Origin of the sequence: Streptomyces sp. NPDC051569, assembly GCF_044454085.1 — a bacterium.
Taxonomy (GTDB): domain Bacteria; phylum Actinomycetota; class Actinomycetes; order Streptomycetales; family Streptomycetaceae; genus Streptomyces.
Window position 1 is genome coordinate 1 of record NZ_JBITDJ010000012.1, and the last position, 183,910, is coordinate 183,910.

The following is a 183,910-nucleotide window of genomic DNA, read 5'->3' on the forward strand; positions in this document are numbered from 1 at the left end:
AACAAGGACCTCGACAATCCTCATTCTTGCTGGTCAGAGGCACTTTTCGCTTACCTGACCACCCATCGGACGCCCCGCTTCATGAAAGCGCGAGGCTAACGGCCCACGGGCTCCGGCCTCTCGCAGCTGCTCGCGACCGGGAGCGAGCAGCCCTCCCGTGCCGCGTCGAGCAGCGTCAGCATCACGTCCAGGACGTGGCGCGCGAGATCCGCCGAGGTACGGTGCGGACGGTCGGAGGCGATCGCGTCCGCCAGGTCCCGCAGACCGACGCCGCGCCCCGCACCGGCGTATCCGGCGGAGACCGGGAGGGTCTCCCACTCCCCGCCGGCCGGGTGCAGATCGACCGGCCCGTCGAAGCCGTTGGGGTCGGGCAGCGACAGCGAGCCCTCCGTGCCGTACACCTCGATGCGCGGCAGCCGCACGGCCTGGATGTCGAAGCTCATCACCAGTGTGGTGAGCGCCCCGCCCGCGTGTTCCAGGACGCCGGTCACATGGGTGTCCACGTCGACCGCGAACCGCTCGCCGGCCCGGGGCCCGCTGCCGATCTCCCGCTCCGCGCGCGGCCGGGAGGCGACGCCGGTGACCTTCACGACCGGCCCCAGCAGATGGACCAGCGCGGAGAGGTAGTACGGCCCCATGTCGAGCAGCGGACCGCCGCCCGGCCGGTAGTAGAACTCCGGGTCAGGGTGCCAGCGTTCGTGTCCCGCCGTGGTCATGAAGGCCGTCGCGGCGACCGGCCTGCCGATCAGCCCGTCGTCGACCGCCTTCCGGGCCGTCTGGACGGCGGTGCCGAGGACGGTGTCCGGCGCGCAGCCGATCCGGGGCCCGTCGGCGCCCGCCCCGGCCAGCATCGCGTCCGCCTCCTCACGGGTGGCGGCCAGCGGCTTCTCGCCGTAGACGTGTTTGCCCGCGGCGAGCGCGGCCCGGGCGACCTCGGCGTGGACCGCCGGGATGGTCAGATTCAGGACGGCGTCGACATCGGGGCGGGCCACCAGCTCCGCCACCGAGCCCACCGCCTCCGCCCCGGGCACCCGGGCGGCCGCCGCCCCGGCGCGGCCCGGATCGAGATCGGTGACGGCGGTGAGCGTCACGTTGTCCAGCTGCTCCATGGTGTCCAGATAGGCGCCGCTGATCTTGCCCGCGCCGACCATGCCGATCCTCAGCGGCTCGCCCACAGGAGCCCCCTCTCGGTGAGTGTCCGTACCTCGGGTACATCGAAGTCGTCCGGCTTGTGGCCGATGGCGGAGACGAAGACGCGGCCCGCGCCCCAGTTCCTGGTCCATACGGCCGGCATGGTGACCGGCCGCGACCTGTCCCCGTCCGCCTCGAACTCCGTCGCCGCCAGGACGTCGATGAGCGGGTCCGTGGCCACCCAGTACTTCTCCGTGTGGACCCGGAAGTCGGCCAGACCGGCGATCACGGGATGGTCGGCCTGTTCCTCGACCAGGGTGACCGCGTGGTCGGAGAAACCGTGCGGGTGCATCAGGAACTGTCCGCCGGTGAGCAGCTGGTAGCCGAGGTCACCGCGGAACGAGTCGACGATCCCGCCGTGCCAGCCGGCCAGACCGGTGCCGGCGCGGACGGCCGCGACGAGCCCCGCGCTCTGCTCCCGGGTGATCTCGCCCATCGTCCAGCAGTGGACCACCAGGTCGGTGCCGGCGAGCAGTTCGGCGTCGGTGTAGACGTCCAGGGTGTCGGAGACCCGGACGTCGTAGCCGTGCTCGCGCAGGAAGGGCAGGAAGAGCTCCGTGATCTTCACGGGCTCGTGTCCCTCCCAGCCGCCACGGACGACAAGAGCCCTTCGGGCATCGGATGTCACGGTCGTTGCACACTCCCATCGGTGTTGCGCAGCAGGGCCCAGCGGTCGTGCTCCAGCGGCTCGGGCACGGGGTGACGGCGGGCGGCGGCCTCGTCGAAGTCGACGCCGTGGCCGGGTGTCTCATGCGGTGCGAGGCCCCCGTCGCGGGCCGTGATCGTGCCGGGGAACACCTCGGCGACCGGGGGTTTGAAGGCCGCCGCCTCCTGGACACCGAAGGCATGACTGCTGATGTCCAGGGCGAGGGTGGCGGCCTGGGCGACGGGGCTGACGTCGGCGGGCCCGTGCGGGGCCAGCCGTACGCCGCGCAGTTCGCAGAAGGCCGCCAGCTTGCGGGCCGGGGTGAGACCGCCCAGGGTCGGGATCCGGATCCGGGCGAAATCGATGGAGGGGCCCTCCAGCAGCGGCAGGAACTGGCCCACGTCGCTGAAGAGTTCACCGACCGCGAGCGGTACGGAGGAGCCGGCCCGCAGCGCCGCGAAGTGCGCCGCGTCCTCCGGGGCGAGCAGGTCCTCCACGAAGTACAGGCCCGCGTCCTCGACCCGGCGCAGGAAGTCCCGCGCCTGGCGCGGGTCGAGCCGCTCGTGCACGTCGTGCAGCAGTTCCACGCCGTCGCCGACGCGCTCGCGTACCTCCGTGAGGACGGACGGCACGGTCCGTACGTAGGCGGCGGAGTCCCACGGCACCGCACGGCGGCGTACCGCCCCGGCGTCCACCTCGCGCGCCGCCTTCGTGCCGTACGTGTCGGACCCGGGGACCGCCACCTGGACACGGACATGCCGGTAGCCGCGCTCCACGGCGGCCAGCACCTGGTCCGCGATCTCCGTGGCGTCGGCGCCGTCGACATGGGTGTAGGCCTCGGCGCGGGTGCGGACCCGGCCGCCGAAGAGGGAGTGGAGCGGGGCGCCGAGCCGCTTGGCCTTGAGGTCCCACAGTGCGACATCGATGCCGCCGAGTGCGTTTCCGGTGATCGAACCACCGCGCCAGTAGGCGCTGTTGAGCATCAGCCGGTGGATGTCCTCGATGTCGTCGGGGTCGCGGCCGACCAGCATCGGCGCCAGGTAGTCGTCGAGTACGGAGCGCACGGCGAGGGTGCGCTGCGGATCGCTCGCACACCCCAGGCCGTACAGCCCCGGTTCGTTGGTCTCGACACGGACGATGAGATGGGGGCAGCCGTGAGGGGCTGTCAGGAACGTGCGTACGGCCGTGATGCGGATCTTGGCGCCGCGTTCCTCGACCCAGGGAGCCGGGGCGAGGACCTCGGAGCGGGCATCAGGCTGAGCCATGCGAACTCCAGCGTACAGATGGCAGAATGATGTTCTGCTACCCGAACGTAGGGAGCGGCAACCAGATTTGTCAATGACTCTACTTAATCAAGCCCGGAACGGGCTCAGTGCTGTCCGAGCCGCTTGAGGAGGGTCCGCAGCGCGTAAGCGGCCTCGGTGACCGCGCCGGCCACCTCCTCGGCACGGGCGTCGTCCATCCGGCTCTTGGGCGCCGAGCAGCTGATCGCGTCGCCGCCGCCGTGGCCGGTGCCCAGCGCGACGGCCACGCACCGGATGTCCGGCGAGTTCTCGCCGTCCTCCGCCGCCCAGCCGCGCAGCCGCGCCCGCGCCAGCTGGGCCAGCAGCTCGTCCGGGTCGGTGACGGTGTCCGGGGTGAGCCGCTCCAGCGGCCAGTTGAGCCGCATCCGCACCTCGGCCCCGTCGTACTGGGAGAGCATCGCCTTGCCCAGTGCGGTGGCGTGCGCGGGGAGCCGGCGGCCCACCGCCGAGTACATCCGCAGGGCATGCCGGGATTCGCGTTTGGCCAGGTAGACGACGTCCGTGCCATCGAGTCTGCCCAGATGGACCGACTCACCCGTCTCCTCCGCCAGGGCGTCGAGCACCGGTCCCGCGAGGCTCGCGACATCGTCGCCCTCCAGATACGCGGTCCCGGTCAGCAGGGCTTTGAGGCCGAGGCTGTAGCGGGTGCCGGACGGATCGAGATCCACCCAGCCGCGGGCCTCCATGGTCCGGAGGATCGCGTGCAGGCTGCTCTTGGGCACGGCCATCGCGCCGGCCATCTCGGCGAGCGAGAACCGGGCGCCCTCCGCGCCGAGTAGTTCGAGCACCTCAAGTACCCGAGCGGCGGACTTGACCTCTTCGGGCCTGCGCCCGCGCGCTGCTGCTGCCACCGATTCCACGGAACCTCCGCTTCCCGCACCGGAGCCCCTCGGCCAACCGGTCAGCACGAAATCTCGACGTGCGTCTTGACGCTATATCACCACGACCATAAGTTCAGTCACTCCAACGTCATTCGCTCTTCTGAACGGCCTTCTGAATAGTTGATCCTTAGGTAGGGGCCATGCGCATATCTTTCTCGCGGAATGTCCGGCGCGCGGCGGTCGCCGCGGCCACCGCGCTCTCGCTCACCACCCTCTCCGCCTGCGGCGGATCGTCCGGCTCCGGCAGCGACGCGAACTCGCTGGAGATGTGGACCTTCAAGCAGTCCCATGTCGCCGCGCTGCGCACCGCCGCGGCCGAATTCGAGAAGCGGACCGGTATCTCGGTCAAGGTCGAGGCCTACACGCCCGACGACGCCTACACCACCAAGGTGCAGAGCGCGGCGAAGACCGGCGACCTGCCGGACGTACTGGAAGTGCACTCCGACGGCGAGGACCGGGTCTTCGGCGCCGCCGGGGTCGTGTCCGATCTCAGCGGCGACTTCAAGGGCGCGTGGGCGGACCGGATCCAGGGACCCGTTCAGCAGTCCGGCCTCGTCACCGACCAGCGGTTCAAGGACTCCCGGCCCGGCACCGCCAGGGACCACGGCATCGAGAAGGGCGCCCGTTACAGCGTGCCGCTCACCGTGGGCACCTTCGGCATCGTCTACGCCAACAGGAAGACGCTGGCCGACGCGGGCATCACCGAACCCCCGGCCGACTGGGCCGGCTTCCTGGCCGCGCTGAAGGCCACCACCGCCAAGGACCCGAAGAACGGCGGCCTCGCCCTCGGCCTCAAGGTCCAGGCCACCGGCCTGACCTGGGTCCTCCAGCCTCTGGCGTTCAGCCAGCTCGGACAGGTGAAGTACGAGGCACTCTTCGGCAAGGACAAGAGCGCCGACTTCGCCTCCCCGGACGGCATCAAGGTGCTGGGCCTCTACGACCAGCTCACGCCGTACTGGATGCCGGGCTCCCAGAGCCTCACCATCGACCAGGCCGACCAGGCATTCGCGCAGGGCAAGGCCGCCTTCGACATCGGCGGCACCTTCACCCTCGCCTTCCTCCAGCAGAACGGGATGAGCCCCGACGACGTGTTCACGTTCGGGCTGCCCTCCCCGAAGGACGGCGCGGTCCCGGACCGCGCGCTCGGCCCGCTCGCACTGACCGGCCTCAGTGTCGCCGCGACGAGCAAGCAGCCGGAGAACGCCAGGAAGTGGATGGAATTCCTCTCCGAGGGGAAGATCGCCGCGCGGTTCGCCAAGGACGCCTCCGATGTGCCGGCCACCGAACTCGGCGCGGAGTCATCCGCCGTGCTCGGCCCCGCGCTCGCCGCCATGGTCGACAGTTTCAAGGGCACGCCGGAGAACACGTACGACCCGAGCCGTGGCAACGAATTCCGCGCCCCGGGCTACGAGCAGGACGACGCCGGCGAGATCCTCGCCGACCTCACCCCCCTCAAGCAGCAGTCGGTCGAGGAGACGGCCCGTCAGCTCCGTCAGCTCAACAGCTCCTACTGGGCGGCGGCGCGGCAGTGACCACGGCTCCCCGACAGGCCGCACCGGGGGCGTCCGGGGGCAGTGGCGAGAGCCGCCGTCTCCCGGCCGGGGCCCCCGGCGCGGCCGGCAAGACGCCCCGCCGGCGACCGCGTTCGTACGAGAGCATCACCGGGTACCTGTTCGTCGGCCCGGCGGTCGTCCTCTTCTGCCTGATGGGCCTGTACACCGTCGGATACGGCTTCGCGCTCTCCTTCGCCACCTGGAACGGCTTCACCCCCCGGTGGACCTGGGTCGGTCTCGACAACTACGCCGACCTGCTGTGGCGCAGCCCCGTCTACGCGCCCCGCCTGCGGCACGCCGCGCTCAACACCCTCTGGGTCATGATCGCCGCACCGGCCCTGACCGTCGCGGTCTCCTTTCCGCTGGCCGTACTCCTCAACCGGGTCAGGCGCCTACGGTCGGTGCTGCGCTCGGTGTACTTCCTGCCGTACGTGACCAGCGGCGTCGCGGTCTTCTTCGCCTGGCAGTACATCCTCCAGCCGGACGGCGCGGTCAACGCCCTGCTGGACGGCCTGGGACTCGGCTCCCTGAGCCAGCCCCAGGGCTGGCTCGGCAACCCCGCCACCGCACTGCCCACCATGATCGTGGTGACCATCTGGGGGCAGGTCCCGGTCGCGATGCTCCTCTACCTCACGGGACTGCAAGGGGTCGACCGCAGCGTGCTGGAGGCCGCGGAGCTGGACGGCGCCGGCTGGTGGCGTACCAACGCGTCGGTCGTCTGGCCGCTGGTCAGGCCCATCACCGCCGTGGTCATGCTGCTCAACCTGCGCGAATCCCTCCAGGGCTTCCAGACCTTCCTGGTGATGACGAACGGCGGCCCCGGTGACCACACCAATGTGCTGGGCCTGGAGGCGTACCGCCTCGCGTTCCTGAAGAACCTCGCGCCCACCCTCGGGCTCGCCAGCGCGCTCGGCTGGATCCTGTTCGCCGCCGCCCTGGTCCTCGCCCTGATCAATCTCCGGGCGCTGCGGAGCAAGACATGACATCGCGGAGCACCACATGACATCGATCCCGCTCGACACCCGGCGCCGGGCACAGCCCCCCGCCCGGCCCGCCGCGCCCCACGAGGCCACGGCCCGTACCCGCCGGCTCATCGCCCGTACCGTCGTCGGCGTCCTGCTCGGGCTGTACGGCCTCGTCAGCGTCTACCCGTTCCTGTGGATGGTCTCGGCCGCCTTCAAGGACCAGGCGGAAGTCGTACGCGGCGGACACCTGATCCCGCGGAACCCGACCTTCGACACCATCGTCGACACCTGGAACAAGCTGCACTTCTTCGACTTCTTCCTGAACAGCCTGCTGGTCACGCTCTACACCGTGGTGCTGACGCTGGTGATCTACGCGGCGGCCGGCTACGCCTTCGCCGTGCTGCGCTTCCCCGGCCGCGGCGTGCTCCAGAAGCTCTTCGTCTCCTTGCTCTTCGTGCCCGGCATCACGGTTATGCTGCCGATCGTGCTGCTGGAGAACACCATGGGCATCCTCGGGTCGCACTTCGGACTCGTCCTCCCCTTCGTCAACGGCGGCGCCCCGCTGTCCGTCCTGCTGATGACCGGGGCCTTCCTCGCCGTCCCGGCCGAGCTGCGCGACTCCGCGCGTGTCGACGGGGCGAGCGAGCTGCGCGTCTTCACCAGCGTCTATCTGCCCCTGGCCAGACCGGCGCTGATCACGGTGGCGCTGCTGACGGCGATCCCCACCTGGAACGAATTCCTGCTGACCCGGGTCTCGCTCAACGACCCGGACACGTACACCCTGCCGCTCGGCCTCCAGACGCTCTCCGCCGAGAACGTGCCCCACTACAACAACCTGATGGCGGGTGCGCTCATCGTGGTCATCCCGGTGATCCTCCTTTTCCTCAGCCTGCAGCGGTACTTCGTCAACGGGCTGGTCGGGGCGGTGAAGGGCTGATGCGCGTGCTCGTCACCGGCGCCGCCGGTCACATCGGACGCTTCGTCATCGACGACCTGCTGGCCCAGGGCCACCGGATCGTCGCCACCGACCTCGTCCCCGTCGACGATCCGCGCGTCGACACCGTCCACACCGGGGATCTCCAGGATCCCGACCTGGTGGCCGAAGCGATGGACGGGGCCGAGGCGGTCGTCCATCTCGGCGCCATCCCCCATCCCAACATGCCCGACGCGAGCGCCCTGTTCGCCACCAACTGCCTGACCGCGCACCGGGTGCTGGACCAGGCGGGCCGCCACGGCATCCGCCGGGTGGTCGCCGCCTCCAGCCTGTCGGCCGTCGGCCTCGCCTGGTCGCCGGTGCCGCGGTCACCGCGCTACGTGCCGCTGGACGAGGAACACCCGATCGTCGTCCAGGACCCCTACGGGCTCTCGAAGGTCGTCCTGGAGGAGGTGGCCCGCGCCACCCACCGGCGCTACGGCACCGACATCGTCTGTGTGCGCTTCCCCTTCACCGGGACCGGCGAACGGCTGGAGCGCCAGCTCGACGCGATCCGGTCCGATCCGGCCGCCCATCGGATGGACCTGTGGGGCTGGCTCGACACCCGGGACGCGGCCGAGGCCGTCCGGCGGTCTCTCGAAGCCGAACTGACGGGCTGTCATGTCGTCAATGTCGCCGCCCCCGACACCTCCTCGCCGATCCCGACGGCCGTACTGATGGAGCGCTACCACCCCGGCGTACCGGCCTTCGCCGAACTCGCCGGCCACAGCTCGCTGTTCGACACGGGCCTCTGCACCGAGCTGCTGGGGTTCGTCCCCCGGCACGGGTGGCGCGCGCCGGAGGACTCCGGGGTCTGACTCCGGGGTCTGACTCCGGGGTCTGAGAAGAGCGATCGGGGGCCGTCCGGGCCGCGAAGGACGCGCGGCACGGACGGCCCCGTGGCGGTCTCAGGGCAGCATGCCCGGGTCGATCACCGTGCCGAATTCCGACTCCGTACCGAAGCCGAGCCAGCCGACCCCGAAGCCCATCGCGGCGAAGAACAGCCCGCCGCAGGTGAAGACCACGCAGAAGGCGAGCCCCAGGGCCAGGCCGACCCCCGCTCCGACGGAGGACGTACCGGCGACCGCCGCACGCTCCGGCCGCTCCGGCAGATAACGGACCTGGACGAGGTCGCCGATGACGCGGGGGAGACCCGAGGTGTCCTCGATCCGGATGTCGCGGCCGTCCTGGGTACGGAAACCGAGGATCACATGCCGGGTGCTGGTGTCTCCCGGCTGGTCGGGCCCGATGCGGGAGGAATGCGTCACATAGGTGTCCAGGACACGTGCCTGGGCTGCCAGACCGTGTGTGAGTGCCCGCCCGCGCCACCGCATCCGGCACAGCAGGGTGATCCCGAGCCCCGCCCCCACGCACGCGAACAGCAGTCCGATGAGACCGATGAGTACGCCGAAGGCCCCGCCGATTGCTGACATCTGGTTCCCCCCGAGGTGACCGCGCTCCGTGGAGCGACTCTGTGAAGAATGATGCGCCATGACCTCATCCGGTTCCCTCCCCGGCGGACCGGCCGGAGCCCGCACCCGGGCCGGGGCGCGCCGGGGGCGGCGACGGCGGAGAAAGCGGGCGCCCGCTTTCTCCGCGCACGCCCCTGTCCCGGCCGGGAGAGCCGCGTTAGGCTGCGGGACGGCTCAGCAGCAGTGCAGATACGGAGACCGCACACCCATGGACACCGCCCCGCGCCCCGTCGGCGAACTCACCTACCGGGACGCCACGCCGGCCGACACGACAGCGCTCGTCATGCTCATAGAGTCGGCCTACCGGGGGGACAGCAGCCGTACCGGCTGGACCACGGAGGCGGACATCCTCGAAGGGCAGCGGACCGACGCCCAGGGCGTCCTGGACGTGATCGAGGCACCGGGGAGCCGGCTGCTGGTGGTGGAGCGGGAGGGCGATCTGATCGCCTGCTGTCAGATCGAGCACCGAGGTGAGGCCGCCTACTTCGGCATGTTCGCGGTGGCGCCCGGTCTGCAGGGCGAGGGCCTCGGCCGGCGGATCATCGCCGGCGCGGAGCGCATCGCCTGCGAGACCTGGGGCGTCAGCCAGATGCAGATGACGGTCATCACGGTCCGCGAGGAACTGATCGCCTGGTACGAGCGGCGGGGCTACCGCCGTACGGGAAAGCTGATCCCCTTCCCGTACGGTGACGAACGCTTCGGCATACCGCAGCGCGACGACCTCACGTTCGAACTGCTGGTCAAGCCCCTCGTCTGACCTCCGTACCGGCGCCGGCGGCCGTACCCGCCGCGTCGTGCGACCAGGCCCTGTCCGGGCGATCTCCGCCGGCCCGGAGAGATCGCCGGGACAGGACCTGAGGGGCTCAGCCGGTGAACCGGCCGGCCGCCCGCCGGATCTCGGGCAGGTCCGTGGTCGCGCCCTGGAGCCCGAAGGCACGCGCCAGCCGCAGCCGCTCCTCGGTGTTCACCAGCCAGCCGATGACCCCGAGCCCCTCCGCGTGCGCCCGCTCGACGACCTCCAGGGTCAGTCTGCGCATGCCCAGGGCCAGCGTCGCGGCCCCCACCGCACGGGCCCGGTCCACCACGTCGTCGTCCCAGCGGCTCGCGATCAGCACCGTACGGACGCCCGGCACCAGGTCGGCGATCTCCGCGACGGCCGCGTCGTGGAACGACGACACCTCGACCCGTTCGGTGAGCGAGCGCCGGCGCATCACCTCGGCCAGCGCGCGCGCCGCCGCCGCGTCCTTGATCTCGGCCTGGACCGGGGACCGTACGACGTCCAGGACCTCCTCGAAGAGCGGGATCCGCTCGCCCTCGCCCGCGTCCAGCTCCCGTAGCTCGGCGAGGGTCAGCTCGGCGATCGCGCCCGTACCGTCGGTCGTACGGTCCACGTCCGTGTCGTGCATGACGACGAGGGCGCCGTCCTTGCTCAGGTGCAGATCCAGCTCGATGGCGTCCATGCCCGCGCGCTCCGCGTGGACGAAGGACCGCAGGGTGTTCTCCGGCTCGACACCCATCACCCCCCGGTGACCGATGATGAGGAAACTCACGACTCGCTCGATTCCGTCGACCGCGGGTTCCGCGTGGCGGCCCGGTGCCGCTCCCGGCAAGCTCTGCCCCGTCGCGCCGCCCGGCACACCCGCTCGGTGTGCCGGCGCCGTGGCCCGGGGGCCGCTCCCCCCACGGGCCCGGTGCCGTGCGAAGCGACGGATGCGTGTGTCTCACCCCACAACCGCAGGAAAAATGGCGGTGACCATGGGGGGTCGACAGGATAATTTGTACCGCTTCCGGTTGTGAAGAAGAACGGTCGGCCTATACGGTGATTCGACGCCAAGTTCTACGGTGGAGGACGTGACATGACGGAAATTCTTGCGCAGGACGCCGCTGTACCCGATATAGCCGGCGCTGCCCGGGTGGTCGATCACCCAGCCTGGCCCGAACTCAAGAATGCCGTCGAGGAGATCCGCCCCTGGCAGTCCAAGGACGGCTCCATCGACTTCGACTCCGACGGCGCCCCGTCCCGCGCCGCCGTCGAGGAGGTGATCGGCCGGGTGATCACCGCGGTCGAGCGGCTCTCCCCGCTGCTCCCGCACGACGCCGGCTATCACCGGGCGCTCGTCGCCGACCTGCGCGCCTGGGCCGACAGCGCCTTCGCCGTGCCCGACTTCCTGGACTCGCTGCTCGCCTTCCAGCCCGCCGCGGACCGGGCGGACGGCCTGCAGCACCTGGCCGTCTTCCCCATGTACACCCAGAACGGCAACCCGGACCGCAACCTCGAAGCGGTCGTGCTGCGCATGGTCTGGCCCGACTGGCTGGCCGAGCTGGAGCGCACGCGCTACGACAACCCGCTCTTCTGCGGCATCACCTTCGAAGGGTTCACCCCGGGCTACGACACCAACTCCGCGGTGTTCTTCCCGGAGACCATCGCCGTACGCGAGGCCCCCGAGCGGTTCACCTGGGGCGGCATCTTCTGCGACCGGGAGGCCGCCCGGTTCCGCCGTGTCACCGAGGGGGCCGTCAGCACCCTCGGCATCGACCTTCCCGACGACATCCGCGAGATGATCGCCGACCAGGGGCGCTGCCAGGAGGCCTTCGTCCTCTGGGACATGGTCCACGACCGCACCCACAGCCACGGCGACCTGCCGTTCGACCCCTTCATGATCAAGCAGCGCCAGCCGTTCTGGATGTACGGCCTCGAAGAGCTGCGCTGCGACCTCACCGCGTTCCGTGAGGCCGTGAAGCTGGAGGCCGACGGCTTCCCGCAGGGCCGCGACGTCCAGTTCGCCGTGCTCTTCGACCGGATGTTCCGCTTCCCGGTCACCGGCGCGCGCGAGCGGAACTACGACGGCCTCGGTGGCCAGCTGCTCTTCGCCTACCTCCACCAGCACGACGTGGTGCGCTGGACCGACAACACCCTGCGCATCGACTGGGAGCGGGCCCCGCAGGTCACCAACCAGCTCTGCGCGGAGATCGAGGACCTCTACCGGGCCGGCATCGACCGCCCCAAGCTGGTCCACTGGCTCGCGGCGTACGACCTGGTCTCCACCTACCTCTCCCCGCACCCCGGCTCGCGCTGGGCCAAGGGTCCCGACGCCCTCGACCTCACACAGCCGCCCCGCAAGCTCGTCGACGACGTGCTGCCGGACGAGTTTCCGCTCAGCATGTTCTTCGAGGCGCTTGCGAAGAAGCTCAAGGACGTGGTCGCCTCGACGCGCGGGATCACGGCGTCCGACACCGAGCGAGCGGCCGCGTGAGTTCCCAGGAACGGGAGACGACGGCCATGACCGGAGACAGCGACATGAGCGGCGCGACACTGGACGGAGCCGTGATCGCGGTGGCCGGGGCGGCCGGTCCGGCCGGCCAGGCCACCGTCCTGCGGCTCGCCGCGGCCGGTGCGACGGTCGTCGCCGCCGACGCGGACACCACGCGTCTGGGCGAAGCGGTCGACGCGGCCCGGGACGCCCGCGCCGGAGCCACCGTCACCGGCGACACGGTCGACCTTCTCGACCTCGCCGCCACCCGGGCGTGGGCCGAGCGGACCGAGAAGACGTTCGGCCGGATCGACGGACTGGTCCACCTCGTCGGCGGCTGGCGCGGCAGCCCGAGCTTCGCCGAGACCGACCTGGCCGACTGGGAGGTGCTGGAGAAGCTGCTGATCCGTACGGTCCAGCACACCTCCCTCGCCTTCCACGACGGACTGCTCCGCAGCGACCGGGGCCGCTATCTGCTGATCAGCGCCGCGGGCGCGTCCAAGCCCACCGCTGGCAACGCCGCCTACGCCGCCTCCAAGGCGGCGGCCGAGGCGTGGACCCTGGCGCTCGGTGACGCCTTCCGCAAGGCGGGGGGCGAGGACGGACCGCGCGCCGCGGCTGCGATCCTGGTGGTCAAGGCACTGGTGCACGACGCGATGCGCGCCGAGCGCCCCAATGCGAAGTTCGCGGGTTTCACGGACGTCACGGATCTGGCCGAGGCCATCGCCGGACTCTGGGACCGGCCCGCACGGGAAGTGAACGGAAACCGCCTGTGGCTGACCCCCGAGACGTGAGGTCCCGTACGACGGACGCACGCCGCCACCACGACCCCGAGGTGCGCGGCTTCGCCAGCGACAACTACGCGGGCGCCCACCCCGAGATCCTCGCGGCGCTGGCCGTCGCGAACGGCGGCCACCAGGTCGCGTACGGCGGAGACGACTACACCGGTCACCTCCAGCGGATCATGCACAGCCACTTCGGTGCGGCGGCGGAGGCATTCCCGGTCTTCAACGGAACCGGTGCCAACGTCGTCGCGCTCCAGGCGCTCACCGACCGCTGGGGCGCGGTCATCTGCGCCGAGTCCGCGCACATCAACGTGGACGAGGGCGGCGCCCCCGAGCGGGTCGGCGGCCTGAAGCTGCTGACCGTACCGACACCCGACGGCAAGCTCACCCCGGAGCTGATCGATCAGCAGGCGTTCGGCTGGGAGGACGAGCACCGGGCGATGCCGCAGGTCGTGTCCATCACCCAGAACACCGAGCTGGGCACGGTCTACACCCCGGACGAGATCGGCGACATCTGCCGGCACGCCCACGACCTGGGCATGAAGGTCCATCTCGACGGCGCCCGGATAGCCAACGCCGCCGCGTCGCTGGACGTACCGATGCGCGCCTTCACCAACGCCGTCGGGGTGGACGTCCTCTCCTACGGCGGCACGAAGAACGGCATGCTCTTCGGCGAGGCCGTCGTCGTCCTCAACCCGGACGCCGTGCGTGCGATGAAGCATCTGCGCAAGCTGTCCATGCAGCTGGCGTCCAAGATGCGCTTCGTCTCCGTGCAGCTGGAGGCGCTGCTCGCGGGCGACCTGTGGCTGCGCAACGCCCGGCACAGCAACGCGATGGCCCAGCGCCTCGCCGAGGGCGTACGCACGCTGGACGGGGTGGAGATCCTCCATCCCGTCCAGGCCAACGCCGTTTTCGCGCGGCTGCCGCACCACGTGAGCGAGCGCCTGCAGAAGCGCTTCCGCTTCTACTTCTGGGACGAGAAGGCGGGCGACGTCCGCTGGATGTGCGCCTACGACACCACGGAGGACGACGTCGACGCCTTCGTGCTCGCACTCCGGGAGGAAATGGCCGCGTAGCCGCCGGCAGCGCGCCGTGAGCCGACGAAGGAGGGCCGGCCGGATCCCCGGGGATCCGGCCGGCCCTCCTTCGTCGCCCTCTTCGTCGAGCCGGCGTACGTTCCTCCGCCGGCCCGGATCGGCCGGCGAAAAGACGTTTCAGCCGATCTCCGCCGCGCGGACCTCGGCCGGGGTCGGCGCGGTCCCACCGAGGTGTGCGGGCACCCACCAGGTGTCGTCCGCGTCCCTCGGGCGGACCGGATACGCGCGCTGCGCCGCCTCCAGCAGCTCCTGCACCCGGTCCCGCAGCCGCCGGGTGATCGCACCCGCGTACTGGTCCGCGGGCGCCTCCAGCGGCTCACCGACCCGGAGCGTCACCGGGATGTGGCTGCGCTTGAAGTTGCGCGGCCGGCCCTTGGTCCAGACCCGCTGGGTGCCCCACAGCGCCATCGGGACGAGCGGAACGCCCGCCTCCTGCGCCATGCGCGCCGCACCCGACTTGAAGCTCTTGAGGGTGAACGACGGCGAGATGGTCGCCTCCGGGAAGAGCCCGATGATCTCGCCGGAGCGGAGCGATTCCAGCGCCTGCGCGTACGCCAGCTCCCCCTGCTCGCGGTCCACCGGAATGTGCTTCATGCCGCGCATGAGCGGACCGGACACCTTGTGCCGGAAGACCGACTCCTTCGCCATGAAGCGCACCAGCCGCTTCTGGGGGAGTGCCGAGAGTCCCGCGAATATGAAGTCCAGATAGCTGATGTGGTTGCTGACGAGCACGGCGCCACCAGTGCGCGGGATGTACTCGGAACCCTGAGTGTCGATCTTCAGGTCCAGCGCCTTGAACAGGGTGCGGGCGGCGCCGATGACCGGCCGATAGACGAGCTCTGCCATCTGGTTGAGGACCCTTCTGTTCCGGGGAGGTTCTCCCTGCGGAAGTTACGCAGCCGTAGGTTTTCGGCATTGGGCCGATCGTGCCCCATACGGGCCCCGGTGGCCAGTCCTGGTCTGCGCGTACGGCGAGATTCTCGTCACGTCGCGGAAACGCCGGCGCCGCGTCGGCGCACCGCGGCCGTCGCCCGCCGCAGCAACAGGTACATCTCGCACCCCAGGCAGTACCCGAAGGCCGCGTTCAGGAAGGCGGCGGCGAGGGCGCAGCCGGTGGCCGCCATGCCCAGCCACAGGGGCCCCCAGAAGTACCCCACCAGGCCGACCAGGGCGAATCCCAGCCCGACGGCCTGCGCGAAGCGCGGCGGCGCGGGAGATTCGTACTCCGCCGCGGGCCCGAGGCGCGGGCGCACGACGGTACGGAAGAGCAGACCGTACGGCGAACGCCCCACGCCCGCCGCCGCTCCGATCGCGAAACACAGCGTCTGCCAGGCGAGCAGGCCGCCGCTGCCCGTGACGAGGGCGCCGGCCAATACCACGGTGGTGACGGCCGCGCCGAAGCGCGGCCCTCTGATGTCGATGTCCATGGCGCCAGCATCTCGCGCCCGGGCCGCCGCGCGGCCACGGAATATTTTGCGGTTCTGTGAACGCTGCACCCGGCGATGACGATCACAGGACTGGTGGTGTGCGCGGCGGTGCTCGCGGCGGCGAGCCTCTTCGGAGTGCTGCACCGCCGTAGCGACGGGAGGCTCACGGTGCGGCGGGACGACGAGAGGCGGCTCGGCCCGGCCGAACTGGGCGCGGAGCTCGGGGAGCGTGCCACGCTCGTCCAGTTCTCCAGCGCGTTCTGCCAGCCCTGCCGGGCGACCCGGCGCATCCTCGCCGAGGTGGCCGGCATGGTCGACGGCGTCGCCCATGTGGAGCTGGACGCCGAGGAGCGGCTGGACCTCGTACGGGAGCTGGGCATCCTCAAGACCCCCACGGTGCTCGTGCTGGACGCCACCGGCGGCATCGTGCGCAGGGCCGCCGGGCAGCCCCGCACGGTGGATGTGATCGCCGCTCTGGGTGAGGCGGTGTGAGATATGCCCTTGACGGCGGCGGCCACGCCTCGTCACCCTGACGAGATGCCCCAGGAACTCCTTCTCCACGGGCGGGCCGATGTCGACCTGGCTCGCAATGCGAGCGCGCGCTGTCCGGCTGTCTGAGCAGCCACGGACCCGCCTCCTCTCTCCCCGCAGAAGGACAACTCGATGACGGCTACGCCCGATCTCGGCACTCCCCGACTGGCCTCTCCCGATCTGCTCCGCTCCGTCTTCCGGCGGCACGCGGCGGGGGTCGCGGTCATCACGGCCCAGGGTGAGCGCCCTGTCGGATTCACCGCCACCTCCCTCACCTCGGTGGCCGCCGAGCCCCCCATGATCTCCTTCGGCGTGGACACCGCCTCCTCCAGCTGGCCGGTCCTCTCCGAGGCGTCCCACATAGGGGCGCACATACTCGGCGATCACCAGGAAGAGCTGGCCGGCACCTTCGCGCGCAGCGGCGCCGACCGGTTCGCGCCGCCCACCGCCTGGCGGACCGGACCCGAGGGCGTGCCCGTGCTGGACGGCGTACTGGCCTGGCTGGTCTGCCGCGTCGTCGCCCGCGTCCCGGCGGCCGGCCACCGCGTGGTGATCGCCCAGGCGGTCGTCGGGGACCCCGCCGGAGCCGGCCGTCCTCTCCTCTACCACCAGGGACGCTTCAACGCGCTGCGCGACTGAGAGTTCCCTTCCCCGCATCCGTCCCGCGTTGGGCATGTCACAGTTCACAGGGCTTGCCCGGCGGGAACACTCTGGGTGTACTGGCGAGTAATATTTACTCGGGTGCGCCGGTCTCCCGACCGGAAACCGCCCGGTAAGGCGCCTATGCTGCGTGCAACAAGGCAGCCCAGAAATGACGATGCAGTAGGAGAGCCGGCGTGAGCTTGAGGATCGTTGTCTGTGTGAAGTACGTGCCCGACGCCACCGGCGACCGGCACTTCGCCGATGACCTGACCGTCGACCGGGACGACGTCGACGGACTGCTGTCGGAGCTCGACGAGTACGCGGTCGAGCAGGCGCTGCAGATCGCCGGCGAGGCGGACGACGCGGAGATCACCGTACTGACCGTCGGCCCCGAGGACGCCAGGGACGCGCTGCGCAAGGCGCTCTCCATGGGCGCCGACAAGGCCGTCCATGTCGAGGACGACGATCTGCACGGCACCGACGCCCTCGGCACGTCCCTGGTGCTCGCCAAGGCCATCGAGAAGACCGGCTACGACCTGGTCATCTGTGGCATGGCATCCACCGACGGCACCATGGGCGTGCTGCCCGCCATGCTCGCCGAGCGGCTCGGAGTCCCGCAGGTCACGCTGGTCTCCGAGGTCTCGGTCGACGGCGGTCTGGTCAAGGGCCGTCGCGACGGCGACTCCGCGAGCGAGCGGCTGGAGGCGTCCCTGCCCGCCGTCGTCTCGGTCACCGACCAGTCCGGCGAGGCCCGTTACCCCTCCTTCAAGGGCATCATGGCCGCCAAGAAGAAGCCGGTGGAGACCCTGGACCTGTCGGACCTGGAGATCGACGCCGCCGCGGTGGGTCTCGCGGGCGCCTGGACGGCGGTCGACTCCGCGACCCAGCGCCCGGCCCGTACCGCCGGCACGATCGTCAAGGACGAGGGCGAGGGCGGCAAGCAGCTCGCCGCCTACCTCGCGGAGCAGAAGTTCATCTGACCTTCGGTCACTCCCTCAACCGCCCCCAGATACTTCGCATTCGCAGGAGAGCGTTCCCATGGCTGAAGTTCTCGTCTATGTCGACCACGTGGACGGCGCCGTCCGCAAGCCCACCCTTGAGCTGCTGACCCTGGCCCGCCGCATCGGCGAGCCCGTCGCCGTCGCGCTCGGTGCGGGCGCCGAGGCCACCGCCGCCGTGCTCGCCGAGCACGGCGCGGTGAAGGTCCTCACCGCCGACGCCGCCGAGTTCGCCGACTACCTCGTCGTACCGAAGGTCGACGCGCTGCAGGCCGCCTACCAGGCGGTCTCGCCTGCCGCCGTCCTCCTCCCGTCCTCCGCCGAGGCCAAGGAGATCGCGGCCCGGCTCGCCGTCCGCATCGATTCCGGCATCATCACCGACGCCGTCGATCTGGAGGCGGGCGCCGAGGGCCCGGTCGCCACGCAGGCGGTGTTCGCCGCCGCGTACACCACCAAGTCCCGGGTCTCCAAGGGCACTCCGGTCATCACCGTGAAGCCGAACTCGGCCCCGGTGGAGGCCGCTCCGGCCGCCGGCACCGTCGAGGCGCTCGCCGTGACCTTCGGCAGCGGGTCCACCGGCACGAAGATCGTCTCCCGCACCCCGCGCGAGTCGACGGGCCGCCCGGAGCTGACCGAGGCCGCGATCGTGGTCTCCGGCGGCCGAGGAGTCAACGGCGCCGACAACTTCGCGATCATCGAGGCGCTGGCCGACTCGCTCGGCGCGGCCGTCGGTGCCTCGCGCGCGGCCGTCGACGCCGGCTGGTACCCGCACGCGAACCAGGTCGGCCAGACCGGCAAGTCGGTCTCCCCGCAGCTGTACATCGCCTCGGGCATCTCCGGCGCGATCCAGCACCGCGCCGGCATGCAGACCTCCAAGACCATCGTGGCCGTCAACAAGGACTCCGAGGCCCCGATCTTCGACCTGGTCGACTACGGCGTGGTCGGCGACCTCTTCGAGGTCGTCCCGCAGCTGACCGAAGAGGTCAAGGCCCGCAAGGGCTGATCCGCCGCTTCCGTACGGCCGGGGCCGCGTGGTGATCTCCACCGCGCGGCCCCGCGTGCGACCCGGCAGCGCCCGCGACCCGATCGCACGACCGCACATCGCACGACCGCACACCGCACACCGCGCGCGACCGCAGACCGCAGACCGCAGGGCAGGAAGGCGTCGGCATGGGGCAGCAGGAGTCAGTCACCACCAGCCTCGCGAGCGGGGTGAGTGCCGAGATCGGCCGCTCCCTCGCGGCCGTCGACGCGGAGCTCGCCCGCCGCTACCCGGGCGATCCCGGGACCCGCCAGCCCGTCCACACCGTCTACGTACCCGGCGACGTCTTCACCGCGGACACCATCCGCTCCTGGGGCGACCAGGCCCTCGCCGCCCTCGACGAACACGCCCCGGACGCCGCCTCGCTGGCCCGCGTCCTCGGCCTCTCCGACGCACTGGCCGGGCCGGTGTACGAGCGCGTGCGGGCCAAGCTGGACCGCGAGCCCGTCGAGGACCTGCGGATCGACTTCGAGGACGGCTACGGCACGCGACCGGACGCCGAGGAGGACGAGGCCGCCGCCCGCGCGGCCCGCCTGGTGCACGCCGCGTACGCCGACGGCACGGCCGCCCCGTACACGGGCATCCGGATGAAGTGCCTTGAGGCAGCCGTACGGGACCGGTCCATCCGGACCCTCGATATCTTCCTCAGCGGGCTGATGAAGGCGGGCGGCCTCCCCGACGGGCTGGTCCTGACCCTTCCCAAGGTCACCTACGCCGAGCAGGTCACCGCGATGGTCCGGCTGGCCGAGGAGTTCGAGAGGGCGCTCGGCCTGGCCCCGGGACGGATCGGCTTCGAGATCCAGATCGAGACCAGCCAGGCCGTCCTCGCCGCCGACGGCACCGCGACCGTGGCCCGGATGATCGACGCGGCCGGGGGCCGGGCCACCGGGCTGCACTACGGCACCTTCGACTACAGCGCCGGTGTCGGCGTCAGCGCCGCCCACCAGTCCAGTGACCACCCCGCCGCCGACCACGCCAAGGCCGTCATGCAGGTCGCCGCCGCCGGTACGGGGGTGCGGGTCTGCGACGGCTCGACGAACGTCCTGCCGGTCGGCCCGAGCGCCCGGGTCCACGAGGCCTGGCGGCTGCACTACCGCCTCACCCGGCGGGCGCTCGCCCGCGCCTACTACCAGGGCTGGGACATGCATCCGGCCCACCTGCCCACCCGGTACGCGGCGGTGTACGCCTTCTACCGCGAGGGCCTGGAGCCGGCCGCGGCCCGGCTGGCCGCGTACGTGGCGAAGACGGGTGGTGCCGTCGCTGACGTCATGGACGAGCCCGCCACCGCCAAGGCGCTCAGCGGCTATCTGCTGCGCGGCCTGGACTGCGGCGCGCTCGACCGCGACGAGGTCGGCCGGCTCACCGGCCTGACCCGGGCGGACCTGGAGGCCTTCGCGATCCCGCGGCGCGCGGCCCGGAGGGCGACGGCCCGGTAGGCCCGGCGCCCGGTGCCCTCCCGGGCGACGGGGCCTCGCGCTCCGCCCGGCGTCCCCGCGGGCGCGGCCCTGGGCGCGCTCCGCCCGGTCGCCCCGGCCTTCCGGCTCAGTCCGTGGGCGGCGGGATCTCGCCCGATCCCCGGGCGATCAGCCGCGTCGGCAGGATCACCCGTGACGGGGCGTCGGCCGCGCCGTCGAGCCGGTGGAAGAGCCGCTCCGCGGCCGTCCGCCCCAGCGTGGCGGCGTCCTGTGCGATGACCGTGACCCCCGGGTCCAGCAGATCGCCCAGTTCGATGTCGTCGAAGCCGACCAGGGCGACCGGACGACGGTGCGTGGCCAGGACCCGTACGACCGTCACGGTCACGCGGTTGTTGCCCGTGATGATCGCGGTGACCGGTGCGGGACCGGCGAGCATCGAGACCACTGCCTCGCGCACCCGCTCCGGCGCGGTCGTGCCGAGCGAGACCCAGTCCTCCTGGATCGTCAGCCCCGCGTCCTCCATCGCGGTGCGGTAACCGCGCAGCCGCTCGATCGCCGTATGGATCCGGGGCTGGTCGCCGATGAACCCGATCCGCCGGTGGCCGTGTGCGATCAGGTGGGCGGTGCCGGAGCGGGCGCCGCCGAAGCTGTCGGAGAGCACCGTGTCCGCGTCGATCAGGCCGGCGGGGCGGTCCACGAAGACCGTCGCCACCCCGGCCTTGATCTCCGGTTCCAGATAGCGGTGGTCGTGCCCGGCCGGGATCACGATCAGCCCGTCCACCCGGCGCGCGCAGAGCGCCAGGACCAGTTCCCGCTCCCGTTCCGGGTCCTCGGCGCTGGAGCCGTTGATGAGCAGCGCGCCGTGGGCGCGCGCGACCTCCTCCACGGCGCGGTTCAGCGGCCCGTAGAAGGGGTCGGCCAGATCCTCCAGGACCAGGCCGATGCTGGCCGTACGGCCCTTGCGCAGCACCCGTGCCGAGTCGTTGCGCCGGAAGCCCAGTACATCGATGGCTTCCCGCACCCGGCGCTCGGTGTCCGTGGTGACACCCGGCTCTCCGTTGACCACACGGGAGACCGTTTTGAGCCCCACTCCGGCGCGCGCGGCCACATCCTTCATCGTGGGCCGGTTGCCGTAACGGGGTTCGGAGCGGCGGGGAGTGTCGGGCACAGTGCGCTGTCCTGTCGTTGTCCGGTCGGGGTCCGGTTCGTGGGTTCGGTTCGCGGGTCCGGCCGGCCCGGTCGGGAGTCGGCCGGGGCTTCGGTCGTGGCCCGGGTTGCCGTCTGGCCGCCGTCGGTTTGCCATCCGACGCCGGGGCGTCGAGCATAGGCCCTGGACAACGTTGTCAGGGGAATGGAGACTGTTCATCGAAGCTATGACTCCGCTGGTTTCGTCCGCTTCGTCTCATCCCGCGCCCGCGTGGTCCGCACGCGCCCGCGCGGATGCCCCTCACCCCCCTGGAGATCCGAGCCCGATGCATACCGACCCCGTTGCCGCACTCGACGTCGGCGGCACCAAGATCGCCGGCGCGTTGGTGGACGGCAACGGCAGGATTCTCGTACGGGCCCAGCGGCCGACGCCCGCGCGGGAGGACGGCGAGACGGTGATGCGTGCCGTCGAGGAGGTCCTCGCCGAGGTGGCCGCGTCCCCCCTGTGGGGTTCGGTCACGGCGCTCGGCATCGGCAGCGCGGGGCCGGTGGACGCCTCCGCCGGTACGGTCAGCCCGGTCAACGTCCCCGGCTGGCGCGGCTTTCCGCTGGTGGAGCGGGTGCGGCGGGCCACCGGCGGGCTGCCGGTGACGCTGGTCGGTGACGGCGTGGCGATGACGGCGGCGGAGCACTGGCAGGGCGCGGCCCGCGGCTACGAGAACGCGCTGTGCATGGTGGTCTCCACCGGCGTCGGCGGAGGGCTCGTCCTGAACGGCACGCTCCACCCCGGGCCGACGGGCAACGCCGGTCACATCGGTCACATCAGCGTGGACCTGGACGGCGACCTCTGCCCGTGCGGCGCCCGCGGCTGCGTGGAGCGGATCGCCAGCGGGCCCAACATCGCGCGCCGGGCGCTGGAGGGCGGCTGGCAGCCGGGGCCGGACGGTGACGCCTCGGCGGCCGCGGTGGCCGCCGCCGCCCGCGCCGGTCATCCGGTCGCGATCGCGTCGTTCGAGCGGGCCGCCCAGGCGCTGGCCGCCGGGATCGCCGCGACGGCCACGCTCGTCGAGATCAACATCGCGGTCATCGGCGGGGGCGTGGCCAACGCGGGTGAGGTGCTCTTCGCCCCGCTGCGCCGCTCGCTCCAGGACTACGCCACGCTCTCCTTCGTCCAGCGGCTGACCATCGCCCCGGCGTTGACCGGTACGGACGCGGGCCTGGTCGGCGCCGCGGCGGCCGCGGCGCCCACCGGTCGCGGCGCCACGGCGGCGGTCAGCGGCTGAGCCCGGGGCGGTCCGGGCTGACCGACCGCCCGGGGCGGCCCGGGCTGACCGCCCCGCCGCCCGGCCCGGCGGTCAGCGTGTGGTCTGGCAGGCCGTGCGCCGGCTGCCCTGGAACTTCACGCACAGCTCCGTGTCGGTGCCGGTGTCCGTGGCCGGCCAGGTGTGGGTCAGTGCCCGGTCCGAGCGGGTGGCCGTCGCCGTGTCGACGAGCTGGCCGTTCCGGAAGAGCGACACCTCGCGGGAGCCGAGATCGGCGGGCGGGTTGGTCCAGATCCCGGTGACCGCGTTCCGGCCGCCCTGTCCGTCCAGCCGGACGCAGATCTGCGGGCCGGAGAAGTGATGGGTACAGGCGCTGCTGTCGGCCATGGCGGGCGGGGCGGTCAGCGAGACCGCGATCCCCGCGAGCGCGAGGGTCAGGGCGGACTGGCGGGCGCGCGGGCGGGGTGAGGTGGCCGGTGCGGCCGATGTTCTGGGCATTTCGGGCTCTCCGGTTCGTACGGCACTCGAACGGTGGGACGGGGCCCCACAGGCGACACCACCGCTCCCGGGCCTCCGGGCACGGCCGGACGGTGCCCGGCCCGGGGGAACCCGGAGTGCATTCGGAGCTCGGAGGGCACTCGGTGAGCCCTCGGCGAGCACGCGCGAGCACTCAGAGAGAGCCCAGGGCGGAATCCGTCGCCTGCTGCGGTACGACGACCAGGAAGAAGTCCGAGTCGAGATCCATCACGACCTCGGCGGGCGTACCTTCGTCCCGCCTGGCCCGCGCGAATTCCTCCGCGGGCCAGCTGCCACGCGGTCCTCCCGCGGGAAACTTCTCCAGCACCGTCCGGCGCATTGGGTACCCCCTTGTCACATCGAGTTCCAACGATGTTCCTCAGGGATCTGTTACGGCCCGACATGGACATCGGTTCGTAGAGTAGGCCGATTACCGGCCACGGCGGCTTCGAACGGGACACAGCTCGGACACATCCGGGTGTCCGAGCTGTGTCCGGGCCCTCTGATCCCGCCGGAGTTTTCGTGGCAGGGTGTTCCGGGCAGTCCTCTGGGGGCTACGGAAGAGGGGGAACCGTGATCGTCTGGGTCAACGGTGCGTTCGGAGCGGGCAAAACCAGTACCGCGCGCGAACTGGTCGACCTGATCCCGAACAGCACTGTGTACGATCCCGAGCTGGTCGCCGGGGAACTGGCGCGGCTGCTGCCGCAGAAACGGCTCACCGAGGTGAGCGACTACCAGGACCTGCCGATCTGGCGGCGGCTGGTGGTGGACACCGCGGCGGCGCTGCTCGCGGAGGTGGGCGGGACCCTGGTCGTCCCCATGACCCTGTTGCGCCAGGAGTACCGCGACGAGATCTTCGGCGGGCTCGCCTCCCGGCGCATACCCGTACGGCATGTGCTGCTGGCGGCTGACGAAACGATCCTGCGGGGGCGTATCGCGGCCCGTGAGGACATCGAGCACGATCCCGCGGCGAACGAGCACACCCGGCGGTGGTGCTACGAGCACATCGAGCCCTACCGCGCGGCACTCGGCTGGCTGAGCCGCGACGCCCATGTGATCGACACCACCGGCCTCACGGCCCGGGAGGCGGCCGTGGCCGTCGCGGCGGCGGTACTGAGCGGCGCGGCCGGCGTCTGCCAGATCGTCCAGACACCCGAGCCCACCGCCGAGACCCTCGCGGCGGGGGTGCTGCTCTTCGACGAGCGGGACCGCGTACTGCTCGTCGACCCCACGTACAAACCCGGCTGGGAGTTCCCCGGCGGCGTGGTCGAACGGGGCGAGGCGCCCGCCCGCGCCGGGATACGTGAGGTCGCCGAGGAGCTGGGCATAGCGCTCACCGAGGTGCCCCGGCTGCTGGTCATCGACTGGGAGCCGCCGCGTCCGCCCGGATACGGCGGGCTGCGGTTGCTGTTCGACGGCGGCCCGCTGTCCGGGGACGACGCCGGACGACTGCTCCTGCCGGGCCCCGAACTGCGCGCCTGGCGCTTCGTCGGCGAGAAGGAGGCGGCGGACCTGCTGCCGCCCGGCCGCTACGAGCGACTGCGCTGGGCCCTGCGCGCCCGGGAACGCGGGACGGTACTCAACCTGGAGGACGGCGTCCCGGTCGGCTGAGCGCGCCCGCTGAGCGCGCCCGCCGAGCGGTCGGCTCAGCGCCCCCGCCGAGGGGCCCGGCGGGGTGTGCGGCCGGGGGCCCCGAACCGGCCCCGTCCACGGCACAGCTCCTCACGAGGCTCATGCGGCGGACGTGCCGGGCACGCCCGCCGCACCCGGATCGGTCCACCCGATCAAGCCTGCTGGGAACGGGCGTAGTTGGCCAGGAAATGGGCCTCGGCGACGGAGAGGCGCTCCAGCTCCTGCGGCGAGACGCTCTCGTTCACCGCGTGGATCCGCGCCTCCGGCTCGCTGAGTCCGATCAGCAGCATCTCCGCCTCCGGGTACAGCGTGGCCAGCGTGTTGCAGAGCGGAATGGAGCCGCCCATGCCGGCGGTCTGCATCTCCTGGCCCGGGTACGCGATCCGCATCGCCTCGGCCATCGCCGTGTACGCCGGGCTGGAGGTGTCCGCGCGGAACGCCTGGCCCTGGCCGACCTGGTCCACCGTCACCCGCGCGCCCCACGGGGTGTGCTTCTCGATGTGCGCGGTCAGCAGCTTCGTCGCCTCGGCGGCGTCCTGGCCCGGCGGCACCCGCAGGCTGACCAGCGCCCGCGCGCCCGCCTGCACGGACGGGGTCGCGCCCACCACCGGAGGACAGTCGATGCCCAGGACGGTGACGGCGGGACGCGCCCAGATCCGGTCCGCGACCGAGCCGCCGCCGATCAGACCGACGCCGTCGAGGACCTTGGCGTCCTCGCGGAAGTCGGCCTCCTCGTAAGCGAGTCCGTCCCACTCGGCGTCCGCCGGAAGACCGTCCACCGTGGTGGAGCCGTCCTCGGCGCGCAGCGAGTCCAGGACCCTGATGAGCGCGGCGAGCGCGTCCGGCGCCGCCCCGCCGAACTGGCCCGAGTGCAGGTTGCCTTCGAGCGTGTCGACCGAGACACGCACCATGGTCATTCCGCGCAGCGTCGCCGTCACCGTCGGCAGCCCCACCCGGAAGTTGCCGCAGTCGCCGATGACGATGGTGTCGGCGGTCAGCAGCTCGGGGTGCGCCTCCGCGTACTGCTCCAGGCCGCCCGTGCCCTGCTCCTCGGACCCCTCGACGATGACCTTGACGCTCACCGGCACGCCGCCGTTGGCCTTGAGGGCGCGCAGGGCGAGCAGATGCATCACGAAGCCGCCCTTGCAGTCGGCCGCGCCGCGCCCGTACCAGCGCCCGTCCCGCTCGGTCAGCTCGAAGGGCGGTGACACCCAGGCGGCTTCGTCCAGCGGCGGCTGCACGTCGTAGTGCGCGTACAGCAGCACGGTCGGCGCCCCCTCGGGGCCGGGGAGCAGACCGTAGACGGACTGGGTGCCGTCCGGGGTGTCCAGGGCCGCGACGTCCTGGAATCCTTCGGCGCGCAGCGCGTCGGCGACCCAGGCGGCGGCGCCCTCGCACTCGCTCCGGGGGAACTGCGCCGGGTCCGCCACCGACCGGAAAGCGACCAGTTCCGTCAGCTCCGCGCGGGCGCGGGGCATCAGGGACGCTACGGTCTCGGAGATCGGATGGGCGGTCATGGGCACGCTCCTCGTGGGTGCGACGTTGTTCCGGGTGGGTGTACGTCGAAGGCACTGCCGATCCTCCCACAGCGATGTCGGGGCACCCGCGCCGTAGGATGCCGTTCGTCAGCAGGGGTCACCGGTCGGATCAGGAGCAGAAGCACATCGTGAGCAGCGAGAACGCAGACGCCGGAAGCGAGAACGACGAGCCGGTGTGGGATGTCGTCGTGGTCGGCGCAGGACCGGCGGGAGCCTCCGCGGCATACGCGGCGGCGGTCACGGGCCGTCAGGTACTGCTGCTGGAGAAAGCCGAATTGCCCCGTTACAAGACGTGTGGGGGCGGAATCATCGGGCCTTCGCGGGACGCGCTGCCCCCGGGCTTCGAGCTTCCGTTCAGGGACCGGATCCACGCGGTGACCTTCTCGCTGAACGGGAAGCTCACCCGTACCCGCCGCTCCAAGCGCATGCTCTTCGGGCTCATCAACCGCCCGGAGTTCGACGCGAGTCTGGTGGAGCACGCGCAGAAGGCCGGCGCCGTCCTGCGCACCGGGGTGACGGTCACCCGCGTCGAGCAGCACGGCGCGGCCGTGCCCGACCGCCGCACGGTCGCCGTCGTCCTCTCGGACGGTGAGACGGTGCTGGCGCGGGCCGTGGTCGGCGCCGACGGCAGTGCCAGCCGGATAGGCGCCCACGTGGGCGTCAAGATGGACCAGGTCGACCTCGGCCTGGAGGCGGAGATCCCGGTGCCGCCGACGGTCGCGGAGGACTGGGCGGGGCGGGTGCTCATCGACTGGGGCCCGCTGCCCGGGAGTTACGGCTGGGTGTTCCCCAAGGGCGACACCCTCACGGTCGGCGTGATCTCGGCGCGTGGCGAGGGTGCGGCGACCAAGCGCTATCTGGAGGACTTCATCGCCCGGCTCGGGCTCGCCGGATTCGAGCCCTCCATCTCGTCAGGCCACCTGACCCGGTGCCGCAGCGACGACTCGCCGCTGTCCCGGGGCCGGGTGCTGGTGTGCGGGGACGCGGCGGGACTGCTGGAGCCGTGGACCCGGGAGGGGATCTCCTTCGCCCTTCGCTCCGGTCGGCTCGCGGGGGAGTGGGCGATACGGATCGCCGAGGCGCACGATGCCGTGGACGCCCGCCGCCAGGCGCTGAACTACGTGTTCGCCGTCAAGGCGGGCCTCGGAGTGGAGATGAGCGTCGGGCGCCGGATGCTCGGCGTCTTCGAACGCCGTCCGGGAGTGCTGCACGCGGCGATCACGGGCCTGCGCCCGGCCTGGAACGCGTTCGCCGACATCACGCGTGGCTCGACGACGCTGGCCGGGCTCGTACGGACCCGTCCGCTGGCCCGCCGCGCGCTGGAGATGCTGGACCGGCGGCAGCCGGCCGCTGCCGCCGCCGATGCGGGAACGGGTGCCGCTGCCGTCGGTGCCGGGGCCGGTTCTGGTGGGCCGGAGGCGGGGACGGCGGAGGCCGGCGCTCCGGAGTAGCCGGTCCCGCCCACCGCCGCACGGTCCCGCCGAGCCGCCGCCCGGTCCCGCACCTCCCCGCCCGCCGCCGCACCTCCCCGCCCGGTCCCGTACGTCCCGTCCGGCGGGCGGGCGGGCGGTGGTGGGTGCGGGTCACGTTCGGGGTGTGGTCGTGATCAGGAAGACCGGGTGGTCGGGGGCCGCCGCGAGGATCTCCGCGTCGGAGGACTTCGCGGTGACCCCCTGGAAGTACTGGTTGACCTCCCAGCCCCAGCGCTCCAGATAGGCGCGCAGGATGGCGAGCTTCTCGCCGTCGGGGACCTCCGTCGCCGTGAAGGTGCGGACCTTGCTCCCGACCCGCAGATCGCCGCCGCCCGCGACCCTCATGTTCCGCACCCACTGCGAGTGGCCACGGGCGGAGACCAGGTAGCGGTTGCCGTTGTGGGCGTGCGGGTTGACGGGGATGCGCTGCATCTGGCCGCTCTTGCGGCCGCGTACGGAGAGCTCGGCGGTGCCGAGCAGGCTGATGCCGTTCCGGGCGAGTCGGCCGACCAGGCCGTTCATCCAGACGCCGAACGGGCTGGCCTTGCGGTAGTACGGCTGCGACATGGTGACTCCCGGAGAGAGCGAGCGACGGAGAGCATGTGTGAGAGCACTGCTCTCGCTTAAGAGCAGTGTGCACTGGATAGGTGATCCAAAGCAAGAGCAGTGCTCTCTACCCTGGTCAGTGCTCCGAAACGTGACACACTGCTCCCCATGACGACTATCCGGGGAGCCAGGGAACGGGCCCGCAGCGAAGTCACGGCGGCCATCAAGGACGAAGCGCGCGCACAACTCGCAGCCGAGGGCGCGGCGAAGCTCTCGCTCCGCGCCGTCGCCCGCGAGCTGGGCATGGTGTCGTCGGCGCTCTACCGGTATTTCCCCAGCCGGGACGAGCTGCTGACCGCCCTCATCATCGACGCGTACGACGCCGTCGGCGAGGCCGCCGAGCACGCGCTCGCCGCCGCCTCCCCGGCCGGGGATCACCCCGCTCGCTGGACGGCCATCTGCACGGCGGTCCGCGCCTGGGCCCTCGCCCACCCCCACGAGTACGCGCTGATCTACGGTTCCCCCGTGCCCGGCTACACGGCGCCGCAGCTGACCATCGAGCCCGCCGCCCGGGTGGGTTTCGCCCTGATCTCCGTCGCCCGCGACGCCCACCGCACGGACGGGATCGCTCTCCCGCCGCTCGCCGAGGAGCTGCGTCCGGAGGCGCAGAGGCTGGCCGCGCAACTGGCCCCCGGCCTGCCGCCGGCGGTGGCGGTGGCTCTGGTCGCGGCGTGGGCAGAGCTCTTCGGTCTCATTTCGTTCGAGGTGTTCGGCCAGTTCAACGGCGTGGTCGAGGCCCGCGGCGAACTGTTCGTCCAGGCCGCGACGCGCCTCGCCCGCGACGTCGGGCTCTTGAACGCTCCCCGGCCCTGACAGGCCGGCCTCGACACGGCGCCCGCTCGCCGGGCCGGGCGGAGGAGGCGTACCGACCGCCGCGTGCTTCGGCCTACGGTGATCGCCTAGGAGTCGGGGTCGGTACGGCCCGGTCGGCTCGGCTGACCGAACTGACCCCGGAAACGCCTGAGTACCCGGACGACACGCGCCACGAAGACGGCGCCCGCGGCCACGGCGGCGACGCGCGGGAAGGCCTCCGGCAGGTCGAAGTACCAAGCGGATCCGGCGAGTACGGCGAACACCAGCCCCGCCGCCAGCGTGCCGGTCATCAGCGCGAATCCCGTCTCGACCGTCATCGCGTCCCGCTCGGCACTGCTCCGTGTCCCCATGGCGCCAGTCTGGCAGCGGCCGGATCCCGCGACAAGCTTCGCGCTCCGGGCACCGCTCCGGGCGCGGATTCGGAAGGAGCGTTCGCAGCCGCGGCTTCGGCCGCGGCCCCGAAGCGCGGGCGCCCCGTCCGCTCAGGCTTCCCGGGGGCGGGCCGAGCGGTGCCGGTCGGGCCGGTCGCGCAGCAGCCGTACGAACGCCCCGAGGGCCGCCGCCTGGATCAGTACGGACAGCACCAGGGCCGGGTAGAGGAATCCCGCCGAGTCGGCGAGCGCCTCGCCGAACAGCCCGCCGCCGAGGACGAAGACGAAGATGGTCGGCGCGGCGAGCAGGAACAGCCACACGCCGGCGAACGAGGCGTCGTCATGTGCGACGAAGAGCGTGTCGACCGCGACGAACACGGCCACCGCGGCGACCAGACCGAGATAGACCTGCGAAGCCCGATTGCCGAAGGTGAGCCGTGCGAGGCCGGTCAGCGGTCGAGAGTTCATGGCGTCCTCCTCTGAAGTTCCGTCCTTCCAGAATGAAATGGATCGAACGGGGGTGCCTGAGTACGCCTACTCGTCTGCCCGCTGTGCCGACGCGTAACGCGCTGAGTACGCGATGACCGCGGCGGCGGACGCCAGCAGTGCCACCGTGGTCAGGGCGAGCGGCAGCGAGAACCAGTCGGCGAGGAAGCCGATGGCGGGTGGTCCCAGCAGCATCCCGCCGTACCCGAGGGTGGACGCGGCGGCGACGCCCCCGGCTCCCGCCAGCGCGCCGGCCCGGCCGATCGCCACGGGGAAGATGTTGGCGAGGCCGACACCGGCCACGGCGAAGCCCAGCAGCGCGAGCCAGGCGGTCGGCGCGAGGGCACCGAGCAGCATCCCGAGCGCGGCGGTACCACCGCCCGCCACCAGGGAACGGGTCTCGCCCAGCCGCTCCTGCAGGAAGGTCCCGGAGAGCCGGCCCACGGTCATGGCGAGGGCGAAGAGGGAGTATCCTGCCGCGGCGGTCCCGGGGGAGGCGCCGAGGTCCTGGGTGAGATGGAGTGCGCTCCAGTCGGCCATCGCCCCCTCGCCGTACGCCGTGCACAGGGCGATCGCCCCGAAGAGGAGGACCAGCCGGCGGGCACGCCGGCCGGGCCGTCCCGGTCCCGGGTTCGTCCGCTCCGGCCGTTTCGGCTCCTTCCGTTCCGGCCCCGTCCCGGGCGCGCGTGCGGGAGCGGGCGGGGGGACGCGTACGGGCGGGGGAAGCCGTAGCAGCGCGGCGCCGGTCGCGGCGGTGACCAGCAGACCGGTGCCGGACAGCAGGAGCAGGTGGACAGCGGGGGAGAGGCGACTCGCGACCAGCCCGCCGAGACCCGCCCCGATCATGCCGCCGAGGCTGAACGCCGCGTGGAAGCTGGAGATCACCGGACGCCGCAGGGCCGCGACCAGATCGACGGCCGCGCTGTTCATCGCGACATTGAGCGCGCCGTACGCGGCGCCGAAGACCATCAGCACCAGACCGAGCGTCAGGGCCGTGTGCGCGTGCGGCGGGAGCACGATCGACAGCGAGAGCAGCGTCGCGCTCACGACCGTCACCGGATGACTGCCGAAGCGGCGGCAGAGCCGGCCGGTGAACACCATCGTCACGACGGCGCCCGCCGATACGCCGAGCAGGGCCAGCCCCAGAGCGCTCGCGGAGGATCCGGTCTGCTGTTTGACGGCCGGGATGCGGACCACCCAGCCCGCGAACATGAAGCCGTCGAGAGCGAAGAACACGGTCAGTGCGATGCGGACGCGGGACAGGGAGGACGCGGCCAGGACGTCGTGTCGGTCAACCGGAGGGGCCGTCGCTATTTTGTTTAAGTTCGGCACAAAAGGGAGCTTAGGGGCCGGGCCCGTTCCGTACAACGTCCCGTACGGAAGACCCTGTCATCTTCGGATCATGGGAGACTCGCCCCCATGGACGGCAAGGTGACCACGGCCCGGACGAGGCTGGAGAGAGGGCGCGGCGCGCTCGGCCCCGCACTGGAACTGGTGCATACGGGACGCGCGCCCACCCGTGCCGTGCTCACCGCGGAACTGGGCGTCACCCGTGCCACGGCCGGCGCGGTCGCGGCGGAGCTGGAGGCCCTCGGACTGATCCGGGTCGACTCCCGGCCGGGCGCCGCGGCCGGCTCCCAGGGCCGCCCCTCGCACCGGTTGTCCGTCGAGGACTCGGGCCCGGTCGCGCTCGCCGCCCAGATCCACGCGGACGGTTTCCGTGCCGCGCTGGTCGGACTCGGCGGCCGGATCGTCGCCACCGCGCCCGCTCGCGCCACGGTTTCGGCCGACCCGGCTCAGGTGCTCGGCGAGGTCGTCGAGGCCGGGGCGGGACTGCTGCGTGACAGCGGCCTTCGCTGTGTGGGCGCCGGCCTCGCCGTGCCCTCCGCGGTCGCCGAGCCGGAGGGCACCGCCCTCAACCCGCTGCACCTCGCCTGGCCCGCCGGCGCCCCGGTCCGGGAGATCTTCGCCGAGCGGGTACGCGCGGCGGGTATCGAGGGCCCCGCTTTCACCGGGAACGACGTCAACCTCGCCGCGCTCGCCGAGCACCGGCACGGCGCGGGCCGCGGCGCCCAGCACCTGCTCTGCGTCGCCACCGGCCATCGCGGCGTGGGAGGCGCGCTCGTCCTCGACGGCCGCCTGCACAGCGGAAGTTCGGGCCTCGCCCTCGAAGTCGGCCATCTCACGGTCAACCCCGAGGGGCGGCCCTGCCACTGCGGCGGCAGGGGCTGCCTCGATGTGGAGGCGGACCCGCTCGCGTTCGTCACGAAGGCCGGCCGTGAACCGGGCCCCGAGATCTCCCTGCTCCAGCAGTCCCGCGACCTGCTCCGTACGGAGTACGCGGACCCGGCCGTACGGCGGGCCGCCGAAGAGCTCATCGACCGGCTCGGTCTCGGGCTCGCCGGACTGGTCAACATCCTCAACCCCGACCGGATCATCCTCGGCGGCCTCCACCAGGAACTGCTCGACGCCGACCCGGAACGCCTGCGCGCCGTCGTCGCCGACCGCAGCCTGTGGGGCCGCAGCGGCGGCGTGCCGATCCTGCCGTGCACGCTCGACCACAACAGCCTGGTGGGGGCGGCCGAGCTGGCCTGGCAGCCGGTGCTCGACGACCCGCTCGCCGCGCTCACCCTCTGACCGGTGACCCGGCCCGGTCCGGCGGCCGGGCATACGACGGCCGGGAGCGGGCCCGGATGAGCGAACCCGCGTGATGGAGCGGACCGGCTCGGACCGCCGACCGTCTCCGACCGGCCAAGAAGCTGAGAATCCGACCGGGTTGACCGAGGAGGACCTCGGCCGACAGGGTCCGCCCCGGTGTCCGCAGGAGGGCGTGGCGCCACGCGTCACATGGCACCATGCGTCACATGGCACCATGCCTGCCCGGTCAGCCGACCACGGTTGACCGGGTGAAGGTATGGCCTGTCTCTCCGGCCCCGGCGACGACGACGAACTCCGTTCCCCGGAAGGGGCCGTCGGTCGTCGCGCCGTACACCGGACGGGGCGGCAGGGCCAGGGCGGCCGGTGGAGCCGGGAGTGTGAACCAGATGCTCTTTCCCGTCTCGCCCCGGGGGCGTACGCCCCAGCTCTCGCTCACGGCCGCGATCAGCGCGAGTCCACGGCCGTGCGTGTCGAAGGGACGGGCGTCGGTGACCGTCGGAAGCCGTGGGTCGTGGTCACTGACCGAGACCGTGAGGCGGTCGAGCAGCAGCTCGACATCGACGGTGCACATCTTGTCCGGCTGAGCGTGCCGGTGGACGTTGGTCAACAGCTCGGTGACTCCGAGGGCCGTCTGGTCGATCAGGAGATCGAGATGCCAGTAGCGCAACTGCGCCGAGATGATTCTGCGGACCTGACCGATCCGCGACGGCAGGGCCTGGAGCTCCACCGTGCACTGCCTGCTGGGCTGGCTGATCACGGCTGCGACTCCCCGAATGAGGTCCGGAAGAAGACGAAGGAACGGATCCAGCAACTGGTCCGCTGCTGTGTCCTGCCCGGCGGGGCTGGATCGCAGCGTCACCGCCGGTTAACCCTGAGTGATATGAGATCAGAGTGAACCAGGGGACTCGACTCCGCAACTCGCGGCGCCCGGCGCGTGCGCCGTTCGTGCGCCGCTCGCACCCCGGCTCCCGCACCCCGGCTCCCGCGCTCCGCCCGGCTGCCGTGCCCGCGTCAGCTCGCGCTCCGCCGCGCCCGGCTCACCGTCTCCAGGAAGCGCCTGGCGAGCGCCGTCGCGTCGGGGCGGTGGCCGCGCTGGCCCATGGTCAGCCGGTAGCGCGTCCCGTTGACGGTGGCCACCGTGCTGCCGCGCCCCGCGAACCAGGGCTTCGCCGCCCGTACGGCCCGCAGCGGCGCGCTGTCGATGACCTTGCCGTAGCTGGTCAGCAGCGCCAGCCTGCCATCCTGGATCAGGACCTGGCCGGCCCTGGTGAGCGAGCGGGGCCACCGTTCTATCCGTACCCCGCGCGCACTGAACTCCGGCTCCGACATGTCCCCTCAGCCCCCTCCGTGCCCGTACCCCTGAAGAGCAGTCTTCCCCAGTATGCGGGCGGACACCGCAGCGCGTGGGAGCGGACGCCCAGAAGCCGTGCCTATGGAGACCCAAAGTCAACGTTTGCGCAGGTGGTGGCGGTAGCGTTGGTGGCGGGGGCGAGTGCGGACGAGCAGCGATGAGCGAGGAACGGCGCGCATGACGCAACAGCAGAGAACCGGAACGGACGAGGCGGCAGCGCGAGCGGGCGGCCAGGCCGTGGCGACCGTCGACGTGGACCGCACCGACCCCGAGTACCGTGCCTGGCTCAAGGAAGCCGTCCGCAAGGTCCAGGCGGACGCGAATCGCTCGGCGGACACCCATCTGCTGCGTTTCCCGCTCCCCGAGCAGTGGGGCATCGACCTGTATCTCAAGGACGAGTCGACCCACCCGACGGGCAGTCTCAAACACCGGCTGGCCCGTTCGCTCTTCCTCTACGGCCTGTGCAACGGCTGGATCCGCCCCGGCAAACCGGTGATCGAGGCGTCCAGCGGATCGACCGCCGTGTCGGAGGCGTACTTCGCGAAGCTGATCGGTGTGCCGTTCATCGCGGTCATGCCGCGCACCACCAGCGCCGAGAAATGCCGGCTCATCGAATTCCACGGCGGGCAGTGCCACTTCGTGGACGACTCGCGCAAGCTGTACGAGGAGTCGGCGGGGCTGGCCGCGAGGACAGGCGGCCACTACATGGACCAGTTCACCTACGCCGAGCGGGCCACCGACTGGCGGGGGAACAACAACATCGCGGAATCGATGTTCCAGCAGCTGAAGTTGGAGCGCTATCCGGAGCCCGCGTGGATCGTCGCCACGGCGGGTACGGGTGGCACCTCGGCGACCATCGCGCGCTACGTCCACTACATGCAGTTCGACACCCGGATCTGCGTCCCCGACCCGGAGAACTCCTGTTTCTTCGACGGCTGGACCCGCGACGACGCACGGGCGTGCAGCGAGCGCGGCTCACGGATCGAGGGCATCGGACGGCCCCGGATGGAACCGAGCTTCGTGCCCGGGGCGATCGACCGGATGATGAAGGTGCCCGACGCGGCGAGCATCGCCGCCGTACGGACCCTGGAACGCGTGATCGGACGCAAGGCGGGCGGCTCCACCGGCACCGGCCTGTGGAGCGCGCTGAAGATCGTGGCCGAGATGGTGGCGGAGGGCCGCACGGGCAGTGTCGTCACCCTGCTCTGCGACCCGGGTGACCGCTACCTCGACAAGTACTACGCGGACGCCTGGCTCGCCGAACAGGGCCTGGACATCACGCCGTACGAGGTCACGCTCGACCACTTCCTGGCGAACGGTGTCTGGCCCGGCTGACCGGGCTCCATGCGGGACCGGTCCTCCATGCCTGACCGGGCCCCTGCCCGACCGGAGCTCACGCTTGGCCGGAGCTCGCGCCTGACCGGGCCTCGCGCCTGACAGCACTCCGGTCGGCTCATGGCCTGCGGAGGTCCTGGCCGACCGCCTGGAGATCCCCGCCCCCGGCGAGCCGCGCCGACAGCCGTACGGCACCCTCCCTCGGCGCCCGTACCGCCAGCGTCGTCGCCGACACGTCCGCCCGGGCACCGCCGGTGACCGTGATCCGCGTGACGTCACGGCTGCCCGCCGCCAGCAGGAACCACGTCCCGGCCGGTGACTTCCAGCGGGTCCCGGCCAGGACGTGCTGGCCGAACCTGCTGCACGACGCGGTGTTCTCCGCCTCGCCCACCGGCGTCCCGGGGGCCGAGGGCGAGGCGGCCGGCTGCTGGAGCTGCACGAGGATCCTGCCGGGGCCGCGCCAGGTGTCGGCCCGCACGCAGACCCAGGTGGAGCGCCCGCCGTGCTCCGGGAGCCGCTGCTCGGCGAACGCCCAGTTGTTGACGGCCCGGACCCCGGCAGCCCGCAGCGTCCGCAGGGAACACGCGGTGCGCGCCCAGCTGCGCAGCGCGGGTCCGCCGGTCGCCTCACGCGGCTGGCGCGCGGGCGCCCCGGCGCCCGGCGGCGGGGTGTAGGTGAGGTGGACCGGTGCCAGGTCACCGAGGTCCGTGACGAGGAACGTGTGCCGTTCCACGATCTTCTCCGACGACCGCAGCTGGAGCGCCGGCCACGCCCCGCACTCCCCGCCGGGGACCGGAAGGGGGACGGGAGCGGTAACGCCGTCGTCCGAGACGGCGAGGCCCCGGGCGGGGGAATCGGGAGCCAGCAGATCCCGGGTGGCCGACTCGGCGATCCACGGGGCGAGCAGATAGCGGGCCCCGCCCGGGGCCCGGCTCACCACGACGGCGGCGGCCGTGGTCACATCGGCCTCGTCGGTGCGTGCGAGGTCCAGTACGGTCGTGCCGGTGCCGGTGCCGGTGCCGGTGCCGGTGCCGGTGGGTCGGCCCTTACCCGGCTGCGGATACGGCTGCGGCTCGGTGTAGCGGGCGATCCGCTGCCCGTCATGGAGCAGGACCACCACGGCCCCGTCGACCTCACCCGCGTACAGCAGTCGCGGGGGCGCCGTGGGCGGCGCCGTGCTGGTGCCGGGGGCGGCGGAGACGCGAACGGCGCCCTCGGGGCCGGCCCAGACGCGCAGCGCCCGCCTCAGCAGCGCGGTGTCGTGGGTACGGTCGCCCCGGGCCGGCCAGACCGAGAAGCCGATCCGGGAGGTATCGGCCCACTCGTCGGCCCGCCCGCGCTCCAGCAGCGCCGGGTCGAGGGTCCGCGCGAGCGCGGCCGCGGCGGCTCCGCCGGTGACGGAATCCGTTCCGGTGCCGGCCGCCGTGGCGGGTGGCCGGCTGGGACTGTGACCGGGGAGTGCCACCGCCAGTGCCGTTCCGGCCAGGGCGATCGCGACGGCCGCACCGGCGAGCCTGCCCCGCTGCCTTCGCCGCAGCAGATCGGTCGGCCGGGTCTGCACGGTGCAGGGGTCGAATTCGGCGGTGCCGAGCAGCGGGCCGGCCCGGCCGCCCCGGTCGGCGGCGAGCTCTCCCGCCGTACGCAGGGCGCCGGCCGGGTCGTCCACCCCGGCCTCTTCCAGCAGTCCGCGCACGGTGCCCTCCGGCAGAGCCTCCAGGACCAGGAGCGCGAGGGCGGCGCGCGCGGCCGCGGTGACGGACGACAGGGCCTGGTCCAGGGCGAGTTCCTCGGTGCCGCCGGCTCGGGGGAAGAGCCGTAGCCCGGCGACGAGGGGCAGAGCGGGCCGCAGCCGGACGGCCCGGGCGCGCCACCGGTGGGAGGGCTGCTCGAACGCGAGCGCGGCCCGCAGCACCCGCCCCCGTATCCACACGTAGGCGGACCCGGTCGCACCGCGCTGTCCCGGCGCCCGGGACGCCGCCGTATCGCCCTTACGGGGTCCCGGCAGGACGCGCTGGACGGTGGCATGAGCGGCGAGAACGCGGCGATGGCGGCCCAGCGCGGGCGGAAGCGTGAGGTAGGCGAGCCGTACCAACCGGGGATAGTGCTCGACGAGAGCGGCCTCGGCCTCGTCGATACCGGGACGCTCGCCTGCTATGGCCTGGTCGTTCGGGTGTCGGTGTGTCGGCATCGGGACGCCGCCCTTCCGCGTATGGCTGAGGTGCGCATGCGCTGACGCGCCCTGGCGAGGCGTCATTCGCCAGGTCAAACGAGCGAATCATGCGAAGGTCACATCGCGAGCTCGCTCGGTGCCGGGGGTGGACAGGCCCCGGAGTTCACGGACACGTCAGGAAAGCGGACCCGCCGGCAGCCGGGCAGGCCGCTCTCCGCTCTCCAGGTCGACACACGGACGTCCTGCTCCCGGTTCTCCGTCTCCCCACGATCTCGACCTTGCGGCGACTCTCACGCACTCCTCCGACAGCGGACCCTCCGGGACCCGCGACGCGGCTCACCGCGACTGCCCGGCGCAGCCCCGATCCCGCGCAGTGCTCCGGCCGCTCAGTTCCCCGCGCCTCCGGGCGCCCCCGCCGGGTACCGGGGAACGAACTCCCGTTCCGGCCCTGTGGATCAGACAGCGGTAGCCGGGCCGGTGGAACAGCCCTCAGGCGTGGGGCCCGCGCAGCAGCCGGTCGACGGCGCGGCCGAACGTCGCCTGTCCGGCCCGGGCGGTCAGCGGGTCGAGCAGGCGTGGCAGCCGGCCGACCCGCAGGTCCTCCTCCCAGCGCACCCGGGTGACGCCGTTCTCCTCGGTCACGTGGATCTCGGCCCAGCCCGTGACGGCGCGGCCGCGCTTCTCCAGGCGGCAGTAGCCGGACCGTCCCCGCTCCGGCGGCCGCCACAGCACGACCTCCATCGGGTCGTCGAACGCGGCGGGGCCGAGCCCGGTGCGGGCGACGAAGACCGTACCGACGCGGGTGCGCCCCGGGGTCAGGACGGAGATCGCCGTCAGCGGCACCTGGTCCGCGTGCGCGGGCCAGTCGGTGAGCCGCAGCCACGCCTCGTCGGCGGAGAGCGGCGGGGTGCGGTCGACGCGGAAGACGGTCACCCGGCGATCGTAAGCCGGGCGGTCCCGGGCGGCCCCCGGGCCGCCTCAGCCGGCCGGCGGTGCGGGCCGGTCCTCGGACTCGCCGGCCACCACCAGGCCCGGCAGGTGCTCGGCGATCTCCTCGCGGGTCCGCGCCGACAGGCCGGCGTCCGTCACCAGGGTGTCCACCTCGTCCAGCGTCGCGAAGGAACTGAGGCCGACCGTGCCCCACTTGGTGTGGTCGGCGACGACCACCACCCGGCGGGCCGACTCCACGAACCGCCGGTTGGTCTCCGCCTCCCCGAGATTCGGCGTGGACAGCCCGGCCTCCGCCGAGATGCCGTGCACGCCCAGGAAGAGCACATCGAAGTGGAGCGACCGGATCGCCTGGTCGGCGACCGGGCCGACCAGTGAGTCCGACGGGGTACGCACTCCGCCCGTCAGCACCACCATGGCCGCCCCGGGGCGCCGGCCGCCCGCACCTCCCGTCGCCCGCGCCGCGTGGAACACATCGGCGACCCGCACCGAATTGGTCACCACCGTCAGATCCGGCACGTCCACCAGATGCCGCGCCAGGGCGAACGTCGTGGTCCCGCCCGACAGGGCGATCGCGCTGCCCGGTACGGCCATGGCCGCCGCCGCCCGCGCGATGTCCTCCTTCGCCGTCAGCTCCAGCGCCGACTTCGCCTCGAACCCCGGTTCGTGCGTGCTCGCCTCGACCACCGGCACCGCACCGCCGTGCACCTTCTCGATGACACCCTGCCGCGCGAGCGCGTCCAGATCCCGGCGCACGGTCATGTCGGAGACGTTCAGCCTGCGCGTCAGTTCGTTGACCCGCGCCCCGCCGCGTCGCCGCACCTCGTCGAGGATCAGGGCCCGGCGCTGCTCCGCGAGGAGATTCTGGTTGTCGCTCACCACCGGCCGCCCTTCCGTGTCGTCGTGTGCCGCTGTATGCCGTCGTGCCGTGCCGCGTTGTGCCGTGCCGTCCGTGTACCCGTCGCCGGTCGCAGTCCGCCGGCCGTCGGGGGTGCCCCATCCTCCCACGGGGGTCCGACAGGCGGGGTGTCCCGGGGTTGACGGAGACGGCGGACGGGGAGATTCCGTAAGGGCAGCCCCCCACCGCGAGAGCGAGTCACCGAAGTGCTCCCTGACACACCGGATCCGCGAAGTGGCGGAGCCGCGCTCGAACTGCTGATCCACGGTGTCGGCGGGACCACCCCGCAGACGATGCTCGACGACGCGCGCACGGTCAGAATCACCGGCGACGAGACGGCCGCCGTGTACCGGCGTGCCGAGGACGTCGACGCCGAGCTCCATCCCGAGCGTTACCGCGACGGGCCCGTCCCCGAGGCGTACTGCTGGTCCAACCTCACCTCGGGCAACGGCTCACGCGCCCTCTGGCTGCTGCTGCTCCCCTTCATGGTGGTCAACCTCGCCCACTGGATGCGGCCGGCCACGAAGGGACTGGGCAGATCCCAGCGGTTGTACGGCGTGCTGGTGCGGCTGGTCGCGCTCACCCTCACCGTGCTGCTGACGGCCGCCGCCTGCGAGGTCGCGCTCGATCTGACGGCCTGGCAGTGCGCCGGCTCCGCACGGTGCGTGGCGGACCGGTCCTGGCTCGGTTTCCTCTCTCCGGAGCGGCACGGCTGGTGGTCCCAGCCCGGCCGCCGCCTCGCGCTCGCCTCGGTGGTGCCCACGGGGCTGGTGGGGCTGCTGTGGTACCTCTCCAACCGGACATGGAGCGCGTACGAGGCCCAGCGCCCGCCCGTCGACGACCACACCCGGGACGACCCGGCCGAACCGGGCCGCGCGGGCGGGACCCCGCCCGAGCCGGCACCCCCGGCGGCGGTCCGGAGCACGGTCCGCGCCGCCCTCGGCCGGCCCGGTTTCTGGTACGGCCGCCGCCTCGTCGCCCGCCTCCGCGCCGCCCACACCGCCGCCGGTTTCCTCACCGTCGCCGCCACGCTCACCACGGCCGCCGCCGACCACGACCGGGGCGCCCACTCCGTCATGACGCAGATCCCCGGCCTGCTGCTGCGGGCGGCGCTCACCGTCTGCGCGGCCGTCGTGCTCCGGGTGGTGTGCTCCAGGGGCCGCAGCGAACGCAAGCGTGACGGCACCCTCGACCAGGCGCTGATCACCTGGCTGCCCGCCGCCGCGCTCGCCCTGCTGGGCCTGGCCGTGGTGTTCGCCGCCTGGTCCCGCCCGGGCTGGGTCTCCACGGGCGCACTCGCCGGCGAGGTGAGTTTCCGGCTGCTCGCCCTGGCGCAGGTGACCCTCATCGTGGCGCTCACCGGCACCGCTCATCTCCTGCACCGCCGCGCCCCGCACCCGAGGACCGCGATGCGCGGCCTCGGCGGACCCGCCGTCGCGATGCTCGCCTGCGCCCTGGCCGGCGTGATGACGGGCGGCGTCGCCCAGCGGGTCGCCGACTGGCTCGACGGCGACGCCACCCCCGGCATGGGCGGCGGCGCCATCGCGGGGCCGCCGACGCTGCTGAGCTGGCAGGCCGCGGTCATCCCGGTGCTGCTCGTGCTGCTGCTGATCCCGCTCACCGTCCTCGCCGTACGGACCGTGCGCACCACCCGGGAGCTCGGTCCGGTCGTCGAGGCGGAGTACGGCGGGACCGCCGCCGACTCCGTCCGCACCCGCCAGATCGCGGGCGCCCGTGCCAGGGCCGCGCTCACCGACGCCGCTCCCCGGCTCGTCGGCATCCTCTCCGGCGCGGCCCTGCTGCTCGGCGCGGCCGCCGTCGCGGGGGCCTGGCTGAGCGGCGAGGTGCCGGGACAGGCTGCTGAAGGCACCGATTCCTTCGTCGAGTCCGTGGCCGACACCGCGCAGGCACTGGGCTCCTGGCTGATCGGTCTCGGCTTCATACTGTTCGTCACCTGGGGCCGCCGCGCCTACCGGGACGCCTCCGCCCGGCGCACCATCGGCATCCTCTGGGACGTCGGTACGTTCTGGCCGCGCGCCGCCCACCCCTTCGCGCCGCCCTGCTACGCCGAGCGCGCCGTTCCCGACCTCACCTGGCGGATCGCCACCTGGGTCCGCCGTACCGGCGGCCGGCTGGTCATCTCCGGTCACTCCCAGGGCAGCGTGCTGGCCGCGGCGGCCGTATGGCAGCTCCCGGCCGCCACCCGCCACCGGGTGGCGCTGCTGACGTACGGCTCACCGCTGGAGCGGCTGTACGGCCGCTGGTTCCCCGCCTACTTCGGTGCCGGGCCGCTGCGCGACCTGAACGGGGAAGTGCGCTGCTGGCGCAATCTGTGGCGGGCCACCGACCCGATCGGCGGCCCCGTCCGGATCCCCGCCGACGGCGACCGGCCGGAGGTCGACCGAGGGCCGCTCGGAGACCCGCTCGCCTACGGGCGTACGGCCTCGCACCCGCTGCCCGAACCGGTCCTCGGTCACTCCGGCTACCAGGCCGACCCGGCCTTCGCCGAGGAGCGCGCCGCCCTGCTCGACCGGTTGCCGCCGCCGCTGCCCCAGCAGCAGAACGGGCGGCCCCGCATCGGCCGCACCGCCGACAGCGACAGTGCCGCCGACAGCGACAGCGACAGCTCCCGGAGTCAGGGGAGTTCGGGAAGATCCTCCGGGTAGAGCAGGGTCAGGTCGTCCGTGCTGGTCTGCGACAGCTGGGCGACCCGGCCCGCGTGCCGCTCCACCATCGACTCGAACGTCTGGCGCGCGGTGCGGCCGTTGCCGAAGGCCGGCCCCTTGGGCAGGGCCGTGAAGTACTTCAGCAACGCCTCGCCCGTCCCGTCGCCCAGCCGGTACTCCTGCTCCTCGGACTGCTGCTCCACGATCCGCAGCAGCTCTTCGGGCACGTAGTCGCTGAAGGTGATGGTCCGGGAGAACCGCGAGGCCACACCGGGGTTGACGGTGAGGAAGCGCTCCATCTCGGCGGTGTACCCGGCGACGATGACGACCACCGCCTCCCGGTGGTCCTCCATCAGCTTCACCAGGGTGTCGATGGCTTCCTTGCCGAAGTCCCGGCCGGAGTCCTCGGGGGAGAGGGCGTACGCCTCGTCGATGAAGAGCACCCCGCCACGGGCCCGGTCGAACGCCTCCTGCGTGCGGATCGCGGTCGAGCCGATGTGCTCGCCGACCAGATCCACCCGGGAGACCTCGACGAGATGACCGTGCTCCAGCACGTTGAGCGAGTGCAGGATCTCCCCGTACAGCCGGGCCACCGTCGTCTTGCCGGTGCCGGGGGAGCCGGTGAAGACGAGATGGCGGCGGACCGACGCCGCCTTGAGCCCGGCCTCCTTGCGGCGGCGGCCGACCTCGATCATGTCGGTCAGTGCCCTGACCTCGCGCTTGACGCTGTCCAGCCCGACCAGGGAGTCCAGTTCCCCGAGGACGTCCTCCGCGTCGCGCGCGGGTGCGGTGGCCGGGGCGGGAGCTTTGGCCGCCGCCGGTGTCGCCGATACCGCTGACGGCTGCGGCGGGATCGCGCCCAGCACACTGTCGGTCTGTGTCGCCGTCAGCGTGGCCGGCGGCTCCGGCAGCGGCGGCATCAGGACGCCGCTCTCGTCACTGGTGCAGTCCTCGGCCGTCGGCCCGTCCTCCGCGAAGTCGTATCCGCCGCGCGCGCACCGCTCCGTACGGCAGCGCGTGAGCGTCGTACGGCAGCCGTCCATCACATGGAAACCGTAACCGCCGCTGCCCGTCACCCGGCAGTTGTGGAAGGAGCCGCGGCCCTCGGCCGAGACGTAGAAGCCGGCCTCGGCGGGCGAGGTGACCGTGCAGCGCTCGATGGTGGGATCGGCGCCCTTGGTGACGATCACGCCGGTCTGGACGGCGTCGATCGTGCAGGAGTTGAGCGTGCCGCCGCTGCCGTGGTCCCGGAACCAGGCGCCCGTGGAGGCCTCCCTGATCCGGCAGTCGTCGAGCTGCGCGGTCGCCCCGTCGCTCACCGACACAGCCGTGTTCCGCACCTGGGAGAGGTCGCTGTCGACGACATCCACACGGGAGCCCCGGTCGAGGACGAAGAGCGCGTCGGGCACGTCGTGGACCCGGCAGGAGTCGAGGACGGCGGTCGCGCCGTCGCTCACCCACACGGCCGGGTAGTCGCCCGTACTGTCGTGGATCTCGCACTGGTTGGCGTCGACGCGGGTGCCCGGGTCCCAGACGGAGAGTCCGTTGCGGCCGAAGCGGCGCACGGTCGAGCGCGTCAGTGTCAGCACCGAACGGGACCGCAGGTCGACGGCGTTCTCCGGGATGTCATGGATGTCGCAGTCGGAGAGGGTCAGCACCGCGTCGGTGTCGAGGGTGATGCCGTCGGCCGAGGTGCGGTGCACGGAGGAATCGGTGAGATGGGCCGAGGCGCGGGACGCGATCTGCACCCCCGTGCCCTTGATCTCGTACACCTCGCAGCCGATCGCCTCCAGGCCGCTGCCCTCACCGGTGACGGACAGGCCGGCGCCCGAGGCGTGGTGGACCCGGCAGCGCTCCAGGCGCGGGTGCGCGCCGCCGCGCACGGAGACACCGGACTGCCCGGCCGCGACGATCTCGCACTCCTCGAACACCCCGCCCGCTCCGTCGATGACACCGATACCGACGCCCGCGGGATTGTCCACGGTGCAGCGCCGGACGGTGGGGCGGGCCGATCCCCGCACCTCTATGCCCGCCGCGGAGCGTGTCACGATCCGCAGATCCGACAGCTCGGGGGCGCCCTCCTCGACGAGCAGTGCGGGCGCCGCCACGTCCTGCCCCTCCACATGGAGATCCTGGACCGTGGCGGAGGCGCGCACGGTCAGCGGCACACCCTCGCTGGGGGCGATACGGACCGAGCCCAGCGACCCTTCCGGGCCGCGCAGCGTGACGGCGCGCGTGACGACGAGATTCTCCCGGTAGGTACCGGGGGCGATGGTCAGTATGTCGCCTTCCCCCGCGGCCTCCAGGGCTGCGGCGAGAGAGGCGTACTCACCCGTGCGGCGCCGCCAACGCGATGTTCCGGTGTGTGTCACCTGGACCGTGCCCTGTGCCATGGCGCTGTTGTGCCCCCACCTCGTGCGTGTGCGCGTGCTGTGCCGTCCCGGGTGCCGGCCCCGGACCCCGGCCGCGCGAGCGGACCGGGCGGCACCACCGTAGCGCGCGCGGCGGCGCTGAGTTGACGTAAGAGCCGGTCTCAGCTGCCCGCACCGGTACGGCCCCAGTCGGGACCGGCCTCGGCCCAGGCCCGGTCGAGCCGTTCGTACCGCCGCTGGACGAGCCGCCGTACGGTCAGCCGCCGTACGCACTCCACGAAACCCGCGGCCAGGACGGCGGAACCGAATCCGGCCAGAACGGCGTGACCACGCGCGCCGGTGGCGTTCATCGGGCTCCGCACCTGCCGGCCCCGCTCGTCGGCCCAGAGGGCGAAGGTGTCACCCGGGCGGGGCCTGCGCAGCCGCGTGGTGGCCGCCCCGATGTGCGTACCGCCGTCCGGCGCACGCCACTTGGCGATCACCCGGCTGCTCGCGTCGTGCTCCGTGTCCGGCGCGGAGTCGTAGGACGTACGGTGCCGGTCCGCCGAGCGGCCGATCACCACGGCGGTCGTCCGATGGCGTTCCGCCTGCTGCAGACGCACCGTCCGCCGGAGTGACGCGTCGACCAGGGTCCCGCAGGTCCAGCCGGTGGCCGGCACGGCCACGGTGAGCAGCAGCAGGGCCGCCAGCGCCACCCACGCCTCCGCGCGATCGGTGGGCCGGCGCAGAGGGTTGCGCCGCCACCGCCAGAGCCCCACGACCGACCGCACAGTCCCGCGCCCCTTCCGCTCGCATCCGGTTCGAGAGTACGGCGCCGCGGGCCGCCGGGCAGGGGGAGCCGGCCGGTCGGCTCATTCGAGGACGGTCACCGGATCGCCCACCCGTACCGTGCCCGTTCCCTCCGGAACGAGGTTCTGTCCGAAGATCAGCTGACCGCCGAACCGGCGGTAGCGTCCGAGGGTGCGCAGCGGCTCCTTGCCGCGCTCCCCGGTGCGCTGGTCGGTGGTGGTGATGACACAGCGCCCGCAGGCCTTGGCGACCCGGAAGGTGACCTCGCCGACCGCGACGCGCCGCCAGTCGTCCTCCTCCCAGGGCGCCGCCCCGGCCACCACGAGATTGGGCCGGAACCGGTCCATCGGGAGGGGCCCCTCGTCCGGGTGATCCCCCTGCGCTATGAGGGAGTTGAGGGCATCGAGAGAGGCGAGTGTGGTGACGAGCAGCGGAAAGCCGTCCGCGAAGCTGACCGTTTCGCCGGGCCGTGCGTAGAAGGGGTCGATGGGACGGCGTATCGCCGGGTCGTCAAGATGGGCGAGCCGGACCTCCACCCCGAGGTATCCGCTGATCCAGTCGTGCACATCCCGTGTGCCATGACCGGCGAGCACCGACTCGATCTTGGTGCCGAAAATGTCCGCCACGACCGTCCCGCCCGTTCCCGGCACGCCACCGCTGCCGGGCACGCTCACGGTCAGCGGCTCGGTGCCGGGCGCGGACAGCCGGATCCCGCCGTCCGGCAGTGGCTCGGCGCGGGCCAGCGCGAGCCGCGGCTGCTGGCGCTGTGTGACCGCTTTCCCCGTCTCGTCGATCAGCGTCCAGCGGCGGTCGCCCTTGAGTCCCCACGGCTCCACGGCGGCGCTGTCCGGTGCGCTGCCGGCCATCGACTTGACCGGGTACACCCGCAGGGCGTGCAGAACAGCATGGACTGGCTTCGGCATGAAACCATCCTGTCAGCCGCCCCCGACCTCCCGCGCGTCAGTACCCCCGGCCCTGGTACGGCCGGTTGTACGGGTCGTCGTGCTGCGGGTACTGCGGGTACTGCGTCTGCTGCGGGGGCTGTGCGGGCGCCGGGCGGGGCGCCGCGGGGCGCATCGCCTCGTAGCCCGTGGAGGCGGGCACCGGGCGCTGCGGCTGCTGCTGCGGCCCGGCGGCCGGGTAACCGCGCGGTGGGGTCTGCTGGGGGATGTACGGCGCCGGCGCGTGCTGGAGCGGCATGGGCTGCTGCATCGGCTGCTGCTGGTAGCCGCCGTACGCGGGCGCGGGCTGGGAAGGAGCCGCCGGGAGGGCGGGCAGCGCGGAGGGCAGAGCCGGCAGGTAGCTGTTGCCCGTGTCGTAGGCGGAAGGCACTCGGATCGGAGCGATCTGAGGCGTGCCCCGCTCCGCGACCAGGGAGTCGTAGATCGGGGTGTCCGGGAACGACGGCGCGGTGTAGTAACCGCCGCCGTAGGTGGCGCGGGGGGAGGTCATGGAACATAAGTTAAGCCCACGATGTGCCGGTTGGGGAGCCCCAGTCTTGGGGTAATCCCTTTTATACTTGTTCTACCGATCTGACGTGCCAAAACATCGTTGAAGCTTCTGTTGCCGGCGGCACCTTTCCGTTGACGGGCCCCAGGCTGACGAGAGGTGGCGGACGGCCTGCGAAGAGCGACACCGGCGCGGCACCCGCCGGGGCGGAGGGCTTCGACCCCGAGCGCCTGGGTATCTCCACGACCATCAGGAGATCGTCGACGGGGCCTGTTGGCCGGCGGCGTCGCCGGCCAACGGTTTCGCGAGAAGGCCCCCCGCGTGGCCGCCTCCTCCGCCTCATCCGCCTCATCCCCAGCGCTGCCGGTGCTGCGCCCAGGGCCCCGACAGCGGACGGACGATGTACCCGCGCGAGCGGTCACTGGTCCTGACAGTCAACTACCGGACGCCACTGATATCCCGAGCCATTCGCAATGCGGCGCGGTACGGGAAGCTCGCGAAGGACGCCATATTCCACTCGGACGGGTAGCAACTACACGTTCAGCCGAGTACGGGGACCTCTCAAAAGGGCTCGAAAGGCCGTGATCGGACGGTCGGACCGGGATCTGTTTCGATTACTCCATTGCCGAATCGAGATGAACGGGCTGTGCACTACGAGGCCAATCCTGTGTACTCTGCTAATCCTTCTGGAGCGCCGACGTTGATGCGTGTAGATGGGCACATAAGTAATCAGACTGGGGACCTGTCGCGAAGGGGCCGATCTGGTCGCCGCCGACAGGGAGGGGGGAATCCATGCATGATCGCAGTTCTTTGGCCGAGAAGGTGACACGTCTGGGCTGGCTTGTCGGAGTCGTGGAGCCATGCCGTCAGGGACGGTTTAACTGGCGGCAGATCGAAAGCTCTCTGGGGTTCACGCTTCCGGAGGACTACAAGATTCTTGCGGAGCATTTCCCTCGAGGAGATTTTCAGAACTCGGTCCGCCTGGTGTGCCCGGGTGATCCCGCGATGCCCGCGACGGAATATCTTGGCCACTTCGCCTATGTGCTCGATGATATGCGAGGATTGCGGGCCGGTGGGCACGGAACTTTTCCGTATCCTATTTTCCCCGAGCCGGGCGGCGTGCTGCCTTGGGGGCGCGGTGTCGACAGCGGGTTCTTCTACTGGATCATGAAGGGGGGTGATGCGAATGAATGGTCACTGGCCTTTTCCGATGAAAGATGTGAAACCTGGCAGGAGATGCCCGGGCCGATCGTCGATTTTCTGCTCGGCCTTGTGACCGGCGACGAAAGGCGTTCGCCCTCGTTCGAGGCATTCGAAGAATTCGGGACGGTTTCCCCCGCAATGGAGGAGCATCCGCCACAGCTGTGGGAGTTGATGCGTGCGGCCGGGCCCATCGACGAGCCGGCCGAGGAGGCATTGCGCGAGGTGTGCGCGCTGTTCGGCCTTCCGCCCGGTCTGCCCACCGGGGCGATGGACTGGTGGGAAGTGGAGCGGAGGCTGGGGCGGGCCCTGCCGGCCGACTACAAGGCGTTCATCGACCTGTACGGCCCGGGTACGGTCGGTGATCTGCGGATCGCCGCTCCCGGCGGAGAAGGGCCCTTCGATCTGTTCGCGCTGCTCGACCGGGCCCGGATCCAGGTGAGCCAGCTTCCTGCGAACCCGCTGTTGCCGGTGGTCCACCCCGCGACCGGTGGTCTGCTCACCTGGGGAGAGACGGAGGGCGGGCGGATCTACGGCTGGCCGACAGCCGGGGCCGATCCGGCCACGTGGGGGACGTGTCACGTAGAGGCGCCGCCGCACATGGACATGTACACCAGCCTGCACGGCGTGTCGTTCACGGCCTTCCTGCTCGCGTACGCGACCGGTGACAGCCCGCTCCTCGCCGACGGCCCACGGACCGGCGAGGGCGCGTTCACGCCGGCAGGCTGAGGCGAGCCTGATGCCGGCAACCGCGTCGGTCCAGGGCGCGTGCGACTTTTCGGGGTGGATGACACCGCGGAATGGGGCTGAGCGGGGCCCCTGGTTGAACCCCTTCGTACCGCTCGACACCGGAAGGTCGTTCTCCCTCGCCACCCGCGTTTTCGCGTGGCGGGCGGGCCTCAACTCCTGACGGCCTCCGCGATCCGCAGGGCGGCCTGGGCGGGCGTGAGGTGCGTGGTGTCGATGACCTCGGCCTCGTCGTGCAACCACGCGCGGGCCGCCTCGGCGTAGGGCTCAAGGTAGGTGAGACGGAATGTGGAGGGGCCGAGATGAGCGTCCCCCGCGATGCGCCCGCGGAGGGTGTCCTGGTCGGCGTGGAGGACGAAGTGCCTCACCGGGATGGCATGTTGGGCGAGTCCCGAGCTGATCTCGCGCCAGTACCGCTCGACCAGGACAGTCATGGGCATCACCAGGGTGCCGCCGGTGTAGTCGAGTACGCGGCGGGCGGTCTCGACGACCAGCTGCCGCCACGGCGGCCAGTGCTGGAAGTTGTCCGTTCCCGGCAGCCCGGGCGTGATGTCCATGAGCGTCTCGCCGACCTTCTCTGCGTCGAACACCCGTGAATCCGGGAGGAGTGGCTGCACGAGTGCGCTGGTCGTCGTCTTGCCCACGCCGTGGGTGCCGTTGAGCCATACAATCATGGGCCCGACGCTAGCGCTGTGCGGGTCGCGGGAACGGGCACAGCGGAAATCTGGTACCGCTCCGGCGCTTCCCAGGGTGGTGTCGACCACCGAGAGGTGGCCCAGGCCCTGGGCGGCGATCCGCGGGAGCCGCTGCTCGGTGGCGCCCTGGTCGCGGGCCTCGAACAGGCGCTCCGCCCAGTGAGGGGACACCTGGGTGATGCGCCGGACCTGGGCGTCGTCGGTAGTGCCCGGCGCCGCGGTGAAGCCGAAGCGCGCCCGGGTGGAGACGACGATGCTGTCCGTGGGCGACGTTGAGGCAGGCGATGGCGATGCGAGACCCACGTGCCGTACTGGAAACCGAGGAAACAGAACAGTTCGGCGATCGCCAACCGCGAACGCCGGAACGACGGAGAGGAACGGGTCGTACGGCTTCGACGCCGTTGCTGAGAGGCCGGGTTCGCTGAGAGAGGCCGGGTGTGCTCAGAGAGGCCGGGACATGTACGTCGCTCCCGGGCCGTAGGTGGCCGGGAGCGTGATCTCGGAATGCCGGAGGAAGCCCTGTGCCGCCCAGAAACCGGCGGCGTCGCCCACGGCGACGAGCGACACCCTCTCGTACGCCTGCCGGCGCGCCTCGGTCATCAGATGGCCCAGCAGCCGACCACCCATCCCCAGCCGGCGGTAACCGCGTGCGACGACGAGGTCATGCAGGTGCAGGTTGGTGGAGATGAAGGACGTCGTGTCGGCGCGGGCCAGGTCCGGGAAACGGAACCGGGGGTAGGGCAGGGCGAGGGCGTAGCCGGCGATCTCCCTTCCGTCCGCGAGGACGAAGGAGGTGCTCCGGGCGAGCCGGCTCGCGAGTACCTCCGGCTCCTCCGACAGGCCGCTTCCCGCGTACGTCTCGGCCTCGAGCGCCACGATGCCGGGCCAGTCCTCCTCGGTGACGGGGCGCGGCACGACGGTCATCGGCTGCCCGCTTCGTCCAGCACCGCACCCTGCACGGCGCGGTGGGGTAGCGGAGGGAATCCGTTGAATCCGCTGGTCAGATAGCTGACCGAGTAGGCGCCGGTGGCCAGGATCCACACCGGGTCGCCGGACTTGACGGCGGCGGGCACCGGTACGGGATGCTCTGCCGCGTACGCGTCGTCACTGTCGCAGGTCGGACCGGCGATGACGGCGGGTACCGTCGGGCCGTCCGGATGCGTGGGGAAGACCAGCGGGTACTGCAACTTGTCCATCTCGTACAGCCCGTTGAATCTGCCGCAGCTGAGGTACAACCAGTGCTGGCGGTGCCCGTTGTGCTGCCGACGCTCGGTCAGGCGCACGACCCGGGCCCGGATCGCGCCGTGGTCGGCGACGAGGTGCCGGCCCGGTTCGAGAACGAAGCGAAGCGGGCGTGCGCTCGCGCGGCGGAGTTGCCGCATGCCGTCACGGATCTCCGCGACGATGCGGTCCATGCCGGGGCGGAGCGGATTCCCCTGCCGGTCGTGGTAGCCGAGGGCGGGAAGACCTCCGCCGAGATTGACGTGGTCGAGGTGGATGCCGCGCAGCCGCAGCGTGGTGATCGTCTCGGTCAGGACGGTGACGGCGGACCGCCACGCGCCCGGGTCCATCTGCTGCGATCCCACGTGCAGGGACAGCCCGCCCGGGGTGAGGCCGTACGCACGGGCCGTCTCCAGCACGGTGACCGCGTCCCGCACGCCGCACCCGTGCTTTCCGCTCAACGGCCAGAGGGCGCCCACCCCGGTGGTGACGAGCCGGCAGAACACCCGCGACCCGGGGGCGTGCGCCGCGATGGCCCGTACGTCCGGGACACTGTCGGTGGCGAAGTCGCGTACGCCCATGTGGTGGGCGGCCGCGATGTCCTGGTCCGACTTGACGGTGTTGCCGTAGTGGATCAGGTGGGCGGGCCGGCCCGTACGCAGCGCCTGTGCGATCTCGGGAGGGCTCGCGGCGTCGAATCCCGCACCACCGTGGGCCAGCACGGTCAGAACCTCGTCGACCGGGCACGCCTTCACGGCGAAGCGCACCTCCGTGCCCGGCAGTTCGCGGACCAGCCTCGCCAGGCCGTCGTCGATACCGGCGAGATCGAAGAGGATCTCGTCGTCGGTGGCTGTCGTCAGAGCGGCTCGTAGCTCAGTGCTTATCAGCATCGGCGTGGCGCCTCACCGTGGCAGCGGGGCCGGCCCCGCCGCCTTGGCCGCGGCCACCAGCGGTGCCCATGCGTCGATCAGCAGGGCGAAGTCCACCATGTCCTGTTCGGCCTCGGCCAGAAGCTGGTCGCGGCGCGCCCGGAGCTGTTCGGCGAAGACCGCGTAGCGGCCGCCCAGCGTCCGGTACGCCCGGTCGAGTTGATCGAGCCGCCGGATGTTCGGTGCCCGGTCGAGGTGGGTGCTCTCCCGGACGATGGCGGCGACGCGTTCGGAGCGGATCCGGTACCCGGGGCCGAGCAGGCGATGCCCCTCCTCCCGCATGCGCTGGTAGATCACATGGAGGTAGAGCATCGACAGGAAGAACTTCGCCAGCCGCAGATGGTAGGGATGGAACGCCGCGTCCGTTTTGCGTTCGGGCGTGTGCCGGTTGATGACGTGCCGGTTGTGCAGCACACCCGGGAGGCGGCTGTCCGGGACCAGGTGGATGAGGAAGTAGTCGCTGCCGATGGTCTCGGCCATGGGCGGCAACGGTATCTCCTCGTGTACCCGGTGGTAGCTGATGTTGCCCATGTCGACCCGCATCGGGTCGACGAGGCAGAGAACCGAGTGGTCCTGGACGAACGACTCGCCGGCGGCTCCGGTGAACGACTCCGCGACGAGCTCGCGCTTGTCCTCGTCCGAGGTGCCCTCGGCGGCCCAGAGACTGACGATGTCGTGGTAGGCCCGCGGGTTCAGCCGCTTGACCTCCTCGATGTCGACCGACATCTCGCCGATGTAGGAGGCGCCGGCGGTCACGACGGGCTTGTCCCGGTCAGTCGGATCGAGATCCACCTCGCTGACGTGCGCCGCGACCTCGTGGGCCGGCCTTCCCAGCGCGATCAGCTCGTGATGCACCGGGAACAGCGGGCCGTCGCTGTGCGTCTGGAATTCGATGTCCGAGTCGCGCCGGTGCACCGAGCCGCAGCCCAGCGCGGCCGCGATCAGGAAGGCACGATTGGTGCACGCGCCGTAGGAGACCCCCTTCGGCAGCATGAGATCCATGATCAGCTCCGGCCGCGGGTGCTCGGAGCGGGCTATCACCTCGGACAGGAAGCCGCGCTGCGTCTCCTCGTCGAGGTGCAGCACGGTGAGATCCGCCGTGGCGGGGAGTGCGTCGACGGCGGCGGCGTGCCGGCCGAAGGTGGCCGTGTCGGTGGAGTCAAGGATCAGGTACACGACCTCGACGTCGAATTGGCCGATGGCATAAGCCGCCTCCGCCGCCAGGGCGCCGATGGTGGCGACGCACTCGCGGTGGGTGGGCAGGGCCAGGCAGATCTTGCGTACGCCGGACGCGGTCATCGGTCCTCTTCCGCTCGTTGGCGTGACGGCGCCTCGCCCGGCAGCCGTACGCCTCGTTTTCCGGTTCGGGCGGTTCCGGCCCGCCGGGGTTCAGTGACCTCCGGGGCAGCGGACCGGGTTGGGCGCCTCGGCGGGCGCGTAGCCGTCACCGCCGGGGGGTGCGACATGCGGGGTGAGGACGCCGTCCGCCCGGTGCGGGCGTACGTGGTCTCCGGCCGGCCACCGACGTGTCCGCCCGCGGTTGCCCGCCGGCGCCGCTGCCTGGGCGTGCCCTTCCGGCGCCGGAACCGATGCGGTAGCCGTGGCACCGAGCAGCCCGGTGCCACGAAGGACGTTCCGGCGGGAGGCGTCACCTGGTGACAGTTCGCTGTCGGGCACCGCCGCGTCGAGGGCCTCCGGCAGGCCGGCCGCCGGCGCGTGGTGATCGGGAGGGGCACTGGGGCACCGAATGACTCCTCAGGGTGGGGTCAGGTCGCCATGCTACGGGTGCTGGATCTTCGAGAACATAGCGAACAACGCCTTATTCGTGAACGGCGTCGCACGCGAGTGCCGTGGCCTTTGCCAAGGTGTTCAACTACTCCCCAGGCCAGTTGAACAATGCCGCTCGTCGGCACCGCGCTCATGATTTCCGGTGAACCTGGGTCGACATTTACATCCGGAATGCCTTGTGCCGCAGGTAAATGTCGACCCACGGCCTTTTCAAGATCATTTGGTGCTGTGGGCGGGTGCCCGCGATGGAGAAGGCCGCGCCGCCCGTCGAGGTGTCGTACGACACCGTGGCGGGATCCGCTGGATGTGCCGGCCGCTGTCGGCGACCGGCACAAGGACGTCGCCGGTTGTATCCGGTCGCGGCGGTGCTCGCGCCGGCGGCCGGGGCGGTGGTCGCGGGGGCCGAAGGAGCGAGGAGGACGGTTGGTTGGCGCCGCCCTTCGAGCCGGACAGCCTGGTCGTCAACCCGCGCTCGCGCTCCGGTCGTCGGGGCGCCGCGGAGCCGCGCCGCCGCCGACACGCTGTTCGACGGACACGCCCGGCGCACGCTCGGAGCGCGACGCGCACGTTGTACGTTGGGAGCACCCTGACTCGCGAGGGGGCGAGCATGTCCATGCTTAAAGGAGCCAATCTTCCGGTGACGGCTCAGGCCGTCCGCGTCGAATTGGCATGGCGTTCCGGGCCGGGGGTGCCGGACGTCGACGCCTCGGCGCTCCTGCTCGTCTCCGGACGGGTGCGCTCGGACGCGGACTTCGTCTTCTACAACCAGCCGGAGCACGCCTCCGGAGCCGTACGCCACGACGGCACGAGGACCGAGACGGACGGCGTCACGGACACCCTGACCGTCGACCTCGGACGCGTCGAACCGGCCGTCGAGCGGATCATCCTGGCCGCCTCGGCCGACGGCGGCGGGTTCGGCCGGGTGCCGGGACTCCATGTGCGCGTGCTGGACGCGGCGTCGGGCGCCGAGATCGCGCGGTACGACAGCCAGGACGCGACCGCCGAGACGGCCTACGTCCTCGGCGAGCTGTACCGGCGCCAGGGAAGCTGGAAGTTCCGGGCGGTGGGCCAGGGGTACGACAGCGGGCTCGCCGGCCTGGCCACGGATTTCGGCATCTCGGTCGACGAACCGCCGCAGGGCGCGGCTCCCGCACCGGCCGCGCCCCCCACTCCGCCGCCCGCCCCCACCCCGCCACCCGCCCCCGCTCCCACGCCGGTACGGCTCAGCAAGGTCACCCTGACGAAGGACGCCCCCTCCGTCTCCCTGGCCAAGCAGGGCGGCACGTCCGGCGCGATGCGGGTGAACCTCAACTGGCAGGTCCGCAAGGAGCTGAAGGGCTGGGGCGCCAGACTGAGCCGGGCCGTCTCCTCCCCGGGCGCGCTCGATCTCGATCTGTGCGCCCTCTACGAACTCAGCGACGGCCGCAAAGGAGTGGTCCAGGCACTCGGCAATGCCTTCGGCGCCCTCAACCAGCCGCCGTACATCCTTCTCGACGGGGACGACCGCACCGGCGCCGCCTCCGCCGGCGAGAACCTCACCATCAACCTCGACCACAGGGACCGCCTGCGCCGCATCGTCATCTTTGTCACCATCTACGAAGGCGCGCGCAGTTTCGCGGATCTCGACGCGACGGTCACTCTCCAGCCGCAGCACGGCGCACCGATCGACTTCTCGCTCGGTGAATCCACGGGCCCCTCGACGGTCTGCTCACTCGCACTGATCACCAATACCGGTTCCGACCTCGTCGTTCAGCGCGAAGCGCGCTTTCTCGTACCCGAACGCGGAGTCAGTCCGCAGCGCACGATCGATCACGCCTATGGGTGGGGCATGAACTGGACGCCCGGCAGGAAGTGATCTACGCCTCCCCGGTCACGGCGCCGGATCCGGGCCGAGATCCCGGTCCGGCGCGGCCTTCGGGCGGGCGTACGTGCGGCCCTTCCAGGCCGCGCCGCGCCCCCGGTAGTGCTGGACCGCCGAGTCGACCGTCATCAGCAGATAGAGCAGCGCCGTGAACGGCAGCAGCGGCGCCAGCAGCGGCGACTGCCGGTAGTAGCGCAGCATCGGCAGATACGTCCCCGTCATGACCGCCCACGCCGCGAACCCCAGCCACCCGGCGGCCGTGTCCCCGCCGAACACCCCCGCGCACAGCGCGAGGGGCGGAGCCAGATAGATGACCACGAGCCCCACCACGGTGCCCGCGAGCACCAGCGGATTGTGCCGCAGCTGCGCGTAGGCGCTGCGCGACACCATCCGCCACAGATCGGCCAGCCGCGGATACGGCCGCACACTGTCCACCCGGTCCGCGAGACCCAGCCAGATCCTGCCCCCGGCACGCCGCACCGCGCGGGCCAGCGACACGTCGTCGATCACCGCCTGGCGGATCGACTCGGGCACCCGCGCGCGCTCGGCGGCCTCCGTACGCAGCAGTACGCAGCCCCCGGCGGCGGCGGCCGTGCGCGCGCCCGGACGGTTGATCCAGCGGAACGGATAGAGCTGGGCGAAGAAATACACGAAGGCGGGCACGACGAGCTTCTCCCACCCGCTCGCGACCCGGAGCCGGGCCATCTGCGAGACCAGGTCCAGATCGTTCGCCCGGGCCGCGGCGACCAGTCCCCGCAGGCTGTCCGGCTCGTGGGCGATGTCGGCGTCCGTCAGCAGCAGATACTCGGGGCGGCGGGCCCGGGCCAGCGCGATGCCGTGCCGCAGCGCCCACAGCTTCCCGGTCCAGCCGGGCTCCGGTTCGCCGGGCGAGGACACCGTCAGGGGCAGCCCGCCGTACCGCGCGGACAGGCTGCGGGCCAGCTCGCCCGTACCGTCCTGGCTGCCGTCGTCGACGAGGAAGATCTCCGCCTCACCGGGATAGACCTGCGCCAGCAGGGAGGGCAGGCTCTCGGGCAGCACCTCGGCCTCGTCCCGCGCGGGGACGACGAGGGCGACGGACGGCCACCGCACCGGGACACCGGGGGCCGCCCCGTACTTCTCCGGCTCGTCGGGTCTCCCGTACTCCTCGTGCGCGGGCAGACGCTGGTCCGTCCGCCAGAAGAAACCCTGCCCCAGCAACAGCCAGCCCCACGCGGCCAGCGAACCCACGGTGATCCAGGCAACGGCGCTCATTCGCCGCAGTCTGCCCCACATCAGCGGGGCCGCACGTACGGTCGACTATGGTGACCGGGTGAAGATCGCGCTCATGGACTCCGGTATCGGCCTGCTCGCGGCGGCAGCCGAGGTACGCCGGCTGAGGCCCGACGCCGATCTCGTCCTCTCCTCGGACCCGGACAGCATGCCCTGGGGCCCGCGCACTCCGCAGGACGTCACCGACCGCGCGCTCGCCGTCGCACGGGCCGCCGCCGACCACCGCCCCGACGCGCTGATCGTCGCCTGCAACACCGCGTCCGTGCACGCCCTGCCCGCGCTGCGCGCCGCGCTGGAGCCCGGACTGCCGGTCATCGGTACGGTCCCGGCGATCAAGCCCGCCGCGGCCGCCGGCGGGCCCGTGGCGATCTGGGCCACCCCGGCCACCACCGGCAGCCCCTACCAGCGCGGTCTGATCCGCGAGTTCGCGTCGGCCGCCGCGGTCACCGAGGTGCCGTGCCCCGGACTCGCGGACGCCGTGCAGCACGCCGACGAGGCCGCGATCGACCGCGCGGTGGCCGCGGCGGCCGCCCTCACCCCCCGTGACGTCCGGGCCGTCGTGCTGGGCTGCACCCACTACGAACTGGTCGCCGAACGCATCCGTACCGCCCTCATGGCCGTCGCCGCCGACCGCGCGCCCGGCCTGCCGCCGGTCGTCCTGCACGGCTCGGCCTGGGCGGTCGCTGCGCAGGCGCTGCGCCGTATCGGCGACCGTCCGGCGCCGCCCACCCCTGCCGCCCTGCCGGGCGGCGGCCGGCTCACCGTGCTGCTCAGCGGGCGCGAGTCGGCGCTGCCGACCACCGCGCTGGCCTACGCGGAGGGGCGCGAACTCGCCGCCATCACCCACGTGGGCTAGGTCCTGTCCCGCGAAGATCCGCCGGACGGGGCCTGACCGGCGACCGGATCATCCGACGAGCCTTTCCAGGGTGGCGTCCGACCGCCACGGGGATACCCGCGTGGCGGATACCGGTTAGTCTGCTGGATATGAGGGAGCACCCACGGTACGAAGGGCACGCCGCCGAGCCGCTGCCCGAGACCTGGTCGGGCAGCGCCACCAACCGCGTGCAGTGGCTGCTCGCGGCCTCGGGCCTCGCCTCCATCGCGCTCGGTGTCGAGCTGGCCACGGACTCCAGCTGGACATCCGGAACGCCCGCTCTGCTGATGTCGGTCATCGGCTGTGTGGCGGTAGGTCTGCTCATACTCTTCGGCACGCTCGCCTATGTGCGCGTGGCGGTACGGGTCGAGCCCGACTGCCTCGTCGTGCGCTGCGGCCACATGGGCCTGCCCCGCCGCCGTATCCCGCTCTCCCACGTCGTCGACGCCGACGTGGCACCCCGGGTCTGTCCACGCCAATGGGGCGGCTGGGGTTACCGCTGGCGCCCCGAGAAGGGCACGGCGGTGGTCGTGCGCCGGGGTGAGGGCGTGGTCCTCCGGCTGGGCGACGGCAGGATCTTCACTGTGACGGTGGACGACGCCGAGACAGCCGTGCGCGTGATCCGCAACCGCCTTCAGCCGCTCCCGCAGCCCGACCCGGCCGGCACCTGACCGCCGGGCGCTCCCGCAGGCGATCCCACTCGGCATCCGAATCGAACCGGCGAGCTCGAACGGGACACCTCCCTCAGGGCTTGCCACCGGCCTGCCGATCACCGGCCCCGCGGTAGCTCACCATCATCACGATGAGGCCGGTCAGCAGCAGCACGCTGCCCGTCAGCGTCCCCCACTGGCGTGTGTCGGGGTCGCTGAGCGCCAGCAGGAAGACCATCTGCCAGCACAGGGCGAAGGCAACCAACAACTGGCCCCAGCCGTAGAGGCGCGGGCGGCGCACCGGTCGCCGGTTCGCGGGGATCACCCAGCCACGGGAAACCGCCGCTACACCGGACGCGGCGATGAGCGACGCCAGCAGAACAACAGGTACGGCGATGTAGAGCTTCATACGTCCTTCCCCGCGCGTCGGACCCGCGCCGAACGCCTGCGCGATCATGACATGCTCGCGCAGGCGCGTCCACGCGCTCCCCCCGCACCCGCCGGATCGCCGGATCGCCGGACAGATTCTCACCCTGTATGATCATGGTGTCACTTCGGTTCGGCAAACGAAGTCACGCGTCTGTGGTCCAAGGAAAGACGTCCGTCTGCCGACGGGAAATGCAGGTGCAAGGCCTGCCGGGCGCTCAACACGGAATGGGGCCTTCCTCACATGAGGAAGGCCCCATTCCGCGTTGCTTTCCGCTCGGCAACGCCATGATGTGACCGCGCGCCACACGCTTGACATCACCGGCGCACCGACGAAACCCCCTGACCTGCACCGACGGCCACGTTCCTGAACTTCATTTCCCACGCTGATGTAGATCATTTCCCACCGCTACCCTGACCAGTTGCGGTGCCCCCTACGGACTGCCACAGCCCGTTGGTAGGCCTCCGGTCGATAGCTGCCATGGAGCCACAGCTCGACGAGTACGATTATCAGGACGAGGATGTCTTCATGGACAGGGAGCCCGGCTTCTACGCGCTGTGGTACCGCCCGGAGTACACCCATCTGAGCATCGAGTGGCTGGAATCCGACAAGCCCCTGCTCACGCCGCGGATGCGAACGTCCCCAGCGGCGACTCCAGCTGCGCGCCGAATCTAGCCACCTCGCTGCCCGGCACCCCCGGCGGAAGTTCGATGCGTCCGGACATGCCGAGCTCCGCGTGGTCGGTGAGCAGAACGGTCCACGGAAAGAGCGCTCCCGGAGGGCTCACCTTCAGGGACCGCGCCGTACGGCCCGGAGCCGCCAAGGCGGTCGCCGGGTCGCGGTTCCAGGCGATGACCAATGGAGCGACGGACCGCGCGTCGCGCAGGCCGAGCTCGGCCATCAACGCGGGGAAGGGCACCCTCGACATCGTGTGCGCCTCGGCGATGACCTCGCGCGCGTGGCGCAGAGCCGTGTGTGCAGCCGAGTTCTCGGCCGCACGTGACCGCAAACGTCGTCGTGCCATTGCGTCGCGCGCATTCGCGAACCTTGTCCCACACCTGCGACCCGACCGAGAGCTCCTGCAGTTGACAGGACTCCTGGGCCGGACGGGCTTCGCCTTCCCCCTTCGGTAGCCAGCCCCTGACCCGGTCTGCCGCCGCCTGCAGGGCCAGCTTGCCGTCCGCCGAGGCGAGGTAGAGCCGTTGCCGACGCGCGTAGTGGGCATGGCCGTGCTCCACCGGGCCACGGGGTGTGTTGCCGGCCAGCGCCGCTGCCAACTCCTCGAGCACGATCCGGGCGCTCCAGGCGTCGACCACGATGTGGTGCCAGACGAGCAGCAGGCGGACCGTGTGCGGTGCGGAGAGGACCACGGCGCGCACCAGCGGCCCCCGACCGAGATCGAACGCCGGACGGTGTAGCGCGGCCAGCGCCTTCTGCCACGCGTCGTCCACCGCCTCATCGGGTGCCACGGGCTGCACCGTGACGGACAGGGGTGCGCCGTCGGTCACGAACTGCATGGTGGCGTCGTCGATACGTCCGAGGAAGACGGCATGCCGGTTGAGTACGGCCGTAAGCTCGCGGGCGATCTGATCTGGGTCGACCTCGCCGGTCAACTCCACTGCCACGGCCTCGTGGAACGCGCCAGGGGACGTGCTGGTCAACTCGGCGATCCGGATCCCGGCCTGGCCCGGCGTGAGTGGCACGGCGTCAACTACTCGTCTTTCGTCGACCGGTGCGGTGATGGCGGGCAACGTGGTGATCTCGGCCGCGAGGTCGGCCAGCGTCGTCGCGGCGAGTACGTGGCCTGCGGTGACTGCCCGGCCGACGGTCGTCCGCAGTGCGGCCGACAGCTGCGCCGCTTGCAGGGAGTCGCCGCCCAGCTCAGCGAATCCGACGTCGAGCACCGAGGACGGCGTCTCCCGCAGCACGGCGCGGCAGGCTTCCTCGACGGCTTGTTCGTTCGCGTTGCGAGGCGGCCGTGCCGGCCAGCTGTGCGGCTGGGGAAGCGCCGAACGGTCGAGCTTGCCGTCGGGCGTCATCGGTATCCGTTCCAGCGCGAAGAAGCGCCGGGGAACAGCCTGCGCGGGAAGCGCCTCGGCCAGGCGACCCTTGATCTCGCTCCACAGGTCGCCGCTGGTGTCGGTGGCGGTGCCCGAGAGCACGACGAAGGCCGTCAGCATCGAGGGGCCGCCGGGGCTCGTCGGCCACGGACGCACGGCGACGTCCGCTATCTCCGGAAGCTGCCGGAGCGCCGCCTCGGTCTCCGCCGGCTCGACGCGAACGCCGTCGATCTTGAGTTGGTCGTCGATCCTGCCGCGGAAGGTCAGGGCGCCGGCGGCGTCAGCGACGACGAGGTCGCCGGTCCGGTACATGAGGCCGTCGCCGTCGGCGGCGGGCAGGAAACGCTCCGCGGTTCGCTGCGGAGCGTGGAGGTAGCCGATCGCCAGACCACGGCCCGCGACGAACAGTTCCCCGACCTGTCCCTGCTCGACCGGAACCAATTGCTCGTCGAGCACGAATCCGCGGTTGCCCTCGAAGACCGCACCGATCGGCGTCCGCTGTTGTGGATCGTCACACCGGTCGGGAACCACGTACAACGTGGCACATACGGTCGTCTCGGTCGGCCCGTATCCATTGATGACGACCATCCCGGGTATGCGGGACCGCAGTTGGACGAGCAGACCGATCGGAATCGGCTCGACACCGGACAGCAGCCGCCGGAGCGAAGGAGCCGACTCGCGACGGAGTACCCGGTCGCGCAGAACAGGAAGGAACTGAGCCGGCAGGTACGCCGAATCGATGCGCTGCTCGGCCAGGTAGTCGAGGGTGGCGTCGATGTCGCGGCGGTGCACATCCGGCACGGGGACCAGGGCCCCGCCGCTGCACAGTGCGTTCCACATCTCGTAGACGGAGACGTCGAATCCGGGCGAGGTCCACCAGCTGTGGCGTGCGCCGGGGCCGAGTGGTGACCGGCGCTGAAACGCAGCCAACAAGTTGTGCACGCCGCGCGCCGGGACTACAACGCCCTTGGGCGTACCGGTGGATCCAGATGTGTAGATGACATAGGCAGGATCGTCGGCACTCGTCGCGGGGTCGTGTCGATCGGTCAGGGCGGGACGGATCGATAGGGGGTCGGTTGCGTGCCGGATGTCATCGGCCCGCAGAACGGCTGACGGCCGGGCGTCCCGCAAGATCTGCTCACGCCGCTTCGCCGGGCCGGTCACGTCCAGCGGGAGGTACGCCGCACCGACTGCGAGCGTGGCCAGCACACTGACGACGAAACCCGGTCCGACCGGCATCTCGATCGCCACGACGTCATCGACACCGATATTCCGTGCGGACAGTCCGTCCGCAACTGCGGTGGCGGCAGAGGCCAGCTCGCGGTAATCGAGAACTGCTCCGGGCTGTCAAAAGCTTGAAGGTCGGGATGGGCTCGGGCGACTTCCAAAAAAGTTCGCCACAAGTTGCCGTCCATCGAATCAAGGCCTCCGTGCACGGCTTTTCCCCGCAGTTGAGCATGACAATGTCGTCGGCAGCCTACATGACGCCCACCCAACTGAGTTCAGCGGAAAGGAGAATGAGCGGACGAGTGAATGCGAATAGACCTGACCATGCCCCGCAACTCTGGCCCCGCGGGTGGGATGCTCCGGCGGGATAAGCACTGATGACCGAGAATCCACAGGCGCCGGCTGGAGGGAAGCGGTCAGACCCGATAACGCTGCCGTTCCGAAGTGGAGAAGGCGCCGTCCCGCTCGCATCCTGCTCATGCAGAGCATGGACAACCTCCAAGGGCCTGCCCCGTTTGCATACCGGGCAGCCAACCGAGAGGAACGCACAACTTCCAAGCAGGCAAAGCGAGTTGTCTCACGAGGCGAATCGCGATGAACCTCTTACCGTTCGGAACCAGGACCAAACCGCCCCGTCGAAACGGGTTCCGGCCTCCCAACAGCCCTATCCGCGAACGCTACAAAAACCAGCCCGCGCGGGCGGCCAACACCCCGGCCTCAAAGCGGCTGCGCGCCTCCAAGCGGGCCATCAGGATGGACACCGTGCGCCGAACCGTGCGAAGCGAGACACCCAGCTTCTTGCTGATCGCCTCGTCCGTGTGGCCGCTCGACATGAGGTACATCAACTCTCGTTCCCTGCGGGAGAGTCCGGTGCCGTCGGGACCATCCTGTTCGTACCAGGGGATCCCGGCGTCCCAGAAGCGCATGAAGAGCACGTGGAGGGCCTCCACGGCCCCTCGGCTGCGGATCTCCAGAGCCCCCTGCCGGCCGTCCTCCGGGTCGAGGGGAACGAGGGCGACCTCCCGGTCGACGATGACCATGAGCATGGGGAGGCTGGGCACGGTCCGAGTTTCACCACCCAGAGTGGACAACCAGTGGACATACTCCCGCGTGCCCGAATCGTTCCGAAAGCTGTCCTGGTACAACGTAAGCAGAGAGACACCGCGCTCCAGGGCCAATTGATCGAGGGGTTTGCTCGACTCCATCACATCCGGACGCTGGGCACCGCCGGGGAAGAAGGAAAGGCATTCCGTGTGAGCGGTCGCGGCGAGCTGTTCGAGACGGAGCCGGACCGCCTCCAAGCCGAAGAGTTGCTGAACGACCTCTGGCGCGTGCCGCTGCTTTCCGTGCCGCATGATGAGCGACGCTGCGGCCGATCGGGCTGCTTCCAGTTGCCGCTGCCTGGCAGCCAACTCCAGCTCGATCCGGTTCAGAAGGACACCGAGCCCTACTTCCGGGCTCACGGTGAGAAACTCTTCTCCGCTCTCCTCCTGACGGAGAAGGCGCAGGTCGGCCAGGTCATCGAGGATGCTCCGGATATCCTTCTCCGAAAGGGACAAATGGGCAGCGATCTGACGTACGCCCATTTCAGGCCGCTCTAGAAGCAATCGATAAACTGCCTCCATATCAGACTCTAGACCGAGCGCCTCCAGCAACAGGCTCCCCTCCCCGTGATGGCCGGCAGGATCCCCATGACTCTCACGGGATGCGAATTAAACTCTCAGAACCTGCCGGCAAGAGACCGAATGCTGAGCCGCATGTTACCATCTCGATGCGGAACCGTTTCTTCCTGGTCGGCGACCATCGCGGAGCGTCAAAGCGTCGATACAGCGACCGCCGCACGGTATTCGGCGGGAACCTCTACATCCGAGAGGCTCCACCGATCGACGGCCTCCGGCGCTTTTGAACTCCCCACGTAGGGCTGCTCGATGCCGTGCGTCAGCCCCGCGCCCATGCCCTTGAGGCAGGCCTCCTTGCGGGTCCAGCAGCGCAAGAACGCATCGTCGCGCTCCGCCGGAAGTAGAGCGGCGAGCTCAGCCCGCTCCACGGGGTGGAGCGTGGCCCATAGTTCGTCAACGGTGCCCCGTGCGGGCATCGCCTCGACGTCGACGCCAACGGGCGTGCGTGCGAAGGCATACAGGACCAAGTCCTCGCTGTGTGACAGCGAGAAGTGCAGGTCCGGCCGGTGCAGTGCCGGCCGCCCATCGGGCCGGCCACACCGCTTGCAAGGCTGCCGGACGATCGACACCTCAGCCGGGTCCTGCCGGAGGTAGGCACCGGCCAACTGGTGCAGCACCACATGGGCGACGCTGTAGCAGTGCCGGTCGGTCTCGTGCGCGAACCGCCCTCGGCGCCGGACCTCGTCCGGCGAGAGCAGGGCGACGGCAGCCGGGTCCAAGGGGTATTCGCCGGCCTGGACCAGCCAGAGCTGCGGCGGGCCGCCCACCTCCGGGAGCTCGAGTCCCCGACTCAGGGGCCCTTCTCCAACGGGTGACGGAATCACGGTCGCCGCCGCGGAACCTCACATGCCATATCCCTGTCCATCAGGCTGCCTTTGACCGGCCGGCACCGCGGCCCCGGACGTCGGCGAAGGACGTCATCAGACCGGACACGTCGTCCAGCGGCTGGCGATTGCTGCTCGTGGACGGGTCCGGCGTACCGATGTCCAGGGACCCGAGCAGCCGCTCGCCCGGCATCAGGCCGAGCAGTTCACCGGCGGTCGTACTGCGGGTCAGGGCGCCGGTCCGCCAGATGCTGCCGTAACCGCGCGCGTGCAGCAGCAGCATCAGCGAGTACGTCATGCAGGTGGCGGCAGCCATCTGCTCCCACTCCGGAATCTTGCTCTCGCGCGGCGTGAAGACAAGCGCGGCGACTAGGGGCGCCCGCCGCAGCTTGGCCCTCATCCGCTCCGCCGCCACTTCGTCGGCGCCCGCCTCCTCGGCCAGGCAGTCCCCCAGAGCGTCCCGGTCGTCGTCCCGGAGCAGCACCCAGCGCCAAGGCCGCAGCCGCCCGTGGTCGGGGGCGGTACCCGCCCCGCGCAGCAGGTAGGCGAACTCCGTCTCACCGGGTGCCGGGCTGTGCAGCGTCTGCTCGCTGCGCCGGGTCATGACTGCCGTCATCACGTCCATGGGGGATCCTTTCCTTGGTGGGTGCTAGAGACTCAGCGGCGGATTTCGAGGGTGCAGCACTTCACGCTGCCGCCGCCCTTGAGGAGTTCGGACAGGTCCATGCCGATGGTGTTGAACCCGCGGGCGCGCAGCTGCTCGGCAAGCCCGCTCGCGGCCTCCGGAAGGACGACGTTGATGCCGTCCGAGACCGCGTTCAGGCCGAAGACCGCCGCGTCCGCCGCAGACACCTCGAGGGCGTCCGGGAAGAGCGTCCGCAGCACCTGACGGCTGCTCGGGGCGAACGCCTCGGGGTGGTACATGATCTCGTCGCCGTCGAGGACGGTCAGAGCCGTGTCGAGGTGGTAGTAACGCGGGTCTACGAGTTCAAGGCTGATGACGGGGCGCCCGAAGAAGGACTGCGCCTCCTGGTGGCTGCGCTCGTCGCTGCGGAAGCCGTAGCCCGCCAGGACGAACCGGTCGGTGACGAGGAAGTCGCCCTCGCCCTCATTGACGTACTGCGGGTCGTGACGCGCGGTGAAGCCGTTGGCCCGGAACCATTCCAGGTAGGCGGCGCCTTCGGGGCGGCGCTCCTCGTTGCGGAAGCTCGCGCCCAACACGCGGCCGTCCACGACGGTGGCACCGTTGGCGGCGTACACCATGTCGGGCAGGCCGCGCACCGGCTCGATCAGATCGACGGTGTGGCCCAGTTCCACGTAGAGCTCACGCAGCCGCTCCCACTGGAGGACGGCGAGGTCGGTGTCGACCGGCTTGGCCGGGTCCATCCACGGGTTGATGGCGTACACGACCTCGAAGTGAGTCGGTCGGCACATCAGGTAGTGGCGGCGGCGCTGTACACGGGTTGGCGCGGCGGGGGCGGTCGTGTCGGAAGGCATGTGAATCCCAGGGTGTGAAGGCCACCCAGTGGTGGCGGACAACGGGTGCAGGCGTGCGCGCTGCGCTTCAGTGGGGCGGGACGGGCGTGTAGTGGACCAGCTCCACCAGGAGCTCGGCGGGTTCGGGCTGGTAGAGGAAGGTGACGCTCATGCCCGGCCGGGCGCCACGGCACGGCTCGGCATCGAGGGCGATGAGTCCGCCGCGGCGCAGCCGGTCCGTCTCGTGGGCGAGGTCGTCCACGACGAAGGCGAGGTGGTAGAGACCGGGGCCCACGCCCGCCAGCCGGCCGTCGACCGCCGAACCGGCTCTGGTGGGCGAGACCAGCTCCACGGCAGTGCCCGCCCGTTCACCGGGGAGCTGCCAGAACTCACAGGCGACACCGTAGGCATCGGCCTCTCCCTGATCCGCCAGGACCAGGCCCAGGGCGGCCAGCTGGGCGCCGGCACCGGCGGGATCAGCCGTGGCGAGCCCGACGTGATCGACGCCGAGGATCACGGTTCGACTCCTGTCGCCCGGGCGGTGGCCTCAGCCCGCATGCGCGCCGGAAACGGCGGAGAGACGGCCGGAGATCTCTTCGGCCAGCTCTCCCACGGTCTCGAACTTCATGTAGGAACGGAGGTCCAGCTGAACCCCGTAGGTCTGCTCGACCGTGGCCAGCAGACGCATGGCCGCGAGGCTGCCCCAGCTGCCGAGCCCGGCGAACCGCGAGTCCGGGGTGATGCCGTCCACAGGGTGCTGGGCGACACGTGCGACGAGGGGCCGCAGGGTACTCATCACGTCAGACATTCCATTGCCTCCTTGGTAACGAGGGTGATCCAGTCGGGGGTCAGGATGGGGAGCCGGTCGAGGGGGACCTGGTAACGGACCGTCGTGTCGGCGGCATCGGCACCGGCCGGGCCGGTGCCTTCGGGTTCGTCGGCACGGCCGAAGCCGGCGGACGGATAGAGGGCGGCCGCGGGCGCATTGCGCGCGGTCGGCCTGAAGCGGGCCTCCAGGACTCCGGCCCCGGCCTCGCGGGCCGATTCGGCGACGTATTGGAGGACGGCCTGCTCGACGCCGCGGGACAACACCCGGCAGCTGAGCACCAGGTTCCGCACGGTCCAGCGGTCCGGACCGCGGTCCAGCCAGACGCCGCCGATCACTCCCTCGGTGCCGAAGCGGTCGGTCACCTCGACCGCGAGCACGAGGTGCTCGGGCGAGTGGGCGAGCTGCCGTGTGAGAGCTTCGCCATGGGCCTGGCCGGTCATGTTGAACTGGTTGGTGCGCTGTTCGAGCTGGACGAGCCGGGGCAGGGTGAAGTCGTCCGCGGGGCCGACGGTCACGCGGATGCCGAGCGCCCGCAGATAGTCCTCCGCGGTGGCGTGAGCAGTGCCGAGCTGGTGTCGCTCGCGCCGGCCCCGGTAGAGCGTGGTGCGTTCGGCGTCGGTGGCCGTGACGCCCAGCTGCGCGAAGCGGGCGGCTTCGAGCACCTTTTCCGTGTGGCAGGCGGGATCGCCGTCCAGGTGTACGACGTGGACCTGCGGCAGCGAGCTCGCCACCATGCCGCACTCGAAGGGGCTGTCGTCGGCGAAGACGAACGCGTCGAGCCCGAGGTTCAGCTCCTTCGCGAGAGCTGCAACATGCAGGTCCTTGCGCTGCCAGTCGGCGACGACGGCGACGAAGTCGTCCGGGCGGAGCACCATGTCCGGGTGTCCGGCCAGGACCTCGTCGACCAGCGCCTTCTCGTTCTTGCTGCACACCGCCAAGAGCACCCCCTGGCGGCGCAGGGCCAGGGCCCGGCGCTGCAGGTCGGTGTAACAGTCGCCGGGGTAGAGCGTGCCCAGCTCGATCCCGGCCGGGCCGTCGTCGCCCAGGACCCCGCCCCACAGCGTGTTGTCGAGGTCGAGGACCAGGACCTTGCGGCCGAGGCCGGCTACGGCCCGGCAGAAGGCCGTGGCCTCCCGGACGTAGGCCAGCTCCACGGCGGGTGTCCACGCCTTGCGGCCGAAACGGTACTGGCGTTCGTCACGCACCGGCCCGGGGACGTCCGTGAGCAACGCCTCCAGGTCGACGGTATAGACCCCGTCGTTGGTCTCACCCGCCAAGAGGAGCGCGATGTTGGCCTCGCGCCAGATCCGGCCCAGGGCGGCCCCGCCCCGGAAGCTGATCACGCTCCGGCGGTCCGGGCGGGGCAGCGGCACGGTGTGCAGCAGTACGACGGAGCCGGTGCGGGCGGCGAAGGCCGCCGCAACCGCCGTGTGCAGGTCGACCCGGTCCCGGAGCTCTGTCTGGACGCCGTCCCAGTCGGACGGGTCCCAATCGCGCGGGAGCAGTGCCCCGGCGTCCTGGAGACAGAGCGTTACCTGGGGTTCGAAGTCCGCGAGTGCGGAACGCGGATCGGTCAGCTCGATGCCGAGCTGGTCGTACGGGCAGAAGTGGAACTCCGCGTCGATGCCGGCGGACAGCAGTGCTGCCCGCAGCAGCGGTACGACGTCGTCGGCGGTGAAGGTGGCGGCGACGGCCACCCGCAGGGTGGTGGTGCGGGCGTCCGCCGAGCGGGACAGCTGGGCCGCGGTGACGCCGTCGAGGAGGCGGCCGGCCTCGTGGAGGAGCAGGGCGTCGTCGAGGGTGTCGAGCTCCTCCGCGAGTTCCGGGTCGCCGGCCCCGGACGAGGCGCGCAGGGCGCTGATCCGTTCGAGCAGGTCGTCCCCCCGGAAGGGGGTCCCGGCGGTCCGCGAGCCGGTCATGACCCGTCGGCCGTCCACTCGGGCTGTTCCAGGATCTCGACGATGGCGCAGGCGTAGGTGAAGCCCATGCCGATTCCGCACAGCGCCACCCGGTCCCCGGGGCTGACCTGACCGGTCTCCAGGAGGTGGGTGAGTCCGGCGATCTGGTCCGCCGCTCCGATGTGCCCGACCCGGCGGCCCCACTCGTAGGTGGTCCGGTCGTCCTCGATGCCGAACGTGGCCCGGAAGTCGATGTCGTCGAGGGTCTTGCCCACGTTGGTGAGCACCCAGCGGTCGATGTCCGCGGCGGTGAGCCCGGCGTCCGCGAGGGCGACCGACACGCTCTCCTTCTGGCGCTCGGTGAGCGACTGGACGATCTTCAGCAGGAGCTCGCCGTTCTCCAGGAGGTACTCGTCCCGGCGGGCCCGGAGGTCGACGGGGCTGTCGCTCGCGTTCTCGACCTCCTCGAAGGGCTTGTTCCCGAGGTACACCGCGCCGTAGGTGCCGTCGCTGATGACGGCCGTGGACAGCAGCCTGGCCACGCCGCCCTGCCGGGAGAGCACGAGTCCGGTTCCTCCGTCACCGAAGACCACGCCCTTGTCGGAGCGGTAGCGGTCGAAGGAGGGGAGGGCGAAGATGTCGCTGGTGGTGAGCAGGGCCGCGGAGGTCTTGGACCGGACGCTCAGATAGGACGCAGCGATCTCCAGGGCGGCCAGGCCGCCGTTGGAGTACTGCTTGACCTCCACCGCGGCGGCACGGCCGCCGATGGTGCGGCCCTGGACGTAGGAGGCCGGGGCGAAGTGGTCGAGGCCCTGGTTGTTGCAGCTGGAGTGGACGACCAGATCGATGTCCTCGGCCGCCACCGTGCTGCGGCCCATGGTCAGGTCGGCGGCCTTCACCGCGAGGTCGACGGCGGGTCCGTCGTCGACCACGCTGATGGACAGATAGCCGTCGGCGACGGCCTCGGCCTCGTCGTAGCGGCCCTCGGCCACGGTGACCGAGGTCTCCTCGAGGCGCCCCAGGACAGCCCCGCAGGCGTTGAGATAAATTCCGTTCCACCGCATTGTGTGCGGTCTCCTTTCATTGGGCGGTCCCAGGGCCTCGTGGTGCTCACACGGACTTACCTGCGGACCATGCAGTACTCCTCGTGAGCCGTGGCACGGCTCAGGAGATCGGCCCGGCCGCTGCCGTCCGCGATCTGCTTCAGCAGCGTGAAGACCTCGTCGCCCGAGATGTCGGAGGCGAAGTGCTGCTTGATCAGCAGGGTCTGGATTTCCTGGTAGTTGCGCTCGTCGAGGACCTTGGCCAGGTCGAGCAGGGCCTGCCGGCTCTCCGCACCGAGCGGCGGGCGTTCGGCTATGTTGTCCGCCGGTACGTCGGGCCGGGCCTGGACCTCTGCGGCGAGGACCTGCGAGAAGTCCTCGGCCGTGAAGTCGCAGATGACGTGGACGCGGTCGCGGTCCGAGAAGGAGCCGACGGAGTGGGTCCGGGTGGCGTCGAGCAGCCACAGTTCGCCACGGCGCATCCGGAAGACGGTGTTGTCCTCGGAGGCGAAGACGTTGTCATCGGTCTGCAGCGGCAGGTGGACCCGCACCATGTCGGCCTTGAGTTCCAGGAAGTCGCGGTGCGGCACGTAGACGCTGCCGGGTGCGAGCCGCATGAAGCGCGCGTACTTGAGGAGATCGGTGCGGAAGTACCGGCCGATCAGCTCGCGGACGTACGTCAGCGCCTCGCCGTGGGGCGTGGGCCGCGCCGATCCCTCGTAGTCGCCCAGGGACGACTCGGCCAGGCTGCCGGTCTGGTTCCACAGCATGGTGCTGCGCAGCATGCCGCTGCTGACGAAGTCGGCGTACGAGTCGTTGTACGCGAAGCCCTCGGAGACGGCGAGGTCGGCGGCCAGGCGCTCCTCGTCGAGCTGGAGCGCCGCTATTCGGTGGCTCCGCACGGTCAGGCTGCCTGGGCCGCGGCGAGCAGGGAGGGCAGGCCGAGGGAGTCGGCGAACGCGTTCAGGGCGCCGGCCCAGCTGGCGGAGTACTCGGTGGTCATCTCGGCGAAGGCGCGGGCCTCGTCCTCACTGGTGACGAAGAAGGTCATGCCGGTCTCGTCGCTGCTGACCTGGGCCGCGTGCATCGTCTCGGCCTTGATGTGCGAGTCGATCCAGGCGAGGTCTTCGGTGTTCGGGAAGAGGCGCTTGCCGTCCACTTCCAGCTTGCCGTAGACGCGGCGGAAGCCGACGGCGATGTCGAGGGCGATGGTCTCGACGACACGCAGCTGCACGGCGGCGCCGAGCGGGTTGTCCGCGTAGCGCTCCATGTTCTCGATGAGGCGCACGACGCCCTCGGGGAGCTCCTCGGCAGTGGCGCGGCCGGCCTCGTCGACGTGCTCGGACAGCGGCTTGATGATGGCGTCCTCCCACCACACGTAGTGCGCTCCGGCGGGTCCCTTGGGGGAAACCGCGCTGAACACCGGTGCGAGGTTGTCCAGGTCATCGCCGATGACGCGGAACATGGTCTGGAAGGCGGCCAGGGCGTCGCTGGGCGGCGAGTGCTGGGCGTTGAGGGTGCGGGCCGCCGCGCCGAGGCCGGACAGCGTGGTGAACATGAACACCTTGGTCATCGCGCGCCACTGGTGGGCGACGGCCAGCGGACCGGTGAAATCGCCCGTCCCGAACCCCCGGGCCAAGCTGAAGAAGCGGTTCTCCGCGCGGGCGAGTCCGGCCTCGGCGATCTCCCGGTCGACGAGTTCGTCGAGCGCGCTGCGCGAGTCGGCGGTGATTGCGATATCAGTCACGGCTACTCCAGATTCCTAGATTTCGCTGAACGAAAGCATCTCGTCGACGATTTCGTGGACGGTTTCGGCGAGGTGCGCCGAGTTCTCATCGGAGATGAGGCTGAAATGGTTCCCGCGAATTTCGCGGGAGGAGAGGCCAGGGATGTGCGCCCGCCACCCGTGGTCCGCCCCGCGAAGGATCGCGGGGAATTCGATGTGAGGATCTGGATAGGGCTCGGCCGCCCGCAGCAGACACACTTCACCCGCATAGGGCTCGGGTGTGTAGCCGAGGAAGGCGGCACGGTGCCGCTCCATCAGGGCCGGGATGCGCGCCGCTTCCTCGGAGATCCCCGTCAGGTCGGCGGTCGCTTCGCCCTCGCCGCCCAGGAGGTCCATGGCCGCGAACGCCGCGCGGGCCTGCTCCGCCGCAGCCGGATCGGCCACGGCTTCCGGCGGCAGCCAGGTGTCGAGCATGGCCACCCCCACGAGGTCCACGTCGCGCGCCTGCCACTGCCGGGCCATCTCCAGGGCGACGCAGCCGCCGACGGACCAGCCCGCCAGGAAGAGGGGCCGGGTGCCCCGTACGGCATCGACGGCGGCGACGTACCGGGCGGCCATGTCCTCGATGGACTCGGCGCCCGCACCACTGCCGTCGGCGTCCGTGACGTTCGCGGCCTGGAGGCCGTACACGTCGTACTTCTCCCCCAGTTCCCGTCCGACCGCCTGGAAGGGGAGGACGGAGCCGCCGGCGCCGTGCACGAACAGCACGACGGGCCTGCCCTGGGGGTGTACGAGCGGTACGAGGACTTCGTCGGTGCGTTCCTCCGCGGCGGAGCCCAGGCGAGCGGCCAGCTCCCGGACGGAAGGGGCGGCGAACACGTCGCCGACGGTGGGCTTGACGCCCAGTTCCCGGGCACAGGCCGCGATGAGCTTGAAGACCAGGAGGGAGTGGCCGCCGAGTGAGAAGAAGCCGTCGGTGACGCTGAACCGCTCGATGCCGAGCACCTCGCCGAAGACCCCGGCGAGCCGGGTCTCCATCTCCCCTTCGGGCTCAACGAGCTCCGTCGAACCGCCGGCTGCCCGGCTGCCCAGGTGTTCGAGCAGCGCCTTCTCGTCGATCTTGCCGTTGACGTTGTACGGCACCTGGTCGACGGTGACGACGGCCGCGGGCACCATGTGCGTCGGCAGCTGGTTCCGGGCGTGCCGCTCCAGCTCCCGCGGGTCGGGCTCGCTGCCCGGCTCGGGCACGACGAAGGCCGCGATGCGGCCGTCGAAGCCACTGGGGGCCAGGACCACGCAGGCCCGTACGTCCGGGTGCTCGCAGAGGACCGACTCGATCTCGGACAGCTCGATGCGCAGGCCCCTGACCTTCACCTGCCGGTCGATGCGGCCCAGGTGCTCGATCACCCCGTCCTCCCGGTACCGGCACAGGTCGCCGGTGCGGTACATCCGCTCGCCGACCGGGCCGAAGGGGTCCGGGAGGAAACGCTCGGCGGTCATGCCCGGCCGGTTGTGATAGCCGTGGGCGAGGCCGGTCTCGCCGCCGATGTACATCTCGCCGGGCACGCCGATCGGAAGTACTTCGAGGTCGGGGCCCAGGATGTGGATCCGGAAGTTATCGCAGGGCCGCCCGAGCGGGAGGACCGGGACACCGGGCTCGCGGGGGATGACTCCCTCGACCACCGTGCCGGCCTCGGTGGGGCCGCAGCAGTTGACGAGCTCGGCGTCGAAGTGGGCGTGGAAGGCGTCGCGCAGCGGGGGCTTGACCTCCTCGCCGCCGATGATGACCCGGCGCAGGGAGCCGCAGCTGCCGGAGGGGGCGGCGGCCAGGAACACCTCCATCATCGTCGGGACGAAGAACAGGGTGGTGACCTGGTACTGCTCGGTCAGCCCGTGCAGGTACTCGGGTTCGCGGTGGCCGCCGGGTCGGGCGACGACGAGGCGCGAGCCGTAGTAGAGCGGCCAGTACAGCTCCCAGGTGGAGACGTCGAAGCCGTAGGAGGTCTTGAGGATGTTCGCGTCGCCGGGCCCGAAGGGGTAGCGGCCCTGCAGCCAGAAGATGTTGGCGAGGGCACCGTCCACCGGGTAGGCGACGGCCTTCGGCCGACCGGTCGAGCCGGAGGTGTAGAGCAGGAAGGCGAGGGCGTTCGGCGGGGTGGAGATCGGGAGGTTGCCGGTGGGGCACCGCTCCCAGGGCCGCTCTTCGCCTGTGACGCGCAGCACGGTCCACGGCCCCCCGGGAAGCTGCCCCGCGCCCCGGTCGTCGGCGAGCACCAGCTGGGGTTCGGTGTCGGCGAGCATGAACTCCATGCGGCCGTCGGGGAGGTCCGGGTCCATCGGTACGTAGGCGGCGCCGGCCTTGGCGACCGCGTACAGCGCGATCACCATGGCGAAGCTGCGGTCCATGCAGACGGCGACCTTGTCGCCGGGCCGTACGCCCTGGGCGCGCAGGTGGTGGGCGAGCTGGTTCGCCCGCTCGTTCATCTCCGCGTAGGTGAGCTCGCCCTCCTCGCCGACGAGGGCGACGGAGTCGGGGGTGCGCAGCACCTGCTCCTCGAAGGGCTCGGCCAGCGTCCGGTACCGGATGTCGGGCTTCCGGTACGTGTTGAGGCCGTGCAGGATGTGGCTGCGGCCCGCCTCGGAGAGCAGCTCGACCTCGGTGACGGGCGTCGCCGGGCTGGTGATCAGCGTGTCCACGAGCGCCACGTAGAGCTGCGCGAAGCGGTCCACCGTCGAGCGGTTGAACAGGTCCGAGGAGTACTCCATCACGGCGCGCAGGTGCTCGCCCGCGTCGACGACGGAGACCGTCAGGTCGGTGCGCGCGGACTTGGTGTCGAGTTCGACGAGCGAGCCGCCCTCTCCCTCGCTGACGACGCCGATGCCGGACACGAAGCCGAAGATGGTCTGGAACACGGGGTTGACGCCCGGCGTCCGGGCCACACCCAGTTCGGCGACGATGCGCTCGAAGGGCACCATCTGGTGGTCCTGCGACTCCAGCACGGTCTGCTGGGTCTGCTGGATCAGCGTGCGGAAGTCCGGTGCGGCCGACAGGTCCCCACGCAGCGCGACCGGCTTGACGAAGCAGCCCACGATCTTCTCGGCGGTCTCGTCGTCCCGGCCCGCGAGGGGCGAGCCCACCACGATGTCGGTCTGTCCGGAGAGCCTGGAGAGGAACGTCTGGTAGGCGGCGAGCAGCACGACGAAGGTCGAGGTCCGCTGGTCGGCGGCGAACCGGCGCACCCGGTCGGCGAGCTCGGACTCGATGCGGAAGCCGGCCATCTCGCCGCTGCGCGTCTCGTTGGCGGGCCGGGGCCGGTCCTTGGGCAGGTCGAGGACGGGGAGCTCGCCGCCGAGCCGGCCCTTCCAGTACGTCAGCTCCCGCTCCACGCGGGTCTCGTCCAGGGTCCGCGCGTGGGCGGCGGCGTAGTCCAGGTAGCCCACCCCGTGGGCGGGCGGCAGCTCGGCCCCGGCCAGCAGGCGGCTCAGCTCGTCCGTGACCTGGCTGACCGACCAGTGGTCGATGATCACGTGATGGAAGCCCAGGGCCAGTACGGCCGGCCCGTCGGGAAGCAGCAGGGCGATCACGCGGAAGAGCGGTGCCTCATCGGTGGGGAGCGGAATCGACGCCGTCTTCTCGACGATGGCGGCGGTCCGGGCCTCCGCGGCCTCCTGGCCGAGGGCGCGCAGATCGTGCCACTCGACCGGCGGCTCCACTGAGCCGCAGTCCTCCTGCACCGGCTCGCCGTCGACCTCCAGGATGCGCACGCGCAGGGCGTCGTGGCGCTGGGTCAGCGTGCGGACGGCGGAGGTCAGCAGCTCCCGGTCCGGGGCCTCGGCGAGGGTGACCACGTCGAAGAGGTTGTATTCCGCACTCTCCGGAAATCGCCTCGTGAAATACCAGATACGAGCCTGTGCAGGAAGCAGCGGAACTTTGACACCCTGCCCAACCTTCGGAATGTCGACCGCAGGCTTTTCTGCTTTCCGATTTCTGAGCATTTCGAGAAGCTGCGATTGTCCGGCACTGAGCTGACTCACCTGTCCACACCCCACACAGGAACGGAATACTTCTTGAAGACAAGAAATAAACTAACCGATCCTCCATGGAATTCGACTGGCCAGGCTCCTCAGTCGAACAGCAGGGCGGTGATGCGGTGTCAGTGCCGTTTCACGGGAACGTCGTCCGGCCGGAAGCGCAGCCGCGGCCCCTCACCGGCCCAGTTACCGGCGCCGAGGCGGCGCAGGCTCGCCAGCAGGTCGAGGGTGAGCCAGCGGCTCAGCTCCGGATGCACGGGGTGCTCCCACAGCCCGGCCGGGCCGCGCAGCCCGTCCAGGAACCCCACCAGGTCCGCCACCCGGATGTCCCGGGCGGAGACGCCCGTCCGCGACGTCAGGTCCAGGACGAAGGCCAGGTCGAAGCGGGAGTGCAGGGAGATGAAGCCCGCCGCGCGTTCCCGGCCGTGCAACCGGGCGATCTCGGTTCCCAGCGCCCATTCGTCCCGGGTTTCGCGCCGCAGCAGCAGGTCTGCGGCCCGCCGCGCCGGTTCGGAGCGTGCGCGCTGCGGATGCAGCACCAGAGCGGCCAGGGCGGCCTCCGTGTTGGCCCGGCAGCCGGGTGAGCCGGGCAGCTTGCGGTAGCCGGGGACGCTGCCGGGCTGACCGGCGACCAGGCCCGTCGGCCACGAGCCGTCCTCGACGCGCTGGGCGATCAGCCAGTCGTAGGCCCGCTCGGCACGTGGATCCGTCGCCGCGCCCACGGACCCCACGGCTCTCAGCGGCAGGGCGGCCTGGAGCGGGATCATCGTGTAGCGGTCATCGGTGCGGAATTCCGTCAGGGGGAAGGAGCCGTCGTCCCGCTGGTGGGCGAAGACCCGTTCGACCAGCTCGGCCACCCGCGGGTGGCTGTGGTCGAAGCCCATGGCGCCGAGCCGGCACAGCAGTTGGCCGAGCTCCTGGAGCCCTTCGGGTTCGGACCCCAGGAGCGCGAGCGCCTGCGCGTCCTCGGTGCGTCGGGGCAGCAGATCGGCGAGTTCGGGGTCGTCGTCCGGTACGTCGAGCAACTCGGCCAGGACGCGGCACCGCAGTGCCGGCGAACTGTCGGACAGCAGCAGCCAGGCGGATTCGGTCATGACAGCACCTCACGCAGGTACGGGGCGGTGGCGGTATCCCCGGCGGCCAGGTCCTCCGGGGTGCCCTCGGCGACGATCCGGCCGCCGGCGGGTCCGCCGCCGGGCCCCAGTTCGATCAGCCAGTCGCAGCAGGCGAGCAGGCGCGGGTCGTGGTCGACGACGAGGACTCCGTGGCCCTTGGCCACCAGCCCGTCGAGTGCCTGGACCAGGCGCTCGACGTCCGCGTCGTGGAGCCCGGTGGTGGGCTCGTCGAGGATGTGCAGGGCCGGGCGGCCGTTCGCCCCGGTGATCTCGCGTACGAGCTTGAGCCGCTGGCGCTCTCCGCCGGAGAGCGCGCCGGGCCCCTGTCCGAGGGTCAGATACCCGAGGCCGAGCTCCACGGCGCCGCGAAGCGGCGAGGCGACCGCTTCGAGGTCCTCCCACAGGGCGAGGACCTCGTCGATGCTCATTCGTTCCAGGCCGGGCAGGCTGTGGCCGCGCACGGCGAGCTCCCGCGCCTCGGCCCGGTAGCCGGTGGCGTCGCAGGCCTCGCAGGGCCGCTGGGTGGTGGGCATGAAGCCCATGTCCTCGGCGACCGTTCCCTTCCCCTTGCAGCCGTCGCACCGCGGCTGGAGGTCGGCCGGTACGAGGCCCAGTTCCCGGGCCGGGGCGGAGTCCGCGTACGCCTCCCGGAGCGGCCCGAGCACTTTCAGGTACGCACCGGGCGAGGTGATGCCTACGCTGCTCTGGTCGCTGTGCTTGACCTGCTTCGGGGCGCCCTCGATGCGTTCGTGGTTGCCGGGGGCGACGGGCGTGGCGGCGGCCGAGGTGGTGAGCTTCTTCGGGGCGAGGGCGCGCGCCAGGATGTCGATGGCCAAGGTCGACTTTCCGGAGCCGGACACCCCGCAGAAACCGGCGAGCACGCCGAGCGGGATCCGCACGTCCTGACCGTCGAGGTTGTTCTCGGTCGGCTTGCGGACGGTCATCCAGCCGATGGGCGCGGCACGCGGACCGGCGGCCCGGGCGGGCAGCGGGCGTTCGAGGAGGGCGCGGGCCCGGGGGTTCGCACGCACCTCGTCGGCGCTGCCGGTCCCGACGACCGTACCGCCGTGCCGGCCGGCCCCGGGACCCATCACGATCCGGTGGTCGGCCCGGGCGACCAGGCGCATGTCGTGGTCGACGAGGATCACGGTGTTGCCGTGGTCGCGGAGCTCTTCGAGCACCGTGCCGAGCACGTCGACCTCGCTCGGGTGCAGTCCGCGCGACGGTTCGTCGAGGAGGACGGTCATCCCGGTGAGCTCGGCGCCGAGCAGGGCGGTGAGCCGGACCCGCTGGAGCTCGCCGGCCGACAGCGTGTTGGCCATCCGGTCCAGGTGCAGATGGCCGATGCCCACCTGGCCCAGGAAGCCGAGGCGGCGCAGGGCGACGGCGTGCGACCGGACCGCCCAGCCAGGTGCCCCGTCCGGGAGCCCGAGCCCGGCGAGCACTTCCCGCACGGTGTCGACCGGCTCGCGGTGCAGGTCGTACCGGTTCATTCCGGCGACCCGCTGGTCGAGGAACTCCGGCCGCAGGCGTCCTCCGGCACACGAGGAGCACGGCACGCGCTCGGTGTAGAGACCGCCGACGTCCCAGCCGTCCATGATGCGGAAGACACCACGCCAGACGACCGTCGCGGAGGGGGTGACCCGGGCCTCGGGCGACAGGGTGACCTCCTCCTCACCGAAGAGGAAGGCCTCCTGGCCCGCCCGGCTCATCTCCTGCCAGGGGGTGCGCTCGGGGTCGAAGCCGTAGCGCTCTCCGAGGGCGAGCAGCATCCAGTAGCCACCGTTGGCGGGCTTCGACAGATACGAGCGCGGGTAGAAGCCCGGCGAGTACATCGCGCCGTCGCACAGCGGCCGTTCGGGCCGGTGGATCAGTCGTTCCACCAGCGGAACGGCCACGGTGCCCATGCCGTGGCAGCGCAGGCAGGCCGCCTCGTACCGCAGCGGTGAGAAGTCCCCGGGCTCGGCCGGCGGGCCGGAGCGTCCGCACCCACCGCAGATCCAGGGGCTGCCCGGCCGGTGGCCCGAACGCCGTTGCTCGGAGCCGCAGTCGGTGCAGCGGCGTGCTCCGGCATAGGCGAGGAGGACGCCGAGGTGCGGGCTGAGTTCGGTGCTGGAACCGACGGTGCTGCGCAGGCCGGGGGCCCGCCCGTCCGCTCCGACGACGAGCGTGGGGCCGAGTCCGGTGAGGGAGGCGGCCCCGGACTCGGGCCCCTCGCGCACCGACTGGCGTTCGTAGAGGGACAGCGATTCGAGCAGCCGCCGGGTGGCTTCCGCTTCCAGAACGTCGCGGACGAGTGAGGACTTGCCGGAGCCGGAGACACCGACGACCGCGGTCATGGCGCCCTTGGGGATGTCCACCGACACGTCGCGGAGGTTGTTCGCCGTCGCTCCGCGGATCTCCACGCAGGTGCGTACGGGGCGCGGTGCGCGGGCCGCCGCGGATGGCCGCACCGGGTCGGCGGGGCGCGGCTCGGGCGGTCCGGCGTGCAGCAGCCGTCCACCGTCGGGGCCGCTGCCGGGGCCGATGCGTACGGTCCAGTCGGCCATGGCCGCGATGTCCTGGTTGTGTTCGACCACGACGACCGTGCAGCCGCGTTCGGTGAGGCGGCGCAGCAGGGCGGCGAGCCGGGGCACATCGGCCGGGTGCAGGCCGGTGGTGGGTTCGTCGAGGTAGACCAGCTGGGCCGGCTTGGTGGCGGCGATCTGCTTGGCGAGCTTGACGCGCTGCGCCTCGCCGCCGGACAGGGTGGGCGAGGGCTGGCCGAGCCGGAGGTAGCCGAGGCCCACGTCGAGCAGTGCCTGGATGATCCTGCGGGCGCGGGCATCGTGCTGGAAGAGCGGCAGGGCCTCGCGGATGCTGAGGTCGTGGATCTCGTCGACGGAGTAGCTGTTCCCGTCCGGGAGTTCGGCGCGTACGGCGAGGGCCTCGGCGCTGAACCGGCGCCCCTCGCACACCTCGCAGGGCACCCACTCCGAGGGCAGGAAGCGCAGTTTCACCTCGACGGATCCCATGCCCGCGCACGCGGCGCAGGCTCCCTCGGAACGGTTGAAGGAGAAGGTGCCGGCGGGCATCCCCGTCGCGGCGGCGAGGACCGCCCGGACGCGGTCCGCGAGGCCGGTGTACGTGGCGGGGTTGGAGCGGGGGTTGACCCCGATGGGCGACTGGTCGACGCTCAGCGGGGCGACGGGTTCGCCTTCGAGAGCGGTACAGCCGCGGGCTTCGCCGGCCTCCAGGGAAGCTACGAGGACGTCGCGGACCAGCGTGCTCTTTCCGGCCCCCGAGGGTCCGGTCACCACGGTGAGCGCCCCGAGGGGGAAGGCGCAGTCGAAGCCGGTGAGGTTGTGGTGGTCGGCGTTCCTGACCGTGAGCCACCGGTCGCCGCTCCCGGCGGGCGCCTTCGACCGCTCGGGTTCCGCCAGCCGTTCACGGCCGGAGAACCAGCGGCCGGACGGCGTATCGGCGTCCCAGAGCTCGCCGGGGGTGCCCTGGAAGACCACTCGCCCGCCGCCCGAACCGGCCGCGGGGCCGATCTCCACGACCCGGTCGGAGCCCGCCACCGCGGTCCGGTCGTGCTCCACGAGCACCACCGGGCCGGCCAGCTTCCCGAGCTCCTCCAGAAGCCGCCGGACCTGGGCCGCGCCAAGACCGATGGTGGGCTCGTCGAGGATGTGCAGCAAGTCCTCGACATCGTTGGCGAGGAGGACGGCGATGCGCAGGCGTTGCGCCTCGCCGCGGGAGAGGGTCGGCGAGGAGCGGTCGAGCGTGAGATAGCCGAGGCCCAGGGACGCGAGGGCGTCGAGCCTGCGCAGGACGTTGCGCAGGGCGGTGCCCGCCCGCGGGGGCAGGTCGGCGGCGGCCAGCACGTCCCGGGCCCGGTCCACGTCGAGCCGGAGCAGCGCGGGGAGGGTCAGGCCGGCCAGCTCGTACGCGGCGGTGTCCGGGCCGTCGGCGCGGAAGTCCTGTGGCCTCACCGACGGCAGCGCCGCGCCGCAGGACGTGCACAGCCGGGCCCGCGACAGCACCCGTGAGCCCGACTGCGTACGGAACTCGACCTGGACGCAGCCGAGCGCGGCGACCTCGTCGAGCAGCCGGCGGGCCGCCTTCACGTCCTCGCCCGGACCGAGGGAACCGATCCGGACCACGACCGTGTGCGGGGCGGCGGGGTCCAGCGGAGTACCGGACCAGGGCCGGCCGTCCACCATCACGCCTTGCGGACCGAAGCGGTCCCGGAGCTCGGCCAGCAGGCGACCGTGGGTACCGAGGGCCCCGCGCACGAGCGGGGCGAGCACCTCGACGGTGCCGGACGCGGCGGCCGTCCGCAGCAGGGACAGCTGTTCCTCGGACGGCACCGACTCCGTCACCTCCGCGCAGCGCGGGCAGCGCAGCACGGCGAACCGGGCGAAGAGCACCCGCAGGAAGGGGTGCGCTCCGGCGGCGGTGGCGACGGTGGAGCGGGGGTTGCGGTTGAGTACGTTCTGCCCGACGGAGACGGCGGGCCGCAGCCCGTGGACCGCCCGGACCCGGGCCGCCCTCGCGGTGGTCGAGGCGCCGGCGAGAGTGGCCAGGAACCGGTGCTTGGCCTCCCGTTGCAGCGTGTCGAAGACCAGCGAGGACTTGCCGGAGCCGGACGCCCCCACAACTGCGGTGATGCCTTCGGACAGGGTCACGTCGATGTCCCGGAGGTTGTTCTCCGTCGCGCCCTCGATCCTGATCCCGGTCCCCTGCGCGTTCAAGACGAAGCCCTCCCGGCCATCCCTGTCCCCCACTCTTCCCCGCCCGCCCCTCTTCGGTCCGCCGCCGTGCTGTCTCAGAGCCCGCCGAGGAGCCTAGCCGCCTCTTCGTCGGTCAGCCCGGCGACGAGTTCGGTCAGGGCCTTCTCGACCCCTGCGGCCACACCCTCGATCGTCGGCGTGGCGAAGAACTCACGCACGGCGACCTGCACGCCGAAGGTCGAGTTGACACGGTTGAGCAGCTGCAGCGACTTCAGCGAGTTGCCGCCGACGGAGAAGAAGCTGTCGGTGCGGCCGATCTTCTCGACGCCGAGCACCTCCTGCCACAGGACGGCGACCTGCTCCTCCAGGGAGTTCTGCGGCGCGTCGTCACTGACCCGGGCCTGCAGGTCTTCGAGGGTCGGCGCCGGCAGCCGGAGCCGGTCGAGCTTCCCCGACGGGGTGTGCGGCAGTTCGTCGAGCGGGATGTAGACCGCGGGAAGCATGAAGCCGGGCAGCTTCGCCTCGGCGTGGGCGGCCAGCGACTCGACGTCCCACGCGTCGCCGACGACGTACGCGGCGAGCTGGTTGTCCCCTTCCTCGCCCTTGAAGACGGTGACGGCGCACTCGCGGACCGCGGGATGGCCGGCGAGGACCGCCTCGACCTCCCCGGTCTCGACCCGGCAGCCGCGGATCTTGACCTGGTCGTCGACCCGCCCGAGGTAGTGGATCTGCCCGTCGCCGTCGACGGTGACGAGGTCGCCCGTGCGGTAGAGCCGCTCGCCCGCGTCCACCGGATAGGGGTGCGGGACGAAGCGCTCGGCCGTGAGTCCGGGGCGACCGAGGTAGCCGCGGGCGAGGCCCCCGGTGCCGGACACGCACAGCTCGCCGGGGACGCCGTGCGGCACGGGGCGCAGGGCCTCGTCGAGGACGAAGAGGCGGTAGATGCCGATCTGGCGGCCGATGGGCAGGCCGCCCTGGCCGTCGTACGAGCGTCCCTCCCAGCCGGCCACCTCGGAGGTCTCGGTCTGGCCGTACAGGTTGTGGAGCTCTGCGCCGAACCGCTCGGAGAACTGTTCGAGCAGCCGCGTGCCGGCGGCCTCGCCGGACAGCTGCACCCAGCGCAGGTCGGGGCAGTCCACCTCGGGGGCGAGGTTGAGGTAGGCCTTGAGCATCGAGGGAACGAAGTGCGCGAACACGGTCCGCTCGGTGGAGAGCAGCCGGCTGAGGTGCACCACGTCGGACTCGGCGCCCGGGTCGGCCATCAGGACGGTCGCACCCGCGCTCAGCGGGCCGAAGATCTCCCAGATCGCCACGTCGAAGATGAGCGGGGTCTTGTGGATGACCCGGTCGCCCGGCTGGAGACCGTAGCGCCGTCCGAGCCACTCCAGGCGGCCGGCCGCGCAGAGGTGGTCGATGACGGTGCCCTTCGGGGTACCGGTCGAACCCGAGGTGTAGTAGACGTAGGCCGCTTGGTTCGGCGTGACGGCCGTCTGCGGCGCGTTCGGTGCCGAGCCCTCGGCGGGGACCGGGATCAGCGGGACGCCGAGGTCATCGAGGCGGTCCGTACGGGACTGCTGGACGACCACGGCGGCCACCCGCGCGTCACCGGTGATCACGGCCACCCGCTCGGCCGGCAGCGAGGGCTCCAGCGGAACGAACGCCGCCCCCCGCTTGAGTACGGCGAGCAGCGCGACGACCAGGTCCGCGGAGCGCTCGACGCAGACGGCGACGAGGCTTTCGGCGCCGATGCCGGCCTCGGCCAGCGTGTGGGCGAGCAGGTTGGCCCGGCCGTCGAGCTCGGCGTAGGTCGTCGCACGGCCCCCCGCCTCCACGGCCACGGCGCCGGGGTGGCGGCGGGCCGTCTCCTCGAAGGTCTCGTGGAGGGTGCGCAGATCGGGGTAGCGCTCGAACTCCGCGTTGGCGGCCGCGGCGAGCTCCGCCTGCCGCTGCTCCGGCAGCAGGGCCAGTTCGTCGACCCTGGCCTCCGGACGCTCCACGGCGTCGTCCAGCAGCGTCACGAAGCGGGCGGTCCACTCCTCGGCGGTGCAGCCGGAGGGGAGCTCACCGCAGATCAGGTGGCCGGTGATCTCGGGGGACACCGTCTCGACGACGCAGTGGACACGGGCGTCCGTACCTGCGGGGGCGGCCGGCACGGGTCCGGCCTCCCCGTCGGTGTACCGGAAGACGAACCGCTCGACGGCCCCGTCGGAGGCGTCGTCGTCGGCCGGCTCGGCCACGGGCCCTTCGGTGAGGCCCTTGTCGGCGGTGCGGAGCAGCTCCGCGAAGGTCTGGTCCCCGCCGACGGTCAGCGGGACGATCCGCTCGTCGCCGGGCGACAGGAGGATCTCGGCGTGCTCGCGGCGGGCGTGCCGGAACCGCACGGCCAGCAGGGCCGCGAGCAGGACGGCGGGTTCGCCCACGCCGTAGCGGCGGGCCGTCTCCGACACCTGCTCCCCGAGTTCGGTGCGGAGCCGGAACGGCACCGCGTCGAGGTCGCCGCCGGGTATCACGACCGAAGTCCCTTCAATGGACACTGAGTTCCCCTTTCGTGACGAGTGAGTCACTGTGTGATCCCGTTTATGCGGGCGATGGTCTGGGCGAGTTCGCCCAGGTTCTCGGCCGTGAAGATGTCGAGCAGCCCGATCTCCACGCCCAGGCGCTGCCTGATGCGGACGCTCATCTGGGTGACGAGGAGGGAGTGGCCACCGAGTGCGAAGAAGTTGTCGGTGAGCCCCACCCGGTCGCGCGAGAGGACGTCGGCCCAGATCTCCGCCAGCTCCTTCTGGAGCGGGGTGACCGGGGGTACGTGATCGCTGCCCGGGCCGCCGTCCTCCTCGGGCTCCGGCAGGGCGGAGCGGTCCACCTTGCCGTTGACGTTGAGCGGGAGCGCGTCGAGCACGACGAACGCGCTGGGGACCATGTAGGAGGGCAGCCTGCCCTCCAGGTGTTCCCGCAGTGCGACGGCGGACACGGTCCCGGGGCACACGACGTGGGCGACGAGCCACTTGTCGCCGGAGGCCAGGGTCCGGACGCCGGCCACGGCCAGCTCCACGTCGGGGTGGTCGGTCAGATGCGCCTCGATCTCGCCGAGCTCGATGCGGTGGCCGCGCACCTTCACCTGATCGTCGGCGCGGCCGAGACACAGCAGCTCGCCGTCGGGGGTCCAGCGGACCAGGTCGCCCGTGCGGTACATGCGGGTGCCCGGCGCGCCGAACGGGTCGGGCACGAAACGGTCGGCGGTGAGGCCGGGACGCTGCAGATAGCCGTGGGCCAGGCCCTCGCCCGCGAGGTACAGCTCGCCCACCACGCCCACCGGTACCGGCTGGTGCGCCGCGTCCAGGACGTAGGTCCGGGTGTTGCGCAGCGGGCGACCGATCGGCGGGGCCCCCTCGACGCCTTCCCGGGTGAACCACGCGGTGGCGTAGACGGTGGACTCGGTGGGTCCGTAGACGTTGCCGACCAGGTCGGCGCCGATGGCGCCGGAGATCTCGTTCGCGGCCTTCATGGACAGCGGCTCGCCGGCCATGACCAGCGTGCCGGCCCGGGCGTGCAGACCTCCGGTGCCGTGGATCTGGGCCAGCGCCGAGGGCACACCGCTGAGCAGGGAGCCGGTGTACGGGCGACCCGCGGGCGGGTCGGCGAGGCTGAGGAGCGAGGGCACGATCTCGACCGAGCCGCCGTTCAGCAGCGGGCCGAACATCTCGAAGACGGAGACGTCGAAGTTGAGCGAGGTCGCGGCGAGCAGCCGGGACAGCTGCTCCGGGGCGAAGGTCTCGCCCGCCCAGGCCGCCAGGTTGGCGACGCTGCGGTGTGCGACGACGACGCCCTTGGGCCGTCCCGTGGAGCCCGAGGTGTAGATGACGTACGCGGGGTGGCCCTGGTCCAGCGGGGCCGTGCGGTCCGAGTCGCTCATGTCGTGCTCCGGCCGCGCCGCGACGGCGGCGAGCGTATCGGGGGCGTCCAGGATCACCGGGGTGGGTCCGCCGTCGGGGATCCGGTCCGTGACCTGCGCCGAGGTCAGGACCATGGCCGGCTTGGCATCGTCCAGCATCAGGGCGATCCGGTCGGCCGGGTAGCCGGGGTCGATCGGCAGGTAGGCGGCGCCCGACTTCAGTACGGCGAGGACGGCGACCAGGACCCGCTCGGTGCGCGGCAGGGCGATGGCGACGAGGTCGCCGGGGCCGGTGCCGAGCGCCACCAGGTGGCGGGCCAGCCGGTTGGCGGCCGCGTTCAGCTCGCCGTAGGCCAGGGTCGTGTCCGCGAAGTGGACGGCGGGGGCCGCCGGTTCGAGTGCGGCACGCTCCTGGAACAGCTCGGGCAGCGTTGCCCCGGGGATCGCCGCGGCGGTGTCGTTCCAGTCCTCCAGGACCATCCGGCGCTCGGTGTCGCCGAGCATGGGCAGGGCTTCGAGTGCCGTGTCCGGCGCTTCGGCGATGCTCTCCAGCAGCCGTACGTAGTAGGCGGCGAACCGCTCGACGGTGGCACGGTCGAAGAGGGCAGTGGAGAACTCCATGTCACCCAGCAGCCGCCCGTCCTCGGACTCCCGCAGGTACAGGGTCAGGTCGAACTTGGCCGCCCAGGTCCCCGGCGAGCTGGTGGAGGGGGAGATGTGCAGGCCGGCACCGGTGTCGGCGGTCTCCTGCGGTGCCGCCGCGTAGTAGCTGAAGGCCACCTGGAAGACCGGGTGCCGGGAAATGTCCCGCTCGGGCCGGATCTCGTCCACGAGCAGTTCGAAGGGCAGTTCGCGGTGGGTGTCGCCGAGCAGTACGGACTCGCGGATCCCGTTCAGGTGGTCGCCGAAGGTCTGGCCCGTGGTGACGCGGGAACGGACGGGAATCGTGTTCACGAAGAGTCCGATCAGGGACTCGGTCTCCACGGTCGGCCGGCTGCCCGAGAAGTATCCGACGCACACGTCGTCCTGGCCGCTCAGCCGGTGCATCAGGGCGCTGTACGCGGCCATGCTGGTCATGAACAGGGTGGACCGCTTGCGGCCGGACAGTGCGCGCAGCTTCGTGGTGAGTTCGGTGCCCACGGCGAACCCGACGGAGTCGCCCGCGAAGTCGGGCACGGCGGGACGGGGACGGTCCGTCGGCAGCTCGATGCTGTGCGGGGTGCCGGCCAGGTACTGCTTCCAGTAGAAGAGGTGGTCGCGCAGGGAGGAGCCCTGGAGCTTGCGGCGCTGCCAGAGCGCGTAGTCCGCGTACTGCAGCTCCGGCTCGGGCAGCGGCGACGGTTCGCCGCGCAGGAACGCCTCGTACAGGGCGCCGAGTTCCTGGATCAGGACCGCCACGGAGTAGCCGTCGATGACTACGTGGTGCGCCGTGATGACGAGCGTGTGCGCCTCCGGCGCCGTGCGGACGGCCACGGCCCGCACGACGGGGCCCGAAAGGATGTCGAAGGCGAACTTGCCCTCGCGCAGCAGCACCGCCCGCACTTCCTCCTCGGGGACCGCCGCATCGCTCACGTCGAGGAACTCCAGCGGGAAGACGGCCTCGTCGGAGACCACCGCCGTGATGTTCTCGCCCGCCAGATCGAAGGTCGTGCGCAGCACCTCGTGCCGCCGGACGAGCTCGTCGAGTGCGGCGCCGAGGGCCTGCCGGTCGAGCGGGCCGAGCAGGGAGATCGGGATCTGGACGTTGTAGAGGCCGCTGTCGGGCTGGAGGAGCTGGAGGAAGACCATGCGCTGCTGGGCGTACGAGGCCTCGGCGGGCTGACCGGCCGGACGCGCCAGAACCATGTCGGGGACGGCGTCCGCCTCGGCGATCAGCTCGGCGAGCCTGGCCACCGTGGGCCGCTCGTAGAACTCGACCGGCGACACCTCGGCGCCGGTCCGCTGCCTGATCCGGGCCAGGACCTGCGCGACCAGCAGCGAGTGGCCGCCGAGCGCGAAGAAGTCGTCGAGGGCCCCGACCCGTTCGACGCGCAGGACCTCCTGCCAGATCGCGGCGACGACCTGCTCGCCGCCGGAGCGCGGGGCGACGTACTCGCTGCCGGAGTCGATGACGACGTCGTCCGGGGCGGGCAGGGCCTTGCGGTCGGTCTTCCCGTGCCGGTTGACGGGCAGTACGTCGAGGAACGTGTACCGGGAGGGGACGGCGTGCGAGGGCAGCCGCTCCAGCAGCCAGTCACGCAGCTCGGCCGGGCCGGGCGTCCGGCCGGGGACGGCCGGGACGACGTACGCGGTGAGCTGCTGGGCGCCCAGCACGTCGGGGTGGGAGAGCACGACGGCGTCGGCGATCTCCCCGTGCAGGCGCAGCGTCGTCTCGGTCTCGCCGAGATCCACCCGCATGCCCCGGATCTTGACCTGGTGGTCCGTCCTGCCGAGGTATTCGAGGCGGCCGCCGCGTCGGCGGCGGACCAGGTCCCCCGTGCGGTACATGCGGGCGCCGGGAGGGCCGTACGGGTCGGGCAGGAAGCGCTCGGCCGTCAGGTCGGGGCGTCGGAAGTAGCCGCGGGCGAGGCAGGCGCCGGACACGTACAGCTCGCCGGGGACGCCGTGGGGCACCAGGTTGAGCCCCTCATCGAGCACATAGGACACGGTGTTGCGCACGGACTGGCCGAGCGGGGAGGCCTCGGGCCAGCCGTCGATGCCCGGAGCCATGTCGTGCGAGGTGATGACCTGGACTTCGGTGGAGCCGTAGTGGTTGTGCAGTCGGCGGCCGTGAACGGCGGCCGTGAACGTGCGCAGGGCGTCACTGAGGACGAGGGCCTCGCCGACCTGAACGACGTGCTCGAGGGCAGGGAGCGGGCGGCCGCTCGCGAGGGCCGCACGCGCGGTCAGCTCGATGACGACGTTCGGTGCGAAGAAGTCCGTGACCCTGTTCTCGTCGAGCCAGGTCACGAAGGACTCCGGGTCGCGCCGCAGGCGCTCCGGGACGATCGCCAGCGCGGCTCCCGACAGCAGGGTGAAGAGCATCTCCTGGACGGAGACGTCGAAGCTGAGGGCGGTGAACTGGGCGGTGACCCGGCCGGGCCCGGTCGGGAGGGCGGTGAAGTGCCACTCCATCATGTTCAGCATGGCGCCGGTGGTCATGACGACGCCCTTCGGGCGCCCGGTCGAGCCCGAGGTATACATCAGGTAGGCCGGGGTGTCGGCGGTGACCGGGGCGGAGAGCTCCGCCCCGGAGGGGTTCGCCCCGCTCTCCTGCGCGCAGGCCGACAGTTCGTCGTCGATGACGAGCACCGGCAGGTCCAGGCCGGCCAGGAGCCCGGCGCCCGCGGCGTCGGTGACCACGACCGCGGGCCGCGCGTCGGTGAGGAGTGCGCGGACGCGGTCGGCGGGGAGCACGGGGTCCACCGGCAGATAGACGCCGCCGGTCTTGAGCACCGCGAGGAAGGCCGTCACCGCCAGGTCCGAGCGCGGTATGAACACCGCGCCGACCTGCTCGGGGCCGACCCCGTACCGGATCAGGGCATGGGCGAGCCGGTTGGCCCGCTCGTTCAGTTCCCCGTACGTCCGGGTCAGCTCGCCGTCCACGACCGCGGGCCGGGAGTGTGTGACGGCGGCCCGCTCCTCGAACCAGCTGGCCAGCGAACCCTCGCGCAGCCGGCCGCTGACTCCGCCGGTCACCAGCTCGGGCCGTTCGGCGGGAGCGAGCAGCGGAAGGTCGAGGATGCGCGCCTGCGGGTCGGCGGCGATGCCTTCGAGCAGGCGGACGAAGAGCCGGGACAGCTCCTCGACGGTCTCGGGGTCGAACAGCGAAGTAGCGTACTCGAAGCTGCCGAACAGGCTGTCGTCGGTCTCGGACACGAAGAGCGAGAGGTCGAACTTGGCGGTGGTGCTCGGCGGGTCGACAAAGGCGACGTCGAGGCCGTCCAGGGAGAAGGGCTGCTGCCCCTGGTACGAGAACATGACGTCGAACAGGGGCTGGCGGGCCTGGCTGCGCTCCGGCCTCAGCACCGCCACCAGGTGGTCGAAGGGCAGCTGGCGGTGGTCGTACCCGCTGATCACGGTCTCGCGCAGGCGGCCGAGGAAGCTGGTGAAGGAGGGGTTGCCGGAGAGGTCGGCACGGATCACCACGGTATTGGCGAAGTAGCCGATCATGTCGGCGGTCTCTTCGTGGGCGCGGCAGTCGACCGGCGTGCCCACGGACACGTCGTCCTGCCGGGACCAGCGGCCCATGAGGACGTGGAAGGCCGCGATCATGACCATGAACGGGGTGGCCGAGCAACGGGCGGCGACCTCGCGCAGGTCCTTGAAGAGCCCGGGTGCCAGCGTGAAGTTCACGTTGCTGCCGGCGAAGTCGCTGACCTCCCCGCGGGGACGGTCGAGGGGCATGTCCAGTCCCGCGGCAGCGCCCGCGAGCCGTTCGCGCCAGTACTCCAGCTGCCGGGAGTGCTCCTCGGCGGCCTCGGGGCCGCGCTGCCACACCGCGTAGTCGCCGAAGTGGACGGTCGGTTCGGACAGCGGGGAGGGCAGGCCGGCGCGGAACGCCTCGTACAGCGCCTTGAGCTCGTCGAGGATCCGCCCGATGGACGGACCGTCCACGACGATGTGCTGTGCGTTGACGGCGAGGAGGTGCGTGGTGTCGGAGAGCTTGAGCAGCTGCACGGCGACGAGGCGGTCCTCAGCGAGGTCGAAGTGCGTGGCCCAGTGCCGGGCGAGGTGCTCCTCGGCCCGGGACTCCCGCTCCTCGGCCGGGACCGTGCTCAGATCGACCTGGTCCAGTGCGCCCTTCTCGTGGGGGGACACGACCTGCGTGACCGTCCCGTCGGTCTCCTGGAAGCGGGTGCGGAGCACCTCGTGCCGCCGCAGGACCTCGTCGAGGGCCCGTATCAGGACGGGCACGTCCAGTCCGCCCTCGATGCGCAGCAGGGTGCCGACGTTGTAACTGGTCTGGAGGCTGAGCCGGTCGAGGAACCAGAGGCTCTCCTGCCCGTAGGAGAGCGGCAGGGCGTCCGGCCGCGGGCTGCTGAAGGGACCGGCCGGCTCGGTGGCGGCCTGCGACAGGAGGCGGATGACCTCGTCCTTGTGGACGCGCACTTCGGCGACCTGGTCGGGTGTCAGTCCCCCTGCGGGCCGGAAGCGCAAGCGTCCGTCCTGGACCCAGAGTTGTATGCCGTCTGCGGTCAGCCGGCCCAGCAGTTCTCGCGCTGCGGTCATGTTCGGCCCCATCTCCCCAATGTCTTCGGTGGTCAGTGCGGTCGGAACTCGAGCGGCAGCGACGTGAGGCCTCCGAGGATGTAGGACGCGATCCGCTGCGGCTCTCCGCTCACCTCGATCTCGGCAGGTAGCTGGGCCAGCTCCTCGAGCATGATGCGGATGGTCAGGCGCGCCAGGTTCGCGCCGATACAGAAGTGCCCGCCGCCGCCGAAGGAGACGTGGTGGTTCGACTTGCGGTCGAGCAGGAACCGTTCGGGCTGGTCGAAGACCTTCTCGTCCCGGTTGAGGGAGGGCAGCCAGACCGTGACGGCGTCGCCCTCGCGGATCTGGACACCTTCGAGCACGGTGTCGTGCTGGGCGGTACGCAGGATGTGGGTGACCGGCGCGGTCCAGCGCAGGAATTCCTCGGCGGCGGTCTTGAGCTTGAGGTCACCGGCCCGCAGGGCCTTCCACTGCTCCGGGCTCTGCAGCAGCGCGAGCATTCCGGCACCGACCGCCTGCCGGGTGGTCTCGTTGGCCGCCACGATGACGTTGTCGCAGGTGAGGATCACCTCGTCGTCGGTGATGTCGAGACCCTCGGCCTGTGCGATGGTCAGCGCCGACACCAGGTCGCGGCCGGGGTTCCGGCGCTTCTCCTCGATGATCTCGGAATAATGGCGGAGAATCTCGAAATGCGCTAGCTGCGCTTCCACGCCGTCGATATCGCTGGAATTATCGGCGGCCTCGGTGGTGACCTTCGCCAGCATTTCCACGTCATCCACGGAAATACTGAGGAGCTCCGCGGAGACGGCCAGGGGAATGCGCGCCGCAATGTCCTTGACGAAATCGCAGTGACCTGCCTCGACCACACCGTGCAGAGCGGACCTGACGACGTCCCGGGTCCGCTCCTCCATTTTCGCTATGGATCGCACGGTGAAAAGGCCCATGATCGCCTTGCGCAGCTGGTCATGGCGCGGCGGATCACTGAGCGCCATCATCTTGCCGGCGCCCGGGTAGGGGTCCTTGAAGTTGGGACGGAGGAAGATTCCCTTGGTCGAGGTGAACCGCTCCCAGTCGGTGAGCACTTCGAGCCCGGCCGCATGCGTGGTGACAGCCCAGTAACCGCCATGCTCACCATACTCGTGGAAGGAAACCGGGCTTTCCTGCCGCAGCCTCCGCCACACCTCGTACGGGTCACCCTCGGAATAGAGCAGGGGATCGGTAAGTGCGGGCATATCCTGCAGCACGGCGCCTCAAATTCCTCGTCGGTGTTCCATCTGCCTCCGGGCAAAAGAATATCCGGTGTTCGATGGAGCAATCGGTTCAGTCGAACACTGAGGCGCTCGATGAGTTCCCTGCACGTAGATTGTGCGGAACCATGGCACGGCAGGACCCCCGACGCCGTCAGTCGCCAATCCGAAAGCGAAATTGTTACCTATGGCCGCTCAACTGCTGGACCGCATACCTCAACTGCTGCGCCAGGCCACGTTCCGGAGGTTCTGGACCGCGCAGACCATCTCCTACCTCGGGGACCAGGTCTCCACGATCGCGCTGCCGCTGACGGCGGTGCTCGCTCTGAACGCCTCGGCCGCGGAGATGGGGTTCCTCGGCGCCCTGGCCTCGTTGCCGAACCTGCTCTTCGCCCTGCACGTGGGCGGCTTCGTCGACCGGCACGGAAAGCTCCGGCTCACGATGGTCCTGTGCGACCTCGGAAGGGCGGCCGTACTGGTCACCGTCCCGATCGCCTACGCCCTCGACTCGCTCACCCTCACCCACCTGTGGGTGGTGGCCTTCGCGACCGGCACGCTGGCCATGCTCTTCAACGTCTCCAGCAACAGCCTGTTCGCGGCGCTCGTGGACCGCAAGGACTACGTCCAGGGGACCTCGCTCAGCCGGGGAAGCTTCTCCTTCTCCTGGGTGGCGGGCCCCGGCATCGGCGGCATGCTGGTGCAGATCCTGTCGGCGCCGGTGGCAATCGTCGCCGACGTGCTGTCCTACCTCGGCTCGGCGTTCCTCCTGCGGTCCGTCGCGGCCGAGGAGCCGACACCGGAGAAGCACGAATCGAAGTCGCACATCAGGGACGGGCTGCGCTTCGTCTCCCGGACACCGGCCCTGCGGGCCAAGTTCCTGGGCGGCGGTCTGCTCAATCTGTTCTACACGGTCTACTTCACGCTCTTCCTGCTCTTCATCGTGCGCGAGCTCAAGATGACGCCCGGAATGATCGGTGTCGCACTCGGACTCGGCGCGGTGGGTGCGCTGCTGGGTTCCTTCGTCACCGGCTGGGTCAGCCGGCGCATCGGCATCGGACCGACCTTCCTGCTCGGCTCGGTCGCCTTCCCCGGAGCGCTCGCGCTGGTCCCGTTCGCGTCCCAGGACAAGTGGATGGCGTTCGCCCTGGTCATCGCCGCCGAGTTTCTCTCCGGGATGGGCCTGATGCTCTGTGACATCGCCGGCTCCTCGATCCAGCAGGCCCTGACGCCGGACCGCTTCCGCTCCCGGGTGCAGGGCGCGTACCTGGGCCTGATCAACGGCGTACGGACGGCCGGCGCGCTCATCGCCGGTGGCCTCGGCACGCTGATCGGCCTGCGGCCCGCACTGTGGCTGGCCGTCATCGGTGGCGTCCTGAGCTGTCTGCCGCTGCTGTTCGCCTCGCTGGCCCGGATGCGCACTCTGCCCGACCAGGCCGAATGAACCGCCGCCGACCGACCACGCCGAACGGACCAGAAGAGGGGACCCCATGTCATTTCTCGCCGACCAGCTGATCGGCGAAGCCCGGCGCCGCCAAGTGCGGCTCTGGGTGGACTCGACGGGCGGGCTCCAGTTCGCCGGGGAGGGCCCGGCGCTGGACGACCGGTTCGTCATGCTGCTCCGGACACAGGCCCGGCCCATCGCCGCCAAGATCGGCGCGGAGGCCCCGGACCGCTGGCTCCGCCCGCTCACCGGGGCCCGCGGTGACGGCGACGCGCTGCTGTACCTGATCCCCGCCGCGGGAGCCGGACCGAACGCCTACCGCTCCTGGTCGGGCGCGGCCCCCGCGGGACTGCGGATCGAGGCCGTCCTCACCCCGGGCCGCGAGGAGCGTTTCAGCGAAGCGCCCTTCACGGACGTCTCCGCACTGGCCGACCGGATCGCCGAACGGATCCTCGGGCACGCGGACCGTCCCTTCGGCGTGTTCGGACACAGCACCGGCGCTCTGGTGGCCCGCGAAGTCACCCAGCGGCTCGCCGGTTCCACCACCGCGCAGCGGGCGCTGTTCGTCGCCGGGGCACTGCCACCGCACCTCATGGGCGAGCCGGGCCCCGACCCCACCGACCAGGAGCTGCTCGAGTACATGAACCAGTGGCAGGGCACCCCGCCCGAGCTGCTTGCCGACACCGGGTTCCTCAGCACCTTCCTCCCGACCCTCCGCGCGGACCTGCGGTTGTTCCACTCCTGCCGCCGAGCGGTCTCTCAGGCCGACCGCGCGGCCGTGCCGGTCGTCGCGTTCGGCGGGCTCCAGGACGAGACGGCACCGCGCGGACTGTGCGAGGCCTGGCGGCAGTGGACAGCCGGCCGGTTCACCGTGCGCATGGTGGAGGGCGGCCACTTCTTCCCCGTCACCGCCGCCCAGGAAGTGCTCGGAGCGGTCGCCCGGGAGCTGGGCGTACCGTCTCGCTGAGCCCCTGCCCGCGAAGAGACAGCGACCACCCCATGTCATGACCGAGGGCCACGGCTGTACAGCCGTGGCCCTCGGTCATGACTGCGGGCACCTCACTCCCGGTGCCCCGCACCCGCCTCCAGGAATCCCAGCAGGTCGGCCGTCAGGGCCTCGGCGGTGTCCGCGTCGAAGATGTCGGTGGCGTACTCCAGGATCCCCTCGACACCCGCGGGTTCGCCCCCCGGTGCGAACCGCTCGACCACCTTGAAGCAGAGGTCGAACTTGGCCACGCCCAATTCCAGCGGTTCGTGACGGGCCGTGAGACCCTCCAGCCGGGGCGGCTCGGCCTCCTCCACCTGAAAGGCCAGCATCACCTGCGCCAGCGGGTGGCAGTTGAACGAGCGGGCCGGATTGACCAACTCGACGACGTGCTCGAAGGGCAGGTCCTGGTGGGCGAAGGCCCCCAGGTCCGTCTCCTTCACCCGGTCCAGGAGCGTCGTGAAGTCCGGGTTCCCCGAGGCGTCCACGCGCAGGACCAGCGTCCGGACGAAGTAGCCCACGAGGCCGTCCAGGGCCGGGGCGCCGCGGTCGGAGACCACCGCCGCCAGCACGATGTCATCCCCCGCCCCCCGCTCTGCGAGCAGCGCGCTCAGGGCAGCGTGCACCACGGTGAACGTCGTGGTGCGCCGGCTCTGCGCGAGGGCTCGGACGGCGCGGTGCAGCGCGGGGCTCACGCTGAACGGTACGGCCGCTCCGACGCCGGAGCGAACGCCGGGCCGCTCGCGGTCCAGCGGCAGCGCGATCGCGGCCGGTAGCCCGGCGAGCTTCTCCTCCCAGTAGCGGTACTGCCGGCGCAACAGCCCTGCGGGGCCGGTCTCGGCGGACGCGAAGAGCTCGCGCTGCCACTCGGCGTAGTCGGCGTACTGCACCGGCAGGGGGGCCCAGCCGGGGGCGCGTCCGGCTGTCCGGGCGTTGTACGCGTCGGCCAGGTCCCGCAGGAACGGGTCGAGCGAGACACCGTCGCAGGCGATGTGGTGCATGACGACGAGCAGGAAGTGGTCTTCGTCGCCGAGGTGGAACAGCGTGCCCCGCACCGGCAGGTCCGCGGCCAGGTCGAACGGCACCCGGGCCGCGGCGAGGACCGCGGCCTCCAGGTCCGCCGGCGCCACGGTGGACTCGTCGAGCTCCGGCACGGCGGCCGTCCCGTCGAGGACCCGCTGGCGGATCTGCCCGTCCTCCATGGCCAGTACGGTGCGCAGCACGTGGTGGCGTTCGAGGACGTCGGCCAGGGCGGTGCGCAACGCCGGCACGTCGACGTTCCCCGTCAGGCGCAGGGCGAGCGGCTCGTTGTAGCGGGGGCTCGGACCCTCCAGCTGGTCCAGGACCCACAGGCTCTGCTGGGCGAAGGAAGCGGGCGCCGGCTCTTCGCCGAGGCGCGGGGCGACCGGCGGGCGGGCGGGATCGACCCGGTTCAGCAGCGCGCCCAGTTCCTCGACCGAAGGGTTGCCGAGGACGTCACCGAGGGTCAGCTCGGCCTGGAACTCCTTGCGGACGCGGACGGTGAGTTCCGCGGCCAGCAGGGAATGGCCGCCGACGTCGTAGAAGTTGTCGTGGATGCCGATGGAGGGAAGTCCGAGCACGTCGGCGAAAATCCGCGCGAGCCTTTCCTGCTCGGCGGTGCGGGGCCGGTCCGCCTCGTCGGGTCCGGTGAACACGGGCTCGGGCAGTGCCCGCCGGTCCACCTTGCCATTGGTGTTGAGCGGGAACTCCGCAACCACGGTGAAGGACGCCGGCACCATCGCGGGGGGCAGCAGACGGCGCAGTTCGGCCCGGGTCGCGGCGCCGAGGCCCGCGGCGTCCGCTCCGGGCGCGGGAACCAGGTAGGCGTCTATGCGCCGGTTGCCAGCCTCTCCGGCGGTCACCACGGTGACGTCGCGCACGCCGGGGGCGGCGCGCAGGGCCGCCTCGATCTCTCCGAGTTCGATGCGCATGCCGCGGATCTTGATCTGGTGGTCCGTGCGGCCGAGGTACTCGATGGCACCGTCCGCCCGGCGGCGCACCAGGTCCCCGGTGCGGTACATCCGGGTGCCGGGCCGGCCGTACGGATCGGGCAGGAAGCGGTCGGCCGTCAGGCCGGGGCGGTTGGCGTAGCCCCTCGCCAGGCAGACGCCGGAGGCGTACAGCTCCCCGGCCACGCCGGGCGGGACCAGTCGCAGCGCCTCGTCCATGACGTACACCGAGGTGTTCCACACCGCCCGTCCGACGGGGACCGTCGCGGGCCACGCGGCCACGTCCGCCGGCAGGACGTACGAGGTGACGGCGTGCGTCTCGGTGGGGCCGTAGTGGTTGTGCAGCCGCCGGCCGGGCCGCAGCCGGAAGAACTCCCGTACGGCCTCGCTCAGGACGAGCGCCTCACCGGCCTGCGCGACATGGCTGAGGGCGGGCAGGCTACGGCCCTGCTCCAGCGCTGCCTGACACACCAGCTCGATGACGACGTTCGGCGCGAACAGGTCGGTGACCCCGTGCTCCTCCAGCCACGGCACGAAGTCCTGCGGACTGCGGCGCACGTCCTCGGGGACGATGGCCAGCGTCGCGCCCGACAGGAGCGTGGACAGCATCTCCTGAATGGAGATGTCGAAGCTGACCGAGGTGAACTGGACCGTCACACGGCCGGGTTCGCCGGGCAGTTCGTCGAGGTGCCAGGCCATCAGGTTCAGGACGGCGTCCTGCGTCATCAGGACGCCCTTGGGGCGGCCCGTGGATCCGGACGTGTAGAGCAGATAGGCCGGTGTCCCGCCGGTCACGGGGGAGGTCAGCTCCGCTGCGGACGGGTTCTCGGGGCCCTGCCCGGCGCAGGCGGACAGCCTCGTGTCGAGCACCAGTGGCGGGGTGTCCCCGAGGGGCAGCAACTCGGCGCAGAGCGGGTCGGTGACCGTCACGACCGGGGCGGCGTCGGCCAGCATCAGAGCCACGCGCTCGGGCGGGAGTTCCGGGTCGATCGGCAGGTAGGTGGCACCGGTCTTGAGGACGGCGAGGAACGCCGTCACCGACAGCTCCGATCGGGGCAGCACGATCGCGACCACTTGCTCGGGTCCCGCTCCTGCCGCCGTCAGCGTCCGGGCCAGCCGGTTGGCCCGCGCGTTGAGTTCCGAGTACGTCAGCCGCCGTGCACCGTCGACGACGGCGACGGCATCGGCGGACAGCGCAGCCCGCCGCTCGAACCACTCGGCGAGGGTGCCTTCGGGCGCGGCGCCCGCGAAGCCCTCGCCGATCAGGCCGGTGGCCTCTCCGGGCAGCAGGCAGTCGATGGTGTCGAGCCGGGCACCGGGCGCGCGCAGCGCGTGGGTCAGCACCCGCGCCAAGCGGTCGCACAGCTTTTGGGCGTCGTCGTGGTGGAGCATGGCGACGGGGTACGTGAGCCGTACACAGGGCCGCGCCGCATCGGCGGTCGTTTCTGCCGCGGTCCGATCGGCGGCGTTCGCGTCGGCGGCGGCCGTCGTGTGCAGGGAGAACCACAGCTCGTCCGCGCGATCCGGCGAAGGCACGGGCGGCTCGGTGTCCACGGCTGTACCGACCAGGAAGAGTGGCAGACCAGGAGTACCGCGGGCGGTGTTGACGGTGTCCGCGAGCTCCGCGAACGAGACGCCGTCCTGCTGGACGGCGGCCCGCTCGGCGGAGCGGACCGCCATCACGAGCGCATGAAGGTCGAGCTCCGCCGAGGTGGCGATCCGCAGGACCCGGACGGCTGCGGGCGTCCCCGCCACCGCCGTGCCGAGCGGCAGGTCCGCACCGGCGCGCAGCAGGGTCAGCAGCCCGGTGACGCCGGCCGTGAACACGGTGGCGACGGTGACGTCCCCACCCCCGTTCTCGACGAGGGCGGCCATGGCCCCGCCGAGACGGTGGTCAAGCGGGCATTCGACGGTAGCTGTTCCCGGTGAGCCGGTCTCGTCGGACCTGCGCAGGCCGGGTAGGTCGGTCTTCTCCGGAAGGTCGGCCAAGGCCTCGTGCCAGGGCTTGGGCTGACTGGACGGGGTCGCCATGCGGTACTTCCCTCATTCCGGGCCGCGGCACCGCGCCGCGGCCGTGGGTGGGCTGCGTGTGGGTGGTGGTGCGGTCCGGCTCGGGGGCCGGCTCAGCTGACGAGAACGGCCTTCATCACGGCCCCGGCGGCGACCTCCGCCAGTGCGCGGCCGTTGTCCTCCAGCGGGTAGCTGGTCACCAGGCTCGCCAGGTCGAACCGCTTCGTCAGGGCGGGCAGCAGCGATACGTACTGCACCAGATGGGCTCCGGTGAACGCCCAGGAGCCGACCACGTCCAACTGCCGCAGGACGATCTGGTGCGGGTTGATCGTGGTGTCACCGCTGTCGGTGTACTGACCGACGACCAGGTACGAGCCGCCTCGGCGCGCCAGCCGCAGGCCCTGGTCGATGGCGCCCGGTACGCCGGTCGCCTCGATGACCAGGTCCGCGCCGCGGCCGCCGGTCAGCTCGGTGATCTCGGCGAGGACAGCGGCCTGGTCGGCCGCCGCCACGATGTTGACGTGATGGTCGCCGATGCCCGCTTCGGCCGCGGCCCGCAGCCGCTCCTCGGGGCCGCCGACGAGGATCACCCGGGCGGCGCCGGAGAGCTGTGCGAGAGCCGCGGCGGCCAGGCCCACCGGGCCACTGCCCTGGACCACGACCGTCTCGCCGACCCGGACGGGACGGCGCTCGTACAGGGCGTGGACCATGGTCGGGCCCGCGCAGGCGAAGGACATCGCGGCCACCGGGTCGATCCCGTCCGGGACCTTCACCACGGTCGTCCCGGGCCGCAGGCAGATGTAGTCCGCCCAGGATCCCGACAGACCCGGCTCCTGGTCCGTGGGCCGGTTGACCCCGTACGTGCGACGGCGCTCGCACAGGGTGGGCTCGCGGTGGATCCGGCAGGGCACGCACGTACCGCAGGCGATCGAGGAAGCCCACATCACCGTGTCGCCGACGCTCAGCGGACTGCCGTTGACGTCCGAGGTGCTCCGCGCGCCCAGCTCGTGGACGGTGCCGAGGCCCTCGTGGCCCAGTACCAGCGGCGTCGGTACTTCCAAGTGCCCCTGCTGCAGGTGCAGGTCCGTACCGCAGACCCCGCCGTACCGGCTTGCGACGATCATGCCCTCGTCCGGGGCGGGCGGGACCGGGAACTTCTGCAGCTCCAGCGGCTGGCCGAATTCCGTGAGGACGACGGCTCGAGCGATGGCGCTCATCCCACCGCCTCCAGGGTCGGGACGATCTCCTGGGCGGTCGTCTCCAGCGCAGCGGTGTCGCGCCCCACCACGTATTCGGAACGGGGCTCGCCCAGCGGCTGCGGCACGTTGTCGACGTCGTTGTACGTGACGATCAGCAGCCGGCGGCGGAACGGGCCGATGTTGGGCGCGGAACCGTGCACGATCTCCGGGTCGAACAGGACGACTGTGCCGGCCGAACCCCTGGCGCTCGTCAGGCCGTGGCGGTTGACCAGGCCGGTCATGTCCGCCGGGGTGAGGGCGATGTCCTCCGGGTCGACGTGCTGTTCGGAGGCGGCCGGACCACCGGACGGGCCCTTCTTGACCAGGCCGTCGCGGTGCGAGCCGGGGCAGAAGACCACGGGCCCGTTGAACTCGTTGACCTCGTCGAGGAAGACACCGACGTTGACGAGCCGGGGCTCCTGCAGGTTGTCGGCCATCTGCCAGGCGGCGAAGTCCTGGTGCCAGGACCAGCCCGCGCCGGAGAAGGCCGCCTTGGCGTTGACCTTGAACTGGTAGATGTAGGCCTCGCCGTCGAGCAGCTGCCGCACCGGCCCGAGGACCCTCGGGGAACGGATCATGGCGGCGAACTCGGGCTGGCGCACATGGGAGGCGTAGACCGCCCTGACCTGGCCGCCGTCCTGCTCGACCACCCGGTGTTCGCCGGGGATGAGGGCATCCCGCTCGAAGGCGTCCTGCAGGGCCTCGGCCTCTTCGGGGCTGAACAACTGATCGAGGATCAGATACCCTTGTGTCCGGAATTGTCGTATCTGCTCTTGGCTGAGCTGCATGTGATCACTCTGCTCACGGGTAGGGGTGTCAGGACCAGATCTGGAGCGGGCCGCGCCCGGTCACGCCCATGAAGAACGAGAGGCTGACCCGGCGCCCCTCACCGCGGATCTCGTTGACCGCGTGAAGGTTGCGGGAGTCGAAGATCACCGCGTCACCGGTCCGCGGGCGGACCACCGCCACCGGTTCCCCCTCGACGACCTTCTCGTCATAGCCGTAGCCGTCGCGGAGCGACTCGTCGGCCGGCCGCCAGCGGCGCCGGTACACCCGGGTCTCACCGCCCTCCTCGGGCATGGACAGGTACCAGTTGAGGGTCAGGAAGCTGGTCGGGGTCTCGTCGAGGATGCCAGGGAACTCCCGGACGATCTCGTCGAAGTGAAGCTTCGCGCCCTGCGGGATCTCCCGGATCATCCCGGCGAACATCTCGCGGCCCTTGGACCGGGCGGGGACGACCTCGTCGCCCCAGGCCCCACTGACCCAGTCGACGGCCATGTCCATCGGGTCGGACCCGTGGTAGAGCCCGCCGCGCAGCCGTCGCGCCTCGTCCGCGGCCTGCCAGTATTCATCGGTCAGCGTGTGCGCGCCGTAGAAGTCGTACGCGGCGGGGCCGATCTTGGCGATGGGCGGGAAGATGAGGTTCTCGTCGTAGGCGCCGAACTCCCGGTGGTCCAGGCCCTCCATGATGTCGGCGCACTCCTGCTCCGAGGAGAAGCCCCGGATGCGCACCGCACCGAGCACGCCCACGGCCAGGCGCAGGATGTGGTCGCGCGTCAGCTTGTCGACCGACTCGGAGTCGAAGAGGGTGAAGATCGGCGATGCGTTGGTGCTGACGTCCTGTTGGACGAGGTCAGGCATTCTGCACCTGCATGAACGTCCGGAGGCTGAGCGGCCGCATGTCCGTCCACAGTTCCTCGATGAGGTTCAGGCACTCTTCCTTCGCAGCGGCCTCGCCGACGGACTCCCAGCCCTGCGGAAGCGCGCGGTCGGCCCGCCAGATCGAGTACTGCTCCTCGTGGTTGCGGACCACGAGGTACCGGTCCGGCGTCAGGGTCGTGTCACTCATCAATGCCTCCAATGGCTATGGGGTAGAGGGGACGGTCCGCGCCGGCGAGGGCGCGGGGGTCGTCCTCGGTGATCAGGTCGAGGCCCACCGCGTACTCGATGAAGTCCCGCTCACCGCGCTCCGTCTCACGGGCCAGGGCCACGGCGGCGTGCCTGCGGTCCGCCTCGTCCCGGTCCTGCGACAGCTTGAAGCGGCCCGCGATCTCCTCGATCTCGAACTCGAAGCCGACGACGCCGCCGATGATGCGCTCGATGCGCGGGTCCTGCGCGCGCAGCCGGTTGTTGGGCTCCGCGTGCTCCGCGATCCCGATCAGCCCGCGGACCAGCGTGTCCTTGTCCTCTATCACCCGGACCCGGCCGCGGACGTGCACGGACATGGAGTTCCAGGTGGGCAGCGGATCGCTCTCGAAGAGGTCCGGCGGCATATAGGCGTTGGGGCCGTGGAAGACGGCGAGCATGGGACGGCCGTCGATGAGACGGGCGTGCTCGTTCGCCCGGTCCAGGTGCCCGAAGAGGACGCCCTTGGCACCGCGGGACCGGTCGAGGATCAGCGGGAGGTGCGTGGCGAACGGCTCGTCGCCGGAGCGTGCCGAGATCAGGGTGGCGAACCGGAAGCGCTCCATGAGCGCGTAGAGCCTCTCCTGGTCGTGCTCCAGGTACCAGCTCGGGGGGTACACGCCGGCATGGGCGGCGGGGGCGCCGGCCGTACCGACCGCGCTGGGTGTACCGGCCGTGCCGGTCATGGCCACCGGCGGCGACCACACCGGGCAGCCGCCGATGCCGGCGGCGGACGGCACCCGGTCGGCGATGTCGTCCACGATCTCCTTGGACCGGAACGGCAGCAGGGAGAGCAGCGTGTCGCCGAGGCCGAACTGCGCCTCCCCGAAGCCCTGGAGGTAGAGCCCTGCCCGCAGTTCGGAGGTCGTACGGGCGCGGTAGCTGCGGGTGAGCGAGATGCCGGCACCGCCGTCCTCCCCGACCAGGTGGGGAAGGACGTCCGCGAAGATCTCCGGGTCGAGCGAACGGTCGTAGCCGGTCGCGAGCACCACGCCGTCGCAGCGCAGTTCCTCGTCCTGCTGCTCCCCGAGCCGTCGCGAGACGGTCGCGGCCAGCTCGTCACCGGCCTCGCCCACTGCGCCGAGCCGGGAGAAGGAGTGGATGTGGAGCCGGCTGCGGCCCTTGACCTCGTCGAGGTAGTCGGTGTTGTAGAGGCGGTCGAGCAGGTCCTCGCGGACCACGCCGTAGTTCGCGTCCCGCAGCTGGTCCGTGACGACCTTCCGCTGGTCCCCCGCCATCCGGTAGAAGGCGTCGGCCTCCCCGGAGAAGAACTGCTCGTTCACGAACGGGCTGTTGTCCGTGGGCTGGAGGGTGTAGCCGGAGACGACGAGGTGCACCTCGGCCCGGTCGTAGTGACCGAGGATGTACTCCGCGATCTCGCCCGCGCTCTGGCCGCCGCCCGCGATCACGAAGCGGTACGGCGCGTCCGGGTCCTTGAACTGCTCCGGGAAGCGGGTCAGGAACTCGCTGGAGTGGATGACGGACGGTACGTCCACGACACCGGCGGGGCGGCCGGGCCGGCCACCGCCCGCGTGCACCACGTTCCTGGCGTAGTACGTCGCGCTCAGGCCCGTGGCGACGTCCTCGGTCTCGACGCGGAAGACGGAAGGGGTGCTTCCGCCCGTCGTCACGGGGGTCACCTTCTTCACCCGCGTGCCGAAGCTGACCTGGTCGGTGAAGTCCTCGGCGACCCACTGCAGGTAGTCGTTGTACTCGATCCGGGTGGGCCGGAACTCGCTGAGGTTGACGAACCGCTCCAGGCGGCCCTTGGCCTTGGTGTACTGCAGGAACGAGTACGGGCTCGACGGGTTCCGCAGCGACACCAGGTCCTTGAGGAACGAGATCTGCATCCGCGCGCCGTCGATGAGCATGCCGGGGTGCCAGACGACGCCCTCCCGGCTCTCGACGAACAGACACGAGAGGGGCAGATTCTGCTCCCGCGCACAGACGGCGAGCGCCAGATTGGAAGGCCCCAAACCTACGCCCAGGAGATCATAGGGGTATTCCGGGGTCGTTCCCACCAGGCTCTCGACCTCATGGGCCATGCCTTTACTTCTCACAACTACTCCTCTCAGTCCGCTCGTTCGCACGGTGTGGTTCCCGATGATGCCCGCGATACTCGGCCCGCGTGATCGACTGCGCTGCACGGTCGAACACCCGGGCCCGGCGCCGGTCTCATACGCCTAGACGGCTTTTGACCTCGGCGAAATAGGGAATGTGCCGGTAATCGCGCGACTCGGCGTCGTAGTCGGTGTACTTGTTGGTGAAGTCGAGCAGCCGCTGCTTCACGATGTCCACGGAATCCGTGTGGATTCCGGATTCGATGCTCTCGATCTCCGAGAGGAACTCGCGCAGCACGTCCGGCAGCTTGGGGTCGAGCCGGATCCGTCCATTGACGAGACCGATTCCGCCATTGCCCTCGAGGTAGTTGAAGAGCAATTGGGAGGCCACCGCGTCGTAGTTCGGACGCGGGATGCCTTCGACCGCGTAACGCAGCAGCCGCTCGGCGAGAATGAACTCGTACGCGGCCTGCGCCTCATTGCGCGGCAGTTTCATGTCGTTCAGGCACACGAGCATGCCGGAGACGTCGACCCGCAGCTCCTCCAGGCCGGCCAGCGGCTTGACCTTCTTCGCCGACAGGTAGTCCGGGATCGGCATGTCGCCCTGGCGGTGGTGGTATTCGTGCAGCCGGACCCACCAGGACGAGGCCTGCTCGACCTTCTGGTCGGAAGCTCCCTGGATCAGCGGGAAACTACCCGGCTCCATCACCTCGTCGATGAGGAGGCGGGTGGTCCGGTTGTGCCGCTCCAGGAACTTGTCGATGAAGTAGAAGATGAGGTCGTCCGACTGCTGGATGCCGTCGATGTGGTTCTCCGGGAAGAGTGCCACGACGACCCGGGAGTCGAATCCCGTGGTCTTGCCCGTGATGTTCACGGGCATGGTGTTGCTCGCGTAACGCTCGGCCAGGTACGGGTCCGTCGGCAGCGTTTCGTACGTGAGACAGTCGAGGTTCAACTTCGGGAAGTACGAGGCGTTGAACAGCGAGAAGATGGTGTTGTCACGCTGGTTGTTGATGTGCGCCTTCGTCTCTTCGAGACGCTTCCCCGGCACGAATACATCGAGGTCGTCGAGAAATGCCTCGCCCGCCGGCAGGTTGCGCAGAACCCGGCTGCTGCCGAGCTTGCGGGAAAGCTCCTTGAGCTCCCTCTCGTCCGTCAGGAACTCTCGCTCGGGAAGGGTCGCCCTGATGTTCTCTATTTCGGCGAATACCTCGGTCATGTCACCCATGAATACCCTTCCGGGGCTACACCCCAGCGGCCTCCCAATCGGACCGACCGCGGGGTTGGTGGACGGCTTCCGCCGCTTGCGCGTGCGGGCGCGGGATCAGCAGGCCACGCGGTTGCGCTCTTCCAGCGCGGTGGCGAAGTCGAGCCAGGCGTAGGCGTACTCGCGGGCGAGGGCCGCCACCGGGTCGATGTTGTGGGAGGGGATCCGCTCGGCGATCTCGGGGCACTCGGCCACTCCGCGTCGGCATCCGTCGAGCCAGCGGATCAGCCGCCGGCCGATGTTGTTGTACCGCAGCGACGGATCCTTGGTCAGGGCCGCGATGATCGCGGCGGGGTCGGCCGGCGACTCCCGTTCCGGTTCGGGGTACGGTCGCGGCGGGACCGTTCGGTCCAGCTCGACGCCCGCCTCCGCCTGCACCCGGCGGCGCCGGGACACCGGTTCCTCACCCGCCAGGACACGCTTGCGTACGTCGTGCACGGTCGAAGGGGACACCCCGACCCGCTGTGCGATGTCGCGAATGGACGCGGACGGGTCGCTCATCAGCAGCTCGTACACCTTCATCCGGCTGCTGGAGCCGTCGACGGGCCGCGTGCGGCCGTCCTTGCCGACCCGCACCCCGGCCGCGCCGGACTCCGCCGTGAACTGTCCCCTGATCCGCCCAATCGTTCCTGCCGACAAGCCGGTCACGGAGGCGACCACGCGGTTCGACCAGTGGGCGTGGGACGTGACGAGGCGGGCGGCTGCGGCGGTGCGGTCGGCGTGCGAGAGCAGCAGTCCACGGCCGTGCATGGTGTTCAGCCGGACGGCGAGCACGAACGCCTCGTCCGACGCGCCCTCGAACAGCCTGGCAGTGATTTCCGTCCGGCCGCAGAGCAGGGCGGCCCGTACCCGGTGGTTGCCGTCCACGACCCGCATGGTGCGGCCGTCCACGACGATCGGGGGCAGACTGTCGCCGGCGGCGGCCAGCATGCGGCAGTGCGCCTCGTTGAGAGCTCCTCCCCGCGGGGAGTCACCGAAACGCAGCGACCGGAGCGGCAGGGAGACCGTCGGCGTGTTGTCCCCTTCCGGCTCCAGGACGTCGACGGACAGGGTTTCTGGCAGACTCAGGGAGATACTCATTTTCCCTCCGGGCGATTGCAATACGGCAACGCACACATCAGAAGACAACGCAATTCCACATCCGCTTTCAGGTGTTATCGCCGGGCGCCGTGCACAAGACAGGATTCGACGTACCAACCCGCGAATGACGGCACGGCCACCACCAGGCGCCAGCAGAGGACGAGCGCAGTCGCCGCCGCCTCGGTCCTGTCACGGGCGGTCATGAAAAGGGCTACGGACACCCCGTCGACGGCGTGGGCGACCCTGACGTGTTCGAGGCCGTCGCTCTCCTGCGCGTGCGCCCAGAACGCATCGGTCAACGAGGAGGTGTCGACGGGCATTCTCCGCAGGTCACTGCCTGCTTTGATAACGGCGACGACTGCGTACATGGGTGGTCTTCGCTCAGTGGCGAGGCCGGTCAGCCCCAGCCGAAGCCGGGCTCCGGGGAGGCCACCATGGGGCTCGGCTGGGCAACAGGAGCATCGGCGACGACGGTCTGCGAGACTACGCCGACGCGGACGGAGTCAGCGAGGGCAACCGTGCCGGGAACCGCCACAGCGGCGACAGCGACAGCGGCAGCGGCAGTGGCGATAAACGCGCGAACTATGACGGGCTGCGAATTCTTCATGAGGTTCCTTCTGGGGATCCGGCGAAAGTCGGCTATTGGGGAAGCCGGCCGCCGTGGTGTGCGTTCGTGAGAAATACTGGCCCGCACCCCGGCCTCTGTCACTACCTACCCCACTGCACGAAGCGGCCAGGCCGGATGGGGCCGCACCGTCACGGGTGGTCCGCCCGGCCGACCTTGCGCGCTGCGCGGATGGCCACACCTGGACATCCAGTTCGTGCCACGCCCGCGAAGGCCAGTTCCGGACACGGTGAAGGCCGGGCCCCATCTGCAGGCCCGGCCTCCCCGTCCACCGCTCTCCCCCGGGCCCGGCGTCTGCCGATCCCCTTCGCCGATTCCCGGCTACCGTATGCCCGTCAGCTGGGCCAGCCCTTCGGTCGCGATCCGCTCGAAGACCTCCTCCGAGGCCTCGAACATCGAGTCCGGCACCGGCGCGTGGAGCACGATCTCCGTGAAACCGAGGGCCTTGTACTGGCCCGCGAATTCCACGAACGCGTCAAGGGAATCCAGCGGGCGGTCCGGGGTGAATCCGGTGACCAGGATCCGGTCAAGGTCCGCCACGTCCCGTCCTTCCGCCGCGCACGTGTCGCCGAGCCGCGCCAACTGGTCGCGGATCGCGATCAGCGACTGCTCGGGCGTGCCGCCGTTCTGCCAGAGCCTCATGTCGCCGGTCGTCACCCACGCCTGGCCGTGACGGGCGGCTACGCGCAGCGCCTTCGGTCCCGTCGCAGCGACCGCGAAAGGGATGCGCGGGCGCTGCACGCATCCGGGGATGCCGCGCGCCTCGAAGGCGGAATAGAAGGTGCCGTCGTAGCTGACGACATCCTCCGTCAAAAGCCGGTCGAGCAGGGGAACGAACTCGGCGAAACGGTCCGCCCGTTCCTTCGGCGGCCACACTTCTTGCCCGAGCACGGTCGCGTCGAATCCTGCCGCGCCCGCACCAATGCCGAGCGTGATCCGCCCGCCGGAGATGTCGTCGAGCGAGATCAGCTCCTTGGCGAGGGTCACGGGGTGCCTAAAATTGGGCGAGGTCACCATCGTGCCGAGCCGCAGCCGCTCGGTAACGCCGGCGGCGGCGGTCAGGGTCGGTATCGCCCCGAACCAAGTACGGTCTCGCAGGCTACGCCAGGACAGGTGGTCATATGTGTACGCGGCATGGAATCCGAGTCTCTCTGCCCGTACCCACTGGTCACGGCCGCCGTCGCGCCACCGGCGAACGGAAAGGATCATGGTGCTCAGTCTCATGTGCCCGACTCTAGGCGGGCGCCGAGACCCAGCATGTCCCACCCACAAGCACAGCAGGAAGCCGCCTCTCCGACCGGTTTGTCACTCCGGTCGATAGACAAGGCTTCGACGTTCGCGGGACGCCCGGTTCGCGACGATCTGCCAGCTCGGTTGTACCCCCGGATCGGGACAGGCGCAGCTTCTAAGATCATGGATTTCTCGATGCCCCGTGATCAAGGTGGAAGACCGTTCCCACCGACCATCGTTGCTGATCCCGCCTGCCATTTGTCGCCGTACGAGGTCGGCGCGCCCGGCTCATGCTGTGCCGCTGCTCCTGGGCGCCCGTTCTCATCGAGGCTGCCTCCTTGTCGTCCGTGCCGGGCTCGGCCCGCTACCTCTTCCGCCCGTACAGCCACACGCGGGGCGCCAACACGGTCACGCATTTCCTGGCCCGCGCGAAGTTCAGCCCCGGCACCCCACCACTGGTGTTGGGACGTGCCCGCGCCACCTGGCTCGTCGATGCCATTGAGGCCCGGATGCACCTGCCGACCCTGATGGCCGCCGCCGGCCTGACCACACTGCGCTCCATCGACCGGATCCTGCCCTACGTCCGCAATCGCACCGCTGACGAAGCGGCCGCTGCTCTGCGGGAGCTGTGATGACGAGCAGCCTCCAACGCCACGCACGAATCGCCAAGCTCCGTTCTCGCCGTCACAGCGTCGGAGACGAGGAGGTACGGGCGGTCCTCGTCGATCTCGACGGCTCCGGCCTCGTCGAGGATGTAGAGGCCCTGGTCAAGAAGTGGACGGGCCGCAAGCGAAACATCAGCGTGCGTGGCCTGCTGGCCGGCATGTTCCTGGCCTCCGACCACAACCGCGGCACCGTCGTCCTGACCCACGTCGCCGACCTGCTGGCCTTCGCACTGAGCGACACCATGCGCGAGGAGCTGGGCGTCCGCCGCTACCCGGACAACGACCGCGGCTTCGAAGCCTTCTACGCCGTCGTGCGCCGCCTCTTCAAAGCCATCCTCAAAGAGGTCGACCCTTCACCGCTGCCCAAAGGCCGGCGCCTCGATCTCGACGTCGTAGCTGCGCTCCTGGCCCGGCGGCACCCGCCGTATCCGAGGCATCGCCGCTCAGACGATCCTGCTGGCCTTCCAGCTCGCACACGCCAACAAGCGGAGACTACGGAGCTGGGCCGACGCCATCGCCCTGAACGGCGACCGCCCACGCCGCCGGCCCACCCGCCGCCGGCCGACCAAACCCCTCGGGACCTGGACCCCCACCGGCTACATCCCCACAGCCTGAACGGCCCGGACAGCCAGACGTAGGGGAACAGTCACACACAGACCAAGATCGGGACCGCCGGCGGCACCACCCCGCCAGCGGTCCCATTCCCATGTCCCGGCGCTGCCCTCTGCCTCAAGACCGGCGCCGCCTGCCCAGAGCAAAGCAAGACGGCCGTCATCGTGATCACGATGACGACCGTTTCGTCGTTGCCAAGAACACCGTTTCGTCGGTGTCCCTCACCGCGGCCCGCAGCCACGCGCACCACCGCGACACAGGCCACCGCCCGTCAAGCACGCCGACGCCGACCGCGACCCCAAGCGCTTCCCGACCCGGAACCCGTCGCGAGGTCACCAGCGGAGTCGCCATCCGTCACCGCGGCGCGCTACCGGGAGGCCAGGTCCGTGGCGGGGCGCGGCGGAGGACCCGGGGCGGGGCGGGGCGTCCACGGGCCATGCGCCCGGACGCACAGCGGCCCACCGTAGACTCCGCCAGGTGAGCGCCACCATCACCCCCGTTCAGAGCCCGCCGCCCGCCCCCACCCCGGGCGGGCCGCACCCGCTGCGCCGGCTGGCCAGGCCCGGCGCAGCGGCGCTGTCCGGACTCCTGCTCTACGCGAGCTTCCCGCCCCGCACCCTCTGGTGGCTGGCCCTGCCCGGCTTCGCCCTCCTCGCCTGGAGCCTGTACGGGCGCAGGGCCCGCGCGGGTCTCGGCCTCGGCTACCTCGCCGGGCTGGGCTTTCTGCTGCCGCTCCTGGTCTGGACGGGCGCGGAGGTCGGTCCCGGGCCCTGGCTCGCCCTGGTCGCGATCGAGGCGCTCTTCATCGCCCTGACCTGCGCGGGGATCGCGGCCGTGACACGACTGCCGCTGTGGCCGGTATGGGCCGCCGCGGTCTGGATCCTCGGCGAGGCGGTCCGCGCCCGCGTGCCGTTCGGCGGTTTCCCGTGGGGCAAGATCGCCTTCGGGCAGGCGGACGGCGTCTTCCTGCCGCTCGCGGCGGTCGGCGGCACACCGGTGCTCGGCTTCGGCGTCGTCCTCTGCGGCTTCGGACTGTACGAGGCCTGGCGCCAGGCCCTCGCGTACCGGCGGACCGGCACACTGCCCCGCCGGGCCGCGGCCGCCGCGGCGCTCGCCGTCTTCCTCCCCGTCGCCGCGGCGCTCGCCGCCCTGCCCCTCGTGAGCGATGCGGCCGAGGACGGCACCGCGACCGTCGCCGCCGTCCAGGGCAACGTGCCGCAGGCGGGTCTCGAATTCAACGCCCAGCGTCGCGCGGTCCTCGACAACCACGTCCGCAGGACTCTCCAGCTGGCCGCCGATGTGAAGGCCGGGAAGGTACCCCAGCCCGACTTCGTGCTGTGGCCGGAGAACTCCTCCGACATCGACCCCTACCGCAACGGCGACGCGCGGCTCCTGATCGACGAGGCCGCCCGGGCGATCGGGGTACCGATCTCCGTGGGCGCCGTCATCACCCCCGACACGGGACCGCTGCGCAACACCCAGATCCTGTGGGACCCGAAGCGCGGCCCGACCGCCACGTACGACAAGCGCCAGATCCAGCCCTTCGGCGAGTACCTCCCGCTGCGTTCCGTGGTGAAGCTGATCAGCCCCGGGTACGCGGACATGGTGAGCCGTGACTTCGGACGCGGCACCAAGCCGGGCGTCTTCGACATGGCGGGGACCAAGGTCGGGCTCGCCACCTGCTACGAGGCGGCCTTCGACTGGGCCGTACGGGACACCGTCACGCACGGCGCCCAGCTGATCTCCGTACCCAGCAACAACGCGACCTTCGACCGCAGCGAGATGACCTACCAGCAACTGGCGATGTCGCGGGTACGCGCCGTCGAGCACAGCCGGACCGTCGTCGTCCCGGTCACCAGCGGGGTCAGCGCGATCATCATGCCGGACGGGAAGATCGTCCAGCAGACCAGGATGTTCACGCCCGACGCGCTCGTCGGCAAGGTGCCGCTGCGCTCCTCGCTGACCCCCGCCACCCGGCTCGGCACCCTCCCCGAGGGCCTGCTGGCCGCCGTCGCGGTGGCCGGACTCGGCTGGGTGACCGTCCGGTCCGTTCGCAACCGGCGGCAGGCGGCCGCCGGTTAGGACCGGCACGGCCGGTTGGGGCCGGCACCGCCGGTTAGGGTCGGCACATGGGAACCCCTGACTTCATCCGCGAGATCCGGGCCACCGCCGGACACCAGCTCCTGCTGCTGCCGGGCGTCAGCGCGATTGTCTTCGACGACGACGGACGCGTCCTGCTCGGGCGCCGTGCCGACACCGGCGGCTGGTCGGTCATCGGCGGGATCCCGGAGCCGGGTGAGCAGCCCGCGACGACCGCGGTGCGCGAGGTGTACGAGGAGACCGGAGTGCACTGTGTGGCGGAGCGGATCGTGCTCGTCCAGGCGCTGAAGCCGGTCACCTACCCGAACGGCGACCACTGCCAGTACCTGGACACCACCATCCGCTGCCGCGCGGTCGGCGGGGAGGCGCGCGTCAACGACGAGGAGTCCCTGGAGGTGGGCTGGTTCTCCCCGGACGCGCTGCCGAAGCTGGAGGAATTCGCGCTCTTCCGGATCAAGCAGGCACTCACCGACACGCCCACCTGGTTCGAACCGGCCCCTTCCCGGACCTGACCAAGCCCTGCTTGGTCCGGGAAAGGGGCCGTCCACCAGGCATGAGAGGTCAGGACCGGGTGGATATGGCCGTCAGAGGAAGCGGCGGATCGGGGTCACGGAGGCCTCTCGGACGCGCTGGACGGTGGAGCGGCGTTTCCAGCGGCCCGGTTCGATCTCCTCGCTCACGGTGAGGTCGTCCTCGAAGTGGCCGTCCAGGGTGGCGGTGAACTTCTCGTCCAGGACGGCGAGCATGACCTCTTCGTCGTGGTCGAGGGAGCGGCGGTTGAAGTTCGTCGAGCCGATCAGCGAGGCGACCTCGTCGACCGTGATGACTTTCGCGTGCATCATCGTCGGCTGGTAGTGGAAGATCCGGACCCCGCTGTCGAGCAGGTCCTCGTAATAGTTCTGGCCGGCCAGTTGGCACACCCGCTTGTCGGTGTACGGCCCCGGCAGCAGGATCTCCACCCGTACCCCGCGCCGTGCGGTCGCGCACAGCAGCTCGATGAAATACGTGTCGGGCGCGAAATAGGCGGTGGTCAGACGGACGCGGTCCTGGGCCGATTCCAGCACCACCCGTAGCAGCGTCTGCATGTCCTGCCAGCCGATACTGGCCGAGCCGCGTACCACCTGGACGATCGCGTCCCCTTGCGGGCTGTGCTCGATGAACCGGTCGCGCTCGTCGAACAGGTCCTTGTGGCACTCGGCCCAGTTCTGTGCGAAGGCGGCGGCGATACCGTCCACCGCCGGTCCGCTCACCCGCACATGGGTGTCGCGCCACTCGTTCTCGTTGCGCGCGTCGCCGCACCACTCCTCGGCGATACCCACACCCCCGGTGAAGGCCGCCTCCTCGTCGACGACGAGGACCTTCCGGTGGCATCGGTGGTTCTGTTTGAACGGCGAGAGGTAGAGCGGTCTGCGGAACCACGCCACCTCGACCCCGGCCTCCTCCATGGTCCGCAGCTGGTCCTTCTCGATCAGCCGGCTGCCGAATCCGTCCAGGAGCAGGCGTACGCGGATCCCGGCGCGGGCCCGTTCGGCCAGGGCCTGGGCGAACCGCCGGGCGATGTCGCCGCGCCAGTACACGAACGTCATCATGTCCACGGTGTGCCGCGCCGAGCGGATGCCGTCCAGCATGGCCGAGAAGATCTCGTCCCCGTTGCGCAGCGGGAGCAGGGCGTTCCCCTCGGTCGCCGCGATCCCGATGAGCCGCTCCAGGCGACGCCGTATCCGCCGTATCCGTTCCCCGCCGGTCAGGGGCCCCGGGTCCGCGGGCACCCGGAGGAGCGGGGGAGCGGCGGGGGCCTCGGCCGGACACCGGCCGCCAGGGTGCGCCGACTGTGCGCGCGTCGCCGTCGCGTCGTGCGCGGACGGCGGGGCGGGGATCGACATGGCGTCATTCCTTCGGGAGCGGCGGAGCGGGTCGCGGCGTTCGCGCGACTGGGCGGTTGCCCCCGCAACCCGCGCGTATGCACGCCGGGGAAGGCCGCGCCCGCCGTGAGCGTACGCCGCCCAGGAAAGGTCCGGGACAAACGCTTCGCCGACGGCTCAACACGTGCCACAGGTGTCCGGATGATGTGTTTGCTCCGGGTATAAGTAGAAAATTGACACCTCGTCAACGCCCGTGACGGAAGGACGTGCCCGTGCCCGCTCCCCGCTCCGCCGAAGGAACGGCGGCACAGCGTCCCGAGGCTCCCACCCTGCGGCCGTACGCCCTGCGCTGCGACCATCGCACCGCGCCCCTGGGCATCGACGAGCCCGCGCCCCTGCTCTCCTGGCGCCTGGCCTCCGACCGCCGTGGCGACGACCCCGCCGCCTACCGGGTAAGGGTCGCCGAACGCCCCGGGGACCTCGACGCGGGCGGGCAGCCCCTCTGGGACACCGGCCGGGTCGAGGACCCCGCCGCGATCGGCACCGTCTACGCCGGACCCGCGCTGACGGCCCGTACGCGCTACCACTGGCGGGTCGACATCTGGCCGGCCGGGCCGGCCGCTCCCACGGCGCCCGCCGAGGGGGCGTCAGCCACGTCCTGGTTCGAGACGGCGGTGTACGACCCCGACGCCTGGACGGCCTCGTGGATCACCCACGACCCGCGCCCGGTCGATGTCGTGGACGCGCCGACCGACGGCGAGCGTGCCCTCGACGGCCACGGGCTCGCCCCCTGCCCCCTCCTGCGCCGCGCCTTCACCACCACCCGCGCCGCCTCGCGTGCCCGCCTCCGCGTGAGCGCGCGCGGCCTGTACGAGGTACGCCTCAACGGCGTCCGGGTCGGCGACGCGGAACTCGCGCCCGGCTGGACCGACTACCGTCACCGCGTCCAGTACCAGACGTACGACGTGACGGACCTGATCCGCGACGGTGAGAACGTCCTCGCGGCGACCGTCGCCGACGGCTGGTGGAGCGGCTTCGTCGGCTTCGAGCCCCGCAGGGCCGGGGCCCACTACGGCACGGCACCCCAATTCCTGGCCGAACTCCACCTCACGCACGACGACGGCCGCACCACCACGGTCGTCACCGACGACACCTGGCGCACCCGCACCGGAACGGTCCGCCACGCCGACCTGCTCATGGGCGAATGCCACGACCTGCGGTGCGCGCGGGACGGCTGGGACCTGCCCGGCTTCGACGACTCCGACTGGTCGCCGGCCCTGGTCACGGACGCCGACCACCGTCTGCTCGTCGCGTCCGTCGACGAACCCGTACGGGCGATGGCCGAGCTGCGCCCGCGCTCCGTCACGCGCGGGCCCGACGGCGTCCGTCTCGTCGACTTCGGGCAGAACCTCGCCGGGCGGGTACGGCTCCGCGTCGACGGCCTCGCTTCCGGCGCCCGGGTGGTCGTACGGCACGGTGAGGCGCTGGACGCGTCCGGCCGTCTGTACACGGCCAATCTGCGCACCGCCGCCGCGACCGACGTGCTGATCGGTGACGGCCGCGCACACGCCGAGTTCGAGCCGCGCTTCACCTACCACGGGTTCCGGTACGCGGAGATCAGCGGACTCCCTGAGCCGGGCGACCGGGACGAGCGGGACGGGCAGCACGAGCGGGACGGGCAGCACGAGCGGGAGGTGCGCGGCGAGCTGGACATCGTCGCCGTGGCCTTGCACAGCGACACCCCATGGGCCGGTACGTTCGACTGCTCGGACCCCGCCATCCGGCGGCTCCACACGTGCGTCGCCTGGGGCCAGCGTTCCAACTTCGTCAGCGTGCCCACGGACTGCCCGCAACGCGACGAGCGGCTCGGCTGGCTCGCCGACGCACAGGTCTTCCTGCCCACGGCCGCGCTCAACGCCGATGTCGCCGCGTTCTTCACCAAATGGCTGCGCGATGTCGACGACGCCAGGACCCCTGACGGCGGTTTCACCAACGTCGCCCCGCGCCTCGCGGGGGTCGCCGACGAAGGAGCCCCCGGCTGGGGCGACGCCGGGGTGATCGTCCCCTGGCAGCTGTACCGCACCTACGACGACCCGCGCTTCCTCTCCCGCGCACTGCCCGGCATGCGCGCGTGGGTCGACCTGATCCGCCGTCACAACCCCGACCTCGTCTGGCGCCGGCGCGTGGGCCCACACTTCTCCGACTGGCTCGCCCCCGGCGCGCCGACCCCGCGCGAGGTCGTCGCCACCGCCTACTTCGCCCACAGCGCCCACCTCACCGCCCGGGCCGCCGACGTGCTGGGAGACCGGGACACCGCGCGCGCGTACGGCCGGCTCGCCGCCTCGATCCGTGCCGTGTTCGTCGAACGCTTCGTCACGACGGACCACTCCACCGGCGAACCAGCCCTGCGCGTCGAAGGCGACACCCAGACCTGCTACCTCCTCGCCCTCGCCTTCGGCCTGCTGCCACCGGACCGTACCGGCGCCGCCGCCCGCCGCCTCGCCGAACTGATCGAGAAGGCCGGACCCGCCCTGCGGACCGGCTTCCTCGGTGTCGCCCTCGCCGCGCCCGTCCTGGACGCGCACGGCCGGGCCGACCTCGCGCACGCGCTGCTGCGCCGCACCGAAGTGCCCTCGTGGCTCTTCCCGCTGAGCCACGGCGCCACCACGATCTGGGAGCGCTGGGACGGATGGACCCCCGGGGCGGGCTTCCGGGCGCCGTCGATGAACTCCTTCAACCACTACGCGCTCGGCTCGATCGGCGCCTGGCTCTACCAGGGCGTCGCCGGCCTCGACCAGCGCCCGGACTCCACCGGATACCGGCACCTGAGCGTCCGGCCCAACCCCGGCGGCCTCACGCACGCGAGCGCCCGCCACGAGTCGGTGCGTGGCACCGTCTCGGTGCGCTGGCAACGTGACGGCGGCACGCTCGGCCTGCGCGTACGGGTACCACCCGGCGCCACCGCCGAGGTGCGGGTGCCCACCACCGACCCCGGCTCGGTCCGCGAGTCGGGAGCGGTGCCGGAGGACGGCGCCCACCTCACGCTCCTCGCGACCGGACCCGACCACGCCCTCTACCGCGTCGCCTCGGGCGTCTACCGCTTCACCGCCGCGTACGCCCCGGCGGGCGGGCCCGCGCACACCGAGCCGCTGCGAGCGGCCCCGCACAGGCCCAGGCCGATGGAGCCCGCGCTGACCGGCGGCCACGGGCAGCCGTCCGGTGGCCACGAGCGGGAGGCCCGCCCATGACCGGCCTGCCGGACCTGCCCGGGCCCGCCGGGTCGCCGGGGTCGGCCGGGCCGCCGGGGCCGCTGGGGCGTGGCACGGTCGGCCGCCGGCGCTTCCTCCGTACCGGTGCCGGAGCCGCCGCCACCCTCGCGCTTCCCCCGGCCCTCACGGCCTGCTCCGCCAACTCCGGCAAGATGCGCCTCGTCGGTGTCGCCGACCAGCAGCAGCCCATCGAGGAACTCCTCGCCGTGTACCGCCGGAGCCACCCCGAAGAAGGCTTCACCACCTCCTTCGCACCCACCGACCAGGTCCAGACCGTCGTCCGCACCCAACTCGCCGGCGGCAACGCCCCCGACCTGCACGTCCTGTATCCCGGCAGCGGCAGCGCGATGTCGATGGCCGAGCTGTCCCGGGCCGGGCTCCTCACCGACCTGAGCGCGCAGGCCTGGACCCGGTCGATCCCGCGCGGCTTCGACGCCGCGTACCGCAGCGGGGGCAGGACCTACCTCTACTCCGCCGGGAGCAGCGTCATCGGCGCCGTCTACAACAGACGGGCGTTCGCCACGGCCTGCGTCCAGCCGCCGAGGACCTGGGGCGAACTCCTCGACGTCTGCGACCGGCTCAAGGCCAAGGGGATCGTGCCCATCGCCCTGGGTACGGCGACCCCCTGGGTCACCCAGCTGATCAGCTACGCCCTGGTCCCCGAGGCCGTCTACGCCAAGAACGCCCGCTTCGACGACGACATGGCCGCCGGGCGGGCGAGGTTCCGGGGCTCGGGATGGGCCGACGCCCTGGGCAAGTACCGGGAGCTGCAGCGCCGGGGCTTCTTCAACGACAACCCCAACGGGACCACCTTCGAGCAGCAGACCTCGCTGGTCACCACCGGAAAGGCGGCCATGGCCGTCCAGGTCGCCGCCGTTCTCGCCAGCTACCGCCAGGCCACCAGGACCCCCGGCGAGCTGGGGATGTTTCCCTTCCCCGCCGGTGACGACCCCGCGCGCCAGTGGATCCCGGCAGGCGTCGTGGCCGGACTCGGCGTCGCCACCCACGCCAAGCACCCGGCCAGGGCCAAGGCGTTCATCGATTTCCTCGGCCGGCAGGAGAACATCAACCGCTGGGCGTCGGCCGTCTCCGCGATCCCGTTCACCCGCGACGCGTCCACCCGGCTCGATCCCCTCCTCACCGACTTCCTGCCCATCATCGACGGCGGCCGCGCCGTTCCCTTCATGGATCAGCGCTGGCCCAACGCCGAGGTACAGCCCGCCCACTTCGCCGCCGTGCAGGACCTGCTCGCGGGCAAGACGGATGTCGACGGCGCGCTGGGACAGATGGACAAGGCTTACGGGAAGACGTCATGAACTCGCCGCCCAGCACCGGCCCGTCCGCCGGGACAGGCCCCTCCGCCGGAAGCGGGGCCGGCCCGTCCGCCGGGACCGGGACACACCCGTCCGGCACGGTCACCGCCACCCGCCGGGCCCCCCGCACCCCGCGCCGCCGCGATCCCACCGTCCCGCCGTGGTCCTTCGTCGTCCCCGCGCTCGCCGTGTACGCCGTCGTCGTCCTCTACCCGAGCGTCGCGGGAGCCGTCTACGCGTTCACCGACTGGTCCGGCATCGGCGGCTTCACCTTCGTGGGCCTCGACAACTTCCGTACGCTGCTCCACGACGACCGCGCTCTGGAATCCGTCAGCAACACCCTCCTGCTGACCGTCGCCGTGGTCGTCGTGCAGAACGCCATCGGCCTGCTGCTCGCGCTCGGCGTCCACAGCGGCATCAGGTCCAGGGCGCTGCTCCGGGTGATCTTCTTCGCCCCCGCCGTGGTCAGCCCCGTCATGGTCGCGTTCCTCTGGAAGTACGTCTACAACCCCGACCCCGCCGCCGGCCTCAACGGCATCCTCGGCGCCGTCGGCCTCGGCGCTCTGCGGCAGGACTGGCTCGGCAACCCCTCGCTCGCCCTGTGGTCCATCGCCGCCATGGTCGTATGGCAGTACGCCGGGTACTCGATGGTCGTCTTCCTCGCCGGCCTCCAGGGCGTCCCCGCCGACCTCCACGAGGCGGCCAGAATCGACGGCGCCAGTACGTGGCAGCGCTTCCGCTACGTCACCTGGCCGCTCCTGGCCCCGGCCCTGACCATCAACCTCATGCTGTCGACCATCGGCGGCCTCAAACTCTTCGACCAGGTCTACGCCGCCACCAACGGCGGACCCGGCACCTCCAGCGAGACGCTGTCGACGGTGCTGTACAAGGAGGCCTTCGTGTTCGGTGAATTCGGCTACAGCACCGCCATCGCCCTCGTCCTCGCCCTGTTCGTCGCGGCTGTCTCGCTGGTCCAGCTCCGCTCCCTGCGCGCCCGGGAGGTCACCGCGTGAGCGGCACCGGCACCACCACACGACCGGTCCTCGGGAACCCGGAGCCGAAGCGGAAGCCGGGGTCGGCACCGGGGGCCAGGGCGGGGTACGGGCGCTACGGCCTCGAACTCGTCATGATCGCCGCCGCGGTCGTCTTCCTCTTCCCGGTGTACGCCCTGGTCACCCTGGCCCTCAAGGATCCGCGCCAGATCGCCGACGCGCCCCTGGCCCTGCCCTCCCCGCCCACCGTGACCAACTTCGGCGCGGCCTGGTCCTCCGCCTCCCTCGGCCCCGCCCTGCTCAACAGCACGGTCATCACCGCCGTCAGCCTGCTGCTGCTCGTCGTCCTCGGCTCCACGGGCGCCTACTACCTCGCGCGCACCGCCCGCGGGCTCGGCTACGGGCTGTACGTCCTGTTCCTGCTGGGTGTCGTGCTGCCCTTCCAGCTCGGGATGATCCCGCTGTACAAACTGGTCGACAGCCTCGGCTGGCTCGGTACGTACCAGGGGATGGTGCTCTTCTACACGGGCATCCAGCTGCCGTTCACCGTGTTCCTCTACACCGGCTTCATCCGTGCGCTGCCCCCCGACTACGCGCAGGCGGCGCTCATCGACGGCTGCGACCACCGCCAGGCGTTCACCCGGATCGTCTTCCCGCTGCTGCGGCCGATCACCGGCACCGTGATCATCCTGAACGCGGTCTTCATCTGGAACGACTTCTTCACCCCGCTGCTGTACCTCGGCGGATCGGGGCGCGAGACCGTCCCGGTCGGGGTGTTCTCGTTCGTCGGCCAGTACGTCTCCGACTACGGTCTCGTCTTCGCCGGACTCGTCCTGGCGGCCCTGCCCGTCCTGCTGGTCTTCGTGCTCCTCCAGCGCTTTGTGATCAAGGGTTTCGCCGGTGGCCTCAAGGGCTGAGGGGAGCCGCGTGACACAGCTGCCGCCCCGTATCACGGCGATCCTGGACGTACCGCCGCGCGCGTTCTCGCCGACCGCCATCTGGTGGTGGAGCGGGGAGCGGCTCGACCGCGCGCGCCTGCGGGCCCAGCTCGACCGCTTCGCGGAAGGCGGTGTCTACAACCTGGTCCTGCTCAACCTGGCGCCGTCGGGGCCGCTGTTCGGGTCCGACGCCGACGATCCGCCGTTCCAGTCCGACGCGTGGTGGGACCTGCTCGAAGGCGTCTGCGACGACGCGCGCGCCCGCGGCGTGAGTCTCTGGTTCTACGACCAGCTCGGATTCTCCGGAGCCGATCTCCAGGCCCGCCTCGTCGACCAGCATCCCGCCTACGCCGGCCGCCGGCTCGCACGCGTCCGCGCCGTGGTCGACGGCGACGGGGGCGGGGGCGGGGGCGGGGGCGGGGACGGGGGCGGCGAGCTGCGCTGCCCCGCGCACACGGGGCCCCTCGCGGCCTGCGCGGAACCGCTCGACCAGGACGACCGGCCCTCCGGACCGGCCGTCCCGCTCACCGTGGACGACCGGTCCGACGGCCCGGTCGTCCGGGCGCCGGGCCCCGGACGGTGGCGCCTGACGCTCCATCACCAGGTGACCCACGGCTTCGACTACCTCGGTGCCGACGCCTGTACGGCCCTGCTGGACCGGGTGCACGGCGCGTTCGAGCGGCGCCTCGGCGAGCGGCTCGGGACCGTCGTCGTCGGTTCGTTCCAGGACGAACTGCCGGCCCTGCCCACCTGGTCGGCCGGGTTCGCCGACGCCTTCCTGCGGCTGCGCGGGTACGATCTCCTGCCCCGCCTCGGCGCCCTGTACGGCGACAGCCCGGACCCGGACGCCCAGCGCGTCCGGCGCGACTTCCACGTGACCCGCGCCGAACTCGCCGAAGAGGCCTTCTTCCGGCCCCTCGCCGCCTGGCACGAGCGCCACGGGCTGACCGTCGGCTGCGACCAGCAGGATCCGGCCCGCGCCGGACACCCCATCGCCGGCGTGGAGCTGTACGCCGACTACGCCCGTACGCACCGGTGGTTCTCCGCGCCCGGCTCCGACCACCACGGCGACGCCCGCATCCACTCCTCACTGGCCCATCTGTACGGCCGGCCCCGCACTTGGATCGAGGCCTTCCACTCCACCGGCTGGGGCGGCACGCTGGAGGAGACGTTCGACTGGCTCCTGCCGTGGCTGCGCGCCGGGGCGACCCTCTACAACCCGCACGCCGTCTACTACACGACCAAGGGCGGCTGGTGGGAGTGGGCCCCGCCCGGCACGGACTGGCGCCAGCCCTACTGGCGTCACCACCGGGTCTTCGCCGACGCCGTGACCCGGCTCTGCGCGGTCCTCAGCCTCGGCCGTCACCTCTGCGACACCGCGATCCTGCTGCCCACCACCACGGCGCAGGCGGGCGCGGCCCTCGACGGCGTCCGCGCCGAGGGGGCGCGCGCCCAGGCGACGTACCTCGAACTCGTCGGGGACATGTCCTGGTTCAGGACCCGGCCCGGCGTGTTCGACCGGCTCGGTCTCGACGCCGACGTGATCGACGACGCGTCCCTGGCCCGCGCCCGGGTACGTGCCGGGGAACAGGGGGGACAAGGGGAGCAGGGGACAGGAACGGGCGGCGGCACACGGCTGTGCGTGGCGGAAGAGGCGTACGCGACGGTCGTGCTGCCCGCCTGCTCGGTCCTGGAGGGGGACACCGCGAGGCGACTCGTCGCGTTCGCCTCGGCCGGCGGAAACGTGATCGCGCTCGGCGCCGTCCCCGAACTCGTCCTCGGCCCGGACGGGGACGCCCTCCTGGACGGGGTGCGCGCGTGCTTCGACGACGGCCGGGCCGTCTTCGTCCCCACGACGGATGCCCTGGCCGCGTCGCTGGGCGAGCCGGTCCCGGTCGTCCGCGCGTCGGTGCCCGCGCTGGCGCGCCGGGTGGACGACGCCACGGTGGTGTTCCTGACCGCCGCCGCGCCCCGCGCGACCCGGGCGGCCGTGGCGGCCCCCGACGAGCGCGGCGCCGCACTGGGCTGGCTCGACGCCCGCTACGACTTCGACCCCGCCGGCTACGAGCGCGTCGCGCGGGTACGCGTACGGGACGTCGACGGTCCGGCCGTGCTGCTCGACCCCTTCGGCGGTGAGCCCCGCACACTGCCGGTCAGGGCCGCCGCCGACGACGCCCGGGCCGTCGACGTCGACGTGCCCTTCGACACCGGACCCGCGGCCCTGCTGGTCTTTCCCGCGCGGACCCCGGAGGAGACGGGGAGCGGGCCGCCCCCGGTCGGGCCGCCCGGGCCCGGTCCGACCGTCGAGATCCCCGCCGACGCCGAGTGGGACGTCGCGCTGGTCCCGACCCTGGACGACACCTGGGGCGACTTCGCACGGCCCGCGACCGGCCCGCCCGCCGGACCGGCAGGACCTGCCGGGACCGAACGCCGCGCGTTCCGGCACCGGGTGGAAGGCCCGGGCGAGGACGGCGTACGCGACGGATGGGCGCTGACCCACCGCATCGGCGACCCGGCGGTGGGGACCGTCCACGCGACGTTCGGGCCGCGCGCGACCGTGCTCGGAGCCGGCGGCGCCGGTCCCGCGCCCCTCGTGTGGTCCGACAGCCGGGGCATCCACAAGGACCCCGTCCACCGCGCCGTCCTGGGGCCGAAGGGGCACGTCCCGGAGGAGTTCGTCCACCTCGGTCCGACGCCCGCCGGGACCCGCGTCCGCGTCCGCGTCGAACTCCTCCTCGGCGAAGCCTTCGACGGCCACCTCGCGGTCGGCGCCGCGGCGGCGAAGACAGCGCGCCTCGCCGGTACGCCCGTCACCCTGGAGGACGGCGGCCATCTGGCCCTGGGGCCGGTACGGGCGGACGCGGGCCGGCACCTTCTCGAACTCGACCTGACGCCCGATCAGGACGTCGACCTGCGCGCCCACGTGGCGCTCGTACGCGACCCGGACCGCTACCGTCGGCCGGAGTGGGTCCTCGCGCCCGGCCCCCGCGCGGACGGCGGACGGGCCACCGTCGGTACGACCCTGACGCTGACCGCGCTCCCCGTACGGGCGATCGTCCAGGTGGCCGCCCGGGGGACCTGCGTCCTGCGGGTCAACGGGCACGTGGTGGGCCGGCAGGGCGGATTCGACCCGTACGCCGAACACGCGGTGCCGCGCGTGCGGCGGCACGACGTCGCGGCGGCCCTGCGGGTCGGGGACAACGACCTCACCGTGGAGACGGCGGGCGGCGCCGATCCCGCCGTCCTGGTCGACGCCGTCCTCCTCGGCGGCGGCGAGACCCCCGACCGGGTGGTGACCCTGCACAGCGACGCCGGGTGGTGGGCCGAGCGGCCCGGCGGCCGGTTGCCGGTCGTGGTGCGGCGCGAGCCGGTCGGCGACCCCGCCGCCCTGTACCTGCGCCGCAGACCGCATCCGCTGCCCGGCGCCGCGTGGCTGGACCCGGACACCGACGACGGCACGGTGCTCCCGGTCACGTTCGCCGTCCCCGGAGGGCGGCCCGCGGTCGAATGGCTGTGGTGCGAACTCCCCCCGGGAGCAGACCGGTTGACGGTCGATACACACGGCCGCACGACCGTGTTCGTCGACGGCCGCGCGCGCGTCGCGACCGCCACCGGCGGGCCCCCCGGCGGCGCCCGCACGCTGACCCTCGACCTGTCCGCCGACGGCCGTCGTGGCCCGCGCACCGCCGCCCTGCGGGTCGAGACCCACCCCGGCCACCAGGGTGGCGCCGCGCTGGCCGGCCCCTTGCGCTGCTCCGTCGGCCAGGGCCGGATGCATCTCGGGGACTGGGAGACGCACGGGCTCGCCGAGTACAGCGGCGGCGTGCGCTACACCCGCGAGGTGACGCTGCCCGCCGACACCGTCGCGCGCCGGGTCTCCCTCGACCTCGGCCGGGTGCGCGGCACGGCGGAGGTGCGGGTCGGCGGTGTCCGTGCCGGTGTGCGGGTCTGCTCCCCGTACGTCTTCGATGTGACGGGACTCGTGGGGCCCGGGCCCCACACGATCGAGATCACCGTCTTCGGCACACTGGCACCCCACCTGGACGCGACGAGCCCGACGCACTTCGTCTTCCCGGGCCAGCGGGTGACGGGCCTGATGGGCCCGGTCCGCCTGCACCTGACGTAAGGCTCACCACGGCGCCGAAGCAGGACCGCACCACCCCGGCGCCATGGTCCGGCGGGCTTCCCCGGCGTGCCCCGGCTCAGCGGGTGTCGGCGGGGCCCTGCCAGCGTTCCCGGGCGCTCGCGACCCGGAACAGGTAGTCGATGTACGCCCGGTCGTAGAATTCGACACCCGCCGGATCCGGGTCCACCACCACCTCGGGCGCCGTCCACGCGGCGACGTCCACGCCGCGTCCGAAGGCAGGGCCCCGGGAGGCGATCCCGGCCAGCACGGCTCCCCGCGCGCCGGTCTCCGGTCCGCGCGCGACACGCAGGGGCCGGCCGAGCACATCGGCGAACAGGCGCAGCCACCCGAGGCTGCGCGTGCCGCCGCCGCACACGGCCAGTTCGCCTGTCAGTCCCGCGGCCTCCAGGCAGTGCCGGGCCGCGAACGCGATCGCCTCGCACATGGCACGGACGAGATCGGCGCGTGAGGCCCGCAGGTCGAGGCCGGTGAACTCCGCCCGCGCGGTGGGGTCGACGAACGGCGCGCGTTCACCCGAGGGGGAGAGGTAGGGCAGTGCGGCGACGCCCCGGGCGCCGCGCGGGGTGTCGCCCAGCAGGGCGGAGACCTGGTCGTGGGAGCTGCCGGTGATGCCGAGCACCCAGTCGAGCGCGACGGTGCCGGTCATCGCCGGCAGGGCACGCAGGTGGCGGTCGGGCCGGGCCGTGGCGAGGTGGAAGCCGACCGGTTCGTCGTCGAACGCGACCCGCTCGACGACGACCTGGCACGCCAGGGTCGTACCGACGATGAGGAGCCCGTCACCGGGCTCGGTCACCCCCGCGCCGATCGCGCACGCGGGAAGGTCGTACGGCCCCGAGGTGACGGGGGTCCCGTCGGGCAGCCCGGGGGTGCGCCCGCGTGCCTCCCCGTACGGCAGGGTCGTCGCGATCGGGGGCAGCAGCTCCGCGCGGTGCCCGAGTCCGAGGGCCGTGAGCGCGTCGGGGGAGTAGGCCCGGGTACGCGGGTCGAGGAAGGGGACGGACGCGTCGGAGAGGTCGGTACCGCGCTCGCCGGTGAGGCGCAGATGGAGCACGTCCTTGCAGCACGCGGCGGTCGTGGCAGCGTCCAGGGACGCCGGCTCGTTGCGGTCCAGCCAGGCCAGGAGGGGCCCCGGGGAACCGGGGAACAGGACGTTCCCGGTGCGCCGGTAGAGGTGATCCGCGGTGCCGTCGGCCATCCACCGGCCGACGAGGTCACCTGCCCGGCCGTCCATCCAGGACAGCGCGGGGCGTACGGGCCGTCCCCCGGTGTCGACGAGCCACAGGCCGTCGCCCTGGCCGGTGAGGGCGACCAGGGCGGGCGTACGGCCCCCGGTCACCGCCGCCAGGACGTCCGTGGCGGCGCGCACCACCTCTTCGACGTCCTGTTCCACGTGTTCACCCCGCCCGCCGAGCGAGAGCGACGTCGATTCCGCGCGCAGCGCCGTGCCGTCCTCGGCGTAGGCCACCGCCTTGGCCACCGAGGTCCCCATGTCCAGTCCGACGAACACCGTGTCTCCTCTTCTCCCGCCGTGCCTTCTGCCGCCGTGCTTTCTCCGGGCGTGCTTTCTCCGGGGGTGTTCACTCCGGGCGTCTTCTCTCCGGGCGCGCTGTTCCGGCGCGCCCTCAGACGACACGGTGGGCGAGCGCCTCGCCGCGCAGGAACCGGCCGACCTCGGCGGCCGCGACCCGCGCCGCGTTGTGCGCGACCGAGGTGTTCGCGCCCGCCAGGTGGGGGGTCATGACCAGCCGGGGAGCGGACCGGAGGCGCGATCCCGGCGGCGGAGGCTCCACGGCGAACACGTCGAGCCCGGCCGCCGCGAGCCGGCCCGACTCCAGGGCGTCGCACAGCGCGTCCTCGTCCAGCAGCGCGCCCCGCGCGCAGTTGACCACGACCGCGCCCTCGGGGAGCAGGGCCAGTTCGCGGGCGCCGAGCAGACCGCGCGTCTCGGGGGTCAGCCGCGCGTGCAGCGAGACCACGTCGGAGTGCCGGAGCAGATCGTCGAGGCCGGTCACGGGCGTGCCCACGGCGCGCAGGACGTCGGGGTCGGCGTAAGGGTCGTACACCCGGACGTGCGCGCCGAGGGCGGTGAGGGCGCGGGCCACCCGGCTGCCGACCGCCCCGCAGCCGATCAGCCCGACGGCCGCTCCGTCCAGTCCGGGACCGCAGTTCCCGTACGTGTAGAACTCGCCCGCCCAGCGGCCCGCGGTGAGCGCGGCCGACGTCTCCGGGATGCGGCGCATGGCGGCCAGCATCAGCCCGACGGTGTATTCGGCCGTGGCGGCGGCGTTGCGGCCGGGGGTGTTGCAGACCTGGACGCCGCGCTCCTTCGCCGCTTCGAGGTTGACATTGACGGGGCCGCCCCGGCCGACGACCACCAGACGCAGGCCGGGCGCGCCGTCGAGGACCTTCCGGGTCACCGGGGCCATCTGGGTCACGCACACCTCGGCCTCGCGCAGCGCGGCGGCGACGGTCCCTTCGTCACCGGACGCCTCGGTGACCTCGGAGACGGGACCGAAGGGCGTCAGCGGCCAGGGGAGGAGCAGTTCGTCGATCGTGTGGCCGGCGCCGATCTGTGCCGTCAGCTCCCGGGAGAAGAGTTCGGGGGCGACGAAGTGGTCGCCCGCGGCGAGGATGCGCATCGGCGAGGTCTCCTTGCGGTGCGTGGGGCACGTGGTGGGGAGCGCTCAGGCCGGGGCGGCCTCGCGCGGATGCCGCCCGCAGGTGGCGGAGTCCGCGTCCCCGGTCCCGTTCCGCGCATAACGGGTGACGCTGAGCCTATAACATCAATAGTGATATATCGGGCGAGCATCGTAGGAAGGCGGGGAACTGGTGACGGAGAGACGCCACCCGGACGTCTGGATGGGCATCGACCTGGGGACGCAGAGCGTGCGCGCTCTGGCCGTCACCGACGACGGGCACGTGCTCGGTCGCGGCTCCGCCCCCCTCACCGGTCGCCGCGACGGGAACCGGCACGAACAGCTTCCGGCCGACTGGTGGGAAGGCGCCCGCACCGCGATCCGCCAGACGCTCCGTCACCTCTCCGCCGCGCGGGTACGGGGGCTCGCTGTGTGCGGCACGTCCGGCACCGTCCTGCTGACCGACGCACGCGGTACGCCCCTGACGCCGGCGCTCATGTACGACGACGGCCGGGCCGGGGCCGAGGCCCGTGACGCCCAGGAAGCGGGCGCCGACGTGTGGCGCGCACTCGGACACCGCATCCAGCCGAGCTGGGCCCTCGCCAAACTGCTCTGGCTCGTCCGCGCCGACCGGGGCCCCGGCGCGCCCGGTTTCCGGGGCGCCCGCGTCTGCCATCAGCCGGACTTCGTCACCGGCCGGCTCGTCGGTGGCCCTGTCCCGACCGACTCCAGCCACGCCCTCAAGACCGGCTACGACCCGCGGGCCCGCACCTGGCCCACCGCCGTCCACGAGGAACTCGGCCTGTCCGGACTCGACTTCCCTGACGTGGTGGCCCCCGGTACCCTGCTCGGAACGGTGTGCCGCGAGGCCGCGGCCGGTACGGGCCTCGCCGAAGGCACCCCCGTCCTCGCGGGCATGACCGACGGCTGCGCCGCCCAACTCGGCTCGGGAGCCTGGGAGACCGGACAGTGGAACACCGTCCTCGGTACCACTCTCGTCCTCAAGGGCGTTACGGCGGAACCCCTCCGCGATCCGGCGGGAGTCCTCTACAGCCACCGTTCCCCTGACGGGACCTGGCTGCCCGGCGGCGCCTCCAGCGTCGGAGCCGGCGCCCTGACCCAGGCATTCCCCGGGGCGGACCTGGCACGCCTCGACCGCCTCGCCGCCGACCGGGAGCCGGCGAGCGCCGTCGCGTACCCCCTGGTCTCGCGCGGGGAGCGCTTCCCGTTCCTGGCCGCCGACGCCGAAGCCTTCCTGCTGGGCAGGCCCGTCGACGACGCCGACCACCACGCCGCGCTGCTCCAGGGCGTCGCGCTCGTGGAGCGGCTGTGTCTCGCGTACGTCGGACTCCTGGGCGCCCCGGTCGACGGGCCGGTCACCTTCACCGGCGGCGCGACCCGCAGTCCGTACTGGAACCAACTGCGCGCGGACGTAATGGGCAGGACCGCCATCATTCCCGAACACACCGACTCCGCCCTCGGTATGGCGGTGCTCGCCGCCCACGGAGTGTCGCGCGGCGCCTCGGCGACGGCGGACGATTCCGTTCCCGTACCGCTGTCCGCACTCCGCTCCATGGTGCGCGTCCGTACGATCCTGGAACCACGGCCGCGGGCCGGCCGCCGTTTCGCCGAGCCGTTCGTCACCCTGGTCGACGAACTCGAACGACGCGGCTGGCTGCCCCCGCGGACCGCCGCCTACGCACGGGAGCACGGATGACACCCGCACCACCCGGACCACTCACCTCGCCCACCTCGCCCGCACCCACGACGCTCTTCCTGGCGCGGCACGGGGAAACCGTCTGGCACGCGGAGAACCGCTACACCGGCGTCAGCGACATCGATCTGACGGAGCGAGGAAGGGAGCAGGCCGAAGGGCTCGGGGCCTGGGCCGCCGGCGCCGGCCTCGACGCGATCGTGACCTCACCGCTCTCCCGCGCCCGCCGCACCGCCGGACCCGCGATCCGCTCCACGGGCCTGGACGCCGTGAGCGAACCGGAGTTGCGGGAGATCGACTTCGGGATCGCCGAGGGCCGGACCCTGGCCGAACTCGAAACCTCTCACCCACGGGAGACCACGGCCTTCCTCCGCGACCCCGCCGCCCACCCGCTGCCGGCGGGCGAGGACCCGCCGGCAGCCGCCGCGCGAGGCGCCGACGCGCTGCTCCGCCTGGCCGCCACCCACCCGGGACGTCGCGTCCTGGTCGTCGCCCACAACACCCTGTTCCGGCTGGTGCTGTGCCGGCTGCTCGGGATCCCCGGGAGGGAGTACCGCCGGGTGTTCCCCGGACTGCGCAACTGCGCGATCACCGAGTTGCGCGTCTCGGCGGGACAGGTCGCCCTCATGTCCTTCAACGTGCCGACGGACCAAGGCGTTTCCGTCACCTAGCGCCGCGACCGGTGCCAGGTGACGCGACCGGTGTCCGGCGCCGCGACCGGCGATGTCCGCCCGGCAAGCTGCCGCCGTCGACGGGTCACTCGAACCGCGTCGTGTCGCCCGCCCCCCGGCGTACGATCTCCGGTTCACCGCCGGAGAAGTCGATGACCGTGGTCGGCACGGTGCCGCAGTCGCCCGAGTCGACCACCGCGTCCACCAGGTTGTCGAGACGTTCCTTGATCTCCCAGCCCTGTGTCATCGGCTCCTCCTCGTCGGGCAGGAGCAGGGTGCTGGAGAGCAGCGGCTCACCGAGTTCGGCGAGAAGAGCCTGCGTGACGGCGTGGTCGGGAATCCTGACACCGACCGTCTTCTTCTTCGGGTGCAGCAACTGGCGCGGCACCACCCTCGTCGCGGGCAGGATGAAGGTGTAACTGCCGGGCGTCGCCGCCTTGATCGCGCGGAACACGTCGTTGTCGACATGCACGAACTCACCCAGCTGCGCGAAGTTCTGGCACATGAGGGTGAAGTGGTGACGATCGTCGAGGTTCCGGATCGACCGGATCCGGCCGATGCCGTCACGACTGCCCAGCTGGCACCCCAACGCGTAACAGGAGTCCGTCGGGTACGCGACGAGCGCGCCGGACCTGATGCTGTCCGCCACGCTGCTGATGGTGCGCCGCTGTGGATTCTCGGGATGCACGTCGAAATACTTTGCCATCCGCCGAGTCTAGAGGCCCGTCCCGCACACGGTTGTGCGGGACGGGCCTCTCCATCCCATTTCCTGACTTTAGGGTGATTTGCGTATGATTGGACACAACAGGAAGGCTCCTCTTATGTCGAAGAAGCGCAGCCAACCCCCCAACAGTGCGGGCCCGGGACAATTCAAGGGGCGTGAGCAGCACGGATGGTCGCCGGACGTCGACGAGACCGCCCAGCAGGCCAATCCCAGCGCACACCGTTCCTTCCACCCCGATCAGTACGCCCCCGAACCGGACAAGGGACGCACCACCTCTTCCGCCGAGGACAAGAAGGAGTCGCTGGCCGGCTCCCCGGTGGAGAGCACCTCCGGACGCGGTGAGGACCGCGCCGGGAAGTCCCGCGAGGGCATGCACGACACAGGCCGCAAGGGGCGGTCGGACCGGCCCAGCGGCAGCAAGGACTCCTCCGCCTACACCGGTGTGGACCCGCAGCACCCACAGGATCCGAAGGATCCGCACTCCCGGCGCCGCGGTGCGCGCTGAATCCCTCATAGGGGCCCCTCACCGGGGCTCGCGGGGGGCTCACAGTGCCCCCTCGGCGGGGCCCTCAGCGGGTCAGGAGCGTGAGCGCCGTGCAGGTGCCGCTCGCCGCGCCGACGGCCACCACGGTCGCCGCCACGCAGCGCGTCCTGAGCTGCCGGTACCGCCGCGCGTACTCCCCGCGCAGTTCGGCGGCGCGGTCGGAGACCCGTACGAGCGTCGCCCGGGAGGCGGACATGCGGTCGGCCGCGTACACGCGCTCCACGTCCTCGCGCTGGGCGGTCGTCAGCCAGGGCAACTGCTCGGTGAAACGGACCGCCCGGGACCGGGCCTCCCCGATCTCCGCACTCCACAGCAGATAGCCCTCCAGCTGGGCGAGACCGCGAGCGCTCTCGCCCCTGCCACCGCTGTCCCTGTCGCGCTCCACGTATCCCTTCCTCACGCCTGCTTGTCCCCGGGCGCCACCGTGGTCGCGGTGGAGGGGCGGTTGTGGGCGTCCTCCAGTGCCCGGATGGCGGGGTAGTGCAGGTCGAACGCCGGGGATTCGGAGCGGATGCGCGGCATGGTGACGAAGTTGTGCCGCGGCGGCGGGCACGATGTCGCCCACTCCAGCGAACGGCCGTAGCCCCAGGGGTCGTCGACCTCGATCTTCTTGCCGTACTTGGCGGTCTTCCAGACGTTGTAGAAGAACGGCAGCATCGACAGGCCGAGGACGAACGACGAGATGGAGGACACCGTGTTCAGCGCGGTGAAACCGTCGGAGGCGAGGTAGTCCGCGTACCGCCGGGGCATGCCCTCGGCGCCCAGCCAGTGCTGCACCAGGAACGTGCCGTGGAAGCCGGCGAACAGCGTCCAGAAGGTCATCTTGCCGAGCCGCTCGTCCAGCATCTTGCCGGTGAACTTCGGCCACCAGAAGTGGAAGCCGGCGAACATCGCGAACACCACGGTGCCGAAGACGACGTAGTGGAAGTGCGCGACGACGAAGTACGAGTCGGAGACGTGGAAGTCCATCGGGGGCGAGGCCAGGATGACGCCGGTCAGACCACCGAACAGGAACGTCACCAGGAAGCCGATCGTCCAGAGCATCGGTGTCTCGAAGGACAGTGAGCCCTTCCACATGGTGCCGATCCAGTTGAAGAACTTCACCCCGGTCGGTACCGCGATCAGGAAGGTCATGAAGGAGAAGAACGGCAGCAGCACACCCCCCGTCACGAACATGTGGTGCGCCCACACCGTCACCGAGAGACCCGCGATCGCGATGGTCGCGCCGACGAGCCCGATGTAGCCGAAGATCGGCTTGCGGCTGAAGACCGGGATGATCTCGGTGACGATGCCGAAGAACGGCAGCGCGATGATGTACACCTCCGGATGGCCGAAGAACCAGAAGAGGTGCTGCCAGAGCAACGCCCCTCCGTTGGCCGCTTCGAAGACCCGCGCACCGAACTTGCGGTCCGCCTCCAGGGCGAGGAGCGCGGCGGCCAGGATCGGGAAGGCCAGCAGCACCAGTACGGCGGTCAGCAGGACGTTCCAGACGAAGATCGGCATCCGGAACATCGTCATGCCGGGCGCGCGCATGCAGATGATCGTGGTGATGAAGTTGACCGAACCGAGGATCGTGCCGAAGCCGGAGAAGGCCAGCCCCATGATCCACAGGTCGCCGCCGATCCCTGGCGAATGGACCGCGTCGGTGAGGGGCGAATACGCGAACCAGCCGAAGTCGGCCGCGCCCTGAGGTGTGAGGAAAGCGCCCATGACGATCAGGGAGCCGAAGAGGTACAGCCAGTACGCGAAGATGTTCAGTCGCGGGAACGCCACATCGGGCGCGCCGATCTGCAGCGGCATGATCCAGTTCGTGAATCCGGCGAACAGCGGTGTCGCGAACATCAGCAGCATGATCGTGCCGTGGATCGTGAACGCCTGGTTGTACTGCTCGTTCGACATGATCTGCGTGCCGGGGCGGGCCAGCTCGGCGCGCATGAAGAGCGCCATCAGACCGCCGATGATGAAAAACACGAACGAGGTAACGAGATACAGCGTGCCGATCGTCTTATGATCAGTGGTGACCAGCCACCCCACCATCACCTGGCCTGGGTGCTTGCGCCGTACCGGTACCTCGTTCTCGTAGGTGTCGTCGGCCCCGGCCGACTCTTCTGTGCCCGTCGTCGTCACTGCGGCGCTCCTCCGGTCGACGGCCGTATATGGACTCGGCAAGCAGCATGGCGCTGCTTTCTCCGGGGTGGTGAGACCTCCCCTTCCCCGGCGCGTCGCGCCCGCCCGCGCCGCGACGCGCCGGGCGGTGGACTCTCACTTACGCTGGATTGACGGGTACATCAGGTCGGCGGATACGCCGGCACGTGGGTCGCGGAGAAGCCGGGCACGGGGGTCACGGGCAGGCCGCCACCACGACCCCCGCTCCCCAGACGCCCCGGGAGGCACCTATGGCCGTACGGCATCAGCTGATCGAGAGGACCCCGGCCGCCGTGTGGGCGGTGCTGGAGGACGGCGGCCGGTACGCCGACTGGGTGGTGGGTACGTCCGACTCCCGGCCGGTCGACGAGGACTGGCCGCGGGTCGGATCGAAGATCGAGTACACGGTCCGGCTCGGGCCGTGGTCGGTCGGCGGACGCACCGTCGTCCGGCGACTGGAGCCGCCCCGGTGGCTCGAACTCGAAGTCTTCAGCGGCCCCCTCGGCACCGCCCGTATCGCCGTCGAGGTCCGCCCCTGGGGGCAGGACACGCTGGTCATCATGGATGAGCACCCGCTGCGCGGCCCGGGCGGCCTGCTGCACAACACCGCTGTCGACGCGCTGATCCAGCTACGCCACCGGACCATGCTCGGCCGGCTGGCGGCGGCCGTCGAGCAGACGGACGGGAGGAACGGGACGGACGGGAGGAACGGGAGGAACGGGAGGAACGGGACGGAAGCGATGGACACGGCAGACCCGACAGACACGGGAACGACGGAAGTGGCCCGGCCGGACGGAGCGGCCCGGCCGGCCGCGCGGCGCGGGCTCGCCCGACGCGGCAGGAGGGGATGCTGACAGACGCTCCGTCAGAGGCGTTGCCTCGCACGGTCCGTACGCCGGACAGGTGGCCGCTCAGGCCGCTCGGGCGTCACCGGCCGCCTTCCGCGGTGGCGACGGCGAGCGCCGTGCTCAGGTCGGGGTGGACGGGAAGGACGTGGCCGAGGCCGGTCACATCGATGATCCGGCGGATCAGGGGCGGCAGATTGACCAGATGCACCGCACCGCCGTCGGCGGGGTCGGCCGCCGTCACCGCGCGGTGGCCGCGTATGAGCCCGGAGATGCCGGAGGAGTCGCAGAAGCCCAGCTCCGTGCAGTCCACCAGCAGCACCGTCCGGCCCGCTGTCACGCACACGGTCACCGCCTCGTCCAGCTGCACCACGCTGTCGAGATCCAGTTCCCCGCGCAGGCGGAGCACCGCCCCCGTCGCGGCTACTGCCTCGGTCGTCACACTGAACACGGCCCGCGTTTCCTCTCCTGTCCGCCCCCGCGCATACCGCGGCGACGCCAGGTTCCTTCTGGCCGGTTGGCGGCGGTCGAAACCGGACGGCCCGGCATGATCGTTTTTTCGCACGTATAAGCGCCCACTTGGGACGTCCGCCCAGCTCTTCCGCCCGGTCACTGCTCCTCCTGGGGCTTTCCGCGCGCGGCCGAGACCTCGACGAACACGGCCCGTCCCCCGGCGGTGAGCCGCAGCACCGGAACGGCCTTGTCGCGCGGATTGCCGTTGTTCTGGAAGGAGAGGAACCCGCTGGCCCCGGCCACCTGCTGATGTCCGTTCATCTGGTGGAACATCCTGGCCACGCCGTCGCCGGTGACCTCCGCCTGCCCCCTGGCGGCCATCTGGGCCCCGATCGCCGCCGTCAGGACCGCGTCGTGGGACATGATGGCCTGCCCGTCGTCGCGCGGGTCGGTGGGGAACCACGTGTCGAGCAGACCGCCCTCGGCGAAGAACGCGGCGGACGGCGCGGAGACCGCCTCCGGGTTCGTGGTGTACATGTCGGGATGGGCGAGGCCGGTGTAGAGGACGTTGATCCGCGTACGGGCGGCGTCGGCAAGCTGCTCCGCCGTCAGGTTGGTGGTGTCGTCGCCCGCCATCACGGTGAAGCGCTGATCCTGGCACGCCCGGTTCGAGAGCGCGTCGAGAAAGTGGGTCAGATGCCTTCCCCGGCCGGCGAAGTAGATCACCTGAGGCTTCTGGTCGCACAACTGCCCTGACATGAAGTGGAGTTCGTTCAGCCAGGCGTCGTGCACCGAGGAGTCGTACGTCATGGTCTCGGCGACCAGCCGATGGTCCGCGGTGTCCGGGTACGCCTTGGTGAACGCCGAGCCCAGGGTGGCGGCGTAGAGATTGCCCCGGGCCGCGTCCTGCACGACCACCGCCGTCCGGAACTTCTTCCGCTTGAGATAGGCGGAAGCGGCGTACGCCTCGTCGATGTTGGTCGGTGCCACCCGGACGAAATCGTGTATGCCCTGGATGCTGGTGGCTGTCATGGTGGAGGCGACCATGGCGATCCCGTGATCCGACATCAGCTTGACCGCCGCCACGTTCTCGTCCGTGCTGGGACCGAGGCCGGTGACCGCGACCAGCCGGTCCTTCGTGTGCTGACGGGCGATCAGCTGGTCGACCGTGTAGCGCCAATGGACCGAATTGCTGCCGGGGTTGGCCAGCAGCAGCTTGATCTTGGGGGATGCGGAGAGGTCGCCGCGATTGTGCCGGTACTGCGCCAGATAGGCGCCCTCCAGCTCGTGCCGCACCGACTCCGGCGAGTTGCTGTCGTCGTCGGTCACCGTGAAGGAGGTCAGATAGGCGACGCTGACGTACGGCTCCTTGCCGGCGGCCTTCTCGACCCGGGCGTTCTCCTCCCTGATCTTCTTCTCGACCGCCGCGAGATGGCCGGCGAACACGTACGAACCGTCGGTGATGCCCACGCACTCGTTGTCCGCGCCCTGTTTGACGACCCCGTCCGCGCAGCGTGCCCGGGCCGTCTCCAGCCAGTTCACCCCGAGCCAGCCTCCCATCGCGAGGACGACTGCCGCGACCGTTCCGAAGACGATCCGGCGCACGATGTGCAGCGGCCACTCGATTCTCACCATCACCGGTTCAGACCTCCCCTGCCGATGTCTGCGGATGACGCCAGTTGCGGTACCGCTCGGCCTCGTTGAAGAGCGGCACGATGTCGTTCCTGCGGAGCTGGGACAGCTGGGTGAAGCCGTCGGCGATGAGGTTGCTCAGCCGCATGCCCGGGTCGGCGAGCGGATCGCTCCACACCCAGCGCGCGGTCACCAGAGCCTGGATCGCGGCCTCCGTGTCCACGGCCCGTCCGGCCTGCCGGCGGGGGCGCAGGCCGGCCAGCAGCTCCAGCGGCCCGCCGTCCGCCGGCAGCAGCCGGTTGGGGGCCGCGGTGACGGCGTCGAACTCACTGACCCACTGCGCCGCGGGCTCCACCGGGAAACGCCGTACCAACTGGTCCGCCACCTCGTCGACGCGTCCCATGGCGAGCAGGTGGTACATCTCCTGGACGGGCCGCCGCTCGGTCCGGTAGTACTCGGCGAGCAGCTCGTGCGTGATGTCCCAGTCGTCCGGGCGCCGGGCGAGTTCCCACAGCAGCAGGCGGCGCAGCCAGGGGTGAAGCGTCGGGACGAACGTGCCCGGGCCGGCCAGCAGCCAGCGCGAACGCATCTCGCCGAACAGCGAGTCCCCGTCGCTGAGCACCCGGGTGCCGACCGACAGATCGCGGGCGGCGGCGCACTCGGCGAGCAGCGCGCGTTCCAGGGGGTCGAAGCCGCGCAGCAGATGGTCCAGCGCCCCTTCGGCGAGCGTACGGGGAGCTTCACCGGTACGCAGCGGCCGGTCGGGCAGCGTACGCAGCCAGCGGTCCTGCTCGGGCCCGCTCTCGGCCGGGGCGCCCGACTGCCGCAGGACGTCGAGGACTTGCTGCACCGCGCGCGGCAGTCCGCCGGTCAGGCGGTGGACGAAGGGAGCGAGACGGGTGTACGGCGCGAGGTCCGGATGGCCGCCGAGCTGGACCTCGATCCGTATGCGCACCTCGTCGAGGTTGAGGTCGCGCAGCCGCAGCGGATACCACCAGGTGTCCTCGCTGTCCCGGGTCGGCCGGTAGGCGTTCCAGTCCGTGAGCGAGGCGTGGTCGGGGCCGCGCAGGTGCCAGGGCCAGGCGTCGCCGGTGGCCGGTCCCCAGCGGGGCAGCCAGCGGTTCGAGCTGGCGACGACGGTGAGCGGGTCGCAGCGGGTGCCCGTCACCACCGTGTCGTCATGGCGGGCGCGCACCAGCAGGTCCAGGAAACCGCGGCCGTACGGCGAATGGGAGTTGTCCAGCAGCAGCAGGTACGAGCGGGGCATGAAGGACCGGTCGGCGTTGCGGCGCAGATCCTCCAGGAACGCCGAGAACAGCACGCGGTCCAGCCGCTCCTGGTCCTGTTCGTCGCCTTCGTGCCGCCACAGGTTCAGCTCGACGAGCGCCTCCCACCGGTCGCGGTTGCGGGTCAGCGGATGCGCCCCGAACCAGTACGCGCCGCTGGTGAGCCGCCCGGTGAGGCCCCGGCCCGGCAGCCGGTTGCGGCCGCGCCGCAGCGCGTCCTGGAAGACCGCGAGCGCGACGGTCGAGGCGCCCTCGGGTACGCCGAGCGCGCCCATGCCCACCTCGAAGAAGGCGGCCAGATAGTCCCCGTGCCGGTCCTCGTTGTCCTGCTGGAACCGGTCCAGCTGCCGCTGTACGGCGCGGCGCCCGTCGGCGAGACCGCGGATCCGCAGTTCCTGGTCGGAGGCGAGCAGCCCCAGGCTCAGCAGGGGAAAGCGGGAGCGGCCGTAGCGCGGCAGTTTCCGCTCCAACTGGCGGGCCAGCAGGGCGAGTGCGTACCGGGGCGGCAGCGACTGGGTGCCACCGAAGTTGACGTACGCGAAGGGGTGCTCGGGACCGAAGCGCTCCATCAGCGAACTGTGGGCCTCGCTGGCGCCGCTGCCGCGCGGGCCGAGCAGCATGGTGAGCGGGCGGTCCGCTTCGGGCGGCTGTCTCAGACACTCGTCGACGAGCGACATGATGCCACTGCGGCCGCGCAGTCCTAATCCCGCGCCGGACTCCACCATCGATCCCCTTCCCCCGTGCTCCCGCGTGCCGCTTCCTCCGTACCTGATCCTCCGTACCGCCTCGCACCCCAATCCCGTTACGCCGGCCCGGCGTGTGACTGCCCACGGTAGGGCGCCGTACGGGCCGCGTCACCCCGATTGCGGAACGTCGGCGATCCCGGGCGGAGCGGCCGGCCGTCCGCACGGCGGGTGATGAGGCCTCCCGCGGCGGGCATACGTACCTGGCCGCGTGGCGGACGCGGAACGGGGTGCCGGGTCCGCCCGGAGCGGGCGCCGCGCGGGCCGGGCCTGTGCCGTCCGGCGCGGCGGGTCACCTCCCCGCCTCGCCGGCGACCCGGGAAGATAAGCGGACGACCCGACCGCAGGACTGATGTGGAGGAGTGGCGGATGCCGCACGAACGAGCGGGACAGCAGGCCAGGCCGGAGGATCTCACCGATGTCGCCCGGCTGGTGACCGCGTACTACGCGCTGCACCCCGACCCGGACGAGCCGGGCCAGCGTGTGGCGTTCGGGACCTCCGGGCACCGCGGGTCCTCCCTCGCCACCGCGTTCAACGAGGACCACATCACCGCGACCAGCCAGGCGATCTGCGAGTACCGGGCCCTCCAGGGGACCGACGGGCCGCTCTTCCTCGGCGTCGACACCCATGCGCTGTCCGAGCCCGCCCGGGTGAGTGCCATCGAGGTGTTCGCCGCCAACGACGTGACCGTGCTCATCGACACCGCCGACGGGTACACCCCGACCCCGGCCGTCTCGCACGCCATCCTCACCCACAACCGGGGCCGCACCTCCGCCCTCGCCGACGGTGTGGTGGTCACTCCGTCCCACAACCCGCCCGCCGACGGCGGGTTCAAGTACAACCCGCCGAACGGCGGCCCGGCCGGCTCCGAGGCGACCGGCTGGATCCAGGACCGGGCCAACGAGATCATCGCGGCCGGCCTGAAGGACGTACGGCGGCTCCCTTACGCCCGCGCGCTCGCCGCGTCCACCACCGGCCGCTACGACTTCCTCGGCGGCTATGTGTCGGACCTGCCCGCCGTGGTCGACCTGGACGCGGTGCGCGCCGCCGGTGTGCGGATCGGCGCCGACCCGCTGGGCGGCGCGTCGGTCGCGTACTGGGGCCGGATCGCCGAACAGCACCGGCTCGACCTGACCGTGGTCAACCCGCTCACCGACCCCACCTGGCGGTTCATGACGCTGGACTGGGACGGCAAGATCCGGATGGACTGCTCCTCGCCGTACGCCATGGCCTCGCTGATCGACCAGCGGGACCGGTACCAGATCGCGACCGGCAACGACGCCGACTCCGACCGGCACGGCATCGTCACCCCGGACGGCGGGCTGATGAACCCCAACCACTACCTCGCCACCGCCATCGCCTACCTGTACGCCCACCGCGAGCGGTGGCCCGCCGGAGCCGGTGTCGGCAAGACGCTGGTGTCGTCCGGGATGATCGACCGCGTCGCCGCCGACCTCGGCCGGGAACTCGTCGAGGTGCCCGTCGGCTTCAAGTGGTTCGTGGACGGACTGATCGGCGGATCGCTGGGCTTCGGCGGGGAGGAGTCCGCCGGGGCGTCCTTCCTGCGCCGCGACGGCTCGGTGTGGACCACCGACAAGGACGGCATCATCCTGGCCCTGCTCGCCTCCGAGATCCTCGCGGTCACCGGCGAGACACCCTCGCAGCGGTACGCCGCGCTCACCGCGCGGTTCGGCGAGCCCGCCTACGCACGCGTCGACGCCCCGGCCACCCGGGAGGAGAAGGCGATCCTGGCCAAGCTCTCGCCCGACCAGGTCAGCGCCGACACCCTCGCCGGGGAGCCGGTCACCGCGGTACTGACCGAGGCGCCCGGCAACGGCGCGGCCATCGGCGGCATCAAGGTGACCACCGAGAACGCCTGGTTCGCCGCCCGCCCGTCGGGCACCGAGGACGTCTACAAGATCTACGCCGAGTCCTTCCTCGGCCCCGACCACCTGGGCCAGGTCCAGGAGGAGGCCAGGTCGGTCGTCTCGGCGGCGCTGGCCGGCTGAACGCCCGCCGGCCGCGCCCGGGAAAGGCCGTATCGCTTCCCGGGCGCGGCCCGCGTGCGGCCCGCGTGCGTCCGTCGTGGGTGTGCGGGTGCTACGTGAGGCCGAAGGCCCGGATGACGGTCTGGGTGACGCCGCCGCCCCCGCGCTGCCGGGCGGTGACCCGGACGGACACGTAGCCGGACCGGGCCGGCGCGCGCAGGGCCGCCTGCCACGTGCCCTTCTTCTCCTTGAGGTCCTGCCGGTGCCAGGTGGCCCCGTCGTCGTAGGAGACCTCCAGCCCGAGCGAGGAGATCGCGTCCCTGGCGGAGGCGGCGCCGGGCACCTCGGGCGTGATGAAGAAGTCCGCCTTCCGCTTCGCCCGGCCCGCGGCGTCCAGTCCCGTCGCGTAGTCCAGCTGGACCAGCGGGACGGTTCCCACGGCGGCGGCGCCGGAGGCGAAGTCCCATGCGGTGCGGGTGGCGGTGGAGTAGGGGCTGAGCCCGGTGTCACCCGTCGTCTCGACGAGCAGCCGGTACGGCCGTGTCTCCGGTGCCAGGTCGTAGGCGTAGACGTAGCGGTTGTCGGTCCGGATCAGTTCCCTGTCGCCCTGCTGCAGCGACACCGTCTGCGACATGCCCGTGCCGTATTCGGCCGAGCCGCTGTGCGCGGCCCCGGCGTCGCCGAACCCACCGACGACGAGGGAGAGCGAGGTCTCGTCACGGACCGGGACATCGCTGCCGATCAGGCGCGGCCGGGTGACGGGCCCGAACCAGCGGTCCTTGTACACGCCGCCCGGCCGGTAGGCCGCCGGATTTGACCCCGTCCCCGTCCAGCCGGCGATACGGCCGAACTGCTGCCACGTGACGCCACCACCGGCGGAGACCCAGTCGGTGCGCGGCCCCGGGGCGACCGGCTCCGCCGACAACTCGCCGGCCGCGGCCCACAGGTAGGGCGGATAGTCCACCCGTGTCTCGGTGGCCTGCTTCCCAGGAGGCTGGGCGAAGTTGAGGTCGATCCGGGCGAGATCGCGTGGATCCGGCCTGATGGCGGGGTCCTTCGGTACTCCTCCGAGGTGGTGGTCGACCAGGTCGTACAGGTACGCCGGCGCGGGGTGCGCCTCCACCGCCAGCCGTACCGCGTTCTTGCGCGCGGCGCTGATCCTCCCGATCAGCGCCTCCCCCTCGTCCAGGGTCACCGAGGCGACCGGGATCGGTCCGGTCGTCACGGTGTCGGGGTCGCCGTACCAGTCGTTCTTCCGGCCGGTCCCGTCGTTGACCACCAGGAGCATCGCCGCGCCGGCCGCACGCGCCGCCTCCGCCTGCCCGGTGGGGGTCACGGCGCCGCCGCCGCGCACGACCACGGCCCTGCCGCGAGCCGACAGGCCCTTGTACTCGGCCCGTGAGCCTGAGCCGGCGAACACGGCGTCCAGGCGCGACGTGCCGTCCGGCAGCGGCCGGGCACCACGCTGTACGAGCGCGTCGTCGAGGCGGTGACCGTCGTAGGTGATCTCCAGCGGTGGCTGCTCGGCGCGGAGCCTGGCGGTGAAGACGAAGCTGCCTGTCGTCACCGCTTCCTTGGTGGGGAGGGCCCACAGGCTGTCGTAGCGCGTGCCGGGGAACACCGATTCCACCAGGGCCCGCCCGTCCCAGGGGGTGGGCTCCTTCGAGGTGTAGGAGCGGTAGATCTCGATCCTGCTGCTGACCAGGGTGCTGGGCCTGGGTGTCACCGCCTTCACCTGGCGTACCTGCGAGGCGTCGAGCCGCACGTCCCGGTCCGCCGTCAGGTCGACCTGGGGGGCGGTCAGCAGCGCGAGGCCGAGGGAGTGCGGCCCGTGCAGGCCTTCCACGTCCGCGTAGGTGAGGACCGTGTAGCTGCCGGGGGCCAGGCGCTGGGTGAGCGTCCCGTCCTCGGGGACCTCGACGAAGGTGGAGCCGGCGTCGGCGGCCCTGATCTCGACCTGGCCGCCCATGGGCCGGCCGGCGCGGTCCTTCAGGTGGACGGTGAGGTCGTACCGTTCGGGTTCGATGCTGACCCCCGCCGCCGTGTGCGCGACCAAGGCGCCGGTGGCGCCGCGTGCGAGGACCTGGCCCGCGTACTGGCCTGCGGCGAGCCCCTTCGGGTCCACCACCAGATCGACCCGCGCGGTTCCGCGCGCGGGCACGGTGACGTGGTCGGCGGCCGTCGTGAAGACGTGCGCGGGGGAGCTGCCCGGGTCCACGGAGAGGTCCAGCGCGACGGGGCTGTCGGTGGTGTTGGTGTAGGTGATCTGCCGCTTGAACGGTTGCGGCTCCGGCCGCGTGCGGGACCAGGGCACGAGACCCGCGTCCACCGATCCGGTCGCGACGATCCCGGCGTGGGACGCGGCGGCGACGTTCACCCGGCCCGTGCCGGCCCGGTAGGGGCTGTTGGCGGGGGTCGGCCTGCTGGTGCTCATCAAGGCGTCCTTGATCTGCTGCCCGGTCCACTCGGGGTGTTCCTGGGCCAGCAGGACGGCGGCTCCGGCGACGTGGGGCGCCGCCATGGAGGTGCCGCTCATCGTGGCGTAGTAGCCCTCGCCCGTGGAGGCGTACCGGGAGCGCGCCGCCAGCACGTCCACACCGGGGGCGGTCACGTCGGGCTTGAGGCCGTCGTCGAGCATGCGCGGGCCGGAACTGGACCGCGGGTCGAGCTCGTCGGACGCGTTCACCGCGCCGACGGTGAGCGCGGCGTCCGCGGTTCCCGGCGCGCTGACGCTGTACGGGGAGGGGCCGGAGTTGCCCGCGGCGACGACGAAGAGCGCGCCCGTCTCGGCGCTCAGCCTGTTCAGGCTCTGGCTCATCGGATCCGTCTGGTCGTGCAGGAAGCGGTTGCCCAGGCTCATGTTGATCACCTTGGCGTGCTCGGTCCGGGCCGCCCATTCCATGCCCGCGATGATCCAGGAGTCCTGCCCGGCTCCGCCGTTGTCGAGGACCTTGCCCACCAGCAGATCGGCGTCGGGGGCGACTCCCCGCTCCTTGCCGCCGGAGGCGGCGCCCGTCCCGGCGACGGTGGAGGCGGTGTGGGTGCCGTGCCCGTCCCGGTCGACGACATCCTCGTCGGGGACGAAACTACGGGACCCCACGACGCGGTCCACCAGGTCCGGATGGGCGGTGTCCGCCCCGGTGTCCAGGACGGCGACGCGGACCCCGGTGCCGGTGCTCCCCCCGGCCCAGGCCGCGGGGGCACCGATCTGTGCCGTGGTCTCGGCGAGGGCCCTCCGCGCCTTGCCGTCGAGCCACACCTTGTCGACGCCGGCGGTGAACGCGGGCGCCGGCGCGGCATCCGGCGCGGTGCCGGTCCGGGCCGCCGGCCGCCGGCTGCCCTGCTGTCCCGCGCCGGTGAGGGCCGACCAGAAGGCGGCGGCCTTCGACCGGTCGGTGCTGACCGCCGCACCGTCGACGGAAGGAAGATTCAACGTGGCCTCGGCGCCCGGCAGTTCGGCGCCCGGCAGTGCGGCGTCCGACAGCCCGGCACCCGGCCGAAAGGCGGCTGAGCCCTTCGTGCGGGTGACGATCAGCGGGAGTTCGGGGGCGTGCGCGTCGTCGTAGCCCTGGGCGATCAGCTGGGTGACGTCGAAGAGGCGCTTGTCCAGCCGATCGGCCGCGACGTAGGCCATGGCGTCGTCCGGGTACACATAGGTGTCATCGCCGTCGGCGACGACGCGCACCGAACCCGCGGCGCCCGGTGGACGCGCGACGCTCACCGAGGGGGCCACTCCGGCGGGTCCCGGAGTCACCGTCACCTTGTCGCCGGTGATCAGCGTCACCGTGGCCGGTGCGCGGTCCGCGGCGCCGGCTGCGACCGGGGGCGGGAGCGGCGGTGGGGAGGGAGGAGCACCGTGGGCCGCCGAGGGGGTCACCAGGGAAGCGACAAGGGCGGCGCCGACCGACGCCGCACCGTATCTTCGGGCAAAGAAGAGCCGCACAGTACCTCCAGAGTTGATGAGTCAGCGCATCTGATCACCTCCGACGAAGTTGTGTACAGATCTTGATTGCCGTCAACTCTGGCCCTACAGTGGCCTGTTGATCAACAGGCTGTCGGGCGGGTCGGGCGGGTCGGTCGTGGCGGGCCGAGGTCCCGGGCGCCTCGCGACGCCGGGCCGCTCGCCAGGCCGAGGCGCTCGCCAGGCCGGGTCAGGGCGGGGAGGCCGACCACCGGGAGGCCGACCGCTCCTCCGGGTGGCCCCCCGCCCTGACCGCCTCCCTCTGCGCCATGAGAGGCAGAGGCCGGGCGGAACGGCCTCTCAGCAGGTGGCCACGCCGGGCAGCCACTGATCGGCTACGTCGATGAAAATATTGGAGATGTAGCCGCCGTAGGCCGGCAGGTAGGACCAGGCGTCATTGGTGATGCCCTGGTAGGTGATCTTCTGGCCGTGCACCTGGCACTGGACGCTGACCTGTGTCGGCCCGGCCAACTTCGCGACCTGCGGCGACGCCGTGGTGGCCTGCTGCCGGATCAGGACGTCGGTGCCCCAGGTGGGGAAGGTCTTGCCGGCCGTACCGGTCCACAGATAGGTGACGGTCACCCAGCCGTTGTCGGAGAGACCGATGTTGGCGAAGGTGCCGTCGGCCAGGTCGATCCCGGCCGGGTTCGCGACGCGCCGGCCCGAGCCGTCGAGGCCGCCGTTGTAGCCGTTCTCGTACGCCGCCTGCGCTTCGGGCTTGCCCTGCGCCAGGTCCTTGAAGGACTCCCGCGTCGCGGACGGGTTCCAGTAGTCGTCGTGGATGTTCCACGGACCGACGTCCCAGACGGGAGCCGTCTCGCAGCGTGCCGGGCCGCAGACCTGGACGGAGTACGAGCCGCTGCCGTTCGGTGAGAGGCCCCGGCGGGAGGGCAGGGCGACGAAGTGGTCGTTGGCCTTGATGACGTGCCCGTTGGCGGTCGTCCCGCCGACGAGCCCCTCGCGGGTCGCGTAGACACGGGCACTGAACGCGGCGGCGGTCACGCCGGCGGTCCTGTCCGCCCGTGCCTCGGGGTCCTGGTCGGCCGTCAGCCGCAGCCCCCGCACCCGCGTCTGCCCGTCCTTGTCCTGAAGGGTGAGGCGCGCCTGCACGGTGGAGACCGTACGGGGCAGGGCCGCCGCACCCGACTCCACCTCGCGCCACTCGGTCCAGGAGCCGTCGTCGGCACGCCCCCGGATGTCGACGGTCACGCGCGCCCCGGAGGGAATCCGCGCGGAGAGTTCCGCCCGGACGCGGTTGACGGGCCGGTCGAGCTTCTCGGGCGCGAGCACCTGGGAGCCGTACGCCTCCTCGGAGCCCGTGGCGGCGGCGTGGAAGTCCTGCCGGCGGATGCTCAGCTCACCCTGCGCGAAGCGGACGTTCACGTCGTCGGCGTCGATGGGGGAGAGGTCCGCCCGCCAGGAAACCGCGTCGGATGCTACGCGCGTGGATTTTTGGGTATCAGCCGCTACCGCCGGTGAAACGACCGTTGTCGCCCCCAGGCAGGCGAGTGCCGCTACGAGTCCGGTGGTCCAGCGCTGTCTCTGCCGTCTGTCGCGCATCCGCGGTCCTTCTCGTTCCGGGCCGGCGGTGCGCCCCCGTCACGTACCCGGGGGGACCGCCGGCGCACAAGGATGTGTGGAGCGGATCGTGTCCGGGCGACGCGACCCGGCTCACCGTAGCGATCGCGGCATGTCCACGACAAGGGTGACTTCGGGATACGGTCTAGAAGACCTCGGCGAACAGGTCGAGCATGGACCGCCAGGACCGTTCGTCGGCGAGCCGGTCGTACTTCACCCCCGGGTTCCCGCTGCCGTCGGCGGTCGGGCTCGTGAAGCTGTGGACGGCCCCGCCGTACAGGTGCGTCTGCCAGTCGACACCACCGGCGCGCATCTCCTCCTCGAACGCCAGTCGTTGATCGGCCGGGATGAACGGGTCGTCCGCGCCGATGCACACCAGCACCCGGCCCGTGATCTGCGAGGCGTCCTGCGGCCGGCCGGTCTTCAGCCCGGAGTGGAAGCCGACGACTGCCTTCAGATCGGCGCCCCCGCGCGCCAGTTCCAGCGACAGCGTGCCGCCGAAGCAGTAGCCGATGGCGGCCACGCGCGTGGCGTCCGCGTACTCGCTGGCCAGCAGCGCGTCGAGGCCTGCCTGGGCGATGCCACGGGTGCGCAGCGGATTGTCGGACAACTGGCCGAGGCGGGGGCCGACCTGCTCGGACGGGAGCGGCGCCCCATCGCCGAAGTAGTCGAGGGCGAAGGCCGCGTAACCGAGCTCCGCGAGCCTGCGGGCCGTGTCCTTCGCCTGCTCACCCAGCCCGCCCGCGTCGTGGGAGACCAGGACGGCCGGGCGCTTCCCGGGGCGGCTGTCGTCGACCACGAGCCTGCCGACCAGGCGGACACCCTCGTGTGCGTACTCGATGTCGGCGCTGTGCACGGGACCTCCAGATTGCTGTCCACCGCCCGGACCGGCGGTTCGGGTGGGAGAGTAACCGACCTCACCCGGCGTCATGTGATCACGAACCGGGCGGACGGATCTGCCAAGGTTGACTCATGCCCGCCATCGAACTCAGCGAACTCATCGCCCGCGTCGACGCATTCCTCGACGGCCCCCGCCCCCTGACCATCGTCCACGCAGGTGACCCGGTGCTGCGCCATGGCGCCCTCCCGTACGAAGGGCAGCTGGGGGACGGCCGGTTGAACCGTCTGATCCGGGCGATGCGCGAGACGATGCACGCCGCCCCCGGGGTCGGCCTGGCGGCGCCGCAGATCGGGATTCCGCTGCGGCTCGCCGTCCTGGAGGATCCGGCCGAGGTGGCGGACGAGGTCAGGGAGGCACGCGAACGCGTACCGCTGCCCTTCCGGGTCCTGGTCAATCCGTCGTACGAAGCTGTGGGCACCGGGCGCGCCGCCTTCTTCGAGGGCTGCCTGAGCGTCCCGGGCTATCAGGCGGTCGTCGCGAGGCACGCGCGGGTCAGGCTGCGCGCACAGGACGAGAACGGACGGGAGATCGACGAGGAGTTCTCGGGCTGGCCCGCCCGTATCGTCCAGCACGAGACGGACCACCTCGGCGGAACGCTCTATCTCGACGTCGCCGAGACGCGCTCCCTCACCACCACGCGCGACCTGATCGAGCGCTGGGCACACCCGACCCCCGCCGAGGCGGCCCGGGAGCTCGGCTTCACACTCCCCGGAACCAGCCCCGTACCGCTCTAGAACGGGCGCGCAGGGCCTGGGCCGCGAGCGCGGCCGCCGCCGAGAGCGCGACAGCGAAACCGATCATGGTGGCGCCGATGCCGAACCGTTCGCTCAGGACGCTGAAGCCGACCGACGGCACCCCCATTCCCGCGTAACCGATGGCGAAATACCCCGCCAGTACACCGGCCCGGGAGGCGGGGTCAGCAGCCGAGGCGGCCGTGGCCACACCCGCCTTGAAGAGCAGGCCGGCCCCGGCGCCGGCGGTGGTGATCGCCGCCAGGTAGAGCCAGAGTGCCGGGTGGTGGAGGGAGAAGGCGACCAGTGTCAGACCGGCCGGGAAGAGGACCGCCCCGGCGGCCGCCGTCCGCTCCGGGGCGAAGCGCCCCAGGGCCAGTTGGGCCGTGGCGGCGCCGGCGGACATCAGGAAGCCGGCAAGTCCCACGACGAGGGGAGAAGCGACACCGAGCCCGCTGTGGAGCATGACGGCTCCGAGTGACGCCACCAGTCCGAAGAGGACGAAGGCGCAGAAGCCCAGCACCGATGCCGCCACGAACGCCGGCCGCCCGCCGGCGCGCAGAGTGAAGCGTCGCGGCCGGACCGCCGCCCGCCGCTCTCTCCCGACCGTCTCGGGGACGGTGAGGGACAGGACGAGGCAGAGCGCCATCGCCGCCGCGAAACCGCCCTGGACGACGGTCAGCGGTGCGGCGGCCCACTCGGCCGTGGCCCCGGCGACCAGCGGCCCGAGGGCCAGGCCACCAAGATTCGCGGTGGTCGCGACGATGCCGGGGAGGGCCGCTCCCGGCCGGCCGGGGTGCGCCCGGTGGTGGAGATCGTGCAGGTACGTGGTGGCGGTGGAGGCCATCAGACCTATCCCGACCCCGTTGAGGAAGCGGCCGGTCAGCAGCCCCGGCAGCGTCGGCCAGGCCAGATAGACCGACGCGGCGACGGTCGTCACGGCGAGTGCGGGAACGACGATCCGGCGCCGCCCGAGCCGGTCGGAGAGGTGTCCGAGGGTGAGGAAGCCGGCCCCGGCGCCGAGGACCAGCGCGGCGAAGGCCACGGTGACGGTCGTGGTGCCGAATCCGTTCCGTTGCGCGTAGAGCGGCCACAGGGGCGTGGGGGCGGTGCCGAAGGCCATGAGCACGGTGAAGGAGACCGCCGCGAACCAGAATCCCGTTCTGTACGACACCCCGGACCGGGGGCGCGGCCCGGAGTGGCCGGCGGACACCGCCGGACGGGCGACGGACATACGCGGGAAGGACAGGGAGGGCATGCGGTCACTCCTGGGTGAACGGGCTCTCGGGAACGGGAACGGGCGCTCGGGGAAGGGCTCCGGGAAGGGACGCTCCGGGAGGGGGACGCTCCGGGAGGGGGACGCTCCGGGAGGGGGACGCTCCGGGAGGGGGACGCTCCGGGAGGGGGACGCTCCGGAAGGGCGGACGGGTGCTCCGGACCGTTCGCCGGGCCGTTTCACCGGGTTGTTCGCCGGGTTGTTCGCCGGGCCGGTCGAGTCCACCGGGAGTCCGCCGGGAGGGCAGTCCGGAAGGGGCTATGTCCGGGTGCGCCCCTCCCGGCGTCGTGCGGTCTCTCAGGCCGCGGGCATCGCACGCCCCAGCCAGCTGAAGAGGCGCTGGTGGAAGTAGGAGAGCGCACCCATGTGGCAGTGCTCGCCGGCGCCCTCCGCCCCGGTGAACGTGATGATCTCCTTCTCGCACGTCAGAGCATCGAAGACGCGCTGCGGCTGGCCCTTGAAGAAGTAGTCCTCCTCGGCGTCGCAGACCAGGGTGGGGCATGCGATCCGGTCGGCGACGCCCTCCAGCGTGTAGGGCTTGGTCATCCGGACGTACTCGGCCGGCGAGGAGGCGCCGAACGTCCACATGCCGTTGCGAAGCGCCCAGCTCACCGAGGTGGAGGCGCCCCTGACCAGACCGGCGACGGCGTTGGCGGCCTGGTCCTGCCCGGTGAGGATCCACTCGGCCACGAACGGCGGTACGGCCTTGATGTTCGTCTCGTGGTAGTCGTACAGACCGTCGTTGAGGATCAGCGCGGACAGCCGGGGCTCGAAGGCCGCGGCGCGGGCCGCCAGGAACCCGCCCAGGCTGCAGCCGAACAGTCCCAGACGGGCGCCGTCGACCTCCTGCCGCGTGAGCGCGAAGTCGACGACCGGCGTGATCACCGCTTCCCAGTCCGGGCGGAACCGCAGACGCCGCTCGCGCAGGGCCGCCCCCTGGCCCGGGCCGTCGAAGGCCAGCACGTTGTAGCCGCGCCGCACGGCCGCCGCGGCGAGGACGAAGTAGGACTCCTCCAGCGTGGAGTCGAAGCCGCTGTTGTAGATGATCGTCGGGCGGGGGGTGCCGGAGTCGTCCACGAGGAACAGGTAGCCGGGCAGGGTGGTGCCCTCGTACGGGATGGCGACCGGGCGCACCGGCCGGTCCATCAGCTCGACGGCGCGGGCGAACGTGTCGCGCGAGAGCCGGGACAACAGCGTGACCTCGGGGTCGTTGTCGGCGTCGTCGCGGAGGTAGAAGTCGGCGGTGCGGTAGTAGTTCGAGGCCCGCAGCAGCGCGCCCCGCGCGCCGACCGGGTCGCCTGCCGCCAGCGCGTCGTCCGCGAGGCCCCGAGCCCGGTCGGCCGACGCCTTCCAGGCCCGGTGCCAGGCCGTCTCGTCCCGCTCGGGGATCGCGGCGGCGGTGACCAGGACCTCACCCAGGTCGGCTCCCTCGAAGTTGGCGAAGCCGGCCGTGCGGAGCGCCTCGTAGGAGAAGGACTCTTCGTCGAACAGGAATTTCATGGTGGGCCCTTCGAGTGAGCGGGAGTGGAGCCAGGTGCGTCGTTACATGCCTGCATCGACGTGCTCCAGTAGGCCACATCCGACGTCGTTGCGCAAATGTATCGACGTACCGATGTGCTCCGGATACGCTGTGGCCATGGCGAATGAGACGAAGCGCAAGCCGGCCGGCGCCGCCGTGCTCCGGGAGGACATGACAACGGCGATCCTGTACGCGGCCGCCGAGGAGCTGGCCGAGCGCGGATATGGACGGCTGACCCTGGACGCCGTGGCCCGACGGGCCCAGGTGAGCAGGCCGGCCCTCTACCGGCGCTGGCCGTCCAAGCACGCCCTGACGCAGGCACTCGTCGCGAGCGTCGAGGACAACACCGCCGACTACGACACCGGTTCGCTCGCCGGTGACGTCACCGCTTTCCTCTCGGCCGTCGACGCCGGGCTCCGCCATCCGCTCGCCGCGCGGATCGTCCCCGACCTGCTGGTCGAGGCACTGCGCGACACCGACCTCGGCGAGACCCTCCTCGTACTGCGCGACACCCGCCGTGCCCGCGCCAGCGGGATCATCGACCGCGCGGTCGAGCGCGGCGAACTCAGCGCAGACACGGACCGGGAGATGGCCCTGGACCTGCTCGTCGCCCCGCTGTACTGGCGCCTCGCGATGGTGCGGACCCCCACCGACCCGGACTACCTGGCCCGGCTCGCCGGCGTCATCCTGACCGCGATCTCCGCGGCCGGGCAGGGCGCCGGCTCCTCCTGACCCGCCGCACCACGCGACGGCGCCGCACGGGCCGTGGAGATCGCGGTCGGTCCCGGACGGTTACGGGATGGTCACAGCCCCGGCGCACCCCAGACGGGGAACCAACGGGCCAGGTCGGACTCGACGCGCAGATCGTCCCCGAGTACGGCTCTGACCTGCAGCTCCCGCTGGTTGTCGCGCTTCTCGGCGGCGCCGGGCAGCGGTGCGAAAGGGTAGAAGGTGCCGCGCTTGTAGAGATAGACGAGACCGAGAGGCCGCTGCTCGGCGTCCCGGAAACCGAGCAGGGAGCAGAGCAGCTGCGGACCGAAGCCGCCGTCCTGGAGCAGGGTGTTGACCGCGTGCAGGTCGTTGACCAGGGCGGCCGTGTCGTCGGCCGGCCGGCGGGCGAGCAGCCAGGTGTAGCCGTACGCGTCCTGGCTGAATTCCACCGGCGATCCCGCCCGGCCGGCGTCCGCGTCGAGCAGCTCCCGTACGTCCTCCCGGATCCGTGCGAAGCCGCCGCCCTCGACCCCCGCGAAACAGACCGAGCCGAGACCGGTGGGCACGAACCCGGCGCCCGCCTGGAGGGTGAGCGCGGCCGACGGCAGGGCGAAGAGCTGGTCGAGATCGGGGCGGACGGGTTTGCTCCGCCCGAGGATGCTGTCGAGAAGACCCACGGCACGAACTCCTCGCTGCTCGGTGCTGCTGCTCGGTCATGGTCCGCGCAGTCATGGCGCACAGTGATGGCGCTCAGTGATGGTGCTCAGTCATGGTGCTCGGTGGCGCCGCTCAGCGGTGTGCGGATCGGCGCCGGGCCCGCGCCGTACCGGTCGGTCGGAGTGCCGGTCGGTGGGTCATGGCCGGGCCAGCTCGGCGGAGATCCGGGCGAGCTGGTCCAGACGCTGCTCCAGCGTCGGGTGCGAGGAGAACAGGTGGCCCAGGCTCCCCTTCGAGGAGAACGCCGGCACGAAGTAGAAGGCGTTGTACGGCTCCGCCTTCCGCAGGTCCTCGGTCGGGATCCGTGCCATCTGACCGCTCACCTTGGTGAGGGCCGAGGCCAGTGCCGAAGGACGGCCGGTGAGCAGCGCCGCTGCCCGGTCGGCGGAGAGTTCGCGGTAGCGGGAGAGCAGGCGGGTCAGCAGGAATCCGAAGACGTACACCACCGCGCTCGCCAGCGGGACCAGCAGGATCGCCAGGCCCAGCGGTCCCGCGTTCCTGCTGCTTCTGGCGACGCCGCTCCACAGCGCGATACGGGTGATCACGCCCGCGAGCACCCCCAGGAACGAGGCGATGGTCATGACCGCGACATCGCGATGCGCCACGTGCGACATCTCGTGCGCGAGGACCCCTTCCAGCTCGGCCGGTTCCAGCCTGCGCAGCAGGCCGGTGGTCGCGCAGACCAGGGCGCTGCGTTCGCTGCGGCCGGTCGCGAAGGCGTTCGGGATGTCGCTCCTGGCGATCGCCACCCGTGGTTTGGGCATGTCGGCCAGCGCGCAGATCCGGTCGATGGCCCCGTGCAGCTCCGGCGCCTCCTCGGGAGTCACCTCCCGCGCCCCCATGCCGAATGCCGCGATCTTGTCGCTGAACCAGAACTGCGCCACGAACAGGCCGCCCGCCACGATCAGGATGATCGGCCAGGCGCCGCGCAGCAGCACCAGAAGCACACCTACGAGGACCACGTACAGCAGACCGATCAGAAACATGGTGGTCACCATGCGGGTGGTCAGTCCACGGTCCGGGGTGTAGCGGGTCCGTGTCATTTCTTCCTCCGTCGGCTGTCTACTCATGAGTTTCCTCCTTTGTCGTCAAAACGGAATAAGGCGAGATTTGGACTCCCCTATGCACCGCCGGTCCGTTGTGCCGGCCGGTCTCCGGGTAGACCAGCTACATGGCTATTGACCAGCGGGGACCGGCGCTGCCGAGGTCGCGGGGGGATCTGTCGGCGGCGGTGATCGGGTATCTGCGCGGCGAGGCGGCGCTGCCCGGCGCGGGGGCCGCGCTGCCGGACGATCCGTACGGAGACGATCTCCAGCTGGCCCTGTACGTCTGCTACGAGCTGCATTACCGCGGGTTCGCGGGCGTCGACGCCACGTACGAGTGGGACCCCGGCCTGCTGCGCGTACGGGCTCTCCTGGAGCGGCGGTTCCTCGACGCCCTGCGCGCGGACGCCACCCGTCACGACGGCCCCGGCGCGGCGCTGGCCGAGCTGCTCGTGGAGCCGGTGGACGGGACCGGCGTATCGCACTTCCTGCGGGACGACGGGCAGCTCTGGCAGGTGCGCGAGTACGCCGCCCAGCGGTCGCTCTACCACCTGAAGGAGGCCGATCCGCACGCCTGGGTGCTGCCGCGCCTGTGGGGGCGGGCCAAGGCCGGTATGGCCGCGGTGGAGTTCGACGAGTGGGGTGGCGGCCGGGCGGAGCGCGTTCACGCACGGCTGTTCGCCGACCTCATGGCCGACCTGGATCTGGACTCCACCTACGGCCGCTATCTCGACGCGGGATGCGCGGACGCCCTCGCCACGGTGAATCTCATGTCCCTGCTGGGGCTGCACCGGAGCCTGCGGGGTGCGCTGGTGGGACACTTCGCCACCGTCGAGATCACCTCCTCGCCCGGCTCCCGCCGCCTCGCGCTGGCCATGAAGCGGACCGGGGCGGGCCCGGCGGCCGAATTCTTCTACGACGAGCACGTCGAGGCCGACGCCGTACACGAGCAGGTGGTGCGCCACGAGGTCATCGGCGGCCTGCTGGCGGAGGAGCCCCACCTGGCGGCGGACGTCGCCTTCGGTGTCGACGCCACCGGTTACCTGGAGGACCGGCTGGGCGAACACCTGCTCGGGGTCTGGCGAGCGGGGGACAGCTCACTGCGCGTGGCCCTGTGAACAGCTCATGGTCACCCTCGCCGTCACCTCCCTGTCGCCTCGCTCGGAGCGAAAAGACACGATCATCCCGGTACATTCGGGTAGGTGGCCAAAGTGACGTTCATATCCCTCCCGGGTGTCTACGCACCCCAGGACGACACAGCGCTGCTGGCCGAAGTTCTGCGCGACGAGACGCTTCCGCCACGCGCGCGGGTCCTCGACGTCGGCACCGGCACCGGAGCGCTCGCCCTGGCCGCGGCACGGCTGGGCGCCGAGGTGACCGCCGTGGACATCTCCTGGCGCTCCGTCCTGACCACCCGCCTCAACGCCCGGCTCGCCCGCCTGCCGGTCCGCGTCCTGCGCGGCAATTTCCTGGCCCCCGTGGCAGGCCGGACGTACGACCTCATCCTGACCAACCCGCCCTACGTGCCCGCCCCCGGCGCCGCCCCGCCCCGGCACGCGTCCGCCCGGGCCTGGGACGCCGGACACAACGGCAGGCTCCTCCTGGACCGGGTCTGCCAGGAAGCACCGGCGCTGCTCCGCCCCGGTGGCGTGCTGCTGATCGTGCACTCCGCGCTGTGCGCGGAGGAACCCACCCTGCGGCAGTTGCGGGCGGCCGGCCTGGAGGCCGAGGTGGCCGAGCGCCGGTACGTGGCCTTCGGTCCGGTCATGCGCGCCCGGCGCCACTGGCTGCACGCCCAGGGCCTGCTGGATCCGGAGCAGGAGAAGGAAGAGCTGGTGGTCATCCGTGCCCGGCGCCTCCGGTGAGCCCCGGCGCGTCACCGTCCAGCGCGACGGCCCCACCCTCGTGGAAGGCCCGGTCACGGTCGTGCTGGAGGACGGCACGACCGTGACCTCCGACCGTTTCTGTGTCGCGCTGTGCACGTGCCGGCGCAGCCGCCGCTATCCCTGGTGCGACACCAGCCACCGGCGCCGACGGCGGACCCACGGCGACGACGGCCGGGAGTCCGGCGACGACGGCCGGGAGTCCGGCGACGACCACCGCACCCCCGGCCGCACGGGTGGCGAGGACGCGGCTACGGAGTGATCCGCAAGGCGTCGACGATGCCGACCGACGTGGAGCGGTTCACGATCTTGATCGTGTGCGAGCCCCGGGCGAGTCCGGACTTCTGCCAGACGGTCTGCTGCACCTGGCGTGCGCCGGAGGCTCTCAGATCCACGGTGGCCTGCAGGGCGTTGTCCAGATAGACATCGACCGTTCCCATGTCACCGTTGCGTTCGGAGAGGTAGTCGATCCCGGTGCCGGTGAAGGTGTACTGGGCTGTGGCTCCCACCGTGGTGCTGTGGTGCGTGTCGTCGTTGTAGTCGCCGTAGCCGCGCGCGGTCGTGCTGTACCAGTTGCTGTCGTACGTCACCGCGGAGTCGTTGACCATCGGGTTCGCCGTCCGGCCGAGGCCGAGGGTGGAATTGGTGTCCCGCAGGGACTTCGCGTCCTGGTTCGCCGAACCGGTGAGGCGGGTCGAGCCGTAGGAGGTGAGCGGCTTGGCGGTGCGTTCGACCACGTACACGGTGTTGGCGGAGGTGCTGAGCGGGAATTCGGGGTCGCTGGTGGTCAGGACGGTGGCGTTGTCGGAGACCCTGCGGACGCGGACCTGCTGCGTGCCCCACGGATTCACGATCCGGGTGCTGTTGCCGTACAGGCTCTTCAGCCCGACGTATTTGATCTCGCCCGCCTCACGCTCCGAACTGACCGTGAATCCGCCCTTGGCGAGCAGGCTGAATTTCCCGGTGAAGGTGGAATCCGTGGGGACGGCGGGGAAGACGCGGATCTTGTCGTTGTACGACTGGAGCAGCGACTCGTTCATCGCCGACAGATGTACGCCCAGGTACTCGAAGACACCGTTGGTGTTGTCCGTCATGCCGTTGGGATAGGTCTGGTACTTGCGCAGCATGGTCTTCATGCCCTGGAACGCCTGGTCCCCGAGCCCGAGCCGGGCCGCCTGAACCGCGTCGTTCGACCAGACGTTGCCGTACGGGAAGGGCCGGCTGTTCCAGGTGTTGACCGCCTTCTGCTGGTCGGGATACCCGATGCCCGTGATGTCGTAGGGCCAGATGAGTTCGGCCGCGACATTCTCGTTGTTGCGTGTCTGGGAGATCGGGGGAGTGTGCGGCAGATAGGTGTTCGCGTCCGACGGGTACGCGATCAGGTTGTCCAGAACGCGCTGCCACTGCGGACGGAGATCGGCGTCGAGCCCCAGCTGTGATCCCACCTTGATGGCGAGCGGGAACAGGTTCCGTACGGCGGCCAGATCGGTGATGGCGTTGGGCACGTCCCAGTACGTCTCGTGCGAGTTGGACGAGGCGACGTAGTACTTTCCCGTGCCGCTGTCGAGGGAGAGCTTCGCCTGGTAGAACTTGGCGATCTCACGCATGAACGGATACGCGGTGGTACGCAGGTATTCGGTGTCGTTCGTGTACGTGTACTGGAGGTACATGTTGTACGCGGCTTCCGCGCCGGTCGACCAGATGTCCTGGGTGTAGTCGCTGTTGACCGTGCCGCGCGCGTTGCCGTCCCAGCCCATCGTCTCCGGGACCCAGATGCCGTCCACGTTGTATCTCGTCCTGGTGTACGCCTTCAGGGCGTCGGAGTTCCGGCTGTACAGCCGGTTGAATCCGGCGAGCAGATCGGTGTGATTGGACGCCAGGAACGAGTTGTAGACATCCCGTTGATTCCAGTACCAGTACGCGTTGCTCCACTTCGTCGCGTCCCCGGTCGAGCGGAAGTCCCCGTTGATGAAGTGGAAGGGGTAGTTTCCGTAACCTCCGGCGGCGATCATGTACGTGCTGAGGTAGTAGACGTTCTCCATGTAGTCCGCTTCACCGGACCCGTTGGAGTACTGCACGAACGACTTCTCCCAGAACGCGTGCCACCAGCCGCGGAAGCTGTTCAGGGTGTTCGTGTATCCCGTGCTCTTGACCGAGTTCAGCGCGTTCTTCGCCTGGGTCACGGAGTTGTGGCCGGCCGCGTTGATCCGGGTGCTCGCGGTGAACCAGATCGTGTAGCTGGTGGACGGGGTGATCGTGAGGCGCACCTTGCGCCCGTCCACGACCTGCGCGGTGAACGGGGCTCCCTCCACGCTCGCCGCGAGCGTGTAGCCGAAGTTCTGCGGGTCGGCCTGGCCACGGCTGAGTCCGGCGCCGCTCGCGTCGGCGTAGGTGGACACGGTCTTCCACGTGTCGAGGTTGGGCACGTCGCCGCTGTTTCCCAGCGAGCTGACGTCCCACAGGCTCAGCTCCAGCGCGATGCTCGACACCCCGCCGCGTGTGTCGTCGACATGAATGCCCATCACCTCGGAGTTCGGCGACCCCATGACGGTGACGGTCCGGTTGTTGTCGTACGTGGTGGTGAGCGTCCCGTCGTACAGCGAGAGGCGCTGCTGGTACGTGGAGTACCCGCTGTCCATCGCCGGAGTGGTGGCCAGGTTCAGCATCCCGGCGCCGAAGGCTGTCTGCTGCGAGGTGTCGACCCCGGAGACCTGCATGGACAGGCCCTTGTCCTGCCAGGCCATGGCGCCTGTGCGGCCGTTGCCGACGGTCAGGCCGTACTTGGGATCGGTGTTCGGCCGGTTGTAGACGATGTCGTGCTTGGACAGGTACTTCGCGTAGTCGACGTCGAGCGCACCGGTCGCGGTGTTGAACGCGGCGTCGGTGGTGGACGCGGAGGCCGGAGAGCCGGCGAGGCCACTCATCAGGCTGACGACGGCAAGGACGAGGACGGCTAAGCGGGTTGGTCTCATGTGTGTCACTCCCACGGACGGCTGAGGCGGTGATCCATCGGTGATCCATGAAGCGGGCGTTGTGACATGTTCGCAACATGCAGTGAACATCGGAGGTATGGGGCCGTCAAGTCGTCGCGCTGCCGGAAGCTGCGGGGATGATGCGCTGCATTGATCGGATCTCAACGCCGAAATGTTCCCCAACTACCTTGTTTTTCAACGAAGTTGTTGTCGCATGTGCCGAAGTCACATGCCAGCAAGGCCGTTTGGTGTCTGAATGCGGTACGTCAACGACAACACAAGGTCAAATTCTTGTTACTGACCTGTCGGAACCCGACCGATCGATGTCACTCTCTGGACGGCTCACCGCGCGTAGACAGCATGTGGCATCCAGGTGCCGGTACCCGGGTGAGCCGCGTTCGACCGGCGGCCACCCCACCTCAGGCCGCCGCCCCCCACACAGGGCCGCCCGACGGCGGCCCGGCACTCTTGGAGACTGAGTGAGACTGATAGCTTCCGCCCCCCACAGGAGCTCCGTCCGTGTCGCGGCACTGATCGCCTCCGCCGCCATGGTCGTCATCGGCGTCCAGGCGGGACCGGCCGGCGCGCGGCCCGTCCCGGCCGACGCGCGCGGCGCCACCGCCGTCACCTTCACGCCCGCCCAGCGCGCCGACGCCATCCGGACCGCCCAGGCGGACACCACGAGCGAGGCCAGGGCCCTCGGACTCGGCGCACAGGAGAAGCTGGTCGTCCGGGACGTCATCAAGGACGCGAACGGCACGGTCCACACCCGCTACGAGCGGACCTACGCGGACCTGCCCGTGCTCGGCGGTGACCTGGTCGTCCACCGGGGCCCCGCCGGCAAGCGCGGTGTCACCGAAGCGACCACGGCCCGCATATCGGTGCCCACCACCGACGCCCCGGTCACCGCGGCCTCCGCCATGGCGAGCGCGCTGGGGGCCGCCTCGGCGAGGAAGACCGCCCGGACCGACACGGGCACCGCGCCCCGCAAGGTGATCTGGGCGGCCTCCGGCGCACCCGTCCTGGCCTGGGAGAGCGTCGTCAAAGGCGTCCAGGCCGACGGCACCCCGAGCGAACTCCACGTCATCGCCGACGCCGCCACCGGCAAGCAGCTGTTCTCGTACGAAGCCATCGAGACCGGCACCGGCACCGGCGACTACAACGGCACCGTCACCCTCGGCACCACGCAGAGCGGCAGCGCCTACAGCCTCACCGACGCCGGCCGCGGTGGCCACACGACATACGACCTGAACCAGGGCAGCTCGGGCACCGGCACGCTCTTCACCGACGCCGACGACGTCTGGGGAGGCGGCAGGCAGAGCGCCGCCGTCGACGCGCACTACGGCGCCGCAGAGACCTGGGACTTCTACCGGAACGTGTTCGGCCGCAACGGCATCAAGAACGACGGCGCCGCGTCCTACTCGCGTGTCCACTACGGCAACAGCTACGTCAACGCGTTCTGGGACGACAGCTGCTTCTGCATGACGTACGGCGACGGATCGGGCAACGCGAGCCCGCTCACCTCGCTCGACGTGGCCGCGCACGAGATGAGCCACGGCGTCACCTCCGCCACCGCCAACCTGACCTACAGCGGCGAGTCCGGCGGGCTCAACGAGGCGACCTCCGACATCTTCGCCACCTCCGTCGAGTTCTACTCCGACACCGCGAGCGACCCGGGCGACTACCTCATCGGCGAGAAGATCGACATCAACGGGGACGGCACACCCCTGCGCTACCAGGACGAGCCGAGCAAGGACGGCGGCTCGAAGGACTACTGGTCGTCCACCCTGGGCAACCTCGACGTCCACTACTCCTCGGGCCCCGCCAACCACTTCTTCTACCTGCTGTCCGAGGGCAGCGGCGCGAAGACCGTCAACGGCGTGGACTACGGCAGCCCCACCTACGACGGCTCCACGGTCACCGGCATCGGCCGGGACAAGGCCGAGCAGATCTGGTACAAGGCGCTCACCACGTACATGACGTCCAGCACCAACTACGCGAGGGCGCGCACCGCGACACTGAGCGCGGCCGGCGACCTGTACGGCACGACCAGCGCCGAGTACGCGGCGGTCGGCGCGGCCTGGAGCGCCATCAACGTCAACTGACCCCCGTAGCCCGGCCCCCCGTAGCCCGGTGCGACGGGGTGACGACCCCGGGGGCGTACCCGTCGCGTTCCTCCGCGCGGGCCCGCGTCCGGGCGTCCGCCGGAACGCTCCGGCCCCGCCTGCGCTCCGGCGCGGGGCGGGGCCGGAGCGATCCCCGGGTCGGCCAGGCCCAGCAGCGGCACGGCAACACGACATGCCGCTTCTGCTGATCGCGCACTGCTGATCGCAGCGGCTGACGCCGTGCGAGACCCCCGGGCGCGGTCAGCTGTCGGCCGGAGGCCGGCGCAGTACGTACAGGCCTACGCCCGCGGCGAGCACCACCACGCAGACCGTGAAGGTCAGTCCCGCCCCGCGCAGGCCCAGCCAGAGGGTCAGCGCGCCCACGCCGACGACCGGCACCGAGATGCCCGCGTACGCGGCGACGAAGAAGGCGGAGATCGTGCTCCCTCGCTGATCGGGCGGTGCCGCGGCGCTGAGGGCTGCCATGGCGGCCCGGAAACCCAGGCCCTGTCCGAGACCGCCGACGACCGCGCCCGCCACGAGCAGCGCCAGCGACTCGGCCGCCAGGGACGCGCCCACCAGGATCAGTCCCACCACCAGGATCAGGCAGCCGGCCGGTAGCGCCCGGCGTACCCCCAGCCGCGCCATCAGCGCCTGCCCGACGGTGGAACCCAGGAAGACGGAGAACACGACCGCGCCCGTCACGGCGAGATTGCGCACGTGGAGGGTCTGGGCCGCGAAGGCCGGTGCCACCGCGGTGAACAGACCCAGGAGTGCGAAGCCGGCGAACGCGGCGAGCGCCGCCGGCGCGAAAACCCCCTGGACCTCGGGCGGCACCGCCAGCCCCTGCGGCTGGAACCGGGGCCACCGCGTCCGGTTCTTGACGGTCTCCGGCAGGAACCAGGTCAGCACGGACGCCACGGCCACCAGCGCGAGATGCACGATGAACGGCAGCCGCAGCGGCCACGGCGCGTACTCGGCGAGCAGCCCGGACAGCAGTGGACCGCAGCCCAGGCCGCCCATGTTCGCGGCCGTGGCGGCGAGGCCCGCGCGTGCCTCGCGGCCACGGGGAGCCAGCTCCATCACGGTGACCGTGGCGGCGCCGCTGAACAGTCCGGCGGCGAAACCGGACAGCAGCCGGCCGACGAACAGCAGCGCCAGCCCGCCCTCGAACAGGAAGCAGAGGGCGCTGGCCGCCGACAGCCCCAGCGCAACCAGCAGGACGGGACGCCGGCCGACCTCGTCGGAGAAGTTGCCCGCCAGGAGCAGGACGGCGATCACCCCGAGGGCGTAGACGGCGAAGACGATCGTCACCATCAGTTCGGAGAAGCCGAGCTGCTGCCGGTACAGCCCGTACAGCGGCGTGGGCAGGGTCGTACCGGCCATGCCGACGGCGAACACCCCGGCGGCCACCGGATATCCGAGCCGCGGGCGTGTCGCCATGCCCTGACTCAACTGCCGTTGACGGCGCCGGCCGGCTTCTCGCGGCGTATCAGCGCCGAACCGGAGAGGACGGCGGCGACCGCCGCGCACACCACCGCGACCACCCGCGCCCAGATGAAGGAGTCGCCCAGGCTGCTCTCCAGCAGGTTCACGCCGCCGGAGCCGGACAGCGCGTGCGCGGCGACGATCCCGACGGCTGTCGCCGCGCTCGCCGCCCAGATCAGGGTCGTGTCCCGCACCGCCAGCCAGACGCCGAGTACCAGGCAGAGGGCGGTGATGGCGAGCGCCAGCACGTCCGCGGTACCGACGGACCGCAGGCCGGCGAAATCGGTCGGCAGATGGATCATGCCGCAGCCGAACAGGAGTACCGCGGCCGGCCAGCGCAGCACGGACCGCAGCGCGGGAGGGTGCGCACCGGTCAGCGGTCTCGTGACGACTGCCGCGACGCCGACGGACTTGGCGACGAAGGACCTGGCGGTAGCCGGTTCGCCGCTGACAGGTTCGGCGGCGACGGGTTCGGCGGCGACGGATGGTGCGGTGACGGGCCCGTCCATGGTGTGTTCCCGGGCGCGACCGGTGGTGGATCCCCCATCGGTCGCGGCGGCGACCGGGGAGATCGCCGGGGAGCCCGGCGCCACCACCCGCGCGGCGACAGGACGGTCGGCCCCGGTGAGCGCCCGCTCGCCGGTCTCCTCGGCGCCGAGGATGGTCACCAGTTCCGCCACGTCCTCGATCGGCCGGCCGACGGCGGCCGCGCGCAGTGTCGTGTCGGCCTCACCGACCTCGTGCGGCGGCTCACCCAGCAGGGCGACCAACCGGGTGACTTCCGCCAGCGGCCGTGAGACGGCGGCGGCCCGCAGGGCTTCGTCCCCGGGGCTGGGCACTTCTCCCGTCCGTTTCAGCAGACTCACCAGCGCGGCCACCTCCTCCAGCGGCCGGATGGTCGCGGCCGTCCAGAGCAGGGTCCGTATCGGCTCGTCGCCGGCGCCCGCGGCGGCGGTCCCCGGGCCGGCAGCCGTGGCCGGGCCGGGGCGGGCGGGGTCTTCGTCGTGGTCCTCAGCGGAGGTGCGGGGGTCAAGAGGCATGGCGCGGCTCCCTTTGCCGGACTCCACGGGTGGGCATACACCCTGGGGGTCGCTGTACGCCGCGAAGGCGCACGCTTGGTTACATCAAAGGCCCACGCGTGAACAGTGCGCCATCCGAGACCACCATCAGGGGTTCTCCGCCGGTCACCCGGACCGGGCGCCGTCACCGGACCGGGCGCCGTCAGCCGGACCCGGGCGCCGTCAGCCGGAGCGGGCGCCGTTCCCCGGGGTGAGGTCCTCGGTCAGCGTCACGGCCGGCTGCGGGACTTCGCCGAAGTCCTCGTCCGCGGAGTCGACGCGGAGCCGGTTGATGACCGCTTCCAGCTGGGCCGGCAGCGTGGGGTGACGGCCGTGGTGGCACTGGCTCAGCAGATCGTGCCTCACCGTCTCGGGCAGCAGGGCGGAGAGCGTCGGCGGTGTCTGGCCGCGGCCGGGCCTGGGCAGCCGGCGGGACTGGGTGCGCCAGTAGGCGGCGTCCTTGAACTCGGCCCGCTCCTGGTGTGCGAGGAAGAGACAGAAGGCGGCCGTCCGGTTGCCGCCGCCGGCGGCGAACTGCCACCAGAACTGCGCCGCGTCCTTGTGGCCGGTCAGATGCAGCAGGGCGGCGAAGACGACGGCGCCCTCCGGATCGATACGGTCCTGGTCGACCAGCCGCGTCAACCCGGCTGCCGCTTCCGGGGCGTTCAGGACGAGGGCGACGGCGAGGCTGAGGTCGTGGGCGGCCTGTTCGTGGGCGGACGGGTAACGGCGCGGCCCTCCGCCGCTGCCCCCGGGGCAGGCCGACCGGTCCGGCGCCCGCCGGGCGGCGACGCGGGCACGGGCGGTCTCGGTGTCGTACGGGTCGTACCTGTCGGCATCGTCGTAGGTGTGGGTGAGAACCTCCGCGTCGTTCAGCAGACCGTCGATGGAGGGGCTGGAGGGGCTGGAGGGGATGGAGGGGCTGGAGGGACTGGAGGGGCTGGGGAGGGGTTCGTCGGTGCGGCCCACGATCTACTCTTCCGTCTCGGTTGCTCGTACGCCGAGGTCTTTCGCCAGTCGGCGTCTGGCGTGGCGCGCCTGGGAATGGACGGTGGCGACATCGAGCCCCATGTAGTCGGCGACGACTTCGTCCGGGACGCCCAGGACATAGCGCAGTACGACGACGTCATACTGCCGCTCCGGCAACCTGGAGATGGCCGCGTACAGGACCAGTTCACCCTGAAGGATGGTGAATTGATCACGCGGCTCGGGTAAGAGGAGCTTGCGGGCGGCCGCTTCGAACGCCGCGGTGTCGACCAGCGCCGACCGAAGATCGTGTTCGCTCAGCCACCGGGCCACCTCTTCCTTGAGGACCGCCCAGGCGTACTGGGGCACCGATTCCTGCACCAGGACATGGGGCCAGTGGTCCAACAGGCGGGCGCAGGCGGCGTTCACCACCGATTCGGCCGGGGCCCGGCCGCCGACCTGGGTGTGCGCGTAACGCAGCCACAGGGAGTGGTGGTGCGCGTCGAAGGCGTCGAAGGTCAGTGCCAGCCGTCGCTCGGGCCGGCCGGGGTACGGCCGTAAGCCCCGCTCGTCCACACCCTGGGCGCCGTCGGTGGTACGGGTCATCAGCCGCCGCTCCCGCCGGCGGGCCGCCGCGTCACCGGAGTTGCCGCACGGAGTCGCACACCTGCCCCGTTCCCTGGACACCGCGCCACTCCCTGGCGGAGGACGTCGATGCGAGAGGTTTTCCCTCTCACCGGTCAGCCAACCGGATGAGTGGCCCTTCTGGGTAGGGCACTCCGGAAGTGTTTTCGCCGATAGTCATCATATGATTACTCAACCTTGGTGTGGGGCTGTTCCGGAACGGCGCTCCCGACTCTCTCATCAGGCCTGCCTGTCACGGGGATTGACGCGTCTCGTACGGTTGTCCGCATCTGGCGGTGGGCAGTCACCCACTGTCATCCGGTAACGAGGGCGGGGGTCGCGAGGTGGGGGACATCGGCACGGTGGACCTGGAGTTGGACCGGGCGCATTCGGCACGCATGTACGACTACTACCTGGGCGGGACGACCAACTTCCCCGCCGACCGGGAAGCGGCGGGGCGTGCCATGGCCGCTTTCCCGTCCATCCTGGCGACGGCGCGGATCAACCGCCGTTTCATGCACCGGTCCGTGCGCTTTCTCGCCCGGTCGGGGATGCGGCAGTTCCTCGACATCGGTACGGGCATACCGACCTCCCCGAATCTCCATGAGGTCGCCCAGGGCGAAGTCCCGGACGCGCACGTCGTCTACACCGACAACGACCCGATCGTCCTGACCCATGCCCGGGCCCTGCTCCACAGCGATCCGGCCGGGCGCACCGCGTACGTTCACGCCGATGTCACCTTGCCCGAGGCCCTGTTGGCCGCCGAGGAGATACGCGCGACGCTCGACTTCACCCGGCCCATCGCGCTCAGTCTCAACGCGCTGCTGCACTTCGTGACCGACGAACACGACGCGCACGAGATCGTCGAGCACCTCAAGGACGCGCTGCCCTCCGGCTCCACCCTCGCGATCGCGCATGTCACGACCGAGTTCGACCCCGAGGGCATCGCCCGCCTCACCGGCGCCTACCGCGCCGCCGGCACCCCGGGGCAGGCCCGTACGCGCGAGGAGATCGCCCGCTTCTTCACCGGCTGGGAGCTGTTCGAGCCGGGCATCACCCCCTCGCACGCGTGGCGCCCGGATCCCGGGGACCAGGGGGAGAACGTCACCGACAAGGAGGCGGCCTGCTACGTCGGCGTGGCCCGCAAACCCTGACCCGTCCGGTCGAGTCCTTCCGGGGCCCCGGTCAGGGCCCCGGAAGGACCGGGGCTTCCGCGCGTCAAGCGCCGTCAAGCGCCGTCACGCGGCGGGGCCGACCAGTTCATCCAGGACATCCTCCATGGTGACGAAGCCGATCACGGTCCCCTTGTCGCCGGTGACGGCGGCGAGATGCGTACCGGCCGCGCGCATCGCCGTCATCGTGTCGTCGAGCGGGGTGTCGATCTCGACCCGGACCATCGTGTGCAGCGTGCCGCGCGGGAAGGGCCGGGTGCGATCGGCGGCGCCGAGGGCGTCCTTGATGTGCAGGTAGCCGAGGATCGTGTCGTCCGGTCCGGTGACCGGGAGCCGGGAGAAACCGGAGAGCGCGGCGACGCGCTCCAGCTGCTGCGGGGTGGTCTCGTGACCCACGGTGACCGTACGGTTGAGTGGCACCAGCACCTCACCCACCGGGCGGGTGCCCAGCTCCAGGGCGTCGTGCAGCCGTTCGCCGTCGGCGGGGTCCAGCAGGCCCGCCTCGCTGGAGTCCTTGACCAGCCGGGCGAGTTCGTCGTCGGTGAAGACCGAGGCGACCTCGTCCTTGGGCTCGACCCCCAGCAGCCGCAGGATCGCGTTGGCGAGCGCGTTGATCCCGAAGATCACCGGACGCAGCGCCCGGGTCAGCGTGACCAGGGTGGGCGCCAGCGCCAGGGCGGTCGGCACGGGTGCGGCCAGCGCGATGTTCTTCGGCACCATCTCGCCGATCAGCATGTGCAGATACGTCGCCAGGGTCAGGGCGATGACGAACGCGATCGGGTGGATCAGCGCGTCCGGCACACCGACCGCCTCGAACGGCGGCTCCAGCAGATGCGCGATGGCCGGCTCGGCCACCGCCCCCAGCACCAGCGAGGAGATGGTGATGCCGAGCTGCGCCGTGGCCATGGCCGCCGACAGGTGCTGAAGTCCCCAGAGGGTGGACTTCGCCCGGCGGCCGCCCTTCATCGCCTGCGGCTCGATCTGACTGCGCCGCACCGAGATGAGAGCGAACTCGGCTCCGACGAAGAACGCGTTGGTGAGCAGAGTGAGCGCGCCGATGACGAGCTGTACGGCGGTCATCGGACGTCCTCCGCGAAGTGGTGGGCCCGCGCGGGCGCGGTGATCCGTACCCGGTCGGCACGGTGGTGTTCGATACGCAGGACGGCGAATTCCCAGCCGTCGACCTCCAGTCGGTCGGCCGGTACGGGCAGCCGCTCCAGCCGGGTCGCGACGAGCCCGGCGAGGGTCTCGTACGGACCCTCCGGGGCGCTGAAGCCGATCTGTTCGAGCTGGTCGAGACGGACACTGCCGTCCGCGTCCCATACGGGCCGGCCGTCCGTGGCGGGCTCACCCGGGGCCAGATCGGGGACCTCGTCCGGGTCGTGTTCGTCGCGTACCTCTCCGACGACCTCCTCGACGATGTCCTCGACGGTGGCGACCCCGGCGGTGCCGCCGTACTCGTCGATGACCACGGCCATGGTCCTCGCCTGCCGCAGACGGCGCAGCAGCCGGTCCACCGGGAGTGAGTCCGGTACCAGCAGCGGGCTGGTGGCCAGTTCGGTGACGGGGGTGTGGTCGCGCCGGGTCTCGTCCAGGGCGAGGACGTCACGGATGTGGACCGTGCCGATCACCTCGTCGAGACTGTCGCGGTAGACGGGGAAGCGGGACAGGCCGGTGGCCAGGGTCAGCCGGGCGGCGTCCGTGGCGGTGGCGTGGGCCTCCAGGGCCCGGACGTCCACGCGGGGGGTCATCACGTTCTCCGCGGTCAGCTCGGCCAGATGCAGGGTCCGTACGAACAGTTCGGCGGAGTCCGCCTCGATGGCACCTTCCCGCGCCGAGTGCCTCACCAGGGCGACCAGTTCGTCGGGGGTGCGGGCCGAGGCCAGTTCCTCGGCTGGTTCCAGGCCGAAGCGCCGTACGAGACGGTTCGCGGTGTTGTTGAGGTGGCGGATCAGCGGGGTGAAGGCGGCGGTGAAGCCGCGCTGGGGGCCCGCCACGACCTTGGCGACCGCGAGGGGGCGGGAGATGGCCCAGTTCTTCGGGACGAGCTCGCCGATGACCATCAGCACCACGGTGGACACGGCGACACCGAGCACGGTGGCGGCGGTGGGCACCGCGCCGCCGGGCAGGCCGGCGGCCCGCAGCGGGCCGTGCAGCAGCGTGGACAGGGCCGGCTCGGCGAGCATGCCGATCACCAGCGAGGTCACGGTGATGCCCAGCTGGGCGCCGGAGAGCTGGAAGGTCAGCCGCTTGGCCGCCTCCAGCGCTCCGGGGGCGCCGCGCTCACCGGCGGCGGCGGCACGTTCGAGCTCGCTCCGCTCGACGGTGGTCAGGGAGAATTCGGCCGCGACGAACACCGCACAGGCGAGGGTGAGCGCCAGGGCGAGGAGCAGCAGGAGTATGTCGGTCACCGTGCCACCTCCGCCGCGTGGTTCGGCGGGACGGGAATGGCACGGCTCGTACTGGGAGGCTCACCCATTGCGGGACCGTAGCTCCTTCTCGGATCAAGAGGATGGGGACGGGGTGGGCCCCGTGTGATCAATAGTAAAGGGATCGCAAAAGAATGCAACGTGATGGCCGGTGCCGACCATCACGTGACTCGACGAGCGCAGCCAGGAACCGCCAGGAATCGCCGGAAACCCGTCAGGGATCCGTCACGAACCGCCGGTGTCATCGGAAGCCGCCGAATTCCGTTCCCACGGTCAACGTCACGACCCCGGTCGGAGATTCCGCGTCCGGCGTCTCCTGCCGCGCCGTGACGCCGGGCAGCCGGGAGGCCAGCACCTGGGCCGGTGCCGCGAGCCCGGGAGGATGGCTGACCGTGGTCCCGGCCGCCGCCCCGGGTGCGTCGCCGATCGACGTGACGGTGAATCCCGCCGTACGCAGCGTGTCGGCGACCTGGGCGGCCCGCCCCGGGGTGCCGGTGCCGTTGAGGACCCGTACCCGCACCGTACGCGCATGGACCGGATGGCGGGCGGCGGCCTCCAGCTTCGCCTTGTCGACCTCCTTGTCCCTGGCCAGGGAGGTGAACAGGGAGGCGGCCTGCGGGTACTGCCACACGATGTTCGCCCGGTCGCCCGGCACGTCGGCCTGGCGCGCGTAGTTCGGCACGGTCAGGAACGTGAGACGGTCCCGGGGGATGTCCTTGACCTCGGAGGCGAGGCTGTACAGGGGCTTGATGCCCGCCAGCGCCTTGTCGGTCGTCAGCGAGGCGGTGGCCGAGTCGAGGAATCCGTACAGGGCCTTCGGGCTGGTCAGCTTCTGCTGGGCCCTGGCCGCCACGGCCTCCAGGAACTCCTGCTGCCGGCCGATACGTCCCAGGTCGGATCCGTCCCCGACGCTGTAGCGCGCCCGTACGTACCCCAGGGCCTTCTCGTCCTTGATCGTCTGGCAGCCGGCGTCCAGGTCGAGGTGGGCCTTGCGGTCATGGATCGGCGTCCCGGGACAGACCTCGATGCCGTCCAGCGCGTTGACCATGCCCTTGAAGCCCTGGAAGTCGACCGACATGAAGTGGTCGATGCGCAGTCCGGTGTTCTGCTCCACCGTCTTGACGGTGCAGGCGGCGGCGCCCGCGACCCCGCCGCTCGTGCCACCGATGGCGAACGCTTCATTGATCTTGAAGTGGTGCGGGTCCGACACGGTGCCGTCGCCGCGCTCGCAGGCCGGGACGCTCACCCAGGAGTCGCGGGGCAGCGAGACCACCGTGGCCCATTCCCGGCTGGCGGCCACATGGAGCACCATGAGCGTGTCGGACTGCATGGTGCTCAGGTCCCGGCCGTACGCGGCGTTGTCGCCGGACCGCGAGTCGGAGCCCACGACGAGGATGTTCCTGGAGCCGGGGCTCGCGTTGACCGGGCGTCCGACGCCGAGCTTGTCGTCGACGTCCGCCGCGTGGATATTGCCGTCGAGATCCTGGTAGACCCACGCCGCCGTCCCGGAGGCGGCGATGAGCACGGTGGCCAGCACGCCGCCGGACCACACGACTATGCGGCCCCGCCGGGTCAGCCTGATACGGCCGCGCCGCCGCCTCGTTTCCCTGTCCACGCTGATCCTCCGTGCCCCGTCCCCCGCCCCGCACACCCCTCGGCCGGGCCGGTCATCGCTCCGTGCGACCCATGGACTCTAAGGGCTGCCCCGTCGTACGCCGCCGGACAGGACGGGGCGGTCCGTAGGGCCTCTCGTCCGGATCGGACCGGACTCACGTGTTCCGGGGCGTCGGCGTCCCGGCCCCGCGACCAATTTCTACAGTGTTGTAGTTTTAAGGCGGTGCCCCGCGCGGTCGCAGGGCATCGGAGTGTCAGGTGTGCCTGGTTCTGGGACGAATGAAGGGAAGTAGCATGGGTGTGAGCCTCGCCAAGGGCGGCAACGTCTCGCTGACCAAGGAGGCTCCCGGTCTGACCGCCGTTCTGGTCGGCCTCGGCTGGGATGTGCGGACCACCACCGGAGCCGACCATGATCTGGATGCCAGCGCCCTGCTGTGCGACAGTTCCGGCAAGGTCGTCTCGGATCAGCACTTCGTCTTCTACAACAACCTCACCAGCCCGGACGGCGCCGTCGAGCACACCGGCGACAACCTCACGGGGGCGGGCGACGGCGACGACGAGACGGTCAAGGTCGACCTGGCCGCGGTGCCCGCCGACATCACCAGGATCGTCTTCCCGGTATCGATCCACGACGCCGAGTCCCGGCGGCAGAGCTTCGGTCAGGTCCGCAACGCCTACATCCGCGTGGTCAACCAGGCGGGCGGGGCCGAACTGGCACGCTACGACCTGAGTGAGGACGCCTCGACCGAGACCGCGATGGTCTTCGGAGAGCTGTACCGCAACGGTGCCGAGTGGAAGTTCCGCGCCATCGGTCAGGGGTACGCCTCCGGCCTCGCCGGTATCGCCTCCGACTACGGCGTCAACGTCTGACGTCCGCACCCGTTCCGTCGCCCGCACGCGGCACTCGCACCACCTCCAGGAGCCAACGATGACCGTCAACCTTGCCAAGGGCCAGCAGATCAGCCTGACCAAGTCCGGTGGGGGTGAACTCACCGTCATCCGGATGGGACTGGGCTGGAAGTCCGCGCCCCGCAAGGGATTCCTCGCCCGGCTGACCGCCCGCGAGATCGATCTGGACGCCTCGGCACTGCTCTTCGCCGACAAGAAGCCCGTCGACGTGGTCTTCTTCCAGCATCTGACCAGCGACGACGGCTCCGTACGGCACACCGGTGACAACCGTGTCGGCGGCGCGGGCCAGGGCGGCGACGACGAGTCGATCATCGTGGACCTCCAGCGCGTCCCCGTCCATGTGGATCAGATCGTCTTCACGGTGAACTCCTTCACCGGCCAGACCTTCGAGGAGGTCGAGAACGCGTTCTGCCGCCTTCTCGACGAGACCACGGGACAGGAACTGGCGCGCTACACGCTCACCGGCGGCGGCCGGCACACCGCCCAGATCATGGCCAAGGTGCACCGCTCCGGCAACGGCTGGGAGATGGCCGCCATCGGCAGCCCCGCCGACGGCCGGACCTTCCAGGACCTCATGCCGGCCGTCATTCCGCACCTGTGACCGTTCCGGCTTCCTGACCACCCGTACCGACCGCCGGTGGACACACCGGAACGCGCGACCAGTTCAGCAGTCAGTTCAGCAACCAGCTCAGGAGATGCACCGTGGCCCTGTGGGACCGCCTCAAGGATTCCGCTTCGTCGATGCAGACGCAGCTCAACGCCAAGAAGAACGACCTCAAGAGCGGCGCCTTCCGTGACGCGAGCATGGCCATGTGCGCGCTGGTCGCCGCGGCCGACGGCTCCATCGACGCTTCCGAGCGGCAGCGCGTCGCCTCGCTGATCATGAGCAACGAGGTGCTCCAGAACTTCCCCGCCGACGACCTGCAGGCGCGGTTCAACGACTACTGCCAGAAGCTGACGGCCGACTTCGACTTCGGCAAGGTCAGCATCCTGCAGACCATCGGCAAGGTCGCGAAGAAGCCCACCGAGGCCCGCGCCGTCATCCAGATCGGCATCGTCATCGGCGGCGCCGACGGCGACTTCGACAAGACCGAGCGCGCGGTCGTCCGCGAGGCCTGCTTCGCCGTCGGTATCACGCCGAGCGAGTTCGACCTCTGACACCTGGTGTCCCGGTCCGGGGCGTGCCGCCTTCCGCGCGGCACGCCCCGCGGTGTCCCGGCCGCACGGACCCCGCTCACCGCACCGGCAGCGTCCGCCGCCTCAGGCGCGGGATCCGAGGGTGCGGTCGAGGAAGGCGTTCATCAGCGCCGCGACGGCGGTGAGCTCGCTCTCCAGCAGGAAATGGCCGCCGTCGAGGAGATGCACCTCGGCGTCAGGAAGGTCGCGCCGGAAGGCGCGTGCGCCGTCGGGCCCGAAGATCTCGTCGCCCCGGCCCCAGACGGCGAGCAGCGGGACCCCGGTCCTGCGGAAGTACTCCTGTACCTCCGGATACTGCGCGACATTCGTCGGATACTCCCGGAAGAGCTTGAGCTGCACCTCGCTGTTGCCCGGGCGACTGACGCAGGCATGATCGTGTACCCAGGTGTCGGGGCTGACCACGCTCGGATCCGGCACCCCGTGGGTGTACTGCCGGCGGATCTTCTCCAGTGTCAGCGCTTCCCGCAGCGGAGCCGCCTTCTCCTCGGTCGGGTCGTCGGCGTACTCCCAGAGCGGATTCCAGAACGAGTCGACGAAACCCTCGGTGTAGGCGTTGCCGTTCTGCGAGACGATGGCCGTGATCCGCGACGGGTCGCGCAGCGCCAGCCGCCATCCGACGGGCGCGCCGTAGTCCTGGACGTACAGGGCGAACCGCTCGACTCCGACCGAGTGAAGGAAGTCCTCCACGACATCGGTCAGGGAGTCGAAGGTGTAGTCGAACTCGTCGACCGGCGGGGCCTCGGAGAAGCCGAATCCGATCAGATCGGGCGCGACGACGTGATAGCGGTCGGCCAGCAGCGGGATGAGGTCACGGAACATGAAGGAACTCGCCGGCGCCCCGTGGAGCAGCAGCACGGCCGGGGCCCCGATGTCCCCGGCCTCACGGTAGAAGACCGTACGGCCGCCCACACCGAGGGTGCGATGGTGTACAGCAGTCATGCCCCGACCTCCCTGTGCCGCCGAAAGTGGTCATGCCAGTCAAGCAGCACGGGGGTGGGCGCGCTCCGCCACGATCCCGGGCCGGGCTACCGGTCGCGCTACCTGTCTGCGGCCCGGCGGCCCCAGCTCGTGCCCGCCAGGACGAGTGCCGCGCCGAGCAGCCCGGCCGTGCTCAGCTGTTCGCCGCCGATCACGACGGCGGCCGCGGCCGCCCACAACGGCTCCGTACCGAGCAGCAGACTGACCCGGGAGGGTGAGGTGCGCCGTATCGCCCACATCTGCACGAAAAAGGCGATGAGCGTGCAGAAGACGGCGAGGAAGAGCAGCGCGGTCCACGCGCGGGCGTCGAAGCCGGCGGCCACGGACCAGGGCGCGGGGCCGGTGCCGGGCAGCGCGGCCAGGATCGCGAACACGGCCACCGCGCCACCGAGTTGGACGGTCGTCAGGGACAGCGAATCCGCGCTGCGTACCGCCTTGACCCGGGACATCGCCAGAACGTGGACGGTACGGCCGAGCGCGGCCAGCAGCATCAGCAGATCGCCCGCCGAGGGAGTGGTGAACCCGCCGCTCTGCGTCAGCAGCACCACCCCGGCGACGGACAGCCCGGCGGCGGCGACGAAGGCCCCGGAAGGCGCGGTCCTGGTGACCGCCGCCTCCGCGAGCGGTGTGAAGATCATGGTGAGACTGATGATGAGACCGGCGTTGGTCGCCGATGTGTGCACCACACCGTAGGTCTCCAGCAGGAAGATCCCGCTCAGGATGAGTCCGAGCAGCCCGGCGCCGCGCCATTGGGCGGCGTCCAGTGTGCGCAGCTTCCGCCGGCCGGCCACGGCCAGGAAGGGAAGGGCCACCGCGAAGCGCAGGACGAGTACGGCGATCACGGTGTGGCTGGTGACCACCGACTTGGCCGCGAGATAGCTGGAACCCCAGACCACCGCGATCAGCAGCACGGGCAGATCCGTGAGCCAGGCCCGGCGCGGCAGGAGGACGGGCGCGGGGGCGGTGAGCGACGACATGGCGGACCGGGTCTCCAGGGAGCGGGATGGCGCGGACGAGGACGGCTCGCGCGGCGAACGATCACCGTACCCGGGCGGGGGAACTCCCCGAACGGAGGACCACGCTCAGCGTGGCCGGTCAGTCCCCCGAGGCCCCGCCGTTCGTGCCTTCCGGGCCTTCCGTGTCCGCCGTGTCCTCGGCCGTGTCCGTCTCGCGCCTCTCCGGTGCCTGGGCACGGCGCTCGTGGAAGAGGCGGCCCACCAGCGCGCCGCCGTAGACCACGAAGCCGACGCCGACCAGCCAGGACTGGATGACCAGTACGGTTCCGAACGGCCCGTAGGTGACGGCGTTCGAGGCGATCAGGGGGGAGAAGACGACCCGCGAGAAGCCCCTGAGGCCGAGCAGGCCCAGGGAGGTCGCGATCGCGCCGGGGAGCAGGGCACGCCAGAGGACGCGCCCGGCGAGCAGGACGCGCTGGGACCACCAGAAGAAGAGGAACGTGCCGATCACATCGCCCGTGCCGCCGAGCGCGATCTCGAAGGCGGATTCCGAGGTGACGGGTGTATTGACGAAGACCACGAGATAGGCGACGAGTACCGCGAGCCAGAGAACGTGCCGCCAGACGGTGTGCCAGCGTGCCGTCGGCAGGTCCCAGACCCTCTCGTAACCCGTCTGCACCGCAGATCCGAACGTCAGACCGAACACGGCGAGCGCGGCGAGACCGAACGCCGTCGTCCGCTGCAACGCCTGGCCCGGTCTGCCGAACAGCCGCTGGATCTCACCCTGCGACGATGCCGACACCCCCAGGCCCTGCCCCAGCCAGCGGGCGAACCCCTGGCCGCTCGCCGGGTCGGCGGCGGCGACGAGGATCAGCAGGGGGACCAGGGTGAGGAAGCCGAGCGCCGCGAAGCTCATGGCCCGATGCATCAGTTCCATCTCGCGGCCGCGGCTGTAGACGAGCGCGCAGAACGACGCGACGATCCTGGCGTACAGCCTCCGGAACCGGTGCGCGGAATCCGACGTACCGAAACGCTTTCGGGTCATGTGTCCTCTACTACCCCGGCGGGCCCCGCGCCCCGTCCGGCGGCCCCCGGATGGGTGCCCGGCGGACGCGTTCGGGCCACGACGCCCCGCACACGGCCGAATGCGCGGCCCGGCACCGACCGGTGTGCGTGGCGACACGTGACGGCCGGGGGTTCGGCCCACTCCAACTCCTGCGCGCGGCGCCTTGAGACCGAGCGGCGGCAGCGATGGCCGCGTGCCCAGGTGGATGCCGTTGGGGCACGGCTCTCGGGCCGGCTGTCAGCCGATATCCATCGTGAAGGTCGATGTCGTGCCGTCCTCGGCGGTCGGAGTGACGTCCCCGAAGGTGATGATCGGGATCGATGTACCACCGGTGCCCCGGTAGAAACCTGTGGCCTCGGTGATCCTGAGGGCGAGGGCGAGGGCGAGGGCGAGGGCGAGGGCGAGGGCGGCGAAGGCGGCGGCCTGCTCCTCGTCGGCGTCGACCTTCGGCCGGGTGAGCGCGAGATGGCCATGCTCCTCCGCCCAGTCGCGGACGGCCCGGGCCTCTCGGCTCATGTCGGGGAGGATGCTCTCGTCGGCCCATGCCCGGAGCCAGGAAGCCGCTGAAGGGTGGTGACTGCCGACGATCTGCGCCGGCGCGGTGGCGATCTTGTCGGGGAAGGTCCACGTGATGAGTCCGGTGCGCTGGTCGAGTCCCCACCGGTCCGCCGAACCGAGTCCCCAGGACTTGTGCGCTTGTGTCAGCTGCTCGATCATGTCTTCGCCCTGCAGGACCAGGGTGCTCAGTTCCGTTCGATCGGGTTCTGCCGTCACACGGTCTGGCCCGCTGTTTCGCTTGAACGATCCCATGCGGCGCGGTCTCTCAGGGAGCTTCCGGGAGGTGCTCGTCAGCCCGGGGTTCCCGCGTCTCGGTGACACCCCCGGTCCACCGGCCCGCCAGGGGCGGTACGCAGGGTGTGTACCGCGTCCGGCTCGACGGGGGCCGGACAGCGGGCGTGGTCGTCCACGGACGGGCGGACGAGGAGAACGTCTGGCCTGGCAGCACCGATGACGCGACGGACCCGTTCGCGCCCGCCTCCGGGCTGGTGTCCATCCTGGCCGCGCGGCACAGGCTGGAAGAGGCAGGGGCGCGTTCCACGACATGCGGGCCTACCGGTCTCCATCCCCGCTCACCGCTGCGTCGCCGCGTCTGTCAACCGCGTGTGCGCCCTGCGCAGATGCGTCCGCATCCGGGCGGACGCCGTCTCCTCGTCGTTCTCGCTCAGCGCTTCCAGGATCCGCTCGTGCTCGCGGCAGGTCTCCTCCGCCCATCCCTCGCGGAACGACAGCCGGTACTGGTGCGTATGCGCGTGCAGCCGCTCCAGCGTCGACCGCAGGAACGCGTTCCCGCTCAGGCACGCGATCCGGTCGTGGAAGACGGAGTCATGGTGCAGATACAGCAGCAGTGTCGAGCGGCTGCGGAAGTCCTGGGCAGCCGTGCGCATCTCGGCCAGCTGGCCCGCGAGTTGCAGCAGATCCGCCTTGCTCGCCTGGGTCGCGGCGTGCGCGGCGGCGGTCGGTTCCAGCAGGAGACGTACCTCGAAGAGCTCTCCGAGGCTACGGCTGCTCAGCAGCGTGGCCGCCGTATAGCCGGCCAACGACCGCTTGACCACGAGCCCTTCCGCCTCCAGACGGGCGAGCGCCTCCCGGAGCGGCGTGGGCGAGATCGCCAACTCCTGCGCGAGCGTGTTGATGTTCATCTTCGAACCCGGCTCGATGTCGTGATCCACGAGCCGCTGACGAATCGTGTCGTAGGCGGTGTCCGCGAGTGCCTGCCGTCGAGGCGTGCCTGCCATCGTGCTGCTCCTGAGTCTCGGTCCAACGCCCGTCGGCGGCCTCCGGGTGACAGTCTTCCCACCGTCGCTCCCAGCCATCCCGCGATGCTAGCGCCCATGGATTGTATTTTTTCCCACCCTTCGGCAAGGCTGGGCTTCGCGGCGTCCGGAGTCGTCCTGCCGTATCAGGTCAGTGTCACCTGGAGTCGGGCCGCATTGTCAACACCCCCCATGAGCTGGGTGTTTGACGATAATGTCGCACGGTGATCGCGTCGCCCACGATCTCGATCCGGTAAAAGTCGGTACGAGTCTTGACTGTGCGGCGATGCTGGCTACTCTTCTGAAAAGTATACGAAACGAGGGTGGTGGGCAGGTCTTGAACTAAGGCCTGAGAAGCGGCAGAAGCCTCTACAGGGCTGTTCGCGCTGCCTTCCGTTCGTCCGTGCCGTGCCCCCGCAACGGGGTTTTCAGGACAAGCGATTCGCTCGACGGCACATGGCGGCCGGAGTCCGGCCGTATCGCGTGAAGCATCAAGGAGGATGACATGAAGCGCAGAACTGCCCTCATGGCGGCGGTGACCGGACTGGTGAGCGCCCTGGCGATCACGGGCTGCTCCACCAGCGGGACGGCGGGAGGTGGTGGCGGTGGCGGTCTGACGTTCATGACGTTCGAGACTCCCGCGCTCACCGCGAAGTTCTGGGACGCGTCCATCGCGGAGGCGCAGAAGGCGGTCCCGGACACCCAGATCAAGAAGATAGTCTCGCCGGACGCCGACCGGACGGCCTACGCGAAGCAGCTCCAGGCGTCGGGGCAGTTCCCGGACATCCTCTCCTCCATCAACCCGAAGGACTTCACCGCCGCCGGGCTGCTGAAGCCGTTCGACCAGACCTGGCTGGACGAGAACTTCACCCGGCCCGACGGCAACGCGATCGACGGCAAGACCTACATCCCGCCCACCAATTCCCAGATCATCCCGATGATCTTCTACAACAAGAAGATCTTCGCCGAGCGGCACCTGCGGGTCCCCACCACCTGGGACGAGTTCACCAAGGTCGTCACCACGCTCAAGGGGGCCGGCGTCACCCCTGTCGAGATGGCGGGCAGTGAGCCGTGGGCGGCGGCGATCCCGCTGTCCGGCATCATCACCGCCGATGTCCTGGGCTCGGACCCCGAGTGGATCCAGAAGCGCTACCGGGGCGAGGTCAAGTTCACCGACCCCGAGATGACCGCGGCCGTCGGCAAGTACCGCCAACTCATCGAGGCGGGAGCCTTCGACAAGGGCGCCCTGAGCGTCAGCTACGCGGACGCCAACAAGCAGTTCCTGGCCGGCAAGAGCGCCATGTACCCGATGGGCAGCTGGTTCATCGGCCAGATCCCCGCCGCGGACGCGGACGACTTCGGTACGTTCCTGCTGCCGAGCAGCACCGGCAAGGCGATCGTGCCCTTCAACACCGGCGGCACCACGTCGGTGAGCGCCAAGTCCTCGGACGCCGACGCCGCGGCCACGTTCGCGCAGGCGTGGTCGCTGTCCAAGCCGAACCTGAAGACCCTGATCGAGACGGACGGCGCGTTCCCGATGCTGAAGAACGTCCCCTTCGAGGACTTCGGCGCGAAGGTGACCCCGGTCTACACCGAGGGGTTCAAGCTCGTGACCGACGACAACGCGAAGGTCAGCGCGTTCGGCCAGGTCAACAATGACGACGCGCTCCCGCCCGGCGTGGTCGAACAGTTCAACTCCCTGGCGCAGAAGCTGTTCACCAGCTCAGACACCAAGGGCGCGCTCGGCACGTTCGACGCGGACTGGGACAAGGCCGCCAAGTAGTCGGCATTCGGCCGGATGAGCCGGCATCAGCCGGGAAGTCCGGCGCCTGCCGGAAGGGACGGGTGGAGCCGCAGCCCGGGCCAGCGGTGACATCGTTGTCAGATGTTTTCCGGCCATGACGGATATCGTACGGACCTGACTCCGTACGACTGCGGCTCCGCCTTTCAGAAAGGATCAAGCTGTGCCCAGTCGATCTCCACGTGCGGGCCGAAGCCTCGGGCTGGCCCCCGCCGCGTGGATCGCGGTCATCCTCTACGGGGTGTTCCTCCTGTACCCGTTGGTGCAGAGCCTCTTCCTCAGTTTCACGGACAAGAACCCCCTGCAGGCCGGCAGCGACTTCATCGGATTCGCCAACTACCGCGAGCTCTTCTCCGACGACCGGCTGCTGTCGAGTCTCCTGTTCACGATGATCGTGGTCGTGGCGGTCACGGTCATCGCCAACGTGGTGGGCCTGCTGCTGGCCATCGTGCTCAACCGCTCGACGGCCAACCACCGGATCATGCGGACCCTCATCTTCATCCCGCAGGTCCTGTCCGGTGTCATCGTCGGCTTCATCTGGCGCAGCATCCTCACCCAGAACGGCCTCCTCAACACCGGCCTGGCCAACCTCGGCCTGATCGACGAGCCCATCGCCTGGCTCGGCGACGACAATCTCGCCGTGCTGTCGGTCTGCGTGGTCGTCAGCTGGATCACCATCGCCTTCGCCACCGTCGTCTACACCGCGTCGCTCCAGTCCGTACCGCAGGAGCTGTACGAGGCGGCCCGGATGGACGGCGCCGGAGTCCTCGGCCGGTTCCGGCACGTGACGATGCCCATGATCGCGCCGGGCACCACGATCAGCGTCGTGCTGTGCCTGATCACCACACTCAAGCTGTACGACGTGATCGCGGTACTCACCGGCGGCGGCCCGGCGGAGTCGACCCGGTCGACCGCCTTCTACCTGATCTCCGTGGCCTTCACCGACAACCGGTTCGGCTACGCCTCGTCCATCGCCATGTTCCTGCTCGCCCTGACCGCCGTGGTCTCCTACGGCGTCACCACCCTGCTCCGCCGAAGGGAGACGAGCCTGTGAGCGCTCCCGCCGCGCGAGCCACTCGACCCGCCCGATCCTCCGGATCCACCAAACCCACCAAACCCGCCGGACCCGCCCGGTCCGGGCGACCCGCCGGGCCCGCCGGGCTGAACCTCCGTAAGAAGTCCCACCTGATCGGCGCCTGGCTGGTCACCCTGGCGTTCATCCTGCCCGTGTACGTCGCGTTCGTCAGCGCGTTCAAGACGCAGGACCAGATCGTCTCGAACCCGGCCTCCCTTCCGGTCCCCTTCACCTTCGACAACATCCTGAACGCGCTGCGCCGGCCGGACCATCTCGTCCAGGCCGGACTGCTCAACTCGATCCTGGTGACGACGGCGACGCTGGTCATCCTCGTCCCGCTCAGCTCCATGCTCGCCTTCTACATCTCCGAGCGCTCGCCGCGCCTGCGCAACGTCCTGCTCGCCGTGTTCGCGCTGGGGCTGATGGTCCCGCCGCAGGTCATCCTGCTGCCGATCGTGACCCTGCTGCGCTCGATCGGGCTGGCCAACTCGTACGCCGGCCTGATCCTGTCCAACGTCGGCGGCGGCTACCTCTCGTTCGCCGTGTTCGTGTACGTCGGCTTCCTGCGCTCCATCCCCCGCGAGGTCATCGAGGCCGCCCGGATGGACGGCGCCGGCGACCTGCGGCTGTGGTGGCGCATCGTCTTCCCCGTCGTACGCCCCGCGACCGCGACCGTGGCGATCTTCCTCGGACTCTGGGTGTGGAACGACTTCCTCAACCCGCAGTTCATCCTGGGCCCGCTCCAGGGCCAGACCATCACCACCGGCATCTACGTGTCGCTCGGCGCCTACTCGACCGACTACAGCCAGCTCTTCGGAATCATGTTCCTCGCCGCTGTCATCCCCGTCGTGGGCTACCTCGTCAGCCAGCGCGAGTTCATCCACGGACTCATGTCAGGAGCGTCCAAGTGACCGACCCGATCAAGGGCGTTGTGCCGCTGGACGAACTGGCCGGCGCGTGGACCGAGCGCACCGAGCTCAACCACCTCCCCTCGCTGCGCAACCAGTGGGGCCAGGGGCACGTCAACGGCGATCTCACCTCGCTGTCCTGGCTCGCCTTTCCCCCCTACAGCGGCGGATACCACACGGGCGCGCTGCGCGTCGGCGGATCCGTACCGGCCGCCGAGCGACTGCGCTGGGCGCCCTGGGGTGTGCGGCGGGCGGCCACGGCCGGCGCCCTGGAGATCACCACCGACGTGCGGATGGGGTACGAGCGCAGCCGCCTGATGTGGCGCCTCGTCGTGCGCAACACCTCCACCACCCCGGTGACCACGACGCTGGAACAGGAACTGCTCGCGCCGTTCGCCCACTCCGAGGTCGACTGGGGCTGGCTCTACGGCAGCCCGTGGAACGACGGACACCACCACGACTACTTCACCACCGAACGCATCCGCGACGAAGCGACCGCGGACCGGCCGCGGCAGGTGCAGTTCCTGCCGATCGGCGAGCGCTGGGTGCGTCTCGGCAGCCCCCGCATCCCCGGGATCCAGCGCGACGAGGACACCGAGCCGATGCTGCTGGAGTCGGAGCTGCCGGACCACTCGACGCCGGACTCGGGACGCGTACGGGCACCCGGCGCCGTCTGCCGGGTCCGGGGGATCGCCGTACGCCGCGCCTCGGGCGGCACCGAAGCCATCGGTGACACGGCCGAACACCCGGTCCGTCCCGACACCGATCTCCGGATCGGCACGGTCCGGCTCGACAACGGCGACGCCCTCCGCTTCGAGGTGCTGGTCGACGAGCCGGGCCCGTCCGGAGTGATCCTCACGCATGGCAACCACCCCGACTCGCTCCAGGTCGGCCTGGCCGACGGACACCTGTCGCTGCGCATCGCGGGCGAGTACCTGACCGCGCCCGAGCCGCTCTCCACCGGCACCTGGCACACCGTGACGGTCCTGACCGGCGACGCGGGAGCCGAACTGCGGCTGGACGGGACACCGCTGCTCACCACCGCCGCCTGGTGGGAGGGCGGGCGCTGGAACGCCACCACCGACGGCAGCACGGTCTCCGTCGCCGACTCCCGCACGGTCGCCCGCAGCGCCTACGCCTTCTCGGCCGCGCCCGACTCCCTGGAAACGGCCGGGGCACGCGGGCTCGCCCGCTGGGACCTCACCCTGGAGCCCGGCGAGGAGACCACGCTGGGCGTCGTCCTGGAGATCGGCAGCTCCGCCGAAGGCGTGACGCGCGACGCCGTGAACACCGCCGCCTTCTTCCCGGCGGAGTTCGACGCGGTGGCCGAGCGCTGGCGCCGGACCTGGCGCAGCGCTTTCGAGCCGGGCAACACGGAATTCTCCGGCCATCTGCCCACCCTGCGCACCGAGGACCCGGACCTCGCCCGCACGTACTACCTGGGCGCGCTGCTCGCGGTGTATCTGCGCAACACCACCGTCAGCCCTGTCGGCCCGGTGTTCCTGACCGGCGGACCGCGCCTGGGAGCCACCACCACCTTCTTCTGGGACATCTCCGAATGGGCGAGGACGGCGGCGCTGCTGGAGCCCGACGGCATGCGCCGCTGGATCCTGGCCGCGCTCGCGCAGCCGTACGACCGCTGCCACTCCTTCGACACCCGCAACCTGCTGCCGGTCGGTAACCACTACGCGGCCAACGACCACTCGCTCTTCCGTACCGTGAAGGCCTATGTGGGCGTGACGGGGGATGTCGCCGTGCTCGACGAGATCGCGGGCGGCCGCCGGGTGCTGGACCACCTGCGCGAGATGGCCTTCCGCCCGCGTGAACTGCGCGCCTCGTACGGCGGGGGAGTGCTGGCCGACTTCGGCCGGGACGCCTGGGAACTGCTGGAGTGCGTCCCCAACTACCGCGACGGCGTGGTCTCGCTGAACGCCGGTTACGTCGGCATGCTGCGCTCCCTGGCCGAGCTCCTGCGCGCGCTCGGCGACGGCAACGAGGCCGAGGCCGCCGTGGCCGACGCCGAGGCGGCCGAGCTGTCCGCCGCCGTCCTGGGGCAGTACGCGGGCGACGGACGCTGGATGATCTCCCACCCCGAGGGCGACGAAGTCATCGGCCACTGCCTCGACTTCGAACTCGTCGCCGCCGACATGCCGGAAGACCTTTCGGCCGACCAGCGCGGCGAGATGGTCGGCTTCGTCACCGAGCGCCTGCTCGACGGCGACTGGATGCGCGCCCTCGACCCCGGGGACCCGATCGCACCGCTCTCCGACCGGCCGGACCACGGCGCCGCCGGCGCGTTCTGCGCCTGGCCCGGCTCCACCGCCTTCGGCCTCTGCCGCCTCGGCCGGCCGGAGGTCGCGGCCGGGATTCTGCGCCGGGCGCACCGCGCCACCTCCGGCGGTCTGTGGGGGCAGGCGATGGAGGTGACGGAGGACGGCACGTACCGCGTGGCCGGACGCGGCGTCGCGAACCGGGACAGCAACGCGGGCGTCGCCGTGACGGAGGCCGTCATCGCCGGGCTCTTCGGGATCGAAGCCGGCATCGAGAGCCTGAGCAAGGACGTGGGGACGGACCGGACCCCGTACGGCCGGCTGGAGAACATCCGGGCCGTCGGCTTCGGCCTGCCCAGGTCCAACGGCTGACCGGGTCCACGGGCCGACCAGCTCCATGGGCCGACGGCGGGTCCAGCGCCCGCCCGGGCCGCAGCGCCCGCCCGGGCCGCAGCGCCCGCCCGGGTCCGCCGGCTGATCGTCCGGCCGGCGCGATTCCCCAAGACCTGTGCGGCCGGGTGCGGACAGCACCCGGCCACACAGCACCTGAAAGCGCACAGACCGACCTCTCGCAAGACCCCGACTCAAAGGAGAGCCAGCATGGGGCAGGAGAGAATGACGCGGGGAATTTCCCGTGGTCCCGGACGGACACCGGGACGCGGGCCGAGGAGCGGACGTGGTTACGCGGGGCTGATCGCCCTGGCCGTCGCCGTACCGCTCGTCGTTCCCGGGACCGCACTCGCCGGGGAATCGTCCGCGCGGGCGCTGTCCGCGGCGGCGGCACCGACGGCCGTACCGCCGACAGCCACGCAGCAGTGGGACACCCTGAAGGCCAAGCTCTCGGCCATCAAGGGCGTATGGACCGACCAGAGTTACTCCGGGGCCATATCGAACACCATGCCCGACACCGCCCTGCTGGGCAACGGTGACGTCGGCATCACCTCCGGCGGCAGCACCGGCGTGAAGACCTTTTACGTTTCCAAGGGTGACTTCTGGAACGCCGCCCCGAGCCCCAACCCGGCGCCCATCGGCGGCGTGACGATCACGGGCACCGCCCCGCAGCAGCCCACCGGGAACCTGGCACTCGGCGCGCGGGCCACCGCCTCCACCACCGAAGGCTCCTTCACCCCCGACCGGGCCGTCAACGGCCAGTGGACGGGCGGCTACGAGGGCTGGGTCTCGCAGGTCGGCAAGCCCCAGTGGATCTCCCTCGACCTCGGCTCCGTCAAGACCATCGGCCGCTACGTGGTGCGCAACGACAACGCCGCGCGCCCGGGGAACGCCGCCTTCAACACCAAGGCGATGGCGTTCCAGACCAGCGGCGACGGCAGCACCTGGACCAGCGTCGACACGGTGCAGAACAACACCGCCGACGTCATCGACCGGGACGTCACCGCCGTCCAGGCGCGGTACGTGCGGCTCAGCATCACCGAACCCACGCAGGGCACGACCAGCGACTCGATCCAGAATCCCCGGGCCCGGATCGGCCAGATCGAGCTGTACGAGCGGCGCGAGAGCGGGGGGACGCCGCCGGCTCAGCCCTTCCGGGAGGAGCAGAACATCCTCGACGGACGCGTCACCACGACGATGTCCCTGGACAACACGCCCGTGTCCATGAACACCTGGCTCGCCGCCGACCGGAACGTGCTGGTCACCTCCATCACGTCGAACGGTTCGCAGCCGGTGAACCTCCAGGCGTCCACCTTCGCCGGCGCGACCACCGCCAACTCCGCCTACAGCAACACCGCGGGCGTGGACGGACCGGTCCAGTGGGCCGAGCGTGCCACCGCGCCGGGCGGCAAGTGGATCTCCCGGGGCGCCCTGGCCACCACGGTGCTCGGCACACCGGCCGCGCCCAAGCCCACCGTCTCCGGAGCCACGGCGAAGACGGTCTTCACCCTCCCCCCGGGCGGGACCGTCCGCCTCGTCACCACCGTGACGGGCGGCGGCCAGAATCCGGCGGCTCCGCACAACGACGCGGTGACCCAGGTACGCGCCCAGAACACCACCACGCTGGCGACCCTGGACACCCAGCGCGCCGACTGGTGGAAGAACTACTGGCTGCAGTCGAGCGTCGAACTCGGTGACGCCGTCCTGGAGAAGTTCTACTACGCCGCGCAGTACTTCATCGGTGCCTCCAGTCGTCCGGGCAAGATGGCCCCGGCCCTGTACGGGATCTGGACCACCACGGACTCCCCGAAGTTCAGCGGTGACTACCACCTGAACTACAACGCGCAGGCGCCGTTCTACGGTGTCTACTCCAGCAACCGCCCCGAGCTCTCGCTGCCCTTCCACGAGGCGATCCTCGCCTACGTGCCGGAGGCCCAGCGCCGGGCCAAGCAGGACCTGAACCGGGTGAAGCCCGACTACATCAGCAAGCGCTTCCCCAGCGGCGGTGTGCCTTCCGGTGTCCTGTTCCCGGTGGGGATCGGCCCGTACGGCTCGACCACCGACGACCAGTACCACCAGCAGGTCTCCGACTCCCTCTTCTCGGCGTCCCAGTTCATCTCGTACTACGAGTACACCCAGGACGCCGACTTCCTGCGGAACAAGGCGTATCCCTTCCTCAGCCAGGTGGCGCAGTTCTTCGAGAGCTACCTGGAGCGCGACGCGGCGACCGGCCGCTACTCGCTGTGGAGCGGTCCGCACGAGGGGACCTGGGGCCAGAATTCCTCCGCCGACATCGGTCTGCTCAAGCAGGTCCTGTCCACGGTGATCGCGGCCTCCCAGAAGCTCGGCGTCGACGCCGACCGCCGTACGGCCTGGCAGAACATCCTCGCCAACCTGCCGGCGTCGCCGACCACGGTGTACAACGGCAAGACCGTCTTCTCGCTGGCGACCGCCGGCACCATGCAGGGGTCCGACACCCGGGACATCCACCCCGGCGACAACACCGTCAACCTCGAATTCATCCAGCCCGCCGACCAGCTCGGCATCAACTCCGACGCGGGACAGCTGCGGATCGGCGTCGACAGCCTCGACGCCATGAACTCCTGGAACCAGGAGAACAGCTTCCCGAAGGTGTTCACCCAGGCGGCCCGGGTCGGCTACCCGGCGCAGTCGCTGTTCGACAAGTTCAAGCAGGTGATCGACGGGCGCATGGTCGCCAACCTGCGCATCGGCGACGGCAACCACGGCATCGAGAAGTCCGGGGCGACCGAGGCGATCAACAGCATGCTGGTCCAGAGCGACCAGGGGATCATCACGGTGTTCCCGGACTGGCCCGCCGGCAGGAACGCCGGCTTCTGGCAGCTGCGTCAGAAGGGCGCGTTCGTGGTCTCCAGCGCGAAGGAGTCCGACCGGGTCAGCTACGTGGACGTCACCAGCAAGGCCGGCGGCACGCTGCGGCTGAAGAGCCCGTGGACGTCGGGCACGGTCTCCGTGACCGGCGCGAACGGCGCCGCGGTCCCGTTCACCACGGCGAACGGCGTGATCTCCGTACCGACGACGGTGGGCCAGACCTACCACGTCGTCGCGTCCTGAGGGACAGCCGAACCCCTACGGGTGAGTCGTGCGGCTGAGGTGTACTGCTGAGGCGTACGGCTGAACCCTGAGCGATGGCCGAACCTGAGGCCGAACCGCCGGGCACCACGGGAGGCGACATCCCGCGGTGCCCGGCGGTGTCTCAGGAGCCCAGCAGTGTGTCCTCACTCGCCGCGCCACGCCGGAACCGCAGACCGCAGTACTCGTCGGCGGGCGGCCCGGGCGCCCCGCCCGGCCCCCCCCCCGGCCGGCGGCCGTTTCACCGGGACCACCACACCACCCCCCGCCCCGCCCCGCCCCGCGGGGTCCCGGCCGCCGGGCGCGGCGGGTCCAGAGCGCACGC

The 183,910-nt window shown here is 71.2% G+C and carries 142 protein-coding genes and 2 pseudogenes; 56 read left to right on the forward strand and 88 right to left on the reverse strand.

Annotation, left to right across the window (positions count from 1 at the left end; all coding sequences use genetic code 11):
* Nucleotides 1-95: 95 nt before the first annotated feature.
* The 4 genes from ACIBAE_RS18350 to ACIBAE_RS18365 form a co-directional block, all read right to left on the reverse strand.
* Entirely contained in the window at nucleotides 96-1,175 is a 1,080-nt protein-coding gene (locus ACIBAE_RS18350; RefSeq protein WP_399286154.1) for a Gfo/Idh/MocA family protein, read from the reverse strand.
* Nucleotides 1,160-1,819, reverse strand: a complete 660-nt coding sequence (locus ACIBAE_RS18355) for a ThuA domain-containing protein (RefSeq protein ID WP_399286156.1) — start codon at nucleotides 1,817-1,819, stop codon at nucleotides 1,160-1,162. Before ACIBAE_RS18355 ends, ACIBAE_RS18350 begins: the two co-directional genes overlap by 16 nt.
* Complete coding sequence (locus ACIBAE_RS18360; RefSeq protein ID WP_399286159.1) at nucleotides 1,816-3,102, reverse strand: enolase C-terminal domain-like protein; 1,287 nt, start codon at nucleotides 3,100-3,102, stop codon at nucleotides 1,816-1,818. Before ACIBAE_RS18360 ends, ACIBAE_RS18355 begins: the two co-directional genes overlap by 4 nt.
* Nucleotides 3,103-3,206: 104 nt before the next feature.
* Nucleotides 3,207-3,992, reverse strand: coding sequence for an IclR family transcriptional regulator (locus ACIBAE_RS18365; RefSeq protein WP_399286162.1), 786 nt, complete (start codon nucleotides 3,990-3,992; stop codon nucleotides 3,207-3,209).
* A gap of 170 nt (nucleotides 3,993-4,162) precedes the next feature.
* Here ACIBAE_RS18365 and ACIBAE_RS18370 point away from each other — a divergent pair, with 170 nt between their 5' ends.
* From ACIBAE_RS18370 to ACIBAE_RS18385, 4 genes are read left to right on the forward strand one after another with little or no spacing between them, the layout of a single operon-like run.
* Complete coding sequence (locus ACIBAE_RS18370; RefSeq protein ID WP_399286165.1) at nucleotides 4,163-5,554, forward strand: ABC transporter substrate-binding protein; 1,392 nt, start codon at nucleotides 4,163-4,165, stop codon at nucleotides 5,552-5,554.
* Entirely contained in the window at nucleotides 5,551-6,558 is a 1,008-nt protein-coding gene (locus ACIBAE_RS18375; RefSeq protein WP_399286168.1) for a carbohydrate ABC transporter permease, read from the forward strand. The genes ACIBAE_RS18370 and ACIBAE_RS18375 overlap by 4 nt, the downstream gene beginning before the upstream one ends.
* Nucleotides 6,559-6,574: 16 nt before the next feature.
* Nucleotides 6,575-7,477 (forward strand): carbohydrate ABC transporter permease, encoded by a 903-nt coding sequence (locus tag ACIBAE_RS18380; protein ID WP_399286171.1) that lies wholly within the window; start codon nucleotides 6,575-6,577, stop codon nucleotides 7,475-7,477.
* Entirely contained in the window at nucleotides 7,477-8,331 is an 855-nt protein-coding gene (locus tag ACIBAE_RS18385) for an NAD-dependent epimerase/dehydratase family protein (protein ID WP_399286174.1), read from the forward strand. Before ACIBAE_RS18380 ends, ACIBAE_RS18385 begins: the two co-directional genes overlap by 1 nt.
* A gap of 90 nt (nucleotides 8,332-8,421) precedes the next feature.
* Here the strand turns inward: ACIBAE_RS18385 and ACIBAE_RS18390 are convergent, their stop codons facing one another.
* Entirely contained in the window at nucleotides 8,422-8,946 is a 525-nt protein-coding gene (locus tag ACIBAE_RS18390) for a DUF3592 domain-containing protein (protein ID WP_399286177.1), read from the reverse strand.
* Nucleotides 8,947-9,193: 247 nt separating this feature from the next.
* Here ACIBAE_RS18390 and ACIBAE_RS18395 point away from each other — a divergent pair, with 247 nt between their 5' ends.
* A complete protein-coding gene (locus tag ACIBAE_RS18395) occupies nucleotides 9,194-9,742 on the forward strand; it encodes a GNAT family N-acetyltransferase (protein ID WP_399286179.1) in 549 nt (182 codons plus the stop codon).
* Nucleotides 9,743-9,848: 106 nt separating this feature from the next.
* On the opposite strand, the gene ACIBAE_RS18400 is transcribed toward ACIBAE_RS18395, so the two are convergent.
* A complete protein-coding gene (locus ACIBAE_RS18400) occupies nucleotides 9,849-10,502 on the reverse strand; it encodes a glycerophosphodiester phosphodiesterase (RefSeq protein ID WP_399286532.1) in 654 nt (217 codons plus the stop codon).
* Nucleotides 10,503-10,841: 339 nt separating this feature from the next.
* On the opposite strand from ACIBAE_RS18400, the gene ACIBAE_RS18405 reads away from it, so the two are divergent.
* From ACIBAE_RS18405 to ACIBAE_RS18415, 3 genes are read left to right on the forward strand one after another with little or no spacing between them, the layout of a single operon-like run.
* Nucleotides 10,842-12,239, forward strand: a complete 1,398-nt coding sequence (locus ACIBAE_RS18405) for a DUF6421 family protein (RefSeq protein ID WP_399286182.1) — start codon at nucleotides 10,842-10,844, stop codon at nucleotides 12,237-12,239.
* Between the two features lie 26 nt (nucleotides 12,240-12,265).
* On the forward strand, nucleotides 12,266-13,030 hold the full coding sequence (locus tag ACIBAE_RS18410) for an SDR family NAD(P)-dependent oxidoreductase (protein ID WP_399286534.1): 765 nt from the start codon (nucleotides 12,266-12,268) through the stop codon (nucleotides 13,028-13,030).
* Nucleotides 13,009-14,097: a threonine aldolase family protein gene (locus ACIBAE_RS18415; protein WP_399286184.1), complete on the forward strand. Its 1,089-nt coding sequence runs from the start codon at nucleotides 13,009-13,011 to the stop codon at nucleotides 14,095-14,097. Before ACIBAE_RS18410 ends, ACIBAE_RS18415 begins: the two co-directional genes overlap by 22 nt.
* A 138-nt stretch (nucleotides 14,098-14,235) precedes the next feature.
* Here the strand turns inward: ACIBAE_RS18415 and ACIBAE_RS18420 are convergent, their stop codons facing one another.
* On the reverse strand, nucleotides 14,236-14,964 hold the full coding sequence (locus ACIBAE_RS18420; protein WP_399286187.1) for a lysophospholipid acyltransferase family protein: 729 nt from the start codon (nucleotides 14,962-14,964) through the stop codon (nucleotides 14,236-14,238).
* A 137-nt stretch (nucleotides 14,965-15,101) separates the two neighbouring features.
* Complete coding sequence (locus ACIBAE_RS18425; protein ID WP_399286190.1) at nucleotides 15,102-15,545, reverse strand: DUF4395 domain-containing protein; 444 nt, start codon at nucleotides 15,543-15,545, stop codon at nucleotides 15,102-15,104.
* An 81-nt stretch (nucleotides 15,546-15,626) separates the two neighbouring features.
* Between ACIBAE_RS18425 and ACIBAE_RS18430 the strand changes: the two genes are divergently transcribed.
* The 5 genes from ACIBAE_RS18430 (at nucleotide 15,627) to ACIBAE_RS18450 (ending at nucleotide 20,194) form a co-directional block, all read left to right on the forward strand.
* Complete coding sequence (locus ACIBAE_RS18430) at nucleotides 15,627-16,037, forward strand: TlpA family protein disulfide reductase (protein WP_399286536.1); 411 nt, start codon at nucleotides 15,627-15,629, stop codon at nucleotides 16,035-16,037.
* 171 nt (nucleotides 16,038-16,208) lie between these two features.
* On the forward strand, nucleotides 16,209-16,715 hold the full coding sequence (locus ACIBAE_RS18435; RefSeq protein ID WP_399286193.1) for a flavin reductase family protein: 507 nt from the start codon (nucleotides 16,209-16,211) through the stop codon (nucleotides 16,713-16,715).
* Between the two features lie 197 nt (nucleotides 16,716-16,912).
* Nucleotides 16,913-17,698, forward strand: coding sequence for an electron transfer flavoprotein subunit beta/FixA family protein (locus ACIBAE_RS18440; RefSeq protein WP_399286196.1), 786 nt, complete (start codon nucleotides 16,913-16,915; stop codon nucleotides 17,696-17,698).
* A gap of 58 nt (nucleotides 17,699-17,756) precedes the next feature.
* Nucleotides 17,757-18,719 (forward strand): electron transfer flavoprotein subunit alpha/FixB family protein, encoded by a 963-nt coding sequence (locus ACIBAE_RS18445; protein WP_399286199.1) that lies wholly within the window; start codon nucleotides 17,757-17,759, stop codon nucleotides 18,717-18,719.
* A gap of 167 nt (nucleotides 18,720-18,886) precedes the next feature.
* The gene (locus ACIBAE_RS18450) at nucleotides 18,887-20,194 is read left to right on the forward strand and encodes a DUF6986 family protein (RefSeq protein ID WP_399286202.1); all 1,308 of its coding nucleotides are present in this window, start codon (nucleotides 18,887-18,889) and stop codon (nucleotides 20,192-20,194) included.
* 106 nt (nucleotides 20,195-20,300) lie between these two features.
* Here the strand turns inward: ACIBAE_RS18450 and ACIBAE_RS18455 are convergent, their stop codons facing one another.
* Nucleotides 20,301-21,341: a LacI family DNA-binding transcriptional regulator gene (locus ACIBAE_RS18455; protein ID WP_399286205.1), complete on the reverse strand. Its 1,041-nt coding sequence runs from the start codon at nucleotides 21,339-21,341 to the stop codon at nucleotides 20,301-20,303.
* Between the two features lie 304 nt (nucleotides 21,342-21,645).
* Between ACIBAE_RS18455 and ACIBAE_RS18460 the strand changes: the two genes are divergently transcribed.
* Nucleotides 21,646-22,602 carry an ROK family protein gene (locus ACIBAE_RS18460; RefSeq protein ID WP_399286207.1) on the forward strand — a complete coding sequence of 319 codons (957 nt, stop codon included), beginning with the start codon at nucleotides 21,646-21,648 and terminating at the stop codon, nucleotides 22,600-22,602.
* 72 nt (nucleotides 22,603-22,674) lie between these two features.
* On the opposite strand, the gene ACIBAE_RS18465 is transcribed toward ACIBAE_RS18460, so the two are convergent.
* Together ACIBAE_RS18465 and ACIBAE_RS18470 are read right to left on the reverse strand one after the other, a co-directional pair.
* Nucleotides 22,675-23,079, reverse strand: a complete 405-nt coding sequence (locus tag ACIBAE_RS18465; RefSeq protein WP_399286210.1) for a hypothetical protein — start codon at nucleotides 23,077-23,079, stop codon at nucleotides 22,675-22,677.
* Nucleotides 23,080-23,251: 172 nt separating this feature from the next.
* Nucleotides 23,252-23,437 carry a hypothetical protein gene (locus tag ACIBAE_RS18470; RefSeq protein WP_399286213.1) on the reverse strand — a complete coding sequence of 62 codons (186 nt, stop codon included), beginning with the start codon at nucleotides 23,435-23,437 and terminating at the stop codon, nucleotides 23,252-23,254.
* A gap of 233 nt (nucleotides 23,438-23,670) precedes the next feature.
* Here ACIBAE_RS18470 and ACIBAE_RS18475 point away from each other — a divergent pair, with 233 nt between their 5' ends.
* On the forward strand, nucleotides 23,671-24,708 hold the full coding sequence (locus ACIBAE_RS18475) for an NUDIX domain-containing protein (protein ID WP_399286215.1): 1,038 nt from the start codon (nucleotides 23,671-23,673) through the stop codon (nucleotides 24,706-24,708).
* A gap of 173 nt (nucleotides 24,709-24,881) precedes the next feature.
* On the opposite strand, the gene ACIBAE_RS18480 is transcribed toward ACIBAE_RS18475, so the two are convergent.
* Complete coding sequence (locus ACIBAE_RS18480) at nucleotides 24,882-26,246, reverse strand: dipeptidase (RefSeq protein WP_399286218.1); 1,365 nt, start codon at nucleotides 26,244-26,246, stop codon at nucleotides 24,882-24,884.
* 149 nt (nucleotides 26,247-26,395) lie between these two features.
* On the opposite strand from ACIBAE_RS18480, the gene ACIBAE_RS18485 reads away from it, so the two are divergent.
* On the forward strand, nucleotides 26,396-27,718 hold the full coding sequence (locus ACIBAE_RS18485; RefSeq protein ID WP_399286221.1) for a geranylgeranyl reductase family protein: 1,323 nt from the start codon (nucleotides 26,396-26,398) through the stop codon (nucleotides 27,716-27,718).
* 132 nt (nucleotides 27,719-27,850) lie between these two features.
* Here the strand turns inward: ACIBAE_RS18485 and ACIBAE_RS18490 are convergent, their stop codons facing one another.
* Complete coding sequence (locus tag ACIBAE_RS18490; protein ID WP_399286224.1) at nucleotides 27,851-28,306, reverse strand: nitroreductase family deazaflavin-dependent oxidoreductase; 456 nt, start codon at nucleotides 28,304-28,306, stop codon at nucleotides 27,851-27,853.
* Between the two features lie 147 nt (nucleotides 28,307-28,453).
* On the opposite strand from ACIBAE_RS18490, the gene ACIBAE_RS18495 reads away from it, so the two are divergent.
* Nucleotides 28,454-29,158 carry a TetR/AcrR family transcriptional regulator gene (locus ACIBAE_RS18495; RefSeq protein WP_399286227.1) on the forward strand — a complete coding sequence of 235 codons (705 nt, stop codon included), beginning with the start codon at nucleotides 28,454-28,456 and terminating at the stop codon, nucleotides 29,156-29,158.
* Between the two features lie 86 nt (nucleotides 29,159-29,244).
* Here ACIBAE_RS18495 and ACIBAE_RS18500 read toward each other — a convergent pair whose 3' ends face one another.
* From ACIBAE_RS18500 to ACIBAE_RS18510, 3 genes are all read right to left on the reverse strand, one after another.
* Nucleotides 29,245-29,508, reverse strand: a complete 264-nt coding sequence (locus ACIBAE_RS18500) for a DUF6332 family protein (RefSeq protein ID WP_399286230.1) — start codon at nucleotides 29,506-29,508, stop codon at nucleotides 29,245-29,247.
* A gap of 132 nt (nucleotides 29,509-29,640) precedes the next feature.
* Complete coding sequence (locus tag ACIBAE_RS18505; RefSeq protein ID WP_399286232.1) at nucleotides 29,641-29,997, reverse strand: SCO4225 family membrane protein; 357 nt, start codon at nucleotides 29,995-29,997, stop codon at nucleotides 29,641-29,643.
* Between the two features lie 66 nt (nucleotides 29,998-30,063).
* Entirely contained in the window at nucleotides 30,064-31,347 is a 1,284-nt protein-coding gene (locus ACIBAE_RS18510) for an MFS transporter (protein WP_399286236.1), read from the reverse strand.
* Nucleotides 31,348-31,434: 87 nt separating this feature from the next.
* Here ACIBAE_RS18510 and ACIBAE_RS18515 point away from each other — a divergent pair, with 87 nt between their 5' ends.
* Nucleotides 31,435-32,652, forward strand: coding sequence for an ROK family protein (locus ACIBAE_RS18515; RefSeq protein WP_399286239.1), 1,218 nt, complete (start codon nucleotides 31,435-31,437; stop codon nucleotides 32,650-32,652).
* Between the two features lie 247 nt (nucleotides 32,653-32,899).
* On the opposite strand, the gene ACIBAE_RS18520 is transcribed toward ACIBAE_RS18515, so the two are convergent.
* Together ACIBAE_RS18520 and ACIBAE_RS18525 are read right to left on the reverse strand one after the other, a co-directional pair.
* Nucleotides 32,900-33,430: an ATP-binding protein gene (locus ACIBAE_RS18520; protein WP_399286241.1), complete on the reverse strand. Its 531-nt coding sequence runs from the start codon at nucleotides 33,428-33,430 to the stop codon at nucleotides 32,900-32,902.
* A 254-nt stretch (nucleotides 33,431-33,684) separates the two neighbouring features.
* Nucleotides 33,685-34,002: a hypothetical protein gene (locus tag ACIBAE_RS18525; protein WP_399286244.1), complete on the reverse strand. Its 318-nt coding sequence runs from the start codon at nucleotides 34,000-34,002 to the stop codon at nucleotides 33,685-33,687.
* A gap of 199 nt (nucleotides 34,003-34,201) precedes the next feature.
* Here ACIBAE_RS18525 and ACIBAE_RS18530 point away from each other — a divergent pair, with 199 nt between their 5' ends.
* Nucleotides 34,202-35,359, forward strand: coding sequence for a PLP-dependent cysteine synthase family protein (locus tag ACIBAE_RS18530; RefSeq protein WP_399286247.1), 1,158 nt, complete (start codon nucleotides 34,202-34,204; stop codon nucleotides 35,357-35,359).
* A 118-nt stretch (nucleotides 35,360-35,477) separates the two neighbouring features.
* Here ACIBAE_RS18530 and ACIBAE_RS18535 read toward each other — a convergent pair whose 3' ends face one another.
* From ACIBAE_RS18535 to ACIBAE_RS18545, 3 genes are all read right to left on the reverse strand, one after another.
* Nucleotides 35,478-37,547 carry a hypothetical protein gene (locus ACIBAE_RS18535; protein ID WP_399286250.1) on the reverse strand — a complete coding sequence of 690 codons (2,070 nt, stop codon included), beginning with the start codon at nucleotides 37,545-37,547 and terminating at the stop codon, nucleotides 35,478-35,480.
* Nucleotides 37,548-38,018: 471 nt separating this feature from the next.
* Nucleotides 38,019-38,462: an SRPBCC family protein gene (locus ACIBAE_RS18540; RefSeq protein ID WP_399286253.1), complete on the reverse strand. Its 444-nt coding sequence runs from the start codon at nucleotides 38,460-38,462 to the stop codon at nucleotides 38,019-38,021.
* Nucleotides 38,463-38,507: 45 nt separating this feature from the next.
* The gene (locus ACIBAE_RS18545; protein WP_399286255.1) at nucleotides 38,508-39,356 is read right to left on the reverse strand and encodes a DeoR/GlpR family DNA-binding transcription regulator; all 849 of its coding nucleotides are present in this window, start codon (nucleotides 39,354-39,356) and stop codon (nucleotides 38,508-38,510) included.
* A gap of 225 nt (nucleotides 39,357-39,581) precedes the next feature.
* Here ACIBAE_RS18545 and ACIBAE_RS18550 point away from each other — a divergent pair, with 225 nt between their 5' ends.
* The gene (locus tag ACIBAE_RS18550; RefSeq protein ID WP_399286258.1) at nucleotides 39,582-42,041 is read left to right on the forward strand and encodes a hypothetical protein; all 2,460 of its coding nucleotides are present in this window, start codon (nucleotides 39,582-39,584) and stop codon (nucleotides 42,039-42,041) included.
* Here ACIBAE_RS18550 and ACIBAE_RS18555 read toward each other — a convergent pair.
* From ACIBAE_RS18555 to ACIBAE_RS18570, 4 genes are all read right to left on the reverse strand, one after another.
* Complete coding sequence (locus tag ACIBAE_RS18555; protein ID WP_399286261.1) at nucleotides 42,011-44,434, reverse strand: right-handed parallel beta-helix repeat-containing protein; 2,424 nt, start codon at nucleotides 44,432-44,434, stop codon at nucleotides 42,011-42,013. The two genes, ACIBAE_RS18550 and ACIBAE_RS18555, sit on opposite strands and share 31 nt — an antisense overlap.
* Before the next feature lie 140 nt (nucleotides 44,435-44,574).
* Complete coding sequence (locus tag ACIBAE_RS18560) at nucleotides 44,575-45,183, reverse strand: hypothetical protein (RefSeq protein WP_399286263.1); 609 nt, start codon at nucleotides 45,181-45,183, stop codon at nucleotides 44,575-44,577.
* 81 nt (nucleotides 45,184-45,264) lie between these two features.
* A complete protein-coding gene (locus ACIBAE_RS18565; protein ID WP_399286267.1) occupies nucleotides 45,265-46,125 on the reverse strand; it encodes an MOSC domain-containing protein in 861 nt (286 codons plus the stop codon).
* 37 nt (nucleotides 46,126-46,162) lie between these two features.
* Nucleotides 46,163-46,654 (reverse strand): DUF6643 family protein, encoded by a 492-nt coding sequence (locus tag ACIBAE_RS18570; protein WP_399286270.1) that lies wholly within the window; start codon nucleotides 46,652-46,654, stop codon nucleotides 46,163-46,165.
* A gap of 789 nt (nucleotides 46,655-47,443) precedes the next feature.
* Here ACIBAE_RS18570 and ACIBAE_RS18575 point away from each other — a divergent pair.
* Entirely contained in the window at nucleotides 47,444-48,580 is a 1,137-nt protein-coding gene (locus tag ACIBAE_RS18575) for an SMI1/KNR4 family protein (RefSeq protein WP_399286272.1), read from the forward strand.
* Nucleotides 48,581-48,750: 170 nt separating this feature from the next.
* Here ACIBAE_RS18575 and ACIBAE_RS18580 read toward each other — a convergent pair whose 3' ends face one another.
* The 4 genes from ACIBAE_RS18580 to ACIBAE_RS18595 form a co-directional block, all read right to left on the reverse strand.
* Nucleotides 48,751-49,272 carry an AAA family ATPase gene (locus ACIBAE_RS18580; RefSeq protein WP_399286539.1) on the reverse strand — a complete coding sequence of 174 codons (522 nt, stop codon included), beginning with the start codon at nucleotides 49,270-49,272 and terminating at the stop codon, nucleotides 48,751-48,753.
* 462 nt (nucleotides 49,273-49,734) lie between these two features.
* Nucleotides 49,735-50,217 (reverse strand): GNAT family N-acetyltransferase, encoded by a 483-nt coding sequence (locus tag ACIBAE_RS18585; RefSeq protein ID WP_399286275.1) that lies wholly within the window; start codon nucleotides 50,215-50,217, stop codon nucleotides 49,735-49,737.
* Nucleotides 50,214-51,404: a type III PLP-dependent enzyme gene (locus tag ACIBAE_RS18590; RefSeq protein WP_399286277.1), complete on the reverse strand. Its 1,191-nt coding sequence runs from the start codon at nucleotides 51,402-51,404 to the stop codon at nucleotides 50,214-50,216. The genes ACIBAE_RS18585 and ACIBAE_RS18590 overlap by 4 nt, the downstream gene beginning before the upstream one ends.
* Before the next feature lie 12 nt (nucleotides 51,405-51,416).
* Nucleotides 51,417-52,742, reverse strand: a complete 1,326-nt coding sequence (locus ACIBAE_RS18595; protein ID WP_399286280.1) for a DUF6271 family protein — start codon at nucleotides 52,740-52,742, stop codon at nucleotides 51,417-51,419.
* A gap of 1,096 nt (nucleotides 52,743-53,838) precedes the next feature.
* On the opposite strand from ACIBAE_RS18595, the gene ACIBAE_RS18600 reads away from it, so the two are divergent.
* The gene (locus tag ACIBAE_RS18600; RefSeq protein ID WP_399286283.1) at nucleotides 53,839-55,086 is read left to right on the forward strand and encodes a TerD family protein; all 1,248 of its coding nucleotides are present in this window, start codon (nucleotides 53,839-53,841) and stop codon (nucleotides 55,084-55,086) included.
* A gap of 15 nt (nucleotides 55,087-55,101) precedes the next feature.
* On the opposite strand, the gene ACIBAE_RS18605 is transcribed toward ACIBAE_RS18600, so the two are convergent.
* Complete coding sequence (locus ACIBAE_RS18605; protein ID WP_399286286.1) at nucleotides 55,102-56,346, reverse strand: glycosyltransferase; 1,245 nt, start codon at nucleotides 56,344-56,346, stop codon at nucleotides 55,102-55,104.
* Nucleotides 56,347-56,404: 58 nt separating this feature from the next.
* Here ACIBAE_RS18605 and ACIBAE_RS18610 point away from each other — a divergent pair, with 58 nt between their 5' ends.
* Both ACIBAE_RS18610 and ACIBAE_RS18615 read left to right on the forward strand, forming a co-directional pair.
* On the forward strand, nucleotides 56,405-57,220 hold the full coding sequence (locus tag ACIBAE_RS18610; RefSeq protein ID WP_399286288.1) for a glutamate racemase: 816 nt from the start codon (nucleotides 56,405-56,407) through the stop codon (nucleotides 57,218-57,220).
* Between the two features lie 128 nt (nucleotides 57,221-57,348).
* Nucleotides 57,349-57,909: a hypothetical protein gene (locus tag ACIBAE_RS18615; RefSeq protein ID WP_399286291.1), complete on the forward strand. Its 561-nt coding sequence runs from the start codon at nucleotides 57,349-57,351 to the stop codon at nucleotides 57,907-57,909.
* A gap of 73 nt (nucleotides 57,910-57,982) precedes the next feature.
* Here the strand turns inward: ACIBAE_RS18615 and ACIBAE_RS18620 are convergent, their stop codons facing one another.
* Complete coding sequence (locus ACIBAE_RS18620) at nucleotides 57,983-58,297, reverse strand: hypothetical protein (protein ID WP_399286294.1); 315 nt, start codon at nucleotides 58,295-58,297, stop codon at nucleotides 57,983-57,985.
* A gap of 498 nt (nucleotides 58,298-58,795) precedes the next feature.
* Here ACIBAE_RS18620 and ACIBAE_RS18625 point away from each other — a divergent pair, with 498 nt between their 5' ends.
* The gene (locus ACIBAE_RS18625) at nucleotides 58,796-58,990 is read left to right on the forward strand and encodes a hypothetical protein (protein ID WP_399286297.1); all 195 of its coding nucleotides are present in this window, start codon (nucleotides 58,796-58,798) and stop codon (nucleotides 58,988-58,990) included.
* On the opposite strand, the gene ACIBAE_RS18630 is transcribed toward ACIBAE_RS18625, so the two are convergent.
* From ACIBAE_RS18630 to ACIBAE_RS18715, 18 genes and pseudogenes are all read right to left on the reverse strand, one after another.
* Entirely contained in the window at nucleotides 58,987-60,354 is a 1,368-nt protein-coding gene (locus ACIBAE_RS18630; protein WP_399286542.1) for a condensation domain-containing protein, read from the reverse strand. The genes ACIBAE_RS18625 and ACIBAE_RS18630 overlap by 4 nt on opposite strands.
* Nucleotides 60,349-61,695: pseudogene (locus tag ACIBAE_RS18635) on the reverse strand (amino acid adenylation domain-containing protein); the annotation flags it as partial. The gene ACIBAE_RS18630 and the pseudogene ACIBAE_RS18635, both read right to left, overlap by 6 nt.
* A 584-nt stretch (nucleotides 61,696-62,279) precedes the next feature.
* Nucleotides 62,280-63,257, reverse strand: coding sequence for a LuxR C-terminal-related transcriptional regulator (locus ACIBAE_RS18640; RefSeq protein WP_399286300.1), 978 nt, complete (start codon nucleotides 63,255-63,257; stop codon nucleotides 62,280-62,282).
* A gap of 158 nt (nucleotides 63,258-63,415) precedes the next feature.
* Complete coding sequence (locus ACIBAE_RS18645) at nucleotides 63,416-64,048, reverse strand: 4'-phosphopantetheinyl transferase family protein (protein ID WP_399286302.1); 633 nt, start codon at nucleotides 64,046-64,048, stop codon at nucleotides 63,416-63,418.
* 97 nt (nucleotides 64,049-64,145) lie between these two features.
* Complete coding sequence (locus tag ACIBAE_RS18650; protein ID WP_399286305.1) at nucleotides 64,146-64,730, reverse strand: nitroreductase; 585 nt, start codon at nucleotides 64,728-64,730, stop codon at nucleotides 64,146-64,148.
* Between the two features lie 32 nt (nucleotides 64,731-64,762).
* Entirely contained in the window at nucleotides 64,763-65,602 is an 840-nt protein-coding gene (gene ddaH / locus ACIBAE_RS18655) for a dimethylargininase (protein ID WP_399286308.1), read from the reverse strand.
* Between the two features lie 67 nt (nucleotides 65,603-65,669).
* Nucleotides 65,670-66,098, reverse strand: coding sequence for a VOC family protein (locus tag ACIBAE_RS18660; RefSeq protein WP_399286311.1), 429 nt, complete (start codon nucleotides 66,096-66,098; stop codon nucleotides 65,670-65,672).
* Nucleotides 66,099-66,128: 30 nt separating this feature from the next.
* A complete protein-coding gene (locus tag ACIBAE_RS18665; RefSeq protein ID WP_399286314.1) occupies nucleotides 66,129-66,389 on the reverse strand; it encodes an acyl carrier protein in 261 nt (86 codons plus the stop codon).
* A complete protein-coding gene (locus tag ACIBAE_RS18670; RefSeq protein ID WP_399286317.1) occupies nucleotides 66,377-68,329 on the reverse strand; it encodes an HAD-IIIC family phosphatase in 1,953 nt (650 codons plus the stop codon). Before ACIBAE_RS18670 ends, ACIBAE_RS18665 begins: the two co-directional genes overlap by 13 nt.
* Complete coding sequence (locus ACIBAE_RS18675) at nucleotides 68,326-69,372, reverse strand: ketoacyl-ACP synthase III family protein (protein ID WP_399286320.1); 1,047 nt, start codon at nucleotides 69,370-69,372, stop codon at nucleotides 68,326-68,328. The genes ACIBAE_RS18670 and ACIBAE_RS18675 overlap by 4 nt, the downstream gene beginning before the upstream one ends.
* A gap of 56 nt (nucleotides 69,373-69,428) precedes the next feature.
* Nucleotides 69,429-70,253, reverse strand: a complete 825-nt coding sequence (locus tag ACIBAE_RS18680; protein ID WP_399286323.1) for an aspartyl/asparaginyl beta-hydroxylase domain-containing protein — start codon at nucleotides 70,251-70,253, stop codon at nucleotides 69,429-69,431.
* A gap of 2 nt (nucleotides 70,254-70,255) precedes the next feature.
* Entirely contained in the window at nucleotides 70,256-71,098 is an 843-nt protein-coding gene (locus tag ACIBAE_RS18685) for a DUF6202 family protein (protein WP_399286326.1), read from the reverse strand.
* Between the two features lie 15 nt (nucleotides 71,099-71,113).
* Complete coding sequence (locus ACIBAE_RS18690; protein WP_399286329.1) at nucleotides 71,114-75,073, reverse strand: amino acid adenylation domain-containing protein; 3,960 nt, start codon at nucleotides 75,071-75,073, stop codon at nucleotides 71,114-71,116.
* A gap of 158 nt (nucleotides 75,074-75,231) precedes the next feature.
* Entirely contained in the window at nucleotides 75,232-76,203 is a 972-nt protein-coding gene (locus ACIBAE_RS18695; protein WP_399286332.1) for a hypothetical protein, read from the reverse strand.
* On the reverse strand, nucleotides 76,200-80,960 hold the full coding sequence (locus tag ACIBAE_RS18700) for a hypothetical protein (protein WP_399286335.1): 4,761 nt from the start codon (nucleotides 80,958-80,960) through the stop codon (nucleotides 76,200-76,202). The genes ACIBAE_RS18695 and ACIBAE_RS18700 overlap by 4 nt, the downstream gene beginning before the upstream one ends.
* 74 nt (nucleotides 80,961-81,034) lie before the next feature.
* Complete coding sequence (locus ACIBAE_RS18705; RefSeq protein ID WP_399286338.1) at nucleotides 81,035-83,473, reverse strand: amino acid adenylation domain-containing protein; 2,439 nt, start codon at nucleotides 83,471-83,473, stop codon at nucleotides 81,035-81,037.
* 26 nt (nucleotides 83,474-83,499) lie between these two features.
* Nucleotides 83,500-90,042, reverse strand: a complete 6,543-nt coding sequence (locus ACIBAE_RS18710) for an amino acid adenylation domain-containing protein (protein ID WP_399286341.1) — start codon at nucleotides 90,040-90,042, stop codon at nucleotides 83,500-83,502.
* Nucleotides 90,043-90,074: 32 nt separating this feature from the next.
* Nucleotides 90,075-91,268: a cytochrome P450 gene (locus tag ACIBAE_RS18715; RefSeq protein WP_399286344.1), complete on the reverse strand. Its 1,194-nt coding sequence runs from the start codon at nucleotides 91,266-91,268 to the stop codon at nucleotides 90,075-90,077.
* Nucleotides 91,269-91,458: 190 nt separating this feature from the next.
* Here ACIBAE_RS18715 and ACIBAE_RS18720 point away from each other — a divergent pair, with 190 nt between their 5' ends.
* Nucleotides 91,459-92,712 carry an MFS transporter gene (locus tag ACIBAE_RS18720; RefSeq protein WP_399286348.1) on the forward strand — a complete coding sequence of 418 codons (1,254 nt, stop codon included), beginning with the start codon at nucleotides 91,459-91,461 and terminating at the stop codon, nucleotides 92,710-92,712.
* A 46-nt stretch (nucleotides 92,713-92,758) separates the two neighbouring features.
* A complete protein-coding gene (locus ACIBAE_RS18725) occupies nucleotides 92,759-93,679 on the forward strand; it encodes a thioesterase II family protein (RefSeq protein WP_399286351.1) in 921 nt (306 codons plus the stop codon).
* A gap of 92 nt (nucleotides 93,680-93,771) precedes the next feature.
* Here the strand turns inward: ACIBAE_RS18725 and ACIBAE_RS18730 are convergent, their stop codons facing one another.
* The 10 genes from ACIBAE_RS18730 to ACIBAE_RS18775 form a co-directional block, all read right to left on the reverse strand.
* Nucleotides 93,772-97,698, reverse strand: a complete 3,927-nt coding sequence (locus ACIBAE_RS18730) for an amino acid adenylation domain-containing protein (RefSeq protein ID WP_399286354.1) — start codon at nucleotides 97,696-97,698, stop codon at nucleotides 93,772-93,774.
* Nucleotides 97,699-97,790: 92 nt separating this feature from the next.
* The gene (locus tag ACIBAE_RS18735) at nucleotides 97,791-98,894 is read right to left on the reverse strand and encodes a zinc-binding dehydrogenase (RefSeq protein ID WP_399286357.1); all 1,104 of its coding nucleotides are present in this window, start codon (nucleotides 98,892-98,894) and stop codon (nucleotides 97,791-97,793) included.
* The gene (locus tag ACIBAE_RS18740; RefSeq protein ID WP_399286360.1) at nucleotides 98,891-99,703 is read right to left on the reverse strand and encodes a phytanoyl-CoA dioxygenase family protein; all 813 of its coding nucleotides are present in this window, start codon (nucleotides 99,701-99,703) and stop codon (nucleotides 98,891-98,893) included. The genes ACIBAE_RS18735 and ACIBAE_RS18740 overlap by 4 nt, the downstream gene beginning before the upstream one ends.
* A 28-nt stretch (nucleotides 99,704-99,731) precedes the next feature.
* Complete coding sequence (locus ACIBAE_RS18745; RefSeq protein WP_399286363.1) at nucleotides 99,732-100,556, reverse strand: 2OG-Fe(II) oxygenase; 825 nt, start codon at nucleotides 100,554-100,556, stop codon at nucleotides 99,732-99,734.
* On the reverse strand, nucleotides 100,549-100,764 hold the full coding sequence (locus ACIBAE_RS18750) for an MbtH family protein (protein WP_399286366.1): 216 nt from the start codon (nucleotides 100,762-100,764) through the stop codon (nucleotides 100,549-100,551). The genes ACIBAE_RS18745 and ACIBAE_RS18750 overlap by 8 nt, the downstream gene beginning before the upstream one ends.
* On the reverse strand, nucleotides 100,757-102,880 hold the full coding sequence (locus ACIBAE_RS18755) for a SidA/IucD/PvdA family monooxygenase (RefSeq protein WP_399286368.1): 2,124 nt from the start codon (nucleotides 102,878-102,880) through the stop codon (nucleotides 100,757-100,759). Before ACIBAE_RS18755 ends, ACIBAE_RS18750 begins: the two co-directional genes overlap by 8 nt.
* Nucleotides 102,881-102,995: 115 nt before the next feature.
* A complete protein-coding gene (locus tag ACIBAE_RS18760) occupies nucleotides 102,996-104,099 on the reverse strand; it encodes a DUF6421 family protein (RefSeq protein ID WP_399286371.1) in 1,104 nt (367 codons plus the stop codon).
* 105 nt (nucleotides 104,100-104,204) lie between these two features.
* The gene (locus tag ACIBAE_RS18765) at nucleotides 104,205-105,227 is read right to left on the reverse strand and encodes an AsnC family transcriptional regulator (RefSeq protein ID WP_399286374.1); all 1,023 of its coding nucleotides are present in this window, start codon (nucleotides 105,225-105,227) and stop codon (nucleotides 104,205-104,207) included.
* 74 nt (nucleotides 105,228-105,301) lie between these two features.
* On the reverse strand, nucleotides 105,302-105,595 hold the full coding sequence (locus ACIBAE_RS18770; protein WP_399286377.1) for a hypothetical protein: 294 nt from the start codon (nucleotides 105,593-105,595) through the stop codon (nucleotides 105,302-105,304).
* 578 nt (nucleotides 105,596-106,173) lie between these two features.
* Complete coding sequence (locus ACIBAE_RS18775; RefSeq protein WP_399286379.1) at nucleotides 106,174-107,076, reverse strand: LLM class flavin-dependent oxidoreductase; 903 nt, start codon at nucleotides 107,074-107,076, stop codon at nucleotides 106,174-106,176.
* A 344-nt stretch (nucleotides 107,077-107,420) separates the two neighbouring features.
* Here ACIBAE_RS18775 and ACIBAE_RS18780 point away from each other — a divergent pair, with 344 nt between their 5' ends.
* The 4 genes from ACIBAE_RS18780 (at nucleotide 107,421) to ACIBAE_RS18795 (ending at nucleotide 110,971) form a co-directional block, all read left to right on the forward strand.
* The gene (locus ACIBAE_RS18780) at nucleotides 107,421-107,714 is read left to right on the forward strand and encodes a hypothetical protein (RefSeq protein ID WP_399286382.1); all 294 of its coding nucleotides are present in this window, start codon (nucleotides 107,421-107,423) and stop codon (nucleotides 107,712-107,714) included.
* A complete protein-coding gene (locus tag ACIBAE_RS18785; protein ID WP_399286385.1) occupies nucleotides 107,714-108,385 on the forward strand; it encodes a hypothetical protein in 672 nt (223 codons plus the stop codon). Before ACIBAE_RS18780 ends, ACIBAE_RS18785 begins: the two co-directional genes overlap by 1 nt.
* Before the next feature lie 451 nt (nucleotides 108,386-108,836).
* Nucleotides 108,837-110,441: an apolipoprotein N-acyltransferase gene (gene lnt, locus ACIBAE_RS18790; protein WP_399286388.1), complete on the forward strand. Its 1,605-nt coding sequence runs from the start codon at nucleotides 108,837-108,839 to the stop codon at nucleotides 110,439-110,441.
* Between the two features lie 47 nt (nucleotides 110,442-110,488).
* On the forward strand, nucleotides 110,489-110,971 hold the full coding sequence (locus tag ACIBAE_RS18795; protein ID WP_399286391.1) for an NUDIX hydrolase: 483 nt from the start codon (nucleotides 110,489-110,491) through the stop codon (nucleotides 110,969-110,971).
* 72 nt (nucleotides 110,972-111,043) lie between these two features.
* Here ACIBAE_RS18795 and ACIBAE_RS18800 read toward each other — a convergent pair whose 3' ends face one another.
* Nucleotides 111,044-112,342, reverse strand: a complete 1,299-nt coding sequence (locus ACIBAE_RS18800; protein WP_399286393.1) for a phosphatidylserine/phosphatidylglycerophosphate/cardiolipin synthase family protein — start codon at nucleotides 112,340-112,342, stop codon at nucleotides 111,044-111,046.
* A 251-nt stretch (nucleotides 112,343-112,593) separates the two neighbouring features.
* On the opposite strand from ACIBAE_RS18800, the gene ACIBAE_RS18805 reads away from it, so the two are divergent.
* Genes ACIBAE_RS18805 through ACIBAE_RS18825 form a run of 5 tightly spaced genes read left to right on the forward strand, consistent with a single transcriptional unit; the run spans nucleotide 112,594 to nucleotide 122,959 of the window.
* A complete protein-coding gene (locus ACIBAE_RS18805) occupies nucleotides 112,594-115,569 on the forward strand; it encodes a family 78 glycoside hydrolase catalytic domain (RefSeq protein ID WP_399286396.1) in 2,976 nt (991 codons plus the stop codon).
* The gene (locus ACIBAE_RS18810) at nucleotides 115,566-116,906 is read left to right on the forward strand and encodes an extracellular solute-binding protein (RefSeq protein WP_399286399.1); all 1,341 of its coding nucleotides are present in this window, start codon (nucleotides 115,566-115,568) and stop codon (nucleotides 116,904-116,906) included. Before ACIBAE_RS18805 ends, ACIBAE_RS18810 begins: the two co-directional genes overlap by 4 nt.
* Nucleotides 116,903-117,916, forward strand: a complete 1,014-nt coding sequence (locus tag ACIBAE_RS18815; protein ID WP_399286401.1) for a carbohydrate ABC transporter permease — start codon at nucleotides 116,903-116,905, stop codon at nucleotides 117,914-117,916. Before ACIBAE_RS18810 ends, ACIBAE_RS18815 begins: the two co-directional genes overlap by 4 nt.
* Nucleotides 117,913-118,812 carry a carbohydrate ABC transporter permease gene (locus ACIBAE_RS18820; protein WP_399286404.1) on the forward strand — a complete coding sequence of 300 codons (900 nt, stop codon included), beginning with the start codon at nucleotides 117,913-117,915 and terminating at the stop codon, nucleotides 118,810-118,812. The genes ACIBAE_RS18815 and ACIBAE_RS18820 overlap by 4 nt, the downstream gene beginning before the upstream one ends.
* A 10-nt stretch (nucleotides 118,813-118,822) precedes the next feature.
* The gene (locus tag ACIBAE_RS18825; RefSeq protein WP_399286406.1) at nucleotides 118,823-122,959 is read left to right on the forward strand and encodes a glycosyl hydrolase; all 4,137 of its coding nucleotides are present in this window, start codon (nucleotides 118,823-118,825) and stop codon (nucleotides 122,957-122,959) included.
* 76 nt (nucleotides 122,960-123,035) lie between these two features.
* On the opposite strand, the gene ACIBAE_RS18830 is transcribed toward ACIBAE_RS18825, so the two are convergent.
* Nucleotides 123,036-124,487: an FGGY family carbohydrate kinase gene (locus ACIBAE_RS18830; protein ID WP_399286409.1), complete on the reverse strand. Its 1,452-nt coding sequence runs from the start codon at nucleotides 124,485-124,487 to the stop codon at nucleotides 123,036-123,038.
* A gap of 115 nt (nucleotides 124,488-124,602) precedes the next feature.
* On the reverse strand, nucleotides 124,603-125,619 hold the full coding sequence (locus ACIBAE_RS18835; RefSeq protein ID WP_399286412.1) for a 2-hydroxyacid dehydrogenase: 1,017 nt from the start codon (nucleotides 125,617-125,619) through the stop codon (nucleotides 124,603-124,605).
* A gap of 220 nt (nucleotides 125,620-125,839) precedes the next feature.
* Here ACIBAE_RS18835 and ACIBAE_RS18840 point away from each other — a divergent pair, with 220 nt between their 5' ends.
* Together ACIBAE_RS18840 and ACIBAE_RS18845 are read left to right on the forward strand one after the other, a co-directional pair.
* On the forward strand, nucleotides 125,840-127,333 hold the full coding sequence (locus ACIBAE_RS18840) for an FGGY-family carbohydrate kinase (protein ID WP_399286545.1): 1,494 nt from the start codon (nucleotides 125,840-125,842) through the stop codon (nucleotides 127,331-127,333).
* Nucleotides 127,330-128,001 (forward strand): histidine phosphatase family protein, encoded by a 672-nt coding sequence (locus ACIBAE_RS18845; RefSeq protein ID WP_399286415.1) that lies wholly within the window; start codon nucleotides 127,330-127,332, stop codon nucleotides 127,999-128,001. Before ACIBAE_RS18840 ends, ACIBAE_RS18845 begins: the two co-directional genes overlap by 4 nt.
* Nucleotides 128,002-128,086: 85 nt before the next feature.
* On the opposite strand, the gene ACIBAE_RS18850 is transcribed toward ACIBAE_RS18845, so the two are convergent.
* Nucleotides 128,087-128,707 carry an L-threonylcarbamoyladenylate synthase gene (locus ACIBAE_RS18850; RefSeq protein ID WP_399286418.1) on the reverse strand — a complete coding sequence of 207 codons (621 nt, stop codon included), beginning with the start codon at nucleotides 128,705-128,707 and terminating at the stop codon, nucleotides 128,087-128,089.
* 115 nt (nucleotides 128,708-128,822) lie between these two features.
* Here ACIBAE_RS18850 and ACIBAE_RS18855 point away from each other — a divergent pair, with 115 nt between their 5' ends.
* Nucleotides 128,823-129,230, forward strand: coding sequence for a hypothetical protein (locus ACIBAE_RS18855; RefSeq protein WP_399286421.1), 408 nt, complete (start codon nucleotides 128,823-128,825; stop codon nucleotides 129,228-129,230).
* A gap of 64 nt (nucleotides 129,231-129,294) precedes the next feature.
* Here the strand turns inward: ACIBAE_RS18855 and ACIBAE_RS18860 are convergent, their stop codons facing one another.
* Both ACIBAE_RS18860 and ctaD read right to left on the reverse strand, forming a co-directional pair.
* A complete protein-coding gene (locus ACIBAE_RS18860; protein WP_399286423.1) occupies nucleotides 129,295-129,654 on the reverse strand; it encodes a hypothetical protein in 360 nt (119 codons plus the stop codon).
* Between the two features lie 11 nt (nucleotides 129,655-129,665).
* Nucleotides 129,666-131,396, reverse strand: coding sequence for a cytochrome c oxidase subunit I (gene ctaD, locus ACIBAE_RS18865; RefSeq protein ID WP_399286426.1), 1,731 nt, complete (start codon nucleotides 131,394-131,396; stop codon nucleotides 129,666-129,668).
* 269 nt (nucleotides 131,397-131,665) lie between these two features.
* On the opposite strand from ctaD, the pseudogene ACIBAE_RS18870 reads away from it, so the two are divergent.
* Nucleotides 131,666-132,103 (forward strand): annotated as a pseudogene (locus ACIBAE_RS18870) (SRPBCC family protein); the annotation flags it as partial.
* Nucleotides 132,104-132,341: 238 nt separating this feature from the next.
* Here ACIBAE_RS18870 and ACIBAE_RS18875 read toward each other — a convergent pair.
* From ACIBAE_RS18875 to ACIBAE_RS18885, 3 genes are all read right to left on the reverse strand, one after another.
* Nucleotides 132,342-132,710, reverse strand: coding sequence for an STAS domain-containing protein (locus tag ACIBAE_RS18875; protein WP_399286429.1), 369 nt, complete (start codon nucleotides 132,708-132,710; stop codon nucleotides 132,342-132,344).
* A gap of 158 nt (nucleotides 132,711-132,868) precedes the next feature.
* Nucleotides 132,869-134,347 carry a branched-chain amino acid ABC transporter substrate-binding protein gene (locus ACIBAE_RS18880; RefSeq protein ID WP_399286432.1) on the reverse strand — a complete coding sequence of 493 codons (1,479 nt, stop codon included), beginning with the start codon at nucleotides 134,345-134,347 and terminating at the stop codon, nucleotides 132,869-132,871.
* A gap of 7 nt (nucleotides 134,348-134,354) precedes the next feature.
* The gene (locus ACIBAE_RS18885) at nucleotides 134,355-136,355 is read right to left on the reverse strand and encodes a hypothetical protein (RefSeq protein ID WP_399286434.1); all 2,001 of its coding nucleotides are present in this window, start codon (nucleotides 136,353-136,355) and stop codon (nucleotides 134,355-134,357) included.
* A 387-nt stretch (nucleotides 136,356-136,742) separates the two neighbouring features.
* On the opposite strand from ACIBAE_RS18885, the gene pgm reads away from it, so the two are divergent.
* On the forward strand, nucleotides 136,743-138,383 hold the full coding sequence (gene pgm / locus ACIBAE_RS18890) for a phosphoglucomutase (alpha-D-glucose-1,6-bisphosphate-dependent) (protein WP_399286437.1): 1,641 nt from the start codon (nucleotides 136,743-136,745) through the stop codon (nucleotides 138,381-138,383).
* Between the two features lie 91 nt (nucleotides 138,384-138,474).
* Here pgm and ACIBAE_RS18895 read toward each other — a convergent pair whose 3' ends face one another.
* The 3 genes from ACIBAE_RS18895 to ACIBAE_RS18905 form a co-directional block, all read right to left on the reverse strand.
* Nucleotides 138,475-142,146 carry a S8 family serine peptidase gene (locus tag ACIBAE_RS18895; protein WP_399286440.1) on the reverse strand — a complete coding sequence of 1,224 codons (3,672 nt, stop codon included), beginning with the start codon at nucleotides 142,144-142,146 and terminating at the stop codon, nucleotides 138,475-138,477.
* 477 nt (nucleotides 142,147-142,623) lie between these two features.
* Nucleotides 142,624-143,883, reverse strand: a complete 1,260-nt coding sequence (locus ACIBAE_RS18900; RefSeq protein WP_399286443.1) for a hypothetical protein — start codon at nucleotides 143,881-143,883, stop codon at nucleotides 142,624-142,626.
* A gap of 163 nt (nucleotides 143,884-144,046) precedes the next feature.
* On the reverse strand, nucleotides 144,047-144,757 hold the full coding sequence (locus ACIBAE_RS18905) for a dienelactone hydrolase family protein (protein ID WP_399286446.1): 711 nt from the start codon (nucleotides 144,755-144,757) through the stop codon (nucleotides 144,047-144,049).
* A 116-nt stretch (nucleotides 144,758-144,873) separates the two neighbouring features.
* On the opposite strand from ACIBAE_RS18905, the gene def reads away from it, so the two are divergent.
* Nucleotides 144,874-145,536 (forward strand): peptide deformylase, encoded by a 663-nt coding sequence (gene def, locus ACIBAE_RS18910; RefSeq protein WP_399286448.1) that lies wholly within the window; start codon nucleotides 144,874-144,876, stop codon nucleotides 145,534-145,536.
* Here the strand turns inward: def and ACIBAE_RS18915 are convergent.
* Both ACIBAE_RS18915 and ACIBAE_RS18920 read right to left on the reverse strand, forming a co-directional pair.
* Entirely contained in the window at nucleotides 145,502-146,791 is a 1,290-nt protein-coding gene (locus ACIBAE_RS18915; protein ID WP_399286451.1) for an MFS transporter, read from the reverse strand. The two genes, def and ACIBAE_RS18915, sit on opposite strands and share 35 nt — an antisense overlap.
* A gap of 315 nt (nucleotides 146,792-147,106) precedes the next feature.
* Nucleotides 147,107-148,309, reverse strand: a complete 1,203-nt coding sequence (locus tag ACIBAE_RS18920; RefSeq protein ID WP_399286454.1) for an alpha/beta hydrolase family protein — start codon at nucleotides 148,307-148,309, stop codon at nucleotides 147,107-147,109.
* A 136-nt stretch (nucleotides 148,310-148,445) separates the two neighbouring features.
* Here ACIBAE_RS18920 and ACIBAE_RS18925 point away from each other — a divergent pair, with 136 nt between their 5' ends.
* Nucleotides 148,446-149,060: a TetR/AcrR family transcriptional regulator gene (locus ACIBAE_RS18925; RefSeq protein ID WP_399286457.1), complete on the forward strand. Its 615-nt coding sequence runs from the start codon at nucleotides 148,446-148,448 to the stop codon at nucleotides 149,058-149,060.
* Between the two features lie 71 nt (nucleotides 149,061-149,131).
* Here ACIBAE_RS18925 and ACIBAE_RS18930 read toward each other — a convergent pair whose 3' ends face one another.
* Both ACIBAE_RS18930 and htpX read right to left on the reverse strand, forming a co-directional pair.
* Nucleotides 149,132-149,716 carry a hypothetical protein gene (locus ACIBAE_RS18930; protein WP_399286460.1) on the reverse strand — a complete coding sequence of 195 codons (585 nt, stop codon included), beginning with the start codon at nucleotides 149,714-149,716 and terminating at the stop codon, nucleotides 149,132-149,134.
* Nucleotides 149,717-149,893: 177 nt separating this feature from the next.
* Nucleotides 149,894-150,799 (reverse strand): zinc metalloprotease HtpX, encoded by a 906-nt coding sequence (gene htpX / locus ACIBAE_RS18935; protein ID WP_399286549.1) that lies wholly within the window; start codon nucleotides 150,797-150,799, stop codon nucleotides 149,894-149,896.
* Between the two features lie 128 nt (nucleotides 150,800-150,927).
* Between htpX and ACIBAE_RS18940 the strand changes: the two genes are divergently transcribed.
* The 3 genes from ACIBAE_RS18940 to ACIBAE_RS18950 all read left to right on the forward strand — a co-directional run bounded on the left by ACIBAE_RS18940 (nucleotide 150,928) and on the right by ACIBAE_RS18950 (nucleotide 152,944).
* Nucleotides 150,928-151,917 (forward strand): iron-containing redox enzyme family protein, encoded by a 990-nt coding sequence (locus ACIBAE_RS18940; RefSeq protein WP_399286462.1) that lies wholly within the window; start codon nucleotides 150,928-150,930, stop codon nucleotides 151,915-151,917.
* Nucleotides 151,918-152,010: 93 nt separating this feature from the next.
* Nucleotides 152,011-152,664 (forward strand): HemK2/MTQ2 family protein methyltransferase, encoded by a 654-nt coding sequence (locus ACIBAE_RS18945; protein ID WP_399286553.1) that lies wholly within the window; start codon nucleotides 152,011-152,013, stop codon nucleotides 152,662-152,664.
* Entirely contained in the window at nucleotides 152,645-152,944 is a 300-nt protein-coding gene (locus ACIBAE_RS18950) for a CDGSH iron-sulfur domain-containing protein (protein ID WP_399286465.1), read from the forward strand. The genes ACIBAE_RS18945 and ACIBAE_RS18950 overlap by 20 nt, the downstream gene beginning before the upstream one ends.
* Here the strand turns inward: ACIBAE_RS18950 and ACIBAE_RS18955 are convergent.
* Nucleotides 152,934-155,654 carry a glycosyl hydrolase family 95 catalytic domain-containing protein gene (locus ACIBAE_RS18955; RefSeq protein WP_399286468.1) on the reverse strand — a complete coding sequence of 907 codons (2,721 nt, stop codon included), beginning with the start codon at nucleotides 155,652-155,654 and terminating at the stop codon, nucleotides 152,934-152,936. The genes ACIBAE_RS18950 and ACIBAE_RS18955 overlap by 11 nt on opposite strands.
* A gap of 479 nt (nucleotides 155,655-156,133) precedes the next feature.
* Between ACIBAE_RS18955 and ACIBAE_RS18960 the strand changes: the two genes are divergently transcribed.
* Nucleotides 156,134-157,759: a M4 family metallopeptidase gene (locus ACIBAE_RS18960; protein ID WP_399286471.1), complete on the forward strand. Its 1,626-nt coding sequence runs from the start codon at nucleotides 156,134-156,136 to the stop codon at nucleotides 157,757-157,759.
* Nucleotides 157,760-158,020: 261 nt separating this feature from the next.
* Here ACIBAE_RS18960 and ACIBAE_RS18965 read toward each other — a convergent pair whose 3' ends face one another.
* The 4 genes from ACIBAE_RS18965 to ACIBAE_RS18980 form a co-directional block, all read right to left on the reverse strand.
* Nucleotides 158,021-159,202, reverse strand: a complete 1,182-nt coding sequence (locus ACIBAE_RS18965; RefSeq protein WP_399286474.1) for an MFS transporter — start codon at nucleotides 159,200-159,202, stop codon at nucleotides 158,021-158,023.
* Between the two features lie 8 nt (nucleotides 159,203-159,210).
* The gene (locus tag ACIBAE_RS18970) at nucleotides 159,211-160,287 is read right to left on the reverse strand and encodes a hypothetical protein (protein WP_399286477.1); all 1,077 of its coding nucleotides are present in this window, start codon (nucleotides 160,285-160,287) and stop codon (nucleotides 159,211-159,213) included.
* Between the two features lie 201 nt (nucleotides 160,288-160,488).
* On the reverse strand, nucleotides 160,489-161,274 hold the full coding sequence (locus tag ACIBAE_RS18975; protein ID WP_399286480.1) for a hypothetical protein: 786 nt from the start codon (nucleotides 161,272-161,274) through the stop codon (nucleotides 160,489-160,491).
* A 3-nt stretch (nucleotides 161,275-161,277) separates the two neighbouring features.
* Complete coding sequence (locus tag ACIBAE_RS18980) at nucleotides 161,278-161,877, reverse strand: RNA polymerase sigma factor (protein ID WP_399286483.1); 600 nt, start codon at nucleotides 161,875-161,877, stop codon at nucleotides 161,278-161,280.
* Between the two features lie 362 nt (nucleotides 161,878-162,239).
* Here ACIBAE_RS18980 and ACIBAE_RS18985 point away from each other — a divergent pair, with 362 nt between their 5' ends.
* On the forward strand, nucleotides 162,240-163,049 hold the full coding sequence (locus ACIBAE_RS18985) for an SAM-dependent methyltransferase (RefSeq protein ID WP_399286485.1): 810 nt from the start codon (nucleotides 162,240-162,242) through the stop codon (nucleotides 163,047-163,049).
* Nucleotides 163,050-163,133: 84 nt separating this feature from the next.
* On the opposite strand, the gene ACIBAE_RS18990 is transcribed toward ACIBAE_RS18985, so the two are convergent.
* From ACIBAE_RS18990 to ACIBAE_RS19000, 3 genes are all read right to left on the reverse strand, one after another.
* Nucleotides 163,134-164,147 carry a hemolysin family protein gene (locus ACIBAE_RS18990; RefSeq protein WP_399286487.1) on the reverse strand — a complete coding sequence of 338 codons (1,014 nt, stop codon included), beginning with the start codon at nucleotides 164,145-164,147 and terminating at the stop codon, nucleotides 163,134-163,136.
* Nucleotides 164,144-165,478, reverse strand: coding sequence for a hemolysin family protein (locus ACIBAE_RS18995; protein WP_399286490.1), 1,335 nt, complete (start codon nucleotides 165,476-165,478; stop codon nucleotides 164,144-164,146). Before ACIBAE_RS18995 ends, ACIBAE_RS18990 begins: the two co-directional genes overlap by 4 nt.
* A 259-nt stretch (nucleotides 165,479-165,737) precedes the next feature.
* Nucleotides 165,738-167,111: an LCP family protein gene (locus ACIBAE_RS19000; RefSeq protein ID WP_399286493.1), complete on the reverse strand. Its 1,374-nt coding sequence runs from the start codon at nucleotides 167,109-167,111 to the stop codon at nucleotides 165,738-165,740.
* Between the two features lie 293 nt (nucleotides 167,112-167,404).
* On the opposite strand from ACIBAE_RS19000, the gene ACIBAE_RS19005 reads away from it, so the two are divergent.
* The 3 genes from ACIBAE_RS19005 (at nucleotide 167,405) to ACIBAE_RS19015 (ending at nucleotide 169,177) form a co-directional block, all read left to right on the forward strand.
* Nucleotides 167,405-167,980 carry a TerD family protein gene (locus tag ACIBAE_RS19005; protein WP_399286497.1) on the forward strand — a complete coding sequence of 192 codons (576 nt, stop codon included), beginning with the start codon at nucleotides 167,405-167,407 and terminating at the stop codon, nucleotides 167,978-167,980.
* A gap of 58 nt (nucleotides 167,981-168,038) precedes the next feature.
* Nucleotides 168,039-168,620: a TerD family protein gene (locus tag ACIBAE_RS19010; RefSeq protein ID WP_399286499.1), complete on the forward strand. Its 582-nt coding sequence runs from the start codon at nucleotides 168,039-168,041 to the stop codon at nucleotides 168,618-168,620.
* Nucleotides 168,621-168,721: 101 nt separating this feature from the next.
* Nucleotides 168,722-169,177, forward strand: a complete 456-nt coding sequence (locus tag ACIBAE_RS19015; RefSeq protein ID WP_399286501.1) for a tellurite resistance TerB family protein — start codon at nucleotides 168,722-168,724, stop codon at nucleotides 169,175-169,177.
* Between the two features lie 102 nt (nucleotides 169,178-169,279).
* On the opposite strand, the gene ACIBAE_RS19020 is transcribed toward ACIBAE_RS19015, so the two are convergent.
* The 5 genes from ACIBAE_RS19020 to ACIBAE_RS19040 all read right to left on the reverse strand — a co-directional run bounded on the left by ACIBAE_RS19020 (nucleotide 169,280) and on the right by ACIBAE_RS19040 (nucleotide 174,012).
* Complete coding sequence (locus tag ACIBAE_RS19020) at nucleotides 169,280-170,155, reverse strand: alpha/beta fold hydrolase (protein WP_399286504.1); 876 nt, start codon at nucleotides 170,153-170,155, stop codon at nucleotides 169,280-169,282.
* 98 nt (nucleotides 170,156-170,253) lie between these two features.
* Nucleotides 170,254-171,171 (reverse strand): DMT family transporter, encoded by a 918-nt coding sequence (locus tag ACIBAE_RS19025; protein WP_399286507.1) that lies wholly within the window; start codon nucleotides 171,169-171,171, stop codon nucleotides 170,254-170,256.
* A gap of 118 nt (nucleotides 171,172-171,289) precedes the next feature.
* A complete protein-coding gene (locus ACIBAE_RS19030) occupies nucleotides 171,290-172,195 on the reverse strand; it encodes a YhjD/YihY/BrkB family envelope integrity protein (protein WP_399286510.1) in 906 nt (301 codons plus the stop codon).
* 258 nt (nucleotides 172,196-172,453) lie between these two features.
* Nucleotides 172,454-172,933 (reverse strand): DUF6882 domain-containing protein, encoded by a 480-nt coding sequence (locus ACIBAE_RS19035; RefSeq protein ID WP_399286513.1) that lies wholly within the window; start codon nucleotides 172,931-172,933, stop codon nucleotides 172,454-172,456.
* Between the two features lie 413 nt (nucleotides 172,934-173,346).
* A complete protein-coding gene (locus ACIBAE_RS19040; protein WP_399286516.1) occupies nucleotides 173,347-174,012 on the reverse strand; it encodes a GntR family transcriptional regulator in 666 nt (221 codons plus the stop codon).
* Between the two features lie 523 nt (nucleotides 174,013-174,535).
* On the opposite strand from ACIBAE_RS19040, the gene ACIBAE_RS19045 reads away from it, so the two are divergent.
* The 5 genes from ACIBAE_RS19045 (at nucleotide 174,536) to ACIBAE_RS19065 (ending at nucleotide 183,567) form a co-directional block, all read left to right on the forward strand.
* Nucleotides 174,536-175,813 carry an ABC transporter substrate-binding protein gene (locus tag ACIBAE_RS19045; protein ID WP_399286519.1) on the forward strand — a complete coding sequence of 426 codons (1,278 nt, stop codon included), beginning with the start codon at nucleotides 174,536-174,538 and terminating at the stop codon, nucleotides 175,811-175,813.
* 181 nt (nucleotides 175,814-175,994) lie between these two features.
* Complete coding sequence (locus ACIBAE_RS19050) at nucleotides 175,995-176,885, forward strand: carbohydrate ABC transporter permease (protein ID WP_399286522.1); 891 nt, start codon at nucleotides 175,995-175,997, stop codon at nucleotides 176,883-176,885.
* Nucleotides 176,882-177,817 carry a carbohydrate ABC transporter permease gene (locus ACIBAE_RS19055; protein WP_399286524.1) on the forward strand — a complete coding sequence of 312 codons (936 nt, stop codon included), beginning with the start codon at nucleotides 176,882-176,884 and terminating at the stop codon, nucleotides 177,815-177,817. The genes ACIBAE_RS19050 and ACIBAE_RS19055 overlap by 4 nt, the downstream gene beginning before the upstream one ends.
* Nucleotides 177,814-180,456, forward strand: coding sequence for a laminin G domain-containing protein (locus ACIBAE_RS19060; protein ID WP_399286526.1), 2,643 nt, complete (start codon nucleotides 177,814-177,816; stop codon nucleotides 180,454-180,456). Before ACIBAE_RS19055 ends, ACIBAE_RS19060 begins: the two co-directional genes overlap by 4 nt.
* Before the next feature lie 228 nt (nucleotides 180,457-180,684).
* On the forward strand, nucleotides 180,685-183,567 hold the full coding sequence (locus ACIBAE_RS19065) for a glycosyl hydrolase family 95 catalytic domain-containing protein (protein ID WP_399286529.1): 2,883 nt from the start codon (nucleotides 180,685-180,687) through the stop codon (nucleotides 183,565-183,567).
* Nucleotides 183,568-183,910 lie beyond the last annotated feature (343 nt).

Bases quoted from the DNA above. Each gene is read 5' to 3' on its own strand.
- ACIBAE_RS18800 (WP_399286393.1), bottom strand. From the start codon at position 112,342: ATGTCGATCCCCGCCCCGCCGTCCGCGCACGACGCGACGGCGACGCGC.
- ACIBAE_RS18595 (WP_399286280.1), bottom strand. From the start codon at position 52,742: ATGACCGCGTCCGGCGTACGCAAGATCTGCCTGGCCCTGCCCACCCAC.
- ACIBAE_RS18625 (WP_399286297.1), top strand. From the start codon at position 58,796: ATGGAGCCACAGCTCGACGAGTACGATTATCAGGACGAGGATGTCTTC.
- ACIBAE_RS18395 (WP_399286179.1), top strand. From the start codon at position 9,194: ATGGACACCGCCCCGCGCCCCGTCGGCGAACTCACCTACCGGGACGCC.
- ACIBAE_RS18665 (WP_399286314.1), bottom strand. From the start codon at position 66,389: ATGTCTGACGTGATGAGTACCCTGCGGCCCCTCGTCGCACGTGTCGCC.
- ACIBAE_RS19065 (WP_399286529.1), top strand. From the start codon at position 180,685: ATGGGGCAGGAGAGAATGACGCGGGGAATTTCCCGTGGTCCCGGACGG.
- ACIBAE_RS19005 (WP_399286497.1), top strand. From the start codon at position 167,405: ATGGGTGTGAGCCTCGCCAAGGGCGGCAACGTCTCGCTGACCAAGGAG.
- ACIBAE_RS18360 (WP_399286159.1), bottom strand. From the start codon at position 3,102: ATGGCTCAGCCTGATGCCCGCTCCGAGGTCCTCGCCCCGGCTCCCTGG.
- ACIBAE_RS18630 (WP_399286542.1), bottom strand. From the start codon at position 60,354: ATGACGCCCGACGGCAAGCTCGACCGTTCGGCGCTTCCCCAGCCGCAC.
- ACIBAE_RS18965 (WP_399286474.1), bottom strand. From the start codon at position 159,202: ATGGCGACACGCCCGCGGCTCGGATATCCGGTGGCCGCCGGGGTGTTC.
- ACIBAE_RS18575 (WP_399286272.1), top strand. From the start codon at position 47,444: ATGCATGATCGCAGTTCTTTGGCCGAGAAGGTGACACGTCTGGGCTGG.
- ACIBAE_RS18840 (WP_399286545.1), top strand. From the start codon at position 125,840: ATGGGCATCGACCTGGGGACGCAGAGCGTGCGCGCTCTGGCCGTCACC.
- ACIBAE_RS19025 (WP_399286507.1), bottom strand. From the start codon at position 171,171: ATGTCGTCGCTCACCGCCCCCGCGCCCGTCCTCCTGCCGCGCCGGGCC.
- ACIBAE_RS18795 (WP_399286391.1), top strand. From the start codon at position 110,489: ATGGGAACCCCTGACTTCATCCGCGAGATCCGGGCCACCGCCGGACAC.
- ACIBAE_RS19020 (WP_399286504.1), bottom strand. From the start codon at position 170,155: ATGACTGCTGTACACCATCGCACCCTCGGTGTGGGCGGCCGTACGGTC.
- ACIBAE_RS18405 (WP_399286182.1), top strand. From the start codon at position 10,842: ATGACGGAAATTCTTGCGCAGGACGCCGCTGTACCCGATATAGCCGGC.
- ACIBAE_RS18750 (WP_399286366.1), bottom strand. From the start codon at position 100,764: ATGAGTGACACGACCCTGACGCCGGACCGGTACCTCGTGGTCCGCAAC.
- ACIBAE_RS18675 (WP_399286320.1), bottom strand. From the start codon at position 69,372: ATGCGGTGGAACGGAATTTATCTCAACGCCTGCGGGGCTGTCCTGGGG.
- ACIBAE_RS18590 (WP_399286277.1), bottom strand. From the start codon at position 51,404: ATGCTGATAAGCACTGAGCTACGAGCCGCTCTGACGACAGCCACCGAC.
- ACIBAE_RS18435 (WP_399286193.1), top strand. From the start codon at position 16,209: ATGACGGCTACGCCCGATCTCGGCACTCCCCGACTGGCCTCTCCCGAT.
- ACIBAE_RS18505 (WP_399286232.1), bottom strand. From the start codon at position 29,997: ATGAACTCTCGACCGCTGACCGGCCTCGCACGGCTCACCTTCGGCAAT.
- ACIBAE_RS18775 (WP_399286379.1), bottom strand. From the start codon at position 107,076: ATGAGACTGAGCACCATGATCCTTTCCGTTCGCCGGTGGCGCGACGGC.
- ACIBAE_RS18615 (WP_399286291.1), top strand. From the start codon at position 57,349: ATGAGGGAGCACCCACGGTACGAAGGGCACGCCGCCGAGCCGCTGCCC.
- ACIBAE_RS18735 (WP_399286357.1), bottom strand. From the start codon at position 98,894: ATGAGCGCCATCGCTCGAGCCGTCGTCCTCACGGAATTCGGCCAGCCG.
- ACIBAE_RS18670 (WP_399286317.1), bottom strand. From the start codon at position 68,329: ATGACCGGCTCGCGGACCGCCGGGACCCCCTTCCGGGGGGACGACCTG.
- ACIBAE_RS18600 (WP_399286283.1), top strand. From the start codon at position 53,839: ATGTCCATGCTTAAAGGAGCCAATCTTCCGGTGACGGCTCAGGCCGTC.
- ACIBAE_RS18420 (WP_399286187.1), bottom strand. From the start codon at position 14,964: ATGGCAGAGCTCGTCTATCGGCCGGTCATCGGCGCCGCCCGCACCCTG.
- ACIBAE_RS18605 (WP_399286286.1), bottom strand. From the start codon at position 56,346: ATGAGCGCCGTTGCCTGGATCACCGTGGGTTCGCTGGCCGCGTGGGGC.
- ACIBAE_RS18710 (WP_399286341.1), bottom strand. From the start codon at position 90,042: ATGACCGCAGCGCGAGAACTGCTGGGCCGGCTGACCGCAGACGGCATA.
- ACIBAE_RS18720 (WP_399286348.1), top strand. From the start codon at position 91,459: ATGGCCGCTCAACTGCTGGACCGCATACCTCAACTGCTGCGCCAGGCC.
- ACIBAE_RS18390 (WP_399286177.1), bottom strand. From the start codon at position 8,946: ATGTCAGCAATCGGCGGGGCCTTCGGCGTACTCATCGGTCTCATCGGA.
- ACIBAE_RS18425 (WP_399286190.1), bottom strand. From the start codon at position 15,545: ATGGACATCGACATCAGAGGGCCGCGCTTCGGCGCGGCCGTCACCACC.
- ACIBAE_RS18855 (WP_399286421.1), top strand. From the start codon at position 128,823: ATGTCGAAGAAGCGCAGCCAACCCCCCAACAGTGCGGGCCCGGGACAA.
- ACIBAE_RS18970 (WP_399286477.1), bottom strand. From the start codon at position 160,287: ATGCCTCTTGACCCCCGCACCTCCGCTGAGGACCACGACGAAGACCCC.
- ACIBAE_RS18400 (WP_399286532.1), bottom strand. From the start codon at position 10,502: ATGGGTGTCGAGCCGGAGAACACCCTGCGGTCCTTCGTCCACGCGGAG.
- ACIBAE_RS18880 (WP_399286432.1), bottom strand. From the start codon at position 134,347: ATGGTGAGAATCGAGTGGCCGCTGCACATCGTGCGCCGGATCGTCTTC.
- ACIBAE_RS18725 (WP_399286351.1), top strand. From the start codon at position 92,759: ATGTCATTTCTCGCCGACCAGCTGATCGGCGAAGCCCGGCGCCGCCAA.
- ACIBAE_RS18915 (WP_399286451.1), bottom strand. From the start codon at position 146,791: ATGCCCTCCCTGTCCTTCCCGCGTATGTCCGTCGCCCGTCCGGCGGTG.
- htpX (WP_399286549.1), bottom strand. From the start codon at position 150,799: ATGACACGGACCCGCTACACCCCGGACCGTGGACTGACCACCCGCATG.
- ACIBAE_RS18845 (WP_399286415.1), top strand. From the start codon at position 127,330: ATGACACCCGCACCACCCGGACCACTCACCTCGCCCACCTCGCCCGCA.
- ACIBAE_RS19040 (WP_399286516.1), bottom strand. From the start codon at position 174,012: ATGGCAGGCACGCCTCGACGGCAGGCACTCGCGGACACCGCCTACGAC.
- ACIBAE_RS18620 (WP_399286294.1), bottom strand. From the start codon at position 58,297: ATGAAGCTCTACATCGCCGTACCTGTTGTTCTGCTGGCGTCGCTCATC.
- ACIBAE_RS18770 (WP_399286377.1), bottom strand. From the start codon at position 105,595: ATGTACGCAGTCGTCGCCGTTATCAAAGCAGGCAGTGACCTGCGGAGA.
- ACIBAE_RS18515 (WP_399286239.1), top strand. From the start codon at position 31,435: ATGGACGGCAAGGTGACCACGGCCCGGACGAGGCTGGAGAGAGGGCGC.
- ACIBAE_RS18470 (WP_399286213.1), bottom strand. From the start codon at position 23,437: ATGCGCCGGACGGTGCTGGAGAAGTTTCCCGCGGGAGGACCGCGTGGC.
- ACIBAE_RS18835 (WP_399286412.1), bottom strand. From the start codon at position 125,619: ATGCGCATCCTCGCCGCGGGCGACCACTTCGTCGCCCCCGAACTCTTC.
- ACIBAE_RS18850 (WP_399286418.1), bottom strand. From the start codon at position 128,707: ATGGCAAAGTATTTCGACGTGCATCCCGAGAATCCACAGCGGCGCACC.
- ACIBAE_RS18380 (WP_399286171.1), top strand. From the start codon at position 6,575: ATGACATCGATCCCGCTCGACACCCGGCGCCGGGCACAGCCCCCCGCC.
- ACIBAE_RS18500 (WP_399286230.1), bottom strand. From the start codon at position 29,508: ATGGGGACACGGAGCAGTGCCGAGCGGGACGCGATGACGGTCGAGACG.
- ACIBAE_RS19035 (WP_399286513.1), bottom strand. From the start codon at position 172,933: ATGATCGAGCAGCTGACACAAGCGCACAAGTCCTGGGGACTCGGTTCG.
- ACIBAE_RS18815 (WP_399286401.1), top strand. From the start codon at position 116,903: ATGAACTCGCCGCCCAGCACCGGCCCGTCCGCCGGGACAGGCCCCTCC.
- ACIBAE_RS18480 (WP_399286218.1), bottom strand. From the start codon at position 26,246: ATGACCGCCCATCCGATCTCCGAGACCGTAGCGTCCCTGATGCCCCGC.
- ACIBAE_RS18535 (WP_399286250.1), bottom strand. From the start codon at position 37,547: ATGCCGACACACCGACACCCGAACGACCAGGCCATAGCAGGCGAGCGT.
- ACIBAE_RS18565 (WP_399286267.1), bottom strand. From the start codon at position 46,125: ATGCCGAAGCCAGTCCATGCTGTTCTGCACGCCCTGCGGGTGTACCCG.
- ACIBAE_RS19045 (WP_399286519.1), top strand. From the start codon at position 174,536: ATGAAGCGCAGAACTGCCCTCATGGCGGCGGTGACCGGACTGGTGAGC.
- ACIBAE_RS18695 (WP_399286332.1), bottom strand. From the start codon at position 76,203: ATGACCGAATCCGCCTGGCTGCTGCTGTCCGACAGTTCGCCGGCACTG.
- ACIBAE_RS18530 (WP_399286247.1), top strand. From the start codon at position 34,202: ATGACGCAACAGCAGAGAACCGGAACGGACGAGGCGGCAGCGCGAGCG.
- ACIBAE_RS18745 (WP_399286363.1), bottom strand. From the start codon at position 100,556: ATGCCTGACCTCGTCCAACAGGACGTCAGCACCAACGCATCGCCGATC.
- ACIBAE_RS18490 (WP_399286224.1), bottom strand. From the start codon at position 28,306: ATGTCGCAGCCGTACTACCGCAAGGCCAGCCCGTTCGGCGTCTGGATG.
- ACIBAE_RS18920 (WP_399286454.1), bottom strand. From the start codon at position 148,309: ATGAAATTCCTGTTCGACGAAGAGTCCTTCTCCTACGAGGCGCTCCGC.
- ACIBAE_RS18495 (WP_399286227.1), top strand. From the start codon at position 28,454: ATGACGACTATCCGGGGAGCCAGGGAACGGGCCCGCAGCGAAGTCACG.
- pgm (WP_399286437.1), top strand. From the start codon at position 136,743: ATGCCGCACGAACGAGCGGGACAGCAGGCCAGGCCGGAGGATCTCACC.
- ACIBAE_RS18580 (WP_399286539.1), bottom strand. From the start codon at position 49,272: ATGATTGTATGGCTCAACGGCACCCACGGCGTGGGCAAGACGACGACC.
- ACIBAE_RS18370 (WP_399286165.1), top strand. From the start codon at position 4,163: ATGCGCATATCTTTCTCGCGGAATGTCCGGCGCGCGGCGGTCGCCGCG.
- ACIBAE_RS18445 (WP_399286199.1), top strand. From the start codon at position 17,757: ATGGCTGAAGTTCTCGTCTATGTCGACCACGTGGACGGCGCCGTCCGC.
- def (WP_399286448.1), top strand. From the start codon at position 144,874: ATGCCCGCCATCGAACTCAGCGAACTCATCGCCCGCGTCGACGCATTC.
- ACIBAE_RS18955 (WP_399286468.1), bottom strand. From the start codon at position 155,654: ATGAGACCAACCCGCTTAGCCGTCCTCGTCCTTGCCGTCGTCAGCCTG.
- ACIBAE_RS18585 (WP_399286275.1), bottom strand. From the start codon at position 50,217: ATGACCGTCGTGCCGCGCCCCGTCACCGAGGAGGACTGGCCCGGCATC.
- ACIBAE_RS18730 (WP_399286354.1), bottom strand. From the start codon at position 97,698: ATGGCGACCCCGTCCAGTCAGCCCAAGCCCTGGCACGAGGCCTTGGCC.
- ACIBAE_RS18690 (WP_399286329.1), bottom strand. From the start codon at position 75,073: ATGCTCAGAAATCGGAAAGCAGAAAAGCCTGCGGTCGACATTCCGAAG.
- ACIBAE_RS18555 (WP_399286261.1), bottom strand. From the start codon at position 44,434: ATGGCACAGGGCACGGTCCAGGTGACACACACCGGAACATCGCGTTGG.
- ACIBAE_RS18465 (WP_399286210.1), bottom strand. From the start codon at position 23,079: ATGCCCAGAACATCGGCCGCACCGGCCACCTCACCCCGCCCGCGCGCC.
- ACIBAE_RS19030 (WP_399286510.1), bottom strand. From the start codon at position 172,195: ATGACCCGAAAGCGTTTCGGTACGTCGGATTCCGCGCACCGGTTCCGG.
- ACIBAE_RS18650 (WP_399286305.1), bottom strand. From the start codon at position 64,730: ATGGACGTGATGACGGCAGTCATGACCCGGCGCAGCGAGCAGACGCTG.
- ACIBAE_RS18450 (WP_399286202.1), top strand. From the start codon at position 18,887: ATGGGGCAGCAGGAGTCAGTCACCACCAGCCTCGCGAGCGGGGTGAGT.
- ACIBAE_RS18460 (WP_399286207.1), top strand. From the start codon at position 21,646: ATGCATACCGACCCCGTTGCCGCACTCGACGTCGGCGGCACCAAGATC.
- ACIBAE_RS18980 (WP_399286483.1), bottom strand. From the start codon at position 161,877: ATGACCCGTACCACCGACGGCGCCCAGGGTGTGGACGAGCGGGGCTTA.
- ACIBAE_RS19010 (WP_399286499.1), top strand. From the start codon at position 168,039: ATGACCGTCAACCTTGCCAAGGGCCAGCAGATCAGCCTGACCAAGTCC.
- ACIBAE_RS18885 (WP_399286434.1), bottom strand. From the start codon at position 136,355: ATGGTGGAGTCCGGCGCGGGATTAGGACTGCGCGGCCGCAGTGGCATC.
- ACIBAE_RS18385 (WP_399286174.1), top strand. From the start codon at position 7,477: ATGCGCGTGCTCGTCACCGGCGCCGCCGGTCACATCGGACGCTTCGTC.
- ACIBAE_RS18990 (WP_399286487.1), bottom strand. From the start codon at position 164,147: ATGACCGCCGTACAGCTCGTCATCGGCGCGCTCACTCTGCTCACCAAC.
- ACIBAE_RS18940 (WP_399286462.1), top strand. From the start codon at position 150,928: ATGGCTATTGACCAGCGGGGACCGGCGCTGCCGAGGTCGCGGGGGGAT.
- ACIBAE_RS18765 (WP_399286374.1), bottom strand. From the start codon at position 105,227: ATGAGTATCTCCCTGAGTCTGCCAGAAACCCTGTCCGTCGACGTCCTG.
- ACIBAE_RS18900 (WP_399286443.1), bottom strand. From the start codon at position 143,883: ATGCGCGACAGACGGCAGAGACAGCGCTGGACCACCGGACTCGTAGCG.
- ddaH (WP_399286308.1), bottom strand. From the start codon at position 65,602: ATGCCTTCCGACACGACCGCCCCCGCCGCGCCAACCCGTGTACAGCGC.
- ACIBAE_RS18410 (WP_399286534.1), top strand. From the start codon at position 12,266: ATGACCGGAGACAGCGACATGAGCGGCGCGACACTGGACGGAGCCGTG.
- ACIBAE_RS18740 (WP_399286360.1), bottom strand. From the start codon at position 99,703: ATGCAGCTCAGCCAAGAGCAGATACGACAATTCCGGACACAAGGGTAT.
- ACIBAE_RS18785 (WP_399286385.1), top strand. From the start codon at position 107,714: ATGACGAGCAGCCTCCAACGCCACGCACGAATCGCCAAGCTCCGTTCT.
- ACIBAE_RS18925 (WP_399286457.1), top strand. From the start codon at position 148,446: ATGGCGAATGAGACGAAGCGCAAGCCGGCCGGCGCCGCCGTGCTCCGG.
- ACIBAE_RS18810 (WP_399286399.1), top strand. From the start codon at position 115,566: ATGACCGGCCTGCCGGACCTGCCCGGGCCCGCCGGGTCGCCGGGGTCG.
- ACIBAE_RS18570 (WP_399286270.1), bottom strand. From the start codon at position 46,654: ATGACCTCCCCCCGCGCCACCTACGGCGGCGGTTACTACACCGCGCCG.
- ACIBAE_RS18525 (WP_399286244.1), bottom strand. From the start codon at position 34,002: ATGTCGGAGCCGGAGTTCAGTGCGCGCGGGGTACGGATAGAACGGTGG.
- ACIBAE_RS18760 (WP_399286371.1), bottom strand. From the start codon at position 104,099: ATGACCGAGGTATTCGCCGAAATAGAGAACATCAGGGCGACCCTTCCC.